Annotated in this window: 195 protein-coding genes and 3 pseudogenes (1 of these 198 running past the window's edge); 105 read left to right on the top strand and 93 right to left on the bottom strand. The window is 67.7% G+C overall.

The genetic code is table 11. From position 1 onward, the window contains the following. Positions 1-258 precede the first annotated feature (258 nt). From rpmH to ACLIVD_RS36885, 10 genes are all read left to right on the top strand, one after another. Positions 259-402, top strand: a complete 144-nt coding sequence (gene rpmH / locus ACLIVD_RS36930; protein WP_005263481.1) for a 50S ribosomal protein L34 — start codon at positions 259-261, stop codon at positions 400-402. A 27-nt stretch (positions 403-429) separates the two neighbouring features. Beyond that, entirely contained in the window at positions 430-807 is a 378-nt protein-coding gene (gene rnpA, locus ACLIVD_RS36925; protein WP_280783060.1) for a ribonuclease P protein component, read from the top strand. After that, positions 804-1169: a membrane protein insertion efficiency factor YidD gene (yidD, locus tag ACLIVD_RS36920; protein ID WP_280783059.1), complete on the top strand. Its 366-nt coding sequence runs from the start codon at positions 804-806 to the stop codon at positions 1167-1169. The genes rnpA and yidD overlap by 4 nt, the downstream gene beginning before the upstream one ends. A gap of 4 nt (positions 1170-1173) precedes the next feature. After that, positions 1174-2286 (top strand): membrane protein insertase YidC, encoded by a 1113-nt coding sequence (gene yidC, locus ACLIVD_RS36915; RefSeq protein WP_491931700.1) that lies wholly within the window; start codon positions 1174-1176, stop codon positions 2284-2286. 19 nt (positions 2287-2305) lie between these two features. Then, the gene (locus tag ACLIVD_RS36910; protein ID WP_005249113.1) at positions 2306-2860 is read left to right on the top strand and encodes a Jag family protein; all 555 of its coding nucleotides are present in this window, start codon (positions 2306-2308) and stop codon (positions 2858-2860) included. Positions 2861-3742: 882 nt separating this feature from the next. After that, positions 3743-4147 carry a nuclear transport factor 2 family protein gene (locus tag ACLIVD_RS36905; protein WP_491931699.1) on the top strand — a complete coding sequence of 135 codons (405 nt, stop codon included), beginning with the start codon at positions 3743-3745 and terminating at the stop codon, positions 4145-4147. 668 nt (positions 4148-4815) lie between these two features. Further along, positions 4816-5499, top strand: a complete 684-nt coding sequence (gene rsmG, locus ACLIVD_RS36900; protein ID WP_005249117.1) for a 16S rRNA (guanine(527)-N(7))-methyltransferase RsmG — start codon at positions 4816-4818, stop codon at positions 5497-5499. Positions 5500-5567: 68 nt separating this feature from the next. Further along, complete coding sequence (locus tag ACLIVD_RS36895; RefSeq protein WP_005560835.1) at positions 5568-6581, top strand: ParA family protein; 1014 nt, start codon at positions 5568-5570, stop codon at positions 6579-6581. Then, a complete protein-coding gene (locus tag ACLIVD_RS36890) occupies positions 6578-7660 on the top strand; it encodes a ParB/RepB/Spo0J family partition protein (protein WP_491931698.1) in 1083 nt (360 codons plus the stop codon). The genes ACLIVD_RS36895 and ACLIVD_RS36890 overlap by 4 nt, the downstream gene beginning before the upstream one ends. Positions 7661-7817: 157 nt before the next feature. Continuing rightward, positions 7818-8516, top strand: a complete 699-nt coding sequence (locus ACLIVD_RS36885; RefSeq protein ID WP_280783056.1) for a GNAT family N-acetyltransferase — start codon at positions 7818-7820, stop codon at positions 8514-8516. An 18-nt stretch (positions 8517-8534) separates the two neighbouring features. On the opposite strand, the gene ACLIVD_RS36880 is transcribed toward ACLIVD_RS36885, so the two are convergent. From ACLIVD_RS36880 to ACLIVD_RS36860, 5 genes are all read right to left on the bottom strand, one after another. Next, entirely contained in the window at positions 8535-9734 is a 1200-nt protein-coding gene (locus tag ACLIVD_RS36880; RefSeq protein WP_005560831.1) for an N-acetylmuramoyl-L-alanine amidase, read from the bottom strand. A 165-nt stretch (positions 9735-9899) separates the two neighbouring features. Further along, positions 9900-10223, bottom strand: a complete 324-nt coding sequence (trxA, locus tag ACLIVD_RS36875) for a thioredoxin (RefSeq protein ID WP_005249122.1) — start codon at positions 10221-10223, stop codon at positions 9900-9902. Between the two features lie 40 nt (positions 10224-10263). Continuing rightward, a complete protein-coding gene (trxB, locus tag ACLIVD_RS36870; protein WP_280783055.1) occupies positions 10264-11247 on the bottom strand; it encodes a thioredoxin-disulfide reductase in 984 nt (327 codons plus the stop codon). A gap of 111 nt (positions 11248-11358) precedes the next feature. Continuing rightward, entirely contained in the window at positions 11359-12546 is a 1188-nt protein-coding gene (gene nox, locus ACLIVD_RS36865) for a 4,4'-dithiodibutanoate disulfide reductase (protein ID WP_280783054.1), read from the bottom strand. Between the two features lie 37 nt (positions 12547-12583). Continuing rightward, entirely contained in the window at positions 12584-13555 is a 972-nt protein-coding gene (locus ACLIVD_RS36860; protein WP_005560827.1) for an NAD-dependent epimerase/dehydratase family protein, read from the bottom strand. Positions 13556-13643: 88 nt separating this feature from the next. On the opposite strand from ACLIVD_RS36860, the gene ACLIVD_RS36855 reads away from it, so the two are divergent. Further along, positions 13644-14216, top strand: coding sequence for a TetR/AcrR family transcriptional regulator (locus ACLIVD_RS36855; protein ID WP_491931697.1), 573 nt, complete (start codon positions 13644-13646; stop codon positions 14214-14216). 3 nt (positions 14217-14219) lie between these two features. Here the strand turns inward: ACLIVD_RS36855 and ACLIVD_RS36850 are convergent, their stop codons facing one another. The 5 genes from ACLIVD_RS36850 to ACLIVD_RS36830 all read right to left on the bottom strand — a co-directional run bounded on the left by ACLIVD_RS36850 (position 14220) and on the right by ACLIVD_RS36830 (position 22637). Then, positions 14220-14969, bottom strand: a complete 750-nt coding sequence (locus ACLIVD_RS36850) for an RsmA family anti-sigma factor (protein ID WP_491931696.1) — start codon at positions 14967-14969, stop codon at positions 14220-14222. A 78-nt stretch (positions 14970-15047) separates the two neighbouring features. Next, positions 15048-15629 carry an RNA polymerase sigma factor SigM gene (sigM, locus tag ACLIVD_RS36845; RefSeq protein ID WP_491931695.1) on the bottom strand — a complete coding sequence of 194 codons (582 nt, stop codon included), beginning with the start codon at positions 15627-15629 and terminating at the stop codon, positions 15048-15050. 47 nt (positions 15630-15676) lie between these two features. After that, on the bottom strand, positions 15677-19555 hold the full coding sequence (gene murJ, locus ACLIVD_RS36840; protein WP_491932969.1) for a murein biosynthesis integral membrane protein MurJ: 3879 nt from the start codon (positions 19553-19555) through the stop codon (positions 15677-15679). Positions 19556-19668: 113 nt separating this feature from the next. After that, a complete protein-coding gene (locus ACLIVD_RS36835; protein ID WP_491931694.1) occupies positions 19669-22059 on the bottom strand; it encodes a DUF6049 family protein in 2391 nt (796 codons plus the stop codon). Positions 22060-22061: 2 nt separating this feature from the next. Continuing rightward, a complete protein-coding gene (locus tag ACLIVD_RS36830; protein WP_005572816.1) occupies positions 22062-22637 on the bottom strand; it encodes an NUDIX hydrolase in 576 nt (191 codons plus the stop codon). Positions 22638-22786: 149 nt separating this feature from the next. On the opposite strand from ACLIVD_RS36830, the gene ACLIVD_RS36825 reads away from it, so the two are divergent. The 6 genes from ACLIVD_RS36825 to ACLIVD_RS36800 all read left to right on the top strand — a co-directional run bounded on the left by ACLIVD_RS36825 (position 22787) and on the right by ACLIVD_RS36800 (position 31794). After that, positions 22787-24238 carry a CCA tRNA nucleotidyltransferase gene (locus tag ACLIVD_RS36825; protein WP_011596241.1) on the top strand — a complete coding sequence of 484 codons (1452 nt, stop codon included), beginning with the start codon at positions 22787-22789 and terminating at the stop codon, positions 24236-24238. A gap of 243 nt (positions 24239-24481) precedes the next feature. Next, complete coding sequence (locus tag ACLIVD_RS36820) at positions 24482-28618, top strand: bifunctional nitrate reductase/sulfite reductase flavoprotein subunit alpha (RefSeq protein WP_491931693.1); 4137 nt, start codon at positions 24482-24484, stop codon at positions 28616-28618. Positions 28619-28704: 86 nt separating this feature from the next. After that, positions 28705-29109: a TOBE domain-containing protein gene (locus tag ACLIVD_RS36815; protein WP_280783047.1), complete on the top strand. Its 405-nt coding sequence runs from the start codon at positions 28705-28707 to the stop codon at positions 29107-29109. Further along, on the top strand, positions 29106-29915 hold the full coding sequence (gene modA, locus ACLIVD_RS36810; protein WP_491931692.1) for a molybdate ABC transporter substrate-binding protein: 810 nt from the start codon (positions 29106-29108) through the stop codon (positions 29913-29915). The genes ACLIVD_RS36815 and modA overlap by 4 nt, the downstream gene beginning before the upstream one ends. Beyond that, a complete protein-coding gene (locus ACLIVD_RS36805) occupies positions 29912-30718 on the top strand; it encodes an ABC transporter permease (protein WP_491931691.1) in 807 nt (268 codons plus the stop codon). The genes modA and ACLIVD_RS36805 overlap by 4 nt, the downstream gene beginning before the upstream one ends. Continuing rightward, complete coding sequence (locus ACLIVD_RS36800; protein WP_280783045.1) at positions 30715-31794, top strand: sulfate/molybdate ABC transporter ATP-binding protein; 1080 nt, start codon at positions 30715-30717, stop codon at positions 31792-31794. The genes ACLIVD_RS36805 and ACLIVD_RS36800 overlap by 4 nt, the downstream gene beginning before the upstream one ends. A gap of 21 nt (positions 31795-31815) precedes the next feature. Here ACLIVD_RS36800 and ACLIVD_RS36795 read toward each other — a convergent pair whose 3' ends face one another. Then, complete coding sequence (locus tag ACLIVD_RS36795; protein ID WP_491932968.1) at positions 31816-33369, bottom strand: glycoside hydrolase family 183 protein; 1554 nt, start codon at positions 33367-33369, stop codon at positions 31816-31818. A 276-nt stretch (positions 33370-33645) separates the two neighbouring features. On the opposite strand from ACLIVD_RS36795, the gene ACLIVD_RS36790 reads away from it, so the two are divergent. Further along, positions 33646-34056, top strand: a complete 411-nt coding sequence (locus tag ACLIVD_RS36790; protein ID WP_009476716.1) for a PaaI family thioesterase — start codon at positions 33646-33648, stop codon at positions 34054-34056. An 8-nt stretch (positions 34057-34064) separates the two neighbouring features. Here the strand turns inward: ACLIVD_RS36790 and ACLIVD_RS36785 are convergent, their stop codons facing one another. Then, on the bottom strand, positions 34065-35363 hold the full coding sequence (locus ACLIVD_RS36785; protein ID WP_491931690.1) for an MFS transporter: 1299 nt from the start codon (positions 35361-35363) through the stop codon (positions 34065-34067). A gap of 10 nt (positions 35364-35373) precedes the next feature. Continuing rightward, complete coding sequence (locus ACLIVD_RS36780) at positions 35374-36315, bottom strand: NAD-dependent epimerase/dehydratase family protein (protein WP_491931689.1); 942 nt, start codon at positions 36313-36315, stop codon at positions 35374-35376. Between the two features lie 145 nt (positions 36316-36460). Between ACLIVD_RS36780 and ACLIVD_RS36775 the strand changes: the two genes are divergently transcribed. The 3 genes from ACLIVD_RS36775 to ACLIVD_RS36765 all read left to right on the top strand — a co-directional run bounded on the left by ACLIVD_RS36775 (position 36461) and on the right by ACLIVD_RS36765 (position 38091). After that, positions 36461-37156 carry a TetR/AcrR family transcriptional regulator gene (locus tag ACLIVD_RS36775; RefSeq protein ID WP_280783042.1) on the top strand — a complete coding sequence of 232 codons (696 nt, stop codon included), beginning with the start codon at positions 36461-36463 and terminating at the stop codon, positions 37154-37156. Positions 37157-37223: 67 nt separating this feature from the next. Beyond that, positions 37224-37829: a YqgE/AlgH family protein gene (locus ACLIVD_RS36770; RefSeq protein WP_009476712.1), complete on the top strand. Its 606-nt coding sequence runs from the start codon at positions 37224-37226 to the stop codon at positions 37827-37829. An 85-nt stretch (positions 37830-37914) separates the two neighbouring features. Beyond that, positions 37915-38091 carry a hypothetical protein gene (locus ACLIVD_RS36765; protein WP_174233816.1) on the top strand — a complete coding sequence of 59 codons (177 nt, stop codon included), beginning with the start codon at positions 37915-37917 and terminating at the stop codon, positions 38089-38091. Here the strand turns inward: ACLIVD_RS36765 and ACLIVD_RS36760 are convergent. The 3 genes and pseudogenes from ACLIVD_RS36760 to ACLIVD_RS36750 form a co-directional block, all read right to left on the bottom strand. Then, a complete protein-coding gene (locus ACLIVD_RS36760; protein ID WP_280783040.1) occupies positions 38079-38861 on the bottom strand; it encodes a Mut7-C RNAse domain-containing protein in 783 nt (260 codons plus the stop codon). The genes ACLIVD_RS36765 and ACLIVD_RS36760 overlap by 13 nt on opposite strands. Before the next feature lie 61 nt (positions 38862-38922). Further along, positions 38923-39174, bottom strand: a pseudogene (locus ACLIVD_RS36755) (bile acid:sodium symporter); the annotation flags it as partial. Then, entirely contained in the window at positions 39171-40454 is a 1284-nt protein-coding gene (locus ACLIVD_RS36750) for an MFS transporter (RefSeq protein ID WP_491931688.1), read from the bottom strand. The pseudogene ACLIVD_RS36755 and the gene ACLIVD_RS36750, both read right to left, overlap by 4 nt. A 68-nt stretch (positions 40455-40522) precedes the next feature. On the opposite strand from ACLIVD_RS36750, the gene ACLIVD_RS36745 reads away from it, so the two are divergent. After that, positions 40523-41200: a FadR/GntR family transcriptional regulator gene (locus ACLIVD_RS36745; protein ID WP_283352350.1), complete on the top strand. Its 678-nt coding sequence runs from the start codon at positions 40523-40525 to the stop codon at positions 41198-41200. A gap of 32 nt (positions 41201-41232) precedes the next feature. On the opposite strand, the gene ACLIVD_RS36740 is transcribed toward ACLIVD_RS36745, so the two are convergent. After that, positions 41233-42204, bottom strand: a complete 972-nt coding sequence (locus tag ACLIVD_RS36740) for a DUF1648 domain-containing protein (RefSeq protein WP_491931686.1) — start codon at positions 42202-42204, stop codon at positions 41233-41235. 22 nt (positions 42205-42226) lie between these two features. Continuing rightward, positions 42227-42628 carry an SdpI family protein gene (locus ACLIVD_RS36735; RefSeq protein ID WP_280783036.1) on the bottom strand — a complete coding sequence of 134 codons (402 nt, stop codon included), beginning with the start codon at positions 42626-42628 and terminating at the stop codon, positions 42227-42229. Positions 42629-42743: 115 nt separating this feature from the next. Here ACLIVD_RS36735 and leuS point away from each other — a divergent pair, with 115 nt between their 5' ends. The 4 genes from leuS to ACLIVD_RS36715 all read left to right on the top strand — a co-directional run bounded on the left by leuS (position 42744) and on the right by ACLIVD_RS36715 (position 47182). Further along, positions 42744-45581 carry a leucine--tRNA ligase gene (leuS, locus tag ACLIVD_RS36730; RefSeq protein WP_491931685.1) on the top strand — a complete coding sequence of 946 codons (2838 nt, stop codon included), beginning with the start codon at positions 42744-42746 and terminating at the stop codon, positions 45579-45581. A 65-nt stretch (positions 45582-45646) separates the two neighbouring features. Next, complete coding sequence (locus ACLIVD_RS36725; RefSeq protein WP_491931684.1) at positions 45647-46096, top strand: DUF5990 family protein; 450 nt, start codon at positions 45647-45649, stop codon at positions 46094-46096. Between the two features lie 124 nt (positions 46097-46220). Then, positions 46221-46730, top strand: a complete 510-nt coding sequence (locus tag ACLIVD_RS36720) for a DUF5994 family protein (protein WP_280783033.1) — start codon at positions 46221-46223, stop codon at positions 46728-46730. Then, positions 46727-47182: a DUF5994 family protein gene (locus ACLIVD_RS36715; protein WP_283334668.1), complete on the top strand. Its 456-nt coding sequence runs from the start codon at positions 46727-46729 to the stop codon at positions 47180-47182. Before ACLIVD_RS36720 ends, ACLIVD_RS36715 begins: the two co-directional genes overlap by 4 nt. A 3-nt stretch (positions 47183-47185) precedes the next feature. On the opposite strand, the gene ACLIVD_RS36710 is transcribed toward ACLIVD_RS36715, so the two are convergent. Both ACLIVD_RS36710 and ACLIVD_RS36705 read right to left on the bottom strand, forming a co-directional pair. Next, positions 47186-48121 carry a DMT family transporter gene (locus tag ACLIVD_RS36710; RefSeq protein ID WP_280783031.1) on the bottom strand — a complete coding sequence of 312 codons (936 nt, stop codon included), beginning with the start codon at positions 48119-48121 and terminating at the stop codon, positions 47186-47188. Between the two features lie 36 nt (positions 48122-48157). Then, on the bottom strand, positions 48158-48787 hold the full coding sequence (locus tag ACLIVD_RS36705; protein ID WP_005249163.1) for a TetR/AcrR family transcriptional regulator: 630 nt from the start codon (positions 48785-48787) through the stop codon (positions 48158-48160). Positions 48788-49040: 253 nt separating this feature from the next. Here ACLIVD_RS36705 and ACLIVD_RS36700 point away from each other — a divergent pair, with 253 nt between their 5' ends. From ACLIVD_RS36700 to ACLIVD_RS36670, 7 genes are all read left to right on the top strand, one after another. Further along, positions 49041-49874 carry an SDR family NAD(P)-dependent oxidoreductase gene (locus ACLIVD_RS36700; RefSeq protein ID WP_011596223.1) on the top strand — a complete coding sequence of 278 codons (834 nt, stop codon included), beginning with the start codon at positions 49041-49043 and terminating at the stop codon, positions 49872-49874. After that, the gene (locus tag ACLIVD_RS36695) at positions 49871-51943 is read left to right on the top strand and encodes an acetate--CoA ligase family protein (RefSeq protein ID WP_491931683.1); all 2073 of its coding nucleotides are present in this window, start codon (positions 49871-49873) and stop codon (positions 51941-51943) included. The genes ACLIVD_RS36700 and ACLIVD_RS36695 overlap by 4 nt, the downstream gene beginning before the upstream one ends. A 20-nt stretch (positions 51944-51963) precedes the next feature. Next, positions 51964-53163 (top strand): acyl-CoA dehydrogenase family protein, encoded by a 1200-nt coding sequence (locus ACLIVD_RS36690; protein WP_491931682.1) that lies wholly within the window; start codon positions 51964-51966, stop codon positions 53161-53163. A 4-nt stretch (positions 53164-53167) separates the two neighbouring features. After that, positions 53168-53896, top strand: a complete 729-nt coding sequence (locus ACLIVD_RS36685) for an enoyl-CoA hydratase/isomerase family protein (RefSeq protein WP_491931681.1) — start codon at positions 53168-53170, stop codon at positions 53894-53896. A gap of 74 nt (positions 53897-53970) precedes the next feature. After that, positions 53971-55380, top strand: a complete 1410-nt coding sequence (locus tag ACLIVD_RS36680; protein ID WP_283334664.1) for an MFS transporter — start codon at positions 53971-53973, stop codon at positions 55378-55380. A gap of 158 nt (positions 55381-55538) precedes the next feature. After that, on the top strand, positions 55539-55913 hold the full coding sequence (locus ACLIVD_RS36675; RefSeq protein ID WP_005262400.1) for a nuclear transport factor 2 family protein: 375 nt from the start codon (positions 55539-55541) through the stop codon (positions 55911-55913). A 67-nt stretch (positions 55914-55980) separates the two neighbouring features. Then, positions 55981-57078 (top strand): DUF6777 domain-containing protein, encoded by a 1098-nt coding sequence (locus ACLIVD_RS36670; protein ID WP_491931680.1) that lies wholly within the window; start codon positions 55981-55983, stop codon positions 57076-57078. Between the two features lie 22 nt (positions 57079-57100). On the opposite strand, the gene ACLIVD_RS36665 is transcribed toward ACLIVD_RS36670, so the two are convergent. Further along, positions 57101-57910, bottom strand: coding sequence for a CPBP family intramembrane glutamic endopeptidase (locus tag ACLIVD_RS36665; RefSeq protein ID WP_283334662.1), 810 nt, complete (start codon positions 57908-57910; stop codon positions 57101-57103). 187 nt (positions 57911-58097) lie between these two features. On the opposite strand from ACLIVD_RS36665, the gene ACLIVD_RS36660 reads away from it, so the two are divergent. Together ACLIVD_RS36660 and ACLIVD_RS36655 are read left to right on the top strand one after the other, a co-directional pair. Then, the gene (locus ACLIVD_RS36660) at positions 58098-59243 is read left to right on the top strand and encodes a TIGR03364 family FAD-dependent oxidoreductase (protein ID WP_283334661.1); all 1146 of its coding nucleotides are present in this window, start codon (positions 58098-58100) and stop codon (positions 59241-59243) included. 41 nt (positions 59244-59284) lie between these two features. Further along, positions 59285-59986 carry a phosphonatase-like hydrolase gene (locus tag ACLIVD_RS36655; RefSeq protein ID WP_491931679.1) on the top strand — a complete coding sequence of 234 codons (702 nt, stop codon included), beginning with the start codon at positions 59285-59287 and terminating at the stop codon, positions 59984-59986. An 8-nt stretch (positions 59987-59994) separates the two neighbouring features. Here ACLIVD_RS36655 and ACLIVD_RS36650 read toward each other — a convergent pair whose 3' ends face one another. Next, positions 59995-60750: a GntR family transcriptional regulator gene (locus tag ACLIVD_RS36650; protein ID WP_280783022.1), complete on the bottom strand. Its 756-nt coding sequence runs from the start codon at positions 60748-60750 to the stop codon at positions 59995-59997. Positions 60751-60871: 121 nt separating this feature from the next. On the opposite strand from ACLIVD_RS36650, the gene ACLIVD_RS36645 reads away from it, so the two are divergent. Continuing rightward, complete coding sequence (locus ACLIVD_RS36645) at positions 60872-61897, top strand: alpha/beta fold hydrolase (protein ID WP_283334659.1); 1026 nt, start codon at positions 60872-60874, stop codon at positions 61895-61897. Here the strand turns inward: ACLIVD_RS36645 and ACLIVD_RS36640 are convergent. Genes ACLIVD_RS36640 through ACLIVD_RS36630 form a run of 3 tightly spaced genes read right to left on the bottom strand, consistent with a single transcriptional unit; the run spans position 61815 to position 63849 of the window. Then, on the bottom strand, positions 61815-62144 hold the full coding sequence (locus ACLIVD_RS36640) for an SCO6045 C-terminal-like domain-containing protein (RefSeq protein WP_317570545.1): 330 nt from the start codon (positions 62142-62144) through the stop codon (positions 61815-61817). The genes ACLIVD_RS36645 and ACLIVD_RS36640 overlap by 83 nt on opposite strands. After that, positions 62141-62986 (bottom strand): MbnB/TglH/ChrH family RiPP precursor modification enzyme, encoded by an 846-nt coding sequence (locus ACLIVD_RS36635; protein WP_317570546.1) that lies wholly within the window; start codon positions 62984-62986, stop codon positions 62141-62143. Before ACLIVD_RS36635 ends, ACLIVD_RS36640 begins: the two co-directional genes overlap by 4 nt. Next, on the bottom strand, positions 62983-63849 hold the full coding sequence (locus tag ACLIVD_RS36630; protein WP_283352336.1) for a TIGR04222 domain-containing membrane protein: 867 nt from the start codon (positions 63847-63849) through the stop codon (positions 62983-62985). The genes ACLIVD_RS36635 and ACLIVD_RS36630 overlap by 4 nt, the downstream gene beginning before the upstream one ends. Positions 63850-64009: 160 nt before the next feature. On the opposite strand from ACLIVD_RS36630, the gene ACLIVD_RS36625 reads away from it, so the two are divergent. Continuing rightward, complete coding sequence (locus tag ACLIVD_RS36625) at positions 64010-64660, top strand: maleylpyruvate isomerase family mycothiol-dependent enzyme (RefSeq protein ID WP_491932967.1); 651 nt, start codon at positions 64010-64012, stop codon at positions 64658-64660. Positions 64661-64663: 3 nt separating this feature from the next. Here ACLIVD_RS36625 and ACLIVD_RS36620 read toward each other — a convergent pair whose 3' ends face one another. The 5 genes from ACLIVD_RS36620 to ACLIVD_RS36600 all read right to left on the bottom strand — a co-directional run bounded on the left by ACLIVD_RS36620 (position 64664) and on the right by ACLIVD_RS36600 (position 67536). After that, positions 64664-65005, bottom strand: a complete 342-nt coding sequence (locus tag ACLIVD_RS36620) for a hypothetical protein (RefSeq protein ID WP_280783016.1) — start codon at positions 65003-65005, stop codon at positions 64664-64666. Between the two features lie 153 nt (positions 65006-65158). Continuing rightward, positions 65159-65827, bottom strand: a complete 669-nt coding sequence (locus ACLIVD_RS36615) for an SDR family oxidoreductase (protein WP_491931678.1) — start codon at positions 65825-65827, stop codon at positions 65159-65161. A gap of 55 nt (positions 65828-65882) precedes the next feature. Further along, on the bottom strand, positions 65883-66287 hold the full coding sequence (locus ACLIVD_RS36610; RefSeq protein ID WP_280783014.1) for a TIGR03668 family PPOX class F420-dependent oxidoreductase: 405 nt from the start codon (positions 66285-66287) through the stop codon (positions 65883-65885). Then, complete coding sequence (locus ACLIVD_RS36605; RefSeq protein WP_064080315.1) at positions 66287-66868, bottom strand: hypothetical protein; 582 nt, start codon at positions 66866-66868, stop codon at positions 66287-66289. Before ACLIVD_RS36605 ends, ACLIVD_RS36610 begins: the two co-directional genes overlap by 1 nt. Positions 66869-66915: 47 nt before the next feature. Then, on the bottom strand, positions 66916-67536 hold the full coding sequence (locus ACLIVD_RS36600; RefSeq protein WP_283352333.1) for a LysE/ArgO family amino acid transporter: 621 nt from the start codon (positions 67534-67536) through the stop codon (positions 66916-66918). Positions 67537-67608: 72 nt separating this feature from the next. On the opposite strand from ACLIVD_RS36600, the gene ACLIVD_RS36595 reads away from it, so the two are divergent. Together ACLIVD_RS36595 and ACLIVD_RS36590 are read left to right on the top strand one after the other, a co-directional pair. Then, positions 67609-68484 carry a LysR family transcriptional regulator ArgP gene (locus ACLIVD_RS36595; protein WP_283352332.1) on the top strand — a complete coding sequence of 292 codons (876 nt, stop codon included), beginning with the start codon at positions 67609-67611 and terminating at the stop codon, positions 68482-68484. 45 nt (positions 68485-68529) lie between these two features. Further along, entirely contained in the window at positions 68530-69528 is a 999-nt protein-coding gene (locus ACLIVD_RS36590) for a PHP domain-containing protein (RefSeq protein ID WP_491932965.1), read from the top strand. A gap of 56 nt (positions 69529-69584) precedes the next feature. On the opposite strand, the gene ACLIVD_RS36585 is transcribed toward ACLIVD_RS36590, so the two are convergent. Then, complete coding sequence (locus tag ACLIVD_RS36585) at positions 69585-70394, bottom strand: MBL fold metallo-hydrolase (RefSeq protein WP_283334654.1); 810 nt, start codon at positions 70392-70394, stop codon at positions 69585-69587. Between the two features lie 41 nt (positions 70395-70435). After that, entirely contained in the window at positions 70436-71203 is a 768-nt protein-coding gene (locus tag ACLIVD_RS36580) for a thiazole synthase (RefSeq protein WP_491931677.1), read from the bottom strand. Between the two features lie 203 nt (positions 71204-71406). Between ACLIVD_RS36580 and ACLIVD_RS36575 the strand changes: the two genes are divergently transcribed. Further along, positions 71407-71622 (top strand): hypothetical protein, encoded by a 216-nt coding sequence (locus ACLIVD_RS36575; protein ID WP_105423030.1) that lies wholly within the window; start codon positions 71407-71409, stop codon positions 71620-71622. A gap of 14 nt (positions 71623-71636) precedes the next feature. Here ACLIVD_RS36575 and ACLIVD_RS36570 read toward each other — a convergent pair whose 3' ends face one another. The 4 genes from ACLIVD_RS36570 to ACLIVD_RS36555 all read right to left on the bottom strand — a co-directional run bounded on the left by ACLIVD_RS36570 (position 71637) and on the right by ACLIVD_RS36555 (position 77745). Beyond that, a complete protein-coding gene (locus ACLIVD_RS36570; protein WP_283352364.1) occupies positions 71637-73805 on the bottom strand; it encodes a serine/threonine-protein kinase in 2169 nt (722 codons plus the stop codon). A 38-nt stretch (positions 73806-73843) separates the two neighbouring features. Continuing rightward, complete coding sequence (locus tag ACLIVD_RS36565; RefSeq protein WP_491931676.1) at positions 73844-74854, bottom strand: glutamate ABC transporter substrate-binding protein; 1011 nt, start codon at positions 74852-74854, stop codon at positions 73844-73846. Next, complete coding sequence (locus tag ACLIVD_RS36560) at positions 74854-76200, bottom strand: GlnX family signal transduction membrane protein (RefSeq protein ID WP_280783006.1); 1347 nt, start codon at positions 76198-76200, stop codon at positions 74854-74856. Before ACLIVD_RS36560 ends, ACLIVD_RS36565 begins: the two co-directional genes overlap by 1 nt. Positions 76201-76341: 141 nt before the next feature. Beyond that, positions 76342-77745 (bottom strand): amino acid permease, encoded by a 1404-nt coding sequence (locus ACLIVD_RS36555; RefSeq protein ID WP_491932963.1) that lies wholly within the window; start codon positions 77743-77745, stop codon positions 76342-76344. 648 nt (positions 77746-78393) lie between these two features. On the opposite strand from ACLIVD_RS36555, the gene ACLIVD_RS36550 reads away from it, so the two are divergent. Together ACLIVD_RS36550 and pdxS are read left to right on the top strand one after the other, a co-directional pair. After that, the gene (locus ACLIVD_RS36550) at positions 78394-79941 is read left to right on the top strand and encodes an amino acid permease (RefSeq protein ID WP_491931675.1); all 1548 of its coding nucleotides are present in this window, start codon (positions 78394-78396) and stop codon (positions 79939-79941) included. Next, positions 79938-80828 carry a pyridoxal 5'-phosphate synthase lyase subunit PdxS gene (gene pdxS / locus ACLIVD_RS36545; protein WP_011596201.1) on the top strand — a complete coding sequence of 297 codons (891 nt, stop codon included), beginning with the start codon at positions 79938-79940 and terminating at the stop codon, positions 80826-80828. Before ACLIVD_RS36550 ends, pdxS begins: the two co-directional genes overlap by 4 nt. A 78-nt stretch (positions 80829-80906) precedes the next feature. On the opposite strand, the gene ACLIVD_RS36540 is transcribed toward pdxS, so the two are convergent. Genes ACLIVD_RS36540 through ACLIVD_RS36525 form a run of 4 tightly spaced genes read right to left on the bottom strand, consistent with a single transcriptional unit; the run spans position 80907 to position 85163 of the window. Then, entirely contained in the window at positions 80907-81590 is a 684-nt protein-coding gene (locus ACLIVD_RS36540) for a phosphonatase-like hydrolase (protein ID WP_491931674.1), read from the bottom strand. Positions 81591-81633: 43 nt separating this feature from the next. Then, positions 81634-83340 (bottom strand): cobaltochelatase CobT-related protein, encoded by a 1707-nt coding sequence (locus ACLIVD_RS36535; protein WP_491931673.1) that lies wholly within the window; start codon positions 83338-83340, stop codon positions 81634-81636. Positions 83341-83350: 10 nt separating this feature from the next. Further along, complete coding sequence (locus ACLIVD_RS36530; RefSeq protein ID WP_317570551.1) at positions 83351-84319, bottom strand: AAA family ATPase; 969 nt, start codon at positions 84317-84319, stop codon at positions 83351-83353. A gap of 10 nt (positions 84320-84329) precedes the next feature. Then, complete coding sequence (locus ACLIVD_RS36525; RefSeq protein WP_052033030.1) at positions 84330-85163, bottom strand: IclR family transcriptional regulator; 834 nt, start codon at positions 85161-85163, stop codon at positions 84330-84332. 199 nt (positions 85164-85362) lie between these two features. On the opposite strand from ACLIVD_RS36525, the gene xsc reads away from it, so the two are divergent. Next, a complete protein-coding gene (gene xsc / locus ACLIVD_RS36520; RefSeq protein ID WP_280779192.1) occupies positions 85363-87171 on the top strand; it encodes a sulfoacetaldehyde acetyltransferase in 1809 nt (602 codons plus the stop codon). A gap of 163 nt (positions 87172-87334) precedes the next feature. Then, the gene (locus tag ACLIVD_RS36515) at positions 87335-88090 is read left to right on the top strand and encodes a sulfite exporter TauE/SafE family protein (protein WP_005254313.1); all 756 of its coding nucleotides are present in this window, start codon (positions 87335-87337) and stop codon (positions 88088-88090) included. On the opposite strand, the gene ACLIVD_RS36510 is transcribed toward ACLIVD_RS36515, so the two are convergent. Next, the gene (locus tag ACLIVD_RS36510) at positions 88040-89266 is read right to left on the bottom strand and encodes a PucR family transcriptional regulator (protein ID WP_280779195.1); all 1227 of its coding nucleotides are present in this window, start codon (positions 89264-89266) and stop codon (positions 88040-88042) included. The genes ACLIVD_RS36515 and ACLIVD_RS36510 overlap by 51 nt on opposite strands. Before the next feature lie 179 nt (positions 89267-89445). Here ACLIVD_RS36510 and ACLIVD_RS36505 point away from each other — a divergent pair, with 179 nt between their 5' ends. From ACLIVD_RS36505 to ACLIVD_RS36485, 5 genes are all read left to right on the top strand, one after another. Further along, the gene (locus ACLIVD_RS36505) at positions 89446-89703 is read left to right on the top strand and encodes a DUF3311 domain-containing protein (protein ID WP_283352320.1); all 258 of its coding nucleotides are present in this window, start codon (positions 89446-89448) and stop codon (positions 89701-89703) included. After that, positions 89700-91196, top strand: coding sequence for a sodium:solute symporter family protein (locus ACLIVD_RS36500; protein ID WP_005249208.1), 1497 nt, complete (start codon positions 89700-89702; stop codon positions 91194-91196). Before ACLIVD_RS36505 ends, ACLIVD_RS36500 begins: the two co-directional genes overlap by 4 nt. Beyond that, positions 91196-92800 (top strand): amidohydrolase, encoded by a 1605-nt coding sequence (locus ACLIVD_RS36495; RefSeq protein ID WP_491931672.1) that lies wholly within the window; start codon positions 91196-91198, stop codon positions 92798-92800. The genes ACLIVD_RS36500 and ACLIVD_RS36495 overlap by 1 nt, the downstream gene beginning before the upstream one ends. A 270-nt stretch (positions 92801-93070) precedes the next feature. Then, positions 93071-93289 carry a hypothetical protein gene (locus ACLIVD_RS36490; RefSeq protein WP_491931671.1) on the top strand — a complete coding sequence of 73 codons (219 nt, stop codon included), beginning with the start codon at positions 93071-93073 and terminating at the stop codon, positions 93287-93289. Between the two features lie 469 nt (positions 93290-93758). Continuing rightward, entirely contained in the window at positions 93759-94526 is a 768-nt protein-coding gene (locus ACLIVD_RS36485; protein ID WP_167114788.1) for a hypothetical protein, read from the top strand. 128 nt (positions 94527-94654) lie between these two features. On the opposite strand, the gene ACLIVD_RS36480 is transcribed toward ACLIVD_RS36485, so the two are convergent. After that, positions 94655-94945: a helix-turn-helix domain-containing protein gene (locus ACLIVD_RS36480; protein ID WP_283352314.1), complete on the bottom strand. Its 291-nt coding sequence runs from the start codon at positions 94943-94945 to the stop codon at positions 94655-94657. A 582-nt stretch (positions 94946-95527) separates the two neighbouring features. Between ACLIVD_RS36480 and ACLIVD_RS36475 the strand changes: the two genes are divergently transcribed. The 3 genes and pseudogenes from ACLIVD_RS36475 to ACLIVD_RS36465 form a co-directional block, all read left to right on the top strand. Continuing rightward, positions 95528-96145, top strand: a complete 618-nt coding sequence (locus ACLIVD_RS36475) for a DUF2975 domain-containing protein (protein WP_283352313.1) — start codon at positions 95528-95530, stop codon at positions 96143-96145. Further along, entirely contained in the window at positions 96145-96372 is a 228-nt protein-coding gene (locus tag ACLIVD_RS36470) for a helix-turn-helix domain-containing protein (RefSeq protein ID WP_491931669.1), read from the top strand. The genes ACLIVD_RS36475 and ACLIVD_RS36470 overlap by 1 nt, the downstream gene beginning before the upstream one ends. 1193 nt (positions 96373-97565) lie before the next feature. Next, positions 97566-98144 (top strand): annotated as a pseudogene (locus tag ACLIVD_RS36465) (ATP-dependent DNA ligase); the annotation flags it as partial. Between the two features lie 321 nt (positions 98145-98465). Here the strand turns inward: ACLIVD_RS36465 and ACLIVD_RS36460 are convergent. The 5 genes from ACLIVD_RS36460 to ACLIVD_RS36440 all read right to left on the bottom strand — a co-directional run bounded on the left by ACLIVD_RS36460 (position 98466) and on the right by ACLIVD_RS36440 (position 100839). Further along, positions 98466-99218, bottom strand: a complete 753-nt coding sequence (locus ACLIVD_RS36460; RefSeq protein WP_491931668.1) for an SOS response-associated peptidase — start codon at positions 99216-99218, stop codon at positions 98466-98468. 52 nt (positions 99219-99270) lie between these two features. Beyond that, positions 99271-99618: a histone-like nucleoid-structuring protein Lsr2 gene (locus ACLIVD_RS36455; RefSeq protein WP_280779219.1), complete on the bottom strand. Its 348-nt coding sequence runs from the start codon at positions 99616-99618 to the stop codon at positions 99271-99273. 146 nt (positions 99619-99764) lie between these two features. After that, positions 99765-99968 (bottom strand): hypothetical protein, encoded by a 204-nt coding sequence (locus ACLIVD_RS36450; RefSeq protein WP_491931667.1) that lies wholly within the window; start codon positions 99966-99968, stop codon positions 99765-99767. A 48-nt stretch (positions 99969-100016) separates the two neighbouring features. Then, positions 100017-100214, bottom strand: a complete 198-nt coding sequence (locus tag ACLIVD_RS36445) for a hypothetical protein (RefSeq protein ID WP_491931666.1) — start codon at positions 100212-100214, stop codon at positions 100017-100019. 22 nt (positions 100215-100236) lie between these two features. Beyond that, positions 100237-100839: a hypothetical protein gene (locus ACLIVD_RS36440; protein WP_491931665.1), complete on the bottom strand. Its 603-nt coding sequence runs from the start codon at positions 100837-100839 to the stop codon at positions 100237-100239. 283 nt (positions 100840-101122) lie between these two features. Here ACLIVD_RS36440 and ACLIVD_RS36435 point away from each other — a divergent pair. Further along, a pseudogene (locus ACLIVD_RS36435) lies at positions 101123-101308 on the top strand (MerR family transcriptional regulator); the annotation flags it as partial. Positions 101309-101451: 143 nt separating this feature from the next. Here ACLIVD_RS36435 and ACLIVD_RS36430 read toward each other — a convergent pair. From ACLIVD_RS36430 to ald, 4 genes are all read right to left on the bottom strand, one after another. Beyond that, entirely contained in the window at positions 101452-102042 is a 591-nt protein-coding gene (locus tag ACLIVD_RS36430) for a dihydrofolate reductase family protein (RefSeq protein WP_491931664.1), read from the bottom strand. 104 nt (positions 102043-102146) lie between these two features. Further along, positions 102147-103262 carry a hypothetical protein gene (locus ACLIVD_RS36425; protein WP_491931663.1) on the bottom strand — a complete coding sequence of 372 codons (1116 nt, stop codon included), beginning with the start codon at positions 103260-103262 and terminating at the stop codon, positions 102147-102149. Positions 103263-103407: 145 nt separating this feature from the next. Next, the gene (gene pdxR, locus ACLIVD_RS36420) at positions 103408-104877 is read right to left on the bottom strand and encodes a MocR-like pyridoxine biosynthesis transcription factor PdxR (protein WP_317571041.1); all 1470 of its coding nucleotides are present in this window, start codon (positions 104875-104877) and stop codon (positions 103408-103410) included. Positions 104878-104980: 103 nt separating this feature from the next. Beyond that, positions 104981-106102, bottom strand: coding sequence for an alanine dehydrogenase (ald, locus tag ACLIVD_RS36415; RefSeq protein ID WP_005249214.1), 1122 nt, complete (start codon positions 106100-106102; stop codon positions 104981-104983). Between the two features lie 225 nt (positions 106103-106327). Here ald and ACLIVD_RS36410 point away from each other — a divergent pair, with 225 nt between their 5' ends. From ACLIVD_RS36410 to ACLIVD_RS36400, 3 genes are all read left to right on the top strand, one after another. Next, entirely contained in the window at positions 106328-107698 is a 1371-nt protein-coding gene (locus ACLIVD_RS36410) for an aspartate aminotransferase family protein (protein WP_491931662.1), read from the top strand. An 89-nt stretch (positions 107699-107787) separates the two neighbouring features. Further along, positions 107788-108816 carry a phosphotransacetylase gene (locus ACLIVD_RS36405; protein ID WP_280779229.1) on the top strand — a complete coding sequence of 343 codons (1029 nt, stop codon included), beginning with the start codon at positions 107788-107790 and terminating at the stop codon, positions 108814-108816. Between the two features lie 49 nt (positions 108817-108865). Next, a complete protein-coding gene (locus tag ACLIVD_RS36400) occupies positions 108866-109597 on the top strand; it encodes a sulfite exporter TauE/SafE family protein (protein ID WP_491931661.1) in 732 nt (243 codons plus the stop codon). A gap of 7 nt (positions 109598-109604) precedes the next feature. Here ACLIVD_RS36400 and ACLIVD_RS36395 read toward each other — a convergent pair whose 3' ends face one another. After that, the gene (locus ACLIVD_RS36395) at positions 109605-110510 is read right to left on the bottom strand and encodes a LysR family transcriptional regulator (RefSeq protein ID WP_477950576.1); all 906 of its coding nucleotides are present in this window, start codon (positions 110508-110510) and stop codon (positions 109605-109607) included. Between the two features lie 101 nt (positions 110511-110611). Between ACLIVD_RS36395 and ACLIVD_RS36390 the strand changes: the two genes are divergently transcribed. The 3 genes from ACLIVD_RS36390 to ACLIVD_RS36380 all read left to right on the top strand — a co-directional run bounded on the left by ACLIVD_RS36390 (position 110612) and on the right by ACLIVD_RS36380 (position 114563). Continuing rightward, positions 110612-111664, top strand: coding sequence for a YeiH family protein (locus ACLIVD_RS36390; RefSeq protein ID WP_005561845.1), 1053 nt, complete (start codon positions 110612-110614; stop codon positions 111662-111664). A gap of 209 nt (positions 111665-111873) precedes the next feature. Then, positions 111874-112836, top strand: a complete 963-nt coding sequence (locus ACLIVD_RS36385) for an MBL fold metallo-hydrolase (protein ID WP_491931660.1) — start codon at positions 111874-111876, stop codon at positions 112834-112836. Positions 112837-112898: 62 nt separating this feature from the next. Beyond that, the gene (locus ACLIVD_RS36380; protein ID WP_491931659.1) at positions 112899-114563 is read left to right on the top strand and encodes an FAD-dependent monooxygenase; all 1665 of its coding nucleotides are present in this window, start codon (positions 112899-112901) and stop codon (positions 114561-114563) included. Here ACLIVD_RS36380 and ACLIVD_RS36375 read toward each other — a convergent pair. From ACLIVD_RS36375 to ACLIVD_RS36355, 5 genes are read right to left on the bottom strand one after another with little or no spacing between them, the layout of a single operon-like run. Further along, complete coding sequence (locus tag ACLIVD_RS36375; protein ID WP_491931657.1) at positions 114505-116583, bottom strand: heavy metal translocating P-type ATPase; 2079 nt, start codon at positions 116581-116583, stop codon at positions 114505-114507. The genes ACLIVD_RS36380 and ACLIVD_RS36375 overlap by 59 nt on opposite strands. Before the next feature lie 36 nt (positions 116584-116619). Further along, entirely contained in the window at positions 116620-116946 is a 327-nt protein-coding gene (locus tag ACLIVD_RS36370; RefSeq protein WP_280779237.1) for a metal-sensitive transcriptional regulator, read from the bottom strand. After that, positions 116943-119213, bottom strand: a complete 2271-nt coding sequence (locus ACLIVD_RS36365) for a heavy metal translocating P-type ATPase (RefSeq protein ID WP_491931656.1) — start codon at positions 119211-119213, stop codon at positions 116943-116945. Before ACLIVD_RS36365 ends, ACLIVD_RS36370 begins: the two co-directional genes overlap by 4 nt. Next, on the bottom strand, positions 119213-120103 hold the full coding sequence (locus ACLIVD_RS36360) for a DUF8832 domain-containing protein (RefSeq protein ID WP_491931655.1): 891 nt from the start codon (positions 120101-120103) through the stop codon (positions 119213-119215). The genes ACLIVD_RS36365 and ACLIVD_RS36360 overlap by 1 nt, the downstream gene beginning before the upstream one ends. A gap of 56 nt (positions 120104-120159) precedes the next feature. After that, the gene (locus tag ACLIVD_RS36355) at positions 120160-120366 is read right to left on the bottom strand and encodes a heavy-metal-associated domain-containing protein (RefSeq protein ID WP_491931654.1); all 207 of its coding nucleotides are present in this window, start codon (positions 120364-120366) and stop codon (positions 120160-120162) included. A 175-nt stretch (positions 120367-120541) separates the two neighbouring features. Here ACLIVD_RS36355 and ACLIVD_RS36350 point away from each other — a divergent pair, with 175 nt between their 5' ends. Genes ACLIVD_RS36350 through ggh form a run of 3 tightly spaced genes read left to right on the top strand, consistent with a single transcriptional unit; the run spans position 120542 to position 124173 of the window. Further along, the gene (locus ACLIVD_RS36350) at positions 120542-121969 is read left to right on the top strand and encodes an amino acid permease (protein ID WP_317571048.1); all 1428 of its coding nucleotides are present in this window, start codon (positions 120542-120544) and stop codon (positions 121967-121969) included. 52 nt (positions 121970-122021) lie between these two features. Then, positions 122022-122789 carry a class I SAM-dependent methyltransferase gene (locus tag ACLIVD_RS36345; RefSeq protein WP_491932961.1) on the top strand — a complete coding sequence of 256 codons (768 nt, stop codon included), beginning with the start codon at positions 122022-122024 and terminating at the stop codon, positions 122787-122789. Positions 122790-122835: 46 nt separating this feature from the next. Then, positions 122836-124173 (top strand): glucosylglycerate hydrolase, encoded by a 1338-nt coding sequence (gene ggh / locus ACLIVD_RS36340; protein ID WP_005249245.1) that lies wholly within the window; start codon positions 122836-122838, stop codon positions 124171-124173. Between the two features lie 52 nt (positions 124174-124225). On the opposite strand, the gene ACLIVD_RS36335 is transcribed toward ggh, so the two are convergent. From ACLIVD_RS36335 to ACLIVD_RS36320, 4 genes are all read right to left on the bottom strand, one after another. Further along, positions 124226-125914 carry a flavin monoamine oxidase family protein gene (locus ACLIVD_RS36335; protein ID WP_491931653.1) on the bottom strand — a complete coding sequence of 563 codons (1689 nt, stop codon included), beginning with the start codon at positions 125912-125914 and terminating at the stop codon, positions 124226-124228. Beyond that, positions 125911-126711, bottom strand: coding sequence for a carbon-nitrogen hydrolase family protein (locus tag ACLIVD_RS36330; protein WP_491931652.1), 801 nt, complete (start codon positions 126709-126711; stop codon positions 125911-125913). The genes ACLIVD_RS36335 and ACLIVD_RS36330 overlap by 4 nt, the downstream gene beginning before the upstream one ends. Beyond that, complete coding sequence (locus ACLIVD_RS36325) at positions 126708-128165, bottom strand: amino acid permease (protein WP_280779245.1); 1458 nt, start codon at positions 128163-128165, stop codon at positions 126708-126710. The genes ACLIVD_RS36330 and ACLIVD_RS36325 overlap by 4 nt, the downstream gene beginning before the upstream one ends. 93 nt (positions 128166-128258) lie before the next feature. Beyond that, on the bottom strand, positions 128259-128879 hold the full coding sequence (locus ACLIVD_RS36320) for a helix-turn-helix domain-containing protein (protein ID WP_491931651.1): 621 nt from the start codon (positions 128877-128879) through the stop codon (positions 128259-128261). A gap of 108 nt (positions 128880-128987) precedes the next feature. Here ACLIVD_RS36320 and speB point away from each other — a divergent pair, with 108 nt between their 5' ends. Both speB and ACLIVD_RS36310 read left to right on the top strand, forming a co-directional pair. Further along, positions 128988-129998: an agmatinase gene (gene speB / locus ACLIVD_RS36315; RefSeq protein ID WP_095868612.1), complete on the top strand. Its 1011-nt coding sequence runs from the start codon at positions 128988-128990 to the stop codon at positions 129996-129998. Between the two features lie 47 nt (positions 129999-130045). Further along, positions 130046-130792, top strand: coding sequence for a glycoside hydrolase family 25 protein (locus ACLIVD_RS36310; protein WP_105418037.1), 747 nt, complete (start codon positions 130046-130048; stop codon positions 130790-130792). 16 nt (positions 130793-130808) lie between these two features. Here ACLIVD_RS36310 and ACLIVD_RS36305 read toward each other — a convergent pair whose 3' ends face one another. Together ACLIVD_RS36305 and ACLIVD_RS36300 are read right to left on the bottom strand one after the other, a co-directional pair. Next, on the bottom strand, positions 130809-132074 hold the full coding sequence (locus tag ACLIVD_RS36305) for a hypothetical protein (RefSeq protein WP_491931650.1): 1266 nt from the start codon (positions 132072-132074) through the stop codon (positions 130809-130811). Between the two features lie 106 nt (positions 132075-132180). Beyond that, positions 132181-132831, bottom strand: a complete 651-nt coding sequence (locus ACLIVD_RS36300) for a DUF1345 domain-containing protein (protein WP_283352267.1) — start codon at positions 132829-132831, stop codon at positions 132181-132183. Positions 132832-133292: 461 nt separating this feature from the next. Between ACLIVD_RS36300 and ACLIVD_RS36295 the strand changes: the two genes are divergently transcribed. Both ACLIVD_RS36295 and helR read left to right on the top strand, forming a co-directional pair. Continuing rightward, on the top strand, positions 133293-134522 hold the full coding sequence (locus ACLIVD_RS36295) for a glycosyltransferase (RefSeq protein WP_283352266.1): 1230 nt from the start codon (positions 133293-133295) through the stop codon (positions 134520-134522). Between the two features lie 4 nt (positions 134523-134526). Beyond that, positions 134527-136671 carry an RNA polymerase recycling motor ATPase HelR gene (helR, locus tag ACLIVD_RS36290; RefSeq protein WP_491931649.1) on the top strand — a complete coding sequence of 715 codons (2145 nt, stop codon included), beginning with the start codon at positions 134527-134529 and terminating at the stop codon, positions 136669-136671. A gap of 29 nt (positions 136672-136700) precedes the next feature. Here helR and pip read toward each other — a convergent pair whose 3' ends face one another. Further along, positions 136701-137657 (bottom strand): prolyl aminopeptidase, encoded by a 957-nt coding sequence (gene pip, locus ACLIVD_RS36285; protein WP_491931648.1) that lies wholly within the window; start codon positions 137655-137657, stop codon positions 136701-136703. Between the two features lie 123 nt (positions 137658-137780). Between pip and ACLIVD_RS36280 the strand changes: the two genes are divergently transcribed. Next, positions 137781-138560, top strand: coding sequence for a DUF899 domain-containing protein (locus ACLIVD_RS36280; RefSeq protein ID WP_283352263.1), 780 nt, complete (start codon positions 137781-137783; stop codon positions 138558-138560). Between the two features lie 4 nt (positions 138561-138564). On the opposite strand, the gene ACLIVD_RS36275 is transcribed toward ACLIVD_RS36280, so the two are convergent. The 7 genes from ACLIVD_RS36275 to ACLIVD_RS36245 form a co-directional block, all read right to left on the bottom strand. Next, entirely contained in the window at positions 138565-138987 is a 423-nt protein-coding gene (locus ACLIVD_RS36275; protein WP_491931647.1) for a hypothetical protein, read from the bottom strand. 90 nt (positions 138988-139077) lie between these two features. Beyond that, a complete protein-coding gene (gene gvpJ, locus ACLIVD_RS36270) occupies positions 139078-139446 on the bottom strand; it encodes a gas vesicle protein GvpJ (RefSeq protein WP_005575060.1) in 369 nt (122 codons plus the stop codon). After that, positions 139443-140045: a hypothetical protein gene (locus tag ACLIVD_RS36265; protein ID WP_283334615.1), complete on the bottom strand. Its 603-nt coding sequence runs from the start codon at positions 140043-140045 to the stop codon at positions 139443-139445. The genes gvpJ and ACLIVD_RS36265 overlap by 4 nt, the downstream gene beginning before the upstream one ends. A 633-nt stretch (positions 140046-140678) precedes the next feature. Beyond that, positions 140679-141302 carry a saccharopine dehydrogenase family protein gene (locus ACLIVD_RS36260; RefSeq protein WP_283334614.1) on the bottom strand — a complete coding sequence of 208 codons (624 nt, stop codon included), beginning with the start codon at positions 141300-141302 and terminating at the stop codon, positions 140679-140681. 220 nt (positions 141303-141522) lie between these two features. Next, positions 141523-142551, bottom strand: a complete 1029-nt coding sequence (locus tag ACLIVD_RS36255; RefSeq protein ID WP_491931646.1) for an NADP-dependent oxidoreductase — start codon at positions 142549-142551, stop codon at positions 141523-141525. Between the two features lie 46 nt (positions 142552-142597). Continuing rightward, a complete protein-coding gene (locus ACLIVD_RS36250) occupies positions 142598-143506 on the bottom strand; it encodes an SDR family oxidoreductase (RefSeq protein ID WP_418338885.1) in 909 nt (302 codons plus the stop codon). A gap of 115 nt (positions 143507-143621) precedes the next feature. Further along, positions 143622-144326 (bottom strand): TetR/AcrR family transcriptional regulator, encoded by a 705-nt coding sequence (locus ACLIVD_RS36245; RefSeq protein ID WP_120661608.1) that lies wholly within the window; start codon positions 144324-144326, stop codon positions 143622-143624. A gap of 175 nt (positions 144327-144501) precedes the next feature. On the opposite strand from ACLIVD_RS36245, the gene ACLIVD_RS36240 reads away from it, so the two are divergent. The 4 genes from ACLIVD_RS36240 to ACLIVD_RS36225 are packed head-to-tail and all read left to right on the top strand — an operon-like array spanning position 144502 to position 149178. After that, positions 144502-145467 carry an enoyl-CoA hydratase/isomerase family protein gene (locus tag ACLIVD_RS36240; RefSeq protein WP_491931645.1) on the top strand — a complete coding sequence of 322 codons (966 nt, stop codon included), beginning with the start codon at positions 144502-144504 and terminating at the stop codon, positions 145465-145467. 8 nt (positions 145468-145475) lie between these two features. After that, positions 145476-146423 (top strand): alpha/beta hydrolase, encoded by a 948-nt coding sequence (locus ACLIVD_RS36235; RefSeq protein WP_491931644.1) that lies wholly within the window; start codon positions 145476-145478, stop codon positions 146421-146423. An 11-nt stretch (positions 146424-146434) separates the two neighbouring features. Then, positions 146435-147904 (top strand): class I adenylate-forming enzyme family protein, encoded by a 1470-nt coding sequence (locus ACLIVD_RS36230; RefSeq protein ID WP_491931643.1) that lies wholly within the window; start codon positions 146435-146437, stop codon positions 147902-147904. Positions 147905-147933: 29 nt separating this feature from the next. Continuing rightward, positions 147934-149178, top strand: coding sequence for an NADH:flavin oxidoreductase/NADH oxidase family protein (locus ACLIVD_RS36225; RefSeq protein WP_491931642.1), 1245 nt, complete (start codon positions 147934-147936; stop codon positions 149176-149178). A 25-nt stretch (positions 149179-149203) separates the two neighbouring features. Here ACLIVD_RS36225 and ACLIVD_RS36220 read toward each other — a convergent pair whose 3' ends face one another. The 3 genes from ACLIVD_RS36220 to ACLIVD_RS36210 form a co-directional block, all read right to left on the bottom strand. Next, positions 149204-150220 carry a MerR family transcriptional regulator gene (locus ACLIVD_RS36220; protein ID WP_477950622.1) on the bottom strand — a complete coding sequence of 339 codons (1017 nt, stop codon included), beginning with the start codon at positions 150218-150220 and terminating at the stop codon, positions 149204-149206. A 14-nt stretch (positions 150221-150234) separates the two neighbouring features. Beyond that, entirely contained in the window at positions 150235-150900 is a 666-nt protein-coding gene (locus ACLIVD_RS36215; RefSeq protein WP_280779264.1) for a HEAT repeat domain-containing protein, read from the bottom strand. Positions 150901-150977: 77 nt separating this feature from the next. Continuing rightward, entirely contained in the window at positions 150978-151463 is a 486-nt protein-coding gene (locus ACLIVD_RS36210; protein ID WP_105418064.1) for a carboxymuconolactone decarboxylase family protein, read from the bottom strand. 208 nt (positions 151464-151671) lie between these two features. On the opposite strand from ACLIVD_RS36210, the gene ACLIVD_RS36205 reads away from it, so the two are divergent. Further along, positions 151672-152607: an RNA polymerase sigma-70 factor gene (locus ACLIVD_RS36205; RefSeq protein ID WP_009476517.1), complete on the top strand. Its 936-nt coding sequence runs from the start codon at positions 151672-151674 to the stop codon at positions 152605-152607. Between the two features lie 13 nt (positions 152608-152620). On the opposite strand, the gene ACLIVD_RS36200 is transcribed toward ACLIVD_RS36205, so the two are convergent. Continuing rightward, complete coding sequence (locus tag ACLIVD_RS36200) at positions 152621-153220, bottom strand: DUF2867 domain-containing protein (RefSeq protein WP_491931641.1); 600 nt, start codon at positions 153218-153220, stop codon at positions 152621-152623. Between ACLIVD_RS36200 and ACLIVD_RS36195 the strand changes: the two genes are divergently transcribed. Then, the gene (locus ACLIVD_RS36195) at positions 153198-153878 is read left to right on the top strand and encodes a TetR/AcrR family transcriptional regulator (protein ID WP_283333340.1); all 681 of its coding nucleotides are present in this window, start codon (positions 153198-153200) and stop codon (positions 153876-153878) included. The genes ACLIVD_RS36200 and ACLIVD_RS36195 overlap by 23 nt on opposite strands. Before the next feature lie 18 nt (positions 153879-153896). Here the strand turns inward: ACLIVD_RS36195 and ACLIVD_RS36190 are convergent, their stop codons facing one another. Continuing rightward, positions 153897-154559, bottom strand: coding sequence for a class I SAM-dependent methyltransferase (locus tag ACLIVD_RS36190; RefSeq protein WP_491931640.1), 663 nt, complete (start codon positions 154557-154559; stop codon positions 153897-153899). A 34-nt stretch (positions 154560-154593) separates the two neighbouring features. On the opposite strand from ACLIVD_RS36190, the gene ACLIVD_RS36185 reads away from it, so the two are divergent. Continuing rightward, positions 154594-155250: a maleylpyruvate isomerase N-terminal domain-containing protein gene (locus ACLIVD_RS36185; protein WP_491932960.1), complete on the top strand. Its 657-nt coding sequence runs from the start codon at positions 154594-154596 to the stop codon at positions 155248-155250. Between the two features lie 206 nt (positions 155251-155456). Here ACLIVD_RS36185 and ACLIVD_RS36180 read toward each other — a convergent pair whose 3' ends face one another. After that, positions 155457-156647 carry a VapC50 family PIN domain-containing toxin gene (locus ACLIVD_RS36180; RefSeq protein ID WP_491931639.1) on the bottom strand — a complete coding sequence of 397 codons (1191 nt, stop codon included), beginning with the start codon at positions 156645-156647 and terminating at the stop codon, positions 155457-155459. 17 nt (positions 156648-156664) lie between these two features. Continuing rightward, complete coding sequence (locus ACLIVD_RS36175) at positions 156665-157123, bottom strand: helix-turn-helix domain-containing protein (protein WP_317571073.1); 459 nt, start codon at positions 157121-157123, stop codon at positions 156665-156667. 242 nt (positions 157124-157365) lie between these two features. Here ACLIVD_RS36175 and proS point away from each other — a divergent pair, with 242 nt between their 5' ends. Then, the gene (proS, locus tag ACLIVD_RS36170) at positions 157366-158805 is read left to right on the top strand and encodes a proline--tRNA ligase (RefSeq protein ID WP_491931638.1); all 1440 of its coding nucleotides are present in this window, start codon (positions 157366-157368) and stop codon (positions 158803-158805) included. A 132-nt stretch (positions 158806-158937) separates the two neighbouring features. After that, entirely contained in the window at positions 158938-159783 is an 846-nt protein-coding gene (locus ACLIVD_RS36165) for a hypothetical protein (protein WP_317571080.1), read from the top strand. 48 nt (positions 159784-159831) lie between these two features. On the opposite strand, the gene ACLIVD_RS36160 is transcribed toward ACLIVD_RS36165, so the two are convergent. Continuing rightward, entirely contained in the window at positions 159832-161007 is a 1176-nt protein-coding gene (locus ACLIVD_RS36160) for an MFS transporter (protein ID WP_491931637.1), read from the bottom strand. A gap of 142 nt (positions 161008-161149) precedes the next feature. Here ACLIVD_RS36160 and ACLIVD_RS36155 point away from each other — a divergent pair, with 142 nt between their 5' ends. Next, positions 161150-162511, top strand: coding sequence for an amidase (locus ACLIVD_RS36155; protein ID WP_491931636.1), 1362 nt, complete (start codon positions 161150-161152; stop codon positions 162509-162511). A 23-nt stretch (positions 162512-162534) separates the two neighbouring features. Here ACLIVD_RS36155 and ACLIVD_RS36150 read toward each other — a convergent pair whose 3' ends face one another. Further along, on the bottom strand, positions 162535-163722 hold the full coding sequence (locus ACLIVD_RS36150; protein ID WP_283333331.1) for a CaiB/BaiF CoA transferase family protein: 1188 nt from the start codon (positions 163720-163722) through the stop codon (positions 162535-162537). A gap of 183 nt (positions 163723-163905) precedes the next feature. Between ACLIVD_RS36150 and ACLIVD_RS36145 the strand changes: the two genes are divergently transcribed. Further along, positions 163906-165024, top strand: a complete 1119-nt coding sequence (locus ACLIVD_RS36145; protein ID WP_283333330.1) for an XdhC family protein — start codon at positions 163906-163908, stop codon at positions 165022-165024. 135 nt (positions 165025-165159) lie between these two features. Then, positions 165160-165732, top strand: a complete 573-nt coding sequence (locus ACLIVD_RS36140; protein WP_283333329.1) for a hypothetical protein — start codon at positions 165160-165162, stop codon at positions 165730-165732. A gap of 18 nt (positions 165733-165750) precedes the next feature. Here ACLIVD_RS36140 and ACLIVD_RS36135 read toward each other — a convergent pair whose 3' ends face one another. Then, entirely contained in the window at positions 165751-166590 is an 840-nt protein-coding gene (locus tag ACLIVD_RS36135) for an NmrA/HSCARG family protein (RefSeq protein WP_432422363.1), read from the bottom strand. A gap of 301 nt (positions 166591-166891) precedes the next feature. Here ACLIVD_RS36135 and ACLIVD_RS36130 point away from each other — a divergent pair, with 301 nt between their 5' ends. From ACLIVD_RS36130 to ACLIVD_RS36090, 9 genes are all read left to right on the top strand, one after another. Beyond that, positions 166892-168595: a PucR family transcriptional regulator gene (locus tag ACLIVD_RS36130; protein ID WP_283333328.1), complete on the top strand. Its 1704-nt coding sequence runs from the start codon at positions 166892-166894 to the stop codon at positions 168593-168595. Positions 168596-168759: 164 nt separating this feature from the next. After that, entirely contained in the window at positions 168760-170187 is a 1428-nt protein-coding gene (locus ACLIVD_RS36125; RefSeq protein ID WP_283333327.1) for a uracil-xanthine permease family protein, read from the top strand. 76 nt (positions 170188-170263) lie between these two features. After that, positions 170264-171175 (top strand): FAD binding domain-containing protein, encoded by a 912-nt coding sequence (locus tag ACLIVD_RS36120; RefSeq protein ID WP_280779292.1) that lies wholly within the window; start codon positions 170264-170266, stop codon positions 171173-171175. Between the two features lie 2 nt (positions 171176-171177). After that, positions 171178-171852, top strand: a complete 675-nt coding sequence (locus ACLIVD_RS36115) for a (2Fe-2S)-binding protein (protein ID WP_283352243.1) — start codon at positions 171178-171180, stop codon at positions 171850-171852. Beyond that, entirely contained in the window at positions 171849-174347 is a 2499-nt protein-coding gene (gene cutA / locus ACLIVD_RS36110; RefSeq protein WP_283352242.1) for an aerobic carbon-monoxide dehydrogenase large subunit, read from the top strand. The genes ACLIVD_RS36115 and cutA overlap by 4 nt, the downstream gene beginning before the upstream one ends. Then, positions 174344-175000, top strand: coding sequence for an SRPBCC family protein (locus ACLIVD_RS36105; protein WP_283352241.1), 657 nt, complete (start codon positions 174344-174346; stop codon positions 174998-175000). The genes cutA and ACLIVD_RS36105 overlap by 4 nt, the downstream gene beginning before the upstream one ends. Positions 175001-175181: 181 nt before the next feature. After that, positions 175182-177284 (top strand): hydantoinase/oxoprolinase family protein, encoded by a 2103-nt coding sequence (locus ACLIVD_RS36100; protein ID WP_283352240.1) that lies wholly within the window; start codon positions 175182-175184, stop codon positions 177282-177284. Beyond that, entirely contained in the window at positions 177281-179230 is a 1950-nt protein-coding gene (locus ACLIVD_RS36095; RefSeq protein ID WP_283352239.1) for a hydantoinase B/oxoprolinase family protein, read from the top strand. Before ACLIVD_RS36100 ends, ACLIVD_RS36095 begins: the two co-directional genes overlap by 4 nt. A gap of 4 nt (positions 179231-179234) precedes the next feature. Then, complete coding sequence (locus ACLIVD_RS36090; RefSeq protein ID WP_283352238.1) at positions 179235-180047, top strand: NmrA family NAD(P)-binding protein; 813 nt, start codon at positions 179235-179237, stop codon at positions 180045-180047. Between the two features lie 42 nt (positions 180048-180089). Here ACLIVD_RS36090 and ACLIVD_RS36085 read toward each other — a convergent pair whose 3' ends face one another. Beyond that, on the bottom strand, positions 180090-182159 hold the full coding sequence (locus ACLIVD_RS36085; RefSeq protein ID WP_283352237.1) for a PhoX family protein: 2070 nt from the start codon (positions 182157-182159) through the stop codon (positions 180090-180092). 157 nt (positions 182160-182316) lie between these two features. Between ACLIVD_RS36085 and ACLIVD_RS36080 the strand changes: the two genes are divergently transcribed. Then, entirely contained in the window at positions 182317-183333 is a 1017-nt protein-coding gene (locus ACLIVD_RS36080) for a PHP domain-containing protein (protein ID WP_491931635.1), read from the top strand. Further along, a complete protein-coding gene (locus tag ACLIVD_RS36075; RefSeq protein WP_491931634.1) occupies positions 183330-184151 on the top strand; it encodes an alpha/beta hydrolase in 822 nt (273 codons plus the stop codon). The genes ACLIVD_RS36080 and ACLIVD_RS36075 overlap by 4 nt, the downstream gene beginning before the upstream one ends. Positions 184152-184194: 43 nt before the next feature. Here the strand turns inward: ACLIVD_RS36075 and ACLIVD_RS36070 are convergent, their stop codons facing one another. Genes ACLIVD_RS36070 through ACLIVD_RS36060 form a run of 3 tightly spaced genes read right to left on the bottom strand, consistent with a single transcriptional unit; the run spans position 184195 to position 187036 of the window. After that, positions 184195-184806, bottom strand: a complete 612-nt coding sequence (locus ACLIVD_RS36070; protein ID WP_491931633.1) for a LutC/YkgG family protein — start codon at positions 184804-184806, stop codon at positions 184195-184197. After that, on the bottom strand, positions 184803-186284 hold the full coding sequence (locus tag ACLIVD_RS36065) for a LutB/LldF family L-lactate oxidation iron-sulfur protein (RefSeq protein WP_491931632.1): 1482 nt from the start codon (positions 186282-186284) through the stop codon (positions 184803-184805). Before ACLIVD_RS36065 ends, ACLIVD_RS36070 begins: the two co-directional genes overlap by 4 nt. Beyond that, positions 186281-187036, bottom strand: a complete 756-nt coding sequence (locus ACLIVD_RS36060) for a (Fe-S)-binding protein (RefSeq protein ID WP_477953072.1) — start codon at positions 187034-187036, stop codon at positions 186281-186283. Before ACLIVD_RS36060 ends, ACLIVD_RS36065 begins: the two co-directional genes overlap by 4 nt. A 79-nt stretch (positions 187037-187115) precedes the next feature. Here ACLIVD_RS36060 and ACLIVD_RS36055 point away from each other — a divergent pair, with 79 nt between their 5' ends. The 5 genes from ACLIVD_RS36055 (at position 187116) to ACLIVD_RS36035 (ending at position 192327) form a co-directional block, all read left to right on the top strand. Next, complete coding sequence (locus tag ACLIVD_RS36055) at positions 187116-187811, top strand: FadR/GntR family transcriptional regulator (protein ID WP_491931631.1); 696 nt, start codon at positions 187116-187118, stop codon at positions 187809-187811. 172 nt (positions 187812-187983) lie between these two features. Next, on the top strand, positions 187984-188631 hold the full coding sequence (locus ACLIVD_RS36050; protein WP_054247469.1) for an IclR family transcriptional regulator: 648 nt from the start codon (positions 187984-187986) through the stop codon (positions 188629-188631). Between the two features lie 167 nt (positions 188632-188798). Further along, on the top strand, positions 188799-190019 hold the full coding sequence (locus ACLIVD_RS36045; RefSeq protein WP_491931630.1) for a CaiB/BaiF CoA transferase family protein: 1221 nt from the start codon (positions 188799-188801) through the stop codon (positions 190017-190019). A gap of 81 nt (positions 190020-190100) precedes the next feature. After that, a complete protein-coding gene (locus tag ACLIVD_RS36040; RefSeq protein WP_283333314.1) occupies positions 190101-191432 on the top strand; it encodes an SLC13 family permease in 1332 nt (443 codons plus the stop codon). Between the two features lie 28 nt (positions 191433-191460). Beyond that, positions 191461-192327: a hydroxymethylglutaryl-CoA lyase gene (locus tag ACLIVD_RS36035; protein WP_491931629.1), complete on the top strand. Its 867-nt coding sequence runs from the start codon at positions 191461-191463 to the stop codon at positions 192325-192327. Between the two features lie 30 nt (positions 192328-192357). Here the strand turns inward: ACLIVD_RS36035 and ACLIVD_RS36030 are convergent, their stop codons facing one another. Continuing rightward, complete coding sequence (locus ACLIVD_RS36030) at positions 192358-193056, bottom strand: GntR family transcriptional regulator (RefSeq protein ID WP_144288899.1); 699 nt, start codon at positions 193054-193056, stop codon at positions 192358-192360. Between the two features lie 169 nt (positions 193057-193225). Here ACLIVD_RS36030 and ACLIVD_RS36025 point away from each other — a divergent pair, with 169 nt between their 5' ends. Genes ACLIVD_RS36025 through ACLIVD_RS36000 form a run of 6 tightly spaced genes read left to right on the top strand, consistent with a single transcriptional unit; the run spans position 193226 to position 200963 of the window. Continuing rightward, positions 193226-194494, top strand: coding sequence for an MFS transporter (locus ACLIVD_RS36025; RefSeq protein ID WP_005571253.1), 1269 nt, complete (start codon positions 193226-193228; stop codon positions 194492-194494). Continuing rightward, positions 194433-195275 carry a putative hydro-lyase gene (locus tag ACLIVD_RS36020; protein ID WP_491931628.1) on the top strand — a complete coding sequence of 281 codons (843 nt, stop codon included), beginning with the start codon at positions 194433-194435 and terminating at the stop codon, positions 195273-195275. Before ACLIVD_RS36025 ends, ACLIVD_RS36020 begins: the two co-directional genes overlap by 62 nt. Continuing rightward, complete coding sequence (locus ACLIVD_RS36015) at positions 195265-196020, top strand: LamB/YcsF family protein (RefSeq protein WP_317571101.1); 756 nt, start codon at positions 195265-195267, stop codon at positions 196018-196020. Before ACLIVD_RS36020 ends, ACLIVD_RS36015 begins: the two co-directional genes overlap by 11 nt. Further along, positions 196017-196667 carry a 5-oxoprolinase subunit B family protein gene (locus tag ACLIVD_RS36010; protein WP_491931627.1) on the top strand — a complete coding sequence of 217 codons (651 nt, stop codon included), beginning with the start codon at positions 196017-196019 and terminating at the stop codon, positions 196665-196667. Before ACLIVD_RS36015 ends, ACLIVD_RS36010 begins: the two co-directional genes overlap by 4 nt. Beyond that, positions 196664-197527, top strand: a complete 864-nt coding sequence (locus ACLIVD_RS36005; protein ID WP_280779315.1) for a 5-oxoprolinase subunit C family protein — start codon at positions 196664-196666, stop codon at positions 197525-197527. The genes ACLIVD_RS36010 and ACLIVD_RS36005 overlap by 4 nt, the downstream gene beginning before the upstream one ends. 43 nt (positions 197528-197570) lie before the next feature. Then, the gene (locus ACLIVD_RS36000) at positions 197571-200963 is read left to right on the top strand and encodes an NAD-glutamate dehydrogenase domain-containing protein (RefSeq protein ID WP_491931626.1); all 3393 of its coding nucleotides are present in this window, start codon (positions 197571-197573) and stop codon (positions 200961-200963) included. Between the two features lie 68 nt (positions 200964-201031). Here ACLIVD_RS36000 and ACLIVD_RS35995 read toward each other — a convergent pair whose 3' ends face one another. Together ACLIVD_RS35995 and ACLIVD_RS35990 are read right to left on the bottom strand one after the other, a co-directional pair. Beyond that, on the bottom strand, positions 201032-201757 hold the full coding sequence (locus tag ACLIVD_RS35995; RefSeq protein WP_005249317.1) for an amino acid ABC transporter ATP-binding protein: 726 nt from the start codon (positions 201755-201757) through the stop codon (positions 201032-201034). 4 nt (positions 201758-201761) lie between these two features. After that, on the bottom strand, positions 201762-203573 hold the full coding sequence (locus tag ACLIVD_RS35990) for an ABC transporter substrate-binding protein/permease (protein WP_491931625.1): 1812 nt from the start codon (positions 203571-203573) through the stop codon (positions 201762-201764). A 134-nt stretch (positions 203574-203707) separates the two neighbouring features. Between ACLIVD_RS35990 and ACLIVD_RS35985 the strand changes: the two genes are divergently transcribed. The 3 genes from ACLIVD_RS35985 to ACLIVD_RS35975 are packed head-to-tail and all read left to right on the top strand — an operon-like array spanning position 203708 to position 207582. Further along, positions 203708-204343, top strand: coding sequence for a TetR/AcrR family transcriptional regulator C-terminal domain-containing protein (locus ACLIVD_RS35985; RefSeq protein ID WP_280779321.1), 636 nt, complete (start codon positions 203708-203710; stop codon positions 204341-204343). 23 nt (positions 204344-204366) lie between these two features. Beyond that, entirely contained in the window at positions 204367-205872 is a 1506-nt protein-coding gene (locus tag ACLIVD_RS35980) for a class I adenylate-forming enzyme family protein (RefSeq protein ID WP_491931624.1), read from the top strand. 18 nt (positions 205873-205890) lie between these two features. Then, positions 205891-207582: an acyl-CoA dehydrogenase family protein gene (locus ACLIVD_RS35975; protein ID WP_491931623.1), complete on the top strand. Its 1692-nt coding sequence runs from the start codon at positions 205891-205893 to the stop codon at positions 207580-207582. Between the two features lie 68 nt (positions 207583-207650). Here ACLIVD_RS35975 and ACLIVD_RS35970 read toward each other — a convergent pair whose 3' ends face one another. The 5 genes from ACLIVD_RS35970 to ACLIVD_RS35950 all read right to left on the bottom strand — a co-directional run bounded on the left by ACLIVD_RS35970 (position 207651) and on the right by ACLIVD_RS35950 (position 215116). Continuing rightward, positions 207651-208964, bottom strand: coding sequence for a PucR family transcriptional regulator (locus tag ACLIVD_RS35970; RefSeq protein ID WP_491931622.1), 1314 nt, complete (start codon positions 208962-208964; stop codon positions 207651-207653). Beyond that, positions 208961-210394: a phytoene desaturase family protein gene (locus tag ACLIVD_RS35965; protein ID WP_491931621.1), complete on the bottom strand. Its 1434-nt coding sequence runs from the start codon at positions 210392-210394 to the stop codon at positions 208961-208963. Before ACLIVD_RS35965 ends, ACLIVD_RS35970 begins: the two co-directional genes overlap by 4 nt. Further along, positions 210391-212211: a DUF3556 domain-containing protein gene (locus tag ACLIVD_RS35960; protein WP_491931620.1), complete on the bottom strand. Its 1821-nt coding sequence runs from the start codon at positions 212209-212211 to the stop codon at positions 210391-210393. The genes ACLIVD_RS35965 and ACLIVD_RS35960 overlap by 4 nt, the downstream gene beginning before the upstream one ends. Positions 212212-212275: 64 nt before the next feature. Then, complete coding sequence (locus ACLIVD_RS35955; RefSeq protein WP_491931619.1) at positions 212276-213742, bottom strand: class I adenylate-forming enzyme family protein; 1467 nt, start codon at positions 213740-213742, stop codon at positions 212276-212278. Positions 213743-213886: 144 nt separating this feature from the next. Then, entirely contained in the window at positions 213887-215116 is a 1230-nt protein-coding gene (locus ACLIVD_RS35950) for a DDE-type integrase/transposase/recombinase (RefSeq protein ID WP_164060291.1), read from the bottom strand. 243 nt (positions 215117-215359) lie between these two features. Here ACLIVD_RS35950 and ACLIVD_RS35945 point away from each other — a divergent pair, with 243 nt between their 5' ends. After that, positions 215360-216196, top strand: the 5' portion of a protein-coding gene (locus ACLIVD_RS35945; protein ID WP_491931618.1) for an acetyl-CoA C-acetyltransferase. It continues 378 nt past the right edge of the window; only the first 837 of its 1215 coding nucleotides appear in the window; it begins with the start codon at positions 215360-215362; its stop codon lies off the right edge, out of view.

Below are 216196 nucleotides of genomic sequence, written 5' to 3'. Positions count from 1 at the left end.
TTGGGGTGCAAGCATTTGTCGATCCTCGGCGTGTCGGTCAACCGATTCGCGGGGGAATCGCAGGTGAGCGAGTTTGACCTGACCGTGAGTGGTAAGTACTCTCGAACAGTCACCCTGTGGTGAGGTGGCGGTTTCGTGCTGGCTCGAGTCCAGTTTCGAGGTCGTTCCATCCCCACCCTGTGGATGAACACCTGAGTTTTCGCCAATGTTAGATCCATGACGCCGGGAGGCGTCGATGAACTTCGAGGAGTGTTGACCGTGGCCAAGGGCAAGCGGACGTTCCAGCCGAACAACCGACGCCGCGCGCGCGTTCACGGCTTCCGTCTTCGTATGCGGACCCGTGCGGGTCGTGCAATCGTTTCGGCGCGTCGCCGTAAGGGCCGCGAATCTCTCACCGCCTGATCCCGACACTGGGTTCGGGAGCTCGGGGTGTTGCCTGAGCCGCACCGATTGCGTCGTCATTCAGATTTTTCGTTGACTGTGCGACGTGGTCGTCGGATGGGAAGACGCGACCTGGTTGTGCACGCATTCGACCGTGCGCAGGCAGATGAGCTGGTGAGTAGCGGCGGTCCGCGATTCGGACTGGTTGTGAGTAAGGCTGTCGGGCCGGCGGTGATTCGACATCGAGTCGCACGCCGGCTTCGTCATATCTGCATCGACCTCGTGGACGTGGTTCCACGGGGAACCGATGTGGTGATTCGGGCTCTTCCGGGAGCTGCGACTGCAAGTAGCCGGGACCTGGAGAAGCAACTTCGTGCAGGTCTCCTTCGATTGGACCTTCTTGCGCCCGTGAGTACCTCCGCATGAAAAGCGCACTCCACGAGTCGCGCGCCGACACGGCCGAGGCCACCTCCTCGGCCTCTTCCGCGTGGAAGTCGGTCCGTGCGTTACCGGCGCGCACTCTCATTTTCTTCATCGAGCTCTACCGGACGTATGTGTCGCCCCTGAGGATGCCGACCTGCCGGTTCATGCCGACCTGTAGCGAGTATGCGGTGGAATCCCTGCGTACCCACGGGGCGATCAAAGGCCTTTTTTTGACGGTGGTTCGGTTGGCGAAGTGTGCCCCCTGGCACCCTGGTGGGTGGGACCCGGTCCCTGCCCGTCGCGACCGTCATGCGGGTGGCCGTCGTTGCTGTCCGGCGAACGTGGACGAACAGAGGAGTACATAGAGCCGTGCTCGACTTCATTTACTATCCGGTGTCCGGGATCCTGTGGGTCTGGCACAAGATATTCGGTGCCATTCCCTTCCTCGGGCCGGACAGCGGTGTCACATGGGCACTCTCCGTGGTGTTCCTCGTGTTCACGCTGCGTGCCGTGCTGTACAAGCCGTTCGTGAAGCAGGTTCGCACGACGCGCCAGATGCAGGAACTTCAGCCGCAGATCAAGGCTCTGCAGAAGAAGTACTCGGGCGACCGCCAGCGTCAGGCCGTCGAGATGCAGAAGCTCCAGAAGGAGCACGGGTTCAACCCCATCATGGGCTGCCTCCCGGTTCTCGCGCAGGCTCCGGTCTTCATCGGCCTGTTTCACGTGCTTCGCTCGTTCAACCGCACCGGCACCGGATTCGGGCAGCTCGGCATGTCGGTCGAGGCGAACGCGAACACGCCGAACTACTTCTTCAGCGTCGAGGACGTGCAGTCCTTCCTGAGTGCTCGACTGTTCGGCGCTCCCATCTCGGCCTGGATCACCATGCCGAAGGAACAGCTCGACGCGTTTGCTGCCTACGGCCCGATCCCCACCGTGCTGAACATCGCCGTTGTCGCGGTTCCGCTGATGGTCATCGCCAGCATCGCGACCCACTTCAACTCGCGCGCTTCTGTGGCTCGGCAGAGCCCCGAGGCCGCCGCCAACCCGCAGTCCGCGATCATGAACAAGCTCGCGCTGTGGGTCTTCCCGCTCGGTGTGCTCGTCGGTGGTCCGTTCCTCCCCATCGCGATCCTCCTGTACTGGGTGAGTAACAACATCTGGACGTACGCGCAGCAGCACATCGTCTTCCGTCGCATCGACCAAGAAGAGGAAGAGAAGAAGCAGGCTGCCATCGCACGCCGGGCGGACAACGCTCCGAAGCCCGGTGCACGTCCCGATCTCACCAAGAAAAAGAAGAAGTCCGCGACCGCAACGGACGGTTCTTCCTCAGCGGACGAGCCGGAGATCGTCGAGGGCGTCGTCGAAGACAGCGCCTCCGATCAGGTGAGTGGTGACGGTTCGACTGCGGGTACGTCGAAGCCGAAGCCCGGTGCCCGCCCCCAGTCCAACCGCGGAAAGTCCCCCAAGCGCAAGCGGCGCTGATTCAGAAAAGAGAACGAGCATGGCTAGTGAGCCTGACATCGCAGTGGACGGAGATGAGACAGACGTGACTGCAACGACGCAGAACCCGGACACCGAGGTGGATTCCGATTCTGACGACTACCTGATCGAGGAAGGGGAAATCGCCGGCGACTACCTGGAGCAGCTGCTCGACGTACTCGACTTCGACGGCGATATCGACCTGGACGTCGAAGGTGACCGTGCTGTTGTCAGCATCGACGGTGGAGACGATCTCACCAAGTTGGTCGGGCGCAAGGGTGAGGTGCTGGACGCACTCCAGGAACTGACTCGCCTCGCCGTGCAGCAGGCGACGGGCGAACGTAGTCGCCTGATGCTCGACATCGCCGGATGGCGTGCCGGCCGTCGCGCCGAACTGACCGAGCTGGGTTCCTCGGCTGCCCGCCGCGTACTCGAGAGCGGTGAACGCGAGGAGCTCGCTCCGATGACGCCGTTCGAGCGCAAGATCGTTCACGACGCGGTCGCGAAGGTCGATGGCGTGTCGAGCGAGAGCGAAGGCGCCGAGCCTTCACGTCGCGTGGTCGTCATCAAGGACTGATCCACAGAAGCATCACCAAGGCGGGGCTCGCGGATCCATCTCCGGGAGCCCCGCCTTTTCGCTGTCCGTATGTCGCGATCCGTCACTTTGGCTTCGTTTCGTTTCACGTGAAACACGCACCCCTCCCCTCCCCCACCGAGAGGTCGGGTGTCCGCGGCGAGATTTCGTGCGCCACCGTCGCGTGACTGCGCTGTCTCAGGACTTCGTGGACAGTGCGGGCGGGTAACTTCGCCACCGGTCCGCCGACCTTCGCCCCCGATCGTGCCGTCTACCTTCGCCTTGTTCACCGTCTGGATGAGGGTTTCCAAGATGGACCAGAGCACCCGCAGCTCGGTCTCGATCGCGGCGTGCGCGCGAGCGCTTCGACGAGATGACTCTTCCCGTCTCGGACGTCCCGGAGGCGGCCGAGTCCACCCGGCGATGCGCCCCATCGATCAGCGGCGGGAAGCGGAAATCGCTGACGATATCCCCCGCAAGCAGGTGGGGTCGCCGGCATCGTCTGGAACTCTTTCAACAACCCTCGGCGGCCCAGGCCGAGTGGACTCGAGCCCGGGTCTATGGGCGGGGGTCAAGATTGGGATGCCGCACCTCGCTCAGTTTTGAAGGGGCCGCCCGCACGTGAATCCGTCGGGGCGCTGTGGGCGAAGCGATCGAGTTACTCTCCTGCCGCCGACGACTGCTGGGATCGTCGAGAAGGGTGCGGGGTCCATCGAAGCTCTCCTCTGCTCATCCGGCGATGGTGAGCGGAACGATCCGCAAGTGTCCGCGATGTCTCGAGACATACCACTTACGCGTCAGTGGTTCGGTGCGATGAGTTTCGATGCTTCTCGAAGTCCACATCATTGAAGCGACCGAAGCGGTGCCGTCTACTGGATGGAGTGAATGATGAGCGAGGACGAACGACAGATCCGGGATCTGATCGACCGTTGGGCTGAGGCTGTGCACAGTGGCGACATGGCCGGGGTTCTCGCGGACCACTCCGACGACATCGTGATGTTCGACGTGCCACCGCCATACGAGGGCGCTCGTGGAATCGATGCGTATCGCGAGACATGGCCGCCGTTCTTCGAATGGCAGTCGCAGGGTGCCAGGTTCGAGATGCTGTCATTGGATGTGACGGTCGGCGAGGATGTTGCGTTCGCCCATGCGCTCCTCCGCTGTGGAATGGAAGCGGAGCTCGCCGACAATCCGGAGAACCGGCTCCGCCTCACAGTGGGGTTGCGAAAGGAAGACGGTCGTTGGCTCGTCGCTCACGAGCACCACTCCTTCCCGGACACCACGGTCTGACCCATCGCGTATGTGGAGTCCACGGGTCGTCCATACCACACCCGGGAGTTTCGTCACTGTGATGATTGAAAACTCGGGCTTCGTCGGAGTGAAGCTGCCGAGAGCTAGCGTCGAGTAGGCGTGGATGGCTTCGCCTTAGTTGGGAGGTCGGCCATTCGCTGGACCCTTGCGTCTGCCGAGTTGGGACGGCGGCCGGGTAATGCACGGACGGGGTCGGTTCTGTTCCACGTGAAACACAGGACAGTTGTTCCACGTGAAACTGCCCGCGCCGAATGCGATCAGACGGACCACCGTCCCGGGCGCGCACCGGCGCAGAACAATCTCGGGCCGGGACACGGCCGGCCCCAGATAGACCCCTTGCGATCCGTCGCCTGTTCCACGTGAAACATGCGCGCGTCGATCGCCCCGCTGTTGATCCGCAGAACCAGATGACGCGATGTGCGCGAGATCCATCGCAGAGAGGGTTCACCGGCGAGGCGACGGCGGGACCGCCGAGTCGAACGGGCGCTTCACCGACAGTGCACACCCAACCCCTCCCCTCCCCCACCGGAAGGGGGTGCGGCTCGACACTGTTCCGGCGTTGCGCGTTCGAGTTAAAGGACATAGTCGTGACGGAGGGCGGATAATAAAGAAGCTGTGTTTGTTGATTTCGCGTTATTCGCGGGAGGATGTTTCACGTGGAACCGAATGGTGGAGAGCCGGCCGAATGGGACGAACAAGCGGCGGCACGCCAGGTGTTCGGTGAACGATTCGATATCGCGGAGCGCTACTACAAGTCGCTGGCGACCGACGGTGTCGAGCGGGGGTTGATCGGGCCCCGGGAGGTTCCGCGACTCTGGGAACGTCATCTCCTCAACTGTGCCGTCGTCGGTGAACTGATCGCCGAGGGTGAGTCGGTCGTCGATGTCGGCAGCGGTGCCGGGTTGCCCGGTATCCCGCTCGCGATCGCCCGACCCGATCTCCGGATCACGTTGGTGGAGCCGCTGCTGCGACGGTCGGTGTACCTCGCCGAGTTCGTCGAGTCGAACGGTCTGGACGTGCTGGTGGTCCGGGGCCGGGCCGAGGAGTCGGGGGTGGTGAAGGAAGCCGGCGGCGCAGACGTCGTGACGTCCCGCGCGGTGGCGCCGTTGGAGAAGTTGGCCAAGTGGTCGCTGCCGCTTATCCACGAGCATGGGAGAATGCTCGCATTGAAAGGTTCGAGCGCCGCCGAAGAGATTTCCCGTGATCGCGCTTCCCTGACTCGGTTGGGTGCTGGCAAGCTGGATATCGTGGAATGCGGAGTGGGCCTGCTTCCTGTCCCCACCGTTGTCGTTCGGGCAGAACGTGTACCGAAACGCCGTCAGCGTCGATGACGATGTCCACGGTGACTAGGGAGTGAATATGTCGAGTAACGAGCGATTCCCAATTGAAGGAGTAGTCAATGTCGGGTGGGCCTGAATCCGCCGTTTCACGTGAAACAGTTTCACGTGAAACCGACCATCAATCCGACCAGGCGACGAGCTCCGGGAACGGAGACGACGGATTCACGGCCCCCTACAACGGAATCTCCGTCGAGGAGACTCCGATCGGTGCCGCCGCGCACCGCGCGAGTCAGGTACTGCACCCCCACTCGGTGAGTCTGCCGAAGCCGCCCGAACGGCGGATCCTCACGATCGCCAATCAGAAGGGCGGCGTCGGTAAGACGACGAGCGCGGTCAACCTCGCCTCCGCCCTCGCGGTTCAGGGACTCACCGTTCTGGTCATCGACCTCGACCCGCAGGGCAACGCCAGCACGGCGTTGGGCGTCGCCCACCACTCCGGTGTGCCGTCCAGCTATGAGCTTCTCCTCGGTGAGGTGACGGCTGCGGAGGCGATCCAGAAGAGTCCGCACAACGACCGGCTGTTCTGCATTCCGGCCACGATCGACCTCGCCGGCGCCGAGATCGAATTGGTCTCCATGGTCGCCCGCGAGGGACGGCTCAAGGGCGCGCTCTCGGAGAAGGCTCTCGGCGAGGTGGATGCCGACTTCATCCTGATCGACTGCCCGCCCTCGCTCGGACTGCTCACGGTGAACGCGATGGTCGCGGCCAAGGAAGTTCTGATCCCGATCCAGTGCGAGTACTACGCCCTCGAGGGTGTGGGACAGCTGCTGCGGAATATCGAACTGGTGCAGGCACATCTCAACCCGGATCTCCACGTGTCGACGGTCCTTCTCACGATGTACGACGGGCGCACCAAGTTGGCCGACCAGGTGGCCGAAGAGGTCCGCACCCACTTCGGTGACGCCGTCCTCCGTGCCGTCATTCCCCGCAGCGTGAAGGTGTCCGAAGCGCCCGGGTACGGCATGACCGTGCTCGATTACGACCCCGGCTCGCGGGGTGCCATGAGTTACCTCGACGCGGGACGTGAACTCGCAGCACGCACCGCACACATCACGAAGCAGGAGCAGCGATGAGTCAGACGCGTAAGGGTGGACTTGGCCGTGGACTGGCCGCGCTCATTCCTACGGGACCGACCACGACGGGACCGGGGCTGGGCAACGCCGCCGCGGACGTCGTGATCGGCGCGGACCGACGCACCGTACTGACCGCTCCCGCGCCGAACTCGTCGGACTCTGCGACGGACGAGCAGACCGCTCCCGCGTCCACGGGAAACAATGGAGGGAGCAACGGCGCCGACGGCGAATCCGGGAACGGTGCTCAACCCCTCCCCTCCCCCACCGGGGCGGTGTACCGGGAGATCGCCCCCGACCTGATCGAGCGGAACCCCAAGCAGCCGCGTCAGGTGTTCGACGACGACGCTCTCGCCGAACTCGTCCACTCGATCCGTGAGTTCGGGTTGATGCAGCCGATCGTGGTGCGTCCGCTCGACGACGGCAAGTTCCAGCTCGTCATGGGCGAGCGTCGGTGGCGTGCCAGCCAGGAAGCCGAGCTGGAGACGATCCCGGCGATCGTTCGCGAGACCGGCGACGACGCCATGCTTCGCGACGCGCTCCTGGAGAACATCCACCGCGTGCAGCTGAACCCGCTCGAAGAGGCCGCGGCGTACCAGCAGTTGCTCGAAGAGTTCGAGGTGACCCACGAGGAACTGGCGGCGAAGATCGGTCGCTCGCGTCCCGTGGTGACGAACATGATCCGACTGTTGAAATTGCCGATTCCCGTGCAGCGCCGCGTCGCGGCGGGTGTGCTGTCGGCCGGGCACGCTCGCGCCCTGTTGTCGCTCGAGGCCGGAGCCGACGCGCAGGAGGTGATGGCGGCACGCATCGTCGCGGAGGGCATGTCTGTTCGCGCGACGGAGGAGGCGGTGACGCTCGCCAACCGCAGCGACGACCAGGCGGCGCAGCCCGCCCAGCGCCGCAAGCCGATCCAGATGCCGGGCCTGCAGGACGTCGCCGAGCGGCTGTCGGATTCGTTCGACACGAGGGTCACGGTCAGCCTCGGCAAGCGCAAGGGCAAGATTGTGGTCGAGTTCGGTTCGGTGGACGATCTTCAGAGGATCGTTGGGATGATGGAGGCACAGAAGGCCGATTCATGAGCGCCTGAGAGAGGTAGAAGTACCCGCGGGTGATCCGTCACTGTGACAGTGGCCGCTGACGGACCGACTCCAGCAGAACTATCGGGGGCGAAAAACGTTGAATACCAGAGGATGTCGAATGATCTGCGGTAGTGACATATGGAGGCTGAGCTAGCCAGTGTCGACTCACGTCACATCGCTCACTCTCGACGGCTTGGACAAGCTCTCCGCCCACGCTCGTCGCTGTGTCTTCTGGGAAATGGATCCCGCGGCGATCCACAGTTCGCGCGGATTCTGCGATCAGGAGTTCGAGAAGGAAGCCTGGCTCTCCATGGTCATGCTCGAATGGGGATCGTGCGGACAGGTGGCCGTCATGGACGGCAAGCCGGTCGGCAGCGCCCTCTACGCTCCCCCGCGGACCGTGCCGCGCGCGCAGCTTCTCCCGACCGCTCCGGTCGGTGCCGACGCCGTCCTCCTCACCAGCCTTCGGCTCGAGCCGGCCGGTGAAGAACAGAATCTGGGAACCACGTTGATCCAAGCCGTGGTGGCCGATCTGGTGCGCCGCGGTGTTCGCGCGCTCGAGGCGTTCGGTATCCGCAACACCGACGGAACCGGGCCGATCGACACACACGGGATGGCGTCAGCCACAGCGGCCCGCGAGTGCTCCCCCGAGGAGTGCATGATCCCCGCCGAATTCCTCGAGGACAACGGCTTCGAAATCGTCGCGCCCCATCATCGGTTCCCGCGCCTACGGCTCGAGCTGAATCGGGATCACGGGTGGAAGGAAGACGTCGAGGCTGCCCTGGAGCGTCTCATCCACACCGCGACGGTGAGCATGGTCGACATCGGGGAGCGCACACCCGTCGGTGCGCACTGAGCGTTCGGGAACGAGACGTCAGGAACGTTCGGAGGAAGACAGCTCTTCGGCGAGCAACTCGGCGAACGTGAACGTTCCGGTCGGCTGATCGTCCTGACCGAGCAGGTACAGACGCTTCACGGAGATGAGGATCGCTTCGGCGATGGCGTCGCGCGCCCGCGGGTTGGAGAGCACCGCGGCGTCGAGGTCGTTGGTGAGGTACCCGAGGTCGATCTGCACGGTCGGCATGTTCGTCAGGCGCAGCAGGTCCCAGGTGCGACCGTGGGTCCGGCAGTCCTGCAACGGCGTGCGCGCCACGATCTCCCGCTGAATGAATCCGGTGAGAACCTGACCGATCATCGACGTAGAACCGTGCGAGTTACCGAAGTGGAAGCTCGCGACACCGTTGGCGGACGGGCTGGTGTTGCCATCGCAGCGCAGCGAGATCATCAGGTCGGCATCGAAGGCGTTCGACGTGGATGCGCGTTCGATGTCCGTGGGATTGGCGTGGTGCGGGCGGGACAGGAACGTCTCCATGCCCGTGGCGGCCATGCGGCCCTCGAGGCGGCTGGCGAGGTCCCACAGGATGTCGGACTCCGAGATCGTGCCATACGCGGACCGGACGATGGTGCCGTAGGTGTCGCCGCCGAGGCCCGGATCGATGACGATCCGCTTGCCGCTCAGCTGGGGTCCCGAGCTGCGAACCATTTCTTCTTCGCTCATCGCGTGCGGTGAACCACCGGTGACGCGGGTGCCGAGCAACTCGAGCGACCGCAGGGTTGCCGGACCGCAGATGCCGTCGGCGGCGATCCCGATCTCCCGCTGGAACGAGGACAGCGAATCGTGGGTCTGCGGTCCGAAGAAGCCGTCGACGCGTCCGACGTAGAAGCCGAGATCCTGCAGGCGGGTCTGCAGGGTGGCGACATCGTCGCCGTAGAGCGGTGCGGACAGCTGGTAGATCAGCGTGCGCGCGCCCAGGCGGTACGACGCCTCTTTCATGGACCGGTAGGTGGCAGGACCCACGATTCCGTCGACGAGAAGCCCACGCTGCTGCTGGAAGGCCCGTACGGCGCTGTCCAGGTGATGATCGAACACGGCGTCGGGGGCGATCCAGTGCGAACCGTTGGTGCCTTCGCGCCGGGTGTCCGCGATGCCGTTGTGCAGGAAACCGAGACCGGCCAGAGTGCCCCGAATCTCAGCAACGGCCGGACCATGGTCGCCGTGACGGAGTCGGTGCATGTTTCAGGGCCTCTCAGTCCGAATCAACGAGTACATACGAGTCTCGGTACAAACAAAACGATCGATGTGTTCCGGTCGGTCTAGCTGATGCGACTGGAGCACATCGATCGATTGTCTCAGAGATTCCCACAAAATCGGGAATCGTGCCGGGTGTTCGGGTGTCGATCAGAGAACGTCGGCGAGCTCTTTCAGCAGCGCAGCCTTGCCCTTGGTGCCGACGATCGTGTTGATCGGCTTTCCGTCCTTGAACAGGATCAGCGTGGGAATCGACATGACCTGGAAGTCGCGGGCAGCGCCCGGGTTCGCGTCGATGTCGAGCTTCGCGATGGTCAGCTTGTCGCTGTGCTCACCGGCGATCTCCTCCAGGACGGGGGCGATCATCTTGCACGGGCCGCACCAGGTGGCCCAGAAGTCGACGAGGACAGGCTTGTCACTGGAAATGACGTCTTGCTGGAACGAATCATCGGTGATGGTGACGGTATTCGACACGGGGATTTCCCTTACTCGAGGTGGGTGTGTGTGGGTGAGGTCAGGCGTCGACCGGCGAGCCGGCGGCGGCGACAGTGTTGGCAGTGATGTCGCCGCGCTCTGCCAGCCAGCGCTCGGCATCCATCGCCGCGGAGCAACCGGTGCCGGCGGCGGTGACCGCCTGCTGGTAGATGTGATCGACCAGGTCGCCGGCGGCGAAGACACCGTCCACGGAGGTGGCGGTGGTCGGCGTCTTGACGATCACGTAGCCGGCGTCGTCGAGGTCGACCTGTCCCTTGACGAGCTCGCTGCGCGGGTCGTGACCGATGGCGACGAACATGCCGGTGACGTCCAGCGTGGAGGTCTCACCGGTGACGGTGTCGCGGATCACGAGGCCGGTGACGCTGTTCTCGCCCAGCACCTCGACGGGCGCCGCGTTGGTCACGAACCGGATCTTCGCGTTCGCCTTGGCGCGCTCGAGCATAATGCGGGACGCACGGAACTCCTCGCGGCGGTGCACCACGGTGACGCTGCGGGCGAAGCGGGTGAGGAAGGTGGCCTCCTCCATGGCGGAGTCGCCGCCGCCGACCACGACGATGTCCTGATCCTTGAAGAAGAATCCGTCGCACGTGGCGCAGGCGCTGACGCCGCGGCCGAGCAACTTCTCTTCACCCGGAATCCCCAGGTAACGGGCTGCGGCGCCCATTGCCAGCACCACCGCGTGCGCCTGGTAGGTCTCGCCGTTGACGACGACCTTCTTGATCGGGCCCGTGAGGTCGAGTTCCTCGACGTCCTCGGTGCGGATGTCGGTGCCGAAGCGCTTGGCCTGCTCCCGCATCTGATCCATCAGGTCGGGTCCCATGATTCCCTCACGGAATCCGGGGAAGTTCTCGACCTCGGTGGTGGTCATGAGGGCGCCACCGAACTGGGTCCCCTCGAACTGCAGCGGTTCGAGTTCCGCGCGCGCCGCGTAGACGGCAGCGGTGTATCCGGCAGGTCCCGAACCAACGATGATGAGTTCATGAACCGTCGATGGAGTGGTCATGCGGGCCTTCCAGTAGTGAGGGGTGCTCAGTCGTATGGATCAACACAAGACTAAAGGGTGTTGTTCCCCGACTGCAGGTGATACCGGTCGCTCCCCCCGCAGGCGCCCTGATCAGCGCAGAGTCTCCCGGATGACGCAGCGGGTGCCCGTGTAGATGGTGGGCATGCATTTGTTGCAGTGGATGCAGAGTCCCTCGGCCACGTGCCGGTCGCGGAACTTGTTGACGAGGTCCGGGTCGCGGAGCAGGGCGCGCGCCATCGCGACGAACTCGAACCCGTCGCCGAGTGCGTTCTCGATGGTGTCGAGCCTGTTGATGCCGCCGAGGAGGATCAGCGGCATCGACAGGGCCTCGCGGAACTGCCGGGCCATCGGGAGGAAGAACGCTTCCTCGAACGGGTACGTCGGAAAGATGCGCGGCCCGTAGACCTTCAGACCCCAGCCCACCAGCTTGGGCTGTGAGGCAACGAATTCCGCCATCGGGACTTCGCCGCGGAAGAAGTACATCCCGTTGAGCAACGAGCTGCCCCCGGTGAGCTGCAGTGCGTCGAGATGCCCGTCGGCTTCGAGGAGCTGCGCGATGCGGAGACTGTCGTCGAGCCACAGCCCTTTCGGGACACCGTCCGTCATATTGAATTTGGCCGTGACGGCCACCGAGTCGCCGACGGCGTGGCGCACCCGCTCGACCACCCGTCGGGGGAACGCCGCCCGCCGCTCCAGGCTGCCCCCGTACTCGTCGGTCCGCTTGTTGAGGTTGGGGCTCATGAACGAGCTGAGAAGGTAGTTGTGCCCGAGGTGGACCTCGATCGCGTCGAATCCGGCCTCGACGGCATTCCGGGCCGCGTCCTCGAAGTCGCGGGTGACCTGGTCGAGTTCTTCTCGGGTGGCACCCTTCACCAGACCCATGGCGGGCGGGCTGAGGCGGGTGGACGGCGCGAGGGTCTTGGTGCGGTTGGACAGTGTGTTCGCGACCAGACCGGCATGACCGATCTGCGCCGCGACCAACCCGCCTTCGGCGTGAACGGCGTCGGTGAGTCGGCGTAGGTCGGGGACGCGGGCGCGGTCGAGAACGAGGGTGTTCGCGTGGACGCGTCCGCCGGGTGAGACGGCGCAGTACGCGACGGTCGTCAGGGCGGCGCCACCGCGAGCAACCTCGGCGTGGAAGTCGACGAGCTGGTCGGTGACCCGGCCGCGGGGCATGACGCCCTCGAACGTGGCTGCCTTCACGATGCGGTTGCGCAACGTCAGGGGACCCAGGCGGGCCGGCTCCCAGATCCCGGGCCGGGGTGGTGGAACGGTCATGGTGGTCTGCCTTCGAGGGTGGTGGTGGGAGGGCGTTTCAGGCGAAGGTCGCGGCCAGCGCCGCGCGGGCAGGCCGCCAGGTGAGCCCGAGCTCGTCGCGGGTTCGCGAGTCGTCGGTCGGGGTCGCCGAGGTGAGCAGCCACGCTGCCTCGTAGCTGAGCCCCGCGCTGAGGGGCGTGAACCTGCCGACCACGTCGGCGATCCGTCCGAGCGCGCGAAAGGTGCTGCCCGACAGCGGGATGCGCCGGAGGCGACGGCCCGAGGAATGTTCGAGGACGTCGATGAGGTGGTTGAACTCGACGAGTTCGCCGCCGCAGACGTATCGCCGGGGTCCGCGGCCGGGGTGCATCGCGGCGGTGTGGACCGCGGCCACGTCGCGCACGTCGATCATCTGCATGCCGCCGTCGAATCGGGGCGCCACCCCGCCGCTGACGATCGCGCCCCATCCCTGTTCGGTGACGCCCTTGGTGGATCCGAGCCCGGGACCGACGACGCTCGTCGGGTAAGTGATGACCACGGGGGCGCCCGCGTCCTGGAGTGCGCGGGCGATGCGGTCGGCGGCCGCTTTGGTGCGGCCGTACGCGCTGCGGCCAGACGCCGTCGGACTGTCCGGTCCGATGACGGCGTCGGGTGACGGAAACAGGGCACTGAAACTCGCGACGTGGATGATCGGGTCGAGTCCGAGGAAGGCCGCCCGGGTGAGGATCGCGGCGGTGGCCTGCGTGTTGATCTCCCACATCAGCTGTTCGCGACGATCGTCGGTGCCCACTACCCCGGCGGCGTGGAGTAGCGCGTCGCAGCCGTCGAGGAGGCGTGCGACCACTTGGGCGTCGCGGATGTCACCGACCACCTGCTCGATCCGCGCGGCGTCGTCCCCGGCTGCCACGAGCAGGGTGTCGGGAGATTCGGCGGGCGGCACCAGCAGTCGAACCGTGTGGCCGGCGGCGAGGAGCGCCAGCGTGGTGTGGGCGCCGACGTATCCGGTGCCGCCGGTGACCGCGATCTTCATGTGTTCGTCCGTTTCAATTACGATGCCACTGGACTCGTAATAGGTACGATATAGCGCGGAAGGCACTTCTGTCCCACAATTCGAACCAATGAATGCAACTGGAACCGGCCGCCCCCGCGACCCGCGGATCGACACCGACGTCCTCGCGGTTACCCGGGCGATGCTCGTGGAATCGGGCTGGGATCAACTGAGCATGCGGGCCATCGCGACGCGGTCCGGGGTGAGCAGGGCCTCCATCACCCGACGATGGCCGTCGAAGGCGCATCTGGTTCTCGACGCCATCCTCGGTGCGACACCCGACCTGACACCGTTCGAGGGCGCCGACCGCGAAGGCTGGATCCGCTGGGTGGTGACCGGCAGTGCCGAATTGTTCTCGCGACCGGAGGTGCGAGCGGCCACGCCGGGTCTGCTGGCAGCGATCCGCGACCACGACGACCTCCGTACCGCGCTGTGGCGGGGATTCAGCGGGCCGAGTACTCAGCTGTTCGAGAGCGAGGTGGACCCGGCCGGGTCGAGCACCGCGACGGCCGTGCTGGTGCTCGCTGCCGGCGCCGCGCTGTTCACCAGCCTGATCGCCGTCGAGGACGACACTCCGGAACTGCGTGGGAAGATCCTCGAGCTACTCCTGCCGGGCGCCCGTTCGGAGCGGGAACGATCTTGAGGATCAACCGATCTCGGTGACGGCGATCGTCGCCGGATCTCCCGCGCCGCACTCACCGCCGACCACCAGGGCCGTGATCTGCGGCGGACGCGGCGCGGCCACCAGCAGTAGTACCCCGGGAACACCGTCGAGGCGAACCTCGCCGGAACCGAGCAGGGGGCGGGACGGTTCGATACCGTTGGCGCGCAGGCATTCCGACAGTTGTGCGGGATCCTCGAGTGGTCCGAGCTGCCGCGAACCGATCACGGTGAGGAGGCGTCCGGAGTCGAGACCGGTGCCCAGATCGAGAACGGCTGGTGCCGGCGAGGTTTCGGAACTGGGCAGGGCGACGACCGGGGTCTCGGGTTCCTGCCTGTCCGGCGTGACGACCGCGACTGCCACCACGACCGCTGCCGCCGCCGCGAACGTCCCCGCGGCCGCGGCAGCCCACTTCCGTCGCCGGGTGAGTGGGACCACGGTGGCCTCGGCAGGTGTGTCCCGCTCCGCGGCGAGAGCACGGTTGATGCGGTCGGCGACGTCGGCGGGAATCGGGGTCGAGACGGAATGATCGCGTCCGAGCGCGCCCAACTGATCAGTGACCCGGTCGAGGGCGTCGATCACGGCCATCGCCTGCGGGTCGTTCCGGACGAGCGGCCACAGGCGATCGCTGACCGAGTCCGGCAGCACCCCGGCGTGCAGATCGGCCAGTAGGTCCTCGGAGTACGGCGGGACTGGCAGCGCGGCATCGGACGGATCGGGTTCACGGTCGGCCATGGCACCTCCTCACCGAGTCGTTGTGGTCCGGGACGACAGGACAGTTCCCCGCTCCTACTACGTTTTGACGCCCCGGAGTCATGATCGGTTCCCCTCCACCCGAAAATATTCGAGAGAGGCGGCCAGCTTCTTCCGGCCGCGGGCGCAGCGGCTCTTCACGGTGCCTTCCGGAACCCCGAGAAGCGCGGCCGCCTCACTCGTCGAACGGCCCTCGAGGTCGACGGCCACGATCGCGGTCCGCTGATCCGGTGGGAGCTGCGCCAGTGCGCGCTCGACCACCATGCTGAGCTCCACCTCGGAAACGTAGTCGCGGGCGTCGCGCGGTTCGTCGTCCTCGTCGGCGGACAGGGACACCGCCGGACGAGCCTTGTTGCGGCGGATGCGGTCGAGGCAGGCGTTGACCACGATCGTGTGCAGCCAGCTGCGGACCGCGGCGTCCCGGCGGAACGAGCCCGCGTTACGGTGCGCGGACAGCAGCGCCTCCTGCAGGGCGTCCGCCGCGTCCTCGGTGGTGTAGCTGGTGCGTTTGGCGACGTGCCACAGGTGGTCGTAGTGCCGCGAGAGCAGTGTCTCGAAGGCGTGCCGATCGCCGGCGACGTGCGCAGCCAACAGGTCGACGTCCGAGGGCTGACCCTCGGAATCCCCCCGGAAGATTCGCACCGGCGGATGTTAGCTCAGGTCGCCGGTCCGCGAGCACCGGGTGCCGACTACGTCGCGGCGTTGAAACCGATGTCGGCGATGGACGATTGGTTCTTGCCACCGGAATTGCTCAGGCCGGTGATCCACACCAGGACGTTCTTGGTGGGTCCCTCCGACTTCACCGGGATCTCGGTGACACCGTTGCCGAGGACCTTCGAACCGAGCACCTGCGTCTGGTCGAGGGTCGGGTTCTCCGACGGGGCGCTGCGAATCTCGACGTTGGTGCCCGGTGTCGGCGAGTTGATCCACACGCTCGACAGTGTCGCCGGCTCGTCCAGCGTGACCATCAGGCCCACACCGTTCTTCAGCGCGGGGAACGGCTGGAAGTACGAGTCGGTGCTCCACACGGTGGACGTGTTGCCGTCGACGGCCAGCCGGGCGTTCGCGGCCGAGTCGGGGGTGCCCTGCGGCGAGAACACCGTCGCCCCCGAGGGGCTGACCGGCGCGACGTTCGCCGCCGGGGCGGGCGCGGGGGCGGGGGACTCGGGGTTGGGCGGGGCCTCGGCCGACGTGGTGAGCCCGAAGTCCTGTTCGGTGAGCGGCGCGTCGGAACTACTGCCCGTGAGGAACGTCGCGAGCCAGAAGCCCAGGAGCGCCAGCACGATGATCGTGACGACCGCGAGGCCCACGAGCGCCGCGATCATCCGGTTGGACTTCTTCTTCTCCGCCTCCAGTGCTTCCGGGTCGGCGAGAGCGTGACCGGTCGTGCCGGGGGCCCGCTGCCCGAGCCGCAGCACGGGGATGAATTCGGTCTTGTCGTTGACGACGGACGCCTGGTCGAGAATGTGCTGCACGGTGGCCGCCGTGCGGATTCCCCCGTTCGGCTCGAGTGAGCGCAGCGCCACCGCGGAAATCTCGAACGGGACCTCCGGGCGGATCACCCGCGGTCCGATGGGCTGCCCGCTCGAGTCGCGGTCGGCCAGTCGCATACCGCCGACGCTGCCCGGACGGTGCGAACCCGACGGGTCACCCGCGGGAGCGGACGGGTCGCCCAGCGGCCAGCGGGCGGTGATGAGGGCGTAGAGCATGGCGCCCAGTCCGCGCACGTCGGTACTCGAGTCGGAGTCGGCGAGCGTGGCCGGGAACGCCAGCACGGCATCGCCGTTGATGCTGATACGGACGCGGTCGGGGTGGTCGATGGACAGTGCCCCACCGGCCCGGTGCGCGGTCTCGGCGGCCGCGGCGAGTGCGCGGATGGCACTGGCGGCGCCGATCGGAGACGGCTTGGTGTCGGCCATCTCCCGCAGCGAGCGTCCCGGGGTCCACTCGGCGACGACGATGCCGCCGGAGCTACCGCGGACCACGTCCAGCACGCGGGCGAGACCGGGCGAGTTGATCCGGCCCAGTCGCAGGGTGCGCGACAGAATGGCTTGCGGGCCTTCGGGACCGGCCGAGGTGGAGCGCTGTTCGGCGTCCACGAACGTCAGCGCCACCTCGCGGTCGAGCTTGACGTCGAGTGCCTGCCAGAACTGCAGTCCCCGCGAACCGCCGTGCGGTGTCAGCAGGCGGTACCGACCGCCCGCGACGGACGCGCCGGGAATGAGCTTGGGGCCACGGGGAGTACGACGCGGGCCTGCGCCGGGCTCACGTCCGGGTGCGGGGGTGATCGGGATCACTCCGGTGTCGTAACTGAGATCCCGTGCGGGGGCCGCGCCCATGTGACGTGTGTCTCCGCGCGATTCGCCGGAGTCTTTGGTGGGAGTCTTCGGCGCAGCCTTCGTCTGCGCATCCGCAGGATCTCCGGTCTCCTTGCTCTGCCCCGTTTTCGGAGTGTCTGCGGAGCCCGCGGACGTGTCTGCGTCCTTCTTCTGCGGTGCGGCGGCGCCGGCCTGCTTGCCGGACTTCGCGGAGTCGGTGGAGGCCGACTCGGACGAGATCCGGGTGGTCGGGGCGTCGACGCCGTTGGGGGCGGCGGCCGAATCGCGTTCGGACGCTTGCACCGTAGAACCTCCGGCTCTCTTGCTGCCGGCCACGTCGTCGTCGCTCACCCTCACTCCTTCATTCTCGAATGCCCAACTCCGACCAGTACCGGGCGGCGATCCGACCCGCTCGTGTCCAGGGTACGGGAGTCCACCGGGTCGTTCGATACCACGCGGCTGTCCCCCGAAGTCGTGCGGTGTGGCGCGGACCACGGGAATCAGTTCTGTTTCGGCTTCTGCGAGCGGGTCAGCCTCCGGTTCCGGTGCGGCGCCGCGACCGCGCAGGGCGCGAACCTTGCGGGCGACGGCGACGGTGATGGACACGATTTCGGGGATCTTCGCGAACCAGAGGATCACGAAGGTGACGACGAGCATGAGGACGCCGCTGATCATGACCCGGACCATCGAGCCCGGACCGCCGAACAAACTGGTGAGCCGGTCGAGCCCGAGGAGGCGGTCGGCGCCGAGCATGACGAGCGCACCCGCCATCGACGCGAGCACCACCACCCACACCGTTTTGCCGACGTTCGCCATCTGCAGGTTGCCGAGACTGCGGTGCAGCAGCCAGCCCCCGACGAGCGCGCCGGTGATGTAGCCGAGGCCGTTGGCCACGCCGAGCAGGATGACCACCTGGTCGTCGCTGGAGGCGATTATCGGGGTGAGCGCCGACAGCGCGATCTTCACCGCGGTGATGCCCAGGACGATCCACGTCGGGGTCCAGGCCTGCTCGCGGGCGTAGAACACGCGGAGCTGGATCAGTACCAGGGAATAGGGAATGAGCGTGAACGCGGACCAGCTGACGGCCTGGCCGAGGCGTTCGGCGTCACCGGTCCCGAAGTTGCCGTACCCGTAGAGCGCCTGGCCGATCTCGGGGCCGGCGAACGTGAGGAACGTGATGATCGGGATGAGGGAGATCATCGTCAGGCGGGTGGCGACGGACAGGTCGTCGACCACGGCCGGGGTGTCGTCGGCGGCGGCGTTGCGGCTGAGTCGCGGCATGATCGCCGTCAGCACCGTCACGCCGAGCACGCCGTACGGCAGCTGCAGCAGGAGCCACGCGTTGTTGTAGATCGCGGGACCCGACGCGTCCGCGTGTGACGAGATGCGGGTGGCGACGATCATGCCCGCCTGGCTGATCAGCACGTACAGGATGATCGCGACGGCCATCCCGCCGAACTGCTTGAGCCGGTCGTCGAGGCCCCACAGCGGTTTCAGCGAGATGCCCTCGCGCCGGATCGCGGGCACCAGGCTCATCGCCTGCACCACGACACCCAGCGTGACGCCCACACCGAGGACCAGCAGTTTCGGGTCGCTCATCCGCACCGGATCGAGGGTGATCTCCCCCGGTGTCGCGTAGTAGATCACCAGCACGGTGAGCATCACGACGTTGTTCAGCACCGGAGCCCAGGCACCGGGTTTGAACACCTGCCGGGTGTTGAGGATGGCCGTGAGCAGCGCCGACAGTCCGTAGAACAGGATCGCGGGCAGGAGGAGATAGGACAGAGCTGTGGTGAGGGACGTGTTCACCTTGCCGTCGGCCGACAGGAAGACGTGGGTGGTGAGTACGGGTGCGGCGGCGGTCGCCAGCAACGCCGCCGTGCCGAGCAGCACACACGTGGCGGTGAACAGGCGTCGCACGAACGCCGCACCCTGATCCGGGTCCTCACGTTCGGCGCGCACCAGGACGGGCACCACGATCGCGGTGAGCACCGCTCCCAGCACGAGCTCGGAGATCATGTTCGGGATCTGGCTGGCGACGGTGAACGAGCTGGCCACCGACCCACCCAGCAGCGTCAGGACGAGGAGCTGCTTGGCGAATCCGGTGATGCGGCTGACGAGCGTCGCCACCGCGATCGAACCGGTGGACGCCAGCAGTCGCGAGTTGCTCTGCTTCTGCGGCGCGGTCGAGGGCCCGGAATCCCGGACCGGAGGCGGCGAGGGGTCGACCCGGATGGCCGCGAACTGCACCGTCGGTGCCTCGTCCGGCCGGATTTCCCGAGCCCAGTGGTCCCGCTCCCACGGGGCGACCCGGGGATGGGAGCGATCGGGAAGCCTCTGGCCCCTACTGGGCAAGTTCCCGGTCATGAACGTTCGTACCCTTCGTCAGCTGGATCCGGCTGGCCGCGGAATCGATGCCACAGCCGGCGGCCGGCGAGGAACAGCAGCAGAGCACCCGCGCATGCTGTCAGTATCGCCAACGCCTGCCCGTACGCGTTGGACCGTACCGTCACGCTGGTCGGCTCTCCCAGTTGCTGTCCATCGGCGGTGGTCAGAGAGAATTGGACGACGAGCTTGCGGGAGTCGTTGGCCTCGGTGGGAACGGTGAGGGTGCGACTGCCCCGCGGGGGCAGCGTGGTGGGGCCGATGTCGGTGATGGTCATCCCCGACGGCGCATCCACCTGGAGACGGACGGTGATCCCGACCGGCAGGTCGTTCCTGGCCACCAGCAGCAGCGGGCTCTGTTCCGACGCCAGCGTGTAGACGCCGCCCGGCGACACGACGGTGACTGCCCCGAACAGGTCGTCCATGGTTTCGGCCACCTCGTCGGCGCGCACGTCGGACGCCTCCTCCGCGGACCGCCGTTCGTCGTCGCGGCGATGCGCGAGGCTCATCGAGCGCAGCAGGTCCTCGCGCAGCGGTGCGGTGAAGCGTTCCGGGGTGAGCGGGGCCTGCGGGTCGTCGACCAGCGCGGCGTTCAGTGCCTCGATGCGGGGTGTCTGCGTGCCGGCGGCGTCCCGGATATGGGCGGGGACGCCGTCCTCGGCGGCCTGATCCGGGTACTCCAGGGTCGCGACCTCGGGTGATCCGGGCTGGCGTCCCAGCATCGCGGGCAGCGGCCGGGGCGTCGCCAGGCCCGAGCGCATCAGCGAGGAGACCGTGGACAGCAGTGTCTTCGCGTCCTCGGCGCCCGCCGTCCAGAGCTGCGGCGGCACCACCATCAGCGAACGCGGGGTGCCGGCAGCCCGTGCGGCCTCGGGTTCGAGGGCAGACCACGACACCGCACCGAGCGCGTCCTGCAGCCGGGCGGTCTGCGAATCGTCCGAGAGGTCGTACCGCGCGCGCTGCGGGGTGTACGAGGGGGTCTGCGGTGTCGTCCCCATGGCCGCGAGCGCCGTGCCGACCGAGGGATCGAACAGCAGCGCGTCGACGCTTCCGGTGGCCGCGGGCGTCTCGGTGGCCGCCGGGGTCGTCTCCCCGTTCGCGGGAACGGGCGCGGGGGGCGGTGTGGCCTCGATGACGTGGGCGCTGTCGCGGGGTGTCGTCGTGTCGACGGAATTGGCGGCCACGAGCGTGGTGGTCGCCTCGTCTCCGCGGAGCATCTGCGCCGTCGCGTCGTCGAGCACCCCGGCGTCGCTCCACACGAAATTGCGCAGCGACGTGACACCCAGAGCGTTGTCGACGATGTCCGCGGGGGCTTCGACGGCGGTCGCGGACAGGTCCGGGTTCGCGACCTCGGTGATCGCGGACAGGTCGGCCTGCGCGAACGGCACCGACGTGGTGCACATGGACGCGGCCAGCGACCGGGCGCGGTCGAGCCACGCCGACGCGGCATCCTTACCGGTGCCCTCGTGCGCGGAACCGGTGGGATCGGACGGGTCGTCCACCACCAGATATCCGCGCGTCATGTTCTCGACGGTGATCAGCAGGTCCGGGTCGACGGCCAGGCACATACTGTCCCGGAGCGTGTGGTCGCGGTCGACGCTCTCCCGGGTGGCGAACTCCACCGCGCCCAGCAGTTCGTCGAGGCGGCCGCCGTCCGCGAGCGACGTCGCGAGGTCGTCGTCGACGAGACGGACCGGTTCGGTGACGGAGCCGGGCACCCCCGCCGCGAGCCGGGGCCGGTCCGCGAGCGGCCACAGCATGGTGACCGCGACGGGACTGGAGATGTCCGGGGGCACGGCCGGCGTGCCGGGGACCCCGAACACGGGAAGCAGGAAACGGGCGTCGTCGAGACGCGCCGCCCCGCCGTACTCGGGGGTGCCGTTCACGTTCACCATCAGCGGATACACGCCGGGTTCGGTGATGTCGAGGGAGATGTCGGTGTCGGACCGCAGCGGCAGCGACAGCGTGAACTGCTTGCTCTGCCCCTCGTCGAGGCGGCCCGCGACCGTGTCGAACATGCCGACCGTGTCGTACCGCGACTGATCGAGGGTCAGAGACGTACGGAGGCCCTCGCTGCTCGCGACGGCGGGGGCGCGCTGCAACCGCACGCTGACGTCGCGGACCGTGCGGTCGCCGACGTTCTTCACCGAGCCCGTGACGGTGACGAACGGGTCGCTGGTGGTGGTGACCGTGGACGGCGTGACGTTGTCGATGTGCAGTTCGAGGAACTCGGGGTCCTCGTCGACCGTCTGGGTCCCGGCGCTCTCGGGCGGCACCGGGTCCTGGGCCGCCGCCACCACGGTGCTGGTGGGAGCCAGAACGACCGCGAGTGCGGTCAACGTCACGGCACCGACCCGACGCAAAGCCATCCTCATCCGGCGTCTGGCCCCTTCTGGAGCTTCAGGTCGGGGGCGGTCGGAGTGGTAGTCATCTTGGAGATCAAGTCACCGGCGATTTCTGCGAGTTTCCGTTCGTCTGCGTAGGCCAGGCGTGATCCCAGCTCGGCGAGCGGCACCCACGCTACCTCGGTGACTTCCACGTCTTCGTCCGACAGTTCCCCACCGAGGCATCTCAGCAGATAGTGGTGGACGGTCTTGTGGACCCGTCGGCCCTCGGTGACGAACCAGTAGTCGATGCTGCCGAGCGACGCGAGGACGGTGCCCTGGATGCCGGTCTCTTCTTCGACCTCACGCATCGCGGTCTGTTCGGCGGTCTCGCCCTGCTCGATGTGTCCCTTGGGCAGCGACCACAGCAGCCGCCCGCGTCGGTCGGTGCGTCCGATCAGCGCGGCGCACAGATTCTCCCGCGGTCCGCCGAGACCGTTGACGACGAGCCCGCCCGCCGAGGTTTCGCGAACCGTCCTCATGTGGGGTTTCGCGGGTTTGCCGACGGCGCCGCGCCGCCGCGAGTTGCGGCGACTCCTGTTCGCACGTTCGGCAGCAGACACCCCATCGATAGTAGTTGGCTTTGCCGTCTCCACCGGAACGCCGCACCCGAACCGAGACGCTTCGTGACACACCTGTGGTGAACCGAACGGCGAGGTGACAGCGTGTATGCGTATCTCGCTATTTGCGCACCTCGGTAAGCTTCCTGGACGTGACTGCCCCTTCTCTCGACGACGAGCGCCGTACGCGACTGCTTGCCGGCGCCGCGGTGACGCTGCGCGAGCTGTCCGAAGTCCTGACGCCGCTCGGTGAGAGGTTCGCTGCCGCCGGTCACGAGTTGTACCTGGTGGGGGGCAGTGTCCGGGACGCGATCCTGGGCCGCCTCGGCACCGACCTCGACTTCACCACCGACGCTCACCCGGAGCGGGTGCAGAAGCTGCTGTCCGGCTGGGCCGACAACCAGTGGGACACGGGCATCGAGTTCGGGACGATCAGCGCCGCCAAGGCGGGCCAGCAGATCGAGATCACGACGTATCGCGCCGACGCCTACGACCGGGTGTCGCGCAATCCGGTCGTCCAGTTCGGGACGAAGCTCGAGGACGATCTGGTTCGGCGCGATTTCACGGTCAACGCGATGGCCGTGCGGATCGGTGCGGACGGATCGCAGGACTTCGTCGACCCCCTGGGCGGCATGAACGCCCTGCTGGCCGGGGTGCTGGACACGCCGTCGGCGCCGGAGAACTCTTTCAACGACGACCCGCTGCGCATGTTGCGGGCCGCCCGGTTCGTGTCACAGCTGGGGTTCACGCTGCACGAGCGCGTGCATCAGGCCATCGTCGACATGGCGCCGCAGATCGAGCGGATCACGGCCGAACGCGTGCGGGCCGAACTCGACAAGCTGATTCTCGGCGAATTCCCGATCGACGGCATGAACGTGATGTGCGAGACGGGTCTCGCCGATTTCGTGCTGCCCGAGGTGCCGCAGATGAAGCTCGAGATCGACGAGCACCACCAGCACAAGGACGTGTACTGGCACTCGCTGACCGTGCTGAAGCAGGCCGTCGACCTCGAGGACGGCGACCCCGACCTGGTGTTGCGGTGGGCGGCGCTGCTGCACGACATCGGTAAACCGGACACGAAGCGCAACGAGCCGGGCGGTGGTGTGAGCTTCCACCACCACGAGGTGGTCGGCGCGAAGATGGTCCGCAAGCGGATGCGGGCGCTGAAGTATTCGAAGCAGATGGTCGACGACGTGTCGCAGCTGGTGTTCCTCCACCTGCGGTTCCACGGCTACGGCAAGGGTCAGTGGACCGATTCCGCTGTGCGCCGGTATGTGACCGATGCCGGCCCGCTGCTGCCGCGGCTGCACAAGCTGGTCCGCGCCGATTGCACCACCCGCAACAAGCGGCGGGCGGCCGCCCTGCAGGCGACATACGACGACATCGAGGAGCGGATCGCCCGGCTCGCCGAGCAGGAAGACCTCGCGCGGGTGCGCCCCGACCTCGACGGCAACGCGATCATGGAGTTGCTCGGCATTCCGGCGGGCCCCGACGTCGGGAAGGCGTGGAAGTACCTCAAGGAGCTCCGGCTCGATCGCGGCCCCCTCAGTCGCGACGAGGCCGAGGCCGAACTGCTGTCGTGGTGGGCCACGCAGCAGGGCTGACCGAGCGTCGATCCGCTCGGTTCTCCTTACTCCGCTTTCGGGCGGCCACTCACCTGAAGTGACGACAGTCACACGACCTGGTTGTTTCTGCCTCGACATCACCACCGTGCCCGGGCCCGGGTGCGAGAGACGTCACCGAACGCTCACGGGGGTTAATCCCGACGAAACACGGTTCACGGCAGCATTGATACAGGTCGTGAGCCGGGTGGACAGGCTGCGACCGTGCAGGTGAGGAGCTAGTCGATGCAGCAGCAGAAAGCCGGGACTTCCACAGTGAAGACCGCCTGCTCGTACTGCGGTGTCGGCTGCGGCATGGTGCTCGAAGTCGGGATCGATCCCGAGACCAATGCACGCCGCGTGCTCAAGGCGTCCGGCGACAAGGACCATCCCACCAACTTCGGGCGGCTGTGCACCAAGGGTGCGACGAGCGCCGAGATGCTGGTGGCCGGTGGCCGGATGGAAACCGGGTACGTCCGCGACGAGCGCGGGGAAGCACCCACCTCGATCGAGGTCGGCGCCGCCATCAGCGAGACCGCGCGCCGGCTGAGGGAACAACTCGACGAGCACGGACCGGACGCCCTGTCCTTCTACGTCTCCGGTCAGATGTCCATCGAGGCGCAGTACCTGATCACCAAGCTCGCGAAGGGCTTCGTCGGCACCAACCAGATCGAGTCCAACTCGCGGTTGTGCATGGCCAGTGCGGGCACCGGTTACAAGCAGTCGCTGGGCGCGGACGGTCCGCCCGGGTCGTACCAGGACTTCGACAAGGCCGACGTGTTCTTCGTGATCGGCGCCAACATGGCGGATTGTCACCCCATCCTGTTCCTGCGGATGATGGACCGCGTCAAGGCCGGCGCCAAGCTGATCGTGGTCGACCCGCGTCGCAACGCGACGGCCGACAAGTCGAACCTGTTCATGCAGATCGCGCCGGGCACCGACCTCGCACTGCTCAACGGCCTGCTGCACCTGCTCGTGACGAACGGGCACACCGATCCCGAGTTCATCGCCGAGTTCACCGAGGGCTGGGAGGTGATGCCGGAGTTCCTCGAGGAGTACACCCCCGAGAAGGTCGCGGAGATCACCGGCATCCCCGAATCCGACATCCGTCAGGCCGCGCAGTGGATCGGTGAGGCCGAGAACTGGATGAGCTGCTGGACGATGGGGCTCAACCAGAGCACCCACGGCACGTGGAACACCAACGCGATCTGCAACCTGCACCTGGCCACCGGTGCGATCTGCCGTCCGGGCAGCGGCCCGTTCTCCCTTACCGGTCAGCCCAACGCGATGGGTGGCCGCGAGATGGGGTACATGGGTCCCGGCCTGCCGGGGCAGCGGTCGGTGCTCGCCGCCGACGACCGGGCGTTCATCGAGGATCTGTGGGAGCTGCCGGAGGGGAGTATCCGCACGGAGGTCGGCACCGGAACCGTCGACATGTTCGAGCGGATGGTGGCGGGTGACATCAAGGCCTGCTGGATCATCTGCACCAATCCCGTTGCCACCGTGGCGAACCGGCGGACGGTGATCGAGGGTCTCGAGGCCGCCGAGCTCGTGATCACGCAGGACGTCTTCCTCGACACCGAGACCAACGGTTACGCCGACATCCTGTTGCCCGGGGCGCTCTGGGCGGAGTCGGATTCGGTGATGATCAACTCCGAGCGCAACCTCACCCTGTTGCAGCAGGCCGTAGATCCGGTGGGTCAGGCACTGCCCGACTGGCAGATCATCGCCCGCGTCGCGTGCGAGATGGGATACGCGGACGCGTTCACCTACGACTCCTCGGAGGACGTGTTCGAGGAGATCAAACGCACCTGGAATCCCAAGACCGGCTACGACCTTCGCGGCATCACCTACGACCGTCTGCGGGACACACCGGTGCAGTGGCCGAGCCCGCCCGGCAACCGCACCGATCGCAACCCCCTCCGCTACGTCAACGACGGCGTGAGCCAGAACCTGCTGTCGGCTCCCGACGGTTCACTCCCCCGCCTGGCGTTCGCCACCGCGAGCGGCAAGGCCGCGTTCTTCCCACGCCCGCACATGCTGCCCGCCGAGATGCCCGACGACGACTACCCCTTCGTCCTCAACACCGGTCGCCTGCAGCACCAGTGGCACACGATGACGAAGACGGGCAAGGTGGCCAAGCTCAACAAGCTGAACTCCGGCCCGTTCGTCGAGATCAATCCCGCTGATGCGCAGAAGCTTTCGATCGCCGACGGCGACAAGGTGGAGGTGGCGTCCCGGCGCGGTCGCGCGGTCCTTCCCGCCGTCGTCAGCGACCGCGTCCTCGCCGGCGGGTGTTTCGCCCCGTTCCACTGGAACGATTCCTTCGGCGAGTACCTCAGCATCAACGCCGTCACCAACGACGCCGTCGATCCCACGTCCTTCCAGCCGGAGTTCAAGGCGTGCGCCGTCTCCCTGACCCGGGTGGCCCCGGTGTCGACGCCGGAGGCCCCGGAATCCGGCGGGGCGCTCACGCTCGCGCAGGGTTCGCCCGCCGCGGAGATGAGTCGCATCCTGGGCCTGGACGACTCCGCCTCCCCCACCTTCGACGAACACGAACGCATGTACCTCGCCGGGCTGCTGTCGGGGCTGCAGTCCACCGAGATCCAGGGCGTTCCGGTCCTTCCGCGAAGCGCACCGATCTCCGGGTCCAAGCGAGTGTGGCTGGACGGTCTGATGGCGGGGCTGTTCTCCCGTTCCGACGTTCCGCAGAGCGTCGTGGTGCCGGACGCGAACACTGAATCGGTACAGCACCCCGTGGTGGTGGTGTGGGCGTCGCAGACCGGCAACGCCGAGGAGTTCGCCGCCGAATGTGCCGAACAACTCGAAGCGGCCGGGCACGGCACCCGCCTGATGAGCATGGACGACTACGACGTCGCGGGCCTCGCCGACGTCCGCGACCTCCTGATCATCACCAGCACGTTCGGGGACGGCGACGCCCCCGACAACGGCAGCAACTTCTGGTCCGCGCTCAGCAGCGACGAGGCCCCGAAGCTGTCGCAGACCCGTTACGCCGTGCTGGCTTTCGGCGATTCCAACTACGACGACTTCTGCGGGCACGGCAAGCGGATCGACGCCCGGCTGGAGCAGCTGGAGGCGAAGCGTCTCACCGAGCGGGTCGACTGCGAACCCGACTACGAGGAGCAGGCACGTCAGTGGCTGACCCAGGTCCAGAAGCTGGTCCGGGAGCGTGCGGCGGCCGACGGTGCGACCGTGGTGGCGTCCGCACCCGCGCCTGCCCGGCCCGCGGCGAAGAAGGCGGCGACGTTCACGCGGAAGACGCCGTTGATCACGCGGCTGACGAAGAACATTCCGCTCAGCGCGGCCGGATCGTCGAAGGACGTGCGGCAGTTCGGTTTCGAAGTGAGCGATCCGGATTTCACCTATGAGGCGGGCGACGCTCTCGGTGTCTGGCCGACCAACAGCGACGCCGTCGTCGACGAGTGGCTGAAGGTCACCCGGTCGATCCCGGACACGCCCGTCACGTTGCCGGACCTGCCGGAGATGACGCTGCGCGAGGCGCTGCGCACGAAGCTCGAGATCACGAAGGTGACTCCCGAGCTGCTGCGGTTCGTGCAGAGCCGCACCCAGGACACCGAGCTGGCGCGGCTGCTGCGCCCGCAGAACAAGATCGCGCTCCAGCAGTGGCTGTGGGGGCGGCAGTCGATGGACGTGCTGGCGGAGTACGGGGTCGACGCCGACGCCGACGAGTGGCTGAGCGTTCTCAAGCGCCTGCAGCCGCGGTTGTACTCGATCTCGTCGAGCCCCAAGGTCGATCCGGGTGAGGTGCAGCTGACCGTCTCCGCGGTGCGCTACAACCACGAGGGCAAGAACCGCTCCGGGGTCTGCTCGACGTTCCTCGCCGATCACTGCGACGAGGCCGACGTGCCGATCTTCGTGCAGAAGTCGGCGCACTTTCGTCCCCCGCAGGCGGCCGATGCACCGATGATCATGGTCGGTCCCGGCACCGGCATCGCTCCGTTCCGCGGATTCCTGCACGAACGCCGGGAATTGGGTCACACGGGCAAGAACTGGATGTTCTTCGGTGAGCAGCACGAGGCTACCGACTTCTACTACCGCGAGGAGATGGAAGCTATGCACCGCGACGGATTTCTCACCCACCTCGATGCGGCGTTCTCCCGGGACCAGCGGCAGAAGATCTATGTGCAGGACCGCATTCGCGAGCACGGCGCCAAGCTGTGGGGCTGGATGCAGGAGGGTGCGTCCCTGTACGTCTGCGGCGACGCCAGCCGCATGGCGAAGGACGTCGACGAGACGGTCCGTGAGGTCGTCCGCACGCATGGGCGCCTGGACGAAGAGGACACCGAGCTGTACATGAAGCAGCTCGCGACCGACAAGCGCTACGTGCGCGACGTGTACTGATCCGCATCTGCGGAGAGGCGCACTTGATCAGTCCGTATTTGCCGACATAGGATGTCGGTCATGACGCATGCGCGGACAATTCTCGGATGACGGGTATCCGGATACGACAGGCAGCAGAACTGCTCGGCGTCAGCGACGACACGGTCCGGCGGTGGATCGACAACGGCAGTCTCGCGGCGGAGAAGGACGAGTCGGGCCGCAAGGTCGTCGACGGCCCCGCGCTCGCCGAGTTCGCGCGCGCCAACGCCTCGAAGTCGCCCGATCTGCTCGGATCGGACTCCTCGGCGCGTAACCGATTCACCGGCATCGTGACCGCGGTGGTGATGGACAAGGTGATGGCCCAGGTCGAGATGCAGTGCGGGCCTTTCCGCGTCGTATCCCTGATGAGCAGCGAAGCCGTCCGCGACCTCGGGCTCGAGCCCGGCAAGGTCGCGGTAGCCGTCGTCAAGTCGACCACGGTGATCGTCGAAACACCGGGAGGAGTTTCATGAGGATGTCCTGGCGGCGGGCCACGACGGGGGCTGCTGCGGCCGCACTCGGTCTCGGTCTTCTCACCGGTTGCGGTTCGAACGACGACAGCGGAGCCTCGGGTTCGGCCGAGGCGGCGTCCGCGTCCGCGCAGGGGGGCGGCATCACGGTGTTCGCCGCGGCGTCGCTGAAGGGCACGTTCACGGAACTCGGCCAGATGTACGAGACCGCGAACCCCGGATCCCACGTGGAGTTCAGCTTCGCCGGATCCTCCGACCTCGCCGCTCAACTCGACCAGGGCGCCTCGGCCGACGTATTCGCGTCCGCCGACACCACCAACATGACGAAGGTGGTCGACGCCGGACTCGTCGAGGGCAGTCCCGTCGACTTCGCCGCCAACACGCTGACCATCGTGACGGCACCCGGAAACCCCAAGGGCATCACGTCCTTCACGGATCTGAACCGTGAGGGGACGCTGGTGGTCACGTGTGCCCCGCAGGTTCCGTGCGGTTCCGCGACGCAGAAGGTCGAGTCCGCGTCGGGTGTCGACCTCAGCCCGGTCAGCGAGGAGTCGTCGGTCACCGACGTGCTGAACAAGGTGACGGCCGGTCAGGCCGACGCCGGACTGGTGTACGTCACGGACGCGGCGAGCGCGGGTGAGAAGCTGACGGCCGTGGCGTTCCCCGAGGCCGCGCAGGCTGTGAACACCTATCCCATTGCGACGCTGTCCGCTTCGAGGGCGCCGGACGCGGCGCAGGGCTTCGTCGACCTCGTCACGGGACCCGACGGCCAGGCAGTGCTGGCGAAGGCAGGGTTCGCCCAGCCGTGATCCGGGCGGCGCGCGTCAGAGTCCCGTCCGGGCTTCCGGGCTGGATCTTCGTTCCGGCGGCACTGGGCGGACTGTTCGTCGTCCTGCCACTGTTCGCGATGCTCGCGAGCGTCGACTGGTCGCGGTTCTTCCAGCTGGTCACGTCCGAATCCTCGCTCGCAGCGCTGGAACTGAGCCTGCGGACCGCAGCCCTGAGCACCGTGCTGTGCGTCCTGCTGGGGGTTCCGATGGCGGCCGTGCTGTCGCGCAGCAGTTTTCGCGGACTGCACGTGCTGCGGTCGCTGGTTCTCCTGCCGCTCGTGCTTCCACCGGTGGTCGGGGGTATCGCCCTGCTGTACACGTTCGGTCGGAAGGGCCTCATCGGGCAGCACCTCGAGGTCGCGGGCATCCACATCGCGTTCACCACCACGGCCGTGGTGCTCGCGCAGACGTTCGTCGCGCTGCCGTTCCTGGTGGTGAGCCTCGAGGGTTCGCTCCGCACCGCAGGCAGCCGGTACGAGCACGCCGCCGCGACGCTCGGTGCGAGCCCCACCACCGTCTTCCGGCGGGTGACGCTGCCGCTGGTGCTGCCCGGGCTGGTGTCCGGGGCCGTGTTGTCGTTCGCGCGGGCGCTCGGCGAGTTCGGGGCGACACTGACGTTCGCGGGCAGTCTGCAGGGCGTCACGAGAACCCTGCCGCTCGAGATCTACCTGCAGCGTGAGACCGATGCCGAGGCGGCCGTGGCGTTGTCGCTGGTGCTCGTCGTGGTCGCGGTGCTCATCGTGGTGGGTTCGCGGGGCTGGGCGTCGAGGGCTGCAGTATGACCGGCCTGAGCGTCGAGGCGCGGGTGGATGCGCGTGGCGTCGACGTGGGGTTCGACCTCGGCGAGGGCGAGGTGCTGGCGGTGCTCGGGCCGAACGGTGCCGGTAAATCGACGGCACTCTCGGTGGTCGCCGGCCTGGTTCGCCCAGACTTCGGACGCGTCGAACTGAACGGTCGCGTGCTCACCGACACCGCCCGGGGCGTCGCCGTGCCCCCACACCGGCGCGGCATCGCGCTGCTCGCACAGCAGGCGCTGTTGTTCCCGCATCTGACGGTGGCCGCCAACGTGGCATTCGCCCCGCGCAGTGCCGGCCGGGGACGTCGGGAGGCGCGGGCGATCGCCGAGAAATGGCTGGACGCAGTGGATGCGACGCAGTTTGCCGACCGCCGTCCGCACGAGCTGTCCGGGGGGCAGGCTCAGCGGGTCGCGGTGGCGCGGGCCCTCGCGGCCGAACCCCAGGCCCTCCTGCTCGACGAACCCATGTCAGCCCTCGACGTGGCCGCGGCGCCCGCCCTGCGCGTCCTGCTCCGACGGGTGCTGCGGGAGGGCGACCGGACCGCCGTCGTGGTCACCCACGACATCCTCGACGCGCTGGCGCTGGCCGACCGGGTGATCGTCGTCGAGGGCGGTCAGGTGGTCGAATTCGGTTCGGTGCGAGACGTGCTGACCCGCCCCCGCAGTGCGTTCGCCGCGCGGATCGCCGGGCTCAACCTCGTTCCCGTGTTCGGGGCGCAGGACGGCTTCGAGACCGAGACCGGTGTTCGGCTGCACGGTCTTCCCGACGCCGATTTCGTGCCGGGTGCGCCGGCGGTCGCGGTGTTCGCTCCGCATTCGGTGGCCGTCCACCGGCGCTCTCCGGAAGGCAGTCCGCGCAACGTCTTCCGGGTGTCCATCTCGGAGATCGAGGTGCGTGGGCCGACGGTCCGGGTGCGCGCGGCCGAAGCCGGAGGCAGGTTCGAACTCAGCGCCGATGTGACGGCGGCGTCCGTCGCGGAACTCGATCTGGTGCCGGGGCTGGATGTGTTCTTCGTCGTCAAGGCCACCGAGGTCGCCCTCCATGCCGTGCGTACTTGTTAACCACGGGCGGTTGACAAGTACTCACGGGTGCAGGGACGCGTGCATCAGGTAGACGTTGTAGCTGTCCCACTCCGAGATCGTGAAATACAGATCCTTGTCCGTCGACCACGGATGCATGAAGCCGCCGTACGCCATCGGGTAGTCGGCCGTGTCGACGAGCGTCGCGCCGTCCGACCACACACCCTGCGGGCTCGACGACCGCCGCAGGATGATCGAGCCGCCGACGGGCTCGAGGTAGCTCATCAGCCAGGTGCCCGCGGCCGCGTCGTAGCGGACGGACAGTTCGCTGGCCACCCCACCGACGATGGGGGTCGCGAGGCGCTGGGACACGGGGGTCCAAATGCCGTCCGACCAGTACTGGTACGACGTGGTGTTGAGGACCTGATCGACCGGCACCCGGGCCAGGCCGATGGTGCCGATCCTCCCGTTGGGGGTGCCGAACATGTACACGTAGTCGCCCTGCGGCACCATCGCGGACACCTGGAAGCGGGCGCCGAAGATGTTGTCCCACTTGGCGTGCTGGTCCTTGGTCCAGGTCTGCCCGTTGTCGTCGGAGTACGCGATGCCGCCGTAGTTCGTGTACCACATACCGGGGACCATGCTCCAGCGCTTCACCGACATGTAGCTCAGGTACTGACGGTCACCGATCGCGAACCCCGACGTGGGGATGGTGGTGGTCTCGAAGTTGTTGATGTGCCTGCTGTCGATGATCTCGGCGGCATGGCACCGGCTGTCCTGGACCATGCTGTCGATGGTCATGCCGTCGGACAGGTCGGTGTCGGTGCTGTGGCCGAGAACGTTGCTCCGCCAGTCCTCGCCGAACGCGCCGGGCGGAGCCCAGTCCTTGCCGAACGTGTCGCCGAACGCGACCGCGACCTCACCGGGTTTCGTCTCCCAGGTGATGCCGAGGTCGGTGCCGTCGACCTGCCAGCGCTTGTCCGTGCGGTTCTCCGAACCGCGGCCCGTCAGCTGCGACACCAACCGGACGTCGCCGACCTCCGGTTTCGCCACGGGTGCGGTGAGGGAACCACGTTCGGCGGGGTTGATCTCGACGGGAGGCGCCGGCTGCGGTTCGGGTCCGGGGCCGCCGGGAACGGGGATGGGAATGGTCTCGGGACGCGGATCGATCGAGATCTTCGGGATGGTCAGCGCACTCGAGCCGGACGAGCCCGACGACCCCGCAGAACCCGAAGCCCCCGCGGAACCGGAAGAGCCTGCAGAACCCGAGGACCCGGGCTCGGTCTCCGGTTCGTCGACCGGATCGGTGAGGTCGGGGCACGGGTCCGCACACGGGTCGGCGGGAAGGTCCTGGGCGACACGCGTCTGGTCGGCGGTCGGTCCGGGGACCGGCACCGGCACGAAGTCGGGGTACGGGATCGGGATGCTCACGGTCGGGGGAAGGGGCGGCAGCAGTGGGCCGCCGCCCGGACTCGGAGGCTCCTTTGCCGGGTTGAACCCGGTCTCGCCGCAGGCATTCACCGGCAGCCACGGAGTGGTCTCGGCCGCGGCGGGGGCGGCGGTGAAGCCGATCGTCGCGGCCACGACGGCCGCGACGCACAGCGGCACTCCGGCCACAGACCATGACTTCTCGACCACGGGACCCCTCCAGATCGGTGGTCGGAGTAACGGTGGACCGACCTGCACGTTCGGGTTGAAGATAACACCCGGCGACGGCATCCTCAGCGCACGAGCCCGGCCCGTCCGGTCACAGTGCGGTCTCACTGTCGCACAGGAGATTTTCATCGGGCGTAGGTGGAACCGGTACTACCGGACCATTGACGTCGGTGCCGAAGCCGGGCACAGTGGGTTGGGATTTCAAACTAACCGAGTGTTCGACGAGGAGAACGCATCATGACCGATCTGACCCGGGAGGCGGCGAGCGCCTTCGTCGCCGCTGCCGGCCTGGAACTCGACGAGGTGTCGGGGACCAAGGTCGTCGGCCACATCGACCTGTCCGCCGACCACCACACACCGTGGGGAGTCGTGCACGGCGGCGTCTACACGACGGCGGTCGAATCGGCCGCGAGCATCGGTGCGAGCACTGCCGTCGCCGACCGTGGTGAGTTCGCGGTGGGTGTGCACAACGGAACCGACTTCCTGCGGGCCCGCACCGAGGGACGGGTCGACGTGGTCGCGGTGCCCATCCAGCAGGGTCGGGTGCAGCAGTTGTGGTCGGTGGTGATCACCGCGACCGACACCGGCAAGGAGGTGGCCCGCGGTCAGGTGCGGCTGCAGAACGTGCCGATGCCGGGGTCGAAATAGCTCGGTTGTCAGGCGGGTTCGCGTCGGGAGTTGAACAGGACGCCGAGCAGTCCGAGTCCGTAGACCGCACCACCCGCCAGCACCAGCCCGAGTGACCGGCCGTCGGGGGCGATCACGAGGGAGGCTGCGGCGATCGACGCGATGAAGGCCACGTTGAACACCGTGTCCTGCAGGGCGAACACCTGTCCGCGGCGGTCGTCCTCGATCTCGATCTGCATTGCCGCGTCACCGGTGAGTTTGATGGACTGCCCGGCGAATCCGAGGAGGAGCGCACCGCACAGCAGCGACGCCTGCGTGAGCGTCGCGACGAGTGTGCACTGCACGACGAGGGCGAGGATCAGGCCGCCGACGATGGTGCGGGACCGTCCGACGCGCGGAATCAGGAACGGCGTCGAGATCGCCGCCAGCAGCATGCCCGCGGCGGTGGCGCCGACCGCGACACCGAAACCGGCCAGACCTCCGGGCAGGGCGCTGACGGTGGCGGTGTCGCGGAGCACCAGAACCATGATCAGCGTGTTGACACCGAAAACGATCCGGTGCGTGCCTATTCCGATCATCGCCGTCGTGACGCCCGGTGACTGCCACACGGCGACCGCCCCGTTGCGCAGTCCGGCCGCGACGGCGTGGACCGCACCGTATTCGGGTTTCTCGTCGGCGTGCGGGCCGAGCAGCCGATGGTGGAAGCGCGACGCCGCGAACGCGGCCACCGCGGAACCGCAGGCGGCTGCCGCGACGGCGATTCCCGAGCCGCGGTCGCCGGCGCCCACGAGGGAGATGATGGCGACGGACGTCGCTGCTCCGAGTGCGGCGACGACGGAGCCGGCGGTGGCGAGCACCGAATTGGTGGCCACGAGCCAGGACCGGTGCACCACTCGCGGCAGCGCCGCCGAGACTCCCGCGAGAACGAACCGGCTCACGCCGATGGCGGCGAGGGCGAGGAGGAGCAGCGCGGACTCACCGGTCCCGGTCTCCAGCAACACGGCGGTCAGCAGAATCAGCAGTCCGCGCAGAACATTCGCCCACAGCAGCACGGCGCGGCGGTCCCAGCGGTCGAGGAGCGCGCCCGCGTACGGTCCGATCACCGAGTACGGGAGCAGCAGTACCGCGAAACCGGCGGCAATCGTGACGGGATCCGTTGCGCGCTCCGGGTTGAACAGAATTGCGCCGCCGAGTGCCGTCTGGAACATGCCGTCGCCCAGCTGACTGGCGAATCGCACCGTCGCGAGACGGGCCAGCCCGGGCGACCGCCGGAGGGTGTACGCCGTTCTGCGCCACGCCTCGCGCCGGTTGCCGAGCTGTTTCGCCATTCACAGGACCCTATCCGGCGGCCGCGATCGACCTGTCCTGCCACCACCGGACGGTCTCCTCGGCGGCACGGTCCAGCGGGGTCGGGGTCAGCCCGAGCCGGGCCTCGCTCTCGGACGAGTCCATCACGAACGGCCCCTCGAACTGGTACAGCATTTCGGCCAGTTCGCGGCTCCCCTGGTGCACGAGCCCGCCGCCGCGGATCACCCAGCCGGGCAGGGTGCTCACCTTCGGGGCGGGAACCCCGGCGGCCTTCGCATAGGCCTCGACCATCTGCCGCTGGGTGACGGCCGGGACCGTCGGTGCGTGCAGCACCGAGTTCCACAGCGCGGGGTCGTGGGCGGCGACGATCATCGCGGCCGCGAAGTCGGGAACGTACGTGAACGAGTGGGGCAGGTCGGCGGAACCGAGGACGCGCATCGTCTTGCCCGCGAGGACGACGGGCACCATGCGCTCGCCGGCGTGCGCGTTCAGTACCTGCGGTCCGAAGAAGTCGGACGCGACGACGCTCACGGTGGGGGTCGAGGACTCGGCGCGGGCCTTCAGCAACCGGGTCCGGATGCCGCGTTTGCCGGAGTCGGCCGACCGCGGCGTGTGCTCGGTCATCGGCTGGTGCGACGTGTCGTAGGAGTAGAGGCTCTCGGGGAACACTACGACGGCGCCGACGCGGCCTGCGGCCTCGAGCACGGTCTGCTCGGCGGCGGGGAGTTCGCGCTCCCACGCGTCCGCGCTGTAGGCGGCGTGGATGCAGTGGTAGACGGCGACTGCTCCGTCGAATGCCTCACGCAGTGCGTCGGCGTCGGAGACGTCGACCTTCCGCCGCTCGATCAGGGGATGGTCCGGGCCGCTGCCCGACCGCGTGAGGACCCGCACCTGGCGCCCTTGCTCGGCGAGCTGCAGGGCGACGGTCCAGCCGACGGGTCCTGCTCCGGTGACGATCTCGATGTTCGACATGTCCGCTCCTGCTGTGTGAGTCGATTTCGGAGATTCGAGAGCACTGCTCTCTGTCTGATTCGAGAATGCTCCCTCTCGACCTCATTGTCAAGAGCACTGCTCTCCTTTGTTGACACCGCTCTCTGAAATTGCCACCCTGGACCCCATGCCAGGAACACCACGGGAGCGCGCCCGCGAACAGACGTTGCAGGACATCACGAGGATCGGACGCGAACAGCTGGCCGCGGTCGGCGCCGCGGCACTGTCGCTGCGGGCCGTCGCGCGGGACCTCGGCGTCGTGTCCTCCGCCGTCTACCGGTACGTCAAGAGCCGCGACGAACTGCTGACGCTGCTCGTCGTCGACGGATACAACGAACTCGGCGATGCCGCGGAGGCAGCCGTCGCGTCCGCCGCCGAACCGCGGGAACAGTTCCTGGCACTCGGCCGAGCGGTGCGCGAGTGGGCGCTCCGCGAACCCGCCCGCTACGGATTGCTGTTCGGCAGCCCGGTTCCCGGCTACCACGCGCCCGGCGAGGAGACCACGACTCCGGGGACGCGGGTGATCTACGCCCTCGTCGGAATCTTCGACACCGCGTTCCGGGCGGGCAAGCTCGAGGCGGCCGCGGCGGCGCCCATCGACGACCAACTCGCGGCAGACCTCGACCGCATCCGCGCCGAACTCGGACTCACCACCCCCGACCCTCTGCTCGCCCGCGGCGTGCTGGTCTGGTCGGCTCTGTTCGGGGCGGTGAACTTCGAGGTGTTCGGGCAGTACGGAGCCGACACGTTCACCACACCGGGGGCACTGTTCGAGCACCACCTCGCGGTTCTGGCCGAGACGGCGGGGCTGCCCGCGGCGTAAAGCGGCGAACCGGACGCAGGTCGCGTCCTCCGTCACATCGCGTCCGCCGCGGTGGGATGATGTTCAGGTGGCGCACGCAGAAGAACCCGAAGATCGAACGGCGTCGACGGAACCGGTGGTCCGGCCCGGCAGCCTGTTGGTCTCGTCCACAGATCTCGTCGAACCCGCATTCCGTCGCACCGTGATCTATGTGATCGAGCACAACGACGCCGGCAGCCTCGGCGTGGTCATCAACCGTCCCAGCGAAACCGCGGTGCACGACGTGCTGCCACAGTGGGCACCGCTCGCCGCGCGCCCCTCCGCGCTGTACGTCGGCGGCCCCGTCAAACGGGACGCCGCACTGTGCCTGGCGACACTGCGCACCGGTGCGCAGGCCGACGGTGTCGCGGGTCTGCGCCGGGTCCACGGCCGCGTGGTGATGGTGGATCTCGACTCCGACCCCGAGGTCATCGCCCCGCTGGTGGAGGGTGTCCGGATCTTCGCCGGCTACTCCGGCTGGACGTACGGCCAGCTCGACTCCGAACTCCAGCGCGACGACTGGATCGTGATCTCGGCGCTCGCGTCGGACGTGGTCGCTCCCGCCCGGGTCGACGTGTGGGCGCAGGTGCTGCGCCGGCAGCCGCTCCCCCTCGCCCTGCTCGCCACTCACCCGATCGACGTCGAGCGCAACTAGCCGACACACCCCGCGCACGTCCCTGGACTGTCGGGGACGGGTGGTATCAACAGAGGTGGGGAACGAAGTGAGGAGGACAGCACACGTGATCGACACCTGTCACGGAACACTGATCGTGCACGCGCTCTACGGAGCAGAGTGCACGGACGAGTCGTGCGTCGAGTTGTCCGAGGTCCGGCACGCACTGATCATCGACTGCGACGAATTCGGCGACTGCGTGTGCTCGGCGGAGTTCGCCGAGCAGCTGCGTCACGCATCCTGAGAATCCACCTCGAGCGTCACCCCGACCTCCGACAGGCGTCGGCGCAGCTTCGGAAGATGGCTGCCCGGCCAGTACAGCTGCGCACAGTCCCGGCACCGACTGAACTCGTGTTCGTTGCCCGCGACGCCCGGTGGTGCCTCGGCGAGCGCCTCGGCACGGGGAACGGGCGCGAGAAGGCCGTTGCACCGCGCGCACCGCGTGAACGGTGAGATTCGCGACCGAAGGTCGAAGCGGTCCAGCACTTCCCGCAACTGCCTGCGTGGGTCCGTTTCGTGCAGGAACGCGCCGTGGGTGAGCGCCGACCTCTTGAGTAGGCCGGTGTCCCGGGTCAGGACGATGCGATGCTCGGACAGGGAGATGTCCACCAGTTCCGGGTCGGCGAAGTCGTTGCGGTAGCGGGTGTCGAATCCCAGCAGGCGGAGGTAGCGAGCGAGTCGGCCGAGATGCACGTCGAGCACGAACGTCGGGTCGCGCAGCGGTCGGGGACGCAGTTTCGTGACTCCGGTCAGCTCGAGTCGTTCGAACATCGGGTACACGGCGACCCGTTCGCCGCCGCGCAGCAGGTGCGCGAAATCGACCGACACTTCGTCGACGAGGATCAGATCCACCTCGGTGTGCGGGACGCCCAGCGCCTCGATCCGGTCCTTCACCGACGGGGTGCCGTCGAATTCGTGCTCGAACGTGTGCTTGCGCCGTACCGGCGGCAGAAAGTCGTTCAGCTCCTCGTAGAAGCGGAACTCGCAGTGACGAAGTGGCTCGGGCATCGGCATTTCACATCTCTCATGCCACAGTACTGGCCGACTCCTCGCGGCTGCGCCTCGAATACTTCTGGATCAGCGGGAAGAGCACGAACGTCGCGGCGAACACGACGGAATGCAGCCGCCAGTGCTTCAGTCCCTTCAGCGCCTCCTGCGGCGACAGCCGCGCGCCGTACAGCAGGAACAGGACGCCGATCGCGATCCGGGTGGCCCACTCGAGCACGGTCTGACCGGTCCCCGACACGGGGAAAACACTCCCCAGGATCGCCACGGCGACGATGCCGAGGACGAACCCGTCGAGGTGGAACCGGCTGAGAAATTTCACGGCGTCAAGGGTAGAACGGCGTGGTCACGACCCTTCGTGCGGACGCTCAGCACCGCGAGGACGCCGCACAGGACGGCGCCGATGATCGCGAGTTCGATGATGGCGACGTGCATGCCCTGGACGGTGATGGCGATGCCCGCGCAGATGGACGGCGCGGCGAGACCGACGTAGCCGACGGTGAAGAACGCGGCGAGCGTCCCGCCCTGGGCGTCGGGGGCGTGCTCCGCGGCGGCGGCACCCACCGCGCGCATCGCTCCGGCGAACGAGAGTCCGTGCCCCACACCGACGATGACGGTCACGACGCACAGCAGGGCGAGGGACGGCACGAAGTCGACGACGAGCAACCCGATCATGCCTGCACCGACGGCACCGATGCCCAGGGTTCGGCAGAGCACGGTTCCGAGCCGGTTGGCCACGAGTTGCGCTGTCACCGAGCAGATCATGACCAGTGCGGCGGCACCGCCGGCGACCACGAGGTTGTCCACGCCGAGCAGGCCGATGATCCACGTCGGGACCACCGACTGGAACAGGCCCACGGCGCCCCACGACAGGGCGACACCGAGGGAGGACAGCCAGAACACCTGGCGGATGGGTGCGGGGACGTGCGGGACCTGGAACAACTGGGTGGGGTGGGACTGCCCGCCGGTGGGTGCGGGGAGCAGCAGCACCATGATCAGCGCGGGCAGCAGAGCCAGCGCGAACAGCACGTACGGCAGGACCAGGGCGTGCGGGAGATACTGCGCGACGGCCCCGCCGAACAGCGGGCCCAGCGACGCACCGAGTGCGGTGGTGAGGGTGGCGGCGAGACCCGCGCGGCGGAGGTTCCGGGCCGGTTCGTGCTCGATGAGGGCGGCGGATCCGGCGGCCGAACACGCACCGACGGCGATGCCCTGGGCGATTCGGCCGAAGAACAGCCAGATGGTCGAGTCGGCGAACGCGAGGACCACGGCGCCCAGCAGGCTGAAGGAGATGGCGGCCAGCAACACGAAACGGCGTCCGAGTGCGTCGGACAGCGGGCCGAAGAACAGCAGCGAGGGAAGCAGTCCGGCGACGTAGACGGCGAATATCAGCGTCTGGACCAGCGGAGTGAATCCGAACTCGTGGCGGTAGAGCGAGTACAGCGCCGTGGGGATGTTGGCGCCGAGGAGCAGCACGACGAGGAGGTAGTTCAGGCCGTGGAAGTGGCGGCTGGTGGTGCGGGCGGTGGAGGTCGGGACGGTGTCGGCATGAGCGGTTGACGTGGACGTGTGGGGTCGCCTCCTCGGGCTGTCCGAATACATGGGACGTCCTACGTAGTTTAGGCGGGCCGGTCGTGAGTCGCGAGCCAGCGAGGTGTGAGGATGAGTACATGACAGTGGTTCGGCGCGAATCCGCGTATCAGCAGTCCCTGGACTGGATGCGTGGCCAGATCGCCCAGGGCGACTGGACGGTGGGCGAGCGCATCCCGACGGAACCCGAACTGATGACGCTGCTCGGGGTCGGGCGCAACACCGTGCGCGAGGCCATCAAGACCCTGACGTCGACGGGCATCCTCGAGATCCGGCGCGGGTCCGGGACGTTCGTGCGGGCCCGCACCGACATCGGCGGGCTGCTCGGGCGGCAGGTCGCGGTCGCCGAGATGCTGAACGTCTTCGAGGTCCGGCGGGCGCTCGAGACGGAGGCCGTCCGGCTCGCGTGCGGTCGCCGCACCGACGACGACCTGCGGTCCCTGTCCGCGCTACTGGACGAGCGGCAGCGAACGACGGATCAGCCGTCCCGGTTCGCGGACGCCGACCTCGCGTTCCACCTCGGGGTCGTGGAGGCCGCGCACAATCCGGTGCTGTCCGACCTGTTCGCCGGGATCCTCGAACCCACCCGCGCCACCTACGACTTCACCGAAGGCGTCCACCCCCCGTCGCTGACCACCGACGACCATCGCGCCGTCATCGACGCGATCGCCGCCCGCGACGAGGACGCCGCGGTCCGGGCCGCCCTCGGCTACCTCGACCGCGTGCTCGACGCGGTGCACCAGGCGTCCCGCCCGTGAGTGGTTAGCGAGTCCCTGCACTCCCGGGCCACTCACGGGTGGCGGAGCCGGCTGTCGGCGAACGTGTTGAGCGCACCGGCCAGCTCTTCGGCCCGTGCGCTGGTGACGGTCAGCCGGTCGCCGCACGCGGTCGTGACGATCACGGCGGGACCGGTCCTCGTCACGACGCCGTAGTTCCGTCGGCCCTTCACCTTGAGTCCCCAGCCGCCGAAGTCGTCGAACGGCTTGATCACGTCGACGCGGGCGCCCTCGATCTCGTCGATGCCGTACTGCAGGGCGGTCATGCCCATGTTCACCACCCGGATGCCGGACGGATCGACAATGACCCGGAAGCGGAGCAGGCTCACGATCAGCAGCCCGACGGGAAAGAACACCGTGAGCGGCCACCACCCGTCGACGAGCAGGCAGACGGCGACAGCGGGCGCGACACCGAGCAGCAGGAGCAGCACCAGCGAGCCGACGGTGCCGAAACCGACCGTGTCCGCGACCGTCGCCGGGTCTTCGGCGCGCGGCAACCGGGGGTCGGGAGGACTGGTGGCGGACACCCGGGGCCGGTAGTCGCGCAGCAGGGCGGCGCCGAGCAGGCCGACAATCGCGCCGATCACGACACCGACGCCGAGCGACCACAACGGAAGTTCGGTACTCGAGACGTCGGTGACGTCGAGTTGGACGTAGAGCAGCACCACCTGCACGGTCAGGATCAGACCGACCACGGACAGTCCGACGACGAGCATCGTGCGGCGCATCATCAGCATCGCCTGGGCCAGTGCGGCGATCGCGGCACATCCGCCACCGAACAGGACTGTCACCAGGGCAAAGGTCCAGGCACTGGACATCGGGGTGGAGAAGCCGTCGGGCGAGGTGGTGGTCCAGTGGGTGGCGATCTCCGCCGGAAGCCGCGGTTCCCAGACCTTCGTCAGGATCACCCCGAACAGGGCGGCGACGACCGGCAGCAGGAGACCGAACACTGCGCCTGCGGGGTCGACGACGCGCGAGGACTTCAATGGACGGGCCGTCGGCAGCCGGTCAGGACGGCTGGCAGGCGCCCTTCAGCGAGCACGCACCGCAGGAACTGCCGCACCCGCCGGTGTCGGCGGCGGGCACCGCCGCGGCGGCACGGGCACCGAGTGATCCGCCCGTCGCCGCGGTGAGAGCGGCGGCCACGACGCTGACGAGGACGGCACCGATTCCGAAGACTCCGCCGATCAGGATTGCGGCGATTCCGCCGATGACGAGGAGCCCGGCCGCGGCGAGCAGGGTGGGCCCTGCGACCTTGTTGGCCAGCGCAAACGTCTGATCGTCGCGCATCGTCTCGGGGGTGCGGACGCCCGCCCACCGGTTGCGCGGGAGGCGCTCGGCGAGGCCTGCAACGGCGACACCGGAGACAGCGACGGCGAGCACGAACAGCACGGCGGAGGCAATCAACACGAGACCAGGATACGGCGGACCCGGACGCGCAGGTGAGCCCGGGTGGGGTGAGGCTCTACCCTGGTTGACGGTATCCCCCTAATTCAGAATGTCAGCCAAGTAGATAGCGACCACAGTGACCGAGCACGTGCAGCCCGCCAACCCGTCCGACGCGACCCCGCAGCACCGCTACACCGCGGAGCTCGCCGGCCAGATCGAGCAGCGCTGGCAGGACCGGTGGAGCGAGGAGGGCACGTTCAACGCGCCCAACCCGGTCGGTCCCCTCGCCGGCGACGTTCCCGCGGACAAGTTGTTCGTGCAGGACATGTTCCCTTACCCGTCGGGGACGGGTCTGCACGTGGGTCACCCGCTCGGCTACATCGCCACCGACGTGTTCGCCCGCTATCACCGCATGCAGGGCCACAACGTGCTGCACACCCTCGGCTACGACGCGTTCGGTCTGCCTGCCGAGCAGTACGCGGTGCAGACGGGTACGCACCCGCGGACCACCACCGAGGCCAACATCGTCAACATGAAGCGGCAGCTGCGCCGCCTCGGGCTCGGCCACGACGAACGCCGCACATTCGCGACCACCGACACCGACTTCTACCACTGGACGCAGTGGATCTTCCTGCAGATCCACGACGCGTGGTTCGACAAGGAGGCGGGCAAGGCCCGGCGGATCTCGGAGCTCGAGGCCGAGTTCGTGTCGGGCGTGCGGTCGCTGGAGGACGGACGGGACTGGGCGTCGCTGTCCGTGTCCGAGAAGGAGGCCGTCCTCGACTCCTACCGCCTCGTCTACCACTCCGATTCGATGGTCAACTGGTGCCCCGGTCTGGGCACGGTGCTGGCGAACGAAGAGGTCACCGCGGACGGTCGCAGCGACCGCGGCAACTTCCCCGTGTTCCGTAAGCACCTGCAGCAGTGGATGATGCGCATCACCGCGTACTCGGACCGTCTGGTGGACGACCTGGAGTACCTGGACTGGCCCGAGAAGGTCAAGACCATGCAGCGCAACTGGATCGGGCGCTCGCACGGTGCGCAGGTGAAGTTCCAGGCGGACGGTCATGAGATCGAGGTGTTCACGACGCGTCCGGACACGCTGTTCGGCGCGACGTACGTGACGCTGGCGCCGGAGCACGAACTGGTGGACGACATCGTCGCGGCCCAGTGGCCCGAGGGTGTCGATTCGCGCTGGACCGGTGGTGCCGCTACGCCTGCCGAAGCGGTTGCGGCGTACCGGAAGTCGATCGCGGCCAAGTCGGATCTCGAGCGTCAGGAGTACAAGGAGAAGACGGGCGTCTTCCTCGGTACCTACGCGGTGAACCCGGTGAACGGGCTCGAGCTGCCGGTGTTCATCGCCGACTACGTCCTCACCGGCTACGGCACGGGCGCCATCATGGCTGTCCCGGGTCACGACCACCGCGACTACGAGTTCGCGACCGAGTTCGGTCTCGATATCGTCGAGGTCATCTCCGGCGGCGACCTCACCAAGGACGCGTACACCGGCGACGGCACAATCGTGAACTCCGATTTCCTCGACGGGATGAGCGTCGCCGACGCCAAGAAGGCGATCACCGACCGTCTGGAAGCGGACGGCACCGGCAAGGGCACCATCCAGTACAAACTGCGCGACTGGCTGTTCGCCCGCCAGCGGTACTGGGGCGAGCCGTTCCCGATCGTGTACGACGCCGAGGGCAACGCGCACGCCCTGCCGGAATCGTCTCTGCCGGTGGAGCTCCCGGAGGTCGAGGACTACGCACCCGTGTCGTTCGATCCGGACGACGCGTCCTCGGAGCCCTCTCCCCCGCTGGCCAAGGCCGTCGACTGGGTCAACGTCGAACTCGACCTCGGCGACGGACTGCAGACGTACCGCCGCGACACCAACGTGATGCCGCAGTGGGCCGGCAGCTCCTGGTACCAGCTGCGGTACATCGATCCCACCAACCCGGACGTGTTCTGCGACAAGGAGAACGAGCGGTACTGGACGGGTCCGCGCCCGGAGCTCCACGGACCCAACGATCCCGGCGGCGTCGACCTGTACGTCGGCGGTGTCGAGCATGCGGTGCTGCACCTGCTGTACTCGCGGTTCTGGCACAAGGTGCTGTTCGACCTCGGCTACGTCACCTCGAGCGAGCCGTACCGCCGCCTGTACAACCAGGGCTACATCCAGGCGTACGCGTACACCGATGCGCGCGGCGTGTACGTACCCGCGGACGAGGTGGAGGAGAAGGACGGCAAGTTCTTCCACCAGGGCATCGAGGTCAACCGCGAGTACGGGAAGATGGGCAAGAGCCTCAAGAACTCCGTGTCGCCGGACGAGATCTGCGAGGAGTACGGCGCCGACACGCTCCGCGTGTACGAGATGTCGATGGGCCCGCTGGACACGTCCCGCCCGTGGGCGACCAAGGACGTCGTCGGTGCGCAGCGCTTCCTGCAGCGTGCGTGGCGTGTGGTCGTCGACGAGGAGTCCGGTGCAGTGCGCGTCACCGACGATGCCCCGACGGAGGACACGCTGCGCGCGCTGAACAAGGCGATCGCCGGTGTGAGCGAGGACTACACGGCCCTGCGCGACAACACGGCGGCAGCCAAGCTGATCGAGTACACCAACCACCTCACCAAGGCGTACCCCGGCGGTGCCCCCCGCTCGGTGGTGGAGCCGCTGGTGCTGATGCTGGCACCGCTGGCCCCGCACCTCGCGGAGGAGTTGTGGTCGCGGCTCGGGCACGAGAAGTCCCTGGCCCACGGACCGTTCCCGGTGGCCGAGGAGAAGTGGCTGGTGGAAGACACCGTCGAGTACCCGATCCAGGTCAACGGCAAGGTCCGCAGCCGCGTGACCGTCGCCGCCGACGCCCCGCGCGAGGAGATCGAGAAGATCGCGCTGGCCGACGACAAGATCGTGGCGCTCCTCGACGGCCAGGATCCCCGCAAGGTGATCGTCGTTCCCGGCAAGATGGTCAACATAGTGCGCTGACGCACCCGTGAGTACTTATTAACCACCGGCGGTTAACAAGTACTCACGGGTGGTTTGATACATGGGTGCAACTCGTGATCGAGGCAACCGACCTTCCCGGATCGTCGTGCCCGCCGGGAGCCAATTTCCCCGGCTACGACAACATCCACGTGGCGGTGCAACGCCGCGGTGCACACGGCGACCTACTCGGTCTGCAGTCGGGAGACGCGACCGCGGCGCGCTGGGTTCTCGACTGCACGGCGACCCCGACGCCGACGGGTCTCGACATCACCGGACCGTACGTGCAGGGCCGGCCGGGCGCGCGGTTCGTCTACCTGTCGTGGGGGACGCTCGATGCCGACGGCCGATTCGACATGTTCCGCCGGGCGAAGTTGATGTGGGACGCGGTGGATCCGGCGACTGCGGCCGCGGCGTCGGCTGCCGGCCGCATCACGGCGCGTCTCGGGCTCACCGACGCCCGGGGAAATCCGCTGTGCGCGGCGGTGCGTCCGCCGTTGGTCGAGTGGTCGGCGTAGCCGATCGCCGTACCCCCTGCGCGTAGGGTGAGGGTATCGGCGGCACTTCGTACGCGAACGCCCGAGATCGCGTCGCCGCCGACAGAGATATCGGCCGCTTTGCGGCCGAGGCGGGAGCGTCGTCATGACGCTACAACAGGATCGCAACTTTCCCGGTCGTCTTCACGGCGCCCATACTCGTGGCGGCCCGGCGCAGTCGCCGCGGCTTCGGTTGAAGCCGGAGGCGCCCGGTGCCGGCACGGTGGACGGCGCCTGGTGGCCCCGGTCCCGTGACCTGACCGTGGAGATTGCGGATCTGGTTGCGCTGGTGGCGGTTCGGATGGGTGTGGTCGATCGGGTCGTGTACGACCTCAAGGCCTGGCTTCCTGCGCCGCGCCGGGTCATGGTCGCGGGACGATCGGTGCATCTCGACGGTTACGAGTACCAGCCGCTCAACACCCTGTACGTGAGCGGTCTGAAGCGGACGAGGTTGACGCTCCTGGTGGTGCCTCCCGAGGCCGATGCCCGCTATGCCGACTCGACGATGCATACGGCCGCCAACCCCAACAGTGCCCTGACCGCCGACGAGTTGCTGATGTCGGGCATCAGGGATGGCTTCGACCGCACCGCGAGCGCGAAGGGACGTGAACGATGACGCACGACGACAACATCACGCATTCCGGTCGTGGGCTGGGACTTTCTCGGCCGGCCGACGGTGGGCAGCCTTTCGACGCACCCACCCGGACCCCGAGGCTGCTCCTGCGCGCTCGCGGCGAGGTGTCGGAGGGCGTCGACGGGGCGTGGTGGCCCCGAACCACCAATCTGACCACCGAACTGCACGACCTGATCAGCGCGTTGACGGATCGAGTGGGAACGACCGAACGCGTCGCCTTCGATTGGAACTCGCTGAGCATCTCGCAACGCGGCATCGACCGGCGGGACGGCATCGAGGTGTCCGGCCCGGATCCGGATCAGCCGACCGACATCATGTACGTCTTCGGTACCGACGGACGTCGCCTCGACATCTTGATCGTCGGGCCCAATACCGACGCCGACAACGCTTTCGAGGCGATGAAGAGGGCTGTGGGTCTCGCTCCGGACCAGTAGTCGTTATCGGCTCTCGGCGTCGTGGAGGGCCGGTGACCGATCGACGTGACGGGGACGCTTCTCCCGCATCCACGGCAGTGCTGCGGACGCGATCAGGACGACGGCCATTCCCGCCCACTGCACCGGCGACAGTTGCTCGCCCAGCAGAATCTGTGCGGCCAGTACCCCGACCACCGGTTCGAGCAGTCCGAGGAGGCTGACCGAGGCCGAGCCGAGCGCGCGCACCGCGATGAACGAGCAACCGATCCCGATGGGCATCAGCAGGAGCCCCTGGAACAGAATGGACCCCCACCCGCTGGGCGCGAACGTCCACGACTGTCCGTCGACGACGGCGATCGTGCCGGTGGCGATTCCGGCGCCGAGTGACGCCAGTCCGCCGGCGGCAACGGGGCTGACCTGGTGCACCCATCGTTCCCCGACCACCAGATACACGGCGTACCCGGCGGCGCTGAGGAGGGCGAGTATCGCCCCGTTCAGGGCGACGGCGGAGCCGCCCGCGCCTGCGACGAGCGCGATGCCGCCGGACATCGCGAGGGCCAGCACCAACTGACCGCGGTGGATCCTGTTCCGGGTGAGCACCCAGACCAGCGCCATCACGAACAGCGGGTAGATGTGGACGATCACGACCGCGATCTGGGCGCCGGTAACCCGCACTGCCGCAAAGAAACACAGAAGCTGGATTCCGAACAGTGGGCCGCAGACGACGCACAGCCCGACAGCGGACTTCCAGGTCACGCCCGTCAGTCGTCCGGTGGACCAGGCCAGGAGTAGCAGGAGTGCGGCACCGACGAGGCTGCGGAGGCAGACGAGGACGGCCGGCGACACTCCACCGGCGTAGCCGATCGCGGCGAACGTCGGGGTGAGTCCGTAGGCGACCGCGGAGGCCGCACCACATCCCCAGGCGACGGCACTGCGGCCGCGGGTGGTGCTATCGCCCATGGACTCGAACGCGTCGAGCGGTCCGCGGTGGTCGGGTCACCATGTCCGCGGCGCGACGAGTTCGTCGTGAACGAACTGCACGAGAACCTCTTTCATCGCGGCGACGGTCATGTTCGGGGCGCCGGTGAGCACCTGGATGGCGGTCCCGTCGGTGAGCGCGGTCAGCCGCTGCGCGATGGTCTCCGGGTCGACGTCGGTGCGGAAGATCTCCTGGCGTTGTCCGCGCCGGACGATCTTGACGACGGTTTCGTGCCAGCGCGCGTAGTAGGTGTTGTGGAACGGGCGGAGTTCGGGTCGCAGCGTGGCCTCGGCCCAGAACTGCAGCCAAATGGACCACTCGTCGCGCAGCGGCCCGACGCGGGGCAACTGCATGTCGATCAAGCGGAGCAGCCGCTCGTGGGCGTTGTCGATCGCTTTGAGTTCGCGGCTCTGCCGGTCGAACGCGTTGTCGATGGCGTGGCGGAGGGCCGCCGTGAGGACGTCGCTCTTGCCGGGGAAGTAGTAGTGCACCGCCCCGGTGCTGGTGCCGACGACCTGTGCAATGTCGGAGATGCGGACCGAGTGGTATCCGCGCTCGGCGATCAGCTGAGCCGCGGCATCGAGTATCGCCGTTCGGCGCGCGTCCTCGGTGAGTTGAGCGGTCACTGTCCCTCCTTCGATGGTCATCTGACTGATCTATCAAATCATACGCCTCAAACTGACGCATCAGTCAGACGAAGCATCCTCTGAGCGAAAGGCGCCGAATCCGGACATCGCCCTCCATAATAGCAGGTCAAGCCACTTCAACGAGCAGCGGAAGTATTCGGTCCGTGAGTCAGTTTCCGCAAAAACCTTGACATGTGTGGGCTGCATCACGGTATAACTGATGCATCAGTCAGACCCCCGGGTCGGAACGGCAGCGACGAGAGGCGAACGCTCGATGGAATGTGAGAACCCAGGTGGAGGCGCCGGGCAGGTGCTGCGCCCCGACGTCCATCGCGGGCGGGTGGCACTGATCACCGGTGGAGGCACCGGGATCGGACGCGCGATCGCACTGGACATGGCGAGGTGTGGAGCCGACGTCGTCATCAGCGGCCGCCGGTCCGAGCCCCTCGAAAAGACCGCCGCCGAGATCGAGGCGCTGGGCGCCCGGGTGCTCGCAGTGCCCGCCGACATTCGCGAGGAAGAGCAGGTGACCGACCTGGTCGACCGCGCGCTCGACACGTTCGGCCGGATCGACATCCTCGTCAACAACGCGGGCGGCCAGTTCGCGGCGCCGGCCGAGGACATCACGAGCAAGGGATGGCGCGCCGTGCACCGCCTCGCCGTCGACGCCACCTGGGCGGTCACCCGGGAGGTCGCCGTTCGCGCGATGATTCCGCAGCGGTCGGGATGCATCTTCTTCATGGCGTTCTCCCCGCGTCGCGGAATCGCATCGATGGTCCATGCCACCTCCGCTCGCGCCGCCCTCGAGAACCTCGCCTCCGGACTGTCGCTGGAGTGGAGCCGGTACGGAATCCGGTCGATCTGCATCGCCCCCGGCACCATCGCGACGGAGGGCATGGAGGGCAACTACACCGAAGAGGCCCGCGCGCAGTGGACGTCCGCGGTTCCGCTCGGTCGCCTGGGTACGGCCGAGGACGTCTCCGGAGTGGTCACATTCCTCGCCTCCCCCGCTGGCAGTTACGTCACCGGCACCACGCTGGTGATCGACGGCGGCGCCGACGCCTGGGGTACGGGCCATCCCGCTCCGAAGGTCGAGGAGACGCGATGAGCACGATCACCGACCGCGACCTCACGGCACTGTTCGACCCCCGGTCGGTCGCCGTCCTCGGTGCCAGCAACGACGAGACGAAGTACGGCAACTGGATCAGCGTTCAGGCCCTCCGCATGAAGGGCAGCCGGTCGGTCCACCTCGTCAACCGGCGCGGTGAGCGCATCCTGGGACACCCCTCGCTCCGCAGCCTGTCGGAACTCGACGAACGAGTCGATCTCGTCGTCATCACCGTTCCGGCACAGGGTTTCGAGGAGGCCGTGGACGACGCCCTCGCGGCGGGCGCCACCGCGATCGTCGGTGTCACCGCCGGTTTCGCCGAACTCGGTGCTGCCGGAAAGGCTGTGCAGGATCGGGTCGTGGAGCGGGTGCGAGCGGCCGGAGCCGTCCTGCTCGGGCCGAACTGCCTCGGTGTGCTGGACTCGAGCACCGCGCTGACGCTGGCCTCGAACCCGCTTCCGGCCGGACGGGTCGCGCTGCTCTCCCAGAGCGGCAACATGGCACTCGAACTCAGCCAATTCCTCGAGGCCCGCGGGCACGGGTTCTCCCGGTTCGCCTCGCTCGGGAACCAGGCAGACCTCGGCGCCGCCGACCTCATCCGCTCCTGCGTGGAGCACGATGACACCGATCTCATCGCCGTGTACTGCGAGGACTTCGGAGACGGACGCGCATTCGTCGATGCCGCCGCCCAGGCTTCGCGGGCCGGGAAGCCGGTTCTGCTGCTGACGGTGGGTGGCAGCGAGGCCTCCATCCGCGGGGCGCAGTCGCACACGGGATCGCTGACGTCCGACAGCGCGGTCATCGACGCGGCCTGCCGGGCCGCCGGGGTGTACCGGGTGTCGAGTCCACGGCAGTTGGCGGACGTGGCGGCCACACTCCTCGGGTACGGACCTGCGGAGGTGCACCGGGTCGGCGTCATCGCGGACGGCGGCGGGCACGCGGGTGTCGCATCCGACGTCGTCGAGGCAGCCGGACTCGCCGTGCCGGAGTTCACCGCCGACATCAGCAGCGCACTGCGCGCTCTGTTGCCGCCGTCCGCCGGGGTGACGAACCCAGTCGACCTCGCCGGCGCCGGGGAACAGGACATCACCTCGTTCGTCTCGGTCCTCGACACCATCCTGCAGAGTCCGGCCGTCGACTCCGTCCTGCTGACCGGATACTTCGGCGGCTACGGAAGTTACGGCGAGAACCTCGCGCGAGCGGAGGTCGACACCGCCCGTGCGATGGCCGAGACGGCGCGCACCCACGGCAAGCCGGTCGTCGTACACACGATGCATCCCGACAGCGCCGCGGCCCGGGTCCTGGCCGACAGCGGAGTCCCGGTCTTCCGGGCGGTGGAGGATGCCGCGGGTGCGCTCGGGGTCATCGCGGAAACCGCTGCGCCGCAGCATCCTGCGGGCGGGGAGAGTGAGCCGGCCGAGCCGGTCACCAGCGACGCCTACTGGGACGCCCGCGAACTCTTCCGCGGTGCGAGCGTCGAGTTCCCGGAAGCGCAACTGGTGCGGACGTGCGCCGAGGCGGTGTCAGCGGCAGACAAGGTGGGGTACCCCGTGGTCCTGAAGGCGATGGGGCTGCTGCACAAGTCCGACTCCGGCGGGGTGGCACTCGGCTTGGAAACCGCGCAGCAACTCACCGACGCGTTCACGCGGATGGACGGCTCGCTCGCCGCGCCCGCCTACTGCGTGGAAAGCATGGCCGACCTGAGTGAGGGAGTCGAACTCATCGTGGGCGTCCAGACCGACCCGCGATTCGGACCCGTGGCGATGGTGGGCCTCGGCGGTATCTTCACCGAGGTCCTCGCCGACGTCGCCTTCGCACTGGCGCCCGTCGATGCGGAGACCGCCCGTGGTCTGCTCGACAATCTGCGGGCGTCCGCTCTGCTCCGAGGGGTTCGCGGCAGGCCCCCGATCAACCTCGACGCGGCCGCGGACGCCATTGCCGCCGTCACGGCCGTGGCCACCGCGCACCCCGAGATCGCGGAACTCGAGATCAACCCGCTGTTCGTCACTCCGAAGCACGCCCTCGGACTCGACGCACGCATCGTCCTCAACACATCGAACACCAACTGACACAAGGAAGTTCTGACACCATGGAATTCGCATACAGCCCCCGCCTCGCCGACCTCAAGGAGCGCGCACGCGCCCTGACCGACACGATCATGCAGTTCGAGGACGAGTGCGAAAGAAACAACGGAATTTCCGACGAATCCCACGCCACCATCAAGGCTGCCGTCCTCGCATCGGGTCTGCAGGCGATCAACACCCCCGTCGAGTACGGCGGTGCCGGACTGACGGTGCTCGAGCAGGCCGTCGTGCAGGACGAACTCGGCAAGCTCACCAACGCGCTGTGGGACACGGTGTGGCGGCCCGCGAACCCGCTGACCCACGCGACCCCCGAACAGCGGGAGCGCTACCTGATTCCCGGTGCCCGTGGCGACCGCCGCGACGCCGTCGCGATCTCCGAGGCCAACGCGGGCTCGGACTTCTCCGCGGCGAGCACGACCGCGACCCCCGACGGCAACGGCGGGTACATCATCAACGGCGAGAAGTGGTTCGTCACGGTCGGTGACGTCGCCGACTACCTCATCGTGCTGGCCAACGTCGAACCCGAGCACGCCGCAACGATCTTCCTGATCGACGTCGACACCCCGGGTGTGAAGATCAAGCACATCCCCCGCTACACGCACACCTTCGTCTACGAGCACCCCGAGTTCACGTTCGAGAACGTGCGCGTCGGAGCCGACGCCGTCCTCGGTGGCATCGGACAGGGCCACGACCTCACCCGCGACTGGTTCACGGAGGAGCGGCTGATGATCGGCGCACGCACGATCGGTGCCGCCGAGCGGGCGCTGAAGTTGGCCGTCGACTGGGCGCGGGAGCGGGTGCAGGGCGGCGAGCCGCTGATCAACCGTCAGCTGATCCAGGGCATGATCGCCGACTCCGTCGTGGACATCACCACCAACCGGGCACTCACCCACCAGGTGGCGTGGGAATTCGACCAGGCCGACCCTGATGATGCCGATCTGCGAAAGACGCTGCACGCCAAGGCCGCGACCGTGAAGCTGGCCGCCTCCGAGGCGTCGAACCGGGTGGTCGACCGGGCCGTCCAGATCTTCGGTGGGCGCGGCTACATCCGCGACTACCCCGTCGAGCGGCTGTGGCGCGAACTGCGCGTCGACCGCATCTGGGAGGGCACGTCGGAGATCCAGCGCCTGGTCATCGCGAACGAGGCCAACAAGCGGGGTCTCGACAACCTGCTGTCCTTCCGCTACGAGGCCGGGGAGAAGTAGCACGATGTCGACCGAGAACGCCGGGACCGTCGATGTGCGCCGCGACGGCGACGTCGCCGTCGTCACCCTGAGGCGCGAACAGAAGCGGAACGCGCTGTCCACGCACATGGAAGCCGAACTGCTCGGCGCACTGGGGTCACCCGAGGTGAAGTCCAGTCGTGCGGTGGTCCTCACCGGGGGCGACTCGGTGTTCTCGGCCGGCGCGGACGTCACCGAACTGCGGGAGATGACGCCGGAGGCGATCGCCGAGTACTACCGGACCTCCGGGTCGGTGTACGAGGTGCTCGCGGCTCTCCCGCAACTCACCGTGTCCGCGATCACCGGCTACTGCCTCGGCGGCGGGCTCGAACTGGCTCTCGCCACCGACATCCGCGTCGCCGATCCGTCCGCGGTCTTCGGGTTCCCGGAGATCGGAATCGGGATCCTCCCCAGTTCCGGTGGGGTCACCCGCATCACCCGCATCGTCGGGGCGGGCCGTGCCCGCGACCTCGTCCTGCGCGGACGGCGCTTCGATCACACCGACGCCGAACGCTGGGGCGTCGTCAGTGAGATCGCCCCTTCCGCGGAGCACGTGAAGCAGGCGCTGAGCATCGCGCACGAACTCGCGGCGTATTCGCCACTGGCGCTGAGCATCACCAAGCAGGTGCTGGACGTCAGCGCCGACTCCCCGCATCATGCTTCGCTGCTGCTCGAGCAGCTCGCCTACTCGGCGCTGAACAAGACAACCTCTTAGCGGTACCGGCCGAGTGCGGCCGACTCGACCGCCACCCCCAGGGTGACGGCACCAATCTACGTAGTGGAGACGACATGAGTTCCTTCGACGTGATGGACAGACCCGCCAAACGCGGGTTTCACACCAAGCTCCTGGTCGCGTGCTGTGGCGGACCATTCCTGGACGGGTACGTCATGAGCATCATCGGCGTGGCCCTGCTCGGGGTGACCGAGCAACTTCACCCGACGACAGCCGAGGCAGGGTTGATCGGTGCCGCCTCGCTGATCGGTATCTTCTTCGGCGCCACCGTGTTCGGCTTCCTCACCGACCGGATCGGCCGGGAGAAGATGTACGCCCTCGACCTGGTGGTGCTGGTCGTCGCGTGTGCACTGTCGGTGTTCGTTCAATTGCCGTGGCAGCTCATCGTTCTGCGCTTCGTCATCGGTGCGGCCATCGGTGCCGACTACCCCATCGCCACCTCGCTGCTCACCGAGTTCACCCCCACCAAGAAGCGCGGCGCCATGGTCGGGATGTCGGCTGTCGCGTGGTCGGCGGGCGCGGTTTCCGCGTACGTGGTCGGTGCGCTCGTCGTCGGCATCTCCGGTGGCAACGACCATTGGCGCCTGCTCCTTGCGTCCAGTGCGGTGCTGGGTCTGATCGTGATCCTGGTACGCCGCGGAATCCCGGAGTCGCCGCGCTGGCTCCTGAAGAACGGCCGGGTGGCCGACGCCGAGGCCGTGGTCGAGAAGATCTACGGGGAGAAACTCGACCTGAGCAAGGTCACCGTCGAGGACACGGCGGACAAGCCGAAGGCCGACATCCGGATCTACTTCCGCGGCCAGTACCTGGCCCGGCTGATCATGTGCAGCGCTTTGTATCTGGCGGTCGTCACCCCGCTCTACGCGTTGCTGACCTTCCTGCCCACGATCCTGTCGGGCTTCTCGATCTCCGGTGACGGTTCCGCGGGGCTCATCGTCGAAACCGTCATCATCGGGCTCATCGTCGCCGGATCCATCCCCGCACTGTTCCTGGTCGAGAAGTGGGGCCGGCGTCCGATCGCCGTGGTCCCGTTGGCCCTGATGGTGATTCCGCTGGCAGGGCTGTGGTTGTGGGCGGACGGTCCCCTCTGGTTCATCGTCGCCGCCTTCTGCGCGTACGCGTTCATCTCCGGCGGTCCGAGCATCCTGGTGTGGATCTACCCCAACGAACTCTTCCCCACCGAGTTCCGGGCGACTGCGGTGGGAATCGCCACCGCGGTGAGCCGGTTCGGCGCCGCGACGGGCACGTACCTGCTGCCGCTGAGTATCTCGGCGCTGGGAACCGGCACCACGATGCTCTTCGGTGCGGTGCTGACGGCGGTCGCGTTCGTGATCTGCTTCTTCATGTCGCCGGAGACGAAGGGGAAGTCGCTGGAAGAGGTGTCCTCCGTGTCCGCTGCCCCGGTAATGGGGACGAGCGCTCCCCGGCTGGAGAAGTTGGAGGAGGCGTCCGCGCCGCGAACCTGAGGATCGTTCCCTCCCGCCCCTGCCGGCTTCCGACGTCGGCAGGGGCGGACCCCTGTGCGGACATGTCCCGCTGCCTGGGAGAAGGGGCTCCCCACCGGGCCGGTGCTGCGTTACTCTCACCACTAGAACACGTTCTATTCGACTGAGGAGTTCGCATCATGGCACCGTCCGCAGAAGACATCCGCAAGACCGTCGAGAGGTACATCGAGGCGGTGGCCACCGGGACCGCCGACGACGTCGTCGCACTGTACGCCGAGGGTGCCACCGTGGAGGATCCGGTGGGAACCGAGCCGCGAACCACGGTGGAATCGCTGCGGGAGTTCTACGGGGTGATCGAACCGCTGAAGCAGACCGGCGAGCTCCTGACGCTGAAGATCGCCGGCAACTCGGCCGCGTTTCACTTCTCCCTCGTCACCGACCTGGGTGAGCAGAAGCTCGAGATCGCGCCGATCGACGTCATGACGTTCGACGACGACGGCAAGATCACGTCCATGCGCGCATTTTGGTCGCAGGAAGACATGATCACGAGCTGACCGACGCTGGGCCCGGCAACCACACCGCAATTCGGCCCGGCTGATCAGCGACTGTGCTTACCATGGCGTGGTGGCCACCGACGTCGCCGGGCAGGCCGCACGGCGTGCCCGACGCAGAGCAGTCGTTCGAGCCGGTACGCGCCCCGGGCGCGCACCGCGTAGCTGGCTGTCGGTCGCCGGGGCGCTGACCGCCACGGTGCTCGTGGCGTGCTCCTCGGGTTCCGGGGGCCACCCCGATCCGGTCGGCCTGGACCGGGCCACCGACAGCGGGCAGCTTCCGTGGACGGAAGTGCTGCTTCCACCGCAGACGCCGACGACGGTCCCGTTCGGTCCGCCCGGTACCGACCTGCCGAGCGAACCCCGCGCCGCCGGGATCCGGGTGATCGGCGACCGTGCCGGTCTCTACGGCGGAAGCCCCGACCGGGTGCTCTGCGATCGGCAACGCCTCGTCGACGATCTCGAGCAGGATCCCGCGATGCTGCAGGCCTGGTCGAGTGTGTTCCAGGTCGACGACGTGCGGAATTACGTCCGGACCCTGACACCTGTGCTGCTCCGTGCGGACACCCGCGTCACCAATCACGGCTTCGACGACGGGCATGCGAGCGCATTCCAGTCCGTCCTCGAGGCGGGGACCATCGTGTTGATCGACGACCACGGCGTTCCCCGCGTCCGATGTGTGCGCGGAAGCCCATTGCTGTCTCCGGTGGTGAACGAGAACGCGGAAGTGCAGGGCGATCCGTGGCCGGGTTTCCAACAGGACAGGTTGTACGTCGTGCAGCCCTCCAACCTGGCGATGACCGAAGTGACCGTGGTGGATCTGATGACCGGTGGACTGACGCCGGTGCCGATCGGTTCCGGCCCGCAGCAGCCGGCGGAGCGCCCGAATCCGGTGGCACCCGTGGAAGCCCAGGCGCCGGTAGTGGATTCGCCGCCCGCGGTGGTGCAGCAAGCCGCTCCCCGTCCCGCGCCGGCTCCCGCCCCGGAACCTGCGCCTCCGCCCGCTGCGGCTCCGCCCCCGCCCCCACCGCCGCCACCTCCCCCGCCGCCCGCACCCGAACCGCCGGTGAACTACCCGCCTCCCCCCGCGCCGGCGCCCGCACCGCCGCAGCAGATTCAGGTGCAGATACCGGGTCTGCCACCCATCGTCATCCCCATTCCCAACTGAGGGTCGGACGCGGAGTACTCGGCTACAGGGTGACGAGCGCGGCGTTGATCACGATCGCCTGGGTGAAGAGCGTCCAGTCGTTGATGATGTGCGCGCCCGTCGAGACCCACAGGTTCTTGGTCCGGATGTAGGCGAGGGTGAGCACCAGCCGGGCCCCGCCGATCACGATGAAGGCCTGCGCGAAGTTCCAGTCGTAGGTTTGCAGGTGGGCGGCGCCGAACCACACCGCACTGAGGAGCCAGGCCAGGATGATCGCGGTCTTGCGGGACAGTTTCGCCTTGGCGAACAGGAAATACATCAGCGCGAGAAACGGGACGATGGTGAAGACTTCTTCGCCGACCAATTGGATCCCGGTTCCCACGTAGAACGCTGCCGTGTCGAGCGCACCGCCCTCGCCCGCACCGTCGATGGCCTCGTTGGACGCCACCCCGAACAGGGCGCGCACGATCAACGCCAGCACGGACGTGACTACGAGGTTGAGCACGGCGAAGCCGATCATCGTGAGGACGTCACGGCCGTGCACCTTCCGGAACAACGCTGTCCAGTGCTCGCGCGTCACCATCGCCAGCACGACGAGCGGGATACCGACGAACAGGATGCGCGGAATCAGCGCAACGACGTTGTCGGTCTGCGGGATGAGGACCAAGGCCGCGAAGCCGACTGCGACCGAGGCCCACGCCAGGACCCACTGCCGCACCGACAGCGTGGTCGGCGTCCCGTTGTAGAAGGGGAAGTCGACGTCGTCACGGCGCTCGATCAGGGGACCGAAGCGGTCGTGGGACGACGCCGGTTCGTGGACGGGAACGGCTCTCGGGCCGGAACCACTACTCATCGATCAGCCCCTCTGCAGGTGGGTGGACTCGGGCGGCAATTTTCGCAGCAACCCCCGACCGCGACCACCCGACGCGCCCGCCGGGTCGCACAACGGACGGTTAACGGAAAGCGACTTATATATACCTGCGGCAAATTTCTTATACTTGTATTGACATGTTGTCCTGGGCGGGTCCACAGTGAGTCGCATGACAACTCAACGACGCTACGACGTGGTGGTCGTCGGTGCCGGAATCGTCGGCCTCGCGCACGCGTATCACGCGCGCAACCGAGGCCTGTCCGTGGCGGTGATCGACCACGCCGACCGCGTTGCGGGCGCGTCCGTCCAGAACTTCGGCCACGCCTGCATCACCGCCCAGTCGGGCGTCGCCCGCGACTACGCCCGAGCGGGCCGGGAGCACTGGCTCGACCTGGCACGCAAGGCCGGGTTCTGGTCCGCCGAATCCGGAACATACTGTGTGGCACGACATGACGACGAGCTGGCAGTCATGACCGAGTTCGCGGCCGTACGCGGACCGGCCGAAGTGGAACTGCTGTCCCGAGACCGGATCCTCGGCGCGTTACCCATCGTCGGCGACCGCGTCGTCGGGGGCATGTACATGGCCGACGACCTCCAGGTGAACCCGCGGGAAGCGGCCCCCGCCATTGCGCAGTGGCTCGACGCGTCGGGTGTCGACTTCTTCTGGCGCACCGCCGCAACCGGATTCGAGACCGGCGTCGTTCATACCTCGCGGGGCGATCTGCAGGCGGCGACGGTGTTCGTCACCGTCAACTACGACATCGACCGCCTGTTCCCGGGGCCGGCCGAGCGCGGGGGGCTCCTGCGGTGCCGGCTCCACATGATGCGCGCGAGGATTCCGTTGTCCGCGCCATTGCCCGCACCGCTGTTCACGGGCTGGTCGCTCGTGCGGTACAGCGGTTTCCAGAATCTTCCCGCGACGGCGGCACTCGCGGCGAGGCTGCGTGACGAGTACCCCGACTACGTCGACCTCGACCTCCACCAGATGTACACACCGCAGCCCGACGGATCGATCCTGCTGGGCGACACCCACATCCGTGAGATCTCGGCGGAGCCGTTCCAGTCGGAGAAGGGGTTCGAGGTGCTGATCCGTGAGGCCGCCGCCCTCTTCGGCGTCTCGGACGTCACCGTCACCGAACGCTGGCAGGGCGTGTACAGCTCGGCACCCGATTCCGACTTCCTGATCGAGGAGCCGATCGACGGCGTGCACGTCGTCACCGTGACCACCGGGATCGGCATGACCACCAGCATGGGTCTGGCGAAGGACCGCATCGACTCCGTCTTCGGCCGCGACACCCTGCCCGTAATGGCATAGCAGCACAACCACATTCACCGAACACCGAGAGGAATCAGACAATGGGAACACGTCACCGGGACATCAGCCTCGTCGTCTTCGACATGGCAGGCACCACCGTGGAGGACAGCGGGCTGGTACAGCAGTCCTTCCTCGCCGCGGACGCGCATGCCGGACTGTCGAAGACCGACGAGGACCGCAGGCGGATGCTCGACTACGTCTCCGACACCATGGGCCAGTCCAAGATCGTCGTCTTCCGCCATCTCAGCGGCGGTAACGAGGAGCAGGCGCAGGCCGCGAACAAGGAATTCGAACGCTGCTACTCGCAACTCGTCGACGACGGGCGGTGCAGCGCGATCCCCGGCGCGGTGGAACTCTTCGGCTCCCTGCGGGAGCAGGGCATCAAGACGGCGCTCACCACCGGCTTCGCGCGCGAAACGCAGATGGCGATCATTCGCGCCCTCGGCTGGCAGGACGTCGCCGACGTCGTGTTGTGCCCCGGAGACGGTGTCCGCGGCCGCCCCTTCCCGGACCTGGCGCTGACCGCGTTGATGCGCACCGGTGCCCCGTCCGTGCAGTCCATGGTGGTGCTCGGCGACACCACGTCGGACGTCACCACCGGTCTCCGCGCCGGAGCACTCGCTTCCGTGGGCGTGCTCACCGGCGCCCACGACGCCACCCAGCTGTCCGAGGCCGGGGCCACCCACGTTCTCGACAGCGTCGCGGACCTGCCCGGTCTGCTCGCCGAACTGCGCAACACCTGATTTTCCGATCAGGCTCCGTTGCCGTCGTCCGACGGAAGCCTGGGGTCGATGGTGCGGGCGTTCACGATGCTGAAGGCGACGAGGTCGGGGCGGTACCGATCGTCCGCGTACTCGAACGTGTCGCCGTTCTGATCCCGCGACGTCCGACGTTCCCGAAGCAACGGGCTGCCGGGGTCGATGCCGAGATTCTCGGCGTCGACCCCGGTCGCGGCGACGGCGTCGAGCACGTGCTCCATCGATTCGAAGCGGACGCCGCGGGAGGTGAGGTAATCGGTGATCGATCCGGTGTCGATGTCGAAATCGAACAGCAGGGAGCCGACACGGTCGGTGAACGTGCTCCGCTCGATCATCGTCGGTTCGCCGTCCAGCAGCCGGACGCGGAGCACCTCGACGACGAAGTCGTCCGGGGCCGATCCCAATGCGCTGGCGGCAGGTTCGGACACCCGGCGACGTGAGATCTCGAGCGTGCGGCTGCCCGCCACGCGGCCGGTGCGGCGCGCCCACTGCGAGAAGGGGGTGAACGTGTCCAGGGTCTGCGTGATGTCGTGACTGCGCACCACGGCCGGTTTGCCTTGGGACAGCTGGATGAGCCCCTCGTTCTTCAACGTCGCCAGGGCCTGGCGCACGGGACCGCGCGACACCTCGAACTCCGCGCACAGCATGCTCTCGCTGGGCAGCGACTCACCCACCGCGTACTGCCGCTGCATGATGCGCTGCCGGAGCTGGAGTGCGACGAACTCATGGCGGGAGCGTGCCTCCACCATTGCGCATCACTCCACTTCCCCGCCGGTCGACGGTCGCCACTGCGAGTCAGGTGCATTCTAATGGCGTCGTCGCTACGCTACAGTGCTGAAACACGTTCCAGCCGGTGGAGGGATGCGGAGCATGGCGTCGTCGACGGAGCGGGTGGTCACGGTCGACGGATTCCGTTGGCAGATTTCCGAACTGGGTGACGGTCCGCCCGTCGTCCTGTGCCACGGATTCCCGGGGCTCGGCTACAGCTACCGCCATCAGATGCGGGCTCTCGCGGCTTCCGGGTACCGGGCGATCGCCCCGGACATGCCCGGCTACGGCGGCACGGACGTGCCCCGCGACATCGACGATTACACGAACGAGCGGGTGTCGGACGCGCTGATCGGCCTGCTCGACAGTCTCGGTCACGAGCGTGCCGTGTTCGTCGGCCACGACTTCGGCGCGCCGGTCGCCTGGACCGTCGCACTGCGTCACCGCGCACGCGTGTCCGGGCTGGTGCTACTGGCCGTCCCCTACGCGCCCGACCGGTTCCCGCTGCGACCGTCGGAGCTGTATGCGTCGATGGCGCGCAAGCACTTCCTGCACATCCACTACTTCCAGGAACCCGGTGTCGCCGACCGCGAACTCGACGCCGATCCCCGAGGATTCCTGCAGCGGCTGTTCTATGCGTTGTCGGGCGCCTACCGCTATCTGGACATCTGGCAGCACCCCTCGGAGGGCAACGGCTACCTGGACGTGCTGCCCGAAGCCCCACCCCTGCCGTGGTCGTGGCTGACGGAGGACGAGTTCGACCATTATGTGGAGGTCTTCACCCGGACGGGATTCACCGGCGGACTGAACTGGTACCGGGCGTACGACGCCAATTGGGAACGCTCCAGGAATCTCGCCGGAGCCGACATCGAGGTGCCGACGCTGTTCGTGGCCGGTGCGCACGATCCCGTCCTCACGATGAGTGGTGCGCAGGCCCTCGACCGGATGCGCGACACCGTCCCGGACTTGCGCGGACTCCATCTCGTCGAGGGCGCCGGGCACTTCGTCCAGCAGGAAAGACCGGAAGAGGTGAACGAGTTGCTGCTCACGTTCGTCGCGGGCGGTACAGGCGGCGACGACGGCGACTCGGCTCGGGCAGGTGACCGGTCGACTCGAGGTGCGCGGTGAACGCCACCGCATCCGCGTGGGTGCTCACCTTCGGCCTGCCGTCGGCCCAGGCGGCGAACAGCGCGAAGAATCGGTCGCCGAGGGCCGCGCGGACGTGGGGAAGGTGACCGCCGACTTCCCCGGATCGCTTGCGGAGCAAGGCCTTCGACGCGGTGTCGAGCGCGTCGCGGTCGAATCCCGCGGGCAGCTCCCCCGCCGCGACGAGAGCCCGGACCAGTGCCGCCTGCCGCTCCGCCAGCCCCGTCACGGCAGACTCCACACCGCGTCCCCGGTGACCCGGTCGACGCCGGCCGCATCCGCGATCGCATCCAGCTCGGCGAACAACTCACGGGCGGGCGGGTAGTTCCCGTCGCGCTCGAGCATCATCGCGGGGGCACCCGCGGATGCCCACTGCCGGACCAGGTCCAGCACCTCGCCGGGCACCGGGTCGGTGTGGGTGTCGTGGTACGCGCCGTCCCGTTCGGATCCCCCGGCGACGTGGCCGTACGCCACGCGTTCGAGGGGAAGCCGCCGGAGTTCCTTGCCGGCGTCGCGGCCGCGGTTGCGGGCGTTCGCGTAGACGTTGGCGACGTCCAGCAGCAGGTACACGCCGGTGCGTTCGACGAGTTCGGCCAGGAACTCGCCCTCGGAGTAGTCGTCGTCCGGCCAGTCGAACAGGGCCGCGATGTTCTCCACGGCCAGGGGCACCGGCAGGCACTCCTGCGTGCGCCGGATGTTGCGCACCAGCACGTTCAGGGCTTCCGCCGAGCGCGGCACCGGCAGCAGGTGCCCGGCCTCGATTCCGCCCGCCCGCACGAACGCGACGTGCTCGCTGACGAGCGGCGCACCGAGCGCGTCGGCGCACCGCGCGAGATGGTCGATCCGGCGCTGCTCGACACCGTCCGCGCCACCCAGCGACAGCGAGATGCCGTGCGGGACGACGGGAACGCCCAGCGACCGCAGTTCGTCCGGAACGCCGACTCCGCGCCGGCGGGCGGGCAGCGATTCGGCGATCACCTCGCAGAACCGCAGGCCGTCGAGCCGGTCGATGATCCCGCAGATCTCCGGCCGCCAGCCGATGCCGAGGCCCGGCTCGATCAGGGCGGTCATCCCCCGCACCCCCCACCGCCGCCGCAGCCTCCGCCGCCGCCGCAGGAGCTGTCGCCTCCACCGCTGCTGCCGCCGTCCCCGCTGCCGCTGTCGGTGATACCGGCCGCGCTCGCGAAACCCGGGGAGAACAGGCCGACGGCCCCCATCCCGAAGAGTGCCGTCGACAGCGCGATCGGCGTCGGACCGTATGCGGTGAGCGACGGGCGCATCCGCGGCGACAGGTACGAGTGGTCGCGGCGCAGGCGCTGCAGTTCCGCCGTGCCCTGGGGCGTCCTGCGTCCGGTCCGGCGAACGAGCTCCCGCGCGGCCGAGAGCAGAACCACCGCGACCAGCAGGAAGCCGATCGGCTTGCCGCCGGCGAACCCGGCGACGAGGCGTGCGACGCCGACGGCCACGACGACGAGGATCGGGAGGCTCGCGCGGCGGTTCCACGCCTTCTGTGCGGGACCCGTGAGCAGCCCCTGCGCGACCAGGGTGGACCGCAGGTGGTCGAGCGGGGCCTGCAACCGGCCCGGGAGCCGCAGGTTGCCGAGGGCGCTGCGCCCGGAGGCGAGTTCGTCGTAGACGGCCCGCGTGAACGATCCGAGGGCGTTGTCGGCGACTCCCCACGCCCGCAGGACCGTCCCGTCGGCGGAGATGAGGTCAGCTCCCCGTAGCAGCGTCAGGGATGCGGCGATGGCGCGATCGTCGCTGGTCAGCATCCCGGCCTGCACCGGATCGAGGCGGACACCGGCGGTCGGGGTGGATGCGGTGCCCCGGGACCGGAGGAACACCGCCAGCCCGACCGCGAGCACGGCGGCGGCGACGTAGACCACCAGAAAGGTCTCGCTCGGTATCCCCCACGTAGCGGATTCGTTGTACATCACACACCACCCTTCAACCACGTTGTCCGACAGTCGATCTCAGTATCAGTACGATTGTCCGATTTGCACCCGCCGGATGCCGATCGTCACCGTTCCGTTATCGGGATCCTGGGGATTCGTCGTGAGGTGGCTGTGGGTGGCATCGCCTAGCATCGTCAGCATGACGTCGCCGAGTGCCGCACTGTCGTATGCCGAACTGCTCGACACGGTTGCCGAATCGCACCGGGCGGCGGAGGCGACGCTGGAGGGATTGACCGACGACCAGGCGCGGGAACCGTCGTTGCTGCCGGGGTGGAGCCGGGGGCACGTCGTCACGCACCTCGCGAGGAATGCGGACGCGCTCAACCGGTTCGCGGTCGGGGTGATCACCGGGGAGGCCGCGCCCGAGATGTATCCGGGCGGTCCGGCCGCGCGGGCCGCGGCGATCGAGGAGGGGGGCGGGCGTCCGGCCGAACTACTGGTGGCCGATTTCCGCTTCGCGGGACGGCGGGTGCTCGAGTCGCTGCGGCGGATCACCGAAGATCTGTACGAGACGCCGGTGAACTGGCGTCAGCGGGTGCCTGTGCGGCAGGTGCCGGTGCTGCGGTGGCGTGAGCTCGAGATCCACCACGTCGACCTGGGGCTCGGCTACTCGGCGGCCGACTGGCCGGCGGCCTTCGTGGAGCACACGCTGGAATCGGAGCTGCCCGAGCTGGCGGCCAGGCATCCGGACGTCGGGGTGCCGGAACTTCCGCGCACCGAACTGCTGGCGTGGGTTATCGGGCGCCCCACGCGGGAGGGCTTGCCGCCCGTGCCCGCGTGGCCGTTCTGAGCGTCAGGCGTACTCGACGTTCTCGAACGTGTCGGCGTCGTCGAGCGCGTCCCAGATGATCGCGTAGCGCTTGTGGGTCATCTCGTCGGCATCGACGAGCAGGGCGTCGAACAACGACTTCGGGTTGTCCTGCCACGTCTGAACGAGGCCCGCGACCGCCTGCGGCGTGAACAGACCGGACCGCGCTGCCGCCTCGATCCACTCGTCGAAGTCGCCGCCGTGAATCCGCTCGACTGCTTCGCGATCGACCTCGCCGTCACCGAGATCGAGAGTGAACATCGTCGCGAAGACGTCGCCGTCGACGGCGACGACGGTGTCGCTGTACGTACGCTGGTCGGTGTTCATCGTGGGGATACCTCCTGGGAGTCAGCTCGTTGAACCTGACTCACGTTTGCGACCTCTGCTGATGAGAAGAACTGTAGGGCGACTAATTGTGAGCAGCTTAAAGCCTTTCTGTGAGATCAATCTGTGATCTATCTCACGCAGGTTTCTTCGCTGTCAGCGGACCCTCAGCACGATTTCTGTGGGGTGCGCATCACCCGGTGTCTCCACCGCGTTGCGCACGGCTTTTGCGACGGTCGACGGCTTCAGATACTTCTCCGGCCGGTACTCGTCGCCCTCGCCGGCCACGATGGCGCGCTGCATATCGGTGTCGATCCGGCCGGGGTGAATTGACGTGACGCGCAGTAACGGCTCCTCGAGCCGCAGTGCGTCACCGAACGCCCGCAGGGCGAATTTGCTCGCCGCATACGACGCCCAGCCGGCGTTCGCGCGGAGCCCGGCGCCCGAGTTGATCAGGACGACGTGCCCACCCGCGGCGCGGAGAGCGGGCAGCAGCAGCCGTGTCAGTTCGGCCACCGCGATGACGTTCGCCTCGAGCGTGTGCCGCCACTGGTCGACGGCCGACTCCGCGACGGTCGCGAGATCGGCGACGCCGGCGTTGTGGACGAGCACGTCGAGCCGCTCGATCGGGGCGCACGCCGCCGCCAGCGCGTCGTAGTCCGTCAGCTCGACCGGCCAGGGCGTTGCGTCCGGCAGTTCGTCGAGGATGTCGGTCAGCGACCCGGCCGACCGGGCGCCGAGGAGGAGGTCGTGGGTCGGTGCGAGTTCGCGGGCGATGGCGGCTCCGAGGCCACGGCTCGCGCCGGTGATCAGGGCTGTGGGCATGCTGTCGAGGCTAACGCCCGTGAGTACTTATTAACGTCGGGCGGTTAACAAGTACTCACAGGGCACTCCAGTGGTGCCACGTCAGGTCGTGTATCGCGATCACCGGTCCGTCCGGTCGGCGGTCGACGTACTGCGGGTACTTCGCGGCAAGAACGTCGATCGCGGCGCCGCCCGCCGGGGAGTCGGGGGCGAGCACCTCGGCCCGACCGTCGACCCGCACCCACCACAGGTGGTCCCAATTCTCGTCGTAGTGGTCCACGAGCAGGGTGACCGCGGGGTTGGCCGCGATGTTCGTGAGGCGTCGCAAGGCCGTGGTGCGCTTCGGTTTGTGGTCGACGCAGGAGTAGATCGTGTCGGAGTCGAGTGCGAAGACGAGCGGGACGAGGTGCGGCACCCCGTCCGCCCCGACAGTGGCGAGCCGCGCGATGCGGGCGGCCGCGAATCGCGCGACGACGTCCATCACGGTTCCATCAGGTAGTCGCCGCTCACCGGTTCCGGGAGGGCGGGAATGCCCAACGGGCGCTTGAAGTATGCCCAGGGGAACCACAACGTCCCGACCTTCTGCCAGCCGTCGGCCTCGAGTTTCTGGCGGCTCGCCGGCGCCGACACGCGGGTGTGCTCCCACTGTTCCTCGGACTTGCGAACGGTGTGGAACAGGGTGCCGAATCCGACGGAGTGCCAGCCGTACGAGCCGGCGTGGTTGAGGATGCGCATCTCGTTGAACGCGGTGAGCGGGGTGAGCCGGCGGGTCCGGCCGTCCGGGTCCGTGTCGGGGGCGTCGCCGATCCGTTTGCCGAAACGTTGTTGCGCCGCCTGCCGCGACATGCCGAGTGCGGCGCCGACCGTGTCCCAGCTGTGCCCGGCGGAGCGCGCGGCGGCGATCGCGGAGACCAGCAGTTCGTCGACCGACTCCCGTGCCTGCGAGGTGAGCCGGACGAGGGCCAGGTAGGCGGCGGGGTCGTGGTCCAGTCCGGGGTCGATCTCGGGGTCCGCCTTGGCGATCGCGTCCGACAGCAGTTGAGTGAGCGCGGCGTCCGGCATGTGTCAAGTATTGGTTGACACGAGTCCACTTGTCAACCAATAGTTGACTAGGTGGTGACGAGGGTGATGCCGAGGGTGAGCATCAGCGCGGCGATCCCGGCGTCGAGCACGCGCCACGCGCCGGGGCGGGCGAACACCCGGTGCAGGAACTGGGCGCCGTAGCCGAGCGCGAGGAACCAGACGACGCTCGAGGTGGCGGCACCGAGACCGAACAGCCATCGGCCCGACTCGCCCTGGTTGTTGGCCACCGAGCCGAGCATCAGCACCGTGTCGAGGTACACGTGCGGGTTGAGCCATGTGAGTGCGAGGCAGGTGAGGATCGACGTCGCGAGGGTCGCCGACCCTATTTCCTGCGTGGCGTCGAGCGTTCCGGGGCGGAGGGCGCGGCGAGCGGCGAGCACCGCGTAGGAGACGAGGAATGCCGCACCCGCCCAGCGGATCAGGGTGATGGCAGCCGGAGCGTGCGCGAGTACGGCGCCGATCCCGCTGATCCCGACCGCAATGAGCACGGCGTCCGATACCGCGCACAGCACGACCACCGGCAGGACGTGCCTGCGCGCGATCCCCTGTCGCAGGACGAACGCGTTCTGCGCGCCGATCGCGACGATCAGCGACAGGCCGGTACCGAAGCCGGCGGCCGCCGTGAGCAGGGCAGGGGTGAAGTGCATGAGAACCACGCTACGAACCCCGCGATCATCAATCCAGCTAATTATCCTTCATTGCCATTAGCATCGCTTCATATGGATCTGGACCTTGCTTCGCTTCGCACGTTCGCGGCCGTGATCGACGAAGGCACCTTCGACGCCGCGGCCCGGGTACTGCACATCACGCCGTCCGCGGTGAGCCAGCGGATCAAGGTACTCGAGCAGCAGGTCGGGCGCGTCCTGGTGCAGCGGGCCAAGCCGGTCCGGGCCACCGAGTCCGGACACGTCGTGCTCACGCTCGCCCGCCAGATGGCCCACCTCGAGCGCGAGGCCATGTCGTCCCTCAACCCCGAGGAGGCGACGACGAGCACGCTGTCGCTGGTCGTCAACGCGGATTCGCTGTCCACGTGGATGATTCCGGCCCTCGCCCGCCTGGCGCCGGAGCATCGGGCGCTGTTCGATCTGCATCGGGAAGACGAATTCCACTCGACCACCCTGCTGAAGGAGGGCACCGTGATGGCCGCGGTGACGTCCGTCCCGGAGGCGGTGCAGGGCTGCACCGTGGAGAAGCTGGGGTCGATGCGGTACCGCGCGCTCTGCAGCCGCGACTACGCCGACCGCTGGCTCCCCGACGGTCCGACGGCGGACGCCCTCGCGGTGGCACCGATGCTCGACTTCGACCGCAAGGACGAACTGCAGGCCCGGTTCCTGCGCGGGTTCACGCGGCGCCGGCTCCAGCCGCCGCGGCACTTCGTTCCCGGGTCTTCGGCGTTCTCCGACGCCGTCCGCCACGGTCTGGGCTGGGGACTGCTGCCGGAATTACACACCGGCGACGACCATGGGCTCGTCGAACTCGACCCGTCCCGCCCGGTCGACGTCCCGCTGTACTGGCAGCGGTGGAAGCTGGATTCGCCGATCCTCGCGGCGCTCACCACCGCGGTCCGGGACGGGGCGCGCGAAGCGTTGCGGTGACGTCGGGGTGGGCGCAACACTGGAGGCATGGACGCCGACAGCCCGATGGACCCGGTGCAGGCCCTGCGAGAGACAGCGTTCTGGCTCGAACGGGCGCGTGCGGAGACGCACCGCGTGAAGGCGTACCGGCGTGCCGCCGACGTGGTGGCCGAACTGTCCGAGGAGCAACGGGACGTCCGCCGGCGCACCGACAGCTGGAAGGATCTGCCGGGCATCGGACCCAAGACGGCGACCGTGATCCGTGAGTCGCTCGACGGTGTGCCCGTCTATCTCGCGGAACTACGGGAGAACGCGGAGCCGATCGGCGGCGGCGCGCTGCGGGAGGCGCTGAAAGGCGACCTGCACACGCACTCGGACTGGTCGGACGGCGGCAGCCCCATCGACGAGATGATGCGCAGCGCGGCCGCTCTGAGTCACGAATACTGCGCTCTGACAGACCATTCCCCGCGTCTGACGGTCGCGAACGGGCTGTCGGCGGAGCGGCTGCGTTCTCAGCTGGAGGTGATCGCCGCGCTGAACGAGGAACTGGCACCGTTCCGCATCCTCACCGGCATCGAGGTCGACATCCTCGACGACGGTTCACTCGACCAGGATCCGGATCTGCTCGACGAACTCGACATCGTCGTCGCAAGCGTGCACTCCAAGTTGCGGGCGGAGCGCGGGGCGATGACCCGCAGGATGGTCCGGGCGGTGGAGAATCCGCTGGTGGACGTGCTGGGACACTGCACCGGCCGCCTCGTCGAAGGCGGGCGCGGGACCAGGCCGGAGTCGACGTTCGACGCGGAGCAGGTGTTCACCGCCTGCCGCGACCACGGCACGGCCGTCGAGATCAACAGCCGTCCCGAACGCCGCGACCCGCCGAGCCGTCTCATCGATCTGGCCATCGACGTGGGGTGCCTGTTCTCGATCGACACCGACGCGCATGCCCCCGGGCAACTCGCCTGGCAGGGGTACGGATGCGAGCGGGCGATGCGGTGCGGCGTCGAGGCCGACCGGGTCGTGAACACGTGGTCCGCCGACGACCTGCTGGAATGGGCAAAGTAGCGCTCGTGCGTGGTTGACGAGTGCAGGGACTCGTCAACCGCGCACGGGCCGAGGGCCTAGCCCCGCTCTCCGGCCAGTTCCTCGAACAGTGTCGGGTCGTGGGCGGAGAAGACGCGTACCCGCGGCGCCACCTGATTGTTCAGTTCCCGGAGCCGGCGATGATTGCCGCGGATCTTCGAACGATCCACCGCGATCAGCTCTTCCATCACCCGCAGGGCGCGACCCTCGGTTCCCGGCGACACCTGTCCTGGGGCGGCGACGGTGCTGCGGTGGTAGAACGCGTCGCCCGCGTGTAGCAGCCAGCCCTTCTCGCCGGTGTCGACGGCCACCGCCGCGTGACCGCGGGTGTGGCCGGGCATCGGGACGAGCACGATGCGGTCGGCGGCACCGGCGATCGGGTAGGTGTCGGAGAACCCGAGCACGGATTCGCCCGGCCCCGAATAGGTGTGCAGCGTGGGTTCGGGGGTGAGCTGGGCGGGACGGTAGCGGACCTTCTCCCGGAACGACGAACGTCCTTCTGACGCCGTTCGTTCCGCGGCGGTGGTGTGCAGGGTGGCGTTCGGGAAGTCGGCGACGCCGCCGATGTGGTCGAAGTCGAGATGGGTCGCGACGATGTGGGTCACGTCCGCGGGATTCAGGCCCAGCTTCTCGAGCCGGCGGACCGCCGTCTCCGACTCCCGGAACCGGGCGCCCATCAGGTTCGCGTACCGGCCGACGCGTCCGGTGGGATCGGCGACGTCCGCCAGCCCGAAGCCGGAGTCGACCAGCACGATGCCCGCGTCGGTTTCGCACGCCAGCACATGGCACACCAACCGTCCGATGAGCGCCGAGGAGAACGAGCCGCAATTGAGGTGGTGTACCCGCATGGGGGCTCACGCTAGCCGAGTCGGTGTTCGCGGGGCGCCGATTACACCGCGACCGGTGACGACGCCTGCGCCCAGAACCGTTTCGGTATCCGTCCGGCATTCCGGGCGAGGTGCCCGGCCGTGACCGCTGCGGCCATCGCCGCGGCCATCAGCGGAGGGTCCGACGCCCTTGTCACCGCCGTGGCGAGCAGTACGGCGTCGCAGCCGAGTTCCATCGCCAGTGCTGCGTCGCTCGCGGTGCCGATCCCGGCGTCGAGAATGACCGGGACGTCGGTGCGCGCGACGATCATCTCGATGTTGCGGGAGTTCGTGATACCGAGCCCGGTGCCGATCGGCGACCCGAGTGGCATCACGGCGGCGCACCCGGCGTCGACCAGGCGCTGCGCGAGTACGGGGTCGTCGTTGGTGTACGGCAGCACGACGAATCCGTCGTCCACGAGTTCTTCTGCGGCCGCGACGAGTTCGATCCCGTCGGGCAGGAGCGTGCGCTCGTCGGCGATCACTTCGAGCTTGACCCAGTTGGTGCCCAGGGCCTCACGGGCCAGGCGCGCAGTCAGCACCGCCTCCGCGGCGCCCCGGCAGCCGGCTGTGTTCGGCAACAACGCGATACCCAGTCGATCCAGCAGTTCGAGCAGCCCGGTTCTCCCTGCGGCGTCCACTCGGCGCATCGCCACCGTCGTCAGTTCGGTGCCCGAGGCGACGAGTGCCTCTTCCAGTACCGAGAGGTTGGCCGCACCGCCTGTGCCCATGAGGAGGCGGGACGAGAAGTCCCGGCCCGCGATCGTGAGTGCGTCGGTGTGGATGCGCATGGGTACCTCCGGTCGAGATTTCGGCGAGCACTCGAACCCTACGACCGAATCGTCTCCGACGTCAGAACCACTTGTGCGCTACGTCATAGGTCCAGATTGGTCCCCTGTCTCGTTGTCTATCTGGATCTTCTGGACCCGTACCAGACGGCCCAGAGTTGTCGGTGCGAGGAGCCGAACGCCACGTCGTCACGATCGGAGTAGAGATGAACACCATGGTCGCGCGCAGAAACCGCACCGCGAGGTCGAGGGAGGAGGAGCGCCTGGCAACGGAACTGGAGGACGCCCGCCGCCGCATCATCGAACTCATGGGCCAGCTGGCCGAAACGGTCCGAAGCCGTGATGCTTTGAGCGACCGCATGCAGGTGATGGCGTGGAATGCCCGGTGGGGACGCGAGCACACCGGATTCGGGGTGCGGTGACCCGAGTCCGGGAGTCACAGCCACGTCGTCGGGCGGATCAGGTTGGCGAGATCCACCAGGGTGTACCGATGCCTGCGCTCGGGGGCCTTGCGGGCGAGGGCCCGGAGCGCCGACTCCGCCCCGGTGCGCAGACCGCGTTCGGTGAACGGCACGCTGAGGATCCGCGTCGTCTCCGGAATGCCGCCGGCGTGCAGCCAGTCGACGGCCACGCCGAGGACGAGCACCCGGGTCTGGAGTGCGCGGCGCTCGTCGTGGGCGAGCAGTTCGACTCGCCGGGCGGCCTCCTGCAGATCCCGTTCGCTCACCTCGGCGAGCGGCCGATCGTGGACGAGCATCAGCACACTCGTCAACCGGGCCTCGGCATAGTGCCGGGATGTCGGTGGCACCTCGTCGAGGGCCTCCACCGCGGCCGCCCGGTCGTCGCGGTGCTCCAGTTGCCGCGACAGCCCGAACGCCGCACTCACCGCGCCGTGATCCGTGCGCCACACTGTGCAGTAGTACTTTTCGGCGGTCCGCCGCCACCGCCCGATGTCCTCGCCGGAGCGGTATTCGCACCACATCTCGGCAGTCGCCGCGAGGGCGAGTTTCGGGGCCTCCTCGCCCGGTAGCGCGGTCAGGACGGAATCGAACCGGGTGAACGCCGCCTCGAAGTCGCCGCCCACCAGCGCACACAGTCCGGTGTGCCAGTCGACGCGCCACGTGTCCTCACGCTGGTGGTCGAGGGATTCGAGAATGGTGGCGGCATCACGGGGCTGCCCCAGGTCGAGGTGCGCGCGTACCTCGGCGAGCGGGATCTCGATGCTCGTGGACGCCACGCCGTCGTCCGCCGACTCCTTCGCCCTGCGCAGTGAATCGAGGAGCTCCCTCGGTCGGCTGTGGACGACGGAGAGCAACGGGGCGGCCGGGTCGTCCGGGTCCACCAACGGAATCGGTAGTGCTCGAACGATACTCATCGCACTGATCCGCTCGTCCCGGCGGTGCCCGTCGACGTAGACGTCGGTGCGGCTGATCGTGAGGTCGGTCCCGAACGTCGTGCGCTGCGGGCTGAATCGGTGGGACAACCCCGGCTGCGGGTGGCCGGTCTGCTGGGCCCGCACCTCGCGCAGGACACCCTCGAGCTGCGTCGACATCTCCTCGGCCGACGCGAACCGGCGGGCCGGATCGGGGTGGATGGCCCGGAGCAGCAGCCGGTGGTAGAACTCGTACTCCGCCAGCAGCGGCGCCTCCTCGGGTGTCGGCAGGCCGTCGACGTAACAGCCGCCGGCGGTGGGCATGTCGAGGGTCAGCACGGCCAGCGTCCGCCCGACGGTGTAGATGTCGGAGGCGACGGTCGGACCGGTGGTGGCGATCTCGGGGGCTTGGTAACCCTGTGTGCCGTAAATGTATCCGTGGTCCCCGATCCTGGCGACCGCGCCCATGTCGATGAGCTTGAGCTGGTCGTAGTCGTCGCCGATCATGATGTTCTCGGGCTTGAGGTCGTTGTACACCAACCCCATCGAGTGCAGGTATCCGAGCGCGGGCGTGACCTCGAGGAGGTAGCGGATGGCGTGCTCCACCGGCAGCATCGGCTTCGGGTCGTCGGGTCCGGCGTCCTCCTTCAGTTCGGTGAGCAGGTCGCGCAGGGTTCTGCCCCGGACGTACTCCATGACGATGTACCCGATGGGATTGCCGTCCATCCCGGGGTGTTCGACGAAGTTGTAGATCTTCACGATGCTCGGATGCGTCACCTCGGCGAGGAACCGGCGCTCGGCGAGAGCCACCTCCTGGGCCACGGGATCGCCCGAGTGCAGCAGGCCCTTGAGCACCACCCAGCGGTCGCTGACATTGTGGTCGAGCGCGAGGTAGATCCAGCCGACACCGCCGTGGGCGAGGCACCCCAGGACCTCGTACTGGCCCGCGACCAGTTCACCCGCCTCGAGTTGCGGGGCGAACGAGAAGACGGTGCCGCAGTGGGTGCACACCCCCTCCGTGTCGCCCGGCCGCGCGGCGGTGGATCGTCCGACGGGACGCTTGCATCGGTCGCAGTAACGTTTGTGCTCCGCCAGAACGGGATTGGTCAGGAGCATCGACAGGTCGGAGGTGTGGGCGGCGTCCGGCACCGTGCGTGAGGAGGGGACGTCGTCATCGTCGTCGTCCGCGAACGGATCGAACCGCACACCCCTGGTGGATTGCGGGTCGTCCATCGGTGTTCGCCTGGTTTCGTCGCTCACTCGGTGTCACCTCAGTCCCGGTACGTGGGGGCGGGTGGTCCGGCGGAAGGACCGAGAACCGTCAGCCAGTTGTCGTAGAGCCTCGTCCAGGTTCCGTCCGCGCGCATCCGATCCAGCGTGCCGTTCACGAAACGCACGAGATCGTCGTGGTTCTTGTTGACCCCGATGCCGTACGGCTCCGATTCGAGCGGCGGGCCGACGATCTCCAGGTTCGGGTCCTGGGCGGCGAGCCCGGCGAGGATGGAGTCGTCGGTGCTCGCGGCGTCGGCCTGCCGTTGCTGGAGGACCACGAGGCAGTCGTCCCAGTCGGGTACCGCCACGATCGTGGCCTCGGGCTGCACGCGGCGAACGGTGTCCAGTGAGGTGGTGTCGCCGGCGGTGCAGACGCGCTTGCCCGCCAGATCCTCCGGGCCGGAGATACCGGACCCCTTCGGCACCAGCAGACGTTGATAGGCCTGGAAGTACACGGTGGAGAAGGCGACACGCTCGGACCGTTCGCACGTGATCGACGTGCTCTTGACCACGAGATCCACGTCCTCGTTCTGGAGGGCGTCGAAACGGTCGCCGGACGTGAGCAGGCGGAATTCGACCCGGGAGGGGTCACCGAGCAGGTCCCGCGCCATCTCTCCCGCGACGTCGACGTCGAATCCCATCAGCATGCCGGTGGTCGGATCCCGGAAACTGAAGAGGTTGGTGTTCTGATCGATTCCGACGATCAGCCGGCCGCGGGCGGTGATCTCGGCCAGGGAGCTTCCCGGCGCCCGGACGTCCGGTGCGGCGGCGGGGCGGAGACTCGCGAGGGCACCGCAGGAGTCGGGTGCGGGTGGCTCCTCGGGTACTTCGCCGGTGGGCAGAAGGATCTCGGCCCCACTCGTCAACGGCACCTGTGCGTAGTCGCCGCTGACGGTGGGCGTGAGGGGTTGCGGGGTGGCGCATCCGGCGGCGAGGACGGCGACCGCGGCAGCGGAGAGGAGGAGGGCGCGTTGGCGCGTCCGCCGTCTCGGTCGAATCACCCGCGTCATCAGTGGTACTCGTTCAGTCTGGGCCAGATCCCCCCACCGACGGCGAACCCGCAGAGGACGCCGATCACCATGCTACCCACCGCGAGCAGCGACAACGAGCGATATGCGTCGGCCATCCCGTCGAGTTCCTCGCTGCGGAATCGGTCGATGCCGTCCTGCAACGACTGGTCGAGCGCCGCGAACGTGGCGGGGGACGCCGAGTCCGCCGGGCCGATCGCGATGGCCTTCGCACCCGGGTAGTCCCCCACGTCGAGCTTCTCCTGCAGCATGGTGTGCGCGCGCCGCCAGTCGCCGAGTGCGGTGACGGCGGCGTCGATCGGCGGTGTCGTCGCCGGACCGTAATCGCCGTCCTGCAGCCCCCCGAGGATGTCGGCGAGTTCGGCCGACCGCCGGGCGTAGTCGACCTCGGACTGTTCGTCGGAGCCGCGCTGCAGCAGCGCGAGGGTCTCGTCCGCCCGGGCCTGCTGGGCGAGGATCCGCGCCTGGGTGATCGTGCCGAGTGGTTGCGCCCCTTCGGTTCTCGCCCGGTCCGTGGCCGCGGTGGAGACCAGGGTGGCGGCGGCCAACCAGATCAGGAGGGTGGCGGCGAGGAGGGAGGCGAGGACGAGGCCGGGATTGACGCGGCGTTTGCTCTTGCGCGCCAGGTACACCTGCGCGAGGACGAGCGCGACGAGCAGGGCGACGGCGACGGCGGATGCGGCTCTCGGGAGCCGCGCGGTGAGGACCTGGGTGTCGGCGACGGTCCTCGACTGCTCCGAGTAGAGGCTCTCGGCTGCGGGCAGGATCGTGTCCTGCATCATCGTGGAGGCGTCGCTGAGATAGGCGACGCCGACCGGGTTGCCCGACCGATTGTTGGCGCGGGCCGTGGCGATCAGGCTGGTGTAGTCGGCGAGGTCCCGCGATATTTCGGACAGCAGCGCGAGGGCCGCGGCGTCTGTCGAGGCTACGCCGTTCGACGCGGTGACCAGCGCGTTCGATGCGTCCCCGATCGCCTGGTTGTACCGATTGCGGACGGCGATCGGCTCGACACCGCCCGAGATGAAGGATGTGGCGGCCGCGGCGTCGGCGATGGACAGCGAACTGTAGAGCCGTTCGGCCGCGTAGGTGAGGGGTTCGGTGTGCGTTCGCAGGGTCTCGATGCGCTGTTGCCGGGCACCGATCGCCGCCGACGTGATCGCCCCGGTCGCCAGCGCGGCGGTCACGAGGGCGATCCCCAGCACGGACAGTCGTCCCGGGGTCGAGACGAGGAATTCCCGCCACGGCCGGCTCCGGGATTCGGGCTCGACGAGCAGGGACTCGTCCAGCGAGTGTTCTTCGGTGACGGCGTCGTCTCCGCGGTGGAACACGGTGCCCTCCTCCGCCGAGGTCTTCTGCAAGTGTGCCCCGATTCCCGGCGGGTCGTGCCGGAAAAGCCGATGTCGCATCGGACGCACAGAGAAGGACAGGGACCGCTCGTGCGGTCCCTGTCCTTCGGTACGGCGGGTGCGTCAGGGCTGCTCGCGGGTGACGACTCCGACGAGTTGTTCCGCGTCGGATCCGTCGGCGGGCGAGGCCGCGGGCGGTGTGACGGTGTCGAGGCGTTCGGCGTTGGTCCGGCTGCGTCGGCGGAACTCGTACCCGATCAGGATGAAGGCGAGAGTCACCACACTCAGCCAGAACTGCGAACGGGTGGTGGGGAGCACGGCCATGGCGGCGATCACGGCTCCCATCAGGACGATGGTCGCGTAGCTGAGCCAGGGGAACAGCCACATCTTCAGGCTGAGGGCCTCGGGATCTCGCGCCTCCAGCTTCTTGCGGAGCGCGACCTGGGAGATCGCGATCATGAGGTACACGAAGAGCGCCACGGCGCCGTACGAGTTGACCAGGAACGAGAACACGAGATCCGGGGAGACGAACGCCGCGATCACCGACGCGTAGCCGATCACCGTTCCGGCGAGGATCGCGCGCCGGGGCACGCCGCCGCCGGACAGGCGGGTGAACATGTGCGGGGCGTCGCCGTTGCGGGTGAGGGCGAAGAGCATCCGCGAGGAGGTGTACAGCGCGGAGTTCAGGCAGGACAGCACCGCGGTGAGGATGACGACGTTCATGATCGTGGCGACACCGGGAATGTGCAGGGCGGAGAGAGCTGCCGCGTAGGGGCTGACGCCGACGGCCTCCGTGCTCCACGGCACCACCGCGACGACCACGAAGATGGAACCGACGTAGAAGGTGATGATCCGGACCACGATGGAGCGCATCGCCCGGGCGACCGCTTTCTTGGGTTCCGCGGACTCGGCGGCCGCGATGGTCACGATCTCGGCGCCGGTGAAGAAGGCCACGCAGGGGACGACCGCGGCGAGCACCGCGCCCCAGCCGAGCGGAGCGAATCCGCCGTGGCTGACGAGATTCGCCACTCCGGGGGTCGAGTCCGGCCACAGTCCGGTGATCCACAGTGCGCCCAATCCGAGGAAGAGGACGATCGCGATCACCTTGATCGACGAGAACCAGTATTCGAATTCGCCGAACGACCGCGCTGACACGAGATTGGTGCAGGTCAGGATGACGAGCAGGCCGAGGCTGAGGATCCACAGCGGCGCGGACGGGAGGTAGAGCTGGAGTATTCGGCCGCCGGCGATGGCTTCGACGGCGACGACGATGACGAAGAAGTACCAGTACATCCAGCCGACGGAGAAGCCGGCGCGATTGCCGAGCGCTTCCCTGGCGTACACGTAGAACGATCCGACCACCGGCCGGGCCACCGCCATCTCGGCCAGCATCCGCATGATCAGGAGTGTGATGACCCCCGCGATGAGAAACGACACGATCGCCGCCGGGCCTGCGCTCTCGATGACGACGCCGCTGCCGACGAACAATCCGGCACCGATCACGCCGCCCAGGGCGATGAGGTTCATGTGCCGTTTCTTCAGGCCCTTTCCGAGGCCGGAGTCCTGGGATTGGACCGGGGGTGGTGTTGAAGTCACGTTTTCCTCCACTGTGCGCTGACCGGAATCGTCAGGTCGCCATCGCGATCCGGGGTCGGATCGTCGGGCGGTTGGAACGGAGAACAGTGCCGGCGGAGATACGGGAGACGATCCACCGCGAACTGAACTGTTGATGTGATGCACAACACTGTATGGAGGGTCCGGTGGGCAGCACAGTGCCAGTTCGACGGCACGTCTGAGGACCAGTTCGTTACCACTGGTCACAGGGTAAGGGCGTGTGCCCGGCCTCGCGGGTGAGCGCCGGCGCCGGGGGATCCAGATCGGTCGCGACAGCGCACCGCCAGGCCGTGTGAACACGCCCCTCCCGGTGGCGATCGCTGTCCGCCCAGTTCAGGGGCGTTCTCGGTCGGTGGTTCCGCGGTCGAACTGGTCCCATCGCTTGCGAGGCAACTGGCTCTGGGCGAGTTCTGGCACCAGTCGTAGTGTGAGGTGAACACTGGAATAAGTGATGTGAATCACACATACGATTGGGTAGCTGAACCGGTGGGTGCCCGTATCGACGTACGACCGACGAGGTCGTGTCGGTCGAGGGTCCCGGCAGCGCCTTCTGGAGGAAATGTGGACAGTACCGTTCCCGGACACACCGACAGTTCAGGTCTCGGCAAGGGCCTGAAACGCAGGCACATGAACCTCATCGCCCTGGGCGGGGTGATCGGCGCCGGTCTCTTCGTGGGCAGCGGTGTCGTCATCGGCGGGGCCGGCCCCGGCGCGATCATCTCCTTCCTCATCGCGGGCATCATCACGTTGCTGATCATGCGGATGCTCGCGGAGATGGCGGTGGCCCGGCCGGTGGTCGGATCGTTCTACGTCTACGCCCGCCAGGCCCTGGGGCGCCGCGCCGGGTTCGCGACGGGGTGGATGTACTGGTACTTCTTCGTGATCGTGGTCGCCGTCGAGGCGATCGCCGGTGGCCGGATCCTGCAGCTCTGGCTGCCGATGATCCCGCTGTGGCTCCTCAGCCTGGGGCTGATGCTCCTGCTCACGGCCACCAACATGGTGTCCGCCCGCTCCTACGGCGAGTTCGAGTACTGGTTCTCGTCGATCAAGGTCGTGGCGATCGTTCTGTTTCTCGGGATGGGCGCCCTCTGGATCACCGGACTGTGGCCCGATTCGACGCCCGGGCTCGGCAACCTCGTGAACCACGGCGGCTTCACCCCGCTCGGCTGGGGCGCGGTGCTCGCCGCGGTCGTCCCCTGCGTCGCCTTCTACACCGGAGCCGAGATCGTGACGATCGCGGCCGCCGAGTCGGAGGAGCCGAAGCGTGCTGTCGCCCACGCCATGCGGTCGATCGTGGTGCGGATCGTGACGTTCTACGTCGGTTCGATTCTCGTGGTCGTCACGATCCAGCCGTGGAACACCGAGAGCGTCGGGGTGAGTCCGTACGCCGCGGTGCTCGAGGTCCTCGGAATTCCCGGTGTCGCGACGATCATGAACTTCATCGTCCTCACCGCAGTTCTCTCCTGCCTGAACTCGGCGCTGTACACCACGTCCCGAATGCTGTTCGCGCTCACCCGCAACGGCGACGCCCCGAAGTTCTTCACGACGCTGTCCCGCAACGGCGTGCCCCGTCGTGCGATCCTGCTCGGCACCACCGTCGGATACGTCTCCGTCGCCTGCACCTACGTGTGGGGCGACGTCGTCTTCGGCTTCCTCGTCAACTCGTACGGCGCCGTCGCGCTCTTCGTCTACCTCCTCATCGCCATCTCCCAGGTGGTGCTCCGGCGTCGACTCGAGCGCGAAGACCCGGCCGCACTGCAACTGCGGATGTGGTTGTTCCCGTGGCTGAGCTACGCCACCATCGCCCTGATGGCCACCGTCATCCTCGCGATGGCGTTCCTGCCGACCACCCGCTCCCAGTTCCTCATGAGCGGTCTGACGTTGATCGTCATCCTGATCAGCTACGAGGTGCGGAAGTTGCTCGGCAAGGGCGGTCGCGACGACGAATCACTATCCGGTGTTCCCCCGATCGGTTCCGCGGACGAGTCCGTCGCGGAGGCCGAGAAGCGCATCGAGTCCGTGGAGACGCTCGGCGGCTCGGACATCGAACTGCTTGCCGCGGCGCAACAGAAGCCGCATACCCATCGTCATCAGAGGAGACAGTCGTGAACAATTCCGCCGTCGGTACGGCACGCGTCAAGCGTGGCATGGCCGAGATGTTGAAGGGTGGGGTCATCATGGACGTCGTCACCCCCGATCAGGCGAAGATCGCCGAGGACGCCGGTGCGGTCGCGGTGATGGCGCTCGAGCGGGTGCCCGCGGACATCCGGGCGCAGGGTGGGGTGTCCCGGATGAGTGATCCGGACATGATCGACGGCATCATCTCCGCGGTGTCGATCCCGGTGATGGCCAAGGCCCGGATCGGGCACTTCGTGGAGGCGCAGATTCTGCAGTCCCTCGGGGTCGACTACGTCGACGAGTCGGAGGTGCTGACCCCGGCCGACTACGCCAATCACATCGACAAGTGGCAGTTCACCGTCCCGTTCGTGTGTGGTGCCACCAATCTGGGTGAGGCGCTGCGGCGGATCACCGAGGGTGCGGCGATGATCCGGTCCAAGGGTGAGGCCGGTACCGGTGACGTGTCGAACGCGACCACGCACATGCGGACGATCGGTGGGGAGATCCGCCGGTTGACCTCGCTGAGTGAGGACGAGCTGTATGTGGCGGCGAAGGAGTTGCAGGCCCCGTACGATCTGGTCGTCGAGGTCGCCAAGGCCGGGAAGTTGCCGGTCACGATGTTCACCGCCGGTGGCATCGCCACCCCGGCGGATGCGGCGATGATGATGCAGCTCGGTGCGGAGGGTGTGTTCGTCGGGTCGGGGATCTTCAAGTCGGGTAACCCGGCGGAGCGGGCCGCGGCGATCGTGAAGGCGACCACGTTCTTCGACGATCCGGACGTGCTGGCGAAGGTCTCCCGTGGGCTGGGTGAGGCGATGGTCGGGATCAACGTCGACGACATCCCCGTCCCGCACCGGCTCGCCGAACGCGGCTGGTGACGTAGGTAATCCCGCTCTTCCGGAATCACTGTGGGCCGGTTCCGCTGTCGTGCAGCAGAACCGGCCCACAGTCGTCGTTCAGCCCAGCAGTTCGGGGATCTTCGCTGCGCTCTCCAGGATGTGCGTGTGGGGCTCCGGACGCAGCGTCGCCGCGTCGTGCGCGCCGGTCAGAACACCCACCACGTACCGCGCCCCGGCGTTCGTCCCCGCCCGGAGGTCGTTCGGGGTGTCACCACCCACCAGCACCTCGTCGACGCTCTGTACTCCGGCGATCTCCATGGCGCGGAAGATGAGATAGGGCGACGGTCTGCTCATCCGCACCTGGTCGCTCGTGATCACACCGTCGATGTCCCGCCCGATCTCCCACCCGACCTGCTCCAGCAGCGGTTCCGCGATCTGGCGTGAATAGCCGGTCTGGAGAACGATCTTGATGCCGTTCTGCCGCAACGCACCGAAGGCGTCGTGAACCCCGGGCAGTGCGGTGGGCGGTGTCTTCCGGTACGCAGCCAGAAGCATTGCGGTGAAATCGGATTCGACGGCGTCCAGAACATTCTTCTCGGCCGGCACCCCGCTCTCCCGCAGCAGTCCCTCGATGGCCTGCCGCTTGCCGGTGCCCTTCCACCGGTCGAACCGATCGTCCGGAATCGGCTCGCCGAGGTGCTTCTCGACGGTGTCGCGCAACGCAACGTACACGGCGCCGCCTTCGTCGACGCTCGTTCCGGCAATGTCCAAGGTGACCAGGGAAACCCCGTGTGCGGTCATGGGTATGACTCCTCACTGTTGAGCCACTGGCAGGTGATGGCTGTCAGTGGCCGATCATCGACAGCACGTCGGCAATGACGTCGCTGTTGGTACCGCGCGTCAGATCGAGTGTCCGGCAGCGGTCGTAGTACGGGCTCAGATCCAGCCCGACTCCCAGTCCGTACACCTCGACGGCCCGCTCGTCCTCGTGTCGCTCGACCACGTCCTGTAGGTGGTGGTCCAGGTAGAACTCGTCGTTGGCCAGGGCGGTGGCGCCGTCCAGTGGGCTTCCGTCCGAGATCACGAACAGGAGCCTGCGGCCCTGGGGGTCCCGCATCCGGGAGCACGCCCAGTCGACGGCCTCACCGTCGACGCCCTCTTTGAACAGGTCGTTCTTCAGCAGTCCCGCGATCGCGGGACGGGCTCGGCGCCAGGTAGTCTCGGCGTCCTTGAACACCAGCTGCCGGACCTCGTTGAGGCGTCCCGGGTTGCGCGGACGGCCGGACCGGAGCCAGTCTCGGCGGGCCCGTCCCCCGTTCCAAGCGGCGGTCGTGAAACCCAGGATCTCGCACCGGGCGTCGGCCAGTTCGAGTGCCCGGGCGAACACGTCGACCAGGACCGCAACCGGTTCGCCGAACTCCTTCATCGAACCCGAGCAGTCGATGAGGAAGGTCACCGTCGTGTCGGTGTGCGGCTCGGTGCGTTCGGCCCGGAAGAGTCTGCGCTCGGTGGGCGAGGTGACCAGCTGGGCGAGCCGGCGACCATCGAGGTATCCCTCTTCCCGGCCGCCTTCCCATCCGTCGGGGACCGGTTCCGCGAGCAGCGCCTTCAGCTGCCGTCCGAGTCTCCGGACGTTGAGATGCTGCGTGTCGATGATGACGTCGAGTCGCCGGCGGTAGTCCTGGAGCAACTCGAGCCGGACGAGGGACGCGATCTGCCGGGTCTCGTCGTAGGCGCGGGTGAACACCCGGTATCCGTCTCCGCCCTCCCCCAGTGCGCGACTGCGTCCCGACACCGCGGTCTGGACGGCCTCGTCGTCGTCGGGGTCGAAGTCGAACAGGAGGGAGAACGCCGCCCGGCCGTCGCTCGCGTCGTCGGCCGAGACGTCCGTGTCGTCGGGTGACTCCAGGTGACGGCCGATCAGCTCGGCGACGTCCTGTGCGTGGACCCCGAAGTCGTTTTGCGAGAAACGGGTTCGACGCAGCCACGGGAGGTGGTCGCCGAGAACGGAGGCGAGAGCGAACCGCGTCGATTCGATCAGGTCCTCGGTGGCCTCGGGTATCGGCTCGGCGGTGATCCGGGCCCGGCACATCTGCGTCACCGTGAACAGCAGCATCCCGTGCACGGTCTCGGTCAGCCCGGACGCCATGTAGTCCTGCGACCACTGCGTGAAGCGGTGGGAGAGGTTGGTGCGCACGCCACCCCACGCGTCGGCGGCCAGCGACTCGACGCGGAACTGTTCCAGGATCTCGAAGATCAGCCGACCCGCCGTGGCGTCCGGGCACAGGCTGCGATGCAGGACGGGGTCGGTGTGGAGGAGGCGCGACGCCATGCCGTCCGCCGCACCGCGGAAGGACGCGAAGTCGGCGCCGTCGAAACCCGGGTGCAGGTGTGGGGCGGACATCGGCACGCGCCGATGTCCGCGATGGAGTTCCGGTCCGCGAAAGTGCAACCCGCCCTGGCCCGCGAGGGCACGGATCGTGCCGGCACAGAGTTCGTGCACCTCCTGCTGACGGCGGACCGCCGCGGGGCGCACAGGCAGTTCTGTCATGACCGCCCGCTCAGGCCGTGCTCGTCGCGAGCATCGCCGACCGCTCCAGTTCCGAATCGAAGCATCGCTGGAAGTACTCGGCGACGACGGGGCGCTCGGCCTCGTCGCACTTGTTGACGAACGACAACCGGAATGCCAGCGCCGGGTCGTGGAAGATCTCGATGTTCTCGGCCCAGGTGATCACCGTGCGCGGCGACATCAGCGTCGACAGGTCGCCGACCCGAAAACCGCTCCGGGTCAGGTTGGCCACGGCCACCATCGACCCGATCAGCTCCCGGCTCAGTGACGGCACCCGCGCGGACACGATCTCGATTTCCTGTTCCGCGGGGAGGTGATCGAGCGTCGCGACGATGTTCCAGCGATCGATCTGCGCGTGATTGAGCCGCTGCACACCGTGATACAGCCCGTTGAGATTGCCCAGGCCGACGGTGTTGGCGGTGGCGAACAACCGGAAGGCCGGATGCGGAGTCAGGACCCTGTTCTGGTCGAGCAGGGTGAGTTTCCCGTCGCGTTCGAGGAGACGCTGGATGACGAACATGACATCGGGGCGGCCGGCGTCGTATTCGTCGAGGATGAGGGCGACGGGTCGCTGCAATGCCCAGGGCAGGATGCCTTCCTGGAATTCGGTGACCTGCTTGCCGTCTCGCAGCACCACCGCGTCCCGGCCTATCAGGTCCAGCCGGCTGAGATGTCCGTCTAGGTTGACCCGCACACACGGCCAGTTGAGCCGCGCCGCGACCTGTTCGATGTGTGTGGACTTGCCGGTACCGTGCAGACCCTGCACCATCACCCGGCGGTTGCGGTCGAACCCGGCGAGCAGGGCCGTGGTCACCGCGTGATCGAACCGGTACGCGGGGTCGACGTCGGGGACGTGGTCGGCGGGTTCGCGGAAGGCGCGCACCGTCAGGTCGGTGTCGAGTCCGAACAGCTCGCGTGCGGACAGCACGTGGCTGGGTGTCGCAGTGGTCATTTCGGGCATGCGCCCTCCTTCAGTTCAGGTCTGGCGAACCGTCGTCCGTGACCTCGTTCTCGATCTCACCGATGGCGTCGGCCGCCCGCCGCAACGCGGGCAGAAGCTTGAGCGCCTTGTCGGGGGTGAGTCGCATGACCGGGGCCTGGACTGCGATGCAGAGGTTGGAATTGCCTGTGGCACAGGGGACGAGTACCGCAGCGCACACGAGGCCGGGAAGGAACTCTTCGTCGTCGATGGCGTAACCGTCGCGGCGGACCTGCTTGAGTTCGGTCTCGATCAGCTCGACGTCGGTGACCGTCTTGTTGGTGTACCTCTCGAGCGGCATCCGCCCGAGAAGTCGCCGGCGCTGGGCGGGGCTGAGCTGCGACAGGATCATCTTGCCGCTGGCCGAGCAGTGCGCGGGCACCCGCGATCCCGCATGGAGTGTAAAGCGAAGGGGCTCGGAGGTTTCCACGCGGTCGAGATACACCACTTCGCTACCCGACAGGGTGGTCACGTTGCAGCTTTCGCCGAGTTCCGCGACGAGGTTCCGGAGGATGGCGTGTCGTGCGCCGTGGTGGGTGTCGTTGAGCAGCAGATTTTCGGCGAAGCGTCGCAGGCGCACGCCGGTGCCGTAGTGCCTGCCGTTGTTCTGCCGGGTGAGGAGTCCGGCGCCCTCGAGTTGCTGGAGCATGCGGTGCAGGGTCGGCTTGGCCATGCCCGTCTCTTCGACGAGCCCCTGCAACGTGAACAGCTGGTCCTTGGACGCGATCATCTCGAGCAGTGCGAACAGGCGGAGCGTCGGTGTGTCTCCGGGTAGCTCCGTAGTCGGGTGTCCGTTCGACTCGTCGATCCGGTGAATCTCACCCACGGTTCCTCCTTGGCCGAAACGGCGACGCATTCGCATCGTGTATCGAAAAATCATACATCTCGTTCCAGTTTTAGGAACATTCATTGACGAAGTGTGTGACGTGGCCTACTGTCGTTGCAGATCACAAAATCACGAACGAGACGTTCCGATTTTTGACATTCTCTGCCGGTTCCGGCGCGCCCTTGAAGGAGGATCACACATGAGCAAGAAGAAGAACGGTGCCGATCGCACCGCTGTCTCCGGTGTACAGAAGATGACACCGTCGGAGGCGTTCGTCGAGACGATGGTCGCCAACGGCGTCACCGACATGTTCGGCATCATGGGATCCGCCTTCATGGATGCGATGGACATCTTCGCTCCCGCCGGGATTCGGCTCGTCCCGGTCGTGCACGAGCAGGGCGCGGGACACATGGCCGACGGGTATGCCCGGGTCAGCGGGCGGCACGGCATGGTGATCGGGCAGAACGGTCCGGGTATCAGCAACTGCGTCACCGCGATCGCCGCCGCGTTCTGGGCGCACAGCCCCGTCGTCATCGTCACTCCCGAGGCCGGCACCATGGGAACGGGCCTGGGCGGCTTCCAGGAAGCCAACCAGCTGCCGATGTTCCAGGAGTTCACGAAGTACCAGGGGCACGTCAACAACCCGAAGCGCATGGCCGAGTTCACGGGCCGCTGCTTCGACCGCGCGATGTCCGAGATGGGCCCGACGCAGCTCAACATTCCGCGCGACTACTTCTACGGTGAGATCGAGACGGAGATCCCGCAGCCCACCCGCCTCGACCGCGGTCCCGGTGGCGAGACGAGCCTGAACGAGGCGGCTGAACTGCTGGCGCAGGCCGAGTTCCCGGTCATCGTGTCCGGCGGCGGCGTGGTGATGGCCGACGGTGTCGAGGAGTGCAAGGCACTCGCCGAGCGTCTCGGCGCCCCCGTCGTCAACAGCTACCTGCACAACGACTCGTTCCCCGCCAGCCACCCGCTGTGGACCGGACCGCTCGGCTACCAGGGGTCCAAGGCCGCGATGAAGCTGATCAGCCAGGCGGACGTGGTGCTAGCCCTCGGCACCCGCCTCGGCCCCTTCGGGACTCTCCCGCAGCACGGCATGGACTACTGGCCGAAGAATGCCAAGATCATCCAGATCGACGCCGACCACAAGATGCTCGGTCTGGTCAAGAAGATCTCCGTCGGGATCTGCGGTGACGCGAAGGCCGCTGCCGTCGCGCTCACCGAGCGGCTCGAGGGCAAGTCCCTCGTCTGCGACGGCAATCGTGCGGCACGCGGCGAGAAGATCGACGCCGAGAAGGCCGCGTGGGAGACGGAACTCGACGAATGGACGCACGAGCGCGATGCGTTCAGCCTCGACATGATCGCCGAACAGGAAGGCGAGGAAGGCAACTGGCTGCACCCGCGTCAGGTGCTGCGCGAGCTGGAGAAGGCGATGCCGGAAGACGTGATGGTGTCCACGGACATCGGCAACATCAACTCCGTCGCCAACAGCTACCTCCGGTTCGAGAAGCCGCGCAGCTTCCTCGCCCCGATGAGCTTCGGTAACTGCGGTTACGCGCTGCCGACCATCATCGGCGCGAAGGCGGCGGCACCGGAACGGCCCGCCATCGCCTACGCAGGCGACGGCGCATGGGGGATGAGCCTGGGCGAGATCATGACGGCTGTCCGGCACGACATCCCGGTCACCGCCGTCGTCTTCCACAACCGGCAGTGGGGTGCGGAGAAGAAGAACCAGGTCGACTTCTACAACCGCCGCTTCGTCGCGGGTGAGCTCGAGAGCGAGTCCTTCGCCGGGATTGCACAGGCGATGGGCGCCGAGGGCATCGTGGTGGACAAGCTCGAAGAGGTCGGTCCCGCACTGCAGCGCGCGGTCGCCGCACAGATGAACGAGGGCAAGACGACGGTCATCGAGATCATGTGCACCCGCGAACTCGGCGACCCCTTCCGCCGCGACGCGCTGTCGAAGCCGGTTCGCCTGCTCGACAAGTACAAGGACTACGTGTAGTCCGCTCCCTGCGAGCACGTGGCCCCCGGCGCAGTCGCCGGGGGCCACGTCCCGTGCCGTGCTGGTACCGACGATTCGCCGTCGTCTGGACCTGTCGCTTCGACGCCGCGACCCCCACACTTCTGACGGAGACAAACGGCGAACGGAAGCGGTGCAACAGGGTATGGCGGCAACAGTGTGGGATCTGTCGTTGCCTGCCCTCCTCTTCGCGCTCGGCGTGGTGGTGGCCGGCGGTGTCGTCCGCGGTTTCGGTGGGTTCGGTGGCGCGATGGTGTGGGTCGCGGGACTCGTCGTCCTGCTCCCCCCGACGTCGGTGATCCCCACCGTGTTCGTCCTCGAGGTCGTCGCGAGCGCCGCGATGCTGCCCCAGGTGTGGCGGCAGGTGCACTGGAAGTCGTTGCGCTGGTTGTTCGCCGGCACCCTGATCGGAATGCCGCTGGGGATGTGGGCGCTCACGCAACTGTCCGGTGACCTGGTGCGCGTCCTGCTGGGCGTCGCGATCATCGGCTCCGCCGTCGCCATGGCCGCCGTCCCCGACCGGCAGTCGCTGCCCGGCCCCGGGGTGACCACGGTGACGGGCGTGGCGTCCGGTCTCCTCAACGGCGGCTTCGCCCTCGGTGGCCCGCCCGCCGTCCTGATGTACTTCTCCGCGTCCACCCACGTGGCGGCCGGACGCGCCTCGCTCGTCGTGTTCTTCCTCGTCATCGACGCGTTCGGCGCCGCGGGGTCGGCCGCCGGTGGTCTCCTCACCGTGCCCGTCCTCGCACAGATCGCCCTGTTCACGCCGCTCTGCATGTTCGGCGCCGCCGCGGGGAAATGGCTGTTCGACCGCACCACCGCCCAGCAGGTCCGTCAACGCGTGCTGTGGCTACTCGGCTTCCTCGGCGCCGCCGTCCTCGTGCAGGTGGCGTTGCGCTGACCGCGTATCCCGTGAGCTCGAATCGCCCGAATCACGCTGGAACAGACTCAGACTCGACACCGAGCGCTGCAGGCCGTCGAGGGTCCGGGGATCCCAGCCGGTCAGCTGTTGCCAGCGGTCGAGCCGGTAGGTGATCGAGTTCGCATGCAGGTGGATGTCCCGCCCGGCCGCGCTGATGGAGAACTCGTTGCGGGCGAAGGCCAGTACCGCCTCGACGAGGTGCGGATGGTCCGCGGCGACGGCGACACCCGGCTCCAGCAGCGTGGCGAGCTCGTCGCGATGATCCGCCAGGGTGGCGGCCACCCATTCGTCGGCGAAACGGACCACCTCGCCGGTCGGCGAGGCCAGATGCAGGACGCGGCGCGCGTCCGTGATGCTCATCGCCGCGCCGGCCAGGCCGGGGCGGCCCAATCCGACTCCGACCGTGGTGCCCGGGTGACCGAGCCGGACCTCGCGGATGATGTCGTCGACCGGTGCGCGCTGGCTCAGGGCGATGATGACGGTGCCGTGCCCGCTGCATTGAGTGGTGCCCGGGATCGTGTCCAGGGTGCGTTGCAGCCGTTCGAGCTGCGCTTCCGACCACTCCTCCGCGGCGACGCACACCGCTTGGAACTCGTGCTGCGGTGTGAAACCCAGCGCCTCTGCCAGCTCGCGCACATCACGGTGGTCGCCGTCGACCGACCTCGCGAGGGCCTCGAAGAACCGGTATCGCACCCCCGCGCGGATGGCCTGTTCGCTTCGGGTCGCGTCGGTGTGTCCGACGGCGACCGCGCTGGTGGCGGTGTGGACGAGATCCCACATCATGCCGCCCGCGCGCAGCAGGTCGGTTGTCGGCTCGGCGGCGGTGGCCACCATCGTGTTCCACAATTCGCGGGACGCGATGTGGTACGTCTCGATGACGTCGGACAGTGGCAAACCCTGCATTGCCCGGCGCCGCCCGAGCTGACGCGAACGCTCGAGGACGTCGTCGGCGAGAGGCTCGCTCTCCGCGAGGGCGCGCAACGTCGCCGCGAGCTGCCGACTGATGTATCCGCGCTGCTCGTCGATCGGTACGGCGGCGTACGACTGCAATTCGGCGCGGATCTGACCCACCGCTCGGTCGGTGACCGATTCGATCTCCTCCGAGACCTGCCGGCACAGCCGTTGGATCGTGTCTTCACCCACGGACTCGGGCACCCTCTCCCTCATTTTCCGCACTCCCGTGAAATTCACGAACCGCCTCGACGTTTTCCAGGATTCGCCCATGGCCCGAGGGGAGTGATTCAAACCACACTAGTGCCAGAGTGCACGTCGACCGGCACCGGACCCAACCCGCGACGCCGGTGGACGCAGTCGGAATAGGAGACAAAACAATCATGTCCAACGAGGCAAAAAGCGCCTTACTCGCGATAGGTGTCCCGTTCGCCGGGGTCCTGGGCGGCATCGTCGCCCTGTCCGGATCCACGGCCACGGTCTTCGGAGTCCCCATCCTGTTCGCGTGGTTGTTCCTGTGGATGCCGCTCACCTCGCTGTGCCTCCATCTCGCCTGGAAGCTATTCGACCGCAAGGACTTCGAAGCTGCCGAGCACGCCGAATCGGCCGCTGCGAGCGCTGGGATGGGAGACCAGTCATGACCGCGGCCTTCTTCACCCTCGTGCTCGTCCTCGCCCTCGGGGCAGGCGTGCTGTCGCGGCGCGGCAGCAAGAAGGAGATCTCCGACTACCTGGTGGGTGGCCGGTCGTTCGGTCCGCTGCTGGTCTTCATCCTGGGAGCGGGCGAGGCGTACAGCATCGGCACCCTGATCGGGTTCCCCGGCGGCGTGTACGCGCACGGGGCGAGCTACGGCGTCTGGTTCATCGGGTACATCCTGCTGGCCTACCCGATCGGATACTTCTTCGCGCCCTACCTCTGGCGCGCGGGCAAGAGATACGGCGCCATGACCCTGCCCGATGTGGCCGGGCGCCACTTCCGGTCGCGTGGGCTGGAATTGACCATCGCCATCGCCTCGGTCGTATTCCTCATCCCGTGGGGCCAGCTTCAGCTCGCCGGACTGCAGATCGCGCTGACCGGTCTCGGTATCTCCATCGACCCCACCGTCGCGGTATTCGCAGGCGCGGCCCTCGCGCTGCTGTTCCTCATGCTGTCCGGGGTGCGCGCCCCCGCGTTCGTGTCGTACGTCAAGGACACCGCCCTGTTGCTCGGCGCCGTCCTGATCGGGCTGGCGGCAGTGATCGAGACCGGTGGCACCGAGAAGCTGTTCGCCGCGGCGGCCGCCAGTGGTGGCGGCTCGGCCTCACACTCCACGGTCACCGGGTCGTCGCTGACCTTCGTACTGACGACGATTGTGTTCCAATCGGTCGGGTTCTTCATCTTCCCGATCATCGTGCAGGCCGTGCTCGCGGCGAAGTCCGAGGCGACGATCAAGCGGGTCGCCAAGTTCAATCCCCTGTACATGCTCATGTACCCGTTCCTCGTCGCCGCCGCCTTCGGGGCGATCACGCTGCTGCCCACGAAGCTCGAGGGCACGGAATCCGACCAGGTGCTCCTGCAGTTGTCGCGACAACTGCTGCCCGACTGGCTGACCGGCGTCGTCGCAGGCGGCGCGGCCCTCTGCGCGATCGTGGTCCTGTGCGGGGCGGCCCTCGGAATCGGCGCGATCGTGTCGCGCAACATCATTCCCGGGATCCCGGAATCCCGCCAACGGGTCTGGGTGCGTGGAGTCGTCGTGGCGTACCTCGGGATCTCGCTCCTGCTCACCCTCGCGACACCTCAGCTCCTGCTCACCCTGGTCAACACGGCTTACTACGGCGTCACCCAGGCCGCGGTGGTCTTCGCGACGATGGTCTTCGGATGGAAGCTGCGACCCGCCGCCCTCGCCATGGGCGTGGTGCTCGGCGACGTCGTGGTGCTGTGGCTGTATCTCGACAAGCACGGCCCGGTGTCCGTGTGGCTCGCCGAGCACGGTGTCAATCTCGGCGCGGCCGCCCTGGTCCTCAACATCCTCTTCGTGGTGTCGACGCGGGTGTTCTGGCCACCCACCGATCCCGTCCGCGGCCTTCGCGCCGACGGCCGAACGTCCGGCACCGCCGCGGGATCCGTGGCCGCACGCAGCGAAGTGGGTGCCTGATGTCCAGGACACTGCTCACTGCCGATTCCATTCACACGCAGGACCCGTCGTCGCCGACTGTCGAAGCGCTGGTCATCGACGGAGCCGATGTGATCGCCACCGGCACCAGGAAGGACATGGCCGACCGCGCCGGAATCGGCGCCCGCCGCCTCGACCTGCCCGGGGCCACGGTGATCCCGGGTCTCATCGAATCGCACATCCACCCCACCTACGCCGGCCTCACCGACGGCTGGGCGGACTGCCGGACACCACCGTGCCGGTCGATCGCCGACATCCAGCAGGCGTTGCGCGCCGCGGCCGCCGGCAGCGGATGGATCAGGGGGTGGGGTTACGACGACACCCAGATCGCCGAAGGACGGCATCCGACCAGGACGGATCTCGACGCCGTCAGCACCGATCGTCCGGTCATCGTCCTGCACATCTGCGGGCACTTCGCCGTCGCCAACACCGCCGCACTCGCGGCCGCAGGCATCGACGAATCCACGGTGCCGGTGGACGACCCGCTCTTCCCCCGCGGGGCCGACGGCCGTCTGACCGGGATGGCGTGGGAAATCGATGCGGTGGCGAGGCTCACCGCGGCGGTACCCGCGCTGACCGAGCAGGAGGTCAACGGCGCCTTGCTTCGCAGCCTGCTGTCGGCGCGGTCGCGGGGCATCACCACCATCCACGATCTCGGGGTGGGTCTCTCGGCCGGCGAGCAGGAGCTGACCGCCTACCGCTCACTGGACGCGTCGGGTGAGCTACCGGTGCACGTCGTCGGGTTCCTGCGCGGTGACATGGCGCTCGAGGCCCTCGACGACCGCGGAGTCACGTTCGAGCACACACCCGGGGCCGGCGCACGCTTCCGGCTGGCCGGCGCGAAGTTCTGGGCCGACGGATCGATCCAGGGGCTGTCCGCCGCACTCCGCACGCCGTACGCATGCGATCCCAGCCATCACGGCGACCTGCTCTACCCGCAGGCGCAACTCGACGAGATGATCCTGCGGGTGCATCGTGCGGGCGGTCAGGTCGCCGTGCACGCCAACGGCGACGCGGCGGTCGGTGCCGCGATCACCTCGCTGCGGAGGGCGCAAGCCACCGACGGCCGGGTGGGACGGCACCGCATCGAACACTGCCAGGTGAGCGCGCCCAGCGACCTGGCCGCGATCCGGGAAGCCGAACTCGGGGTGAGTTTCTTCGTCAACCACGTCTTCTACTGGGGCGACCGCCACCGCGACCGGTTCCTCGGTGCCGAGCGCGCCGCCGAGATGGATCCCCTCGCCTGCGCCGACGAACTGGGGCTGCGATTCGGACTGCATTCGGACTGCCCGATCACCCCGATGGACCCGCTCGCGACCATCAGGACCGCGGTCACCAGGATGACGAGGGGCGGCACCGTGCTCGGCGGGAACCAGCGGATCGGAGTGGATCGCGCGATCCGGGCCATGACCATCGACAGCGCGTACCTGGTGCACGACGAGACCCGTGTCGGAACCTTGACGGCGGGCCGCCGTGCGGACCTGGTGGCGCTCGACGGCAGCCTCGGGGATCTCGCGGACGGCACCACCGAAATCCCCCGTCCCACAATGGTCATGATCGACGGAGAAGCGGCGGACATGCGGTAGCCCGAACGTAAGTGCCTCAGCTGAAACGGAACCCGTCCTCGCCGATCAGGCGAGGGCGGGTTCCGGCTACCGGCGGTAACTCGGGTGAGCTCCCGGAGGCAATGGACGGCCGCTGGGCGGCGGAAATGAAGTACGACGGGTGCCGCCTGTTGGCTGCGGTCGGCCGCGGTCAGGGGCCGGTGTTGTGGACCCACAACCTCAACGTGGTCACCCCCTCGTACCCGGAGGTGGCCGAAGACCCTGCGCCCGACTACGGCCCTGCGACGGCAGGTGCCGGTCACCTACCTTCCTTTTGGCGTTCTGGTGCTCGACGACCTGGACTTCATGAGCGCGTCGTACCTCGATCGGCGGGCGGCGCTGGCCGAGCTGGATTCGATAATCCAGGACGTCGGCGGCCTGCCCATCACCGTCCCTCCGCACGGGGAGAACCAGAGCAGCAAAAGCATGCTGAATGCCGCGAAAAGGGCTGGTATGGAAGGGATGTTGTAGCCAGACTTAGTTGACCATTGACCACGTGTGGAGGGATGACCTCGGTCGAGCGAATCAGTCTGCATATCAGTTTCGAAATCTCCCCCAGAGACGAGGAAACGCAATCCGCGTGTTGCAAACGGACTGCGATACATCGTCGATTGGGCGTAGCGACCCGCAGGTTTCTGCCCCGTTTGACGCCCCAATTCGGAATCTCTTCATCGGACCACCTCTACGGGAACGCGGCAGGTCAGCGAGTTCCAGTCATGGGACGGCAATCGGAACGAGCCAGGTGAGGGTTCCGCATAAGGGCAACGCCCGAATGCAAGTCCTCTACCCCTTCTCGGATCCGCTTTCGGGACGAGCGTTGATCCTTGCTGGTGCGCGCTGGGCGCCGATCTCGTCCCGGTGCGGGTTCGGCTTGCGGGTCACCACGGACGTTGTCAGCAACTGTGCCGTTCACCGGTTAGCGCATGCAAGTATCGGTGGCATGTCCAAAAAGCGATTCAACTTTGCCTATGTCGGCGATCCTCCACCGGAGTGGACTGCCCACTTGAAGTGGAGCGCCCGGATCTTGCGATTGGCTGGCGAATCCATCCCGGACAAAGAACTTGAGCGCGAACTGGAACGTGAGGAACAGGAACAACGCGAGAAGCGCGCGCAGCGGCCGCCCGGCCGCCGCGAGGTGCCCGAATTTCGGAAACGACCCGACGCGTTCCTGACAACAGAGGACGAGGATCCAGTCCTTTACGAGCCGAAGCTCTCCATCCCATTCAGAACAAACAACGGCCTCGACCTCCGGTTCACCAGAGTGAAGGTGTACGAGAACGGGATGGGCTTTGATCTGGTCGCCCGCGAACCGGACCCAGACCCCACCGCCGGTATCCCCTTCGACACCGAGACAATCAATCTGGGGTACAGGATCAGGCCGGACAAGGCTCACAAAACCAGGATCCGGCTGGTCCTCGCGGTATCACCAACTCTTGGTGAGCACGGTTTCTTCGGCGGCACCGTGCTGTCCAACTCATTCAGACAGGACGACTTTCCCGATGATCCGAACGAGCCATGGCTATCTGGTGGCGGCGACTCCCGCAGCCGTGTCCGCGACCTGGGTGTGATTGAAACGCGAGCGCACTACTTCCTCAGTCCGGTACCCACACAGAGCACCATCCACGTCACGGTGGCTTACCCCGAGTTTGGACTCAAAACGACCAGCATCGAGTTCTACGCCGCGAACCTCCGCCCGCCGGGCCGATAGCCGATGGTTGAGCGGGATCGAACGCCGGCGGGCGAAGATGGTGCGCTCTGGGCTGCCAGAGGCCGCCGAGTGGACGGGCGACTTCCAGGAATAGCCGTCGACTGGCGTTCGGAGCAGGCAGCGGTGTTTCAGTCGAGTGTGGGGCTGGCTCCATCGGCCTGTGGTCGGGGGGTGTGCTGGAGTTCGGTGTTGATGCGTCGGGCCTCGGCGAGTTGGTCTTCGAGGATGATGATGCGGCACGCGGAGTCGAGTGCGGTGCCCTGGTCGACCAGTTCACGGGCGCGGGCGGCGATGCGGAGCTGGTATCGGGAGTAGCGGCGGTGGCCGCCCTCGGAGCGTCCGGGGGTGAGGAGCTTCGCGGCGTCGAGGCTGCGGAGGAATGCTTGTGTTACGCCGAGGATCTCGGCGGCGTGGCCCATGCTGTAGGCCGGGTAGTCCTCGTCGTCGAACTTCCCGGCCGGGCTGTGGTCGGGCGAATCTTCCTGAATGGGGTGACACCTTTCAACGGACAGGGCCCCCGGCGCCGTGAGGCACCGGGGGCCGGTTTCATTTCCTTGTTCACTGCACTTTTTCCGGCTGTCGGGCTGTTCTTGCTGCCCGGTCGCCGGCCGGAGGTGCCGGGGGCCTTACACACTCACATCAACCCGTGCCCTGGCACTTCCTCATCTTGCGGTAACTGCTATGCGGGTAGTTCATCCTCTCCCGCACCTCGTGAACTCTTTCCTTGCGACGAGAGAAACTCTACAACGGCACCACCTCAATGTCTACTCCCGCGACTACAGAATTTCTGGAGTGGGTTGACCGGGGATTTTCATACGAGCCCGGGAGGCCGGGGGGTTCGGTCGACGTCGACGTCCCTCGAGGAATCGACTTGCCGATCTACGACGCCAGCACGTTGGAGCCCCGCGGCGCGTACCGCTGCCCTGCAACCGATTGCCTACCATACCGATTATCGTTAACATCGAAAGACGATAATATCGGTATTCGATAAGGGGACTGTGATGGGTGACCGTGTGGAAAAGGAATCACTGACGCGAAGTGACCGGGTCGGACTGCTGCTCGTGATCGCCGGCGGAGTGATCGCCGCCGGAGTGACGCTCGTGGTCAGCGTGGTCCGCATCGCCGAGATCGTGACCAACAGGGACGTGCCGGTGCGCGCGCCGTTCGTCGACACTCCGGCACAACTGCCCGTCGGCCCGGACGGCGCTGCCGTGACCGTACTGGTGGACGAGGCGACTGTGCGGGTGTCGGACATGGCGGGCATCACCGTCGCGTCACTGGTCATCGCGCAGGTCGCCCTCGCCGTGACCGTTGTCCTCGTGGTTGCGTGTGGCTACCTGCTCTGCCGGAACCTGATGCGGGGAATCGCGTTCAGTCGCACCAATTCACGCCTCATCACGGTGTGCTCGGGCGTGATCCTCTTCGGGTGGTTCGCGACCACCATGTTCGGCAACATGGGCATCAACGGGGCCTTCGCCGCGCTCAGCGAGCACACCTACGACAACGCCAGGTTCGGAATCAACTGGACGCCGTGCTTCGTCGCACTCGCCCTCGCGGTGGTTGCCGTCGCCTTCCAGACCGGCGAGCGACTCCAGCGGGACACCGAAGGACTCGTCTGATGGCGTCTGCGGGGTCCGACGCCTCAGACATCCACTGCCGCCTCGACGTCCTGCTCGCCGAACGCAACCTGACCTTGACCGAGCTGAGCGAACGGGTAGGAGTCAGCCTGGTCAACCTGTCCGTCCTCAAGAACGACCGCGCGAAGGCCATCCGGTTCTCCACCCTCGTCGCGATCTGCGACGCCCTCGACTGCGAGGTCGGCGACCTCCTCGTTCGCGCGCGGTGACGGCCGAAGGTGGTCGACGCCGCGTGTGAGACATTGATTTGCATCGGTTCACGGCACGGTGAGGCCGTGGTCATCCCCGACGTCATCGTCGTGCGCACGTTCACCGACGGTATCGACGAGATCACCAAGGTCGATCAGGAATGGCGCTTCGGTCTGGACCTGCCCGACCTGCGTTGGCCCGCGTGAATCCCGTATCGCGCAGCGGGCAGTAGGGGATCCGCTATCGGCACAGCACTGTGGCGCCCGTTGCGGCAGTCGGTGCCACGATCGATCGAATCCGGCAATTATCGGCGGCTTGCACACCGAAACCGTACGGGTTCATCGTTGCGTATGCCCGAGAATCCCGGAACTCGCGCGGGTTTGACAACTGGCGACACGGTGATGCTCCACCCTCAGTTCAAAATCCTCAGCATCGATGAGGACGGCCATGCACTCATCGAGTCCCTATCCATAACCCAGGAAAATATGCGTTCAGCGTCGCGGTGAAGTTTCTCGTCCCGGCGAAGTCCTGATCGTCTCTGTCACAGGGACGATCTACTCTGACAACCGCGACGAGCAACAGGTCGCCACTCACTGCCCAGACCGGTGATCATCACGGTCCTGATCTACGGTGTTCCGCGGATTGGCAGGTGTGGCGGCCTGTTTCTCTTTGCGATCTGCGGGTGAACCCGCCATCACTCGGCCTGCACCTACGGGCCCCACTCGATTGGGTAGCTGTACCGATCCGCCTCCGGCGGGCGATACACAGCGCAGGAGGTGCGCTTCCATTCAACAGAGCCCGTTCCGACCAAGGAGTTCGCCATGTTGGACCTGGGATTCTTCTACGCTTTCCCTCAGCTCCTCGACGCGTGGGTGGCACTAGGCAACGCGATCCAGTGGTGGCAGTCGCTTCCATTCAACTAACCCCGGAGGCGATGACGTGATTCCGATCCCCCGTAACCGCGAGCGATGCGTAGTTGTCGGGGCCAACTTCAACGTGTGGAGGACGCCATGGACGACCTGAGTCTTTGGGGCATTCCCGAGTGGGCGCAGCCCGCCTTCTATGCGATCGCCAACGGTCTGGCACAGATCGCGTACTGGTGGTTCAGCGTCACGTGAGCAGCGTGAACATACGCTTGACGAATCGGCTGGTCTTCCGCATACCGGAACCGTAAGGGTCGCCCGAGCTGCGCAAATGGGCGCACAATCGGCCCATGCGGCTGATTGCGCCGATGTTGGCCACCCCGGGTGAACCTCCGGAGCAAATGGACGGTGGCTGGGCGGCGGAAATGAAGTACGACGGGTGCCGCGTCGTGGCTGCGGTCGGCGGCGGCGAGCCGCCGGTGTTGTGGACCCGCAACCCCAACGTCGTCACCTCCTCGTACCCAGAGGTGGCCGAGGCGTTGACCGAAGCATTCGGCGGTCGCGGCCGGATCGTGTTCGACGGCGAGATCGTGGCCCTCTCCCAGGGTCGGCTGTCGTTCGCGCGCTTGCAGAAGCGGATGAACACCCTGCGCCCGACTACGGCCCTGCGACGGCAGGTGCCGGTCACCTACCTTCCGTTCGACGTTCTGTCTGCCGACGGTTCCGATTTGATGGCGACGCGGTATCTGGAGCGCCGTGCCGCTCCCACCGACCTCGGTCACGAGTTACGCGGGCTCGGCGTGCCCGTGCAGATCTTGCCGCATTGGGTAGGAGTGGACGGTGCCGTCATTCTGGGGGCCGCCAGGAATTCCGGGATGGAGGGCGCGGTTTTCAATCGGGTGGGGTCGCCCTATCTACCGGGTCAGCGCGGAGACCTCGATCCGGGGTCGGTCACACGGGATTCGCTGTGACGGAACGTATCCGATCAAAGGGAAGCCGCTGTCGCCTTCCCCGGTGACAGCGGCTTCGTTTCCTTTTCGGGAACGCTTGGCACTGTAGGTCTTACCCGGCCAGCGGGACGGTGACGCCATATCGCCTCTCGGCAAGTGGTCGCTCGCAGCGACTTTTCTGGTGTGGTACCCGGGGTATGTGCGCCACCGTCAGCCTGTTCAACAGCGGACCATCGGGTGGTATTCCGAGGCGGTGTGTCCGCCGGCTGTGCGTGGTGTTTGCGCGGGTCGCACCAGTGGTCAGTGGGCGTCCTCGAGAGTGATCGGCTTCAGCAGGTCTTCACCGTTGTTGCGGACGTTGTTGACGGCCTTGGACACCGGGTAGGTCTCGAGGCTGCCCGGTGCCGGCGGTGCCATCAAGGATCGGGCGTGGTCGACGTCGGTGTTGGTCGGGTCGAGCCAGTCCGCCCAGTTCTCCGGGGCGACGCTCATCGGCATCCGATCGTGGATATGTCCCACATCGTCGGTCGAGTTGGTTGTGATCACGCAAAATGTGATCAGCCAGGCGTCCGGATCGTTGTCGGGGACGTCGGGGTTGCGCCAGAAGTCGAAGATGCCGGCCAACGGGAGAATGTCGCTCTCGGCCGGGTGGATGTAGTACGGCTGCTTGAGGGGTTTTCCGTACTTGCCGACCTCGTCGGTCGGGAACCACTCGTAGAACCCGGACACCGGGACGATCCCGCGCCGCGACTTGAAACACTGCCTGTACGCGGGCTTTTCGTGCACGGTCTCGGCGCGGGCGTTGATCATGCGTGAGCCGATCTTCGGATCTTTGGCCCAGAACGGTGTCAGGCCCCATTTGAGGTTGCGGAGCTGTCGTTGGGGTTGCTCGTCGTCGGTGTCTTTCGGTACCCGCGCGATCACAACCGGGGAGGTCTTCGTGGGCGCCACGTTGTAGTCCGGCGCCATCTCCGGGTCGGCCCGTTCAGGGGCGACCTCGAAGGTATCGAGCAGCGTTCCCCGGCTCGTCGTCGAGGCGTAACGACCACACATACCGATAGCCTGCCACGATCGACCACCGCGACGGGGAAGGCGCTGCGCATGTTCAGTGGGCGTCGTGGAAAGCCTGCTCGATCTCGGTGGGGATACGTCCACGAGAGGACAGTTCGTAGCCCTGCTCGAGTGCCCAGGCGCGGATCTTCGTCGTTTCGCCCGACGGCCGTCTCTCGGCAGTGGGGTTGACCGGTCGGTCCGAGCGGTGCTTGCGGCCGCCGACGCGGGTGGAGTGCGCGATGTAGTACTCGAAGGTCTCTCGGAGTTCCTTCGCGTGCTCGTCCTTCAGGTCGATCACGTACTCGACGCCGTCGACTGCATAGTGGATGCTCTCGCCGTCCTCACCGAAGGTGGTGCCGTCGATGTCGTCGACCATCTCAACTACAACCTTGCGTGCCACAGATGTCACTCCTCAGCTCTCCAGTACGGACCAGATAACAGTACTGGCAGTATCAGTAATTTCGTGAGGTCCAGCGGGGACTGTGGGTACCCGTGGGACTACGAGAGCTGTGGCAGCTCGATCAGGTGACGCGAAAGTTCGACACTTCACCGCTTCACCTCTCCGCTTTCACGCGCGGCGTTGCGCAGCGGCGACGTCGCGTGGTGGATCTCGGGATAGGCCGAGGGTGCGGTAGCGGTGTGCTCGTCCTCCGATGACGTCGCTCCGCAGGCGCACGATCCGCTGCGGGGCTGGAAGTCGTGCAATTGGGCCTGGAGGGCGGCGCCGGCCCGTTGGACACGGGATTTCATGCCGAACAACGAGATTCCCGCCTCGCCGGACCCCCGGGATCCTGTCCGTCAGCGGAAGATCGTCCACACCGCGGCGGCGGCGAGTGCCACCACGACCACGCACATCACGACCGTGAGGAAGTGTTCGTTGTCCGCGAGGAGTTGCTGCATGACGGAGTGTGCGGTTTCGGCGCCGGTCGGAGCGAATCCACGAGCACCGATAACGGGATCGCGGACACGCGCAACCCGGCGCCGATCGATGCGCACCGGGCCCCAACGGGTGAGGAGGCTAGTGCGCCTTGGCCGTCCCCTTCCTGCGTGCGGTTGTGTCCGGTCGTGCTTCCTGTGCGGATTGGTCGCGGGACTCCCCCGCCGAATCACTGGGTGTCGTGACCCGACGTTTGCGCAGTCTGTGCGGCTTCGCCTGTTGTTCTTCTTCGACCGCGGGAGACGAACGTCCGTCCTCGTCTTTTCCGTGCTCCGATATCTCGTCGACGGTGGAATCCTCGGGGTCCCGCGGGTGGGCGTGCCCGCGCCGACCGATCCTCTTCACCCCCGCGACCAGATGTCCGCCGCCGGCCACGACGTGCGCGCCGCCCGACCGGAGGCGGTCGCTGAACGAATCGACGTGTCCACTGCTGGCCTCAGCCGTGGCGGCCGCCGTGTCGAGTAGCTCGTCCCGAACCGAATCGCCCAGTTCCCCAATCTCCGGAGACGAGGCCAGAAACTCGGATCCCTGTACGAGCAGATCCTCAGGCCCCTTGGGGGACCGCCCGCCCGCACCAGCGATCTTCACGGCCATCCTCAACTGGTGTGTGCGCCCCAGTAGATATCCGGCGCCGACCGCTGCGGCGACCTCAACTTTGGTTTTGGTCTTTCCTATTTTCATCATCGAACCCACCTGCTGTGTGTCGTCGCCACGCACTGCGTCGGGCGTCGGGAGCATGTGGAACATGGCGCGCCGGTGCGCGCGAGGCGTATACCGTGACTACCCCGTGTGCCCGGTCCCTAATCGCACGTGGCGGGCGCTCCGGTGCGCTGCCCGAGCGTGAGGCGGACTTATCCCGTTGACTACGCGAAGCTCATGCCGGCCGGATCCCGACCAGACGGCGCACCGCCGCGAGTCCCGCGGGCGTTCCTGGCCAGTGCTTGTCGACTGCCGCCGGTCCCGCGCGGAGGAGTACGGGCTGATCACTCCCCTCCGTACCGGCGCGGGCACCCGCCGGTACGGCGACCACGAACTGGCCCGGCTCGAACGCGTCGCCGAACTCATCGATGCCGGAGTCAACGTCGTCGGCATCGGCCGCGTCCTCGACCGCGAACACCGGACCGGCGAACTCGAACGCGACAACCGGCGCCTGGACGGAAGCCGGCGACCAGTGATCTCGAGTTGAACTTGCCGCAGGTGAGGTGATGGGGCGGATCGGCGTCGGCTGCCCGACCAGGGACAGCGATGCGCAAACGCAGCCTGAGACCCGATCTTGTGTCACCGTTCGCAGTCCGCTCAGATCGGTCGACGGCGCACCCGATAGCGCAGGTGAAGCACCCGGTTGCCCTGAATCACCTCGTCGGGATCCTCCAATAGGTGCTGTGCGTGGACCGACCCGAAGTAGCGCTTGCCGGACCCGAACACGACGGGTACGACGTCCATGCGCACCTCGTCGATCAGGCCTGCGGCAAGCACCTGGCCACCGACGTCGCCGGCGGCGACCTCGACGATGCGGTCACCCGCGAGCTCCTGCGCCTTGGCCACGGCTGCCTCGATGCCGTCGACGAAGTGGAACGGCGCCTCGGGGTCCCAGCCCTCGGGCTTCGGCCGGTGCGTCACGACGACCACGTGGTCGATCCCGCTCGGAGGCTTTCCGTCCCAGCCGTCCGTCAGGTCGAAGACGTGGCGGCCGACGAGTGTCGCCCCGATCTGGTCCCAGTACGACCGGGTGTAGTCGTAGGACGTCTGCGACACCTTCAGCTCGCCGCTTTCGTCCAACGGGACGTCACCGCTGGACAACCAGTCGAACAGCGGTCCGGGCTGGTCGTGCTCGTCCGCGATGAAGCCGTCCACCGACACCGAGCTGTACATGACCACCTTGCCCATGGGGCTCTCCTCTACGTTGGGGTGCCCCAAATTTAGCGTGTCGCGTGCGGATTCCCGCCGGCATCGCGTTCGCGGATCCGCCTGCGGCTCAAGGACAGCAGTCCTCAGCGGTGAGTTTCGCCGACCCAGGAAGGATGTCTTCCACTGGTGTCGCACACCCAGGTCCGGGAATCGTCACTGTCGAGGTTGACGGTGTCGGTGAGCCAGTAGGTGTCGTCGGGCGCCCATCCCGCGATGACACTCGCGGTGTCGGTGTCGGTGTCGGTGTCGACGGCGATCGCGGTGCCCGCCGCGGCGAGATATCCCGCCACGGTGAGGTGTACGCCCTCGTACCGTTCGGAGAGCCGCGGCCAGTCGGGAATGACCCATCGTCCAGATCGTCCGGTGGTGCGGTACCAATCGTGTCGTTTCTGCGCGGTGACCTCGACGGGAAACTGTCTGCACAGTTCTGCCCACGCTTGCGCACCGTCGACCTCGTACACGCGAGCGCCGGCGGGGATGTTCATTCGTCGCGTGATGGCGCGCTCCCATCCCATGCTGTCCTCGACGAACCACAAACCGGCCGGGGTCCGGTCGAACAGCCGCCGGGACGAACACCGTGTGGGTGGAGTCGACCACCACCAGCCGGACCAGTTCGCCGACGGATCCGCCGGACGATCCCGTTCTGCTCGCACTTCCTCCGCGGCAGTCCGATCACGGTAGTCACGCAACAGTTCTGTGGTAGTCGAGTCAACGAGATCCGTATCGTCCTCACTCCAGCCCACCGACCACTGATCGGTCGCAGCGGGCGTCGTCCACCACTGCGCGTGCGGGGATCGTGCGATGTGCTCGGCGACCCGTCGAAGCTCACGGCGCACCGACTCGGTATCGACGAGGATGTCTTCACCGTCCGGGTCCTGCCAGTAGCGCGCCGCGTCCACCGCGTCGGCGAGGGCCGAACGGAGTGCAACCGCTGTCACCTCGGGAAGCGGCACCTGGGACAGGCGATGCGCCACATCGTCTGCAGTGAGGACGGTCCGCCGAGCCTCTTCAGCGCCGGGCCCGAACAGCACGCGTGCGCCTTCGCGACCGGACTCGAGGTGATACGACGCCAGAAATACGGCGTGATCGAACGAGTCACTGCGGAACTCGGAGTGCAGAGTTCGTTCGGCGTCCCTCGCGTAGGCGAGCAGCATCCGACGCCCACGTGGGCCGGCCAACAAGGATTCTGCTGTAGTCATGTGCTGACCACCCTAGAGTCCCCGAGCCGACGCGCCTCCAATATGTTCTGACCACGGGCCGTGGGCCACTGCGGCTGCGAGGAAGCCGGCCGAACAGGCCGCCGTCTGGGCGGCAGGATGCGCGCAGGCGCGGGTGTTATCGGGTCTACCTGCCAAAGCGGAAACTCGCCTGGCACGCCTGGCCGAGAAGTGCGATGCCTTCTTCGATGGACCGCAGGGGGATCGCGCCGTAGCCGATGCGGAAGTGGTTGCGGGGCGGGACCGGCTGCGTGAAGAAGATGTCGCCCCGTTCGATGAGCACACCGCGGGCTTCCGCCTCGCGCACGAGTACCCGGCAGTCGAGGTTCTCCGGGCCGGTCATCCACAAGCTGACGCCACCGGGCGGATACGGCTCCTGCGGCCACGGAAGGTACTTGTCGACGGCCGCACACAGCCGCTCCCATTTGTGTTTCATCTGGGTGCGGTGGTGGCGCAGCGCGCGGTGGTACTCCCCGCTGTCGATGAGCATGGCCAGGGCCCGTTGCTGGTGACCCGGTGGATGACGGAGCACGTACCGCCGGGCCTTCCGCAGTTCGCGCACCAGATCCGCGGGCCCGACGAGGTAGCCCAGACGCAGGCCCGGGGCCAGGAACTTCGAGAACGTGCCGAGATAGACGGCGTCGCCGCTGGAATCGAGCGCTTTCAGCGCCGGGCTGGGGCTGCCGTGGTAGCGGAACTCGCTGTCGTAGTCGTCCTCCACGATCACGGTGCCGGACTCCGCGGCGAGTTGCAGCAGACGCTGACGACGGTCGATGCCGAGCGTCGCGTTGGTCGGATGGTGATGGCTCGGTGTCAGATACATCAGATCTGTGCCGCGCAGCGTCTCCGGCGGGCGCAGGCCGTGGTCGTCGACGTCGATGCCGTACACCTGGGCGCCGGTGCGCAGGAAGATGTGTCGAGCATCGAGATAGCCGGGGTTTTCGATGGCAACCCGATCCTCGGGTCCGAGCAGCACCCGGCCGACGAGGTCCAGCCCCTGCTGGGAACCGACCGTCACCAGAACTTCGTCCGCACTCGCCTCGATGCCGCGCGAGGGCAGCAGATGCTGGCGGATCATGTCGATCAGCATGGGGTCGTCCGCACCGACGCTGTCCTGGAGGCTCGCGTAGGCGTGGGGTTGATACAGCGCGTCGCGGAGACAACGCACCCACGCGCGGGCGGGGAAACTGCGGATGTCGATCTGCCCGGCCAGGAACGGGTACGGATAGCTGTGCCAGTCGACGTTCTTCTCGATGTGCGGGACGTCGGCGTCGGGGTAACGCCGGATGCGGGACGACCAGTCGATGCGCGGAATGGTCGCGCGGGCGTCCGTTGCGAGCGTCTCGATCATGTCGGGATTGACGAACATGCCCGAGCGCTGGTGGCTTTGAACGAGTCCCTCGGCGATCAGTTCCTGATACGCCAGGTTGATCGTGTTCCGGGAGATCGCGAGATCGACCGCGAGTTCACGCGAACTCGGAAGGCGGTGTCGTGGATCGAACAGCCCGTTGGCGATGCCGTGTTCGATCGCCCGTCGAACCTGGCGGTAGAGCGGTTCGGCGGAATTGCGGTCGACCTCGATCAGTGTTCTCGGCACGCATCGCCTCCTGTGGATCCAAGAGTGGCCAGAGGTAGGCCGACCCGGCACGCCGAGAAGTTCTCGAACGAGCACTTCTCAGTATGCCGGGCCGGCGGCGAAATCAAACCAGGTTGAGCGCGTCGTCGACGCTGACCGACTCGATCCCGAGTGCCTCACCGACGGCATCGTTCGTCAGGCGCCCGGCGACGGTGCTGACACCGGCGCGGAGTGCGGCATTCTCCCTGGCCGCGCGGGCGAGGCCCTTCTCGGCGATCTGCAGGGTGTACGGCAAGGTCACGTTGGTGAGTGCGTACGTGGACGTGTGGGGCACCGCTCCCGGCATGTTCGCCACGCAGTAGAACACCGAGTCGTGAACCTTGAACGTGGGCTCCGCGTGGGTGGTGGGACGCGAATCCTCGAAGCAACCACCCTGGTCGATCGCGATGTCGACGAGAACGCTGCCCGGCTTCATCCGCGAGACCAGCGAGTTCGAGATGATCTTCGGTGCCTTGGCGCCCGGGACGAGCACGGCACCGATGACGAGGTCGGCCTGCATGACCTCCTGCTCGATCGAGTAGGCGTTCGCGGCGAGGGTGCGGATCCGGCCCTGGTACATCCGGTCGGCGGCGCGCAGCTTGTCGACGTTCTTGTCGAACAGGACCACGTCGGCCCAGGTGCCTGCGGCGACGGCGACGGCATTCATGCCCGATACACCCGCACCGATCACGACGACGCGAGCCGGCAACACACCGGACACGCCGCCGATCAGTACGCCTCGGCCACCCTCCGGTCGCATGAGTGCCTGCGCGCCGACGAGCGGTGCGAGCCGGCCGGCGACCTCACTCATCGGGAACAGCAGGGGCAGGGAACCGTCGGGAAGCTGAACGGTCTCGTACGCAACGGAATTGGTACCGGCGGCGAGCAGTGCCCGGGTGCACTCTTCACCCGCAGCGAGGTGCAGGTAGGTGAACAACGTGAGGTCCGAACGCATCCGGTGGTATTCCTCGGCGATGGGCTCCTTGACCTTGAGCAGCAGTTCCGCGCTCTGCCACACCGCGTCGGCGGAGTCGAGGATCTTCGCGCCGGCGGCACCGTAGGCGTCGTCACCGATCGACGAGCCCTCCCCCGCACCGCGTTCCACGAACACGTCGTGCCCGTGGGCGACCATTTCGTGGACACCGGCGGGAGTGGCCGCCACCCGGTACTCGTGGTTCTTGACTTCCTTGGGGATACCGATCCTCATCTGAGACCTCCGTTAGCTGGGGCTGTTCGCCGCTCCGACCACACGTCGTGGTGCCCGAGCGATTCGATACCGAAGTCTGGATCACTCTGGCATGGGACCAGAAGGACCAGTTGAGCGCCGTCTACGGGGACCAGACTGGACCCATCGAATACCGCTCTTCTGGCCCTGACCTGCGGTCTGCCCCGTCGGTATGTTGTGGATCACAGCCATTCGACAACGAAGGAGATGGTCGTGGACGTCACCGAATTGCGAGCACGGGCCCGCCGGCACCTCGGACCTCATTTCACCCGTAAGGACACCTGGGAAAGCGACTTTCCGGTGTTCGTTCGTGGCGAGGGAAGCTATCTGATCGACACCGAGGGGGACCGTTTCCTCGACGGTCTGGCAGGCCTGTTCTGCGTGAACATCGGTCACGGCCGCGACGACATCGCCAAGGCGGCGAGCGAGCAGATCGGAACGCTGGCGTACGCCTCCAACTGGGGCAGCGCCCACATTCCCGCGATCGAGGCGTCCGCGCTCATCGCCGACCTGGCGCCCGGCGATCTCGGGACGACCTTCTTCGTCAACTCGGGATCCGAGGCCGTGGAGACGGCCGTCAAGTTCGCCCGGCAGTACCACCGCAGCCAGGGCAACCCGCAGCGAACCAAGATCATCAGCCGCGAGATGGCCTACCATGGAACCACTCTCGGCGCGCTCTCGGTAACTCAGCTGCCCAAGATCAAAGACCCGTTCGGACCGCTGCTGCCCGGGGTCCGCTCCGTGCCCAACACCCTCGGTTACCTCGGCGACTGCGGCCCGGCGAACGAGCTCGACTGCATCGCCGCGATCGAAGCCGTCATCGAGGAAGAGGGTGCCGACACCATCGCCGCCGTGTTCGCCGAGCCGGTTCAGAACGGGCGCGGCGCCCTGGTTCCGCCGGACGGGTACTGGCCTGCGCTGCGCGCGCTGTGCGACAAGCACGGGATCCTGCTGGTCTCCGACGAGGTGATCTGCTCGTTCGGCCGCCTCGGACACTGGTTCGGGCACGGGCTCACCGGTGTGGTGCCCGACATGATCACGTTCGCGAAGGGCTCCACGTCCGGATATGCCCCGCTCGGCGGCCTGATCGTGCGTGAGCAGCTGGTTCGCGAGCTCTACGACTCGCCCAAGGGCGGCGTGTTCACACACGGCGCGACGTGGGGCGGACACCCGGTGTCGACGGCGGTGGCGGTCGCGAACATCACCGCGATGCGCGACGAGAACGTGCTGGGCAACGTCACCGCGCGCGGCCCGAAGTTGCGGTCGGCACTCGACTCGCTGATGAGCGCGCACCGCTGCGTCAAGGACGTGCGCGGCACCGGATTCTTCTACGCGATCGAATTGATGGCCGACAGCGACAGCGGCCGCGAGTTCACCGAGCAGGAGTCGCTGACAGTGTTGCGCAGGGTGCTGCCGGAGGCGTTCGCCCGCACCAAGGTGATTCTCCGCGGCGACGACCGTGGGGCCACGATGCTGATGATCTCGCCGCCCCTCGTGGCCGACGACGAGGTGCTCTCGGAACTGCTCCACGGCATCGACAGCATGCTCACCGACATCGAAAAGGCAATCCAGCCGTAGGGAACGATACGTTCCCCGAGTTCCAGCGGGTGGCGGTCGTCGAGATCGACGACCGCCACCCTTCTTCGTAGTGATGGGAGAGCGAGGCCATGGCCCCGGGCGTCACCGCTGTACCACCCACCGACGCTGCACGACTGAATGATTCGTCGCTGATCGACCACTGGGTCGCGACCCTGCGTGGGGAGGGCCGCGTCGTCGGTCTGGCGGACGGAGAAGACGAGCGCGCGATCCGTGCGGCCCACCATCTGCACCACAAATGTGTCGTCTCCCCGCGGCTGTTCGGGCGGCGGGACGCCATCCGGCGCATCGCCGAGGCCGCGGGTATCCCGCTGGCCGAGGAACTCGTCGTCGACCTCGACGAGGCGGCCGCCGACCCCGCGATCTGTGACGCCGTCGAATCGGGATTCGCCAGGTACCCCGACCGGATCGAGTCGGCGCTGTCCGACCCGGTGTGCCTTGCCGCGGGGGCACTGCGCGCCGGAGTGGTCGACGCCTGCGTCGCGGGTGCGAGCAGGCCGACGTCCGATGTGCTGCGGGCCGGGCTGCGCATCGTCGGTCTCGCGCCGGGTTCGAGCATCCTGTCGAGCTCGTTTCTGATGTTGCTGTCGGACGGAAGGCAGTTGACGTTCTCCGACTGCGCCGTCGTACCCGACCCCACGGTCGAGGAACTGGTCGACATCGCGCTGGCCGCCAGCGCCACCCACTTCCAGCTCACCGAGCAGATTCCGATCGCGGCGATGCTGTCGTTCAGCACCCAGGGCAGCGCCAGCCACCCGCGGGTGGAGAAGGTCCGCGAGGCCGCGGAGCTGGTGCGCGTCCGGGACCCGCAGTTGCATGTGGACGGTGACCTGCAATTCGATGCCGCGCTGGTCGCCGAGATCGGCGCGTCCAAGGCGCCCGGTTCACGGGTCGCCGGCCGGGCGAACGTGTTGGTCTTCCCCAATCTCGATGCCGGCAACATCGGGTACAAAATTGCTCAGCGGCTCGGCGGTGCAATAGCCTTGGGTCCCATCCTGCAAGGGTTGGCCGCACCGTGGAACGACCTGTCCCGAGGGTGCACCGGCAGCGACATCGAACTGATGGCTCTGGTGAGCGCAGTCCAATCTTTGGCCACCTGAACATCAGACCTGCACGGGAACGTGCCACCGGATCGGGAAGGGAGTCGCGATGACGATGCTCCTCATCGGTGCCCTGTGCATCGGCATCGCGTCGGTCATCGGCGGCGCCACCGGGTTCGGGACGGCACTGATCGCGACGCCGGTGATGCTGATGGTTGGATTCGCCGTTCCCGAAGTGGTATTCGTCAATCTGGTGGCGGGCCTGATCACGCGGATCGGCGCCGCGTACCAGTTGCGGGAACACATCACGTGGGGACGGGTGGCGCTGCTCGGTGGTGGCAGTCTGCCCGGCGCCTGGCTGGGCGCGGTCACCCTCGGTCTGCTGCCGGAGCAGTATCTGAAGCCCGCAGCGGGAGTTGTGGTGATGCTGTGCGGGCTCGCGATGGCGTTCCCCAACCGGGCGGAAGTCACGCGTGCGCCGTCCACGACTGCGCACCTCCTCACCGGTTCCGTGGGTGGCTACCTCGGAACGACGACATCGCTCAACGGACCGCCACCGGTCCTGTTGTTGATGCGCGCGCGGTTGCCACCGATGGCTTTCATCGCCGATCTCGCAGGCTATTTCATCGTCGCGAACGTGATGGCGCTCGCTGTCCTGTGGATACACGACGAAATCACGGAATCGATGTTCTGGCCGCGACTCCCGGTCTTCGTCGCCGCCGCGCTGATCGGCAACGTCACCGGGCTCGCGATCGCCCGACGACTCCCGCCGGGGGTGTTCCGTTCCGCGGTCATCGTACTGGTGATCGCCGCCGGTGCGGCGACCTGCATTCTCGGGTGACAGCCGCTCACGGCTCGGCACCGACCCGGCGGACCAGACGCACCAGTTCGCCTGCGGGACCGTCGAGCTGACGCGCGCCCCGCCACACGGCGCGCAGCACCCTGTCGAGCTCGAGACCGTCGACGTCGATCACTTTCAGCTCTCCGGCGCCGACCTGCTCCGCCACCGCCAGGGTGCTCATCACCGCGGGACCGACCCCGGCCAGCACGCTGGTGCGAATCGCGGCGGCGCTGCCCAGCTCGAGAAGCGGTGCCGCCCGGTCGTATTCCTGCAATGCCACGTCAAGGGTGGTTCGCGTGCCGGATCCCGGCTCGCGGACCAGGAGCGGTGTCAGCGCCAACTCGGCGACGGTCAGCGCCTTCCGCCGCCGGGCCCACGGGTGGGTGGGATGAACGACGACGACCAGGCGGTCACGCGCCACCGTGAGACTCTTCAACGGTCGTGGTACCGTCGGCGATTCGACGAACCCGACGTCGCAGATCCTGCTGTTGATCCGCTCGAACACCTGAGTCGAGTTGTGCACCTGCAGGTGAATGGTCACGTCGGAGTGCAAACGGCGAAACTGCCCCAGCCACCCCGGCATCAGGTGTTCCGCGACAGTCATGCTGGCACCCACCGTCAACTCGGCGGCGCGTTCCGCGCGCAGTCCCTCGGCCACGTCGAGCAGCCGGCGAGTGTCGGAGAGCACCCGGCGTGCCCAGTGCGCGATCACGGTACCTTGCGGTGTCAGTATCGAGCCCGTCGGGCTGCGCTGCAACAGCGTCATGCCGAACTGGCGCTCGAGTTGCTTGATGGCGCGACTCGCATTCGGCTGCGCCATTCCGGCGATTCTGGCGGCAGCGCTGAGGCTTCCGTGGTCGTCGACGCCCACGAGCAACTCGAGAACGGGGAACTCGGGCCATCTGCGGGACATGCATCGAGTATATGACCCCGGCGCAAGACATATCACGATGATATGTGTTCATGTCGAGATGACGGCTACCGGAGACGGCCACCGTGACGGACCGTGGATCCATGAGTAGTCAACTGAGCGAGAAGTCCGAGGAACAGCGCGTCGAGAGCCCGGCAACGCTGCCGCGACTGCAGACCGCCACGGCCACTCTCCTGCCGGGTCTGGCGCTGTGCGCCGTCGCCACCGCCGTCGCCATGGGTGTCGGCCGGTTCCTTCCGACGGTGAGCCCGCTGCTCATCGCCATCGTGCTCGGCGCCGTTCTGTCGAACGTCGTGCATCTGCCCGAACGCCTGCGCCCGGGACTGCAGTTCTCTGCCAAGAAACTGTTGCGGGTGGGCATCGCCCTCCTCGGACTCCAATTGATGCTGAGCGACATCCTCGGACTGGGCTGGGGCGTCATCGTCGTGGTCGTCTCGATCGTCTGTCTCGGCATCGTGGGAACGATGTTCGCGGGCAAGCTGCTCGGCCTCAGCTGGACCCAGCGACTGCTCATCGCCTGCGGATTCTCGATCTGCGGCGCGGCAGCGGTGGCGGCGGTGGACGGTGTCGTCGACGCCGACGAGGAAGAGGTGATCACCGCGGTCGCGCTCGTCGTCATCTTCGGCACGCTCATGATCCCCGCGATTCCGCTGCTGTCGCGGGCGCTGGGACTCTCCGACACCGACGCCGGCCTGTGGGCGGGCGGCTCCATCCACGAGGTCGCGCAGGTCGTCGCCGCGGGCGGGGCGATCGGTGGTGCCGCTTTGGGCGTGGCCGCGGTGGTCAAACTCGCCCGCGTCCTCATGCTCGCCCCGGTCATGGCCGTCCTCAGCGTGCGCCAGCGCAGGCTCGCCGGCACCGACGCCGATGTGAAGCGGCCGCCGCTCGTCCCGCTCTTCGTCCTCGCCTTCCTCGCCTGCGTCGGCCTGCGGTCGTCCGGCCTGCTGCCCACGGGCCTGCTCGCCGAGGCCAAGATCGTGCAGACCGCCCTCCTCACCGCCGCGATGTTCGCCCTCGGCGCCGGTGTCCAGATCGCGACGATCAAGAAGGTCGGCGCACGACCCTTCGTGCTCGCAGGCATCTCCACCGTCTGGGTCGCGTCGATCGCCCTGGTCGGGGTACTGCTCGCGGGGTGATGCCGCTACCCACCCCGTCGCCCCCACTTCCCCCCGTCGCCCCCGTCGCGACGAACGGGACGCTCGTTGCGTCAGATCGAACGAGCGTCCCGTTCGTTCGCCGGGGGCCGTCGTTCAGGAACCAAATTTTGATCAAGGCTTTCATTATTTTGTGATCCGGGTTACTGTGACCACCATCAATCAAACCTTTGATTAGTTAGGTGGATCGCATGAGCCCCACAAGCTTCGCTTCGTCGGCCGACCTCGGTGAAAAGGAGCAGACCCTCGAGGTCCTCGCCGACGGCGTGTACGCCCTCACCGCCGAGGGGGATCCGAACATCGGCGCCATCGAGGGCGAGGACTTCGTCGTCTGCTTCGAGGCGCTCGCCACCCCGGTGGCCGCGCAGGACTGGTTGCGCAAGTTGCGCGAGCACACCGACAAGCCGGTCCGGTACCTGGTGCTCTCGCACTACCACGCCGTCCGCGTGCTCGGTGCGTCCGCGTTCGACGCCGAGACCATCGTCTCGCACGAGACCACCCGTGCCCTCATCGAGGAGCGTGGAAAGGAAGACTGGGCAAGCGAATTCGGACGCATGCCGCGGTTGGCCAAGTCCGCCGACTCGGTGCCCGGACTGACGTGGCCCACCCTGACGTTCGCCGACAAACTCACCATCGACCTCGGCGGCGGACGCGGCGACCTCGTGCTCCAGCACTTCGGCCGCGGACACACCGAGGGCGACATCACCGCGTGGCTGCCGAAGCAGAAGATCCTCTTCGCCGGCGACCTCGTGGAGGCGCAGGCCGCGCTCTACACCGGCGACGCGTTCCATCGCGACTGGTCCACCGGCACCCTCGATGCGATCAAGGCGCTCGGCGCGGAGGTCCTGATCGGCGGGCGCGGCGCCGTCTCCCACGGGCGGGACGCCGTCGACGCCGCGATCGAGCAGACCCGCCACTTCATCGAGGTCATGCTGGCCGAGGTCGGGGAGGTGCAGCAGCGCGGCGGCACCCTGAAGGAGGCGTTCGAAGCCACCCACGCCGCACTGAACGAGCAGTACGGGCACTGGCCGATCTTCGAACACTGCCTCCCGTTCGACGTCTCCCGCGTGTGGGACGAACTGTCGGGCATCGAACGGCCCGTCATCTGGACCGCCGAGCGTGACCGCGAGGTCTGGGACCAGTTGCAGGGCTGACGTCCGTCACCGTTTCACAGGGCTGACATCCGTCACCGTTTCACACTGACAAGGCGAGGATCATGGGAAGACGACACACCCGCGGCGGCACGGTCACCGTCGTGGGCAACGGCCCGGTGGGGCAGACGACGGCGTTGCTGTTGGCGCGCTGGGGAATACCGGTGACTTTGCTCGACGCGCGGGCCGAGCGTGACCCGATCGGATCGAAAGCCATCTGCCAGCAGCGGGACGTCCTCGAGGTGTGGGACGCGATCGGCGTCGGCAGGCAGCTGGCCGACGAGGGCGTGACGTGGGGGTGCGCACGCACCTTCCACCGCGACCACGAACTGTTCGCGCAGACGTTCGTCGACCGCGGCATCTCGTCGTTCCCGCCGTTCGTCAACATCTCCCAGGCGCGAACCGAGGAACTGCTCGACGAGCGGATCGCGGCCACGTCGTCGATCGACGTTCGGTGGGGATACGAGGCCACGTCCGTGGATCAGGACGAGACCGGCGTGACCATCACCTGCCGCACCGGCTCCGGGGAGGAGGCCGTCACCTCGGACTACGCGGTGGTGGCCGTGGGGTCGCGGGGCAGCGCGATCCGGCGGCAGCTGGGCGTCACGTTCGACGGTCGTTCGTTCGACGACAAGTTCCTGATCTGCGACATCGCCGCCGACATTCCGGGCTGGGCCGACGAGCGCCGCTTCTACTTCGACCCGGAGTGGAACCCGGGCAGGCAGGTGCTCATCCACCCGTGCCCGGACTCGACGTTCCGCATCGACTGGCAGGTGCCCGGCGAGTACGACCTCGAGGCCGAGGAGAAGTCGGGTGCGCTGGACGCGCGGATCCGGAAGATCATCGGCGACACCGACTACCGGATCGTGTGGAAATCGGTGTACCGCTTCCACTCCCGGGTCGCGAACCGGATGCGCGTCGACCGGGTGCTACTCGCCGGCGACGCCGCGCACATCGTGTCGCCGTTCGGGGCGCGCGGCCTGAATTCCGGTGTCGCCGACGCCGAGAACGCGGCGTGGAAGCTCGCATTCGTCCTGCGCGGCTGGGCCGACGAGTCGCTGCTCGAGACGTATCACACCGAGCGGCACGCGGCGGCCGTCGAGAACATCGCGGTCACCACGGCGACGATGGATTTCCTCGTCCCGCAGTCCGAGGACCAGCACCGGCACCGGTGCGACGTGCTCACTGCGGCGGTCACCGACCCGCACGCACGGGCACACGTCGACAGCGGTCGTCTCGCCGAGCCGTTCTGGTACATCGAATCACCCTTGACCACAACCGATCCGGAACGACCCTTCGCCGGGCGCCCCGAGCGTGGCTGCACCCCGGCCGCCGCGCCGGGAATCCTCGTGCCCGACACCCCGGTGACGCTGCGCGGCGGTGCCGGCAGCCGGCTCCGCGACATCGCCCGGCACGGCATCCTGCTTCTCGCGGGGGACGGCGTGGACGTCGACGCGATCCGCAGCGCGGCACTCGCAGCGGTGCACACGCCGATCCGCCTCGTCCGGCTGTCGGAGATCGACGGAACCGGCGTCCTCACCGCCGCCTTGGACGCGAAGCCCGGCGAGGTGTGGGTCATCCGCCCCGACGCCTACATCGCGGCGGTCACCGACACGGTCGACGGGCTGGTGTCCGCGCTGCACCGAATCACCGAACCCGTCGTCACCGTGATCACTTCCGTGCCAGCCGTTCCGGATCCAGATCGAGTCGGCGCAGCAGCTGGGCGTTGAGGGCGACGACGATGGTGGAGACGGACATCAGGATCGCGGCGGCCGCGGGTGAGATCGCGACCCCGGCGAACGCGAGGACCCCGGCGGCCAGGGGGACGGCGATGACGTTGTATCCGGTGGCCCACACCAGGTTCTGCCACATCTTGCGGTAGCTCGCCTGCGACAGATCGATGATCGAGAGGACGGCGCGGGGGTCGTCGGCGGCGAGGACGACACCGGCCGATTCGATGGCGACATCCGTGCCGGCGCCGATCGCGACGCCCACGTCGGCGCGGGCGAGTGCGGGCGCGTCGTTGACACCGTCGCCGACCATCGCCACCCGGTGACCGCGGGCCTGGAGTGCGGCGACCTCGGCGTCCTTGTTCTCCGGCAGCACGTCGGCGAACGCTTCGTCGATGCCGAGATCGGCGGCGACGGCGTCGGCCACCTGACGGGCGTCTCCGGTGATCATCGCGACCTTCACACCCCGCTCGTGCAGGGCGTCGATCGCCTGCCGAGACTCCTCGCGGACGGCGTCCTCGAGCGCCACCGCGCCGAGCACCCGCCCGTCGCGGACCACGTGGAGGACGGAGGCGCCGCGTTCGACCCACCGTGTCGTCTGCGCCGCAACGTCACCGGGGACCGTGACGTTCAGTTCGGTGAGCATCGCCGGTCCGCCGACGGCCACTTCCACGCCTCCGACGTTCGCGCGCACCCCGCGTCCGGGCAGTGACCGGAAGTCGGACGCGGTGCGCCGCTCGTCCGCGGGCACGTTCGCGGCCGCCTCGGCGACGATGGCCCGCGCGACGGGGTGCTCGCTGTCGGCCTCCACGGCGCCGGCGATCGCGAGCAGTTCGGTCTCGGTGACACCCGCGGTGGTGACCACCCCGGTGACGGCGTGCCTGCCCTGGGTCAGGGTGCCGGTCTTGTCGAACAGGACGACGTCGACGTTGCGCATGCGTTCGAGGGCCAACCGGTCCTTCACCAGGACACCGGCCTTCGCGGCGCGTTCGGTGGAAATGGCGATCACGAGGGGTATCGCCAGGCCGAGCGCGTGCGGGCAGGCGATCACCAGAACGGTGACGGTCCGCACCACGGCCTCGTCCACGTTGCCGAGCAGCGACCACACCACGAACGTGAGAAGCCCTGCGATCGAGGCGAAGTAGAACAGGAACGCCGCGGCGCGGTCGGCGAGGGCCTGGGCCCGGGACGAGGACGACTGCGCGTCGGCGACCAGTCGTTGGATGCCGGCGAGGGCGGTGTCCTCCCCCACCGCGCCCACCTGGATCCGCAGCGCGCTGTCGGTGGCGACGGTGCCGGCGACCACGGTGTCGCCGACCGACCGTGGGACGGGATTGGATTCGCCGGTGATCATCGATTCGTCGACCTCCGCGCGGCCGTCCTCGACGGTGCCGTCGGCCGGGATGCGGCCACCGGCCCGCACCAGCACGAGGTCGCCGGTGGCGAGTTCGGAGACGGACACCTCGGTGACGCCGTCGTCGGTGACCCTGTCGGCGGTGTCCGGCAGCAGCGCGGCGAGCGCGTCGAGGGCGCCGGACGCCGACCCCAGCGCCCGCATCTCCAGCCAGTGTCCGAGGAGCATGATGACGATGAGAAGCGCCAGCTCCCACCAGAAGTCGAGGTTGAACCCGCCGATCTGCAGGGTCGTCACCCACGACGCGAGGAATGCGACCGTGATCGCCATGCCGATCAGCAGCATCATGCCAGGCCGCCGCGACTTCAGCTCACCCCATGCGCCGGTGAGGAACGGGGCGCCGCCGTAGAAGAAGATCGCGGTGCCGACCACCGGCGGAATCCACGACGCACCCGGGAAGTCGGGGACGGGGTAGCCGAGGAGGTCGGCGAACATGTGGCTGAACACCACCACCGGCACCGACAGCGCGAGACTGATCCAGAATTTCTGCCGGAACACCTCACCGTGCGCGCCGTGACCGGCATGCCGATCCGCGTGCTCACCGTGTGCGTCGTGCCCGGTGTCCCGGACCTGTTCCACTTCCTGCTGCTGATGATCGTGAGACATGCCCGCTCCCTCGGAAGCTGCTCTCGTGGTCCGGTTTCAGGAACGCACCAGTCGTGCGATGGCGTCGGTGGCTTCCTTGATCTTCGCGTCGGCCTCGGTGCCGCCCGCGACGGCGGCGTCGACGACGCAGTGGCTGATGTGGTCTTCGAGCAGACCCAGCGCCACGGCCTGCAACGCCTTGGTCATCGCGGAGACCTGGGTGAGGATGTCGATGCAGTACTTCTCGTCCTCGACCATCCGCTGCAGACCCCGCGCCTGGCCCTCGATGCGGCGCAGGCGCTTGAGGTAGTCGTCCTTGGCGCTGATGTACCCGTGGCCGGTTGTGTGGTCGTCAGCGTGGTCGGTGGTCGGTTGCTCGGTCATGAGTGTTCCCCTCGGGTGGGAGTGGTCAGGGGCTGGAAGCGGCGCAGTCGCAGGCTGTTGCTCACGACGAACACCGATGAGAATGCCATGGCGGCACCGGCCAGCATGGGGTTGAGCAGGCCCGCCGCCGCCAGCGGCAACGCCGCGACGTTGTAGGCGAAGGCCCAGAACAGGTTGCCCTTGATCGTGCTCAACGTCCTGCGCGACAACCGGATCGCGTCGGCTGCGGCCCGGAGGTCGCCGCGCACCAGCGTGAGGTCGCTGGCCTCGATGGCCACGTCCGTGCCGGTTCCCATGGCGAGACCGAGGTCGGCCTGCGCGAGGGCGGCGGCGTCGTTGACCCCGTCGCCGACCATCGCGACCACCTTGCCCTCGGCCTGCAGACGCTTGATCACGTCGACCTTGTCCTGGGGCAGTACCTCCGCGACGACTTCGCCGATGCCGACCTGGGCGGCGATCGCCCGGGCCGCGGAAGTGTTGTCGCCGGTGAGCATGATCGGGGTGAGGCCCAGTTCGCGGAACTGCGCCACCGCCTCGCGCGACGTCGGCTTCACGGTGTCGGCGACCACGAGCACGCCGCGCGCCTGGCCGTCCCAGCCGATCCCGACGGCGGTCTTGCCCTCCGACTCCGCCGCGTCGACGACGCGCTGGAGTTCCGTGGTGAGCTGCAGCGACCAGTCGCGGAGCAGTTTCGCGCGGCCGATGACCACCGCGTGTCCGTCGATCAGGCCCTGGACGCCGAGTCCGGCGATGTTGGTGAACTGTTCGACTTCGGGGAGCGTCGTCAGCCGCTCCTTCGCGCCGCGGGTGATCGCCCGCGCGATGGGATGCTCGGACGCGTCCTCGAGCGCGCCGGCGAACCGGAGAACCTGCTCCTCGTCCTGGCTGTCGGCGGCGACCACGTCGTGCAGCGACATCGTGCCGGTGGTGACGGTTCCGGTCTTGTCGACGACCACGGTGTCGACCCGCCGCGTCGATTCCAGAACTTCCGGTCCCTTGATCAGGATGCCCAGCTGGGCCCCGCGTCCCGTGCCCACCATGAGGGCGGTCGGGGTGGCGAGTCCGAGCGCACACGGGCACGCGATGATCAGGACGGCGACGGCTGCGGTGAACGCGGCGGCGACCGAACCGCCGGTCCCGATCCAGAAACCGAGGGTCGCGACCGACAACGCGATCACGATCGGGACGAAGATGCCGGAGATCCGATCGGCCAGGCGTTGCACCTCGGCCTTGCCGGTCTGCGCGTCCTCGACCATCCACGCCATCTGCGCGAGCTGGGTGTCGGCGCCGATCCGGCTGGCGCGAACCACGATTCGGCCGCCGACGTTGACCGTCGCACCCGCCACCTCGGAGTCCGGCGACACCTCGACCGGCACGGATTCACCGGTCAGCATCGACGCATCCACCGCCGACGAACCTTCGACGACGACGCCGTCGGTGGCGATCTTCTCACCGGGACGGACCACGAAGAGGTCGCCGACGTCGAGCTGGTCGATGCCGATCAGCTGTTCGGTGCCGTCACGCAGCACCGACACTTCCTTGGCGCCCAGTTCGAGCAACGCCCGCAGTGCCGCTCCCGCCCGCCGTTTGGCGCGGGCCTCGAAGAAACGGCCGGCGAGGATGAACGTGGTGACACCGGCCGCGGCCTCCAGATAGATGTTGCCGGTGCCGTCGACCCGCGCGATCGTGAGCTCGAAGGGGTGCGTCATCCCCGGCATGCCGGCGGTGCCCCAGAACAGGGCGTACAGCGACCAGCCGAACGCGGCCAGCGTGCCCATCGACACCAGGGTGTCCATGGTCGCGGTGCCGTGCCGCAGGTTCGTCCAGGCGGCCTTGTGGAACGGCCACGCACCCCAGACCACGACCGGGGCCGCGAGGGTGAGCGAGAGCCACTGCCAGTTCGTGAACTGCAGCGCCGGGATCATCGCCATCGCGATGACGGGGACCGTCAGCACCGCCGACACGAGCAGCCGCTGTCGCAGTTCCGCCGCCGGGTCCTCTTCCTCCGGGGCCGGGGGCTTCACCTCGGGCAGTCGCGCCGTGTACCCGGCCTGCTCCACCGTGGCGACGAGGTCTTCGGGCGAGACGTCCGCGGCGTCGTAATGGACGCGGGCCTTCTCCGTCGCGTAGTTGACGGTCGCGGTGACGCCGTCGAGTTTGTTCAGCTTGCGCTCGATGCGGTTGGCGCACGACGCACAGGTCATCCCGCCGATGGCCAGTTCGATCTGGGAATCGGGTGGTGCCGCAATGTCGGTCCCGCGGGTCATCACTTCTCCTCCGGTCCGGCAGTGGCGGTGAACTCCGCGGTGTGGACGGCGCCGGCGTGCTGGAAGTCCAGGAACAGCCGGTAATCGCCCGCGCTGGGTGCGGTCACGGCGAAGTCGATCCCCGGGCCCGCCGCGGTGACGCCGTCGCCGGGATGTCCGTCCGGGTGCACGTGCAGGTATCCGAGGTCGGTGGTGCGCAACGCCACCAGGTGACCGTATGCGCCGAGGTAGGGCTGCAGATCGGTGACCGGCTGTCCGTCGCGGCTCACCGAGAGGGTCACGTTCGACGTCTCTCCCGGTCGCAGCGCGCCGCCGAGGGTGACGGTGTACCCGTCCACGGTGGCGGTCGCTGCGGGAGCGGGCAGTTCCTGCGGGTCGTAGGTGCCCGCGACGCGCAGGTCCGTGCCCAGGGTGACGCCTTCGCCGCCTGCCGGGGTGAAGTCCGCGAACACGCGGTAGTCGCCGCCGCGGGTGAGGTCGAGGGGGACGCTCCACGTTCCGGCCGCGTCGAGCGTCGGGTGCACGTGCTGGAACCCGGCGAGGTCCCGGCGGACGACGATCAGGTGCAGCAGTTTCTCGTGCTCGACGGTGTAGTCCGTCACGGGTACCCCCGAGGGGTTCGTGATCCGGAACTGCACCGGAACCGCGGCACCGGCGGTGACCTGGTCGGATGCGAGTTCGAGGGTGTAGCCGTCCGCAGTGGGCGTCAGTCCGCCCGGGGTCGGGTCGGCGGCGGCATCGTGGCCTCCCGCTCCGTGCCCGTCGTCCTCGGCCGTGTGCGCGGCGGGCACGGCCACCTCCGGGCCGGCAACCGACCCGAGTGCGAGCGCGGCGCCGAAGATTACGACGAGGCCGACGGTGAATCCGGCGAACTTGCCGGTTGCGTTCATGATGGGTCTCCTGTGGTGGAGGTGCCGGTTCAGCCGGCCGCGTTGGAGGTGCCGGCTCAGCCGGCGACTGAATACCCGGCTTCTTCGACGGCGCCCGCGACGGCGCTCGGATCGAGGTCGGTGGTGCTGTCGATGACGACCTTGCCGGTGGCCAGATTGACGTTCACGTTGGTGACGCCGGGGAGTGCGCTGATCTCCTCGGTAACCGAGGACACGCAGTGGTTGCAGGTCATGCCGGTGACGGTGACGCTCGAGGTGCTCACGGGTCTGCCTCTCTTCGGGGGGTCGATGTCCTGTCTGAGAACTACCATACCCCCCTACCGTATTCCCGCAAGGGTGACGGCGGCCACCGAGTCCCGTGTTCCTCGCCCACGCGGGCCCCGAAAGGTGATTGAGTGAGATACCGCATCTCACCCCACTGGGAAACGGAGCCCGGCAATGTCGATGGACAAGTTGCGCACCCAAATGCTGCGCCGCAAACCCCTCACCGAGGTCGACGAGGACACTCCGCCCGACGAGCGTCTGACCAAATCGCTCGGCCTGTGGCAACTCACCGCGATCGGCGTCGGCGGCATCATCGGCGCAGGCGTCTTCTCACTCGCCGGCTCGGTCGCGCATTCCGTCACCGGTCCGGCCGTGCTGATCTCCTTCCTGATCGCCGGTGTCGCCAGTGCCGCGGCCGCACTGTGCTACGCCGAGTTCGCCGGAATGATCCCCAAGGCCGGATCGGCCTACACCTACGGTTACGTGGCGCTCGGCGAGATCGTCGGCTGGTTCATCGGCTGGGACCTGCTGCTCGAATACATCGCGGTGGCGGCCGTCGTCGCCATCGGCGTATCCGGCTACTTCCGGTTTCTCCTCGAACAAATCGGCATCAGCCTGCCCGACTGGATGATGGGCGCGCTGGGCACCGGTGACGGGCACGTGTTCGACGTCTTCGCAGCCCTGTTCTGCCTAGGCACCGCATGGGTGCTCTCGCGCGGAATCCGCAGTGTCGGTCGATTCGAGACGATCGCGGTGGCGATCAAGGTCGCGTTGGTCGTCCTCATCATCGCGCTGGGCGTCTTCCACATCGACAGCGCCAACTACACGCCCTACTTCCCGTTCGGCACCGCCGCCGTCTTCACCGGCGCGGCCACCGTGTTCTTCGCGGTGTTCGGATACGACGCGATGAGCACGGCCGCCGAGGAATCGAAGGACGCCACCAAGCACCTGCCGAAAGCGATCCTGTACTCCCTCGGCATCGCGATGACGCTGTACGTCCTGGTCACCCTGGTGCTGACCGGAATGCAGAAGTACACCGAGATCAGCCCCGAGAGCGGGTTCTCCACCGCGTTCGAATCGGTCGGCATGCCCGGGGTCGCGAACATCATCGCGGTCGGGGCCATCGTCGGCATCATCACCGTCGTGCTCACCTTCATGCTCGGCGTGACCCGCGTCTGGTACGCGATGAGCCGGGACGGCCTGCTCCCGGAATGGTTCGCGAAGACGCACCCGGTCCGCAAGGTGCCGACGCGGGTCACCTGGATCGTGGGCATCGGATCCGCTCTGCTGGCCGGGTTCTTCCCCATCAACACCGTCGCGGAACTCACCAACATCGGGATCCTGTCGGCGTTCATCGTCGTCTGCATCGCGGTCGCGGTGCTCCGGCGCACCCGCCCCGAGGTCCCCCGCACGTTCACGCTTCCGTTCATGCCGGTCATCCCGATCATCGGCGTCGTGTTCTCCGGCTGGCTCATCCTCTCGCTGCCGTGGGAGACCTGGCTGCGGTTCGGGATCTGGCTGATCCTCGGCCTGATCGTGTACTTCTTCTACTCCCGCAAGCACTCCAAGCTCGAAGAGGCAGAGCCGGTGCCGCGTGGCTGACGAAAACCGGGAACGGGTGGACGCGACCGCCCTGACCGGCGTTCCCGCGACAATGATGTGGACCCTCCGCAACCGTGCCGTCGAGGCGTCGAGTCCGGGCGGCACGTTGGTCGACCCGCTCGCCGTGAGGCTCTACGAGACCCTCGACTATCCGTACGAAAACTTCGGGAAACCGAGCCAATCCCACGCCCTGCGCGCTCGGGCCTTCGACGACGAGATACGGGCGTTCCTCGCCGACCACCCCGGCGGAACGGTCGTCGCCCTCGGTGAAGGATTGCAGACCAGCTACTGGCGGATCGGCGACCCCGACATCCGGTGGGTGTCGATCGACCTGCCCGAGGTGGTCGCGCTGCGCAGGCAACTGCTGCCGGACGAGCCGAACGTCACCACACTCGCCGTGTCCGCGCTGGACCGCTCGTGGATGGACCACGTCGACACCGGCCGGGGCGTGTTCGTTTCGGCGGAAGGCCTGCTGATGTATCTGCCCGCCGACGAGTCGCTGTCCCTGATCGGCGACTGCGCCCGGCGTTTCCCCGGCGGTCGGATGATGTTCGATTCGATACCGAAATGGTTGAGCCGCAAGACGCAGAAGGGACTGCGAATTCACGGCGACTACACCGTCCCGCCGATGCCGTTCCACCTCTCCGCCGGCGACGCGGCGGACCTGCCCGGACAGGTGCCGGACCTCGCGTTCACCCGCGAGGTGACGCTGCCCCTCGGCCGGGGCCTGTGGGGGTCGACCCTGCTCCGCAGGCTGTCGGACCTGCGGCCGCTGCGCAACTCGCGTCCGACGCTGACCCTGTGCGGATTCGCGGGCTGAACCCGTCCGACGAGCGATGTGGGCCGACCCGCAGCAGAATGGTGCAATGGCGGACCGCGGATTCACCCCCACACAGCTCGCGGCACGTGCCGCGTACCTGCTTCGCGGCAACGACCTCGGCACGATGACGAGTGCCGCGCCGCGCCTGTACCCGCACATGTGGAGTTGGGACGCGGCGTTCGTCGCGGTCGGCCTGGCGCCCCTGAGCGTGGAGCGGGCGGTCGTCGAACTCGACACCCTGCTGTCGGCGCAGTGGAAGAACGGGATGATCCCGCACATCGTGTTCGCGAACGGCGTCGACGGGTACTTCCCTGGCCCCGGGAGGTGGGAGTGCGGGACCCTCGCGGCGCACGCGCCGAGCGGCACGCAGACGTCGGGGATCACCCAGCCGCCCGTGCACGCCATCGCGGTGCAGCGCATCCTCGACCACTCGCGCAGGCACGGTCGCAGCACCCGCGCCGTCGCCGAGGAGTTCCTCGACCGGCGCTGGCCCGACCTCGTGCGCTGGCACCGCTGGCTGGCCAACGCCCGCGACCTCGACGGCAACGGCCGGATCGCGCTGTACCACGGCTGGGAGTCCGGCATGGACAACTCGCCGCGCTGGGACCACTCGTACGCCAACGTCGTGGCCGGGGTGATGCCCACGTATCTGCGCGAGGATCTGTCCCACGTCGCCGACACCGGACAGCGGCCGTCCAACGGCGAATACGACCGCTACCTGTGGCTGCTCGAGGAAATGAAGACCGTCCGCTACGACGACGCGGAACTGGCCACCGCCATGAGCTTCGCGGTGGAGGACGTGTTCGTCAGTGCCGTGTTCTCGATGGCGTGCGAGGTGCTCGCCACCATCGGCGAGGAACACTCGATGCCGAACTCCGACGTCCGGGAACTGCACGGGTGGGCGGCCCGGTTCCGGCAGGGCGTCCTCACCACCACCGACCAACGGTCCGGGGCGGCACGCGATTTCGATCTGCGCAGCGGCCGGTGGATTTCCACCGAAACCCTCGCCATGTTCTCGCCCCTGCTGTGCGGCGGCCTGAGCCGGGACGCCGAACGCGCCCTGCTCCGCACGTTCGAGGGACCGAAATTCTGCGGCCACCCCGACCTCCGGTACGCCGTGCCGCCGTCGACGTCGCCGGTGTCTGGCGACTTCCGGCCGCGCGAGTACTGGCGCGGTCCGGTGTGGCCGGTGATGACGTGGCTGTTCTCCTGGGCGTTCGCCCGGCGCGGGTGGGCCGAGCGCGCGCACCTGCTGCGGTCCGAGGGGCTGCGGCAGGCGAGCGACGGCAGCTTCGCCGAATACTACGAACCGTTCACCGGTCAGCCCCTCGGCAGCATGCAGCAGTCGTGGACGGCCGCCGCGGTCCTGGACTGGTTGGGCTGACGCCCCCGTGAGTACTTATTAACCGCGGGACGTTAATAAGTACTCACAGGTGCTAGTCGCACAAGCGGATAGGGCCGAGTTCCGCGTACCGGTCGCCGGGGCCGGGGTTGTCGGCCGGGGCGGCGCCGCCCAGATGGTGCATCACGCCCCAGACGGCGTTGAGTGCGGTCTGCACGGCGCCCTCCGCCCAGCCCGCGGTCCACGAGATGTCGTCTCCGGCAAGGAAGATGCCGCGGTGTCGCGGGTCGAGTTCGTCCTGGATGAAATGGCTGAACAGCCGTTCCTGGTACCGGTAGTGGCCGGGGAGGTTCGCCTTGAACGCACCCATGAAGTCGCGTTCGGTCTCCCAGGACAGCGTGACCGGGGTCGAGATGATGTGACTGCGGAAGTCGACTCCCGGGTAGATCTCCTCGAGCGACTTGATCATGAGGTTCATCCGCTCCGTCGCGTCGAGCGGAAGCAGCTTGAGCGAATCGTCGGACCACGTGTAGGACAGGCAGATCAGGCCGGGCTTGTCGTCACCGTGGTCGAGGAGGTAGGTGCCGCGGCTCATCCGGTCCGTCAGGGTCATGCTGACGAGGTCGCGGCCGGTGACCGGATCCTTGTCCTTCCAGAACGGGCGATCCACGAGGGCGAACACCTTCGTCGACCCCATGTAGTGGGTGCGTTCGATGGCGGTCCAGTGGTCGATCGGGAACAGGTCGTCGTCGCAGTGAATGTTGTTGAGCAGCATCCAGCTCTGCGCCGTGAAGACCGCGGCGGGGTACGTGCGGATTTCCCCGGACGAGTCGGTGACCGTCACCTGGTGCGGTGCGGTCCTCCGGACCTCGGTGACGCGGGGACGGGTGCTTCCGCCGTTCAGCGCGCGCACCGACGTGCCGTCCGGCCAGTGCGCCATCCCCGCCGGGGTGTCGGTCCACAGGCGCAGGGGCAGTTGCTGCGACCCGCCGACGATGCCGCGGTGGTGGTCGTCGGCGGCGGTGATCACGACGCGCAGGATCTCGAGGATCGAGTTGGGGAAGTCGGTGTCCCACCCACCCGTTCCGAAACCGACCTGCCCGAACACTTCCCGATGCCGGAACGACGCGAAGTGCTTCGACGAGGCGAGGAAGCCGTAGAACGTCTGATCGTCCAGCCGGACCACCAGGTCGTTCCAGATGCGCTTGAGTTCGGCGGTGTCACGGTCGCGGATTGCTTGCTGGAGCGGAATCAGCTCGGCGTGGTCCTCGAGCGTGCGCTGCCACGCATCCGAGACCTCCCGGAACACGGGTGGCAGGTCGTCGAGGTGCTGCGCGTAGTAGCTTTCGCCCTTGAGGTCGATGACCGTGCTGGGGGTGCTGTCGGCGAGCGGGTTCGGGAACGCTTCGGTCCGCAGTCCCATGGCGTCGAGGTAGTGGAACAGGGTGGTCGACGATGGTGGGAACCGCATCGCACCCATCTCGGCCACCACGTCCGGGTGCCCGTCGAACGGATGCGACCGCATCCGGCCACCGATCTGATCGGCCTCGTAGACAATCGGTTTCAGGCCGAGTTTCATCAGCTCGTACGCGGTGACCATCCCCGACAGTCCGCCGCCGATGACTGCCACCTCGGTGCCGTGGCGATCGGTGGGCACCGCGCCGAGACCCGAGCGGTGCGTGACGTAGTCGTCGTAGGCGAACGGGAAGTCGGGGCCGAACATGGTGAGCGGCCGGGGATCGGTGTCCGCGGCGGTGCTGTCCGGGGTGACGGGGATCGTCATGAAGTCTTCTCCTGCATGAAGGGGTAGAGGTCGACGCGTCGATCGTCGAGATGGGTGTTCTCACGGCGGGATCGGCGGAGGACGTCGAGTTCGAGGTCGACGATGGCCAGCTCTTCGTGGCGGCCGGCGCGGGCGAGTTCGGTGCCGTCGGGCGCGATCGCACAACTGGATCCGCAGTAGTCGAGGTCGGCTTCGGTGCCGCACCGGTTGACGTACGTGACGAACAGCTGACTCTCGTAGGCCCGGGTGGGGACGACGCTCTCCGCGATGAATTCGTACGGGCTCATCAGGCCGGTGGGGACGACGAGCCACTGGGTTCCCCGGTCGGCATGTGCGCGAACGGCTTCCGGAAACTCGACGTCGTAGCAGATCAGGAGTCCGCACCGGATTCCGGCGTGGTCGAACTGGACCACCAGTTCGTCGCCGGCGGCGAAGTGCGACCGGTCGAGCTCACCGAACAGGTGGGTCTTGCGGTAGTTGGCGAGCGACGTCCCGGACGGGTCGAACACCTGCACGCTGTTGTAGACGACGCCCCCATCCGCCTCGGGGTATCCGTAGACGACGGCGATCCCGGACTCGCGTGCGATCTCCGCGATCCGCGTCGCGATCGGTCCGTCGGCGGGTTCGGCCCGCTCCGCGATCAGGGATCCGATGTTGTAGCCGGTGGCCGCCATCTCCGGGCAGACCAGGACGGACGCCCCGGCTGCCGCCGCCGTCTGCGCGGCCGACGCGATGGCGGCGAGGTTCGCCGCGACGTCGAAGGACAGTTCGGGACCTTGGAACAGCGCTGCCCTCATGGTGCCGGCACCCTTTCCGGGCTGTTGCGGAGTTCGGACTTGCGGACGCCGTACGCGAAGTAGATCGCGAGCCCGACTGCCATCCACAGCGCGAACGCCACCCACGTCGAGACGCCCAAGCCGAACAGCAGCAGCGCGCAGAACACGACGCCGAGCACCGGCATCAGCGGGAACAGCGGGGTCCGGAAGCTGCGGTGCAGGTCGGGATGGCGCCGGCGCAGGATGATCACGGCGATGTTGACGAGCATGAACGCGAACAGCGAGCCGATGCTCGTCGCGTCGGCCAGTTCGCCCAGCGGCACGAAGCCGGCGAGCGCGGAGACGACACCGCCGACGACCACGATGTTGACGACGGGCACCCGGGTGCGCGGGTTGACGCGGGAGAAGACCCGCGGAACGAGACCGTCGAGCGACATCGCGTACAGGATCCGGGTCTGCCCGTACATCACGGCGAGGACGACGCTGGCGATTGCGATCACCGCGCCCGCGGACAGGAGGATGGCGGGCCAGGTGCTGGTGGTCGCGGCATTGAGGATGGTCGCGAGTGCGGCGCCCTCACCCGCGATGTCCTGCCAGGGCATCGCGCCGACGGCGGCGATCGCGACCAGGCAGTAGAGGATCGTGACGATCAGGAGCGAGAGGATGATCGCGCGGGGAAGGTCGCGTTTCGCGTTCTTCGCCTCGTCGCCTGCGGTCGACGCGGCGTCGAAGCCGATGTAGGCGAAGAACACCTGGGACGCCGCGGCCGTCACGCCGGCCGCGCCGAGGGGGATGAACGGTGCGAAGTTTCCGGCGCGGAACGCGGTGAACGCGACCGCGCAGAAGAACACGAGCACGAGGATCTTGAGGGCGACCATGACCGTGTTCACCAGGGCGCTCTCGGACGCTCCCCGGGTCAGCAGTGCCACCGCGACGAGCACGATGACGATGGCGGGCACGTTGACGATGCCGCCCGCGCCCGGTGATTCGCTGATCGCGGCGGGTAGTGCGATGCCGAACATGCCGTGGAGTAGTTCGTTGATGTACTCGCCCCAGCCGACGGCGACGGCCGCGACCGAGACGCCGTATTCGAGCATCAGGCACCAGCCGCAGATCCACGCGAAGAGTTCGCCCATCGTCGCGTAGGTGTACGAGTAGGAGCTACCGGAGACGGGGATGCTGCCTGCGAGTTCCGCGTAGGAGAGGGCGGAGAAGAGGGCGGTGAACGCCGCGAGCACGAAGGCGAGGACGACGGCGGGACCGGCCTTGGGTGTCGCCTCGCCGAGGATGACGAAGATGCCCGTTCCCAGCGACGCACCGATGCTCAGTGCGGTGAGGTGCACCAGGCCCATCGACCGCTTGAGGCCGTGACCGGGTTCCTGGTCGTTGCGCGCCACGATCGCGTCGACCGATTTGCGGGCGCGGAGTGCGCCGGCCAGTCCCGGCGGGCGCGGAGAAATCTTGGTGATGTCCAACGTTGAGCTCCTGAGCGGTGGAGTGATGTGGACAACAATGAACGGGCGAGCCGTGACTGTCAACACATGTTTCCTAAACCGCTTGACGGTTTCCTAGCGGGAGGTGGGCCGGACGTCGTCCGGTAGTGCGGGGGCCAGAATCCACAGAACGGTCGCCGTGTCGCCGCCGAGCGCGCGGAAGCTGTGCGGCAGCTGGGGCGAGAAGGTGAACGCGTCCCCGGTCGCGAGCGACACGTCCTCCCCGGCCCCCGGACCGTTGAAGGAAATGCAGATCCGGCCCGAGACGACGTAGACGAAGGCGACGTCGACCGGCAGTTCGTACGTTTCCGAGCCGCTCCCGCCGCCGGGCTCGATCCGGCTCAGGAGCGACTGGATGCGGCGCTCGCCGAACGGTGTCAACAGGAACTCGGCCATCCGCTCCCCGCCGAAACTGATCGGCGGGTAGTTGTCGGCCCGTACCACCTCACCTGCGGCGGAGCTCTCGAACAGCGACCCGACGGGAATGTTCAGGGCGGCGCAGATCCGCACCAGCGTGGCGACGGAGGCGCTCGCGTGGTCCCGTTCGATCTTCGACAGGTAGCCCTTGGTGATGCCGCAGCTCGCGGCCAGGTCGTCGAGGGTGAGGCGCTGGGCCTGCCGGGCCGCCTTGAGCCGGGGGCCGATCCGTGGCGCGTCGACGCCCGACGCGCCTTCGGTTGCGAGCTCGTTCGCCATGCATCGATCCTTCGTTGTGTCTCGTATAGGAAACAGGTGTTGACAAGAATGCGTTCCAAGGAAACGATACGACGACGCCACGTCTCCGGCACACACCGAAGGATTCCGATGAGTACAGATGACATAAAGGGCCCCGTCGACGCCACCCGCACGCCGCGCTACGCCGAACCCAGCACATTCGCTCGCCTCCCCCGGCTCGACGAGGTGTCCCGCGCCGACGTCACCGTGATGGGCGTCCCGTTCGACTCCGGCGTGAGCTACCGTCCCGGCGCACGCTTCGGTCCCGGCCACATCCGCGCCGCATCGAAGCTGCTGCGTCCGTACAACCCCGCACTCGACGTGCACCCCTTCGCGGCGCAGCAGGTCGCCGACTTCGGCGACATCGGCGTCAACCCGTTCGACATCCAGGAGGCCCTGGCCACCGTCGACGGCGCCGTCACCGACCTGCGCAAGGACGGCTCGACCGTGCTGACGCTCGGCGGCGACCACACCATCGCCCTACCGATCCTGCGTTCCCTCGCCCGCGACCACGGTCCCATCGCCGTGCTGCACTTCGACGCGCACCTCGACACGTGGGACACCTACTTCGGCGCCCCCTACACGCACGGCACCCCGTTCCGGCGGGCCAGCGAAGAGGGGCTCATCGACCTCGAGCGTTCGCAGCACATCGGCATCCGCGGCCCGCTGTACAGCAAGAAGGACCTCGAGGACGACGCCGTCCTCGGATTCCAGGTCATCCGCTCCGACGACTACGAGGTGGACGGCGTCGCCAGCATCGTCGAACGGATGCGTCGACGGCTCGACGGCGGACCGGTCTATGTGTCCGTGGACATCGACGTCCTCGATCCCGCGCACGCGCCGGGCACCGGAACACCCGAGGCCGGCGGCATGACGTCCCGCGAGTTGCTGAACACGCTGCGCGGACTCGTCGGCCTGAATGTGGTCGGCGCCGACATCGTGGAGGTCGCGCCCGCATACGACCACGCCGAGATCACCGGCATCGCGGCAGCGCACGTCGCGTACGAGTTGCTGTCGGTGCTCGCGATCAACGCGTCGTCCGCCCCGGGGCGGGCTGCGCGCGGCGAGACGCTCCGGCAGGCGGCGTACGTGACGAAGTGACTTCCGTTGCCACGTGCGGGCAGCGGGAAGACGTTACCCTCGGGCGCATGGCTATCGGGGTGAAGGTCCGAAGGTTCTCCAAGATCGCACCACTACTGCTCGCCGGTGCGCTCGCGGCCGCAGTGCCGGGGCACGCTGCCGCCGAACCTGTCAGAGGTCCGGACGTGGCCTCGTGGCAACACCCGGGCGGGTCACCGATCGACTGGTTCGCCGTCCGCAACGCCGGCCACGACTTCGCGATGGTCAAGGCCACCGAGAGTCTCAATTACGTCAATCCGTTCTTCGTCCAGGACTGCCTCGCCATGCGGGTGGCCGGCGTCTCCCGGGGCGCGTACCACTACGCCGACCCCACCCAGTCGCCGGAAGCGCAGGCTGCGTTCTACTCGACAGTGGTGCTGGGCATCAACGGTCCGGGTGACATGCCTCCGGTCCTCGACATCGAGCATTCCGGTGGGCTGCCGCCCGCGGCCCTGATCGACTGGACGCACCGCTACCTCAACACGGTCCAATCGCTCACCGGACGTCAGCCGATCATCTACACGTACCCGAACTTCTGGCGGACGGCGATGGCGAACACCAACGAGTTCGCCGGATACCCGCTGTGGATCGCCGACTACAACGGTCAGAACACGCCCGGCCCCCTCCCCGGCGGCTGGAGCAACTGGACGTTCTGGCAGTACACCAGCACCGGTCGCATCGCCGGCGTCAACGGCGACGTCGACCTCAACGTCTACAGCGGGGCGCAGGGCGACTTCGCTCGATACTCCAACAGCGCATCCCCATTCGGCAGCTGACGCCTGACGGGCGCGATCAATCCCGGCACGCCGGGTTTCCGGGGAACGCCGGGACGCCGACTCGGCAGCCGACGTCGGTGACGGCGTTCAGCCGCTCGACCGGCTCCCGGATCTCGAGCGCCGGCACGAGGCCGTCGGTCAGGAGTGCATTCTTGGTCGCCGGCGTCGTGGCGCGCTCATCCAGGGTTCCGCGCACCCGTGCGAAGTTGACGAGTTCGTCGTACACCATTGACAGGGCCGCCTCGGTGGTCCGGTCTTCCGGGTGCAGCCCGGCGAAGTCCACGCCCGTCTCGTATTCGTGGCGGACGGCGTGCGGACCCTGGTCACAGGTGGGCTGGTTCAGATCGATCCGGAAGTCCGGCCCTGCCGGACCCGGCGGCGTGATCGTGCCGGCGTCGGTGCAGACATGGTGCGAGATGCGATCGCCGAGTGCGTGAATGTAGATGCCGGTCCTCGCATTCCAGGAATTCTCGCCGATCCAGGAGTCGAATTGTGACGACAGGACCGTGTCGGAGATGACCTGCTGCCCCGTCATGTTGGTGAACGGAATGGCGGCGGGCGTCTCCAGGCTGTACGTGCCGTTGATCTGCACGGGATCGGCATCGCCGTAACACGTTGCGCCGGTCGCGTAGTCGCCGTTTTCCGAGGGGTTCGTGAAACCTCCCGTGCACAACGGTGCGCCACTTCCCGGCCCGGCCAGCGCCCAAGTTCTCAGGTGCGTGAGCATGATCTCGTGCCGGGGATCGTCGACATCCGGTTGCAGGCCGTTGGGCAGGGGATCCGCCGGTTCGCGCAGCGTGGGCAGGAAGTGGAAGAGGAACCCGCCGGTTGCGAAGTGGGTGCGCACCAGGCCGCTGATGTCCTTGGTGGTCAATGCGTCGGCGTCCGGGACGAGCCGGCCGAAGATGTCGCGTGGGGCGAACGTGCCGAGGTCGGTCGCTTCGTCGTACGCCGCGATCCAGTAGGCGTCCCGCTCGGAGAAGCCGACGGTGCGGGCGATGATGTACGTCGAGTCCGAATGCACGAGACTCCGTCCGCCGAGTGGGCGGCGCAACGTGAAGCCGTAGCGGAGGAACGCCTCGGCGCCGCAGATCGGCGAGTTGGGATCGTCGAGTAGACATTCGGGTGGCAGCGGAGCGCAGTTGTGCGGTGGGGCACCGTCCTCGGTGTAGCAAATATCCTCGGCGAATCCGTACACCGGTGGTGGTGACACGATGAATGCCGCGGCGGTAAGCGTCAGCGCCACGATGGTTCCACCGACTCTTCGAGTGAATCTTCTCATCGAGGTGCACCTTTCGGTGTGGCCGAGTAGATCAACATTAACACCGGGGACCAGGCAAGATGCTCGGTTCTCGCAGGCGCCGAAATCAGTACGAGAACCCCAGTCTTCACCTGGTGAGGATCCCGGCGACCAGGTTGATCGTCGTCGCGAGGATGACTGCACCGAAAACGTAGGACAACAGGCAGTGCCGGAGCGCGACCGCCCGAATCTCCGGGCTCGAGACGTCGGTATCGGATACCTGGTAGGTCATCCCGAGGTTGTAACTGAAGTAGAAGAAGTCGCGAAACGCGGGCGGGGCGGTGGAATTGAAATCTATACCACCCGTTGACTTTTCGGGACCAGATCCCTCGTAGTACAGAAAGGCGTATCGGGCCGCGTACATCAGATGCAGGGAAGCCCACGCCAGGAATACCCCGATCAGAGCCACGGCGGCGTGCGCGGTTCCCGCCGAGGATCCGCCGGCCACCTGAAGTGCGACGATTCCTCCGAGACCTCCCGAAGTCGCTGTCACCACGACCAATTCGTCGACTATCGGACGAAAATCCTCATGTCCCACGTTGCGGCGAGTTGCCGCCGCATCCATCGGCCACAACACCGCCCAACCGGATACGACGAACACGGCGGCAGCGGCGGCGATGCCGACGAGAGCCCCCAACGCGGCTGTGATCACCAGGCCGCCGATGAAGCCCGCCGCGACACCGACCACCACCGCGGCGGCCACTCTCGGGATGGCGGAGGTCGGGAGGGGTAGGTGCAATGCCTATGCCTCTTGCAGGAGGCGTCGAGGCCGGTGCGGCATCACCCGTGACGGGATCGGGTGAGCCGTCACCATCGGCGCTCCCCACGCCGGGTGGCGACGTTCAGGTCGTCGCACGAGTGCGGAGTCATGTGCGACCTCCTGAGTGTTGACACAGAGCGCCCGCGAGGGCAGACGGCAGGCCAGGGCGTACCAGCGGCATGTGCCGAGCAGTCTATCCCGCCCACCGCTGTGATCGGACGGCGTTACCGTGATCGGTGAGCTCGATTGTGGGCGAACGCATTCGATTTACGACGCGGCGGCGAGGCCTGAGGATTGTCCGAATCGGACGAGGAAGTGGAGAGGAGTACCAACCCCTTTCCACTTTCAATTTATAGCGCACCCCGGGGCTTGCGGCAAGGCCCGGGTCGTGCCGCAGAATTACCGGCCGAAGCCAGAACCTGCAGAAATAGGAGTCGCGAGTGCGTGTGTTGTTGTCGACGTATGGGTCGCGTGGGGACGTCGAACCGTTGGTGGGACTCGTGGTGCAGTTGCAGGCACTCGGCGCGGAGGTGCGGGTGTGCGCGCCGCCGGACGAGGACTTCGCCCAGCGGCTGGCCGGGGTCGGTGTGTCGATGGTGCCCGTCGGCCGGTCGGCGCGCGCGCTGACGACTGCGGCGCCGTCGGCGGCGGACCTGCCGCGGCGCGCGGCCGAGTTGATCGCCGGCCAGTTCGACGCGGTCACCGCGGCGGCCGAGGGATGTGACGCGTTGGTGGCGACCGGCGTGATGCCGGCCGCTGCCGGTGCACTGTCGGTGGCCGAGAAGCTGGGCATCCGCTCCGTGTCCGTGACGTTCCAGCAGCTGACCCTGCCGTCGCCGCATCGCCCGCCGCTCGCGTATCCGGGCCGGGCGTTCCCGCCGGATGTGACGGACAACCGGGCGCTGTGGGATCTGGACGCTCAGAGCATCGATGCACTGTTCGGGGAGGCGCTCGACACCAACCGGGCGTCGATCGGCCTGCCCCCGGTGGGCAACGTTCGCGACTACGTCATCGGCGACCGGCCGTGGCTGGCGACGGACCCGACCCTGGATCCGTGGCAGGAGACGCCGGACCTCGACGTCGTACAGACCGGTGCGTGGATCCTGCCCGACGACCGCCCACTCCCGGCCGAGTTGGTGGCGTTCCTGGACGCAGGCACACCACCGGTGTTCGTGGGCTTCGGCAGCATGCCCTTGCACGCGGCGACGGACGCCGCCGAGGTGGCCATCGAGGCGGTCCGCGCGCAGGGCCGCCGCGTACTCGTCGGGCGCGGTTGGGCCGACCTGGCCCTGATCGACGACGTGGACGACTGCTTCGCCGTCGGCGAGGTCAACCAGCAGGCACTGTTCCGGCGCGTGGCCGCTGTCGTGCATCACGGCGGCGCCGGGACTACGACGACGGCCACCCGGGCCGGCGCGCCTCAGGTGGTGGTGCCGCAGGCGGTGGATCAGCCGTACTGGGCCGGCCGGGTGGCCGACTTGGGCATCGGCGCGGCGCACGACGGTCCGGTTCCGGCCGTCGAGTCACTGTCGGCCGCGCTCACGGCGGCCCTGACCCCCGAGACCGGAGCACGCGCGGCCGCCGTGGCGGGCACGATCCGCACCGACGGTGCGGCGGTCGCCGCGACGTTGCTGCTCGACACGATCGCCCGCACCTCAGATCGGAGCTGATGACATGAAAAATCTGACTACCAGCGCGTTCGACCTTCCCGACCACCTCGCACCCAAGGCCGACCCGGCGCTGATCGCCGACGACGAGCTGCACTTCGCGGCCATCGCGGAAAGCCTCGAGCAGTCGATCGCCGACCTCGACCACCGCATCGACACCGAGCGCAAGGCACCCCGCCGGCTGGGCCAGGAGGCGATGGAGCGGGACATGATGGTCCACCGGCTGAACGCCGAGCTGCGTGCCTTGCGCCGCTACGGTTTGGACCTGTGCCTCGGGCACTTCGTCAGTGCAGACAACCCCGAGCCCGTGTACGTGGGACGACTCGGCCTCATGGACCGTGCGGGCAATCAGCTGCTCGTCGACTGGCGCTCCCCCGTGGCCGAGCCGTTCTTCGGTGCGACCCACGGCAATCCGATGGGTCTGGAACGCCGTCGCAGGTACCGCTGGACCCGCGGCCGGGTCAGCGACTACTGGGACGAGGTGTTCACCGCGGACGGGTTCGCAGGCAACGCCGCGCTCGACGACCAGTCCGCGTTCATCGCGAGCCTGGGCAGCAACCGGTCGGCCCGGATGCGGGACGTGCTCGGCACCATCCAGGCCGACCAGGACGCCATCATCCGCGCGGGATCCCGTGGCGCCCTCGTCGTCGACGGCGGGCCGGGTACGGGCAAGACCGTCGTCGCGTTGCACCGCGCCGCGTATCTCCTCTACTCCGACCCCCGACTCCGTCACGGCGTGCTGTTCGTCGGTCCGCACGAGCCCTACCTGGCCTACGTCGCCGATGTCCTGCCCAGCCTCGGAGAGGAGGGCGTGCAGCTCTGCACCCTGCGGGAGCTCGTCGCCGAGGGCGCCACCGCGACGGTCGAGACCGACCCGGATGTGGCCCGCCTGAAGTCTTCCGCGGATCTGGTGAAGGCCATCGACGCGGCGGTCGCGTTCTACGAGGAGCCGCCGACCGAGGGTATGACGGTCGCGACCGAGTGGTCCGACATCTGGCTGAGCGCCGACGACTGGGCCGAGGCGTTCGAAGCGCCGGAACCCGGTACTCCGCACAACGAGGCGCGCGAGCAGATCTGGGAGCTGCTGCTCACGATCCTGATCGACAAGTACGACGGTGACGTTCCGGCCCCCCAGCTTCGGAAGTCGTTGCAGCAGAACGACGAACTACGCACGACCCTCGACAACGCGTGGACCCTGATCGAGGCGGCCGACCTCGTCGCCGACCTGTGGTCGGTGCCCGCCTACCTGCACAAGTGCGCGCCCTGGCTCAGCCCCGACGACGTTCGGAAGCTGCAACGCCCGGACGCCCAGCGCTGGACGGTGTCCGACCTGCCGCTCCTCGACGCAGCACGGCAGCGGCTCGGCGACCCGGAGGAATCACGACGCCGGCGTCGCCACCAGGCCGCCGTCGCCGCCGAACGCGAGCAGAGGTCCAAGGTCATCGACGACCTGATCGCGTCCGATGCCTACGACGACGGTGAAAGTTTGATGACACAACTGCGGCAGAAGGACCTGCAGGAGATGCTGGTCGACGAAGCCGCGCTGTCCGGCACCGACCCCGACCTGCTCGACCGCACGTTCGCACACGTCGTCGTGGACGAAGCGCAGGAACTGACGGACGCCGAGTGGCAGATGTTGTTGCTGCGCTGCCCGTCCCGGAGCTTCACCATCGTCGGCGACCGCGCCCAGGCCAGGCACGGGTTCGCGGAGTCGTGGCAGGAACGGCTCGAGAGGGTCGGGCTCGACCGGATCGAACTGGCCTCTCTGACCGTCAATTACCGGACACCGAAAGAGGTCATGGCGGAAGCCGAGCCGGTCATCCGCGCCGTGCTCCCGGACGCCAACGTGCCGACCTCCATCCGCAGCAACGACATCCCCGTCGCACACGGATCCTTTTCCGATCTGGGCTCGATCCTCGACACCTGGCACGAAACAAACTCCGACGGGATCGCCTGCGTCATCGGCGATTCGACGTTCCGGGCCACGCCCCGCGTCCGTTCGCTGACCCCGGAGCTGTCGAAGGGGCTCGAATTCGACCTGGTCGTCCTCGTCGACCCGGACACCTTCGGCACGGGGATCGAAGGGGCCGTCGACCGCTACGTCGCCATGACCCGGGCGACCCAGCGACTCGTCATCCTCACGAGTACCTGACGTCGGCCGAAGCTCTCGAAGCGCCGCGATCATGGCCCGCTGAAGGAGTCCAAGGCGGCCACCAGCGCGGAGCTGAATCCGCCTCCACCGTGGCCGGCATCGTCAACCACGACGAGTCGACTTTCCGGCCAGGCCCGCGAGAGCTTCCAGGCCGTGTCCAACGGTCCCGAAACATCGAAGCGGCCGTGGACCAGCACTGCCGGGATACCTACCAGACGGCTCATTCCCTCCAGTATCTGGTTCGGGACGAGGAAGCACTCGTGACTCCAGTAATGCGTCACCAACCTGGCGAAAATCATCCGGAACGTTGCGTCCTCGTATCGGGGGCTCGGTCTCCATCCCGGCATCAACGACACGTGGGTGTCCTCCCACGCACACCACCTCCTCGCCGCCTCCTCGCGCACCGCCGCGTCCGGGTCGGCGAGGAGGCACGCATAAGCGGCCGCCAGATCCCCGTCCCGTTCGCCGGCCGGCACGGGAGCGATGAACTCCTCCCACTCCCTGGGGAAGATCCGACCCATGTCACGGGTGATCCAGTCGATCTCGGTTCGGGATCCGGACGTGATCGCTCCGAGCGCCATCGCGAGGACACGCTCGCGATGGCGCTGGGCGTAGACCAAACCCAGGGTCACACCCCAGGACACCCCGGCCACGACCCAACACCTGATCCCCAGATGCTTACGCAGGCGTTCGATGTCCTCCATCAAATGTGCTGTCGTGTTGGTCGATAGGTCGGTGTCGGGGCCGGCGGCAAGCGGGCGGCTGCGCCCGCATCCGCGTTGGTCGAACAGCACCGCGCGAAAAGCATTCGGGTCGAAGAAGCGTCGTGCGCCGGGAGTGCATCCAGATCCCGGCCCTCCGTGCAGATACAGCACCGGCGTCCCCGTGGGATTTCCGGTGGTCTCCCAATACAGGAAATGGCCGTCGGAAACGTCGAGAAACCCGGCTTCGTACGGTTCCACCGCAGGATGGAGAGCGCTACTCACGAACTCAGCTTCGCATCCTGCACGAGGAGACGAACCGCGAATCAGTCGTTCCCGGTCTCGGTGGTAGCCACCGCCGAGAGTCGCCTGCGACGATTGCAGGTGCCCTTCGAGAGGAGACGAACGATGACAGCCTCCGATCCACAGGTCACCACCCGCGAGGAGTGGCTCATCGCGCGGCGCGAGTTACTCGCACAGGAGAAGGAGCTGACCCGCCACCGCGATCGGGTGAACGCCGCTCGGCGCGCGCTACCGATGGTCGAAATTACCAAGGATTACGTTTTCGACGGCCCCGACGGCAGGACCGGACTTGCAGACCTGTTCGACGGCCGCGGCCAACTCCTGATCTACCACTTCATGTTCGAACCCGACGCCGACGAAGGATGCCCCTCCTGCTCGTTCACGATGGACAACGTCGGCAACCTCCGGCACCTCTACGCCCGGGACACCTCGTTCGCGGCCGTGTCACGCGCACCGCTGAACAAACTCGAGCAGTACCGCCGGCGCATGGGCTGGACCTTCCCCTGGTACTCCTCGCACGGCAGCGACTTCAACTACGACTTCCACGTCACCCTCGACGCGTCGGTCGCACCGGTCGAATACAACTACAAGGACGAGGCCGAACTCGTGCAGTCGGACCCCGCGTGGAAAGGCTGGTGCGGCGAAGAGCACGGCGTCAGTGTTTTCCTCCGCCAGGGTGAGCGCATCTTCCACACCTACTCCGGTTACGCGCGCTCCACCGAGATCCTCCTCGGCACCTATCACTGGCTCGACCTCACTGCCCGCGGCCGTCAGGAGGACTGGGAACCGCAACCTCGCCGCGGCGACGACCCCTTCATGAGTTGGCTACGCCGCCACGACGAATACGAACCAGGCGAGACTTCCGGAGAGAAGATCCCCGAGTGACCGCCTACATCAGTTCGAGCCCCGTTGCCTGCAATTCGAGATAGTCCCGCACCAACAGGTGAGAACACGGCGTGGACACCGCGGTCCAGGGCGTGTGCTGGGGTAATTGCAGTGTCAGCGATTCGGGTACCGCCTCGCGACACCTGATGACCGCCCGGAGTCGCGGCGTCAGGGAGTTCCACCACGCATCCAGCACATACCTGCACTGGGAGAGGTATTCGGAGAGTGGCCCTTGGAGAACCGCCATCTGCGGTACCGAATCAACTCCACCACTGATCCCCGCGACGCACGCGTCCCCGCATACGACCATCACCTGCCCGATGAATTGCGGCGGCATGATGCCTTCGGGGTTTCGCAGCAGAGCGAGGCGTGCGCCGGCGGACAGGGCTTCATAAGCCACTTCGGGGTCGATTGCCTCGTCACCCATGCCACGAACGTACCCGGCTGTGGGCGTCTCCTATCGGGAACAGCAATATGTAATCAGCCTGAGCGCCGGCGCGGCCACGTCAGCGTCCGATCACTTTCGCCTCCGGCGCGGCTCGGGTTCGCGTTCGGCTTCCGATCCGCCGAGCAGGTCACCGAGCGTCTCCCCCACGGCCTCGAGCGCGCCCTTGGTCTTGGACTTCGTGCTGCCGCTGCCCTTCACATCGGAAACGAGGTCGGTCAGGCCCTTCGGTTCGCTGCCGATCTCCAGTCGGTTCACCGCCTCGGCGAAGCGCAGGTAGGTATCCACACTGGCGACAACGACGCGGGCGTCGATGGTGAGCAGTTCGATACCGACCAGCGAGACCCGCACGTAGGCGTCGATGACGAGGCCCTTGTCCAAGATGGTGTCGATGACATCGGCGAGGCTGCTGGAACTCGGGCCGCCACCTGCTGTGGTCATCGCTGTGCTCCTCGCTTTCGACTACCGGAGGTTTTCGCCGGGGTGCTCCGCTTGCGGGGCGGTCGCCGCGCCGGTCGTTCCTCGGCCTCCTCTGCCGTCTCGTCGTCGACGTCGTCCGGCGGCGGTGTCTTCTTCGGTCGTTTTTTGCGTCCCAGCGCGCCCACCACACCCACGGTGTCGTCGACGAGCTTGTGCATTCTGCCCGCGGTGTCATCGGCGGCTTCCTCCACCGTGTCCACAGTGTCGTCGCTGACGTCTCCGGCCATGTCCGCGGTGTCCTCGACCAGGTCTTCGGCGGTCTCCAGGACCGCATCGCTGCCGGAGAGCAGCCGATTGTTGAGTGCGTCGACTCGGGCGGTGGCGGCGGTCATGGCCGCCACTTTCACGGCGTCGAGGAGTTGGCCACGCACCGATTCACTGAGCTCGGCGAACTCGGGCGAGGTTTGCAGCAGTTTCGAGGCCCGGTCCACCATCTCCTGGGGTCCGCCGGCGAGGCGGCCGGCACCCGCCGCCGCGAGCAGCAGTCCCAGTTTCTTCCGGTGCCCTCGGCCCAGCCAATAGCCCACGACCACCGCTGCCGCGATTTGCAATCGGGTCATCATCGTCGACTCCCTTCACCCGCATCGGCCGTCATCGGTCGACGCCGAGCGCCCGGAGCCGGCCGCCCGGCGTACCCCCAGATCGGTAAGTCCGGTGCGAACCAACCCCGAACCCGACTACCCGCAACGGATGGCCGTCAATCGGTCAAAAGGCCGCAATGGGGTGGGAAATTCGGTGGGTGTGACCGACGGTGGAAACCGCCCGACCGGTCGCTCCTCGGCGTACCCCGTGCACTCCGCGACGACCCGCTAGGTCGCCGAGCGTGGTCGACAGTCACCCGAATGTCCGATTCACACTTCGAGTTACCGGGTCTGTGCCATCGTGTGCCGCACGCAAGGCTGACGGTTCGTCGACATCGTGAAGACCGACCTCGGACGCGCCGATTCGGAGAGTGTCGAGGCCGAAGGCCGCGACAGGGCCGTGCACGCCGGGCTCGAGGACGGCATCCGGCGCTGCCGCGCGGACGGCACCCCAGGCCAAGAGCGATGCTGTCATCTCATAAGGATCAGGTCCGGCAAGGGCCGTCGTGGCCAATGCCCGACCGGAGTCGTCGCGGGCGACGGCGATGACCAGCGAACGGCCGTCGCTGTCCGGCTCACGGTGCGATCCGGGGAGCCGCTCGGACAGCCAGGTCAGTGCGGCCCGTGCCGGCGCCGACCGCAGGAGGGGTGCAGGGAGCGCGGTGGCCGTCCGTATCGGACGCGTCCATCGCCCCAACCACCCCATGCACACGTCGATATTCTCCAGCTGGGCGAAGACTCCGGCAGGCCCAGATGCTCCGAGCCGGCGACGGTCATCGCCGCACGGTTCACGCCCGCGTAGCTGAAGGTGCGCACACGCTTGCCGACGCGCTCGTCGACCAGGCGGGCGGGAGCCCCGGCGTGCGGGTGGCGATAGGCGAACGCATCATCGGCCGCCGCACCGACCAGGGTCTTCCGCGTGCCCCCCGTGGTCAGGCTGAAGACATCACGCAGGCCGCTTCGGTATCGCAGCGCGTCACCATGTCCTGCACGGGTGAGGAAGTAGCCGATCTCCATCCGGGTGGCCCGATCCCCCGCGCTCGTCAGCGCGAGCGCGCCGGCGAGGTTGCCCGGTACATAGTCGTAGCCGAACGCCGGCACTACGGTCGCTCCGCGGGCTGTCGCGACGGAGTCCAACTCGAAGACACGCCGGACGAAGGTTCCCTCCCCGGTGGAGTCGAAGTAGTGCGCCCCCGCCTGTACCGCCGCGGTCACCGTCGCCAGACCGAGCTGCATGAATGGCCCCACTAGTATGGTTTCGGCCGACCAGGGTCGGCTCCTCACCGCGTGCGAGCAGCTCTAGGAGTACTCGTTGCCCGGTATACCCTGTCGCGCCCAGCAAGACTATTCTGCGTCGTTCCACGGTTTCACGTTTCACTCACTGCCTGTCGACCGCGGACGTCAGTTCTGACTCGCCATCGACTGGTGTCGACGGAAGTACCCGATCCCGACGACATCAGAAGGTGGCCTCGCTATGGGATTGTCCTCCGACCTTGACAACGACCTTGCCTTTTGCGCGTCCCTGCTCGACGTAATCCAGTGCTGCTTTGGTTGATTCGAAGGGAAAGACCTGATCGACGACCGGATGTATGGCGCCGGCATCGATGATGGACGCAAGACGGCGTAATTGTTCTCCACTCGATTTCATGAACAGGAACGAATAGGTCACATCGCGTCGTTTCGCTGCCCGTCTGATTCGAAAGCTCAGCAGGCACATCACCTGTTGCACGATCCAGTTCAATCCGGCTTCTTTCGCGAAGCTGGGATCGGGTGGACCGGAGATGGAGATGATCTGTCCACCGGGTTTGAGAACGCGGAGTGATCTTTTGAGCGTCTCACCGCCGAGGGTGTCGAGGACGAGATCGTAGTCGTGCAGGATCTCCGCGAAATCATCCTTTTTGTAGTCGATGACGACATCCGCACCGAGGAGCTCGACCCAATCGGCATTCCCGGTGCTCGTCGTCGTGGCCACGGTCGCGCCGAGATGCTTGGCCAGTTGAATCGCGAACGTGCCGACACCGCCTGAGCCGGCATGGACCAGAACCTTCTGTCCCGCTTCCAGGTTTGCCCTCTCGATCAGCGCTTGCCACGCGGTCAAACCGACCAGAGGGATCGACGCCGCCTCTTCCATGGTGAGTTCTCGTGGCTTGATCGCCACGTCCTCCTCGTTCACGGAAATGAATTTCGCGAACGTGCCGATCCGATCTTGCCGGGGCCGCGCGTATACCTCGTCGCCGGGCTTGAATCGGCGCACCGCGGCGCCGACTCGAACGACGACACCGGCCAGGTCGTTGCCTAGGACGATCGGTAGACGGTACGGCAGAATAGCTTTGAGCTTTCCCTTCAGGATCTTCAGATCCAAGGGGTTCACACTCGCGGCGTGGATTTGAACCAGGACGTCATCATCTCGCAACTCCGGGTCGGGTACCTCACCCGCCCGCACACCGTCAATGTTCCCGTATCGATCGAGAACGACAGCCTTCATCGTGATTTCCTATCTCTTGTGTTCGTGCGGACCACAGCCGGTTTCGCTAGATGCGCGCCGGGCTGCGCTGATCGTTTTCACTGAGGTGCGGCAACTCTGGAACGAGTTGGTCGTTCCTGCCCAAGGCGGCAACTTCGGTTTCGAGGTCGGGAACTGTCGCGGCGGAGAACCGCCTGGTCCACGGCCACACGACCGGAGAATTCAGCAGCGCCTTGGCCCAGTTGGCGACGGCGACCGCCCGGGGAACGTAGACGCGACTGCGCCGGTATGCGAGCCCGTCGACGATGGCGGAGGCCGCTCGGTCGACACTGGTCGTGACGTTCCCCGGATACGGCAGGCGCCGGCGCATCTGCTGAAAAGAAGGAATGTCGACCTCGGCGCCCCGCACGAGGTCGGTGTCGATCCAGGACGGATGGACAAGACCGACGGTGATCCCGAGGTGGGCCACTTCCGCGCGATAGGCAAGTGCGAGCGACTCGACCCCGGCCTTACTCGCGCCGTAAGAGGCCAGACCGCCAATCGAGGTGAAGGACAGTGCGGATGCCACGATCAGGACGTGGCCCCGGCTGCGTTGCAGATGAGGTGTCGCATGCTTGAGGGTGCGGAATACGCCGTTCAGGTTGATGTCCACGACTCGCTCGAAGGACGCCTCGTCCGCGTGTCGCACCGTTCCGTAGGCGGCCACTCCGGCGTTGGCGACGACCATGTCCACGCCGTTCATGACATCGGCGCACTCGTCGATCGCGGACCGCAATCCCGCGCTGTCGCGCACGTCCGCCTCACACCAGTGCGCCGACGGGCCGAGTTCCTCGGAAAGGGCGCGCAGTCTGTCGGGTTCGAGACCGATCAGGGCGAGCCGAGCACCCTGCGCCGCGGCAAGGCGTGCTACCTGCTCGCCGATGCCGCGCGCGGCTCCGGTGACGATTACTTTGCGGCCCACGAGATCACGTTTCATGCGGCAACTGTAACTTCGTTATATGACGAAGGCAATGCCGCTGCTCCATCAACCTCCAGTCGGGATGAATCCGAGCCCCAGCAACGACTTCGCGCCGGGGCCCCGCGGTCTCGGCTCAGGCGCCCGCCGAGCTGTCCAAAGCGGGCCGGACCGAGTCGTACATGCGCACGGCCCTCTCGTGTGAGACCTCGGCACGTTCGCGCGTGTCGCCGAGGCCGACGGCAAAGTTCACGCCCATCGGCAGCAGCACCTGTCCCACCGCGTCGTCGAACTCGGCGAAGTGCTCGCCCAGCTCGAGAGTGATGTAGCCGTGCACGTAACTCCACAACTGCGCCGCGACCACCTCCGGGGCGTGGGGCTCGACCCTGCCGGAGTTCACCAAGCGCGCACACGCGTCGGTGACGTGTGTGTAGGCATCACGGAAGGCCGGAGAATGTCCACTCAACCGCACGTCCGACTCCAACGGTCGGTAGGTGGCACGAGTGGAGAGTCCGAACATCAGGTCGTAGAGGTGGGGGTTCTCGCGCGCCTGGCGCCGGCACGTCAATGCCAGCACGAACAGATCCACGACCGGATCCTCCGTCACAGGGACCTGGGAAAAGGCCGTGCCGAGTTCGGTGAATCCATGGTCTGCGACCGCGCGGACGAGCTCGGGGATGCCGCCGAAGTGGTGGTAGACGACCATCGTCGACAGTCCGGCCGCGGACGCCACCGTCCGCGCCTTGATCGCGGACGGGCCCTGTTCGGCCAGCAGGCCGACCGTGGCTCGAATCAGCCGCTCCGGCACACCCTCGGGTGTGGTCGGCGACGTCTCTCCCATATCTCCACCTGACTTCGCATTTTCCGCCCGGTGGGCACCGAAGTACCGAGTGACCCTTGCCACCACCGCATAACATGGTTATAGTACGTCATAACGAAGTTACAGGTTGATGGCCGCTCCCACGGGTGCTCGCCGCACGTCCTTCCCCTTCCTCCCATGTACGGATGTGAATCTCATGACACACGAAGACAAAGGCCATCTCGAGGTCGAGGACCGCGGGGACGTGCTGATCGTCCGCGTCGACGGCGGCCCGCACAGCCTGTTCGGCCTCGACATAGCCAACCAGCTCGAGGAGTTGGTGGACCGCGTCGACCGCGACGCGCACGTCCGTGCGGTCGTGTTCACCGGGACACGCCCCGGCCGGTTCGTCAGCCATGCGGATGTGCGGTGGCTGCAGGAAGAGGGTGCAGCGGTCCCGCCGCTGGGCCGTCGCGGTGCCTCCGCGATCGCGCGGGTGGCCAGAGGCGCTGATCGCGCCCGCGCCCTCGAGCCCGTGGTGCGCAGGACCCCGCTGTGGGGAGCGGTCCAGCTCGACCGGCTGCACGCGACGTTTCTGAAGATGAACGCCAGTGGCGTCATTTTCGTTGCCGCCCTGAATGGTTCAGCCCTCGGCCTCGGCGCGGAATTCGCCTGGGCGTGCGACCTGCGGGTCATGGCCGACGGTGACTTCTTCATCGGCCAGCCCGAGGTACTGCTGGGAATCAATCCGGGTGGTGGCGGTACCCAGCGCCTGACCCGACTGATCGGCACCCACCGCTCCCTGGTCGCCATCCTCGAAGGCAGGCCGTTCACTCCCGCGCAGGCCCTCGCCAACGGAGCCGTCGACGAGGTCGTCGCCCCCGACGACGTGATCACGCGGGCGACCGAACTCGCCGAGTACTTCGGTGCCCGCCCGAGGGAGGCGGTCGCGGCGGTCAAAAGATCCGTGTATTTCGGCGGATCGATGTCGCTGACGGAGGGTTTGCACGTCGAACGCACCGAATTCCTCGGCACCGACCAATCCGAGGACGGCCAGCAGCTGATGCTCGACTACCTCGCAACCACCGACGCCACCGGTGAGCTGCCCCTCTACAACCCGGACATCTACAAGCAGGCCCTCGAATCGGGCCGCGTGCCCGGCGGCTCGACGAACGGACGATGAGACCCGCCATGGCCACCAAGAAACCTTTCACCCGCCACGACGTCCTCTTCTCCTCCGGCGACAGCTCCTGCGCCGCGTGGCTGTATCTGCCCACCGGCGTCACCTCACCGCCCGTCGTCATCCTCGGACACGGCCTCGGTGCCACCCGCGACATGCGCTTGGACGCCTTCGCCGAACGTTTCGCCAAGGCCGGCATCGCCGCCTTCGCGTTCACCTATCGGCACTTCGGTGACAGCGGCGGTAGGCCGCGCCAGCTGCTGTCGATCACAAAGCAGCTCGCCGACTGGGATGCCGCCATCTCCTGGGTGAAGGCTCGTGGCGGTCTCGACAGCACACGCATCGCGGTCTGGGGCAGTTCCTTCGGCGGTGGCCACGCCATCACCGTCGCGTCACGGCATCCGGAACTGCGGGCGGCGGTCGCGCAGTGCCCGTTCACCGACGGGTTGGCCTCCGCGCTCGCGCTGGGCCCGGCCGCCTCAGTGAAGGCCTCCCCCGTGGTCGCCCGGGATCTGATGGCCAAGGTTGGTCGGCGCGCGCCGGTCATGATTCCGCTCGCCGGGCCCCCCGGTTCACTGGCACTGATGAACGCCCCGGACGCACTGCCCGGCTACCAGGCGATCGTGCCGGCAGGGACGACGTTCCGGAACGAGGTTGCGGCACGGGTGATTCCCAGTCTCGTCACCTACCGGCCCGGGCGGGCAGCGAAGAAGATCGCCTTTCCGATCCTGTTCTGCATCAGCAACACCGACACCGTCACCCCACCCGCCCAGACCCTCCGATACGCGCGGACAGCACCACGAGGCGAGATCAAGACCTACGACGCCGGCCACTTCGACTTCTACCTCGGCGAACCCTTCGAGGCCTTGGTCCGTGACCAGATCGACTTCCTCACCCGCCAACTCGACTCGGCACCGGTCACACCGTCACCGGGCCGGGCCGCACCACACCGAAGGTGAACACGACCACGATGAACTTCGCATCGCTGCCCGACCGCCGCGCCGATCTCGACCCGCACGCACCCGCGGTCTCCGACGCCACCGGATCGCTCACCAACGCTCAGTTCCTCGACCGAGTTCGCGCGGCCACCCGCCACCTCCACGACCGGGGAATCGGGCCCGGAGACGTCGTGGCCCTGAAGCTGACCAATCGCACCGAGTTCGTGGTGCTGCTGTTCGCGACCTGGCGGCTCGGCGCCACCATCACCCCGGTCAACCCGACCCTGACCGACGTCGAGGTCGCTCGGCAGCTCGCCGACTCCGCCGCACGGCTGCTCGTCGTCGAGGACGGCACGACCCTATTGGGTGGCGTTGCCACTCTCGCCGTCGACCAGCTGTTCCAGGAGGCGACCGAGTCCGATCACACACCACCTGCGGACTCGTCCGCACTCGCCCTGCTGATTTACACCAGCGGCACGACCGGGGTGCCGAAGGGCGTGATGCTCGACCACACCAACATCGACGCCATGGCCGAGATGGGTGCGCAGGCGCTGCAGTTGGGTCCGGCGGACCGATGCCTGCTGATCCTGCCGCTTTTCCACGTCAACGGCATCGTCGTCAGCGTCCTCACCCCGCTACTCGCCGGCGCGAGCGTCGTCATCGCCGGCCGATTCGATCCCCGAACCTTCTTCGACCTCGTCGAATCCGAACGCCCCACCTACTTCAGCGCGGTGCCGACGATCTACAGCATCCTGGCGGCGCTTCCGGCCGATGTTCGGCCCGACACGTCCTCACTGCGGTTCGGCATCTGCGGTGCCGCACCCGCCTCAGCGGAGTTGCTGACCCGGTTCGAGGACCGGTACGGGTTTGCCCTCCTCGAGGGCTACGGGCTGTCCGAAGGGACCTGCGCCTCCACCCTCAACCCTCTCACCGGACCCCGGCGCGCCGGAACGGTAGGGATCGCTTTCCTCGGTCAGGAGATGCGCATCGTCGACGAGAACGGCGTCGAACTGGGCCCCGGGGTGGACGGCGAGGTCGTCGTGCGCGGCCCCAATGTGATGCGCGGCTACCTCGGCCGTCCGGAGGACACCGCACAGACCGTCATCGACGGATGGCTGTACACAGGCGATGTCGGCCACCTCGATCCGGAGGGCTACCTGACCCTGGTGGGGCGCTCGAAAGACATGATCATCCGCGGCGGGGAGAACATCTATCCCAAGGAAATCGAGGACGTCCTCGCCGGCGACCCATCCGTGCTCGAGGCCGCCGTGATCGGCGTTCCCGACACCATCTGGGGTGAGGTCGTCGTCGCCTATGTCCAGCCGACACCCGATTCGACCGTCGATCCCGCTGCGTTGCAAGCGCTCTGCGCGCGCAAACTCAGCCGCTACAAGCGCCCCACCGCGCTCGTCGTGGTGGACACCATCGCCAAGAACGCGGTCGGCAAAATCGACAAGGTTGCACTGCGGGCCGCCCACACAGCGCTCTCTGCAACGTCGTGACCAACGAATCCGTCTGAAAGGAAACCTCTATGACGTCCCTCCACGACCCGTTACCACTGCCTTGCGGCCAGGTGCTTCCGAACCGCATCATGAAGTCCGCGTTGAGCGAAGCGCTCGGTGACAAGCGGAACTCACCCGACGGCCGCCTCGAACAGCTCTACACCACCTGGAGTCGAGGCGGGTACGGTCTACTCGTCACCGGCAACGTCATGATCGACCGCACCCAGCTCGGTGAGCCGGGCAATATCGTCATCGAGGACGAACGCGACCTCGACGCACTGACAAGCTGGGCCAAGACCACCAAGGACGCCGGCGTACCGATCTGGGTGCAACTCAACCATCCGGGACGCCAGTCGAACCCGCTGGCGCTCGGGCACACTCCCGTCGCCCCCAGCGCGGTCCCGCTCGATATTCCCGGCGCGGTAACCCCGCGTGAGCTGACTCCCGGCGAGATCGAGGACATCATCGAACGTTTCGCCGCCGCCGCTCTCGTTTGCGAGACAGCGGGTTTCGACGGCGTGCAAATTCACGGTGCACACGGCTACCTCGTCGCCCAGTTCCTCTCACCGCTGGCGAACCGGCGCGACGACGACTGGGGCGGTGACCCGGAGCGGCGGATGCGGTTCGTCCTCGAGGTCGTGCGCCGCATCCGCGCGAGGGTGTCGCCCGGCTTCGCGGTCGGCATCAAACTCAACTCGGCCGACTTCCAACGCGGCGGATTCACCGAGGACGAGTCGCGCGGCGTGGTCGCGGCACTGGCGCAGGAAGGCCTCGACCTGATCGAGGTCAGCGGCGGAAGCTACGAGTCCCCCGCCATGATGGGCACCGCCGCGGCCAGTACACGCGCCCGCGAGGCGTATTTCCTCGAGTACGCGCGCACGGTCCGCGCGCTGGCAGGAAATGTCCCGCTGGCGGTCACCGGCGGTTTCCGCTCCCGCACCGCCATGGATCAGGCGATCGGGGCCGGCGAATGCGATGTCGTCGGTATCGGCCGACCCACCGCAACGACGACCGACGCAGCCGACGTGATTCTCACCGGGCGAACCGACACTCTCACCACACACCAACTGCGATCCGGGATGCGAGGCGTCTTCGGCAAGGTGGTCGACCTGAAAACACTCGACGGGGTACTCGACCTCGGCTGGCACACCGACCAGCTGCACCGCATAAGCGCCGGTCTCGAACCCGACCTGAATCGGGGGCGCCTCGCCACCACGGTGGCACTGCTGCGCCGCAACGGCCGGGGGTCCTTCGGACGCAAACGCGGCGGCTAGCACAGACTCCGGACGGGTCGGAGGCTCAACGTTCGATGATTCGTCCGCGGTCCTGCATGTTCACGATCGCGGCTGCGGTGGCCGCGATCGTCCGGTCGCCGTCGTGGGTCAGCCCGTCGAGTACCCGCCGGGCCGCGGTGCCGGGAATCTCGGCAAGGGCCTGCGTTATCCGCAACCGCGTGGGCGCGTCCTCGGCGCCACCGAGCGTGTCCTGCAGGGCCTGGACGATGTCGTCGGCCGAGGGTGAGACCGTCGTCAGCAGGCCCAGCACTTCGGCGGCCTCCACATCGCGCCGCCCCTCGACGACCATCTCGATCAGGGCGGGTATCGAGTCGACGCTTCCGCGGGTGCCGAGAGCGAGGGCCGCGTACCCGCGGACCGTGGCGTCCGAATCATCGAGGGCTCGTCTCAGATGAACCGCCGCCTCCGCGGTGTGGATTGCCGCTATCGCGGTAGTGACGCGACGCCGGACATCGACCTCCTCCGCGTCGAGACCGTCGGCCAGATCCGCGAGTCCCGGGCCGGCGGCCCGCGCCAACGACCACTGCAGCGCTCCGGCCACATTGGTGTCGTCCTCCGACAGGATGGCCTCGACCAGCGCTTCGACGGGCAGCGACGCAGTCCCGTCCTGAGACAGGATCGCTTGCTGACGGCGGGCAGCGGACTCCGATTCGAGCGCACGCAACAGACTGACGACGCGCAGGACGTCGTCCCACTCCGCAGGCGAGGCGGCGTCGACGCGTTCGAGCTTGCCGAGCAGTTCCTGCTCGGCAGCGATCCGCCGGCGCGTGTGCCGGATGAGGTCTCCCACCAGATCGGCCGGTGCGAAATCGGGCTCGTCCAGTGCCCGCTTGGCCTCGTTCAACGACAGCCCCAAGGTCCTCAGGCTCTCGACGTGGAAGAGGCGTCGGATGTCGTCGGCGGAGTACTCGCGGTAGCCGCCGGACGTGCGGCCCGTGGGCTTCACCAGTCCCAGCCCGTCGTAGTGGCGCAACATCCGCGTGCTGACACCACAACGCCGGGAGACCTCACCGATCAACATTCCATCGCCTCCTGCTACGCGTCCGGACCGGTGACCGCGACGCGTTTCGCCGTCTCGACCGAGAGGGTGAACCCGCTGTCGGGGTCGTGACAGAGCCGCTTCGTCGCCTCCGCATGCGCTCGAATACGCGGATCGGGATTCGTCCCGGCCGCGTCGAGGACCGGGAGGACAGCGTCCCCGAGTCCCACCAGAGCACGGCTCAGACTGAGCTGCATGTGCTGGTCGCCCCGTCCGAGTTCGGTCGTCAGATCGGCCGCGAGGGCAGCCTCGTCGCCGGGCGGCACGAGTGCCACGGCGGCCCGCCACGCGCTGCGCGCGACCTCGTCGTGCTCGTCGTGCAGCAGTGCCGACACGGCGGGCCAGGCGAGCCGGTCCCCGATCTTGGACAGGGTGTGCAGCGACTGACTGCGGGCCTGCGCGGTGTCCGACCCGAGCTCCCGGACCAGTCTCGGCACCGTGAGCTCGGTCGGGAAGCGGCACAATGCCCAGGTCAGCATGTCCCGGACGAAGAAGTCCGGTTCGACGGCGCACCGATCGACGAGAGTGTCCGTGAGATGCGGATCGGGGCGTGTGCCTGCGGAGAGCGCCGCCCGCAGCCGACCCGACGGGTCGGCTGCGGACAGTGCGTCGACGAGGTGGGCATTCGACCCACCGTGGTTGGTTGTGTTCACGACAACCACCTCCTTCGCCGACCATTCGAGTCCTTGTCACTGTGTCAAAGTCAAGGGCTCGTTGTCAGGAGGCTGTCGTCTGCCGGTCAGCTCGTCATACTGGCGAACATGCCGGGCTCGTACGAACCCGCCGGATTGCGCACGATCACGTTGATCCGGTTGGCGGCGTTGATCAGGGCGACCAGCGAGACCAGCGCGGCGATCTGGTCGTCGTCGTAGTGCTTGCGCACCTGGGCCCAGGTCTCGTCGGACACGCCGTGGTGGGCGTCGGCGAGCCGAGTGCCTTCCTCGCTGAGCGCCAGCGCGGCCCGCTCTGCCTCGGTGAACACGGTGGCCTCGCGCCAGGCCGCGACGAGGTTGAGCCGGACCGGGGTCTCGCCGGCAGCTGTGGCGTCTTTGGTGTGCATGTCGGTGCAGAAGCCGCAGCCGTTGATCTGACTGGCCCGGATCTTGACCAGTTCCTGAGTGGCCTTCGGCAGTGGCGATTGGTCGATCACCAGGGACGCGTTGGCGAACCTCTTGCCGAACTTCAGGGCGATCTCGTTGTCGAACAGGTTGAATCGGGCGTCCATGACTTCGTCCTCACTCGTGGTGTCGTGTACTGCTCGGAACGAACATGAGATGCCGGCGACCCGATCCTTGTGACAAATCGTTCACGCCGCTGCCTCGAAGTCACGTAATTTGGCAGCGGGCAACACGGGTCGGCTGCCGTCTGGTGTCACAAAACGGCGGGGTCCGGTGTCTGGTGTGTGACACAGTCGAGAGTGAAGAGGAGCCACCATGGCCGGCACGTCGCAGACCACACCCGCAGATCGCGGCGGGAGCCAGGACGATCGTTCGGACCCCGCCACCGAGGCGTTCGTCGCCCACCGCAATCTGCTGTTCACCGTCGCCTACGAGATGCTCGGTTCGGCCGCCGACGCGGAAGACATCCTCCAGGAGACCTGGCTGCGGTGGGCGGGGGTCGATCTCGACACGGTCCGCAATCAGCGTGCGTACCTGGTCCGGATCACCACCCGCCAGGCGCTCGTCCGGCTGCGCACACTCAGCAGGCGCAAGGAGTCCTACGTCGGCCCCTGGTTGCCCGAGCCGCTGCTGACCGCGCCCGATGTGGCCGAGGACGTCGAGTTGGCCGACAGCGTCTCGATGGCGATGCTGCTGGTGCTGGAGACGCTCGCGCCGACCGAGCGGGCCGTGTTCGTGCTGCGTGAGGTGTTCGCTCTGGAGTACGGCGAGATCGCGGACGCCGTCGGCAAGAGCCCGGACGCCGTCCGTCAGATCGCGCACCGGGCGCGGGCGCATGTCGCGGCGCGCAGGCCGCGCGGCGTCGTATCCCCGGCCGAGTCCCGAGACGCACTCGAGGCCTTCCAACGGGCGCTCGAAACGGGCGATCTGCAGAGCCTGCTCGACCTGCTCGCACCGGACGTCGTCCTCCTGGGTGACGGTGGCGGAGTCAAGCAGGCCGTGCTGCGGCCCATCGTGGGGGCCGACAAGGTGGGTCGCCTGCTGGCGGCCGGCCTGCCCCGGATCGACGGCACGGTGTCGGTCGAGCCGGTGCAGATGAACGGCTCCCCCGCGCTGATCGTCCGGCTCGACGGGGAAATCGACGACGTCGTGGCGGTGCGGATGGACGACGGCAAGATCACCGGGCTCTACATCGTGCGCAACCCGGAGAAGCTGTCGCGCGTCGAGCGGGAAACCGCGGTGAGCCGCTGAGTCCGAAAGCCGTCTACCTCGTCGCCGCTTGGTGGCGGTCGCGCCACGCTCGCTCCCATTGCCGGGTCAGGGCGGGGTACACGACGAGGTATCGGAAAGGCGCGATGGCGGTCATGTAGAGCCGCCCGAACCATCCGTTGGGTTTGACGAGAACGGTCATCTGCAGTTCGTAATCGCCGTTCGCTCCTCTCGCCCAGCCGAGATGCATCACGGTGTGCACGGTCTTGTTCGCCAGCTCGCGGGCGGACTCCGTGTCGAGCTCGTACACCGCGGTGAGGGGCATGCCCTCGTCGTCCGGGCCGCGCGGAGCGGCGCGGAGGTCGCTGGGCAGGCGGTCGCGGAGCGAGGCAACCCGCTCACCGACACCAGTTGAGGCATTGTCCCAGCCGAAGAGTGCCCCGAGTTTCCATCGGGCGGCGAACAGGAACCTCACCAGTCGGGGCTGCTTCGCGGGTCCGCCTGCGGCTCGCATCGCCGCGAGCATCGTCGGGAAGTCGTCGGGCCCGGCTCCGGGAGTGCGGAACGACCACACGTCCTCGACGTCGAAGTCTCGCGTGAATTCGTGGATGCGCCAGGGCTGCTCGATGTAGGTGGCCTCTGCTATTCGTGGCACTGTCGTCCCCGATCTATACGGCACCGTATATTTCATCTATACGGTACCGTACAAATTGAACGCGATCAATGGAGGTGGCCCGATTCCCGCCGTCGCCCGCACGACACGAGCCCGCTGGATAGAGGCGGGCCTCGACGCCCTCGCGCGAGGAGGGCCCGACGCCGTCCGCGTCGAGACTCTCGCCGCCGAACTCGGCGTGACGAAGGGCGGGTTCTACGGCTACTTCGACGGCCGTCCCGCGTTGCTCACCGAGATGCTCGACGAGTGGGAACGCCGCTGCACCAAAGCCGTTATCGCCCAAGCCGATGCCGAAGGCGGCACCCCCGCCGACAGAATCCGGCGCGTGGGGCAACTGACCTACTCGGAGGACTTTCAACGGATCGATCTCGCGATCCGGGCCTGGGCCCACCACGACCGGTCCGTCGCGGCGCGCCTGCACGCCATCGACAACGAGCGGATGGACTTCCTGCGAAAGATGTTCGGCACCTTCGTCACCGACCCCGACGAAATCGAGGCACGCAGCACCCTCATGTTCGGACTTGCGATCGGCCGCCACTTCATCGTCGCGGACCACCCCGGGTACACCAAACGCGAAGCCATCCAACTCGCCGGAGAATTCCTCCTGCGCCCGTCCGGTACGAACAGCTCAGCCGGGTAAGGGTTTCCGACTGCTGACTCAGTCGAGGTGAGCCGACAGCAGCCACGCCGGCAGCTTGGACCGGCCCTTCTCGTCGTGCTCCCAGCTGGCGGCCTGTTCCGGGCCGAGCAGCGCGTGGATGAAGGCCGGGCGAATGTCGTCGATGGTCCAGAACTCGGCGACGGCCTCGCGCAGCTCGTCGTCGGTCACCGGGTTCGGTCCCTCGCCCTCGGGGAAGGCGCCCTTCGCGAACACCAGGATGTAGTAGGACGCGCCGGGTGCGGCCGCCCGAGCGACCGCGCGCAGGTAGTCGCGCCGCCGGTCGACGGGAAGGGAATGGAACAGGGTGCTGTCGACGACCGTGGAGAACCGGCCGTCGAAACCCGTGAACGAACTGATGTCCGCCACCTGATACGTCGCCGTCGTCAGTCCACGATCGGCTGCGGCGGCCTGAGCCACCGCGATGGCCGTCGGCGACAGGTCCAGGCCCACCACCGTGTAGCCCTGCGCCGCCAGCTGAAGGGACGTCTCGGCATGTCCGCAGCCCGCGTCCAGCACGTCGCTGCGGAACTTGCCCTCCGCGATCAGCCCGGCGATCTCGGGCTGCGGCTCACCGATGTTCCACGGCACCGGTCCCGTAAATTCCTCCGCGTCGCCTCGGTAGATGTCGTCCCACGGCGCAACCTGGTTGTCCTCGGTCATGACATCGACGGTACGCCCGCACTACCGTGCCGATGTGGATCTTTTCTCACGCTCGTGGTCGGCGTTACGCACGGCGGTCGCCGACCTGCCGGACGAGGACTTCGCACAGCAGTCCGGCTGTAGCGGCTGGCTCGTGCGGGATCTGGTGTGCCACCTGATCATCGACGCGCAGGACGTCCTGATCACCCTCGTCACCCCCGCCGACACGGAACCGACTCGCGACGCCGTGACCTACTGGGACCTCGCCGACACGCCGCCGACCGGCGACGACCCGCTCGACGCGCTGATCGTCCGTCTGGCCGCCGCGTACCAGGAGCCTCGGCTGCTCAAATACCACTTCGACGACGTCGGCTCCGCCGCCGGCCGCGCCGCCGAACTCGCCGACCCGAATCTGCGGATCAGCACCCGCGACGAGGTCCTCACTGCAGGCGACTACCTCTCCGCGTATGTCCTGGAATCGACGCTGCACCACCTCGACCTGATCGCTTACCTCCCAGGCGTGGCGGAACCGCCCGCAGAGGGCCTCGCCCGGTCCCGCGACTTGCTGGAGAAGATCGCCGGGGCCGCATTCCCCGCGTCGTTCTCCGACAGGGACACACTGCGGGTCGGCACCGGACGGCGGGACCCGACCGACACGGAGAAGGCCGAACTCGGCGAGCTGGCGACGAAACTCCCGCTCATCCTCGAATGACTCGGATTACGTCTACCTCAGTGATGAGTCAGCTGGATCACGCCGTCGGGCAGATTTCATCGAACGTATCGCGGACCGGATGAATCGATCTGGACGAATTCCGGTATCAGCCGAATCTGCGGGACGCTATGGACTTCTGCGTGAGGAAGCTGAAATCAAACGCGCTCGAGGTCCCGAGGTACGGGCGAGGTTCGGGTGCGAAGGAATCAGGCCGAGGCGGCAGGGTCCTCCTCGGACCCCAGATTCCGCACCAGCCACCGATCGTCGACGAGATGCATCAGGATCGGAAACACCGGCCGAGGAACGTTCGGCTCCCACACACCGCTGTCGAGCGTCGACATCTCGTGCACATAGAGCACCTCCACACCGGGGCCCACGATCCTTGTTCCGGTACCGATCCCCCACGTCGCCGGGTCCGGCAGCATCGCCCGGAACGACCGCACATGCACACGCTCGAAATGCACCCACAGCGGATGCTCCGGCACCGGACCCGCGAGGGCCGCCGCGACCGCCTCACCCTCCCAACCGTCGACAGTCATCTGATAATGGTTGTCCCGCACCCACCGCCATGCGAGTACCGACCGGAAGTCGGGATCCACGTTCGGCCACACCGATAACAGATCACCGTCGACGCACACCGACGTCAAGAACGCCCACGCCGCACTCACCAGCTTCGTATGCCCGAGGAACCGCAATAATTCCGCCGGATCCATCGCACGAAGCTCGAGGTAGGCCTCCCGCATCTCGGGCAGCAAGGCGCTGACCTGTTCGTCGGTCAACTCAGGAAAGGAGGACGCAGCCGGCACCGCACCAATGTCGGGAGCCTCGCCCCGGGCGACGAGCAAGGCGCGGACGGCGTTGACGAACTGTGGGGTCAGCCGCTCGAGCGACTCGAGCAGATCCCCCACCGTGCGCGGCGGGAGCATGTTCCGTTCGAGCAGTACGTGCATGCTCTCGAGCACTGCTTCCGGGTCCAGATCGAGCAGATCACAGAGGAATTCGTCGGGGTGGATCGCCTCGACGTCGAACGGATCGAGGGCCGCCGGCGGGAAATCCGGCAGGGTGGCGGTCACGATCACACCCGCACCGGACCGCACCGCCGCAGCCAGGACGTGCCGGTCCTTCGGATCGTTGGTCATCGCGGGGATCAGCTCACGGTATCCGCGTGATTCCTCCTCTGCGAGGGGGAATGCTCTGCGCATCTGCTGCACTCGCCGCGCCGCCTGCTGCGGCGACTTACCGAACCTCTCCCCGGACAGGTTGCGCTCGACCTCGTCTAGCAGATCCGCTGTCCACACCGGCCGGAACAACTCGGAATCGGCCAGCGTCAGCAGCAGGTTGTTCAGGGCCTGGGGAAGCATGACGCACGTGTCGAGAACTACCCGCAAGGTCGTCATAGGTCACCCTGCCCAGATCAACGAGTCGACACGAAGCCGTCAGCGGCATCGCCCGGGTCCGGGGGTTCCTCGTGCGCCATCTCCTCGAACACCTGGCCCCGGCGCGCCCGCTCACCCTGCTGGAATTCGAGCACGTCCGCCAACTCCACCCGCCGATGCCGGCCCGGCGACGTGTACGGAATCTTCCCCGCTTCCAACAACCGCACCAACGTCGGCCGCGTAATGCCCAACAGGTCCGCGGCCTCCTGCGTCGTCAACACCGTGCGATGAGGTTCCACCGTCACCGCCTGACCCCGATCCAAAGCAGCAACCGCGTCGACGAGCAACCCCCGAACACTGTCCGGCAACGGCACCGACCCGCCCGGGGACGAGATCGACACCTCGTCAGAACCAGCAAGAACGGCCTTCAGTGCTGCGAGAAGATCCCGATCGTCGGTGGCCGGCGGCAATACCGTGTGGTTCGACCCAGCGCCCATACCTCACCATAAAACGAAAAAAACGAACACACAATGCGGCTGGGCAGCAGCGTAACGGATGACGGACTCAGGAACGAGATCGCGAGCACCATTCCCAGCCAGGCGAGACGGCATGGGCTGCGGTCATCTGGCCTCCCTGTCTGTCCTCGCCGGTGCGGCGAGGGTGATCTCGGACAGGCTGCACCGGAACTCGTCATTCGACAGCTGCGGACGGCTGATTCTCCCGAGTAGTCTGTCTGGGCATGGCACGGGATGAGCGTGGTGTGACAGCCCAGAGTGAGGACTTCGCTGCCTGGTACAACGAGGTGGTGTTCAAGGCGGGTCTCGTGGATCGAGGTCCGGCCAAGGGCACCATGGTGATTAGGCCGTACGGGTACCGGCTGTGGGAGCTGTTGCAGTCCGAGCTGGACCGTCGCATCAAGGACACCGGTCACGAGAATGCGTACTTCCCGTTGCTGATTCCGGAAAGCTACCTGGGCCGGGAGGCCGAACACGTCGAAGGGTTCTCCCCGGAACTGGCGGTGGTCACCCGCGCCGGCGGGAAAGTTCTCGAAGAGCCGTTGGTGGTGCGGCCGACGTCGGAGACGGTGATCGGCGAGATGATGGCCAAGTGGATCAGCTCGCACCGCGACCTGCCGCTGCTGTTGAATCAATGGGCGAATGTGGTGCGGTGGGAGCTGCGGCCGCGAATGTTCCTGCGCACGACAGAGTTTCTGTGGCAGGAGGGTCATACCGCGCACGTCGACGAGGCTGCCGCCCGCCGCGAGACGATGCTGGCCCTGGACATCTATCACGAGGTGGCGCGTGAGTTGGCCGCGATCCCGGTCGTTCCGGGTGAGAAGACACCCGGCGAACGGTTCGCCGGTGCGGTGGCGACCTACACGATCGAGGGCATGATGCGTGACGGCCGTGCACTGCAGTCCGGCACCTCGCATTACATGGGCACCAAGTTCGCGTCGGCGTTCGACATCCGGTTCACCAGCGAGGCTAGACGAGAGAAGTTGTGTCACACCACGTCCTGGGGAATGAGTACCCGGATGATCGGCGGCATCGTCATGACTCACGGCGACGACAAGGGCCTGGTGTTCCCGCCGCGGTTGGCGCCCCACCAGGTGGTGATCGTGCCGATCACCCGCGGCGGCAACGTCGCGGTCGAGGAAGCGGCCGACGAGCTGGCCCGCCGCCTGCGGTCGGTAGGGGTGCGGACCCATGTCGATGCCCGTCCCCACCTCACCCCGGGTTTCAAGTACAACGAGTGGGAGATGCGCGGCGTCCCGGTCCGGCTCGAGCTCGGCCCGCGAGATCTGGAGGCCCGCACCGTGATGATGGTGAAACGGCTCGGCGACGACGGCAAGCAGGCCGTGCCGATCGACTCCCTGCCCGAGACCATGCCGGGGGTCCTGGACGACTTTCAGGCCTTCCTGCTCGCTCGGGCCACCGCGTTCCGCGACGACCACACCCGAACCGTCGACAACTGGGAGGATTTCGCGGACGCGGTGTCGACCGGGTGGGCACTGGCCCTGCACTGCGGGATTGCCGCGTGCGAGGAGGAGATCAAGTCCCTCACTGCTGCCACCCCGCGATGTGTTCCGCTCGGCGGCGAACCGGACGCAGGTGGGTGCGTGCGATGTGGCGCGGCGTCGGCGTATGGCAAGCGGGTGATCTTCGGGCGAGCGTACTGACGGGGCGTACGTACAGGGGTGGCTATCACCACCCCTCGGGGGACTATTCGAAGGCCGGGCACTCGACGGACGCTGGGGATCTCGAAAACCGACTACTCGGAGAGAAACCCCACGACCGAAAGGAACCCCCCCATGCCCCGCATCCTCGGTGCCACCGTCCCTGACGTCCACGAACACGATCCGCCGGGCGCGGCCCTGCCCGCCGTCGAATCCGTCCACAAAGAGGTCCGTCACCACTGGGCCTTCGCCCGGATGGGCCTGTACCTGCTGCTCGCCTCACTACCGCTGCTCGCGATCTCGGCGCAGGTGTTCGGTGTCGTGCCGATGAATGCCACCGGTGCGCTGGTGATCATTCCGCTCGCCGCCACCCTCGCCGTGTTGTGCGTGTTCGCTCCGCACCCGATCGACCGCATCGTCGGCCACGGCCTCGGCTGGGGGATGTTCGCGTGTCTGGCCTACGACGTCTTCCGCCTCGACACCGTGTATCTGCTCGGGTTGTGGGGCGACTTCATTCCGAAAATGGGTACGTGGCTGCACTCGGGAACCGACACCCGGACCGGCGCGATCGTCGGCTACCTGTGGCGGTACCTCGGCGACGGCGGCGGCATCGGAATCGCCTTCTTCCTCATCGCCCTCGCGCTCGGCCTCCAACATCGGTCACGCCGCGTCGTCCTCCTCGCGTTCGTCACCTTCGCGGTGTTCCCGGTGTGGGCCGGGCTCATCGGAACGGTCGCCCTGTCGCCGCACGGACAGCACGACATGTTCCCGCTCACGCCGACGACGATCACGTTGTCGCTGATCGGGCACCTGATCTTCGGGCTCGTGCTCGGTCTCGGCTTCCTGCGCGCGCGGGGCCGACTCGGCCAGCACTGGCCGTGGCCGCCGCTGCTCCCGGTGCGGTCGCGGGCCGGTACGCCGCAGCCGCGCAGTGAGGCGCTGGTGCCCGCGTGCGGCGAGTGCGGCGCGACCGCACGGTAGGACCCTCCCCAGGTGAGTGGCGAAGCGTGCTCGGGCACGTTTCGCCACTCACGTGTGGGTGAGGTGCCGGTCCTTCACCTTCCGGCCCACCGCCACGGACAGCAGCATCAGCAGTGCCGCCCCCACGAAGCAGGTGGCGTAACCGAGGTGCGGGGCGAGGAGTGAGATGACCAACGGGACGGCGAAGCCGACGTAGATCAGGCAGTAGAACACCGCCACGGTCTGCGCGAGTTCGTCTGCCGGTGCCAGTCTTTCGACGGACGCGAGACCGGAACCGAGCAGTATGCCGTAGCAGGCTCCGAGGAGGAAGGCCGCGACGACGATCGCGGCGACGGCCGGCGCCCCGTCCGTGTACGCGACCACGGTCGCGGCGCCGAAGCCCAGCACCCCGAGGGTGATGCCGACCCGGATTCCGGCGGCGGCGTCGTCCTGCTGCGACCACCGTTTGGCCCACGGCTGGATCACCGCACCGGTGATCAGGGTCAGCGCCGCGACGAGCCCGGTGAAGGCCACCGACGTGGACCGCAGCGACTCGGAGACGAGCGGCGGAAGGGTCGCGAACGACACGGTCGCCACACCGAACACCCACGGTGCCCAGGGTGCGATGCCCCATCGGAACTGGGGTGTCGCCAGCGCCGACAGGGGTGTGGCGGTGAGGTCGGTCGCCCGGACCCGAACGTCGGGCACCGCCCACACCAGCGCCAGGGCTCCGAGCATCAGCGCGATGTGCACCAGGTACGGGAGCAGTTCGGGGGCGGGGAGCCACTGCGCGATCACGCCGGCGAACAGGGCTCCGCAGCCGAATCCCGCGGACAACGACACGGCGGCGCGGCGTGCACCCGCCCCGGCCGGGGCGGTGGAGCCGAGTTCCTTCATCCAGGCGGTGCCGGCGCCGAACGCCATGCCGGACGCGAGTCCGGCCAGCACCCGGCCCAGGTAGAGCAGGTCGGGGACGGCGGCGCCCGCGATGAGGACGAGGGAGGAGACGATGCCGACGGGGATCATCGGGCGGATCACCGCGCGCCGCCCGAACCGGTCGGACACGCGCCCGAAGTACAGCAGAGCGGGCACCAGCCCGACGACGTACGACGCGAGCATCGCGGTGAACGAGCCGTTGCCGAGACCGAGATGTTCGCGGTAGACGAGCTGCATCGGGGCGAACTGGTTGGCACCCCAGCTGACCGCGAACAGCGCGGCGGCGAGGCGGACCCAGGGCGGAAGCATCACCTGATCCTCCCAGAGCCCGTAGCGCGGCGAAGTATCAACTCTTCACAGCTCGGGCCACGGTTTCCTGTGCACACTGGCCGTGTGCGGCGGGTCCGGCGATGTCTAGCGTCGACCCCTGAGCACGAGCCGAGGAGGACATGTGTGGGGTAACGACGGCAGTTGGGTCGGCTCGGACGCGCAGACGATCGCCCGCGCGGTGACGAACCGGGAGGTGTCCGCGAGCCAGGTGCTCGACGACCACCTGGCGCACATCAAGGCCCGGAACCCGGAGCTGAACGCCGTCGTCACCGTCGCGGAGGATCAGGCGATCCGGGCCGCCGACGACCTCGACATCCGGATCGGCCGAGGGGAGGACGTCGGTCCTCTGGCCGGGGTCCCGTTCACCGTGAAGGACCTGATCGCCACCGCGGGTGTCCGGACGACGGCGGGATCGCGCGCGCTCGAGCACAACGTGCCTTCTGTCGACGCGCCCGCGGTGGCCGCGATGAGGGCGGCCGGCGCGATTCTCGTCGGGAAGACGAACACCCCGGAGTTCGGGGCCAGCGGCCTGACGCACAACGACCTGTTCGGGTACACCGTGAACCCGCTGCGGCCCGGCGGTGTTCCCCGCTCCCCCGGCGGTTCGAGCGGCGGCGAGGCGGCGGCGATCGCGTCCGGGATGAGTGTTGTCGGTCTCGGCACCGACTTCGGCGGCTCGGTCCGCTGGCCCGCCCACTGCACGGGTCTGCGGTCGGTGCGCCCGACGATCGGCCGGGTGGACCCCGACGGACAGTATCCCGGCGTCCCGTCGGGTGATCACCTGCTGACCAATCTGGCGACCATGCACGGCACGCTGCAGACGATCGGCCCGATGGCGCGGACACTGGACGATGCGGCGCTCGTGCTGCGGGTGCTCTCGTCCCGGCAGTACCGCTGGACGGACCCGGCTTCGGTGGACCTTCCGCGTCTCGACATCACGTGGGCGCCCGGTGACGGAACCGTGCCCGTCGGCGAGGAGATCGCCGCGGCCGTCGCCGGCGCCGCCGGCAGGCTCGATGCCCGACCGTACCGAGGGGCGGCGCTGTCGGAGGGGAACGAGCTGTTCGGTACTTTGCGTTCGGTCGAAACCCACACCGACATAGAAGAACTCGGCACCGACTTCGGAACGAACATCGCCACGATGCTCGCCGACGCGCGGGACGTGGACCGGCGCCTGGTCGAGCGACTGTGGGCGCAGCGAGCGGAACTCGTCCACCGATTGCTCGGCGAGATGGGCGACGTGCTCGTCCTTCCCGTCGCCTCGATCCCGGCGCCACCGCTCGGCGAGGAACTGTTCGACGTCGGTGGGCAGTCGCTCACGTGGGCTCAGGCCCTGGCGAGTTGCCGCGCGATCAGTGTGACGGGTCTGCCGTCCGTCGTCGTTCCGGTGGGAAGCACCCGGTCCGGGTTGCCGATCGGCGTGCAGGTCGTCGCGCGCCCATGGTGCGAGCACGTGGCGTTGGCCGTGGCCGCCCGGTTGTGAGGCGACCACGGCCGACGCGGGTGTCAGATCACCCGGTCTCGCCGCAGGCCCTCGATGTCTTCGTCGCTCAGCCCGAATTCACCGAGCACCTCGGCCGTGTCCTGTCCCAGCACCATCGGCGGCGCATTCCGGATGGGCAGGGTCTCGTCGTCCACCCAGAACGGACCACGGACCAGCGGCACTTCACCGCCGTTCGGTGTGGCCACCGGCTGCACCATCTTCAGCGCCTGCACCTGCGGGTCGGCGAAGGCCTGATCGATCGTGTGGACGGGACCGCACGGGATGCCCGCCGCGCGAATCGCCGTCACCCATTCGGCGGCCGGCCGCACGGACAGCAGTTCGAGGAGTTCCTTGGTGAGCCGATCGCGGTGCGCGAGTCGCGACTGGCCGGTGCGGTATTCGGGCCGGTCGGCGAGTTCGGGATCCCCGAGAACCTGGCACAGCGACTCCCAGTGCCGATCCGAGCCGGTCGCGATGATGATGGGGAAATCGGCCGTGTCGAACGTGCCGTACGGCGTGATCGTCGGGTGCGTGTTGCCGTTCGGCTCCGCGACGCGTCCGGTGCTCAGATAGTTCTGCGCCTGGAACGACATGATCGACAGGGCCGATTCGAGCAGCGACGTCTGCACGTGATGGCCGGCGCCGTCACGGCCCCGCGACACGAGTGCCGCCGTGATGCCCAGCGCCGCATAGATACCGGACACCGTATCAATGATCGGGATGCCGACGCGCATCGGCGTGTGGTCGCCCGCGCCGGTCACCGACATCAGGCCCGACATGCCCTGCGCCACCTGATCGAGTCCCGGGGAGAACTGCTCGGGTCCGGTCGGGCCGAAACCACTGACACTCATGACGATCACTCCGGGATTGTCCTCGGCGAGCGACTCCTGATCGAGTCCCATGTCCGCGAGGACGCCGGGTCGGAAGTTCTCGACGATGACGTCCACGTCGACGGCCATGCGGCGCAGCAGTTTCCGACCCTGCTCGCTGCGCATGTCGAGCGCGACGGACCGTTTGCCGCGGTTGACGGAGGCGAAGTACAGGCTGTCGCTGCCGTCGAACGGCGGCCACTGCCGGGAACTGTCGCCACCGGAACGGGTCTCGACCTTGATGATGTCGGCGCCGAAATCGGACAGCAGTGCCGTGCACAGCGGACCGGCGAGGGCCCGCGTGAGGTCGAGGACCCGGATCCCGCTGAGCAACTGGTTCATGGTGGATCCTCGGTTCTCTGTGAAGGAAGGGGGACCGTCCGAGAATTGCGGACCCGCCGATCGATAGCGATGGCGAGAATGCACAAGCGGCCGCTGGGGATTTCGGCGCATTGTGTGCCGCGACGGCCGGTCGCCGCCGGTTAGCGTGAGGGTCCCGACGAAGCACCCGAGGAGTACGAGGCGATGCGCGACATCCTGACGGGCCTGCAAGCGTGGTTCGATCGCGGCGAGAACTTCGTCCTCGCCACGGTGGTGCGCACCTGGAAGTCGTCTCCGCGGGCACCGGGCGCGGCGATGGCCGTGTCGGAATCCGGTGAGGTGCTCGGAAGTGTGTCCGGTGGGTGTGTCGAGAGCGCGCTGTACGAGACGGCGCGGGACGTGCTGGCCGACGGGCGCAGCCGGACCGAGGTGTTCTGCGTGGCGGACGACGACGCGATCGGTGTCGGTCTGACGTGCGGCGGCACCATCGAGGTGTTCGTTCAGCGTATCGGGCACAACGACTTCCCGGACTTCGCGGACGTGGCGCGCAGGATCCGCGGCGGTGAGCCGATCGCCGTCGTGACGGAGACCGGCGACGGAGCACGGACCCGGCGCTGCGTGATCACCGGGGACGGGGCCGCGGGCGACCTCGACCTGCCCGAGACCGATGTCGATAATGTCCGCCGTCGCCTCGACGCCGGTGAGTCGCGGGTGTATCAGCTGCGGTCCGAGACGGTATGCATGGTCGAGATCTTCGCGCCCCCGCCGCGGATGTACATCTTCGGGGCCATCGACTTCGCGGCGGCCATGTGCACGTTGGGCGCGTTCGCCGGCTACCACGTCACGGTGATCGACGCCCGCGCCGTGTTCGCGACGCGCGCCCGGTTCCCGGACGCCGACGACGTCGTCGTGATGTGGCCGCACCGCTTCCTCGAGACCGCGCCGGTCGACCACCGAACGGTCCTCGCGGTGCTCACCCACGACGAGAAATTCGACATCCCACTGCTGGGCCTGGCCCTGCGATCGGACGCCGCGTACATCGGCGCGATGGGCAGCCGGGCCACGCACGAGCGCCGGGTCGCGCTGCTGCGGGAACAGGGGACGACCGCGGCGGAGCTGGCACGGCTGCACTCCCCGATCGGCCTAGACCTTGGCGCGCGTACTCCCGAGGAGACCGCGGTGTCGATCCTCGCCGAGATGATGAAGACGACCCGGGGCACCACCGGGCTCGAGCTCCAGCAGCTGAGCGGTTCGATTCACCGTGATGTCGAAGTCCAGGAGTGCGTAGCCGGCGGGCCACCAGTCGCATCACGGCGTGGGTAATCGGACGCAGTTTCGGGTAACCGGACGTGGAGCGACGACGCGGGATGTCAAGGCGGTGGAAGGGGCGTCTCCCGCGCCGGTATGGAACCCCTGCGGCGGCACCCAGTCCTTCCTTTCACCCGATACAGAGGCCTCATGAACATCATCACCGCACTTCCCCTGGCCGTACTGCGCGCGCAGTACACGATCGTGCGCTACCCCCTTCACCTGATCGACGAACAGGTCATCGCACACCTGGCACCCGCAGCACCGGCCCGACGGCTGTACCGGGGCGGCCTCGGCCTGCTCGATTGCGCCGTCGGCAGCGTTCTGGGTCACCAGGACCGTGCCCATCGTGGCGCCGACGCCCCACCCCGCATCACCCTGGTCGCCGGCACCGCCCCCGACACCGATGACGATCCCGGCGCCTCGGATATCGCTGCCGCCGAGGTCGAGACCGCCTCTCGGTCCGCGACCGTAGGGAACGCCGAGCTGAACGAGAAGGCGGCCCATCAACTCGACACCGATTCGCTCGCCGAGAACCTCGACGACGTAGCCGACACCGCCGACCCGGCGACCACCACCGTCATAACCCGGCTTGCGGACGCCGCGAGCACCGAACCCGACACGACACTGACCGGTGAGCTGGCCGACCGCGTAGCCGAACTCGCCCGGGCCGACACCCCACCACCGGGCACCCGGACAACCCCGACCGGCAAACGCCACTAATCTGCGGAGATCACGCGGTCACGCCAACTCGGCTGCCCAATCGTCGAAGCTCTGCCACCCCACCTCGGGGTAGAGCCGGCGCAGTTCGCCGATATTCGCGTCGTATCCGGTGTCGGTAAGGAAGCGGAACATCGCGCGCATGTCCGGCGATGCGATGGCGTCCGCGTCGGACGCATGGGCATGAACCGGCGTGCCCAGTACCTCGCCGAGCACTTCGGCCATCCGACGTGGCGTCGGATCGTCCGACGCCAGGTCGATTCGTGTCCGGGCAAAGCGGTCCGGGTCGTCGAACACGAGGGCGACGAACCGACCGAGGTCCCGGCGCGACAACTGCTGCAGCGGGGTGTCGACCGGCAGAGGCAGATCGAGCCGGCCTCGGCGGATGCTGTCGAGGCCACCGAGCAGGTTGTCATAGAAGTAGGTCGGCCCGACGATCGTGTACGAGACCGAGGAGTCTCGCAGCAGCGACTCGGTAGCAGCCTTCGTGTCGAAATGTGGGACCCCGGTGCTCTTGTCCGCGTCGGCCACCGAAGAAAACACCACGTGGGGAACACCGGAATCACTGAACGCGCCGACAAGCGCGGCACCCTGAGCGATTTCCGCCTCCGGGCCGTCCTCGAAAGGCGTTGTCATGGCGAACACGCCCGCGCACCCCTCGACGGCAGACGCGATCGCCGCCCGATCGGTGATATCAGCCACGGCAATGTCGACGCCTCGCAGGCGCAACGCGTCTGAGCGCGAAGAGCTTCGACGGACCAGCGCTCGTACCTCACGTCCTCGTTCGAGGAGCGCGTCGACGACGGCGCCTCCTTGACCACCCGTTGCTCCGACGACCGCATACGGCTCACTCATGGGCACAAGATCTCTCCTTCTCGACCGCGCCAGCCTACTCGCAGGCTCCGGCCGCTCACCGTGACGTCTGCCCTGGTCGGTGCGACGATGGTTATGATCGGGTCCAGCGGGAAAGCACGCGACCTGCCCGGCTGTGCGGTAGGCGCGCGCCCGATGCCGATCCACGAGTTGCCCTTCGTGTACATAGGTTTCGTACGCATCCGAGTGCGCCGCGTGACCGTCGTTTGACGGTTATTCGGTTTCGACTTAAGGTCACACTTTCGCGCCATTCGGGGCGAGTATCGGATCAGGTGAGCAGGGTGTTGCAGTGACGGCGAGGGATGTCGGTAGTTCCGCTCCCGGGTTCCGCGCAGCCGCCGACACCGGCGACGGGCCTGGTCGGGACGTTGCGCCGCAACCGTTCGCCGACGTGCTGGTGTCCGATCTCCTCGTCTCCCCGACCCTCGTCGCCGGCGAGACCGGCACCTCGCGTGAGGTGTCGAACGTCGCCGTGATGGCGGTGCCGGACATCGGACCGTGGCTCCGCACCGGGCAGTTGCTGCTCACCACGTCCGCGGTTCTCGGCCGGCTGGTCGAGCCGATCGACGCGTTTCTCGCCCGACTCGACAGGCGGGGCGTCTCCGGGCTCGCCGTCCGGCTCGACGACCCCACCGCGACGTTGCCGGCCGAGATGTCCGATGCGGCCGACGAACTCGGGCTTCCTCTCGTCGTGGTCGCGGACCTGTACTCGCAGACACACCCGCTGGCGGCTGCGCTCGCGGAGTTGTCGGCCCGGCAGGTCGACGCCGTGTTCGAGGCGGACCGGCTGCGGAGAGTGCTCGTCGACGTCGTGATGGCCGGCGGAGGGTTCGCCGAACTCGCCGACGCCGTCCACGGTGAACTGGGCGGGGCCGTGCTGATCACGACACCCGACGGACGTCAGTTGTGCCGGGCCGGGGACGAGTCCGAGCTGAACCGGCTGGCGTCGAGTGCGGCGCTCGACTCCACCGGGCGGGTCCGCACCGATTCGACGGAGGGCGGGCTGGGCCTGCACCGGCTGGGCGACGAGTTCATCGCCGTCTCAGCGATTTCGGCCAACGGCATCGATCACGGGCGGCTGGTGCACTTCAGCACCGGACACCCGCTGCGCAGCGAAGACCTGTATCTCGTCGAGCAGGCGGCGGCGGTGTGCGCCCTGGTGGTCGCCCGCGAACTGGTCGTGTCCTCGGTGGAGGAGAAGCACCGCGCGAACTTCGTGCGGGACCTGCTGCTCGGCCGCGGCGGCGAACACGAGCACGTCGTCGCGCACGCCAAGACGTTCGGCTGGGACCTGGACCGTCCCGTGGTCGTCGTGGTGATCGAACCCGATCCGGTCGGTGAGGACGAGCCGTCGATGCCCACCCGGATGCCGCTCGTCGAGCGACAGGCGCGGGCATTCACGAGTGCCGTCGCGGGCCGTGACACGGGTGCCGCGGTCACCGCGCTGGCGACGGAGACGGTGATCCTGATGGGGGTCGGCACCGACACGATGAACCTCGTCCACGAACTCGTCGCGTACGTGCGCGGCGACGGCGGCGGTGGGCGCAGACCCTTCGGGGTGGGAGTGTCCCGGCCGACGGACTCGGTCGACGGCATCCCGGCCCTCTACGGCCAGGCCCGGACCGCGCTGAAGGTGGGACGGCAGATCACCGGCGCCTGGGCCGTGACGCATTTCGACGACCTCGGTGTCTACCGGCTGCTGAGCCTCGTCGAGGACGACCGCGAACTCGAGTCGTTCGCGCAGGAGACCCTGCGTGAGCTGACGGCGGACACACCCGAGGCGCAGGACATGCGGCGCACCCTCGAGGTGCTGCTCGCCACCAACATCAACATCGCCGAAACCGCACGTCAACTGCACTTTCACTACAACACCCTGCGGTACCGGGTGGTGAAGCTGGAGAAGATGCTCGGGTCGTTCACCGATCACCCCGAATTGCGCCTCGACCTGTCGCTCGCCCTCAAGATCATGGCGATGCGCGGCATCAATTCCTAAAGTTGCCAATTTCGCCGGGCACGCACTGGCAGATTCTTCTCACGCCGGGTGGCTGACGCTGTAATAACGTTGCCCTCCTATCGAGGTGCAAATGTGACATGCGGCACATCATCGAAGCTGGCCGTCGGCACCCCTGCACCGTCACCTGTCTGAAAGGTCCCCCTATGCCTATCTGGACACTGCACGGAGATGGCAAGACCATCGCGCCCGGGGAGGTCGTCGCCCCGAGCGAACGGCTCAGCTGGGGTCGCACGATCGGGCTCGGCGGGCAGCACGTGGTCTCGATGTTCGGGGCCACGTTCGTCTTCCCGATCATCATGGGTCTCAATCCTCAACTGGCCGTGATGTTGTCGGGATTCTGCACCCTCTTCTTCCTGCTGGTCGTCAAGGGCCGGATTCCCAGTTACCTGGGGACGTCGGCCGCGTTCGTCGGCGGCATCGCCGCCATCCGCGCCCAGGGCGGCACCTCGGCGCAGGTGACCGGGGCGATCCTGGTGTCGGGTCTCGTGCTCGCCGGGATCGGCGTGCTGATCCACTTCCTCGGCGGCGGGGTGGTGTTCAAGATCCTGCCGCCCGTGGTCACCGGTGCCGTCGTCATGCTGATCGGGTTCAACCTGGCCCCGGTCGTCGCCGGAACGTACTGGCCGCAGGACCAGTGGGTCGCGTTGACGGTGATGGTCGTGCTGGTGGTGGCGAGCGTCGCGCTCCGCGGATTCCTCGGGCGGGTCGCGATCTTCCTGACGCTGCTTTTCGGATACGTGCTGTCGTGGGTGCTGGACCTGACGACCGGCATGATCACGTCGTACGACCCGGTGGCCGGCGGAGTCACCGAGCACTTCCGTGTCAACTGGGACGGCGTCTCCTCGGCGTCGTGGATCGGGCTCCCGCCGTTCTCGGACGAGGCGAACGGCATCGTCGGCATCCACGCGCCGTCGTTCAGTCTCACGTTCATCGTCCTCGTGCTGCCCGGTGTGATCGCCCTGATCGCGGAGAACGCCGGACACGTCAAGGCCGTCGCCGAGATCACCAAGACCGACCTCGACCCGATGATGGGACGCGCCCTGATCGGCGACGGCCTGGCCACCACCATCGCGACCAGCGTCGGCGGATCCCCCACGACGACGTACGCCGAGAACATCGGCGTCATGGCCGCGACGAAGGTGTATTCGACGGCCGCGTACGCCGCGGCAGGCGTCATCGCGATGCTGCTGGGTTTCTCCCCCAAGTTCGGTGCCGTCATCTCCGCGACCCCCGGCGGTGTGCTCGGCGGAATCACGGTGGTGCTCTACGGGATCATCGGCCTGCTCGGCGCGAAGATCTGGAAGGAGAACGGCGTCGACTTCGGCAACCCGCTCAACCTGATGCCCATCGCCGCCGGCCTCATCATCGCGATCGGTGACACGGAGCTGACGTTCACGGACAGCTTCTCCCTGAGCGGCATCGCACTCGGCACGATCGTGGTGATCGGGATGTACCACCTGTGCCGCGTCATCGCCCCGAAGGACGCCGACGACGCGGGGGCAGGCGGTCACACCCCGAAGCCCACCGCGGACGACGGAACGGCCCCGGATCGGGTCGGTCAGCTCACGTGATCTGCCATCGGTGGGACGTGAGTTTTGTCACTAGTTCACGAAACGTCGAGCGCACGATACGGGCAGGATCTGAGGAATGAAACCGTCGCCACTGACTTATCACCGACCTCGGTCGATCGACGAGGCCTGTCAGATCCTCGCGGACGTGGCTCACGAGGGAAAAGTGCTCGCGGGCGGGCAGTCGCTGATCCCGTTGCTCTCCATGCGGCTGGCCGCGCCGGCGCACCTCGTCGACATCGGATCGATCCCCCGGCTGGACGCGGTGTCGTCGTCACGCGAGCTCGGTGTCACGTTCGACGCACTGACCACCCACTCGGTGCTCGAAGCCGACCGCGGCGCCGCCCAGGTGCAACCGCTGATCGGCCGCGGACTGCGTCTCGTCGCACACCCGACCATCCGCAACCGCGGCACGACGGTCGGCTCGATCGTCCACGCCGACCCGTCCGCCGAGATGCCGGCCGTGCTGGCGCTGCTCGGCGGCTCGGTCACCGTGCGTTCGGTGCGAGGGGTCCGGGAGATCCGCTCGACCGACCTGTTCGCCGGGCCGCTCGAAACGACGCTCGAGGCGGACGAGATCGCCACGAGCGTCACCGTCCCGGCCGCCGAACCCGGTGTCGGGACGGCGATCGACGAGATCGCCCGCAGGCACGGCGACTACGCACTCGTCGGGGTCGCGGCGCAGGTGCGGGTCGAACGCGGTGCGGTTTCGGAGGCCCGGATGACGTACGTGTCGGCCGGCGAACTCGGTGAGGTCGTCGACTACACGGACGTGCTGCGGGGTGCGTCCGCGACGGACGACCGGGACCCGTTGTGGCGGAATCTGTCCGAGTTCGCGCGGGAGCGGATCGACACCGAGCCCGACATCCACGCCACGGCGCGGTACCGGTCGCAGTTGGTGGCGGCGCTGACCGCCCGGGTCGGGTTCGCGGCCGCGCAGGATGCAGTACTCGACGGTGCCGCCGTGCACGCGTCGGCGGGAGGAAGGTGACCATGGCAAAGGCAATGCATCGTGGCGGCGAAGGCCGCCCGCGTCAGCGCAGCATCGACGAGCAACTCGCCGAACTGCAGGAGGAGACGGGCGAACAGCACGTCGCGGTGACGTTCACGCTCAACGCGGTGACGCAGACGGTGGTGCTGCCGTCGCGCACGCTCGCGTCCGACGCGATCCGGCACCATCTACGCCAGACGGGGACACACGTCGGCTGCGAGCACGGGGTCTGCGGCGCATGCACCGTGCTGCTCGACGGCAAGCCCGTGCGGTCGTGCCTGGTGCTTGCGGCGAGCCTCGAGGGCCGGGAGGTCACCACCGTCGAGGGTCTCGTCGAACCCGACGGCACCCTGCATCCGGTGCAGCAGGCGTTCATCGACTGCCACGGTCTGCAGTGCGGATTCTGCACTCCCGGCTTCGTGACCACCATCGCCGCGTTCCTCGAGGAGAACGATTCACCCACCCGCGAGGAGGCCACCGACGCGATCGCGGGCAACCTCTGCCGGTGCACCGGATACCAGAACATCAGGGCGGCCGTGCTGCGTGCCGCGGAGATCAAGCGCGAGCGTTCGGGCGAGTTCCCGCTCGGCGAGGACGACGAGTCGTCGCGGGCCTCACTCGATCCGAAGGTCCGCGGCACGACCAACCCGGTCGCTGGAAGGGCAGGGCGAGCATGAGCGTCACAAAACCCCGCACCGAGCCCGCGCCCACCACGGACGCCGACGCGCCCGCCGCGTCGGAGAAGTTGTTCGGCAAGCCGATTCCCCGCACGGAGGATGCCCGGCTCCTGTCCGGCAACGGCCGCTACCTCGACGATCTGGGGCACAACGCGCTCATCGCCGCGTTCGTCCGGTCACCGCACGCGCATGCCCGCATCACGGGGATCGACATCGATGCCGCACTCGATCTGCCTGGTGTGCACGCGATCTACACGTACGACGACCTCGTGGACGACTCCCCGGAGATGGCGGAGAACCTCCCCCTCCTGATCCCGCATCCGGCGATCACCGCCCCGCGCAACGGGTATCCGCTCGCCAAGGACGAGGTCAACCACGTCGGCGAGGCGATCGCGATGGTCGTCGCCGACAACCGGTACATCGCCGAGGACGCGTGCGCCAAGATCGACGTCACGTACGAGATGCTCCCACCGGTCGTGGGCATCGACGTGGCGCGGCAGGCGGACAACGCGGTGCACGCGGACGTCCCCGACAACGTCGCGGCGCACCTGCAGCACGGATTCGGCGACGTGGACGCGGAACTGGCGAACGCACCGCACCGGCTGACCCTGAACCTCGAGATCGAGCGGTCGGCGTCGATGCCGATGGAGGGCAAGGGCGTCTACGCGCGCTGGGACACCGACGAGCAGGCGCTCACGTTCTGGACGTCCACGCAGACGTCCACGTCGGCCCGCGCGGCGATCGCGGCACGACTGAAGATGGCGCACAACAAGGTCCACTGCATCGCACCCGACGTCGGCGGTGGTTTCGGCGTCAAGATCGTCCACCCGTGGCCGGAGGAGGTCATGGTCACCTGGGCCGCGCGGCGGCTCGGGACGGCGGGCATCTCGAGCGAGGTCAAATGGGTCGAGGACCGGCGCGAGCACTTCGTGTCGAGCGCGCACGAGCGCGGCCAGATCCAGGAGGTGACGGTCGGATTCGACGACGACGGCACCCTCCTCGCGTTCGATTTCACGTTCTGGCACGACAACGGCGCCTACCTGCCGTACGGCATCATCGTCATGCTGAACACGTCGACGCAGGTGCTCGGGCCGTACAAGCCGAAATCTTTCCGGGTGGACGCGTACTCGCTGTACACGAACACGGTCATCGTCACGCCCTACCGCGGCGCCGGCCGACCGCAGGCCGTGTTCGCGATGGAACGGGCGATGGACGCGATCGCGAAGTATCTCGGCAAGGACGTCATCGAGGTCCGCGAGCACAACTTCATCCGTCCCGAGGAAATGCCGTACGACTTCCACCTCACGTTCCAGGACGGCCGCCCGCTGATCTACGACACCGGCGACTACCAGGCCGGGATCGACAAGCTCAAGACACTCATCGACTGGGACGGGTTCGCCGACTACAAGAAGCAGGCGAAAGCCGAAGGCCGGGCAGTGGGCATCGGGATCGGCGCCTACGTGGAAGGCACCGGGCCCGGCCCGTACGAGGGCGCCCACGTCCTCGTCGAGACGTCCGGGAAGGTCAAGGCCGCAACGGGTCTGACCACCCAGGGGCAGGGCCACCAGACGGCGTTCGCGCAGATCGTCGCGGACGACCTCGGCGTGCCGGTCACCGACGTGGAGATCGTCACCGGCGACACCCGTCGATTCGGCTACGCCGTCGGCACGTTCGCGTCCCGCGGCGCCGTGATGTCCGGATCGGCGTTCCACGTGGCGGCGCAGATGGTGGCCGAGAAGGCCCGCACGATCGCCGGTGAGGCGCTGAACCTCGATCCCGCCGAACTGGAACTTCGCGGTGGGCACGTGTGCAAGATCGGCACGCTGCCCGGCGCCGAGGGCACGTCCATCTCGCTGGGTGTGGTCGCGGTGCTGTCGAATCCGCTGCGCTACGCGTTCGACGACGCGTCGAGGCAGGCCACCGGATTCGCGAAAGCCGACACCGACATGACGATTCCGCCGGTCCGGGAGGGCGAGCAACCCGGGCTCGAGGCCACCGGCTACTACTCGCCCCCGACGTCGACGTTCGCGTCCGGTGTGCACGCGGCGATCGTCGAAACCGATCCGGTGACGGCGGAGATCCACGTGCGGCGGTACGCCGTGATCCACGACTGCGGCAACGTCATCAACCCGCGGATCGTCGAGGGCCAGGTCATGGGCGCTGTCGCGCAGGGTGTCGGCGGCGCGCTGTACGAGAAGATCGTCTACGACGAGCACGGCCAGATGCTCAACGCGTCGTACATGGATTTCCTGATGCCGTTCGTCACCGAGATGCCCGACTCGCTCGAGATGGACCACACCGTCACCCCGTCCGGTCTCAATCCCCTCGGGATGAAGGGCGCAGGCGAGGCGGGCGTGATCCCGACGTCCGCCGTCATCGCGGCTGCGATCGAGGACGCGGAAGGCATCCCGATCACCTCCATGCCGATATCCCCTTCAGAGTTGTTCGAGCTTCGCCTCGCACACGCGTCGTCACAGAGCAAGGAGAACGAATGAGAATCGCCGGCACCGCCCTACTGACGGCCCCACCGGAGGCCGTGTACGACAACCTGCAGGACGGACGGGTCCTCGCGGCGACCATCCCCGGGGTGCAGTCCCTCGAGCAGCTCAGCGACAACCATTACAAGTTGTCCATCACGGCGGGTGTCGCGTCCATCAAGGGTACCTATGACGGCGAAGTGATTCTGTCGCAGCAGAATCGGCCCGAGTCGTTCGTGATGACGGCATCGGGTGCGGGCGCCCCCGGCACCGTCAAGGCCGACGTGACGGTGCGGCTCGAGGAACGCGACGGCGGCACCCTGCTCAGCTACGACGCGGACGCCGTCGTCGGCGGCATGGTCGGCGGCGTCGGGCAGCGGATGATCACCGGCGTCGCGAAGAAGATGGCCGGGGTGTTCTTCAAGGGCATCGACGGCGTGATCGCCAACGGCATTCCGGCGGCCGAGGTGGCCGCGGCGCCGGGCGAGGTTCCGGCGGTCCCCGGTGTCGCGGGGGTGGCCCCGGTTCCCGCGGCAGCCGCCGCGCGGGTGCGGGTGCCCGAGGGCACCTCCACGGCAACCGTTCTCGCGTCGGCCGCGCTCGGCGCCGGCATCGCCCTCGCCGGTGTTCTCGCCGGTGGCATCCTCGTGCGGGGCACCTGCGCGAAGTAGCGCCGCGAACACCTCGTCACACAGCACCCCGAACCGTCCGGTTCGGGGTGCTGTCGTCTGTCCGGGCCATCCGGGCACGGGCAGCGCCGAACGAGGACCGGTGAGTTCGGCGATATGTGACAAAGAAACCGGGCGGCGGAAGCGGTGCAATTGCCTTACAGAGACGAGCCCAGGAGGAATCGTGGAATCCAGAAAGATTCGGGTCGGTATCGACACCGGCGGAACATTCACCGACGTCGTGGCTGTGGACGAGGAGTCCGGAGCCGTCGTCACCACCAAGACACCCTCGACGCCTGCCGACCCGGCGCAGGGATTCCTCACCGGAATCGAGAAGGTGCTCGCCAAGCTCGGCGAGACCGGCGACGCGATCGGCGCCGTCAGCCACGGCACCACCGTCGCCACCAACAAGCTCCTCGAAGGCAAGGTCGAGAACCTCGGGTTCATCACCACCGAGGGTTACGAGCACGTCCTCGAGATCGCCCGCCAGTCCGTCCCCGACGGCTACGGCAACTCCTACTTCTGGGTCAAGCCCGACCGCATCGTCCCCGCCGACCGCGTCCGCACCATCGGCGGCCGGCTCGCGTTCGACGGCAGCGAGATCCGTCCCCTCGTCGAGGACGACGTCCGCGAGGCCGCCTGCTTCTTCGCCGAGCGCGGCATCCGCACCATCGGCGTGTGCCTCATGCACTCCTACGCCGACCCGAGCCACGAGAACCGCGTCCGGGATCTTCTGCTCGAGGAATACCCCGAGGCCACGGTGAGCATCTCCAGCCAGGTGCTGCGCGAGTACCGCGAATACGAGCGGTCCATCACCACGCTGGTCGACGCGGCCGTGAAGCCGAACATCCGCAACTACGTGAACAACATCGCGAACCGGCTGCGCGAGTTCTCCTCCGACGAGGGCGAGGCCCGCGACATCCCGTTCTACGTGATGAAGTCGAACGGCGGCGTGCTCTCCGCCAAGGAGGTCGTGCACCAGCCGATCACGACGGTGCTGTCCGGCCCGGCGGCCGGCGCACTCGGCGCGGCGCTCATCGCGAGTGTCGCGGGTGTGGAGCAGGTCCTCACGTGCGACGGCGGCGGAACGTCGACCGACGTCACCGTCGTGGTCCGCGGTGAGCCCGCGCTCACCACCGAGGGGCGGGTGGGGGCGTACCCGTCGAAGATCCCGATGATCGACGTCGTCACCGTCGGCGCCGGCGGCGGCTCCATCGCCTGGCAGACCCCCGAGGGCACGCTCCGCGTCGGACCGCAGTCGGCGGGCGCCGACCCCGGCCCGCTCTGCTACGGCAAGGGCGGCAGCGAGCCGACGATCACCGACGCCCACGTGCTGCTCGGCCGCATCCCACCCCACCTGCTCGGCGGCGAGATCCCCCTCGACACCGAACTGGCCCGCAAGGGCGTCGAGCAGCTCGCCCACCAGCTGAAGCTCGACTTCGAGGCGTGCGCCACCGGCATCCTCGAGGTGTCGGCGTGGAACCAGGCCAACGCGCTGCGGCAGATCACGGTCAAGCGCGGCCTCGACGTCCGCGACTTCACCCTGGTCACGTTCGGCGGATCCGGTTCGCTGCTCGCCTGCCGGCTGGTCGACATCCTCGGTCTCAAGGACGTCCTCGTCCCGCTGAACCCGGGCAACGTGTCCGCATTCGGGCTGCTCACGGTCGACGTCCGCAACGACTACGTGCAGACCCACGTCTGCAGGCACGACCGCCTGAAGATCGAGGAACTGCAGTCGGGGCTGGACGCGCTCGCCGCCGAGGCGGAACGTGCACTCGCCGACGAGGGCTTCGGCGAGGCGGAGCGCAAGTACGCGCGCTCGGCCGACCTGCGCTACCTCGGCCAGGCGTTCGAGGTGCGGGTGCCCGTCGGTGAAGGTCCCGTCACGCAGGAGTTGATGGACGACGCCGCGGACAGGTTCCACCAGGCGCACCAGGAGCTGTACGGCTACGACTTCCGCGGCGACCCCCACCAGCACGTCGAGTGGGTGAACCTGCGCGTCAGCGGCATCGGCCCGATCAAGCGCCCGACGCTCAACGAGATCGCGGCGGGGACCGGAGCCGAATCCGCCGTGACCGGCACCCGTCCGGCGTACTTCGACGAGTGGGTCACCACCCAGGTCTACGACCGGGCCCGGCTCGGCGCCGGCGACGTCCTCGAGGGTCCGGCGGTGATCGAGGAATTCAGCTCGACCATCCCCGTGCACCCCGGTTTCCGGGCAAGGATCGACACCTTCGGAAACATCCGCATCACCAAGATCGCCGACTCGAACGGAGCGAACCGATGACCGTCACCACCGAACCCGTTGCAGTGCAAGCGGTCAAGCCCTACCGGCTGACCCCGGTCGACGGCACGACGCCCGACCCGGTGCTGGTGGAGATCGTCGCCGGCTACCTCGCCAGCGTCGAGATGGAGGTCGAGACGTCGATCTCGCGGACCTCCCGCTCCCCGATGATCCGCGACGCGCACGACTTCCGGGCCGGCATCCACGACCGCAACCTCCGGAAGCTCACGGGCCGTTCGTATTCGGCGCTGGTGCATCCGGTGGCGCGGGACTTCCCGCTCGACACGATGAAGCCCGGCGACGTCTACTTCCACAACGACGTCTACCTGTCCGAAGGCGGCATCGGCCACCTCCCCGACCTCTGCGTCACCGTCCCGGTGTTCGCCACCCGACCGGGCGAGGAGGAACCGTCCGTCGTCGCGTTCGTGCAGGCGTTCGGTCACCACGACGACATCGGCGGCTGCTGCCCGGGATCGATGCCGTCCGGCGCGACCACGGTGTACGAGGAGGGCCTGATGGTCCCGCCGATCAAGCTGTGGGATCAGGGGGTGCCCAACGAGGCCGCACTGCGCATCATGACCCGCAACTCGCGGATGCCCGACGCGCTGGCCGCCGACCTCGACGCCGAGTGCTCCGCCTGCCTCATGGGCGCCCGTCGCCTCACCGAGCTGTTCGAGCGGTACGGCTGCGACACCGTCGAGGCCTGCTTCGACGCGATGATGGACGCGACCACCGAGACGTACCGGCGGGAAATCCTCAGCAAGATTCCCAAGGGCGAATACACGTGGGAGGACTACGCCGAACACGACGGCGTCGACGAGCCCATGCTGCACCGGCAGCGGATCACGCTCACCAAGACCGGCCCCGAGGACGAGGGCGGCGAACGCCTCATCCTCGACTTCAACGGCACCGGCCCGCAGGCCAAGGGTCCCATCAACCACTGCGGTGACTACGCCGACGGCAACTTCCTCATCAAGTGGCTCGCGCCGATCCTGCGCAACCTCGCCGACAGTCCCGAGCGGATGGCGGAACTCGACGTCAACGAGGGTGTCGTGCCGTTGATCGAGATGAAGTTCCCGGAGAAGGGCACGCTGATCACCCCGATCTTCCCGGCGCCCACCAACGCCCGGACGTTCGTGATCCTGCGGCTGCTCGGCGTGCTCGCCGGCGTCGTCGCGAAGGCCGTCGACGGGAACATGCCCGCCGACCAGGAGACCATCCGCTACACGGGGGTGTACGGCGAGGACTTCGACGGGCACTCGTACCTGATGCGGGAGGTGCTCGGCGGCGGGTCCGGCGGCAGGCACTACGCGGACGGGGAGGACACCATCCACGTCGTCCCCGACTCGCGGAACCTGCCGACCGAATTCACCGAGAGCCGGTTCCCGTTCATCGTCGAGAAGCTCGGTCTGGCGAAGGACTCCGGCGGCGCCGGACGCTACCGCGGCGGCCTCGGCTACGAGAAGCACATCCGGATGCTCAAGGACGCGAACTTCATGTCCATCGCCGACCGGTCGATCCTCTCCTGCTGGGGAGTCAAGGGCGGCAAGGCCGGACGACCGTTCTCGGTGGTCCTCGACCCGGGCGGCCCGAACGAGCGCGAGTTCGACGCGCTGACCGACGCCGAACCGATCAAGGCCGGCGAAGTGGTGCGCATCCGCACCACCGGTGGCGGCGGCTGGGGCGACCCGGTCGACCGTCCGATCGAGGAGGTCGTCCGGGACGTGCTGTGGGGCAAGGTGTCCGCGCAGGGTGCACGCGTCGACTACGGTGTCGTGCTGGCCTCGTCGACCGGGGAACCGGTCGCGGACGTCGACGCCACGGACGCGCTGCGCGAGCAGATGCGCGCGGACCGCGGCCTCGACGAGCCCTTCTTCGACCGCGGTCCCGGCTACGAACGCCTGTCCGGCGGTGCGAAGTTCGCCGAGTTCGACTTCATCGATCGGTGATCCGATGACCGAGTCACTCTCCCGCGGCGCCGAGATCGCCGTCATCGGCGCCGCGGGGAAGACCGGAGCCGCCGTCGTGGCGGCGCTCGAGGGACTCGCCGACGTACGCCGGGTGGTGCACACCGCCCGGCGTCCCGGCGACTTCGCCGTCGACCTCGAAACGGGTGCAGGACTCGAAGAGGCGCTGTCGGGTTGCCGGGGCGTGTACTTCATCGCCCCCAACGTGCACCCCGACGAGCCGGCGCTGCTGCGGAACGCGATGCGCGCCGCAGCGTCGGTGGGCGTCGAGCATCTCGTCTACCACTCCGTGGCCTGGCCGTACACCCCGCTCATGCCCCACCACGTCGACAAGGCGCGGTGCGAGGACGCGCTCCGGACGTTCGGCGGGCTCCGGTGGACCGTCCTGCAGCCGTGCGCCTACGCCGAGAATTTCGGGGCTGTGCTGGCGGGCACGGCGACGACCGTCGAACTGCCCTACAGTCCCGACGCGGCGTTCTCGTTCGTCGCACTCGCGGACGTCGCCGAGGTCGCGGCGCGCGTCCTCGCCGAGGGCCCGGACATCCACCACGGCGCCACCTACGAACTCGGCGGCCCGGAAGCCCTCAGCGTGCGGGACCTGTGCGACCGGGCGGGTGGCCCGGTGTCGGTGAAGCAGGTGTCCGTCGACGAGTGGATGTCGCGGCACGGGCGGAACCTGACGGACGACGGTCGCGCCCGGTTGTCCGCGATGTTCGAGTTCTACGACCGGTACGGGTTCCTCGCGGGCGGCGCGCTGTTCGAGTCGCTGCTCGGGCGCCCGCCCACCCCCGCCAGGTGAGTGGCAAAGCGTGCTGGGGCACACTTTGCCACTCACATGGGGTCAGACGCCGATCCGGCCGCCCGACTTCCACACCGCCACGACGGCGGGACGCGGCTGCGCGTCGCCGCCGTCGGGCCAGTGCGACGCCGGGTTGTCGGCGCTCGCGTCGTCCAGTTCACCCGGGTGCTGCACGCACACCGTGACCCGCTCGTCGCCGACGATCGGACCGCAGGTCTCGGCGCCCTTGGGCACGGTGAGGAACTGCTTGGTCTCCCCGCGGTTCGGGCCCTCGAGGACGACGCTGAACAGGCCGTCGTTGGACTTCAGCGCGTTGCCGTCGGTGGAGATCCACAGGTTGCCGTGCGGATCGAACGCCAGGTTGTCGGGGCAGGAGATCGGGCTGACGCTCTCCTTGTCGAAGCCGCCGAAGTACGTGTCGGCCTCCGTCGGGTCGCCGCAGACGAGCAGCAGGTTCCACGTGAACGCGGTGCCGGCGTGGTCGTCGGTGAGTTCGAGGACCTGGCCGTTCTTGTTGTTGTTCCGCGGGTTGGCCTCGTCGGCCGCCGCGCCGCCGTCGACGCCGCGCTTGGTGTTGTTGGTCAGCGCCACGTACACCTTGCCGGTCGTCGGGCTGGGTTCGAAATCCTCGGGACGGTCCATCTTGGTGGCACCGACCTTGTCGCCGGCCTGACGGGTGAACACCGCCACCTCTTCGGCGCTCATGCCGTCGACGAGCGACTCACCCCGGCCGTCCTCGCCGGTGCGCAGCAGCGGGATCCACTCCCCGGTGCCGTCGAACGTGCCGCTCGCCGGCAGCGTGCCCGACCCGTCGATCTCGTCCGCCGAGTTGCCGCTGAACTTCGCGACGTACAGGGTGCCCGCGTCGAGCAGCGTCATGTTGTGGCGCAACGCGGCCTGACTCCTGCCCTCCATCACCTTGCGGCTGGAGACGAACTTGTACATGTAGTCGAAGCGCTCGTCGTCGCCGCTGTACGCCACGACGGTGCCGTCGTCGGTGACGTGGATGGTGGCGGCCTCGTGCTTGAACCGGCCCAGTGCCGTGTGCTTGACGGGTGCGGACGTCGCGTCCCACGGGTCGACCTCGACGACGTAGCCGAAGCGGTTGACCTCGTTCGGCTCCTGGATGAGGTCGAAACGCTTGTCGAACCGTTCCCACTTACGCTCGGAGGCAGCACCTTCCACGCCGTACCGCTTCAGCCGTGCGGCGACGGCGGGGTCGGTGACCAGTTCGGCGTTCGCGAAGTACTGGTTGAAGTTCTCCTCCCCCGACAGCACCGTGCCCCACGGTGTCACGCCACCCGAACAGTTGTTCAGCGTGCCGAGCACCTTCGTGCCCGTCGGGTCCGCGGACGTCTTCAGGAAGTCGCTGCCCGCGGCGGGACCGGTGACGACGAATTCCGTCGTCGCCGTGATGCGCCGGTTGTACGGTCCGAACTCGGGAGTGAGCGCGCCGGAGGCGGATTCGCCCTTCACCTGCACCACGGACAGCCCGTGGGCGGCGAGCGCGGTCTGGAACTGCTCCGGTGACGGGTTTTCGGCGTCGTAGCCCGTGAACATGAACGGCTCGGTGGTGTACTCGTGGTTGACCACCAGCAGGAAGGTGTTCGGCTGACCCTCGACCGGCAGGAGTCCGGCGAAGTCGTTGTTGAACCCGAACTGCTGCGCCTGCGCCTGGGCGGTCTGGTTGTCGAAGTCGAACGCGGGAGCCCCGGGCAGCACCGGGTCGCCCCAGCGGATCACCACGGCCTGCTCGTACCCGGCGGGGACGACGAGGGCGTCCTCGGTGTTGGGGGCGACGGCGTCGAAGTTCGTTCCGGTGGGCGCGGAACCGTCCGAACCGCCCGTGCCGGAGACGCTTCCGCTGCCGGAGTCGTCCGAGCAGGCCACCAGCGCGCTGCCCGCGCCGACGGCGAGGACGGCCATCCCCGTGCCGCGCAGCATCCCGCGCCGCGACAGGGCGGTGCGGGCGATGTCACGGAAATACTCGCCGTGCGAGGTGTTGGGCACGTCGTGGGAGCACGCGTTTCCGCACTTGTACTGACAAGTGACGGACGCGCGCGAGGACACTCCGTCGTGATTGACGAACAGTGCGAGGGGTTTCAAGCTCACCGTGGCTCCCGATTCGAATGTGGACAACTCCGGCACCGTAGAAGTCGTAAGCGAGACGAAGGGAACATTTGTATGAACGTGCGGACAACGAGGGGAGCCTAAGTTCTGGCAGAAATTGCTCCTAGCCAGCAGCCCGGCAGCCGTGCACCATTGAAAGATGGACCCCGTCGAAGCGCTGCGGGAAATTGCGTTCTGGCTCGAGCGCTCGCGTGACGAGGCACCGAGGATCGCCGCATTCCGGCGGGCGGCCGACGTGCTGACGTACGCGGACGAGGACGCGCTGGCCGACCTGGAGGAGCGCGGCTGGGTGTCGCCACCCGACATCGGGTCCGAGGCTGCCGCGATCATCCGTGAGTGTGCCGCGTCGGTGCCGCTGTACCTGACGTACCTGCGCAATGCGGCCGAACCGATCGGACTCGGCGGGACCGAACTGCTCGACGCGCTCCGCGGCGACCTGCACACCCATTCCGACTGGTCGGACGGCCGGTGCCCGATCCGGGAGATGATGCGCCGCGCCGCCGCCCTGGGCCACGAGTACTGCGCGATCACCGATCACTCGCCGCGGCTGACGGTCGCGAACGGAATGTCGTCGGAGCAACTGCTCTCCCAGCTGAGCGTCGTCGCCGAACTGAACGCGGAACTCGCGCCGTTCCGCGTGCTGACCGGCATCGAGGTCGACATCCTCGTCGACGGCTCCCTCGACCAGGACGACGACCTGCTCGCCGACCTGGACATCGTGGTGGCCAGCGTGCACTCGCACCTGGACACCGACCGGGCGACGACGACCAAGCGGATGCTGCAGGCCGTGAAGTCCCCGCACGTCGACGTCCTCGGGCACTGCACCGGCCGGCTCGTCGAGGGTGCGCGGGGGCCGCGGCCCGAATCGAAATTCGACGCGGAACGGGTGTTCGAGGCGTGCCGCGAGTACGGCACCGCGGTCGAGATCAACGCCCGCCCCGAGCGCCGAGACCCGCCGGGACGCCTGATCGACCTCGCACTGAACAGCGGGTGCAAGTTCTCCATCGACACCGACGCGCACACCACCGGTCAGCTCGCCTGGCAGGGGTACGCCTGCGAGCGCGCCGCCGAACGCGGAGTCGAGCCGTCGGACGTGATCAACACCCTGCCCGTCGCCGAGTTGCTGGAGTGGGCCGGAACACCGATCCGGCAATGATCCGCGTCGGCATCGTCGCGCTCGTCGTCGTGGCTCTGCTGGTCGCCGCCGTGTGGGTATTGCAGCGACGACTGATCTATTACCCCGACAACTCCCCGGTGCCGCCTGCCGACCGACTGATCGCCGGGGCCGAGGACGTCACGCTGACCACCTCGGACGGCCTCGAACTCGGTGCCTGGTACGTCCCACCCGCGAGCGGGGACCCGCGCATGACCGTCCTCGTGGCCGCCGGGAACGCCGGCAACAGGGCCGACCGGGCGCTGCTGGCGTCCGACCTCGCCGCCGCCGGTTTCGCCACACTGCTCTTCGACTACCGCGGGTACGGCGGCAACCCCGGCCACCCCGGCGAGGACGGGCTGGCACTCGACGTCCGGGCGGCCCGCCGACACCTCGTCGACGAACGTCGCGTGCCGCCGGAGCGGCTGCTCTACTTCGGGGAAAGCCTCGGCACCGGCGTCGTCACCGAACTCGCCACCGAGCATCCGCCTGCGGGCCTGCTGCTCCGGTCGCCGTTCGTCGACCTCGCCGCCGTCGGCGCAGCGCACTACCCGTTCCTGCCGGTCAAGCTGTTGCTGCGCGACCGATTCCCCGTCGCGGAGTACGTCGCACGCATCGGTGTGCCCACCACCGTCGTCTACGGCACCGCCGACATCGTCGTCCCGCCGGAGCAGAGCGCTCGCGTGGCCGATGCGGCGCTCGGCCCGGTGGAAACCGTCGTGCTGCAAGGGGCGGGGCACAACGACGACGTGATGTTCGGTGGCGCGGAGATCGTCCGCGCCACCGCCGATCTGGCCGCGAGGGCGCTCCGCGCCCCGTGAGCCTTTTTGGTACCCGGGACTACCAAAAGGGCGCACGGGCGCGTCAGCGCACTATGACGACGTCCAGCGTCCGCGGACCGTGGACGCCCTCGACGCGGTTGAGTTCGATGTCGCTGGTGGCGCTGGGACCGCTGATGAACGTCAGCGGTTTGGTCGCGTCGAGGGTCTGGAAGGCCTGCGGCACGGTGTCGACGATCTGATCGGTGCGCACGATGCAGATGTGGTGATCCGGGACCAGGGTCAGTGCCCGCCGCCCCTGGCCGGCGCCGCCGTCGAGCACGATCGTCCCGGTGGCGGCGATCCCGAGGGTGCAGCCGGTGACGACGACGTCGAGCGCGTCGAGTTCGAGCGTCGACAGTTCGGCGGGTGCCCCGTCGACGACGACGTCACGTCGCGGCCGCCACGACAGCGGCAGGTCCGGCGGGACGACGGCGCGCGCGCCCTCCGCGATCAGCCCGGTGACGACCTCGGCGACCGTGTTCTCGTCGGCGCGGTGGACCTGCGCGCGGTAGTCGTCGACGGTGTGGGCGAAGAACTCGACGTCCCCGGGGCCCGACGCGGGCTGCCGGTGGTAGTCGCGGGGAACGGGTTCGGGGGCGGGCGCTTCGGCGAGCGCCGACCGGATCCGGGTCAGGATCTCTTCGCGTGCGGTCATCGTGTCGTGTCCTCGTGAGTGCGGGCCCACCATTGTCGGAAGGTCTCCTTCGGCGGGGCGGGGAGGTCGCGGCTCGCGGTCCACCTCGACCCCGGGTACGGCAGCGACGTGATGCGTCCCTTCTTGCCGCCCAGCACCCGGCCGATCTTGGACGCCGTCTCGGCGGCGGCGAACCGCTTCTCCGACCCCATCACGAAGCCCGCGGCCTTCATCGCGAGGTCCAGGCCGCCCGGAAGTCCGTGCCGCTCGGAGTCGACCTGTTCCGCACGCAGGTGCACCAGGATGCTGGGGATGTCGATGCGCACCGGGCAGGCATCGAAGCAGGCGCCGCACAGCGTCGAGGCGAACGGCAGCGAGGCGTTCGGGTCGTCGTGACCGGTGGTCCCGGTGAGTTGCGGGCTGAGGATCGCGCCGATCGGGCCCGGATACACGGACCCGTACGCGTGACCGCCCGCCCGCTCGTAGACGGGACACACGTTCAGGCAGGCGCTGCAGCGGATGCAGTGGAGCGCCGAACGCCCGACCTCGTCCGCGAGGACGTTGGTGCGACCGTTGTCGAGGAGGACGACGTGGAAGTTCTGCGGGCCGTCGCCGGGATGCACCCCGGTCCACATGGAGGTGTACGGGTTCATCCGCTCGGCGGTGGACGACCGCGGCAGCAGTTGCATGAACACCTCCAGGTCGGTGAACGTCGGGACCAGTTTCTCGATGCCCATGAGGGTGATGAGGGTGTCGGGGAGGGTGAGGCACATCCGCCCGTTGCCCTCCGACTCCACCACCGCAAGGGTCCCGGTTTCCGCGACCCCGAAGTTCGCGCCGCTGATCGCCACCTTCGCGGAGAGGAACTTCCGCCTAAGGTGTGCCCGCGCGGCCATCGCGAGTGCCCGTGGATCGTCGGTGATGTCCTTGTCGATGCCCGGCATCGATTTCAGGAAGATCTCGCGGATCTCGGCGCGGTTGCGGTGGATGGCGGGAACGAGGATGTGGCTCGGCTTGTCCTCGCCGAGTTGGACGATGAGTTCGGCGAGGTCGGTTTCGATCGCCGCGATCCCGTTCTCTTCGAGATGCTCGTTGAGGCCCGTCTCCTGGGTGGCCATCGACTTGACCTTCACGACCTCGTCGGAGCCGGTGGCCCGCACGAGGTCGGTGATGATCCGGTTCGCCTCCTCCGAATCGCGCGCCCAGTGGACGGTGCCGCCGCGGGCGGTGACGTTCTCCTCGAACTGCACGAGCAGTTCGGGGAGCCGCGCCATCACGTCCGCCTTCAGGGCGCTGCCCGCCCGGCGCAGTTCCTCCCAGTCGTCGACCTCGGCGACCGCGGCGATGCGCTTGTTGCGGATGGTGGTGGTGGCCGCGCCGAGGTTGGCGCGCAGCTGGGTGTCGGCGAGCGATTTCCGCGCCGCGTCGGGGAAAGATTCTGTGCCCCGGATATTTCCGGTGCCCGCATGGAAGGTGGGCGAGCCGAGGAACGTGGTCATGCGTTGCTCCCGATCTTCTCGGTGCTCGCCAGGATCTCGGCGAGATGGACGGTGCGGACCCCGCTGCGCAGCCGGGACAGTCCGCCGCCGATGTGCATCAGGCAGGACGAGTCGCCGGCGCTGCACACCTCGGCGCCCGTGCTCAGGACGTTGCCCATCTTGTCGGCGAGCATCGCGGTCGACGTCTCGGAGTTCTTCAGCGCGAACGTTCCGCCGAAACCGCAACAGGATTCGGCGGCGGGCAGTTCGATCAGCGTCATCCCGCGCACCGCGCGCAGCAGTTGCAGCGGCTTGTCCGCGACGCGCAGCATCCGCAGCGAGTGGCATGTCGGGTGGTACGTCACCCGGTGGGGGTAGTAGGCGCCGACGTCGGTGACGCCGAGGACGTCGACGAGCAGTTCCGACAGTTCGTACGTCCGGGACGCGACCTCCTCGGCGCGCGTCGCGAGCGATTCGTCGCCGTACCGGCGGGCGACCATCGCGTGCTGGTGCCGGACGGATCCGACGCAGGAACCGGACGGCGCCACCGCGACGTCCCAGGACGGTCCGCTCTCGAACGCCTCCACGTGGTGACGGACGAGTGGCAGCGCTTCGGCCTGGTAGCCGGTGTTGACGTGCATCTGCCCGCAGCACGTCTGCTTCGGTGGGAACACGACCTCGTGGCCGAGCCGCTCGAGCAGGCGGACCGTCGAGGTGGCGGATTCGGGGAACAGGGCATCCGCCAGGCACGTGGCGAACAGGGCGATTCTCATCGGGTACTCCAACCGGGCTGGGCTGTGGTCTGACCACAGTAGCGCACTGTGGTCAGACCACACCAGGTAAACTTTCGTCGTGCGCACACACGAGGTCGTCCTGCATCGCATCGAGCAGGATCTGGCGGCAGGCAAACTCACCGTCGGCGGTCGTCTGCCCGCCGAGCGCGCACTCGCGGAGGAACTGGGGGTCGGACGCTCGTCCGTCCGCGAGGCCATACGCGTGCTCGAGGCCATGGGCATCGTCCGCACGGCCGTCGGGTCCGGACCGGACGCAGGCGCGATCGTGGCCGCCGACCCGGCCGCGTCCATCGGCGCGGCCATCCGACTGCACATGGCGACGCGCACGCTGCCCATCCACGACGTCGTCCAGACGCGCACACTGCTCGAGTCGTGGGCGGTGCAGGAAGCCGCCGGAAAGGCCCCCGACCTCGACTTCTCGACCATCGACACACTGCTCGACGCGATGGACGACGAGGACCTCTCACCCGAGGCGTTCCACCGGCTCGACGCCGACCTGCACGTCGCGATGGCCGGACTCGCGGGCAACGTCCTCGTCGAGGCGATGATGGTCTCGCTCCGCGACTCCATTCACGGCTACGTCATGCAGGCCGTTCCGCTCCTCGACGACTGGCCTGCGGTCGCGACCCACCTCCGCTGCGAGCACCGCGGCATCGTCGCCGCCCTCCGCGGCGGACACGGCGCCGAGGCCGCCGGCCTGGTGCGGGAGCACATCGAGGGCTTCTACGGACGCTTCGCGCCCGTGCGTGGGTGACGTGTAGAGGCGGGCGGTGATCGGGCGAGTGCAGCATCGGCACCGCCGCCGAGTGGGAGAGGTGACCAGACCGGTGATCCGTCGTGTCGCTGGTGCTCGAAGCTAGGATCGTGTGACACAGGCGGCAACACCATGCAGTTCGCGGGCGTGGTTTCGTGGGGAGAATCGGGCCATGGCGGACGAGCAGCGCAAGACGGTCGGTGTCTTGTCGCGCGCGTTCGCCATCATCGACGCCGTCGAGTTACGACCGATGATCACGAGCGAGCTTGCGCGCACTGTCGGCTTGTCGAAGTCGACCACCCAACGTCTCGTGGCCGAGCTCGCCCACTATGGCTACCTGCGTCGAGATGCCGAGGGTCGATACTGGCTCGGGTATCGCTTCACTGCAGCGGGGATGACCGATATCGCCATGCCGGTGCTGCGGGAGCTGAGCGAGGGCACCGGTGAGTCCTCGCAGTTGTGGGTCCGGCGCGGTGACCTGCGCTTGTGCGCCGCCAGTGTCGAATCGTCGAACGAACTGCGGGCCACCATGCCGGTCGGCACCACATTTCCGCTGGCGGAAGGGTCGAGCGGTCACGTGCTGGCCGGCGATTTCGACAACGACCCCGTCGCGCGACGCCGCGGCTGGTGGCAGACGCTCTCCGAGCGGGTTCCCGGACTCGGCTCGGTCAGTGCACCGGTACGAGTACACGGCGAGATCGTCGCGTCGGTGTGCGTGTCGGGCCCGTTGCACCGGCTCGGTGACGATCCCGGACCCCGTCTCGGTCCCTCGGCCGTCGACGCCGCTCATCGCATCGAAAAGTCACTTCTCGACTCCTGACCCCGGAGGGTGCGTCTTTTCGTGTCATTTCGACGTGGGCCGGCCGCCATGCCTCGTTGCGCTCTGTGATCCGGAGCACTATGGTTGCCCCATTATTCGGGCCATAATGACCCAAATAATGGGCCACCACGAAGATTGATCGCATCGCCGACAGGAATCGGAGCGTCATGAACAACGCCACCACAGGTCCGCTCGACGGCATCACTGTCCTGGAGCTCGGTAACTTCATCGCAGCGCCCTTCGCGACCCGGCTGCTGGCTGATTTCGGCGCCGAAGTCATCAAGATCGAGCGTCCCGACGGTGGGGACGAGCTGCGCGGTTGGCGTCGCAGCAGGGGCACCACCTCGATGATGTATCGCACCATCGCCCGAAACAAACGATCGGTGACGCTCGATTTGAAGAGCGCCGAGGGGCAGCAGCTGGTGCTGGACCTGGCCGCCCAGGTCGATGTCGTGATCGAGAACTTTCGCCCTGGCACGCTCGAACGCTGGAACATCGGGCCCGAACAGTTACAGGCAGCGAACCCGGACATCGTCCTGGTCCGGATCTCCGGTTACGGCCAGAACGGCCCCTATGCGCAGCGCGCCGGCTTCGGTGGGGTCGCCGAGGCGTTCGGCGGATTGCGTTATGTGACCGGCTATCCCGACCGTGAGCCGGTGCGTCCGGCAGCACCGCTGGGCGACACCCTCGCCGGTCTCTACGGCGCGGTCAGCGCGTTGATGATGCTTCTGGCCAAAGCCCGCGGCGGCGACCACCCGAGGCCCCAGGTCGCCGATGTCGCACTGTACGAATCGGTCTTCATGGCGATGGAGTCGCTGACCGCTGACTACGACGCCTATGCCATGGTGCGCGAGCGCACCGCCGGCAATCTTCCCGGTGTGGTGCCCAGCGGCTCCTACCCGTGTGCCGACGGCTCGGTTCTGATCGCCGGGAACGCCAGCGGGGTCTTCGCAAGGCTGATGAACGCCGTCGGCCGCCCAGACCTGGCGAGTGATCCCGACCTGGTCGACGGCACCAAACGCTATCTGCGGGAAGACGATCTCGACGAGGCGATCGTGGCATGGACGACGACCCGATCCACGAGAGACGTCGTCACCGAACTGTCCGACGCCGGTGTCCCGGCCAGCGACGTCTACGACGCCGCCCGCATCGTCTCCGACGAGCACTATCTGGCCCGCGGGATGATCCAGCCGTTCAAGGTCGACGTCGAAGACGGCTCACCCGAGGAGGTGCGCTTCCCCGGCGTGGTACCTCAGTTCGATGGCCAGGCAACGAAAGTCGGGTGGTTGGGGCCTGATCTCGGTGCCGACACCGAGCCCGTACTGGGCCGGATGCTGGGCCTGACACCCGACCGCCTGAACGCACTGCGCACAGCAGTCATCATCTGACCCGCGGGCATCCGCCGCCCCTCTGCTCCCTGGTGCAGCCGCACCCTTCCCGTTTGCCCCGCACGGAAAGAACACGGTCCCATGGTCTACGCCATCTCCATCCTCGCCCTCGTGCTGATCTTCACCATCGCCACCAAGGTGCCGATCAACATGGGCATCCTCGCCTTCGCCGGCGCCTTCCTGGTCGGCGGATGGGTGTCGGGGATCCCGATCGACGACATCGTCGACGCATTTCCCGGTGACATCTTCCTGATCGTCGCCGGGATCACCTTGCTGTTCGCCATCGCCAAGGCCAACGGCACCATCAACATCATCGTCGAATCGGCCCTACGCCTGGTCCACGGACGGCGCTGGGCGCTGGTGTGGATGATGTTCCTGCTCTCCGGCGCGCTGATGGCCCTGGGATCACCGATGGCGGCAGGCATGCTCGCCCCCATCGCGATGCGGCTGGCCGGGAAAAAGAAGATCAACCCCCTGCTGATGGGCATGGCCATCAACCACGGTGCTCTGGGCTGCGCGTTCTCGCCCATCACCATCTACGGTGCCTTCGTCAACGGATTGATCAAATCCGCCGGGTACGAGGCGAACCCGCTGCTGCTGTTCATCGTTCCCTTTGCACTGAACACCCTGTTCCTCGCCGTACTGTTCGCCATCTACGGCCGCGACCTGCTCCACGAGCTGCCCGAAGACCGTGACGAGATCACCGGCGCCGGCGCCAGCGCAGGCGCATCGACCCGCCCCCATCCCAGCCCGGGATCTGGCACCGCCTCCGCGACCGCCGTCCTGCCTGACGTCGATGTCATCGGCCGCACCCCGTTCAACCGGGAACGGGTCGCGACGCTCATCGGAATCCTGCTCCTGGCAGTAGGTTCGGTGGCCTTCAACGTCGACGTCGGAGTCAGCTCGATCTGCATCAGCACGGTTCTGCTGCTGATGGCCCCGAAGAAGATGCCCCGGATCGAAGACAAGGTGGCGTGGCCGGCGGTCGTGCTGGTGTGCGGCATGCTCACCTACATGACGGTGCTCAAACAAAACGGCACCCTCGACTTCCTCGGCGACGCCGCCACCCACCTCGGCTCCCCTCTCGCCGCCGCGCTGATCCTGCTGTACGCCGCCGCGATCATCTCCGCGGTCGGGTCCTCGATCGGCACCCTGGGCATCGCGCTGCCGCTGGCCGCACCCATGCTCGCCGCCGGGGAACTCGGCGCGCTGGGTTTCATCATCGCGCTGGCCTTCGCCTCCACCGTCGTCGACGTCAGCCCCTTCGCCACGAACGGATCCATCGTGGTGGCCGAGGCCGACGTCGAAGACCGTCAACGGTTCCAGCGCAGCGTCCTGGCCTACTGCGGCCTGGTCGTGCTCCTCGCCCCGCTGGTGGCCTGGGCCCTGATCGTCGTTCCCACCTCGCTCTGATCCCCGGCCACCCCAAGAAGGTTCTCGCATGCCCGTCACCATCACCGACGTCGTCCTGCGCGACGGTCTACAGGACGAGAACGTCCTCGTCGCCACCGACGACAAACTCACCATCGCCGACGCGCTGGTGGCAGCCGGAGTCCGGCAGATCGAAGCCGTGTCCTTCGTCTCGCCCACCCGCGTTCCTCAGATGGCCGACGCCGACGCGCTCATCGCCCGGTTGCAGCCCTACCGCGCCACCACGCAGGTCAGCGCGTTGGCGCTGAACCCCACCGGGGTTCACCGTGCAGTGGCCGCCGGAGTCGACGTCGTGCACATCGCGGCGTCGGCCAGTTCCGCACACAGCCGAGCGAACGCCGGCAAGTCCGCTGCACAGGCCCTCGAGGACCTGTCCCAGGCGGTGGCCGGCTACCCGGAGCAGCGGTTCCTCGGCGGGATATCCACCGCATTCGTCTGCCCGTTCGAGGGAACCGTCTCACCCACACGTCTGGTAGAGGTCGCCGAACAGTTCGCAGCCATGGGGATACGCGCCCTGGGGCTGGCCGACACCCTGGGCACCGCCACCACCGAGCACGTGCTCACCGCGGTGGGCGCCGTGCGCGAAGCACTGCCCGACCTCACCATCGGACTGCACCTGCACAACGCCGACGGCCAAGCACTCACCACCGCCCTGCAAGCAGCACGCCATCTGGGGATCGCACACTTCGACAGCGCGGTCGGCGGATACGGCGGGTGCCCCTTTGCACCGGGCGCACACGGCAACCTCGCGACCGAGGAGCTGGTCGCGCATTTTCACCGTCATGATGTGGAAACCGGCATCGATCAGGCACAGGTCACCGCCGCAGCATCGTTGGTCAAGCGTGTCCTCACAGCCTCACCGCAGCTCTCGGTGTGATGGTCGACCGGTGAGCGAGCGCGAAGCGCCTCAGTACGCCTCGAGGATCTGCGCCTCGGCGTCTTCGAGGTAGGTCTTGAGTAGCTGACCTGCGGCTTCGGTGTTGCCCGCGACCAGCGCGTCGTAGATCTCGTGATTGCGGGTGAGGTACGGGCCGTGGAATCGGTGGGCGTCGTCCATGACGTGGAAGACGAGCCGCGCCTCGTTCCACACGCTGCGCATGAGTTCGTCGATGCGATTGCTGTTGTTGAGGCTCGCGAGGGCGCTGTGGAAGTGGATGTCGGCGGTGCCGACTCCGGTCCAGTCCTCGACGGCGTACCGCTCGTCGGCCAGGTCCAGGGCCTCGGCCACGCGCGACAGGTCGCCGGTGGCGGGGTCGAATCCGTTGACGCCCGCACATTCGACGACGCGCCGGCAGATGTACAGCTCGGTGATGTCCTCGGCCGTGGGCACGCGGACGAAGACTCCGCGGTTGAGTTCGTGCGCGACCAGTCGGTCTTCGATCAGGATCTGGAAGGCCTCGCGCACCGTGTTGCGGGAGACGTCGAGGGCGGCACAGATGTCGGGTTCGGAGAGACGCGCCCCTGGTCGGAACGTTCCGTCGATGATTGCGTCCCGCAGAATGCCGGCCACCCGGGTGGTCCTGCTGGTGCGTTCGAGCAGGCCGCGGTGAGCGGCCAGGCGGGAATGCGCATCGCCGCGAAGGGCATTCGAGCTGGTCAAGTCCACTCCTCAGGTTTCGATCTCGACCGCAATCATAGTTGTGAGCTCGGTTCCGCGATGAATTCCATGTTAAACGATCCTCTCAGGGTATTGCAGGATCGTTGAACGATTTGTACCGTGATGGGAGTTACACCGTTTCTTCCGGCAGTTACATCCCTTCTTCAGGCGAGGTGCCATGACCACAGATACACAGACCGAGGTCGCGCAGGCGCGCCCCTTCGACTGGTTCCGCACCCTCGGGCCGAAGGGAAAGAGAGCCTTCATCGGCGCGTTCGGCGGGTACGGACTCGACTCCTACGACTTCCAGGTCCTCCCGCTCGGCCTCGCGGCCATCGCCGCCTACTTCGGCCTCACCACCGGACAGGCTGGCCTGCTGACGACGGTGACGCTGGTCGTGTCTGCGCTCGGCGGTGCCCTCGCCGGCATCCTCGTCGACAAGATCGGCCGGGTCCGCACCCTGCAGGTCACGGTCGCGACGTACACGATCTTCACGGTGCTGTGCGGCTTCGCGCAGAACTTCGAGACGCTGCTCGTCTTCCGCGCCTTCCAGGGCCTCGGCTTCGGCGGCGAGTGGGCGGCGGGTGCGATTCTCGTGGCCGAATACGCCCGGGCCGAGTACCGGGGCCGGGCCGTGGCGTTCGTCCAGAGCGCGTGGGCAGTGGGCTGGGCGCTGGCGGTGATCGTCTACACGGTCGTCTTCCAGCTGTTCGATCCCGACGTCGCGTGGCGAGTGCTGTTCTTCACCGGTGTCCTGCCCGCGTTCCTCATCATCTGGGTTCGCCGGAATCTGAAGGATCCCGAGGTCGTCACGAAACGTCGTGAGTCCGCGGGCAAGGAGACCGGCTCGTTCGCCGCGATCTTCCGCGGCGGACTGCTCAAGACCACCGTCCTCGCGTCGCTGCTCGCCACCGGCGTGCAGGGCGGCTACTACACGCTGGCGTCCTGGCTGCCCACATTCCTGAAGACCTCGCGCGGACTCGACGTCGTCGGCACCGGCGGCTACCTCGCCATCCTGATCTCGGGTGCGTTCCTCGGCTACGTCAGCGGCGGCATCCTCACCGACAAGCTGGGACGCAAGCGGACCATGCAGCTGTTCGCGGCACTGTCGGCCGTCTTCATGGTGGGCTACACCCAGGTGCCCGAGGGCGCGAACATGTTGATCCTCATCCTGGGCTTCCCCCTCGGCTTCTGCACGTCGGCGATCTTCAGTGGATTCGGATCGTTCCTGTCCGAGCTGTACCCGACGCAGTCCCGCGGCACGGGCCAGGGCTTCACGTACAACTTCGGCCGCGCGGTCGGCGCCGTGTTCCCGGCGGTCGTCGGTTTCCTGGCGGCCACCCAGCTGGGTATCGGCGGCGCGATGATCTTCGGTGCGCTCGGATATGCCATCGCCGTCTTCGCCCTGTTCTTCCTCCCCGAGACCCGCGGGATCCAACTTGACTGACTCACCGGCCGACCTCCGCTCCGCGTTCCGTTCGGGACGTGTCACCCCGACCGCCGGTCTGGCGCCCGGATTCGCCCAGACGAATCTCATCGCCGTACCGGAGGACTGGGCCTACGACGTCCTGCTGTTCACGCAGCGGAACCCCAAGCCGTGCCCCGTCCTCGACGTCGGCGACGTCGGCTCCCGCGAGACGATGCTCGCCCCCGGCGCCGACATCACCACGGACCTGCCGCTGTACCGCGTGTGGAAGGACGGCGAACTGGCCGACGAGACCGCGGACGTGTCGGGGCTGTGGCGGGACGACCTCGTGGCGTTCCACATCGGGTGCAGCTTCACGTTCGAGCACCCGGTGGCCGCCGCCGGGGTCCCGCTGCGGCACGTCGAGCAGGGCAGCAACGTCCCGATGTTCGTGACCAACCGTGAATGCAGGCCCGCGGGCCGGATGAGCGGACCGATGGTGGTGTCGATGCGGCCCGTTCCCGAACATCAGGTCGCGCTCGCCGCGGCGATCTCGGCGCGGATGCCTGCCGTCCACGGTGGGCCCGTGCACATCGGCGATCCCGCGGAACTCGGCATCGCCGATGTCGCGGCCCCCGACTTCGGCGATCCGGTGAACTTCGAGCCCGGCGACGTGCCGATGTTCTGGGCCTGCGGGGTCACCCCGCAGGCCGCGGTGATGGCGTCCCGGTTGCCGTTCGCGATCACCCACGCGCCCGGGTACATGCTGATCACCGACATCCCGGACAGCGAGTACGTGCTGGAGGTTCCCGATGCGCGTTGATCTGAACTGCGACCTCGGTGAGGGTTTCGGGCAGTGGACCCTGGCGGACGACGAGGCCCTCCTCGACATCGTCACGAGCGCGAACATTGCGTGCGGGTTTCACGCGGGGGATCCGATGATCATCCGACGGGCCTGCGAGGGTGCGGCCGAGCGCAACGTCGCGATCGGTGCGCACGTGGGTTTCCGGGATCTGGCCGGATTCGGCCGTCGTGAACTTGCGGTGTCGCCGGCGGATCTGCGCGACGAGACGCTGTACCAGATCGGCGCGCTCGCCGGGTTCGCACGTGCCGCCGGGTCCCGTGTGTCGTACGTCAAACCGCATGGTGCGCTCTACAATTCCGCCGCGCTCGACTACGAGCGGGCCGAGGCGATCGCGTCGGCCATCGGTCGGTTCACCGAACCGCTCGCGCTGATGGGCCCACCCGGCTCGCAGTTGCAGCGTGCGGCGCAAACCCATGGCATCGAATTCGTCGCCGAGGGTTTCGCCGATCGCCGCTACACCGCCGCGGGCACGTTGACCCCGCGCTCGGTGACCGGCGCCGTCATCGACGATCCCGACGTCGCCGCCGCCCAGGCCGTGCGCATGGTGTCGAGCGGAACGGTGGAGTCGATCGACGGCGCCGACGTCGCGGTGTCGGTGCACAGCATCTGCGTCCACGGCGATTCGCCGGGGTCCGTGCGCACGGCCCGCCAGGTTCGGCACGCCCTGGAGAGCGCCGACGTCACGCTCGGGTCCTTCGCATGACCACCCCGAGCGCCGGCACCCGGATCCTTCCGGCGGGCAACCGGGGCCTCCTCGTCGAACTGGAGTCGGAACCCTTCGTGGTGTCGCTGACCGAACGCCTCCGCCGCACCCCGGTCCCGGGGGTGGAGGACGTGCTTCCTGCGGCGCGGACGGTACTCGTGACCACGACTCCGCGCACCGACCTCGACGAGGTGCGCCGCGCGCTGCAGACGATGACCGTCGACCTCGAGGTGCACGAGGACAGCCGCGCAACCGAATCCGAGCCGGTCACCATCCCGGTCCGCTACGACGGCGCCGATCTCGCCGACGTCGCCGACCATCTGCGGATGAGCCGCGAGGACGTGATCGCGGCGCACACGGCGGCCACCTGGCGCTGTGTATTCATCGGATTCGCACCGGGTTTCGCCTACCTGAGTTGCGGCGACGACCGGCTCACCGTGCCACGGCGGGCCCAGTCCCGGACCGTGGTGCCCGCCGGGTCCGTGGCCCTCGCCGGTGGCTACGGCGCGGTGTATCCCCGGTCCTCACCCGGTGGATGGCAGATCATCGGAACCACGGACTCCCCGATGTGGAACCTCGACGCGAACCCTCCGGCGCTGCTGCAGCCGGGGCGTCGCGTCCGATTCGTCGACGAGGAAACACTGTGAGTGAACTCGAAGTACTCGAAACGGGTCCGCTCAGCCTGATCCAGGACCTCGGCCGCCCCGGCTACCTGAGTTCAGGTGTGGGTGTGTCCGGCGCCGCCGACCGCGGATCCGCGAAGCTGGCCAATCGGCTGGTCGGGAACGACGAGAACAGCGCGTGCATCGAGGTGTTGATGGGCGGCCTCGCCCTCCGCGCGCCGCAGGTGACCATCGTCGCCGTCACCGGGGCACCCGCTACGGCGCTGCTCGACGGAATCCCGATGGGGCACGCGAGCGTCATCGTGATGCAGCCGGGGCAGACGCTGCGCCTGCAGTACGCGCAGGTCGGCCTGCGCAGCTACGTCGGCGTCCGAGGCGGCGTCGCGGTGCCGGACGTGCTCGGCTCCCGCAGCACCGACACCCTCTCCGGAATCGGCCCGGAAGCGTTGAAACCCAACGACGTTCTGCTCGTCGGCACCGCGGCGACGAGTTTCCCGAACGTCGAGGTCGCGCCCGTCCCCCCGATGGAGGCGGGAACGCTGTCGGTGCGGGTCGTCGGCGGCCCCCGCGACGACTGGTTCACCAACCCCGAAGCGTTGACCACGGGGGTGTGGGCCGTCTCCCCGGACACCGACCGCATCGGGGCGCGCCTGAACCGGCACGGCGACGCGCCTGCACTGGTGCGGACGTCCGAGGCCGAACTCCCGACCGAAGGTGTCGCGCTCGGCTCCATCCAGGTTCCGCCGAGCGGGCAGCCCGTCGTCTTCCTCGCGGACCATCCCATCTCGGGCGGTTATCCCGTCATCGGCGTCGTCGCGGACGAGGACATCGACCGGATCGCCCAGGCTCGACCCGGTCAACTGATTCGCTTCACCACTGCGTGATCGGCTTCGCTCCGATCCCACTACAGGAGATCACCCCATCGTCATGAACAGCATCGGCACGGAACTCGACACCCCCTGGTCCCACGAGCTGTGGCGCAGCACGCTGCTCACGGAACCGCATCGTCTCGACACCGGCGTCGCGCGCCACTACGCGTCCGCGCTGCCGATCAGCTACGCCACCGAAACCGATCCGGCACAGGCGATCCGCGACGTCGCCGAGGTGGAGCGCCTCGACGTCGACAGTGTGGCGCTGACGTTCACCACCACCGAGGCGTCCGCGCCGTACGAGAACCTCAAGATCTACGCGGTCGGGAAACCCGCGCCGCTCAACGAGGTTCTGCCGATCCTGTCCAGCCTCGGTGTCAACGCGCTCGACGAACGGCCGGCCGCGCTGACCCGCCCGGACGGGCATCGGGCCTGGATCTACGACCTCACCGTCGATCTGGTCGCCGTGACGGACGGTCACGGGGTGACCCGGGACATCCGGGTCGCCGACGCGTTCCGGGCGGCGTGGACGGGTGAGACCGAGGTCGACGGGTTCAACGCGCTCGTCCTGCACGCCGGGCTGGGCTGGCGTCAGGTGACCGTCCTCCGCGCGTACGCCGCCTACCTGCGTCAGGCCGGGCTTCCGTACAGCCGCAGCAACGTCGAACGAGTCCTGCTGAGCAACAGTGCAATCACGCAACTCCTCGTGGAGTTCCACGCGCTCCGCCTCGACCCGGGGATCGAACGCGACGCCGCAGCGGAAGACGCGCTCGAGGGCCGCATCGTCGACGCGATCGACGCCGTCGCCGGAATCGACGCCGACCGGATCCTGCGGGCACTGCTGTCCCTGATCCGCGCCACCACCCGGACGACGTACTACGCCGGTGACCGTCGGCCCGCGCGCGCTCTCGCGTTCAAATTCGATTCCTCGTCGATCGACGAATTGCCGCTGCCCCGGCCGAAATACGAGGCCTACGTGTACTCGCCCCGGGTGGAGGGCGTGCACCTGCGATTCGACGACGTCGCCCGCGGCGGCATCCGGTGGTCGGATCGCCGCGACGACTTCCGCACCGAGATCCTCGGACTCGTCAAGGCGCAGGCGGTCAAGAACGCCGTCATCGTCCCCGCGGGAGCAAAGGGCGGCTTCGTCGTCAAGAACCCGCCCGTGCCCACCGGCGACGCCGCCGCCGACCGGGAGGCGACGGCGTCGGCGGGCATCTCCTGCTACCGCGAATTCATCTCGAGCCTCCTCGACATGACGGACAACCTCGACATCACGACCCGGCAGGTGATCGCGCCGGAGGGCATCGTCCGCCGCGATGGCGACGACACCTACCTCGTGGTCGCCGCGGACAAAGGGACAGCGGCATTCTCGGACGTCGCCAACGCGATCGCACTCGAGCGCGGGTACTGGCTCGGCGACGGATTCGCGTCCGGCGGATCCGTCGGCTACGACCACAAGGCGATGGGCATCACCGCCCGCGGCGCGTGGGAAAGCGTCATGCAGCACTTCCGCGAGATGGGCGTCGACACCCGCACCGACGACTTCACCGTCGTCGGCGTCGGAGACATGAGCGGCGACGTCTTCGGAAACGGGATGCTGCTCAGCCCCCACATCCGCCTGCTCGCAGCATTCGACCATCGGCATGTCTTCATCGACCCCGACCCCGACCCGCAGCGGTCGTGGGACGAGCGGGCACGCCTCTTCGGGCTCGGCAGGTCGAGTTGGAAGGACTACGACAAGGCGGTCCTCAGTGACGGCGCGATGATCGTCGACCGGTCCGCGAAGTCGGTTCGGCTGACACCGCAGGCCCGGCGCGTTCTCGGAATCGACGACGATCGGGCCCTCACCACCGTCGAACTCGTGCGTGCCGTCCTCGGTGCGCCCGCCGACCTGCTGTGGAACGGCGGCGTCGGCACGTACGTCAAGGCGACGACGGAGAGCCACGCGGACGTCGGCGACAAGTCGAACGACGCGGTCCGGCTCGACGCGCCCGAACTGCGGGTCCGGGTGGTCGGCGAAGGCGGCAACCTCGGGCTGACCCAGCTCGGGCGGATCGAATACGCGCGCAACGGTGGTCGCGTCAACACCGACGCGCTCGACAACTCCGCTGGCGTCGACTGCTCGGACCACGAGGTCAACATCAAGATCGCCCTGGCGGGCGCGACCGCCGACAACACCCTCACCGCGCAGGACCGGCGAACGCTGCTGTCCGACATGACCGACGACGTCAGCAGGCTCGTCCTCGCCGACAATCGCAGCCAGAACGAGATGATGAGCCTGAACCGGGCGCAGGCCGGCACCCTCGTCAGTTTCCACTCCCGCATGGTCGACGACCTGGAACGGCGCGGACACGTGGACCGCGCGATCGACGTGCTCCCGACGTCCGCGCAGTTCGGCGCGCTCGAACGTGAGCAGAAGGGGTTGACGAGTCCGGAGCTGGCGCAGCTCACCGCGCAGGTCAAGCGATTCATCAAGAGCGAGGTGTCGGGCACGACCCTCCCCGACAACGGGGTCTACGCCGGCCGGCTTCACAACTACTTCCCGCCGCGCCTCGGCCGGGAGTTCGCGCACACGGTCGCCGCGCATCCGCTGCGCCGGGAGATCGTCACGACGTCGGTCGTCAACGACATGGTCGACCGGGCGGGGATGACGTACGCCTTCCGGCTGCGGGAGGAGACGGGCGCCGACTCCGCGGAGGCGGTGAACGCCTTCACCGCGGTCGCCGAGATCTTCGACCTCGGAGCGACTTTCGAGCGGATCAGGGCAACGGCCGACACCACTCCGACGGCCGGGACGAACGCACTGACGGTGCAGACCCAGCGACTGATCGACCGCGCGTCGCGGTGGCTGACCACGCACCGGCCGCAACCGTTGCCGCTCGAGGCCACCATCGCCCGCTACCGGCCGGTCGTCCGCGACCTCGGGCCGCGCGTGCGGGAATGGTTACGGGGCGACGAGATCACCGCGGTGGAGCGGCGCACCGAGGCCCTCACATCGCGTGGGGCGGAGACCGGGCTGGCCGCGGACGTGGCGGACCTGCTGCACACGTACTGCCTCCTCGACATCGTGGACATCGCGGAGATCTCGCAGCACCGCCCCGAGGACGTCGCCGAACTGTACTTCGCGCTGTCGGCGCACCTGCACATCAACACCGCACTGACCGCAGTCACGGCTCTCCCCCGGCTGGACCGGTGGCACGCCCTCGCCCGCCTGGCCCTGCGCGACGACCTCTACAGCTCACTGCGCGCCATCACCCTCGACGCGCTGTCCGTGAGCGAACCCGGCGAGGACGCGGCCGACAAGGTCGACCAGTGGGAACAGCACAACGCCGCCCGGCTCTCCCGCGCGCGTGCGCTGCTGACCGAGATCGAGTCGGAGGTCGCCACCGAACCCACGCTGGCGCTGATCTCCGTCGCGGCCAGGCGGATCCGGGCGATGACGCGGTAGGCGCTTCGCGCCCGTGCGCCTTTCTGGTTGTTCCAGCTACCAAAATGGCGCACAGGCCGCGGAGCGGCCTACAGCACCTGGGACAGGAACTGCTGCAGCCGTTCGGTTTCGGGCTTGTCGAACAGCTGGTCCGGCTTCCCGGTCTCGACGACGGCGCCGTGGTCCATGAACAGCACCGTGTCGGACACCTCGCGGGCGAATCCCATCTCGTGGGTGACGACGACCATCGTCATGCCGCCCTTGGCGAGGTCGGCCATCAGCGCGAGGACGCCCTTCACCAGTTCGGGGTCGAGTGCCGAGGTGGCCTCGTCGAAGAACATCACCTCGGGCTTCATCGCGAGGGCGCGGGCGATCGCGACGCGCTGCTGCTGTCCGCCCGACAGGTTGCCGGGCCGGGAGTCGGCCTTGTTGGCGAGCCCGACGAGTTCGAGCTGCTCGAGCGCCAGCGACCGCGCCTCGTCCTTGGACATCCCCTTGAGCTTGCGGGGTCCGAGGGCGATGTTGTCGACGACGGTCTTGTGCGGGAACAGGTTGAAGTGCTGGAACACCATGCCGATGCGCTGCCGCAGCTTGTCCGGGTTGTCCTTCAGCACCGACTTGCCGTCGAGCAGGACGTCACCCTGATCGGGTTCGTGGAGTCGGTTGAGGACCCGCAGCAGGGTGGACTTTCCGGAGCCGGACGGTCCGATCACGGTGACGGTGTCGCCGGCGTCGACGTGGAGGTCGACGCCGCGGAGCACCTTGTTGGTGCCGAATGCGAGATGCAGGTCGGTGCCAGTGAGAGAGACGGCCATCGCCTTATCCCCTTTCCACGACGATGGACTGTTCCACCGGGTCGAGCGTGCCGGACGTGTCGGCGCGGCCGGTGCGCAGACGGTTGTCGATGTAGTTGACGAGGTGGGTCAGCGGAATCGTCATCGCCAGGTAGAACAGGCCGGCGGCGACGAGCGGCGACAGGTTGCCGGTCTGCGCGTTGAGGTCGCGGCCGACGGCGAACAGTTCCCGCTGGCTGACGAGCAGGCCGAGGAAGTAGATCAGCGACGAGTCCTTGATGAGGGAGATGAACTGGTTCATCAGCGCGGGCAGCACCCGTCGCACACCCTGCGGGACGACGACGAGCGTCATCGACTTCCGGTAGCTGAAGCCGAGCGCCCGGGACGCCTCGAGCTGTCCGGGTTCGACGCTCTGGATGCCGGACCGGAAGATCTCACCGATGTAGGCGGACGCGAGCAGTGACAGCGCGGCGGCACCGAGCCAGTAGGGGTTGTTGCCGGTGAGTCCCTTGACGATGGGTCCGGCGCCGAGTCCGACGATGAGGATGATGACGACGGCGGGCAGCCCGCGGAACACGTCCGTGTAGATGCGGGCGGGCCAGCGGAGCCAGCGGGTGCGGGAGATGCCGGCCATCGCGAGCAGCATGCCGAGGACGGTGCCGACGATGCCCGACGCCAGCGCGAGGATCAACGTGTTCGGCAGACCGGTCTTGAGCAGATCGGGGAACGCCCGCGTGTAGAGGTCCCAGTTGAAGAACGTGTCCTTCAGCTGCTGGAGTGTCGACTTGGGCTCCGCGACCGGGGTTTCGGTCGTGTTCTGCGAGTTCTGGGCGGCGAGCGCGGCGAAGTCGGGCAGGTCGGGCACCGGCGCCGCCTTGCTGCCGGGCTTCCAGCCCTCGGGCAGTTCGCGGGGCACCCAGTCGGAGTACAGCTGCGCCCAGGTGCCGTCGGCGATGACGGCGTCGAGCCCGGAGTTGAGGGCGTCGATGAGCGGCTGGTTCTCCTTGTTGACGGCCCAGCCCACGAAGTTGTTGACGCTGAAGGTGTTCTCGACGATCGACGTGGGATCGCCCGGCGCGATGGCGCCCTCGGCCTGCTGGGACGGCGCCACCCAGGCGTCGATCTGCCCGGACTTCAGGTTTGCGTAGGCGGTGGCGTAGTCGGGGAACTTCACCGGGTTCAGCTTCAGCGTGTTCACGACGTAGTCGTCCTGGACGGTGCCCTGGACGACACCGATCCGAGTGGTCGCGGTCAGGTCGTCGAAGCCCTGGATCGGGCCGCCGTTGGGAACGACGAGGGAGAAGTAGCCGAAGTCGTAGCCGTTGGTGAAGCCGACGGTGTTGCGGCGCTCGTCCGTCGTCGTGATGGAGGAGGATCCGACGTCGAAGCGGCGCCCGGCCACCTGGGCGAGCAGTCCGGCGAACTCGGTGCCAACGAAGTCGACGCGCAGGCCGAGCTTGTCGGCGACGGCCTTCAGCAGTTCGTTGTCGTAGCCGGTGAACTGGTTGTCCGAGTTCACGCAGATGCTCGGCGGTGCGTCGGACAGCGTGCCGACGGTGAGCACACCGGGGGTGATGAGGTTCAGCTTCGACGCGTCGATCTGGTCGATCGGAGTGGTCGACGGCGTGGTGTAGCGGTCCTCGGCCGCGGCGCCTGCGGCGGCGAGGTTGGTCGGGGCGGCGGTGGCCGCGCCCACGCCGGGTGGCGAACACAGATCCTGCGGTGCCGCCCCGGACGTTTCCCCGTCACTCGAACACGACGACAGGGTCAGCGCCAGCAGGGCGGTGAGCAGTAGCGCCACCACCACACGGATCTTCGCTCCGACGGAAGAAAACATGGTGAGCAGCGTAACCCTGGCGGTCGGTATTTCCGGGGTCGGAGGACGTCGGGGGCGACAGCCGTCACTCTCCTTGTTTGTCATACAAACAAAGTCGAGTTATTGTTTGTATGACAAACAAGTAGGAGGCAGTCATGGTGCCGCAGACGGGCCGAGCAGCGCGAGCCACCCGGGAGTCCGGTCGCCAGACCCGCGACGCCCTGTTCACCGCCGCCACCGAACTGTTTCTCGAGCACGGCGAGGGCGTCCCGATCACGCAGATCTGCGCCGCCGCCGGGGCCCACCCCAACCAGGTCACCTACTACTACGGTTCCAAGGAACGGCTCTTCGTCGAGGTCGCGTGCGCTGCCGTGCTGCGTGCCGGCAAGCGGGCCGAGGACGACGCGGCGACGGCGGAGACCGTCGGCGACTACACGGAGAAACTCGTCGGCTCCCTGCTCGGGCCGGGCGCCCCCAGCGTCGAACTCTTCACGTCGGCGATGCTGATGACGGGACGCCGCAGTGAACTGCGCGACCTCATCACCGACACCCTCCGGACCCTGCACTCGTCGGGCGAGGACGCGCTGATCCGCACCCTGATGCGCACCGGCTGGCAACTGCGCGCCGGCATCGACGTCGAATCGAAGGCGTTCTGGTCGGCGATCTTCGGACTGGTGATCCAGAAGACCGCCACCGGTGAGAGCTTCGGCTACTCGCTCGAGGAGGCCGTCGCCGTCATCTTCGCGAACCTGCAGATCCCCGAGACCGTCCGCAACACCTCCATCGACTGACCTTCTCTCCTCCAAGGAGCGCGATGAACATCGTTCGCGTATTCGACAGCAACGCCCGGAAGGCGCCCGACGAGGCGTTTCTCCATTTCCAGGGTCGCGACCATACGTATGGTTCCGTGCAGGACGGCAGCCGCCGGGCCGCCGCCCTGCTGCGGACACTGGGGGTCGAGCACGGCGACCGCGTCGCTCTGATGTGTTTCAACACCCCCGGATTCGTCTACGCGATGCTCGGCGCCTGGCGCATCGGCGCGGTGGTGGTGCCGGTCAACCACAAGATGCAGGCATCCGAGGTGGACTACATCCTGCGGCACGCGCAGGTGAAGGTATGCGTCTTCGACGGCGCACTCGCACCCGTCATCGAGCGACTCGAGACGCCGGTGCAGCTGCTGTCCACCGACACCACCGTGGCGGGCCACGCCTTCTTCGACGACGCAATCGCGGACCTGGACGGCATCGACGGCATCGAGCCGGACGAGAACGACCCCGCCGAAATCCTCTACACGTCCGGCACCACCGGCGCGCCCAAGGGCTGCGTGCACAGCCACCGCAACGTCGTGCTCGTGGCGACCACGGCGGCCCTCGGTCTGTCGATCACCCGTGACGAGCGACTGCTGATGGCCGTCCCGATCTGGCACGCGTCGCCGCTCAACAACTGGCTGATGGCGACGCTGTACATGGGCGGCACCGTCGTGCTCGTCCGCGAGTACCACTCCGTCCACTTCCTGGAAGCGATACAGCAGCAACGCATTACGCTGTGCTTCGGTCCGCCGGTCATCTACACCACGGCACTGAATGCGGTGCCGGACTTCACCGACTACGACCTCTCCAGCGTCCGGGCCTGGCTCTACGGCGGCGGACCGATCGGCGCCGACGTGGCGCGCCGACTCGTCGAGTCGTACCGGACCACCCGCTTCTACCAGGTGTACGGGATGACGGAGACCGGTCCCGTGGGGGCCGTCCTCTACCCGGAGGAACAGCTCGCGAAGGCCGGCTCGATCGGCCGGGCGGCGCTCGCCGGCGTCGACATGCGCCTGGCCGGCCCCGACGGCATCGACGTGCCCGCCGGGGAGATCGGCGAGATCTGGCTGCGCACCGAGACCGTGATGCAGGGCTACCTCGACGACCCCGACGCCACCGCAGCCGTATTCGGCGACGGCGGCTGGTACCGCACAGGCGATCTCGCACGCCAGGACGACGACGGCTACCTCTTCATCGTCGACCGGGCGAAAGACATGATTATCACCGGCGGCGAGAACGTCTATTCCAAGGAAGTCGAGGACGCCATCTCCGGCCATCCCGACGTCGTGGACGTCGCGGTGGTGGGGCGGCCGCACCCCGAATGGGGCGAGACCGTCGTCGCGCACGTCGTGTGGCGTGAACCGGACGTCGTGGGTGCCGACGACATCCGCGACTACCTGTCGGACAAGCTGGCGCGCTACAAGATTCCGCGCGACTACGTCTTCGCCACCGTGCTGCCCCGCACCCCCACCGGCAAGATCCAGAAGCACCTGATCCGCTCCGCGAGCTGACTCACGAAAGACACTGCCATGACTATATTTTCCGACACGAACGTCACCCATCCCGCACCCCACCGGACGCACACCGTGCTCAACCAGTCGGCGCCCCGCGCCGACGTCAACGAGTTCACCCTCGACACGGTGCTGGCCGAGGGCGTGCGCCGCCACGACGCCGACTGGGCCACCGGCGAACTCACCGACATCGGTGCACTCGTCGGCAGCGCCACGTTCCAGCACGACGCCGAACTCGCCAACACGATCATCCCCGAACTGAAGACGTTCGACCGCTGGGGCAACCGGATCGACGAGGTCGAATACCACCCCGCGTACCACCGGATCATCTCCGCAGCCGTCGCGCACGGGGCGCACACGTCGGCGTGGGCCGACCCGAAGCCCGGCGCGAACGTCGCTCGCGCAGCGGCATTCATGATGTTCGCGCAGATCGAACCCGGACACTCCTGCCCGATCTCGATGACCAACGCCGTCATCCCCTCCCTCGACCTGCAACCCGACGTCGCCGCGATCTGGAAACCGCGCGCGCTGTCCCGCAGCTACACCCCCGCACTCGACGCACCCGACAAGGCGTCCGCGATCTTCGGCATGTCCATGACGGAGAAGCAGGGCGGCTCCGACGTCCGGGCCAACACCACCGTCGCGACACCCGCCGGACGCGGCGGTCCCGGCGCCGACTACCTGCTGACCGGGCACAAGTGGTTCTGCTCCGCTCCGATGTCCGACGCGTTCCTCGTCCTCGCGCAAGCGGAAGGCGCGGGCGGCGACGGCCTCTCGTGCTTCCTGCTGCCCCGCATCCTCCCGGACGGCACCCGCAACGTCTTCCGCATCCAGCGGCTGAAGAACAAGCTGGGCAACAAGTCCAACGCGTCATCCGAGATCGAACTCGACGGCACAGTCGGCATCATGGTCGGCGAACCGGGACGCGGCGTCCGCACCATCATCGAGATGGTCGCGCGCACCCGCCTCGACTGCGTGCTCGGCAGCACCGCCGGAATGCGGCAGTCCGTCGCCGAGGCAGTGTGGCACGCCCGGCACCGCTCCGCGTTCGGGAAGGTCCTGGCCGATCAGCCGGCCATGACATCGGTGCTGGCCGACCTGGCACTGGAGTCGGAGGCGGCCACCGTCACCGCGCTGCGCCTCGCCCGGGCACACGACGAGGACGCGAGCGAACAGGAACGCAGCTTCCGCCGGCTCGCGACCGCGGTCGCGAAGTACTGGATCTGCAAGCGCGGCCCGCACCACGCGTACGAGGCACTGGAATGCCTGGGCGGCAACGGGTACACCGAGGACTTTCCGCTCGCCCGCCGCTACCGGGAGCAGCCCGTCATGGCCGTGTGGGAGGGGTCGGGCAACGTCATCGCCCTCGACGTCCTGCGCGCGATGACCCGCGAACCCGACAGCGTCGCCGCATTCGACGCCGAGGTGAACCTGGCCCGCGGCAGCAACGCGGTGCTCGACGAGCACCTCGACCGGGTCCGTCGCCAGCTCGGCGAACTCGCCACCGAGGACCCTGCCCGCGCCCAGTTGCGCGCCCGCACCGTCGTCGAATCGATGGCCCTCGCACTCCAGGCGTCGCTGCTGACCCGGTTCTCGCCTGCCGCCGTCGCCGATGCATTCGTCGACGCCCGCCTCGGCCCCGACCGCACGCACGAGTACGGCACCCTCTCCCCCTCCGCCGATCTCGGGTCCATCCTCAGTCGGGCGTAGGCGGCTCCGCCGCCCGTGCGCCTTTTTGGTAGCTGGAACAACCAGAAAGGCGCACAAGCCCGGAGGGCCTACTTCAGCACCGTCGGCCCCAAGAACTCGCACACCTGCAGGGCGAGTGCGAGATCCAGCTTGCTGTGGGTGCCGGTGGCGGGCTCACCGAGGGCTTTGGTGATGCGGTATTTGACGGTGTTGCGGTGGAGGTTCATCTGCTGGGCGGTGTGGAGGTGGCTTTCGCCGGTCGCGAAGTAGGTGCTGAGCGTGGACCGCAGTGTCGCGGCCTGGTCGGTGTTCTCCGCGAGCGGGCCGAGGACCTCCCACACCCAGGCCCGGGTGGAGTCCAGGTTCTCGGCGAGGAGGGAGACGACGGCGACGCCGCGGTCGCCGAAGCCGACGATCGGACGGGCCGGGGTGTTGGGCACGGTGGCCACGGAGTAGGCGGCGCGCGCCTGTTCGTGCGACCGCCGGAATCCCGCGACCCCGGACGCGGGCAGTCCGATCGCGGTCCGGATGCCCGGGTTCGCGGGCAGGGTTGCGGCGAGTTCGGTGGTGTCGAGGACGGGTTTCCGGCGGCCGAAAGGCAGCCAGGCCCACAGGGTTCGGCGGTCGATGGCGGTGACGATGGGTGCGGAGTCGGTGGCGAGGTGGCGGGCGAGATCCCGCACGTAGTGGTCGAGTGCGTTGAGGCTCGCCTCGGTGTCGGGACCGGTGGACCACAGGATCATCGCGACATGCGTCTGCTCGAGCCGGTAGTGGGTCTCGGCCTCGAACGCGGACCCGTCGTTGCCGGTTCCGGTGAGGAGGGTGTGGATGGTCGACGAGTGGACGTTGCCGCGGGCACCCAGCCATCGCCGGCGTTCCTGCTCGTAGGCGTCGAACACGTAGAGGGTGATCCAGTCGATGTAGCTGTACACGACCTCCGAAATATGTTTGAGCACAGCGAGTGTCAGCGGTCCGGACAGTTGGAGGGCGCTGACCTCGTCGTAGCAGATCTTGATCAGGTCGTCCTGACCCATGTGGTACGCGCGAACCAGCGAGTTCGACGACACGTCGCGTTGCGCCAGTCGCAGCGCGTACTCCACGGCGGCGGTGGTGGGCTGCAAATGATCGACGGGAATGTCGTTGGCGAGGACGTGCACGATCGTCGAGACGTTGCCGTTCACGCTCGCCTCGAGCAGTTCGACGAGTTGCGGGTCTTCGTCGAGTTGGTCGATCTCGTGCGCGAGCAGCGCGCTCATCGTGCGGGTGATCTCCGCCTGCCGCGCATCGAGTTTCCGGGCGATGCCGGCGACGATGTCGAGGACCTCGGCCTCCGCCATCGCGGGCACCCGCGCCATGCGGCGCCTGGCACCGGCGCCGCGGTCGCCGGGGGCGGGACTGCTCACAGCACGTCCCCTCCGCCCTTGCGCAGATAGCGCAGGGCCGATTGCGCCGCGTTGTATCCGCACATCCCGTGTGCCCCGGCGCCGGGCGGTGTGGAGGCCGAACACAGGTACGTGCCGGGGACCCCGGTGCTGTACGGGTCGAGGGCGATGCGCGGACGCAGCACGACCTGGGTTTCGGTGTTCGCCCCGCCGATGATGTCGCCGCCGACGTAATTGGGATTCGACGCGGCCAGACGAGCCGGTCCGCTGCTGACCGTGGCGACGATGCGGTCCCGGAAACCGGGGGCGAATCGCTCGATCTGTGCGGTGATCGCCTCGGACGCGTCGCCCGAGTAGCCTTGCGGCACATGGGCGTACGCGTACAGCGGATGCAGATCGCCGTTCGACCGACCGGGATCGGCGAGGTACTGCTGACCGAGGAGCACGAACGGCCGCTCCGGCATCCGGCCCGCAGCGACGTCGCGTTCGGCGGCCGCGATCTCGGCGAAGCTCCCACCCAGGTGGACGGTCCCGGCGCGTCCACATTCGGGATCGGTCCACGGCACCCCGCCCTGGATGGCGAAGTCGACCTTGAACGCGGCGGGCGCGTGCTTGAACCGGCGGTATGCGCGGGCCACCCGGTCGGGCAGGCGAGCGCCCAGGATGCCGAGCGCGGCGGACGGCGCGACGTCCAGCAGGACGACGTCGGCGGTCGGGAGTTCGTTCCACTCGCGGACGTGGACACCGGTGGTGATCTTGCCGCCCCGGTCGGTCAGCAGGGCGGCGAGTGCGCCGGTGATCGACTGCGATCCGCCCTCGGCGACGGGCCACCCGTAGCGGTGCCCGGCGGCGACGATCATCATCCCGACCGCGGACGTGGCCGGACGGTCGAGACGGTAGTAGGCGTGCGCGGCGGCACCGCCGAACAGTGCGCGGGCCTTGTCGGTGCGCCACCAGCGGGCCGTCACGGCGGCCGGGAGTAACGCCCGGGGCCCGAAGCCGGCGAGCCGGAGCGGGTGCCGGGGCACGTTCACGATCGGACGCATGAGGTCGGCGGCCAGGTCGTCGAAGCCGTCGGCGAGTCCGCCGAACATGCGCTGCCAGCGCGCGCCGTCCTCGCCGAGTCCGGCGGCGGTAGCCGCGATCGACCGGTGCAGCAACCCCGCCTCTCCGGAGTCGAGGGGGTGGGCGCAGTCGATCTCCGGCCACTTCCACGTCAACCCGTACCGGCCGAGGTCGAGGGTCTGCAGATACGGCGATCCGGCACCCATCGGGTGGAACGCCGAGCACTCGTCGTGCAGCAGTCCGGGGACGGTGAGTTCGCCGGAGCGGGTACCGCCGCCGATGGTGTCGGCGGCCTCGAGGACCTGGACGTCGACGCCGTGGCGGGCGAGGTGGACCGCGGCGGCGAGCCCGTTGGGCCCGCTGCCGACGACAACTGCGGTGGTCACGGCCGCACCACCAGATCTGTCTTCTGCATCTGCGCCTCCCGCGTCCGCACGTTCGAGTCGTCTCCGTCCAGTGTCCACTGCACGTCGAACGGAATGGGACCGTTCGGCAGCCACGGCTGCTCGTTGATCGCGTCGGACACCTTGTACGTTCCCCGCTCGATGACGCCGAGGGCGGCGTCGATCACCTTGTACTGCTGAGTGCCCCTGTGGATGGGCTGCGATTCGATCCACGCGACGACGAACTCGCCAGGAGCGAAGTTGCAGCGCCTCTGGAGTGCCGCGATCAGGAACTCGTTGTGCAGGTGACCGTCACCGAAGTTGAATGCCACCAGCGAGTTGCAGCTGAACTCCGCCTCGCGCAGCGAGTAGGTGTCGATGTCGTCGCCGAGGTGGCGCATCATCAGCGAGAACAACGCCCGCCCCTGGCTGTGCATCGACCGCCAGCCGAGCAACTGGTGCATCACCACGTCCGCGACCTCCGGCGGGTAGGTGGCGAGCAGCTGGGTGCGCGTGTTCTTGGTGGGACGGATGATGTGCTCGTCGAGCTTCTCCTCGGCGCCCGGTGCGAAGGCCCAGGTGGCGGACGCCCAGTTTCCTGCGTACTGCCGCATCGAGGGCAGGAACGACACGAGGTCGGGGCGCAGGTTGCCGAGGATCGGGAAGAACACCAGGGCGGCGACGATCACCGCGGTCAGCCACACCGAGGACATGTCGGCGACGCCGTACCCGTCCCAGGCGGGGAATCCGAGGAACAGGAAGATCGACGCGTAGGCGAACAGCAGGTTCCACTCGAGCGGCACCGCCAGCGGGAACGTGGACAGGATGAACAGGTGGAACGCGACCATCAGCGCGACCGCCAGCAGCGTCAGCGTGCGGTTGGTGGAGAACAGCAGCACCAGCGGGGTCACCACCTCCACGACCGTCCCGAGCACGTGGGCGACACCTCCGGCGACGATCGACGGCCGCAGGTCTTCGGGGAAGTTGCGGTAGTGCGCGCGCTTGATCTTCTTGAACGGCATCCACGGGGTGTTGCTCAGCATCGGCGGCACCACCATCGAGAAGTGGTGTCCGAGCTTGGAGACGCCCGCCCCGACCCACACCGAGACGATCAGCAGCTTCAGCGCGATGATCATGTCGACGAACGGCAGGACCCCGAAGAAGACGATCGCGGGCAGGTACTGCTCGCTGCGGGCGGCGATGAAGATGACCTTGTCGCGCAGACCGATCAGCACCAGCAGCGCGATCAGGGGAAACAACACCGCGGGGCGGACGAGTCCGGAGTTGTCGGTGAGGGCCGCGTCGATCGACGACGTGTGCACGCCCGGAAGTAACAGCGCCACAATGATGTTGATCAGCAGGGCCGAGTAGATCAGGACGTCGCCGACGGTGCGGGTGTCGCCCGAGGTCAGCGGCACCTTCCCCGGCCACGGTGGGAGCCGGATGGTCCCGGGGTGCAGCCAGTACAGGATGCCGCCGGTCATCGGCTTGAAGTGCCCGGCGAGCGGACCCCACGAACCGGCGAGACCCACCGCTTCGAGCAGCACCGTCCACAGGATCAGCTTCTGGTAGACGATCGGCTCGTTCCACCAGGCACCCACGTCGAGGACGTTCAGGCCGGACGTGAACGTCGCCAACGTCAGCCCGATACCGAGGTAGAGGACGAGTAGTTTCAGAATGTAGATGGTGTGCACCATCTTCGGGGTTCCGAAACCGTAGTCGACCCAATGGGTCGACATGGCGCGCAGGCGGTCGCGGAACGGAAGGTCGAGGAAGGTGGCGGGGTCGACTTCGGGGAAGTTCCCGGTCTTGAATCCCATGGGAGGCTCCTGAGGGTAGAGGGCATCGCCTCGGGTGTGTCCCGAGGTGCAGGGTTTTGCTGGATCAGCTGACGGCGGCAGGCCGGTGGCGACTCCGCAGTCCCGGTTTGTCGATCTTGCCGACGGGGTTGCGGGGCAGCGCGTCGACGATGTGAATGGCCACTGGCAGTTTGACTTTCGTGAGCCGGCTGCTCAGGTGGTCGGCCAGGAGGACGTCGGTGACGGCGGTCTCCGGGTAGGTGACGACGTATGCGACCGGCACCTCGCCGTACACGTCGTGCGGGGCTCCGATCACGGCCGCCTCGAGGACGTCGTCGTGAGTGGCGAGAGCGTTCTCGATCTCCTTGGGGTAGATGTTCTCTCCGCCGCGGATGATCATGTCCTTGATGCGATCGACGAGGGTGAGGTAGCCGTCCTCGTCGAGTCGGCCGACGTCGCCGGTGTGCAACCAGCCGTCGACGACGGTGCGTTCCGTTTCCTCGGGGCGGCCGAGGTAGCCGCGCATCACGTTCGCGCCCCGGATCACCACCTCACCGACCGCCCCCGCCGGCACCGGTGCGCCGGACTCGTCGACGATCGCGATGGTCTGCCCCGGCAGTGCGGGGCCGACGGTGCCCGGCTTGCGAAGGCCCTCCGGCGGGTTGCACGCGGACGCGCAGGTGCCCTCCGTCAGCCCGTAGCCCTCCACGATGACGAGTCCGAAACGCTGCTCGGCGTGGTCGAGGAGTTCCTTGGAAATCGGTGCGGCCCCGCAGACCGCGAAGCGCAGCGAGGAGGTGTCGCCGACGGTGTCCTGGGAGACCAGGAGGGCGTAGGTGGTCGGGACTGCGGAGAAGTACGTCGGCCGCAGGCGGGCGACGTCGTCGAAGAACCGGGCCGGTGAGAAGCGTCCGGTGACGCTCAGCTGACCGCCGGCGAGCATCGGGGTCAGGAAGCTGACGCAGATCGCGTTGACGTGGAACAGCGGGAGGATCAGGAGGCAGTGGTCGTCGGCGGTCAGCGAGAAATGCTGCACCATCGAGGAGCTCATGAACTGCAGGTTGTCGTGGGTGAGCATCACGCCCTTGGGCCGTCCGGTCGACCCGGACGTGTAGATCAGCAGGGCGAGGTCGTCTCCGCCGGCGGTGGTGCCGGGTGCCCAGGCGGGGTCGGGGGTGGTCGCCATGTCGTCGACGGCGATCACGGGACGGCCACCGGTCGGTGCGCCGGGTCCCTCGTTGACGACGAGAACCGCTGTGGCGTCGTCGATCTGGTACTCCGCCTCGCTGGCGGTGAACGTGGGATTGACCGGGGTCGCGGCCGCACCGATCCGCCAGGAGGCCATCAGGGCGATGAGCAGTTCCGCCCGGTTCGGCAGCATGATCGCGACGACGTCGCCACGACCGACACCGTTCTCGGACAACTGTGCGGCGAAGGCGTCGACCCGCTCCGCGAACTGTGCGTAGGTCAGTTCGAGTCGGTCGTCGCGCAGGCATGGCGCATCTCCGCGCTGCGCGGCGAGGTCCCAAGCGAAATAGCCGATGTGCGACACGATTTCGTCCGCCCTTTCTTTGTGGTGTGATCCACAACACTATCGACGGGGTTTCGTGCAAGAAACGGCCTCGGGGGCTCGAGTTCGGGCGGTTCGTTGTCGGTTGAGCACAATCGCGACCGTCCGGGGGCCTGTTGCCTCATGTCAAGATGCCCGCGAAGTCTGATTCGTTGACTCATCGAGAAGTGCCCGCGTGAGAGGGGCTCTCCTCGTGGGTGTGTTCTTGGCGGTGGCGAGGGCGATGAGCTCGGTGGTCAATGCCTGGATCTGACGCTGGACGGCGGCGGGGTTGATGGTCGAGTACGTGTCGGCGAGGATGGCCTTGTCCTCTCCGGTGACGGCCTCGTGCTGGTCTGCACGCCGATGCGGAGTGGTGGCGATGTCGTACTTCTTGGTCACCTTCGCGCCGTCACGTTCTTTCGACACCAATTTCTGCTGTGGGTAGAAGTAGTTCGTTAGCTGCGACTGCAGAACCCAGATCTGATTGAGCAGCAACAACTCTGCAGAGGTGTCATAGCGGAGATAGCCGACGATGGTGCGTACTACGGCCCAGTTCTTCTGCTCGACGTGTGCCCCGTCGTTGGAGTTTCCGGGACGCGAGCGGGTGAAGGTGATCTGCTGTCTGTTGCACCAGTCGAGCAGGTGGTGGTTGATGAACTCGCTGCCGTTGTCGGAGTCGACGCCGAGGAGTGGGAACGGCATGATGGCAGCGATCTCGTCGAGTGCGGCGATGACCCATTTGCGGGCCTTGTTGCGCACACTGCGGTTCTCGGTCCAACCGGTGGCGATGTCGGTGACCGTCAGCGTGTAAGCGTGCTCACCGACGGCGTTGCCGCCCTCGTGGCCGACCAGGTCGATCTCGACGAACCCCGGCGCCGCATCATCCCACTGCGCCCAGGTGCGGATCGGGATCTGGGACTTGAGCAGGGAACCGGGCTTGGTATGTGATCGGCCCTTGAGTTCATGGTTCTTGCGTTCGGGCGCCAGCCGTCGGTCGATGGTGGCTGCAGACATGCCGACCAGCAACAGTGCGGTAGCGTCGTCGATGTCGAGTTCACCGAACGCACGCAGAATGGGCACGAGGTCTGGCAGTGCCGGCGCAAGCCGCTTCCCGGCAGGCATCCCCAGCACCGCCCAGCAGAAGATCAACGCTGCAACAACGTTCGGCCCGTACGTCGGTGGGCGCCCGGTTCGGGGACGGACCACCTTCGGAATCAACGCTGCCCGCAATGCCTTGCGGGCGTGGTCGCGATGCCAGCCGGTCGTGGCGCACAGTTCGTCTAGGATCTTCGCTTTGCCCGGCTTGTCGGCGCGCTTGTAGCGGGTCGCGATCGCCGTGGTGACGGCTCTGCGTTCAGCCATGGTCAGTCCCATCCTCCGGCCCTACCCTCGACCACCACACCGACGTGATCGACACGCCGCTACGCGGGCGTTCTCACGTGAGGCAACGAAGGGGCTTACGCGGGCATTTTGGATGAGTCAACGCGGGGGGTTGACACCGTGCCGCGGGCGTGGTCAATATATGCGAACGCTTAGAAAATAAGCACATGCTTAGAACTGAGGGGCTGCAGGTCCGCACCGACTGCCGTCCACCACGTCAATCGGTAGGAGTTACTCATGCCCGAGGCCGTCATCGTTTCCATCGCTCGTTCCCCGATCGGTCGCGCCATGAAGGGATCGCTCAAGGGCATGCGCCCCGACGACCTCGCCGCGCAGATGGTCCAGGCGGCACTCGACAAGGTGCCCGCGCTCGACCCCACCGACATCAACGACCTCATCCTGGGCTGCGGCCTGCCCGGCGGCGAGCAGGGTTTCAACATGGGCCGCAACGTCGCGGTCCAGCTCGGCTACGACTTCATCCCCGGCACCACCATCACCCGGTACTGTTCGTCGTCGCTGCAGACCACCCGCATGGCACTGCACGCGATCAAGGCCGGTGAGGGCGACGTGTTCATCTCCGCCGGTGTCGAGACCGTGTCCCGGTTCACCGCGGGCAACTCCGACTCGCTGCCCGACACCCAGAACCCGCTGTACGCCGACGCGCAGACCCGCACCGAGAAGCTCGCCCAGGGCGGCCAGCAGTGGGTCGACCCGCGTGAGGAGGGCCTGGTCCCCGACACCTACATCGCGATGGGCCAGACCGCCGAGAACGTCGCGCAGATCACCGGCATTACCCGCGAGGAGCAGGACCGGTGGGCGGTGCGTTCGCAGAACCGCGCCGAGGCGGCAATCAACGAGGGCTTCTTCGAGCGGGAGATCACCCCGGTGACCCTGCCCGACGGCACCGTCGTGTCCACCGACGACGGCCCGCGTGCCGGCACCACCTATGAGGCCGTCAGCCAGCTCAAGCCTGTGTTCCGGCCGGACGGCACCGTCACCGCCGGCAACGCGTGCCCGCTCAACGACGGCGCCGCCGCCCTGGTGATCATGTCCGACACCAAGGCCAAGGAGCTG

The organism is Rhodococcus sp. G6(2025) (assembly GCF_058628105.1).
Note: the sequence above shows the minus strand (reverse complement) of the source record. Positions and strands in the feature narration are given on the sequence as shown.

Coding starts and splice junctions, on each gene's coding strand:
- ACLIVD_RS36480 (WP_283352314.1), bottom strand. CDS start 94,945: ATGGGCCACGCCGCCGAGATCCTCGGCGTAACACAAGCATTCCTCCGC.
- ACLIVD_RS36180 (WP_491931639.1), bottom strand. CDS start 156,647: ATGACGACCTTGCGGGTAGTTCTCGACACGTGCGTCATGCTTCCCCAG.
- ACLIVD_RS36410 (WP_491931662.1), top strand. CDS start 106,328: ATGGTCGTGGACGTCACCGAATTGCGAGCACGGGCCCGCCGGCACCTC.
- ACLIVD_RS36430 (WP_491931664.1), bottom strand. CDS start 102,042: ATGGGCAAGGTGGTCATGTACAGCTCGGTGTCGGTGGACGGCTTCATC.
- ACLIVD_RS36905 (WP_491931699.1), top strand. CDS start 3,743: ATGATGAGCGAGGACGAACGACAGATCCGGGATCTGATCGACCGTTGG.
- ACLIVD_RS36500 (WP_005249208.1), top strand. CDS start 89,700: ATGACCGCGGCCTTCTTCACCCTCGTGCTCGTCCTCGCCCTCGGGGCA.
- ACLIVD_RS36405 (WP_280779229.1), top strand. CDS start 107,788: ATGGCCCCGGGCGTCACCGCTGTACCACCCACCGACGCTGCACGACTG.
- ACLIVD_RS36530 (WP_317570551.1), bottom strand. CDS start 84,319: ATGCCCGAAATGACCACTGCGACACCCAGCCACGTGCTGTCCGCACGC.
- ACLIVD_RS36035 (WP_491931629.1), top strand. CDS start 191,461: ATGCCCGTCACCATCACCGACGTCGTCCTGCGCGACGGTCTACAGGAC.
- ACLIVD_RS36345 (WP_491932961.1), top strand. CDS start 122,022: ATGATGTGGACCCTCCGCAACCGTGCCGTCGAGGCGTCGAGTCCGGGC.
- ACLIVD_RS36895 (WP_005560835.1), top strand. CDS start 5,568: ATGTCGGGTGGGCCTGAATCCGCCGTTTCACGTGAAACAGTTTCACGT.
- ACLIVD_RS36385 (WP_491931660.1), top strand. CDS start 111,874: ATGAGCCCCACAAGCTTCGCTTCGTCGGCCGACCTCGGTGAAAAGGAG.
- ACLIVD_RS36610 (WP_280783014.1), bottom strand. CDS start 66,287: ATGGACGTCGTCGCGCGATTCGCGGCCGCCCGCATCGCGCGGCTCGCC.
- ACLIVD_RS36775 (WP_280783042.1), top strand. CDS start 36,461: ATGCCAGGAACACCACGGGAGCGCGCCCGCGAACAGACGTTGCAGGAC.
- ACLIVD_RS36210 (WP_105418064.1), bottom strand. CDS start 151,463: ATGGACGCCCGATTCAACCTGTTCGACAACGAGATCGCCCTGAAGTTC.
- ACLIVD_RS36095 (WP_283352239.1), top strand. CDS start 177,281: ATGACCGTCACCACCGAACCCGTTGCAGTGCAAGCGGTCAAGCCCTAC.
- modA (WP_491931692.1), top strand. CDS start 29,106: ATGAGGATGTCCTGGCGGCGGGCCACGACGGGGGCTGCTGCGGCCGCA.
- ACLIVD_RS36065 (WP_491931632.1), bottom strand. CDS start 186,284: ATGACCACGTTCCTCGGCTCGCCCACCTTCCATGCGGGCACCGGAAAT.
- ACLIVD_RS36205 (WP_009476517.1), top strand. CDS start 151,672: ATGGCCGGCACGTCGCAGACCACACCCGCAGATCGCGGCGGGAGCCAG.
- ACLIVD_RS36280 (WP_283352263.1), top strand. CDS start 137,781: ATGACAGCCTCCGATCCACAGGTCACCACCCGCGAGGAGTGGCTCATC.
- ACLIVD_RS36505 (WP_283352320.1), top strand. CDS start 89,446: ATGTCCAACGAGGCAAAAAGCGCCTTACTCGCGATAGGTGTCCCGTTC.
- ACLIVD_RS36245 (WP_120661608.1), bottom strand. CDS start 144,326: ATGGGAGAGACGTCGCCGACCACACCCGAGGGTGTGCCGGAGCGGCTG.
- ACLIVD_RS35980 (WP_491931624.1), top strand. CDS start 204,367: ATGAACATCGTTCGCGTATTCGACAGCAACGCCCGGAAGGCGCCCGAC.
- ACLIVD_RS36680 (WP_283334664.1), top strand. CDS start 53,971: ATGAGTTCCTTCGACGTGATGGACAGACCCGCCAAACGCGGGTTTCAC.
- ald (WP_005249214.1), bottom strand. CDS start 106,102: ATGAGGATCGGTATCCCCAAGGAAGTCAAGAACCACGAGTACCGGGTG.
- ACLIVD_RS36330 (WP_491931652.1), bottom strand. CDS start 126,711: ATGAGGGCAGCGCTGTTCCAAGGTCCCGAACTGTCCTTCGACGTCGCG.
- ACLIVD_RS36625 (WP_491932967.1), top strand. CDS start 64,010: ATGACGTCGCCGAGTGCCGCACTGTCGTATGCCGAACTGCTCGACACG.
- rsmG (WP_005249117.1), top strand. CDS start 4,816: ATGTTTCACGTGGAACCGAATGGTGGAGAGCCGGCCGAATGGGACGAA.
- ACLIVD_RS36790 (WP_009476716.1), top strand. CDS start 33,646: ATGACCGATCTGACCCGGGAGGCGGCGAGCGCCTTCGTCGCCGCTGCC.
- ACLIVD_RS36665 (WP_283334662.1), bottom strand. CDS start 57,910: ATGAGTAGTGGTTCCGGCCCGAGAGCCGTTCCCGTCCACGAACCGGCG.
- ACLIVD_RS36260 (WP_283334614.1), bottom strand. CDS start 141,302: ATGCAGCTCGGTCTGGCGACGGTGACCGCGGCGGTACAGGCGGGGGCG.
- ACLIVD_RS36635 (WP_317570546.1), bottom strand. CDS start 62,986: ATGACCGCCCTGATCGAGCCGGGCCTCGGCATCGGCTGGCGGCCGGAG.
- ACLIVD_RS36150 (WP_283333331.1), bottom strand. CDS start 163,722: ATGAACCAGTTGCTCAGCGGGATCCGGGTCCTCGACCTCACGCGGGCC.
- ACLIVD_RS36025 (WP_005571253.1), top strand. CDS start 193,226: ATGACCACAGATACACAGACCGAGGTCGCGCAGGCGCGCCCCTTCGAC.
- ACLIVD_RS36760 (WP_280783040.1), bottom strand. CDS start 38,861: ATGCCGATGCCCGAGCCACTTCGTCACTGCGAGTTCCGCTTCTACGAG.
- ACLIVD_RS36255 (WP_491931646.1), bottom strand. CDS start 142,551: ATGAAGGCTGTCGTTCTCGATCGATACGGGAACATTGACGGTGTGCGG.
- ACLIVD_RS36275 (WP_491931647.1), bottom strand. CDS start 138,987: ATGGGTGACGAGGCAATCGACCCCGAAGTGGCTTATGAAGCCCTGTCC.
- ACLIVD_RS36910 (WP_005249113.1), top strand. CDS start 2,306: ATGGCTAGTGAGCCTGACATCGCAGTGGACGGAGATGAGACAGACGTG.
- ACLIVD_RS36380 (WP_491931659.1), top strand. CDS start 112,899: ATGGGAAGACGACACACCCGCGGCGGCACGGTCACCGTCGTGGGCAAC.
- ACLIVD_RS35995 (WP_005249317.1), bottom strand. CDS start 201,757: ATGGCCGTCTCTCTCACTGGCACCGACCTGCATCTCGCATTCGGCACC.
- ACLIVD_RS36660 (WP_283334661.1), top strand. CDS start 58,098: ATGACAACTCAACGACGCTACGACGTGGTGGTCGTCGGTGCCGGAATC.
- ACLIVD_RS36235 (WP_491931644.1), top strand. CDS start 145,476: ATGGCCACCAAGAAACCTTTCACCCGCCACGACGTCCTCTTCTCCTCC.
- ACLIVD_RS36140 (WP_283333329.1), top strand. CDS start 165,160: ATGAACATCATCACCGCACTTCCCCTGGCCGTACTGCGCGCGCAGTAC.
- ACLIVD_RS36655 (WP_491931679.1), top strand. CDS start 59,285: ATGGGAACACGTCACCGGGACATCAGCCTCGTCGTCTTCGACATGGCA.
- ACLIVD_RS36565 (WP_491931676.1), bottom strand. CDS start 74,854: ATGACGCGGGTGATTCGACCGAGACGGCGGACGCGCCAACGCGCCCTC.
- ACLIVD_RS36470 (WP_491931669.1), top strand. CDS start 96,145: ATGGCGTCTGCGGGGTCCGACGCCTCAGACATCCACTGCCGCCTCGAC.
- ACLIVD_RS35985 (WP_280779321.1), top strand. CDS start 203,708: ATGGTGCCGCAGACGGGCCGAGCAGCGCGAGCCACCCGGGAGTCCGGT.
- ACLIVD_RS36350 (WP_317571048.1), top strand. CDS start 120,542: ATGTCGATGGACAAGTTGCGCACCCAAATGCTGCGCCGCAAACCCCTC.
- ACLIVD_RS36060 (WP_477953072.1), bottom strand. CDS start 187,036: ATGAGAATCGCCCTGTTCGCCACGTGCCTGGCGGATGCCCTGTTCCCC.
- ACLIVD_RS36615 (WP_491931678.1), bottom strand. CDS start 65,827: ATGCCCACAGCCCTGATCACCGGCGCGAGCCGTGGCCTCGGAGCCGCC.
- ACLIVD_RS36585 (WP_283334654.1), bottom strand. CDS start 70,394: ATGCGGGTACACCACCTCAATTGCGGCTCGTTCTCCTCGGCGCTCATC.
- ACLIVD_RS36365 (WP_491931656.1), bottom strand. CDS start 119,213: ATGACCCGCGGGACCGACATTGCGGCACCACCCGATTCCCAGATCGAA.
- ACLIVD_RS36395 (WP_477950576.1), bottom strand. CDS start 110,510: ATGTCCCGCAGATGGCCCGAGTTCCCCGTTCTCGAGTTGCTCGTGGGC.
- ACLIVD_RS36360 (WP_491931655.1), bottom strand. CDS start 120,103: ATGAACGCAACCGGCAAGTTCGCCGGATTCACCGTCGGCCTCGTCGTA.
- nox (WP_280783054.1), bottom strand. CDS start 12,546: ATGACCGTTCCACCACCCCGGCCCGGGATCTGGGAGCCGGCCCGCCTG.
- ACLIVD_RS36105 (WP_283352241.1), top strand. CDS start 174,344: ATGAGAATCGCCGGCACCGCCCTACTGACGGCCCCACCGGAGGCCGTG.
- ACLIVD_RS36495 (WP_491931672.1), top strand. CDS start 91,196: ATGTCCAGGACACTGCTCACTGCCGATTCCATTCACACGCAGGACCCG.
- trxB (WP_280783055.1), bottom strand. CDS start 11,247: ATGACCACTCCATCGACGGTTCATGAACTCATCATCGTTGGTTCGGGA.
- ACLIVD_RS36250 (WP_418338885.1), bottom strand. CDS start 143,506: ATGAAACGTGATCTCGTGGGCCGCAAAGTAATCGTCACCGGAGCCGCG.
- ACLIVD_RS36015 (WP_317571101.1), top strand. CDS start 195,265: ATGCGCGTTGATCTGAACTGCGACCTCGGTGAGGGTTTCGGGCAGTGG.
- ACLIVD_RS36580 (WP_491931677.1), bottom strand. CDS start 71,203: ATGCGCATCCACACCGACGCACTCACGATCGCGGGCCGGGACTTCTCG.
- ACLIVD_RS36090 (WP_283352238.1), top strand. CDS start 179,235: ATGACCGAGTCACTCTCCCGCGGCGCCGAGATCGCCGTCATCGGCGCC.
- ACLIVD_RS36045 (WP_491931630.1), top strand. CDS start 188,799: ATGAACAACGCCACCACAGGTCCGCTCGACGGCATCACTGTCCTGGAG.
- ACLIVD_RS36440 (WP_491931665.1), bottom strand. CDS start 100,839: ATGATGAAAATAGGAAAGACCAAAACCAAAGTTGAGGTCGCCGCAGCG.
- ACLIVD_RS36310 (WP_105418037.1), top strand. CDS start 130,046: ATGGCTATCGGGGTGAAGGTCCGAAGGTTCTCCAAGATCGCACCACTA.
- ACLIVD_RS36475 (WP_283352313.1), top strand. CDS start 95,528: ATGGGTGACCGTGTGGAAAAGGAATCACTGACGCGAAGTGACCGGGTC.
- ACLIVD_RS36575 (WP_105423030.1), top strand. CDS start 71,407: ATGAACACCATGGTCGCGCGCAGAAACCGCACCGCGAGGTCGAGGGAG.
- ACLIVD_RS36700 (WP_011596223.1), top strand. CDS start 49,041: ATGGAATGTGAGAACCCAGGTGGAGGCGCCGGGCAGGTGCTGCGCCCC.
- ACLIVD_RS36175 (WP_317571073.1), bottom strand. CDS start 157,123: ATGGGCGCTGGGTCGAACCACACGGTATTGCCGCCGGCCACCGACGAT.
- ggh (WP_005249245.1), top strand. CDS start 122,836: ATGGCGGACCGCGGATTCACCCCCACACAGCTCGCGGCACGTGCCGCG.
- ACLIVD_RS35975 (WP_491931623.1), top strand. CDS start 205,891: ATGACTATATTTTCCGACACGAACGTCACCCATCCCGCACCCCACCGG.
- ACLIVD_RS36620 (WP_280783016.1), bottom strand. CDS start 65,005: ATGAACACCGACCAGCGTACGTACAGCGACACCGTCGTCGCCGTCGAC.
- helR (WP_491931649.1), top strand. CDS start 134,527: ATGAAAAATCTGACTACCAGCGCGTTCGACCTTCCCGACCACCTCGCA.
- ACLIVD_RS36540 (WP_491931674.1), bottom strand. CDS start 81,590: ATGACCGCACACGGGGTTTCCCTGGTCACCTTGGACATTGCCGGAACG.
- ACLIVD_RS36890 (WP_491931698.1), top strand. CDS start 6,578: ATGAGTCAGACGCGTAAGGGTGGACTTGGCCGTGGACTGGCCGCGCTC.
- ACLIVD_RS36685 (WP_491931681.1), top strand. CDS start 53,168: ATGTCGACCGAGAACGCCGGGACCGTCGATGTGCGCCGCGACGGCGAC.
- ACLIVD_RS36040 (WP_283333314.1), top strand. CDS start 190,101: ATGGTCTACGCCATCTCCATCCTCGCCCTCGTGCTGATCTTCACCATC.
- ACLIVD_RS35960 (WP_491931620.1), bottom strand. CDS start 212,211: ATGGGATTCAAGACCGGGAACTTCCCCGAAGTCGACCCCGCCACCTTC.
- ACLIVD_RS36650 (WP_280783022.1), bottom strand. CDS start 60,750: ATGGTGGAGGCACGCTCCCGCCATGAGTTCGTCGCACTCCAGCTCCGG.
- proS (WP_491931638.1), top strand. CDS start 157,366: ATGGCACGGGATGAGCGTGGTGTGACAGCCCAGAGTGAGGACTTCGCT.
- ACLIVD_RS36780 (WP_491931689.1), bottom strand. CDS start 36,315: ATGTCGAACATCGAGATCGTCACCGGAGCAGGACCCGTCGGCTGGACC.
- ACLIVD_RS36305 (WP_491931650.1), bottom strand. CDS start 132,074: ATGAGAAGATTCACTCGAAGAGTCGGTGGAACCATCGTGGCGCTGACG.
- ACLIVD_RS36010 (WP_491931627.1), top strand. CDS start 196,017: ATGACCACCCCGAGCGCCGGCACCCGGATCCTTCCGGCGGGCAACCGG.
- ACLIVD_RS35990 (WP_491931625.1), bottom strand. CDS start 203,573: ATGTTTTCTTCCGTCGGAGCGAAGATCCGTGTGGTGGTGGCGCTACTG.
- ACLIVD_RS36165 (WP_317571080.1), top strand. CDS start 158,938: ATGCCCCGCATCCTCGGTGCCACCGTCCCTGACGTCCACGAACACGAT.
- gvpJ (WP_005575060.1), bottom strand. CDS start 139,446: ATGACCACAGCAGGTGGCGGCCCGAGTTCCAGCAGCCTCGCCGATGTC.
- ACLIVD_RS36880 (WP_005560831.1), bottom strand. CDS start 9,734: ATGCACCGACTCCGTCACGGCGACCATGGTCCGGCCGTTGCTGAGATT.
- ACLIVD_RS36320 (WP_491931651.1), bottom strand. CDS start 128,879: ATGGCGAACGAGCTCGCAACCGAAGGCGCGTCGGGCGTCGACGCGCCA.
- ACLIVD_RS36375 (WP_491931657.1), bottom strand. CDS start 116,583: ATGTCTCACGATCATCAGCAGCAGGAAGTGGAACAGGTCCGGGACACC.
- ACLIVD_RS36630 (WP_283352336.1), bottom strand. CDS start 63,849: ATGTACAACGAATCCGCTACGTGGGGGATACCGAGCGAGACCTTTCTG.
- ACLIVD_RS36160 (WP_491931637.1), bottom strand. CDS start 161,007: ATGCTTCCGCCCTGGGTCCGCCTCGCCGCCGCGCTGTTCGCGGTCAGC.
- ACLIVD_RS36425 (WP_491931663.1), bottom strand. CDS start 103,262: ATGACTACAGCAGAATCCTTGTTGGCCGGCCCACGTGGGCGTCGGATG.
- ACLIVD_RS36595 (WP_283352332.1), top strand. CDS start 67,609: ATGGATCTGGACCTTGCTTCGCTTCGCACGTTCGCGGCCGTGATCGAC.
- ACLIVD_RS36070 (WP_491931633.1), bottom strand. CDS start 184,806: ATGACCGCACGCGAAGAGATCCTGACCCGGATCCGGTCGGCGCTCGCC.
- ACLIVD_RS36850 (WP_491931696.1), bottom strand. CDS start 14,969: ATGGCCGACCGTGAACCCGATCCGTCCGATGCCGCGCTGCCAGTCCCG.
- ACLIVD_RS36600 (WP_283352333.1), bottom strand. CDS start 67,536: ATGCACTTCACCCCTGCCCTGCTCACGGCGGCCGCCGGCTTCGGTACC.
- ACLIVD_RS36080 (WP_491931635.1), top strand. CDS start 182,317: ATGGACCCCGTCGAAGCGCTGCGGGAAATTGCGTTCTGGCTCGAGCGC.
- ACLIVD_RS36720 (WP_280783033.1), top strand. CDS start 46,221: ATGACGCTACAACAGGATCGCAACTTTCCCGGTCGTCTTCACGGCGCC.
- ACLIVD_RS36645 (WP_283334659.1), top strand. CDS start 60,872: ATGGCGTCGTCGACGGAGCGGGTGGTCACGGTCGACGGATTCCGTTGG.
- ACLIVD_RS36450 (WP_491931667.1), bottom strand. CDS start 99,968: ATGAAATCCCGTGTCCAACGGGCCGGCGCCGCCCTCCAGGCCCAATTG.
- ACLIVD_RS36855 (WP_491931697.1), top strand. CDS start 13,644: ATGAATGCAACTGGAACCGGCCGCCCCCGCGACCCGCGGATCGACACC.
- ACLIVD_RS36190 (WP_491931640.1), bottom strand. CDS start 154,559: ATGACCGAGGACAACCAGGTTGCGCCGTGGGACGACATCTACCGAGGC.
- ACLIVD_RS36115 (WP_283352243.1), top strand. CDS start 171,178: ATGGCAAAGGCAATGCATCGTGGCGGCGAAGGCCGCCCGCGTCAGCGC.
- ACLIVD_RS36000 (WP_491931626.1), top strand. CDS start 197,571: ATGAACAGCATCGGCACGGAACTCGACACCCCCTGGTCCCACGAGCTG.
- speB (WP_095868612.1), top strand. CDS start 128,988: ATGAGTACAGATGACATAAAGGGCCCCGTCGACGCCACCCGCACGCCG.
- ACLIVD_RS36050 (WP_054247469.1), top strand. CDS start 187,984: ATGGCGGACGAGCAGCGCAAGACGGTCGGTGTCTTGTCGCGCGCGTTC.
- ACLIVD_RS36605 (WP_064080315.1), bottom strand. CDS start 66,868: ATGCCGGACGCCGCGCTCACTCAACTGCTGTCGGACGCGATCGCCAAG.
- ACLIVD_RS36020 (WP_491931628.1), top strand. CDS start 194,433: ATGCCATCGCCGTCTTCGCCCTGTTCTTCCTCCCCGAGACCCGCGGGA.
- ACLIVD_RS36220 (WP_477950622.1), bottom strand. CDS start 150,220: ATGTTGATCGGTGAGGTCTCCCGGCGTTGTGGTGTCAGCACGCGGATG.
- ACLIVD_RS36265 (WP_283334615.1), bottom strand. CDS start 140,045: ATGACCCGATTGCAAATCGCGGCAGCGGTGGTCGTGGGCTATTGGCTG.
- ACLIVD_RS36860 (WP_005560827.1), bottom strand. CDS start 13,555: ATGAAGATCGCGGTCACCGGCGGCACCGGATACGTCGGCGCCCACACC.
- xsc (WP_280779192.1), top strand. CDS start 85,363: ATGAGCAAGAAGAAGAACGGTGCCGATCGCACCGCTGTCTCCGGTGTA.
- ACLIVD_RS36710 (WP_280783031.1), bottom strand. CDS start 48,121: ATGGGCGATAGCACCACCCGCGGCCGCAGTGCCGTCGCCTGGGGATGT.
- ACLIVD_RS36570 (WP_283352364.1), bottom strand. CDS start 73,805: ATGGACGACCCGCAATCCACCAGGGGTGTGCGGTTCGATCCGTTCGCG.
- ACLIVD_RS36230 (WP_491931643.1), top strand. CDS start 146,435: ATGAACTTCGCATCGCTGCCCGACCGCCGCGCCGATCTCGACCCGCAC.
- ACLIVD_RS36145 (WP_283333330.1), top strand. CDS start 163,906: ATGCGCGACATCCTGACGGGCCTGCAAGCGTGGTTCGATCGCGGCGAG.
- ACLIVD_RS35950 (WP_164060291.1), bottom strand. CDS start 215,116: ATGGGACTGACCATGGCTGAACGCAGAGCCGTCACCACGGCGATCGCG.
- ACLIVD_RS36335 (WP_491931653.1), bottom strand. CDS start 125,914: ATGACGATCCCCGTCACCCCGGACAGCACCGCCGCGGACACCGATCCC.
- ACLIVD_RS36240 (WP_491931645.1), top strand. CDS start 144,502: ATGACACACGAAGACAAAGGCCATCTCGAGGTCGAGGACCGCGGGGAC.
- ACLIVD_RS36460 (WP_491931668.1), bottom strand. CDS start 99,218: ATGTGTGGTCGTTACGCCTCGACGACGAGCCGGGGAACGCTGCTCGAT.
- ACLIVD_RS36715 (WP_283334668.1), top strand. CDS start 46,727: ATGACGCACGACGACAACATCACGCATTCCGGTCGTGGGCTGGGACTT.
- ACLIVD_RS36695 (WP_491931683.1), top strand. CDS start 49,871: ATGAGCACGATCACCGACCGCGACCTCACGGCACTGTTCGACCCCCGG.
- ACLIVD_RS36535 (WP_491931673.1), bottom strand. CDS start 83,340: ATGACAGAACTGCCTGTGCGCCCCGCGGCGGTCCGCCGTCAGCAGGAG.
- ACLIVD_RS36800 (WP_280783045.1), top strand. CDS start 30,715: ATGACCGGCCTGAGCGTCGAGGCGCGGGTGGATGCGCGTGGCGTCGAC.
- ACLIVD_RS36590 (WP_491932965.1), top strand. CDS start 68,530: ATGGACCCGGTGCAGGCCCTGCGAGAGACAGCGTTCTGGCTCGAACGG.
- cutA (WP_283352242.1), top strand. CDS start 171,849: ATGAGCGTCACAAAACCCCGCACCGAGCCCGCGCCCACCACGGACGCC.
- ACLIVD_RS36815 (WP_280783047.1), top strand. CDS start 28,705: ATGACGGGTATCCGGATACGACAGGCAGCAGAACTGCTCGGCGTCAGC.
- ACLIVD_RS36120 (WP_280779292.1), top strand. CDS start 170,264: ATGAAACCGTCGCCACTGACTTATCACCGACCTCGGTCGATCGACGAG.
- ACLIVD_RS36485 (WP_167114788.1), top strand. CDS start 93,759: ATGTCCAAAAAGCGATTCAACTTTGCCTATGTCGGCGATCCTCCACCG.
- ACLIVD_RS36750 (WP_491931688.1), bottom strand. CDS start 40,454: ATGTATTCGGACAGCCCGAGGAGGCGACCCCACACGTCCACGTCAACC.
- ACLIVD_RS36785 (WP_491931690.1), bottom strand. CDS start 35,363: ATGGCGAAACAGCTCGGCAACCGGCGCGAGGCGTGGCGCAGAACGGCG.
- yidD (WP_280783059.1), top strand. CDS start 804: ATGAAAAGCGCACTCCACGAGTCGCGCGCCGACACGGCCGAGGCCACC.
- ACLIVD_RS36555 (WP_491932963.1), bottom strand. CDS start 77,745: ATGAACCTCATCGCCCTGGGCGGCGTGATCGGTGCCGGATTGTTCGTC.
- ACLIVD_RS36390 (WP_005561845.1), top strand. CDS start 110,612: ATGAGTAGTCAACTGAGCGAGAAGTCCGAGGAACAGCGCGTCGAGAGC.
- ACLIVD_RS36400 (WP_491931661.1), top strand. CDS start 108,866: ATGACGATGCTCCTCATCGGTGCCCTGTGCATCGGCATCGCGTCGGTC.
- ACLIVD_RS36820 (WP_491931693.1), top strand. CDS start 24,482: ATGCAGCAGCAGAAAGCCGGGACTTCCACAGTGAAGACCGCCTGCTCG.
- ACLIVD_RS36515 (WP_005254313.1), top strand. CDS start 87,335: ATGGCGGCAACAGTGTGGGATCTGTCGTTGCCTGCCCTCCTCTTCGCG.
- ACLIVD_RS36125 (WP_283333327.1), top strand. CDS start 168,760: ATGCCTATCTGGACACTGCACGGAGATGGCAAGACCATCGCGCCCGGG.
- ACLIVD_RS36705 (WP_005249163.1), bottom strand. CDS start 48,787: ATGACCATCGAAGGAGGGACAGTGACCGCTCAACTCACCGAGGACGCG.
- ACLIVD_RS36745 (WP_283352350.1), top strand. CDS start 40,523: ATGACAGTGGTTCGGCGCGAATCCGCGTATCAGCAGTCCCTGGACTGG.
- ACLIVD_RS36675 (WP_005262400.1), top strand. CDS start 55,539: ATGGCACCGTCCGCAGAAGACATCCGCAAGACCGTCGAGAGGTACATC.
- ACLIVD_RS36370 (WP_280779237.1), bottom strand. CDS start 116,946: ATGACCGAGCAACCGACCACCGACCACGCTGACGACCACACAACCGGC.
- ACLIVD_RS36690 (WP_491931682.1), top strand. CDS start 51,964: ATGGAATTCGCATACAGCCCCCGCCTCGCCGACCTCAAGGAGCGCGCA.
- ACLIVD_RS36835 (WP_491931694.1), bottom strand. CDS start 22,059: ATGGCTTTGCGTCGGGTCGGTGCCGTGACGTTGACCGCACTCGCGGTC.
- ACLIVD_RS36225 (WP_491931642.1), top strand. CDS start 147,934: ATGACGTCCCTCCACGACCCGTTACCACTGCCTTGCGGCCAGGTGCTT.
- ACLIVD_RS36075 (WP_491931634.1), top strand. CDS start 183,330: ATGATCCGCGTCGGCATCGTCGCGCTCGTCGTCGTGGCTCTGCTGGTC.